Genomic DNA, 222,878 nt, shown 5'->3' with positions numbered 1-222,878 from the left:
AGCCCAGTTCTTCGATGGCGGCGAGCACCCGGGCGCGGGTTTCGGGGCGCACCGGGCCGGTCCCGTTGATGACCCGGGAGACGGTCATGTGCGACACGCCCGCCACGCCCGCGACGTCGGTGAGACTGGGCTGCCGCGTACCGGCCGCGGTCACCTTGACGGGGCCGCCGGAGCGGGGTCGTTCGGCCACCGGCGTCCCCTTCCGTCCGCGTCGACGTGGTCCCCGTCACCCGATCCGGTGACGGCGAGGAGTCAGTGTTAGCGATAACACCAGTGCGGTCAAGACCGGGGTGCGTAACGGTCTCGTCACGTGCGCCGGAGGGGTACCGGCTCGTGGCTCGGCGGCTGGACCTGCGGGAAAGGATGTTGCTTGATCACCGGATACCGGCGACCACGGTGTTCAAGGGTCATGTTCGCCGACGTCAGAGGGCCAGCGAGGCCGCCACCGGGAGGTGGTCGCTGCCGGTCGCGGGCAACGTCCACGCCGCCACCGGCCGCACCCCCGTCACGAAGACCTGGTCGATCCGCGCCATCGGCAGCCCGGCGGGCCAGCTGAACCCGAACCCGTCCCCCGCGTCGTCCTGCGCGGACCGCATCCGCGCCGTGATGGGCGCCAGGGCCCGGTCGTCGGCCGTGCCGTTGAAGTCGCCGACCACGACCGTGCGCGGCGAGGACTCCGCGGCCACCGCGTCGGCGAGGAGGCCGATCGCTTCGTCGCGGCCGTTGGCGGTGAAGCCCGAGTCGATCCGGACCCGCACCGACGGCAGGTGCGCGACGAAGACCGCCACCGGGCCCTTCGGAGTGTCCACTGTGGTCCGCAGCGCACGGGTCCACGGCATGATCGCGACCGGCCGGGTGTCGCGCAGCGGCAAGGTGCTCCAGATCCCGACCGTGCCCTGCACCGAGTGGTGCGGGTACGCGGCCGCGAGCGCGTCTTCGTACTTCGGGATCTCGGACTTCTTCAGCTCCTCCAACGCGATCACCTGCGCGCCCGAGGCCGCCAGGGCGCGCGCGGTACCGGCCGGGTCCGGGTTCTCGTCGTTGACGTTGTGCGAGACGATCGTCAGGTCGCCGCCGGCTTCCGTTTTGTCGAACAGCCTGCCGCCGAAGAACCCGCCCCAGACCAGCGCCGGCAGCAGGAGCGACACGAGCGCGAGCGCGGAACGCCGGACGAGCGCCGCCACGAGCAGCGGCAGCACGAGCAGGCCCGTCCACGGCAGGAACGTCTCCAGCAGGCTGCCGGCGTTGCCCACCCAGTTGGGCACGAGCGAGTGCGCGAGCAGCAGCAGTGCTGTCAGCGCGGAGAAGACGGCGATCACCCGGCCGCGGCGCCGGGTTCGCCGCTCGGGCGCGGCCTCGAGCACCGCGGTCATCGAGTGGCCGCCGGCAGTGCGCGCTGGATCGCCGCGATGAGCGTCCGGCTGTTCTCGAGCGCGGCCTGAAGCCCCTGCGCCGGGCTCCCACCCGGATTCTGGTGCAGGACGACGCCGAGGACGAGCACCCCGCCGGGGCCCTTCGCCGCCCACATCAGCGCCCCGCCGGCGGCGGTCGACGAACCGGTCTTCAGCCCGATCACGCCGTCCCGGCCGAGGAGGGTGTTGGTGTTGACCACGCCGGGCACGCCGTCGACGCGGAGGTTCGTCGTCGCGACGATTTCGCGGATCACCGCGTTGCGCATCACTTCGCGGGCCAGGCGCAGCTGGTCGGTGGCGGTGCTCGTGGTCGAGTCCTCGACCCCGCTGGCGCCGGTGTAGGTGGTGCCGGTCATCCCGAGCGCGGCGGCCTCGCGGTTCATCTTCGCGACGAAGGCGTCCTGGCTGCCGGCGTCCCAGCGGGCGAGCAGCCGGGCGGCGTTGTTGCCGGACGGCACGAGCATCAACGCCAGCAGGTCCCGCTCACTGACCTGCCGCCCGGCCCGCAAGGCGACGGTCGACTCGTCCCGGGACGTCGATTCGGCGTCGGCCTGGTCGTCGACGGTGATCATCGGGCCCGCTTCGCCGGGGGCGAGCGGGTGGTGCTTGAGCACGACGTAGGCGGTCATCACCTTGGTGACGCTGGCGATCGGCACCGGCTCCTGCTCCCCATGGCTGCCCAGCGAGCCCAGGCCCTGCACCTCGGCGCTGGCCTGTCCCCCGGCCGGCCACGGCAGCGGCAGTTCGACGGCGGGCCGGGCGGGGCTCGCGGCACCGTCGACGGTGGGCGGGAAGAGCACCCAGCAGGCCGTGGCAAGAGCCACCGCAACGGCAGCGGCGAGCCCGCCGGCGACGGGTGGGATGCGGGTACGGGCCATGGGTCTCCTCCGGGTGCGGGGGCGCTCCTCGAGCGCACACCGTCACTTTGTCCGGGGAAGATCGCCGGGCCGTCGGGGTTGTTCGACAGGTCTGAACCAGAAATGTCCCGATTCTGTACCAGAGCGGCGGACAGGCCGGGAATCGGCGCGGGCCGCGGAGGCTCCACGGTGCGCGGCCCGCCACGCCACCCGGGTGAGCCGGACATGGCGCGGGACCGGCCCCCCTCCGCCGCGCGCGGTGGGAAGCCGGTCCCGCTGGTCTGGACCCCTCAGCTCACGTGGACGTAGTCGACCACGAGCTGCTGCGGGAACTGGGTGCTGCCGTCCGGGTCGCCCGGCCAGTAGCCGCCCACCGCGAGGTTCAAGATCACGAAGAAGTCGTGGTTGAACACCCACTGGTTGCCGCCGACGTCGGCCGGCGTGCGGGTCTGGTAGGCGTTGCCGTCCACGGACCAGACGATGCGATCGGCGGACCAGTCGATCGCGTACGTGTGGAAGTCGTCGGAGAAGTTCGGGCCGTTGTACGCCGCGCCGATGCCGCCCGAACCCGAATACCCCGGGCCGTGGATGGTGCCGTGCACGGTGTTCGGCTCGAAGCCGACGTTCTCCATGATGTCGATCTCGCCGCACTGCGGCCAGCCGACGTTGCCGATGTCCGAACCCAGCATCCAGAACGCGGGCCACATGCCCTGCCCGCGCGGCAGCTTCATCCGGGCTTCGATGTGCCCGGAGGACGCGGTGAACTTGCCGGACGTGTTGAGCCGCGCCGACGTGTACTCGCAGGCGCCGTACCAGCAGTTGTTCCCGCTGTTCTCCTTCTTGGCCGTGATCACGAGGTGGCCCTGGCCGTCGAGCGCCGCGTTGGCGGTGCCGTCGGTGTACCACTGCCGCTCGTGGTTGTTCACGTTGTCGCCGGTCTCGTGGACCCACTTCCCGCCGTCGACCCCGCTGCCCGCCGGGCCGTCGAAGTCGTCGGTGAAGGAGGCCAGGACCGACGCGGGCGCGGCCTGGACCTGCGGTGCGGCCACCAAGGCGCCGGCCACGAGCAGGGCCGCGGGTGCCACCAGCAGGCGGCTCGTCCGCCGCCATCGGGCGGAGTTCCTGGTCGACATCGTCGTCGCCCCTTCCGTTCCGCGGGCGACGGCTGGCGGCTCACCGGCGCCCTATTTGTTGTCGGACGCAACAAAGTATGAACGGGTCACTGGCGAAGAACAAGGTTAACCGGTCGGACATTTTCCGACGAGTACCCGATGGTCCGGACCACCGGGTACTTTCGGGCAACTTCAGCGCTGGATGCAGTCGAGCCCGAGCCCGACACCGGTGGCGACGTACTGGCAGACGTGCGACGCGTGCGCCTCGTCGGTCTCCGTGCAGCCCAGCGGCACCCCGAGCAGGTCGACCGCGCAATAGGCGTAGAACTGGTTCGGGTTGCCCGGGACCGGGTCGGCCGACGCCGGGGTCGCCGTGGCGACGGCGGCGATGACGGTGAGCGCGGCCGCGAGTGCGGCGATACGGGTCTTCATGGTGCTCTCCTCCCGGAAGCCCCTGTGCGCCAGGGGTTTGTGCTGGAAGAGGTTCCCCGCGCCGCCCGGGTTCACCTCCGGGTCACCGGAAAGTGTCACGCGGCCGGGCCGCGAACCGAACAGCTCGTGAACTTCGTTCTGCGTGATTCCGTCCGAACGTCGGTGTTTACGAACAGCTTCGATCACCTACGCTGGCCCAGCCCTGCCGAGGTCCCCCTGGAGGTTCCCCGTGATGGCCGACCCGCACGAGTTCACCCGCCGCAGCTTCCTCGGCGGGGTCGCCGCCGCCGGCGCCCTCGGCGCCCTGCCGCCCGGCATGGCCGAAGCCATCGCCGAGCCCCGGGTCTCCGGCAGCCTGTCCGACGTCGAGCACGTCGTGATCCTGATGCAGGAGAACCGCTCGTTCGACCACTACTACGGCACGATGAAGGGCGTCCGCGGCTTCGGCGACCGCTCGGCGATCGTGCGGCCGAACGGCCAGGACGTCTTCCACCAGCCCGATTCCGGGCGCAGCGACGGCAAGTACCTCCTGCCGTTCCGCGTGGACACGTCCAAAGTAGATGGTCAGGACCTCGGCGACCTCGGGCACGGCTGGGCCGACCAGCACCAGGCGATCGCCGGCGGCGCGAACGACGCGTGGGTCGCCGCCAAGGGTGAAATGACCATGGGCTACTTCGGCCAGGGCGACATCCCGTTCCACCGCGCGCTGGCCGACGCGTTCACCCTGTGCGACCACTACTTCTGCTCGGTGCAGGGCCCGACCACCCCCAACCGGCTCTACCTCTTCACGGGCACCATCGACGCGGACGGCAAGGCCGGCGGCCCGGCCAACTACAACCCGTCCGACTACAAGCCCGTCTTCAGCTGGACGACCTACCCGGAACGCCTGCAGCAGCACGGCGTTTCGTGGAAGGTCTACGCGAACAAGGAAGTCGGTGACGCGGGCGGCTCGTTCGTCGGCGACTACGGCGACAACCCGCTGTGGCTGTTCAAGGCCTACCACCAGGACTACGCGAGCGATCTGTCCAAACGGGCCAGTGTCTTCAAGACCTGGGGCCCGGATTCCGGGAAGGGCAAGGACGTCAACCACGTCCTGGCCGAGTTCACCGCCGACTGCGCGAGCGGGTCCCTGCCGAAGGTGTCGTGGATCGTCGCACCCTACGGCTACTGCGAGCACCCCGAAGCCCGCCCGGTCGACGGTGCCGCGTACACCCAGACCGTGCTGAACGCGCTGTGGGCGAACCCGAAGCTCTGGGAGTCCACGGTGGTCCTCATCGACTACGACGAGAACGACGGCTTCTTCGACCACGTCGCCCCGCCGATCGCGCCGCCGGGGACGGCCGGCGAGTACATCGGCGGCAAGCCGATCGGGCTCGGCGCGCGGGTGCCGATGACGGTGATCTCGCCGTGGAGCCGCGGCGGCTGGATCAGCTCCGAGGTCACCGACCACACGTCGGTCATCCGGTTCCTCGAACGCTGGACCGGCGTGGCCGAGCCGAACATCAGCGCGTGGCGCCGCGCGCTCTGCGGCGACCTGATGACGTGCTTCGACTTCGGCACCCCGAACGTGCAGATCCCGCTGCTGCCGGACACGGCCGCGCTGCGAAAGCAGGCCGACGACACCCAGAAGAAGCTGCCGAAACCCACGCCGCCCGCGACCGGCAAGCAGCAGGTCCCGGTGCAGGAAGCCGGCACCCGCCCGGCCCGCGCGCTCCCCTACCGCCCGCTGGTGACGACGTCGCTGAGCGCGGACCACCAGATCCTCACCACGACGTTCGCCAACCAGGGCACCGCGGCCGTCCAGCTGATGGCCCACCGCAACGACGGCCAGGCCGACGGCCCGTGGCCCTACGACGTCGCGCCCGGCGCGCAGGTGAGCGACACCTGGCGGATCCAGCTCTACGGCGGCGGGAAGTACGGCGTCGCGGTGCACGGGCCCAACCGGTTCCGCTGGGTGTTCGCCGGGGACGCGAACAGCGCCGGCGCGGGCGTCGACGTCCTCGGGAGCTACACCGCCGAGAACAAGCTGCGGCTGACCATGCGCAACAGCGGCACGACGGCCGTGAAGGTCACCATCACCGCCAACCACTACCGCACCGACGGCCCGTGGACGTACCCGCTGGCCGCCGGGCAGACCGTGACCGATGACTGGAACCCCGTCGCCTACGGGTCCGGCTGGTACGACCTGTCCGCGACGCTCGACGCCGACCCGAAGTTCCTCCGCCGGTTCAGCGGGCACGTCGAGACGGGCGCACCGAGCGTCACCGGCTGATCGTTCACATCCGTGACCATCGTTCAGCTCATTGACGCACGTCACATCCGTGACCTATAAAGGGAAAGTCCGGGTGTACGCCGCAACACCTCCGCTGTCCCCCTTTCCCGGAGGTCCTTGGTGTCCCCACGAAGCCGGCGTGCCGTTCTCCTCGGCGCCGCCACGATCTCGGCCGCGCTCGCGCTGACGGGCGCCGTCACCGCGCAGGCCGCGGCGGCGAACCTGTCCGCCACGTTCGCGAAGACCTCGGTCTGGACCGGGGGCTACGGCGGCGGGTACACGATCGCCAACCGCGGCGACGCGCCCGCCTCCGGCTGGACCGTCGAGTTCGACCTGCCCGCCGGCACGTCGGTGAGCAGTTCGTGGAGCTCGGTGAAGACGCAGGCCGGTCAGCACTACAAGTTCACGAACGCGAGCTTCAACGGCACGGTCAAGCCCGGCGCCACCGCGAACTTCGGCTTCAACGTCGCGGGGTCCGGACTGCCGTCGGGCTGCACGGTGAACGGCCTTCCGTGCGAGGGCAGCGGCCCGGTCACGACTACGCCGACCACGCCGACGACCACCACCACGACTCCGACTCCGACGACGACCACGACTCCCCCGCCCGCCGGGGACACGGTGAACGTCTCGACGGCCGCCCAATTGCAGGCCGCCCTGGCGAACGCCGCGCCGGGACAGGCGATCAAGCTCGCCGCCGGGACCTACCGCGGCTCGTTCGTCACGACGAAGGCCGGCACCGCGACGAAGCCCATCACCCTGTCGGGCCCGGCGAACGCGGTCCTGATCAACGACGGCCCGTCGGGTGACGCGCCGGACTGCCCCACGCCGACCGCGGGCTGGGACTCGGGCTACGGCCTGTGGCTCTCGGGTGCGCCGTACTGGAACCTCGCCGGCTTCACGGTGCAGGAGTCCAAGAAGGGCATCGTCGTCGACAACTCCCCGCACACGACGATCGACGGCGTCGACGTCAACCACGTCGACGAGGAGGCGGTCCACTTCCGCCGCTCGTCGGCCGACAGCGTGCTGAAGAACTCGACGATCACCTACACCGGGCTGGTGCAGCCGGGGTACGGCGAAGGCGTCTACCTCGGCTCGGCCAACTCGAACTGGGCCTGCCACGGCAACTCCGGCGGCGTCGACCGCGGCGACCGGATCCAGGTCCTGGACAACCACATCGGCCCGTTCATCGCGGCCGAGCCGATCGACGTCAAGGAAGGCACCTTCAACGGTGTGATCCGCGGCAACACCTTCGACGGCCGCGGCATCTCCGGCGAGAACTCGGCGGACTCCTGGATCGACGTCAAGGGCATCGGCTACACGATCGAGAACAACACCGGCACGTTCTCCTCGCCGGGCACGTTCGCCAACGGCTACGAGAACCACAACACGAGCACGTCGCCGTCGTTCGACAACGGCTGCGGCAACGTGTGGCGCAACAACAAGTCCGACCTCGGCGGGGTCGGCGCCTACGCGATCAAGATCAGCTCGGTGTCGAAGTGCGCGGCCGACCCGAACGTGGTGTACGCGTCCAACACGGTCACGAACGCGACGGCGGGCCTGACGAACATCCCCGTCACGCCGTAGTCAGAGGTGCATGGCCAGCCACAGGGCCACCCACGCGGTGGCGGCGAGCACTGCGCCCGCCGCCGCCGCGAGGAGGACCCGCCGCAGGCCTCGGGCGGGTTTCACCGGTGTCTCGATGTGGTCCATGAAGTCGATCATGAACCACGCGGGCCGATCCGGACAGTCCGCGCGCTCGTCCGGGCGACCCCTGCGCGGGGTACCCCGAACGGTGGCGACGCACGTCACCCCCGGCCGCGGAACACCGGACGGCCTCGGACGTTGTATCGGGTGTCGGTACGGCGGTGCCCCCGGGCCTCACCCCTTGCCTTCACGGAATACCGGTAACGCAGGAGCCGTGTCGTGCCTTCCGCCGCGAGGCGGCCCCCGTACCGACCCCAAGCCCCCGTTCCCTCCCGGGCCTCCCCCGTGCGCCCGGGCGGGAGCGGGCCTACGGCACGATCGAGTCGACGTACCCGCCGTCGACGCGCACGGCCGCGCCCGTCGTCGCCGAGGCGAACGGGGAACTCAGGTACACCACCAGGTTCGCGATCTCTTCGGGCTCGATCAGGCGCTGCAGCAGGGACTGCGGCCGGTGCTCCTTCATGAACTCCCGCTGCGCCTCGTCCCACGGCAGGTCCTTGTCCACCAGCTCGTAGACGAAGTCCTCGACGCCGCCGGTGTGCGTCGGGCCCGCGATCACCGCGTTCACCGTGACCCCGGTACCGGCCGCGTGCTTGGCGAACCCGCGCGAGACGCCCAGCAGCGCCGTCTTCGACACTCCATAGTGGATCATCTCGGCGGGGATCACGATCGCCGAATCGCTGGCGATGTACTGGATCCGGCCCCAGCCGCGGCCGGTCATGCCGGGCAGGTAGGCACGGGTGAGCCGCACCGCGGCCAGGACGTTGACCTCGAAGTACCGCCGCCAGTCGGCGTCGGTGATGTCGAGCGGCTCCTGGGCGCCGAAGATGCCGAGGTTGTTGACGAGGATGTCGGCGTCGGGCACCTCCTCGACGACCTGCGCCGCGCCGGCTTCCTCCGAGACGTCACCCGGCGCCGGCACCAGGTCGGCGTCCGGCAGGTCTTCCTTCAGGCGCGCGATCGCCTTCAAGACCCCGGTTTCGCTCCGGCCGTTGACCGCGACCCGCGCGCCCGCGGCCGCGAGCCCCGCCGCGATCGCCGAGCCGATGCCCTGGGTGGACCCGGTGACCAGTGCCGTCTTCCCGCTGAGGTCGACCCGCATGGTGAAATCCCCTTCTCGCGTCGGCCCCTCCCTCCGGGGCGATTCAAGCACAGGTGCCCGGTGCGCACCGGCTGGGAAATCCGGTTGCCGCACCGGACCCGGCGGCGACACCATCTGCGCATGACCTCCTCTCGCACCCCGCTCCTGCCGACCGTCGCCGCGACCACCGCGCCGGTCCAGCAGCAGCCGGGCCGTCCGCGGGGGTCGATCACCCCGGCGCCGTGACGGGCGCGCTGGTCGCCGGCCTGCTGGCCGGCTACGGCATCGCGATCCCGGTCGGCGCCGTCGCGACCTACCTCGTCGCGCTCACCGCCCGCACGTCACTGCGCACCGGCCTGGCCGCGGCCCTCGGCGTCGCCACGGCCGACGGCGCGTACGCGCTGGTGGCGGTGCTCGGCGGCGCCGCGGTCGCGGGACTCGTGACGCCCATCGCCGGGCCGTTGCGGCTGGTCTCGGCCGGGATCCTGGTCGCGCTGGCGATCCGCGGGGCCGTTTCGGCGCTGCGATCCCACCGCGACGCCACCACCCGGCCGGTGACGCCGCTCGCGCCCGGCCGCGCCTACGTCAGCCTGCTCGGCATCACGCTGGTGAACCCGACGACGGTCGTCTACTTCACCGCCCTGGTCGTCGGCGACCGCGCCGGCAGCGCGGTGTCCGTGCCCGAGCAGGTCGGGTTCGTGCTGGCCGCGTTCGCCGCCTCGGCGAGCTGGCAAGCGCTCCTGGCCGGCGGCGGGGCCCTGCTCGGCCGGGTCCTCACCGGACCGCGGGGCCGGTTGGCGACGGCGCTGGTGTCGAGTGCGGTGATCACCGCACTCGCCGTCCGACTTGTCCTCGCCTGACCGGGAAACCGTTGTGGTGTAACGGTTTGTCCAGTTCCCGGGCGCACAGCGGAAGACGTTGCCTGCGGTCGGTTCCCGTTAGGCTCGGGCGTCGACGACGGGAGACGCCATGACCATGCCGATGGGGACGATGTCCGGCTGGGACGTCGCGGGGGCGACGCTGCTGGTGCTCTGGGCGCTGGCCATGTGGGCGGCGGTCGGGGTGCTGGCGTACGCGAACCGCGGGCCGGTGCGGCCGTGGGTGTACCGCGGCTCGGTCGCGGTGATCGGCGTCGGCGTGCTCGGGCAGCTCGGCCACGTCCAGGAGCACATCGCGCAGGTCGGTTACTGGCTCGGGCACCCGAACTCCCCGGCGTGGATGACGCCGTGGGGCACCGGGCTCGCGAACGGCCTGCAGATGCTGCTGCCGGACCGCAAGACGTTCGGGATGGAGCTGCTGCACCTCACCGGCAACTTCATCTTCCTGGCCGGGCTGGCCGGGGTCATGGTGATCACGCGGCGGGCGCTCGGCACCCGCGCCCGCCGCTGGGCGAAGATGGGCGTCTGGATGCAGGGCCTGCACGGGCTCGAGCACCTGGTCCTCACGCTGTCGATCGGCTTCGGCGCACCCCGGGCGATCGGGCTGTCGACGTTCTTCGGCCTCGTGGACCCGGGCATCGGGCTGACGACCTACCGCGTGTGGTGGCACTTCATCGCCAACGTGATCGGCTCGATCATCTTCGGCCTGGCGCTGTACCACCTGTGGCGCGAACGTCGCGAAGTCCGCGCCACCTTCTTCCTCCGGCCGGTTCCGGAGATCACCCGGCAGGCGGCGTAGCGCAGGTGAGCGTCGGGAGCGCCCAGTCCGCGTGGTCGTTGCCGTTGCCGTCGCCGCCGTCGCTCACCAGCAGGTCCAGGACCTGGGCACCGGTGACGTCGACGTCGATCGGGACCGCCGCCTGGCCGCCGCGCACCACCGGCGTCGTCACCCGGGTCACGCCGTCCACCGAGACGCTGAAGCTCACGCTGCCGCCGGTGCCCGTTTCGCCGTCCACGCCGACCGACGCCGTGAGCCGCGTGCAGGTGCCGGCCAGGTAGAGCTGGACGTCGCTCGCCGCGTGCGCGCCGAGGCCCTTCGCGTACGCCACCCCGCCGATGGTCATCGGCTTGCCGTCGCCCGCGTCCGCTTCGCCGTTGCTCGTGTCGCGCTCGACCGGGCCCCAGCCGTTCGTCGCCGTCAGGAACGGCAGCGAGCTCACGGCCACCTCGCCCGCGGGTGGCGCCGGGGGCACCGCGCCGACGATCCGCTCGCCGGACACCGAACCCGGCCGCCCGGCCTGCCGGTAGGCCACCGCCACCTTCAGCGCGGCCGTGTCCACTGTGGAGGGAGCGGTGACGGGCCAGGTGAAGGTCGCCGCCTTGCCGCCGTCGATCTTCGCCACCGAAGGTGGAGATGCCGCGCCGACCGTCCACCCGGCCGGCGCGGTCAGCACCGGCTTGACGTCGAACGCCAGCGGCGCCCCCGCGGGCACCCGCACCGTTGCCGAAGCGGTGAACCGCTGCCCACCCGACACCGTGTCCGGCGCGGTCAGCGACACCGCCGCGGTCGGCGCCGCGGGCATCGCGTACCGCCCGGGGTCGAAGCCGGGCGACGCGTTCTGCTTGACGGCCAGCGGCGAGCGGTAGCTGCCGTAGTTCGTCCACGCGATCGTGCCCAGGCCGCCGGTGCTGCCGTCGAGGTTCCACACGGCGACCGCGATCGTGTTGTGGCCGTTGGGGTTCAGGACGCCGTTCGGGATCGGGAAGCTGTGCTGCGGCCCGAGGTAGTTGACGTACTGCCCGAGCTGCCAGCCGTTGACGAAGAGCAGCGCCCGGTACTGGCGGGCGGGATCGTCGGTGATCGTCAGGCCGAGCGAGGTGTCCTGGCCGCGTGGCAGGTCGAGGTCCGCGGTCGTCCGGTACCACGACACGCCCGGCGTGGTGTCCTTCGCCGGCAGGGACGCCGACGTCCAGCGAGCGTCGGGGAAGCCGGGCAGCGACCAGCCCGCGCGCTCGCCGTACAGGCCGCCGGTGTTGAGCGGGCCGCGGACCGGGTCGAGTCCCGTTTCGCCGCCGCGGACGCCCTGCAGGCGCCAGGTCACCGACGTCAGCGGCGCCCCGGTCAGCCGGGCGGAGGTGAGGCCGCGCGCGGCCTTGTTGCCGTTGTTCGCGCCGTAGTCCTCCTCGTGGCCCATGTTCACGGTCAGCACGGAGATCTCGTTCTCGCCCGCGCGCAAGGTCCCGGCCGGGAAGGGGAACGTGTGCTGCGGATCCTTGGAGCTGCCGAGGAAGACACCGTTGAGCCACGCCGAGAACGCGCCCGCCGGCCCGCCGCTCTGGCTCGCCAGCGTGATCCCGGTCTGCTTGCCGTCGCCGGTGAAGCGGCCGCGGTACCAGGTGTTGCCGGTGTGGAAGCCGTAGTCGTCGGCGAAGAGGACCGGTTTCGTGCCGAGCGCCGTCGAACTGTTGGAGGTGTCCTTGTCGGCCACCGGCCAGGCCGAGTCGTCGAAGCCGGGCTGGCTCTCCGGGGACTCCTGCTGGTGCTTCCAGCCGGTCAACGCGGGCAGCGTCACGGCCTTCGCCGTCGGCGCGGCGGCGGTGAGGCTGCCGCTGGACGTCGGCTGGGTCGCGACCCGGGATCCGTTCCACGACAACGACTTCTCGGAGGCGAAGACCTCGAACGTGCCGTCGGTGCCGGTGTCGCCGGTCAGGTTCAGGGTGCCGTGGTCGTCGGCCGCGGTCCGCACCAGGTGCGTGCCGCGGACCAGCACCGGGCCCGCCGCGGTGTCCTGGCGCCAGAAGGTCGCCGCCGTCGCCTTGTCGGCGAGCAGCAGGAGCAGCGGGCGCTGCCCGGGTGCGGTGACGAGCACGCGCGCCAGGCCGTCGTGGGTGTAGTTCAGTCGCAGATCGCCGCGGGCGGGGTCCCAAGTGGACGTCGCGTTGCCGCCGAGGACCTGCACTGACGGCTGCTGCGCGAACCGCAGGACGGTTTCGCCGGGCCCGCCCTTGTCGCCGTAGAGCACGGCGACGTCCCGGCCGCCGATGGCCGCGCTCGTCATGATCTCCGACGTCGAGTACTGCATCCGCGTCCGCCCGAGGTCGTACCCGGCGACGACGATCTTCGACTGGCGGCCGTTCAGCGTGACGCCGGTGCCGGGCTGCTGCGGGACGACCGGGTAGTAGTCGGCGCTGCCCGACAGCAGGTCGACGGCGTCCACCACGACGAACGCCCCGGCGGCGTTCGCGTTCTGCTGCCCGGTGACGACGATCTTGAGCGTGTGCGCGCCGGCGGGCAGGCCGCGCACCTCGTAGCCGGTGACCTGGTTCTGCTTGCTCGCCGCGTAGAGGTCGACGGTGCTGACCTTCGCGTCGTCGAGGTAGACGTCGGCGATGCCGTGGTTGCCGTCCTTCGACGTCACCCAGCGGACCCCGGTGCCGGTGAAGGGGATGCTGACGCTGTCGCCGGTGACCTCCGAGAACGACTCGGTGTGCTGGTAGTCGCCGCCGGTGTAGTTCACCTCCGGCCCGACGTGGCTCCAGGTCCCGGTGTAGCCGACCTCGGCGGCGCGGTCGTCGTAGGTGTAGCCGGCGTGCGCGGCGAGGTCGAGCGCGAGGCTCGTGGTGTTCGTGGCGGTGGACGTCGAATCGGTGTGGCGCAGGGTGTGGAACTGCGTGCGGGTGTCCGGGTTGATCCGGGCGGTGTCGGTGAGGGCCGGGTCGGTGAGCGGCGCGCTCGCCAGCCCGTCGGTCTTGGTCAGCGGGGCGACCGACTGGGTGAAGTAGCCGATCAGCTTGTCTTCGTTGTACTTCGGGTCGAACTGGCGGCCTTCGGTGATCGCGGCGCCGTAGTCGTAGGAGGTGTAGTTCTGCGGGATCGCGCTCCAGCCCCACGACGTGCCGCCGTGCAGCATGTAGAAGCTCTGGCCGGTGGCGCCGACCGCGATGTTCTGCTCGTAGAAGACGTTCGCGAACTGGTCGTTGATCAGCTGCGCGCACTTCTCGTAGCCCGGGCCGCCCCACGGGTCGAAGGCGCCGCCCTGGAACTCGGCGGTGATCAGCGGCTTGCCGGGGACGTGGTCGTAGCTGATGTCGGGGACGCCGTTCCACCGCGTCGGGTTGGAGCAGTCGAAGCCCTGCGGGTAGGAGTCGGCGGCATCGACGTCGAGGGCGGCCTCACCGGCGTTGAAGGTGCCGTTGTTGTTGCCCACCAGCGGAACCGTGATGCCGTCGGCGCGGGCCTTGTCCTCGAGGTGCTGCATGTAGGCGCGGCCGTCGGCGTTGCCGTTGTAGTACTCGTTCTCGACCTGGTAGGCCAGCACGCTGCCGGTTCCGTTGGTGAGCTGGTGGCGCGCGATGATCCGGTCGATCTGCGTCTGCCACTCGTCGGAGTACTTCAGGTAGACCGGGTCGGCGCTGCGGGTGTGGCCGGGGGTGGTGGACAGCCACGTCGGGAAGCCACCGCCGTCGACCTCGGCGTTGATGTAGGGCCCGGGCCGCGCGATGACGTAGAGGCCGGCCTGCTGGGCCATGTCGAGGAGCTTGTCGAGGTCCCGGACGCCGGTGAAGTCGTAGACCCCCTGGCGCGGCGAGTGGTAGCCCCAGTCGAAGTAGAGCGACGTCGAGTTGAAGCCGGCCGCCTTCATCTTCTGGAAGATGTCGAGCCAGAGGTCGGGGCTCGGGAGGCGGTAGGAGTGGAACTCCCCCGACCACAGGTAGGTGCGGGTGCCGTCGACCAGGAAGGAGTAGCCGTCGTAGGTGACGGTGTGGGCCGCTTTCGGTGGAGCCGCGGCGGCCTGCGGAACGACCACGCCGACCAGAGCGAGCAGGGCGACGAGCAGGGCCCGGAACGAAGCACGCATGCGGCGACCTCCTGGAACGACACTGAACCGCACACGATCCTTTGGCAACCGCACAGAAGCGGTCAAGATACAACACCGAGATGGATCAGTGCCGAGGTAGTGTTAGCGTTAACTGTCCTGGTCGGCTGTCTCGAACGAGCCAAGCACGGGACATCAGCGCGGGCCGGTGGTCGCGCCGCTCAAGCGATCGAGTGGGAACTGAACACGATCTTCGGCATCAGCCCGTTCTGGTCGGATCTTTTCGGCGATCTTGGCCGATCTTGCCCCGAGGAACAGCCGCGGCAGTGGTCCGCGACGACCCGGTGTCTCGATGTGAACCTGCGCTGACCGAAAATTCGCCGGCAGCCACGGGACATCAGCGCGGGCCGGTGCTCTCCCGGACGATCAGCTCGGCCGGCACGAGGTGCCGCGCCCCGATGTCGCCGCCCGCCATCCGGTCCTCCAGGAGCCCGAACGTCTTGCGGCCGACCTCGATGAAGTCCTGGCGGACCGTCGTCAGGGGCGGGGTGAAGTACGCCGCCTCGGGGACGTCGTCGAAGCCCGCGACGTGGACGTCCTCCGGGACGCGGATGCCCGCCTCGGTGAACGCGCGCAGCACGCCCAGCGCCATCTGGTCGTTGGCCGAGAACACCGCCTTCAGCCCGCGCTTGCCGACCAGCGCCCGGCCCGCCTCGTAGCCCGACCGCGGGCTCCAGTCGCCGCGCACGACCGCCGGCACCCGCAGGCCGCGCCGCTCGAGGGTCTCGCGCCAGCCGCGCTCGCGGTCGCGGGCCTCCAGCCAGTCCTCCGGGCCGGCCACGTGCCAGACCGTGCGGTGGCCGAGGGCGAGGAGGTGCTCGGTGGCGCGGCGGGCGCCGTCGTACTGGTCGACCGAGATCACCGGCACCGGCGCCGACTCGCCGCCGCCGACCGCGACCACCGGGATGTCGCCCGGCACCGCGGCCAGCGCCCGCCCGGCCGTCACGTGCGGCGCGATGACGACGATCCCCTCGACGGCCTGGCGCCGCAGGCTCTCCACCGCGTCGCCGATCGACGTCCGGCCCGGCCGGGTGACGCTGCAGATCGCGACGCCGTACCCGGCTTCGCGAGCCGCGTTCTCGATGCCGTAAAGAGTGCTCGCGGGCCCGTACAGGTTGGACTCCAGCGCGACCACGCCGAGCGTGCCCGACCGGCCGGTGACCAGCGTCCGGGCGGCCGTGTTGGGCCGGTACCCGAGCTTGTGCACGGCGGCGAGGACCCGTTCGCGGGTCTCCGGGCGCACCGGCCCGCTCTCGTTCACCACACGCGAAACGGTCATGTGCGACACCCCGGCCATGCCGGCGACGTCGGCCAGGCTGGGCTGCCGCGGCCCCGGGGCCGACGTCCTGGTCTGCTCCCCCGCCTTTGCCCGGTCCACCACTCTGGCCCCCTCCACCTCGCGCCGTGTCACCACCCAGGAGACCGTACCGCCGAACGCGCCGTCACCGGCGGACGCCGGGCGCGTCAGGACCAGCCGAGCGGCTTCGAAAGCGCTTTCACGACCGCCGTGACGTTCTGCGACGCCTTCGCCCAGGACGTGGCGGCGGGCTGGGCGCTCAGCACGACGACGATGTAGCGGCGCCCGCTGACGAGCCCGCTGGTGTGCAGGTTGCGGCCGGGGTCGCAGCAGGACCAGCCCTGTTTCACCGCCCAGTCGGCGGCGGTGACCGCGCCCGGGATGCCGAAGTACTGGTCGAAGCCGTCCGCGCCGTGTTCGGTGGCGCCGTCGAGAGCGCGCAGGACGACCTGCCGCGTGCCGGCGGGCGCCTGGTCCATGAGGTACCGGTAGGTGCGGACGAGATCGGCGGCGGTGACGAGGGTGCTGCCCCAGTGCCCGGCGTCGGCGGGCGGGGTCGTCGACCTCAGGCCGATCCGCGCCGCCCACGACGTGACGATCTCCGGCCCGCCCAGCCGCATCCAGAGCCGGCTCGCGACGTCGTCGTCGCTGCGCGACAGCATCTCGGCCACTTCGTCGGCGGGCTCGCCCTGCCGCAGGGCCTCGAAGGCGATGAAGAGCTTGACCAGCGACGCGGACGTGTAGGTGGCGTCCGGGCGGTAGGAGACGACGTCGCGGTCGTTCTTGCGGTCGTGGACGAGCACGCTGACCTTCCCGGGCACGAGCTTCGCCAGCGAGGCGCCGTCGGGTACCGGCGGCGCCTTCGCCGAGGTCTCCGGCGGCGCCGAGGTCGCCGTCGTGGCGACGCTCGTCGTGTACGACGGCGCGGTCGCGAGCGCCGGTCCGGCCGCCGCGTGGGGTACCGGCGGCCGGACCGCCGCGGCCACGACGAGCATCGCCACCACCGCGCCGGCGCACGCCCCGGCCAGCAGCACCGCGTTTCCCCTGTGCATACCGGCTCTTGTCCGCACCACCCGGAACTGTTCGGCCGGGAGGTCCCGAATGTGGCCTGCGTCTCATCCGGGCGGGCGATCGGGGACGCGGGCGGCGGGTCGCGACAACCAGTAGCGTGACCGGAATCGTGGATCGGCTCGAGCGGCCCGACCTCGCCGCGAAGGATCCGAAAGAGGTCTTCTCACGGCTCTTCGACGAGTACGCCCATCCCCTGCGCGGGTACCTCGCGGGCCGGGTGGGCGTGCACGCCGCCGACGACCTCGTGGCGGAGACGTTCGTCGTCGCGCTCCGAAGACGCGCCAGCTACGACCCCGAGAAGGCGCCGATCCGCGGCTGGCTCTACGGGATCGCGACCAACCTGCTGCGCAACCACGTGCGCCAGGAGGTCCGCGGCTTCCAGCTGACGGCGAAGGCCGGCGCCGAAGAGCGCCCGGAAGAGAACCACGACACCGCGGTGGCCGGCCGGGTCGACGCGGCCGCGCGCCTGCGCGTCCTCGCCGGCGAGCTCGCCGCGCTGTCCGAACAGGACCGTGACGTCCTGCTGCTCACGTCCTGGGCCGGGCTCGAACCGGCCGAGGTCGCCGAAGCGCTCGGCGTGCCCGCCAGCACGGTCCGGTCCCGCTTGCACCGCGTCCGCCACCGCCTCCAGGCGTTGCTCGTCCCCACCGAGGAGAACCCCCATGCATGAGCTCGACGAAACCCTCGAGCTGCTCCACCGCGACGCCCGGACGGCGCCCGCCGACCTCGCCGCGGCCCGCGCGAAGCTGATGGCCGAGCTGGACGCCGGCTCGACCGTCGTCCCGCTGCGGGCCCGGCGGGCGCGCCGGTTCGCGCTGCCGGTCGCCGCCGCCGTCGCCGGGGTGGTCGCGGCGACGATCGTCGTCGTGCAGGCGGACCCGTCCGGGCCCGCGCCCACGGCCGCGCTGCCCGCGCCGAGCGCCAACCCGACTGCGAACCCGACCGCGAACTGGCCGGACATCAAGCTGATGTCGGCGGTGCAGGTGCTGAACCGGGCGGCCGACCTCAGTGTCGGCGCGGTCGACCAGCCCGTCGGCCCCGGGCAGTTCCGGTACGTCGCCGAGCACACGTGGGTCGGGCGCGGCGTCCAGAGCAGCGACACGACCGGGTACACGTACCTGTGGGAGCAGCAGATCGACCGCTGGATCCCGGCCGACGCCCACGACGTCTGGCAGGAGAACCGCAAGATCGTGCACACCGGGAAGTTCCTCGGCGGTTCGCAGCCGCAGTCCCAGTCGCCCGAGCCGGAGATCACGGACACCGACCAGGGCCAGTGGCAGGGCCGCTGCGGCGACTTCTTCCCGAAGGCCAAGCCGGCGAAGAAGTGCGACGACCCGGCCGACTGGGACAGCCCGGCGTTCTACGCGACGCTGCCGCACGACCCGGCGGCGCTGTACGCGAAGCTGCAGGCGATGACCAAGGGCCGCGGCTCGACGCCGACGGTGATGTTCCACTTCGGCATCGAGATCCTGCGGGCCGGGCTGATGCCGGCCGAGCTGCGCGCGCAGTGGTACCGGGCGCTGGCGCGGATCCCGGGCATCACGGTGCTGGCGGCGGAGGCGAACCTCGACGGCCGCACCGGCGTCGCCCTCGGCCTCGACGACCGCCACGAGATCCGGCAGCTGATCATCGACCCGGTGACGGGCCAGTTCATCGGCGAGCGCCAGATCGCGGGCGCGGAGCCGGACGAGGCCTGGATCAAGCCGGGCACGGAGATCGGGGCGAGCGCGATCACGACGGCGGTCGCGGACCGGCTGGGCGAGGTCCCGGCCAAGTAGCGCCGCGGGGTGGCGTCGGGTGCGCCCGGGACCCGACGCCACACCCCGCACCGGCTACGGTCGGCTCATGGAGACCAGGACGTGGTTCGGCTCGTGCTAGCCGTCCTGCTGCTGGCGGTGCCGGTCGGCGTCTTCATCGGGGCGATCGGCATCGGCGGTGTCCTCCTCCCGCCCGCGCTCACCTGGCTCGCCGACCTCGACGTCCACGCCGCCGCCGGTACCAGCAGCTGGGCCTTCCTCTTCACCGGCGTCGTCGGCACGGTCGCCTATGCACGCCACCAGGCGATGCCCTGGCGCTTCGGCGGTTGGCTCACCCTCGGCGCGGCGCCGGCCGCGGCGGCCGGCGCTCTCGTCAACGGCGTCGTCCCGGCGACCGTCCTCTGGCTGTTCCTGGCCGTGGTGACCGCCGGCTCCGGCGCCTTCAACCTCTGGGCACGGCCCCGCGAGGCACGCGAACTGTGCGCGCCCGCCGCCGTCGCGGTCGGGGCGGCCGTCGGGTTCGGCTCGGCGCTCACCGGCACGGGCGGGCCGGTGCTGCTCGTCCCGGTGCTGCTGGCGCTCGGCGTGCCCGCGTTGACGACGATCGCGGCCGGGCAGCTGATCCAGCTCCCGCTCGTCGGCTTCGCGACGCTCGGCTACGCGGCGCAGGGCTCCGTCCACTTCGGACTCGGCAGCATCCTGGGCGTGCTGGCCGGCGCCGGCACCCTGCTCGGCACGCGGCTGGCCCGGAAACTGCGCGGCCGCAGCCTCCACCGCGTCGCCTCGGGCGCCCTCGTCGGCTTCGGTGCGTTCCTCTTCGTCCTCGCGTTCCTCCCGCGCTAGGCCGGCGCGAGGCGCACGCAGCAGAAACCGGGCTGCGGGTCCAGCCGGGCGCGCAGGCGGTCCTCGCCCGTGCCGGCGAGCATGCCTTCGACCAGCCCCAGGTTCATCTCGCAGACCAGCCGCGGGTGCTTCCGGGCCAGCCGGTGAAACGGGCAGTTGGCGAGCAGCACCCCGTCGCCCTCGACGCGAGGCTCGAACCCGTGCTCCTCGAGGACGGCGACGACGTCCGGGGCCCCGGCGGCCAGTTCGGCCCCGTGACCGCGGGCGCGCCGCCCGAGGATCTCGCGCGCCGAGCCGGTCTCACCGGCCTCCTCGATCGCGGCCGCGAGGAGCTCGCCGGCCAGCTCGTAGTGCCGCTCGGGCACCGAGACGCTCACCTGCCGGTCGGACCGGCGGTAGACCTTGGCCGGGCGGCCCGCGCCCGGCCCGGTGCGGCCGCTGCGGCGCTCGTACTCGACCGCCAGGAGCTGCTCCTCCACCAGGCGGTCCAGGTGGAAGGCGACGGTCGCCCGGGGCACGCCGAGGGCCGACGCGACGTCGTCGCGGCTCACCGGCGCCGGGCGCCGGACGACGTACTCGTACAGCCGCCGGCGCGTCGGCTCGTCGAGCGTCGCGACCGCCGCCAGCGCGCCGGCCTGGGACTTGTGCATCTGAGCACTCTAAAACAAACAACCGTTGACGAAAACCCCGGCGGGCTTCTACCGTCGGCTCGTCCTGGTTCAGAAGGAGGCCTCAGTGACCGTCGATCCCGTCCGTGAACCGGTGCCGCTGCGGCACCTGGGCGTCGTCCCCGACCGCGACGCCATGGACCTGCGCGCGGCGGAACGCGCGGTCGCCGACCTGCTGCGCGCGCTGGGGAAGGACCCGGTGTCCGAGCACCTCGCCGACACGCCGAGGCGGGTGGCCAACGCCTACGCGGAGATGCTGCGCCCGCGCGACTTCAAGCTGACGACGTTCCCGAACGACGAGGGCTACGACGAGCTCGTGCTGGCGAAGAGCATCCCGGTGCAGTCGCTGTGCGAGCACCACCTGCTGCCCTTCCGCGGCGTCGCGCACGTGGGCTACCTGCCCGGCGAGCGGATCCTCGGCCTGTCGAAGCTCGCCCGCGTCGTCGAGATGTTCGCGCGCGACCTGCAGGTGCAGGAACGGCTGACCAAGCAGGTCGCGGACTGGCTGCAGGAACACCTCGCGCCCAAGGGCGTCGGCGTCGTGATCGAGGCCGAGCACCTGTGCATGTCGCTGCGCGGCGTGCGGGCGGCCGGCGCGCTCACCGTGACGTCGGCCCTGCACGGCCTGCTGCGGGAGGAACCCAAGTCGCGGCAGGAGTTCTTCGCGCTGACCGGAGTCAGCGCCTAGGAAGACCGCGGGCGGGGACCGGTGTCCCCGCCCGCGGCCGCTCCACGAAGGTCCTCAGTTGTCCCGGCGGTGCCGTCCGCCCCGCGACGCCCCGGCGATCGCGCGCAGCCGCAGCGCCAAGTCGTTCCGGCGGGCGCGCTGGGCGTACTCCAGCAACGCTTCCACCTGCTCCTGCGGCAGCCAGCCTTGATCCGCCCCGGCTTCCAGCCGCAGCAGGTGCGTCACCAGCTCCCGCGAATCCTCGTCGTGCTCACCGGCCAGCTCCGCGAACCGGCAGGCCGCCTCCGCTTCGCCGTCGCACCACGCCGTCATCGCCAGGAGCGTCGCCGTCGCCGTCAGGATGTCGCCGCGGTGGACGCCTCCTTCCGCCGCCAAGTGCTCCGCCAGCTGGAAGCTGCGCGTGCCGACACCGCCGGCACCTTCCCGGCGCACGGCTCTGGCCAGCGCCTTGATCTGCTGCGTGACATAGTCCCCGCTCGACAACCCCGACATGCCGTCCCCTCTTGCCGCGCACGACGATCCGTGCGTCACCCGACAGGTGTATCGCATCGCGGGCCAGATACGTCGGATGCGCCACGGGTTTCCGCCGAGTGGGCGTGTGATCAGGACGAACGGCCGCCCTCGGCGCGTCGCTGCGACACGTACACCGCCGCCGAGGTGCGCCGCTCGACCCCGAGCTTGTGCAGCACCGACGACACGTAGTTCTTCACCGTCTTCTCGGCCAGGAACAGCCGCTCGGCGATCTGCCGGTTGGTCAGGCCTTCGGCCACCAGGTCCAGCACCCGGCGCTCCTGCGGGCTGAGCTGCTCGTACCGCGGGTCCGGGGCGGCCACGTCCTCACCGCGCAGCTTGTTCATCACCGAGGCGGTCAGCGTGGCGTCCAGCAGCGAGCCGCCGACGGCGACCGTGCGGACGGCGTCGACCAGCGACCGGCCGGAGACCTGCTTGAGCATGTATCCGGCCGCGCCCGCCATGATCGCGCCGAAGAGCGCGTCGTCGTCCGAATAGGACGTCAGCATCAGGCAGGCCGGCGCCGGCTCGACGGTCGAGCGGATCTCGCGGCACACCTCGACGCCCTGGCCGTCGGGCAGCCGCACGTCGAGGATCGCCACGTCCGGGCGGGCCTGCGGGATCCGGACCAGCGCCTCGGCCGCCGTCCCCGCCTCGCCCACCACCTCGATGTCCTCTTCGGACTCGAAGACGGTCTTCAGGCCGGTGCGGACCAGCTCGTGGTCGTCCAGCAGGAACACCGAGATCGTCATCGTCCACTCCCCTGCTCGCCGGCCCGGGCCGGCAGCTCCACGGTCCATTCCAGCCGGGAGCCGCCGCCCTCGGCGGCCACCAGCTCGCAGTTCCCGCTCCACCGTGCCGCACGCGCGGACAGGTTGGCGAGCCCGCTGCGCCGGTCGGATTCCGGCGGCGGGCCGGTCCCGTCGTCGCGCACCACCAGGCTCAGCCAGCGGCCGCCCCGGTCCACGGTGACTTCGACCGACGACGACGTCGCCCCGGCGTGGCGCGCCACGTTCGTCAGCGCCTCGCGCAGCGACGCGATCAGGTCGGACCGGACGGCGTCCGGCACGGACGCGTCGAGCGGCCCGTCGAAGCCGACGCGCGGCTCGAAGCCCAGCGTGTCCCGCGCGTCGACGGCCACCCGCAGCAGCTCGGCGCGCAGGCTTCCCTGCGCCTGCGCGGGCGCCTGCAGCGAGAAGATGCTGTTGCGGATCTCGCGGATCGTGCCGTCGAGGTCCTGGGCGAACCCGGCGACGCGCGCGCCGACGGCCGGATCGGCGATCAGCCTGCTGACGCCCTCGAGCCCGAGCCCGGTCGCGAACAGCCGCTGGATGACCAGGTCGTGGAGGTCGCGGGCGATCCGGTCGCGGTCGGAGAACACCGCCAGCTGCTGGCGCACCTCCTGCATCCGGGAGAACTCGACGGCCAGCGCCGCGTGCCCGGCGAACGTTTCGGCCAGCTGGACGTCGGAGTCGGTGAACGGCGACTTGTCGCGGAACTTCGCGACGAGCAGGACGCCGAGGGTCTCGTCGCCGACGATCAGCGGCACCGAGATCGCCGAGTCGAGGTCCTTGATCATCGCGGGCATCGGCCCGGCGCGGTCGCGCTGCTCGTTCTGGACGTGTTCGCCGTAGTCGCGCACGACCACCGGGCGCCGGGTGGTGAAGGCGATGCCGGTGGCGGTCCCCTCGGTCGGGACGGTCAGCCCGGTGAGCCGCTCGGAGTCCTCCCCCGGCGGCTCGACGACGTCGAACACCAGCCGGTCGGGCCCGTCGGGCAGGGCGATCGCGCCCCCGGTGCCCCCCGCGACCACGCGGGCGCGCTCGGCGATCAGCCGGAGCGTGGAACGCAGGTCCTGCACGCCGAGCAGGGCCCGCGTGACGTCGTAGGAAGCCTCCAGCCAGCGTTCGCGGCGGCGCATCCCGTCGACCAGCACGGCCTTTTCGACGGCCATCCCGGTCGCCGCGGCCAGTGCGCCCAGCACCTCGTACTCGCGGCGGCCGAACGCCCCGTGGGCGGGCTCGACGGTGAGGAGACCGAACACGCGCTCGCCGGCGCCGACCGGCAGCTCGGCCGCGGTCCCGCCGCCCGGCCGGCCGTGCTCGGCGGCCACCTCGCCGTCGGGGCCCGTCACGTCGATCCGGCCGTGGCGCGCGCCGACCAGCTCGCACACGGTCTTCACGGCGCGGTCCAGCAACGCCGGCATCTCCAGCTCCCGCGCGATCCCGGCCACCGCGGCCAGGATCGCCGGCACGCCGATTTCGTCCGCCACTTCCCGCCGACCCCACATCAGCCCGATCCCGGGGGTCTCCCCGGGCCGTCAAGGGTCCCACAAGCGACTGCCCGTGTCGGCCCAATCCGGTTCGTCCATCCGGTGGGTCGATCGGCGGAGCAGGTTTGTTACTCGGCGTGGCAGGCCATGCGGTGACCGGTGATGGTCTCCACCGGGATCCGGAGAAAACGGCGGCCGGCCAGCTCCGGGCACGGGCACAGGCAGGCGATCCGGGCGTCGTCCGCCGGGGTCTCGGTGGCGCGCCCCAGCACGCTGACGTACCAGCCGGCGCCGAAGTCGGTGGCGAAGTCGTCGGCTTCGAACGCGACGACGGCGTCACGCGCGCCCGCGTACAGAGGACTGCTGGTCGGGACGGCGAACACGACGGCCTCGTCGACGACGGTGAAGCGCACCGGCCGGACGGCAGGCATCGCTCGGTGGGTGAAGATCACCCGGCCCAGGCTGGCCGTCCGGAGCAGCGCCAGGCACTGCTGCCGATCGAGCAGCAGCCCGAAGCCCACGTCGTCCACCATCGCGTCCCTGCGTTTCTCCCTGTGAAAAATCCCCGGTCGTCAGCGTGATCGGTGGGCCGAGGGGCCCGGTAGGGCCGTTCGGCCCGGCCCCGCCGGGGCGGCCGGGCAGGCAGGCAGCGGTCCCACGCCACGCACGCCGCGCCGTCCCGCGCCAGGGCCGGAAGACCCGGGCCGCGGCGGCCGCCCGGCCGGTGTGGTGGCCACGCGGTGTGACCTAGCGTCGTGACCGTCCGTCGCCGAGGAAAGGTGAGACTCGATGCCGCCGCAGTCCGCCGCGGGCGAACCCGCTCCCACGGCGACCTTCAGTCTCGATCCGGAGCTGGTCCGGTCCGCGATCGCCGGCAACCGCGCCGGGATCGCGGGTGTGCTGCGCGCGCTGCGGCCGATGGTGTTCCGCTACTGCCTCGGCCGGCTCGGCACGTGGCAGGACGGCTCGTCGGACGCCGAGGACTGCGCGCAGGACGTGCTCCTGGCGGTCGTCGGCGCGCTGCCGGGGTACCGCTACGAGGCCGACGGGTTCCTGCCGTTCGTGTTCGGCATCGCGGCGCACAAGGTGTCCGACGTCCACCGCAAGCGGGCGCGCGACCGCACGAGCCCGGTGGCCGAGCCCCCGGCCGAACGCTGGACGGGCGGCGACCCGACGGGCGAAGAAGTCGAGCGCTCGGCCGGGCTGGACTGGTCGGCGGGACTGCTCGACACGCTTCCGGCGCGCCAGCGCGAGATCCTGGTGCTGCGCATCATCCTGGGCCTGTCGGCCGAGGAGACGGCGGCGGCGGTGGGGTTGCGCAGCGCGGGCGCGGTCCGCGTGGCTCAGCACCGGGCGTTGACGGCCCTGCGGCGCGGCCTGCTGGCCCAGAAGCGGGCCGCCTCCTGAGCAGCGGGAGGGCCGTATCGAAGGACTTGGCCTCCTCCGATGCGGTGCTCCCGCCGTGCGATCATGCGCCGGTGCCTCCCCTGCTGATCGTCGTCGGTGGGCTGCCCGCCACCGGGAAGACCACCGTCGCCGCGGAACTGGCGCGCCGGACCGGTTTCTCCTTCCTGCGGGTCGACACCATCGAACAGGCCATCCTCGCTTCCACTCCCCTCGCGCAGCCGCTCGGACCGGTCGGCTACGTCGTCGCGCGGAAGGTGGCGGCCGATCTCCTGCGCACCGGGGTCAGCGTGATCGCCGAGTGCGTCAACCCCCTCGCCGTCACCCGGGATGCCTGGCGGGACACCGGTCTCGGCCACGGCGCGCGCGTGCTCGAAGCCGAGATCGTCTGCTCCGATCCCGCCGAACACCGGCGCCGCGCGGAAACCCGGGACACCGGCATCCCCGGGCACGTCCCGCCCACCTGGGCGGCGATCGCCGGCCGCGAGTACGAGCCGTGGACCCGTGACCGCCTCGTCGTCGACACCGCCCGGCTGCCGGTCGGCGAGGCGGTCGCGGTCATCGAAGCGGCTGCGCGGCCTCGTCGTTGACGTTCTCCAGCCGGCGGCCGGTCGTGCGCGGGCCGAGCACCGCGATGTCCACCGCGACCACCACCAGCGCCCCGGCCACGACCAGGAACAGCGTCGTCGGGCCGCTCGAGTTCAGCAGCGGCACCAGCACGAACGGCATCGCGCCGCTCGCCAGCCGCGACAGCGAGTAGGTGCCGCTCGACGCCGTCGAGCGCAGCGCCGTCGGGAAGATCTCCGCCTGGTAGATGTGGTACGCGTTCGAGAACACGTTGCTGGTCGCGGTGTAGAGGAAGCCGAACACGAGGATCAGCGCCATCGAACCCGAGTAGCCGAACGCGATGCCGAACACCGCCATCGCCAGCACCGAGCCGACCACGAGGTACTTCCGCTCGACGCGTTCCACGAGCGGCAGCGACAGCGCCGAGCCGACCGGGTAGCCGAGGTAGGTCAGCGCGGCGAACAGCAGCGACTGCGAAACCGCGTACCCCTTGGCGGCCAGCACCAGCGGCACCAGCGTGCCGAAGCCGTAGTAGCCGAGCGTCTGCAGGATCTGGAAGACGACCATCATCCAGGTGCGGCGGCGCAGCGCCGGCCCGAACAGCTCGCGCACCGGCGCGGCGGCGCGCTTGCGGGTGGTGCCACGGGCCGGGGCGGGGTTTTCGTTGACGGCGCCGCGTGCCTCGGCTTCGAGCCCGGCCACCAAGTGCTCGGCCTCTTCGGTGCGGCCGACCGACTCCAGCCACCGCGGCGACTCGGGCAGGCCGCGCCGCAGCAGGAACACCGCGCCCGCGCCGAGTGCGCCGAGCACGAACAGCCAGCGCCAGCCGGCGACGCCGAGGATCTCGTGCTCGGTCAGGCCGCGGGCCAGGAAGCCGACGACCGGGAAGCCGCAGAACGCGAGCGTGTACGCCCAGGCGATGAACCGGCCGCGCTTGCGCGCCGGGAGCAGGTCGGTCAGATAGGTGTCGGCGAGCGGCGGTTCCGCGCCCAGGCCGATGCCCGCGAAGAACCGCGTCACCAGCAGCATCAGCGCGCTGCCGCTGAACGCGCCGAGCAGCGAGAAGAGCGAGTAGAGCCCCAGGTTCAGCAGGAACGCGCCGCGGCGGCCGAACCGGTCCGCGAGCCGGCCGAGCAGGAGGGCGCCGAAGAACATGCCGACGAACGTCGACGCCAGCAGCGGCGGCAGCTCCGCCTTCGTGAGGGAGAACTCCTCGACGAGCACGGAGCTGAGCACGCCGGTCAGGAAGACCTCGTAGAAGTCGAAGAACAGGCCGAGCCCGACGGCGACGGTGGCCCGGCGGTGCGTGCGGGTGATGGGCAGCCGGTCGAGCCGGCCCGCGATCGTGCCGGTGTCCGGCACGGCGGCGTCGGGCATGTTCGCCATCCGTCGTCTCCTTTGACTTCTCCACCATGTGGTTGGCCGACCCATAATGTGACGGACGACGAGCGGAGTCAAGGACACGCGGGCCACGACGAGCATCGGTGAACGGGCAACAGACCGCAGCCCGGGAGGAATCGGGCGCCGGGAGTCAGAGAGCGGCGACCCGCTCGACACCCGGCCGGTACCCGAGCCGCTCCGAAGCGCGCCGCCCGGCCTCCACCACGGTCGGCGCCAGCCGCGGCACGTCGGCCGCGGTCATGCGCTGGGTCGGCGCGCCGATCCCGATCGCCGCGCTGACCTCGCCGTTCAGGCCGAACACCGGGGCACTCAGCGACGCCGCACCGAGGTCGCGTTCCTCGAAGCTCACCGCGTACCCCGCCTCGCGGATCTGCCCGAGCTGCTCGGTGAGCAGGTCGATGTCGACGGTCGTGCGCGGGGTGAAGCGCGCCAGGCCGTGGCCGATCGCGTCTTTGACCGCCAGCTTGTCCCAGGCCAGGAACACCTTCCCGGCCGAGCCGGCGTGCAGCGGCATCACCATGCCGACCACGAACAGCCGGACCACCGGGTGCCGGGACTCCGCCAGCGAAATCACCGTCCGGTACGCGCCGTCGCGGACGTACAGGCAGGCCGTCTCGCCCGTTTCGTCGCGCAGCTGCTGCAGCACCGGCCGGGTCAGCCGGACCAGGTCGAGGCCGAACGTGCCCGGCGCCGCCCAGCGGACCAGGCCGAGCCCGACGCGGTAGGTGTCGTCGTAGCGGTCGAGGAAGCCTTCGCGCACCAGGTTGTGCACCAGCCGCTGGCAGGTGCTCGCCGGCAACCCGGTCGAGCGGGTGATCTGCTGCAGCGTCAGCTCGGGGTCGTCGATGGTGAACGACTCGAGGATCTGCTTGAACTTGCGCAGCACCAGCACCGGCGTCGTGCCGCTGCGTTCTTCCTCTGCCATCGCCCCGCCCCGTGCCCGTGGTGTGCCGCACAGTCTATCCACGCTCGACGCTGTTGACTCCGCGACACTCGCCCGTATTCTGGGTTTACAACTCACATCGTGGTTTGGAGTCGGGCATGAGTCAGCAAACCGGACCCTTGGCGGGCATCCGGGTGGTCGAACTGGGGAACTTCATCGCCGCGCCGACCGCCGGCCGGCTCCTGGCCGACTTCGGCGCCGACGTCGTCAAGGTCGAACGCCCGGGCACCGGGGACGAGCTCCGGCGCTGGCGGCTGTACGACGGCGACACGTCGCTGCTGTTCCGCACCCTCGGCCGCAACAAGCGCTCGATGACCGTCGACCTGCGCCGCCCCGAAGGCCAGGAGCTCGTCCGCGCGCTCGCCGCCCGCAGCGACGTCCTGCTGGAGAACTTCCGGCCCGGCACCCTCGAACGCTGGGGGCTCGGACCCGGCGAGCTGCGCGCGCTCAACCCGCGGCTGGTCGTCGTCCGCGTCTCCGGGTACGGCCAGACCGGCCCCTACCGCGACCGCCCCGGCTTCGGCGGCGTCGCCGAGGCGATCGGCGGCCTGCGCGCGCTCACCGGCTACCCCGGCCGGCCGCCCACGCGCGTCGGGGTCAGCCTTGCCGACTCGGTCGCCGGGCTCTACGCGGTGATCGGCGCGCTGATGGGCCTGCTCAGGCGCGACCGCGAGCCGGGTGCCGCCCCGGGTGAAGTCGTCGACGTCGCGTTGTACGAAGCCGTCTATTCGCTGATGGAGTCGCTGCTGCCGGACTTCGAGGCGTTCGGCGTCGTGCGCGGCCCGGCCGGCTCCGCGCTGCCCGGAGTCGCGCCGTCCAACACCTACCGCTGCGCCGACGGCAAGTACATCGTGGTCAGCGGCAACGGCGACGCCATCTTCCGCCGGCTCATGCACGCCATCGGGCGCGACGACCTCGCCGTCGACCCCCGGCTCGCGGACAACGCGGGCCGGGTCGAGCACGCCGGGCTGCTCGACGACGCGATCGGCGCGTGGACCGCAGCGCTCACCCAGGAAGCCGCCGAAGCCGTGCTGCGCGGCGCGTCCGTCCCGTGTGGACCGATCCTGACCGCCGCGGACATCGCCAAGGACCCGCACTTCGAGGCCCGCGGCATGCACGAGCGGCACCGGGTGCGCGGCCACGACGGCGAAATCACGTTCCCCGGCATCGTGCCGACGCTGACCGAGCGGCCCGGCCGGACCCGCTCGCTCGGCCCGGAGCTGGGCGAACACACCGAAGCCGTGCTCGCCGAGCTCGGCGTCACCGGCGAGGCGGTCACCCGCCTGCGTGAGAACGGAGTGATCTGACCATGACCGAAGTACTCCTCACCGAGGTCGTGCTGCGTGACGGCCTGCAGGACGAGGCCGTCACCGTCCCGACGCACGAGAAGGTCCGGCTCGCTCGCGGTCTCGTCGACGCGGGCGTGCGATCCCTGGAGGTCGGGTCGTTCGTCTCGGCGCGCCGGGTGCCGCAGATGGCCGACACGGGCGAGGTGCTGAAGACGCTGCTCGACGCACCGGCGGCGCTGCACTCCCTCGTCTTCACCGAACGCGGGGCACAGCAGGCGATCGACGCCGGCGCGAAGTCGGTGCGGCTGGTCGTGTCGGCGAGCGACGGGCACAGCGTCGCCAACGCGGGCGTGCCGACGGCCGCGGCGCTCGACCGGCTGGCCGGGTGCGCCGCGCTGCTGACCGCGGCCGGGGTGGCCGTGGAGGCGTCGGTCGCGACGGCGTTCGTGTGCCCGTTCGACGGCGACACGGACCCGGACCGGACGGCCGACGTGGCCGCGCGGCTGGGCGCGATGGGCGCACGCGTGGTCCACCTCGCCGACACGATCGGCGCCGCCCGGCCGAGCCAGCTGCGGACGATCGTGTCGGCGGTCCGCGACGAGCTGCCGGACGTCCCGCTCGGCCTGCACCTGCACAACACCTACGGGCTGGCGCTGGCGAACGCGTGGGAAGGGTTCGGCCTGGGGATCCGCCGGTTCGACGCGGCGCTGGGCGGCCTCGGCGGCTGCCCGTTCGCCCCGGGCGCGTCGGGCAACGTCGCGACGGACGACCTGGTCGACTTCTTCCACCGCGAAGGCATCGCGACAGGCATCGACGTGGCCAAGCTGACCGAGCTGCGCGACCAGATCGGCCTCGCGGTCGGCCACCGCCTGGGCTCGGCACTGGCCGCGATCCCCGCGGTCCCGGCCACCCTCCGCTGACCCGGACGGTCGGCTCACGTACCCAGACAGTCGGCTCACGTACCCAGGCAGTCGGCTCACGTACCCAGGCAGTCGGTTCGCGTACCTGGAGGGTCGGCTCACTGTCCGACCGTCCAGGTACGCGAGCCGACCGTTCCGGTACGCGAGCCGACCCTCCGGGTACGCGGTCACTCCGGGCGGCGGTCCGGGCGGTCGGCCAGCAACGGGAGTGTCGGGTCCCAGGTCGTGCCGTCCGCGGCGTCGCGGCGGCGGCGGGCGATGCCCGACAGCGCCTCCAGGACCACGCGGTTCGCCAGGAACGACGTGATCTCCGCCTGGTCGTACGGCGGGGACACCTCGACGACGTCGATCCCCGCCACCGGCAGCTCGTACGCTATCCGCCGGACCGAGTCCAGCAGCTGGCGGGCCGTCAGCCCGCCCGGTTCCGGCGTGCCCGTGCCCGGCGCGTGGCCCGGGTCGCAGACGTCGATGTCCACCGACAGGAACACGCCGTCGCACTCGTCGAGCGCGATCCCGAACGCCTCGGTGAGGCACTCGTCGAGCCCGCGCGCGACGACTTCGGTCATCTCGTACGACCGCATCCGCTGCGACGCCATCCAGTCCAGCGTCGCCGGTTCGGGCCAGTAGCCGCGCAGGCCGATCTGGAGGAACCGGTCGCCGCGGACCGCGCCGGACTCGATCAGGCGGCGCATCGGCTGGCCGTGCCCGACCAGGGAGCCGAACGCGATGTCACCGGTGTCGGCGTGCGCGTCGAAGTGGATCATCGACACCCGCCCCTGCCCCACGTGCTGGGCGACGCCGGCGGCGTCCGGCCAGGCGATCGTGTGGTCGCCGCCGAGGACGAGCGGGATCGCGCCGTTCGCGGTGACCGCGTGCACGGCCTCCTGCAGCGAACGCACCGAGCGCTCGGCGTCGCCCGAGTACATCTCGACGTCGCCGGCGTCGTAGACCGCCAGGTCCTTGAGCCCGTCGACGCGCATCGCCAGCGACGGGCGCGAGCCGTCGTGCGGGAGGTAGCAGCTCTGGCGGATGTACTGCGGGCCGAACCGGGTCCCCGGGCGGTGGGAGGTCCCGCCGTCGAACGGGGCGCCGAGAATGACGACGTCGGCGTCGCGATAAGTGGCGGCGTCCGCCCAATCGCACCGCTCGACGCCCAGGAATGTGATGTCCGGGCCGAACTGGGTTCCGTACCGTGCCATGGGCACGGATTCTGCCGCGCCGCGCGACATTCGGCCAGCGGGCATTCGGCGGGTCTCACCCAGGTATACGGATGCGGGTTCAGGTCGGTTCAAAGTTTTTCGCCACACCCTCCGGAGCTGGACAACGCCCCGGTCAGCGGCCCAGGATGACCGCACACCCGAGTACGCCGGAGAGGGACACGCGCGGCACCCCAGCGTGATCCAGTTGCGGGCCGTCATGCCCGCTTTTTTCGCGTACGCCATTCTTGGTCGATTCCTGACGCCTTTTCGCGACCACCCGCGACTACGCAAACGGAACCCCGGACTGACGGTTGGTAATTGCCGGAAATCTCTTCTTGCCCGGTGTCAAACCCCGGTGTAGCTTCCATCACGGAACGATAACCAGCCGGTTGACGGCGCGGCCACGGGCAGGTGGCGGCGCATCCACCGATGTCGGGTCGGTGGACCAGCCGGGGATCGTTCCGTCCCGCCGACGCTGCTTCTGAATGTCTCAGTCTGGTGGGCACGAGCCTGGGCTCGGCCCGCCAGTGTCGCGCATTCCCGCCAGCCCGACACCCCCGGAGGATCCATCCATGTCCCGCACCCAAGGGCGCCATCGCATCTCCCGCAGAACGAAGATCGCGACCGGCGGCCTCGCCCTCGCGCTCGCGGTCGGCGGCATCGTCGTCGCGACGACCACCGGCAACACCGGTGAAGCGAGCGCCGACGAGGCCAACCCCGCCTTCTTCGTCGACATCCTCAAGGTCCAGCCGAACCAGTTCGACCCGCGCCCGGTGTACGGCGCGTCGACCGGCACCTTCACCGTCGACTGCGGCCGCAACGAGAACGGCCACTTCAACCCCGACAACTTCATCGCCCAGCCCGGCGTCCGCAACGGCGCCCAGCACCTGCACGACTACGTCGGCAACCTTTCGACGAACGCCGACTCGAACAACAAGAGCCTCGTCAAGGCCGGCACCACCTGCCGCAACGGCGACAAGTCCGCCTACTTCTGGCCCGTCGTGCGCATCGACACCGGCGAAGAAGAGAAGAACGAGCCCGCGAAGAAGCCGGACGGCGACCGCGTGCAGGCCGACCAGGAGGCCAAGACCGTCCAGGTCGCGTGCCCGGACGTCGCGAGCAAGCTCACCGACGTCCCGGACCAGGCCATGGCCGAGGTCGACAGCAACCTCGACCAGCTCGACACGCAGACCGACGAGGCCAACCAGCGCGTCGCGCAGACGCAGGGCCAGGGCGGCGCGAACTTCGTGCAGAACTCCATCCTCGGCCCGCTGAAGGACCGGCGCGCCGCGATCCTCGAGCGGATCGCCACCATCATCGCCCGGTTCGCGCCGAAGCCGCAGGACCTCGGCGGCCTCGCGCCGTGCGCACCGAAGCCGGGCAAGGACACCGGGACGCCCACCCCGCCGCCGAGCAGCACCGCGGGCGGCGCGCTGCCCGGGCAGGACGAGAACAACGAGCTGCCGGGCAACGACGGCAAGATCCTGCGCCCGCAGAAGGTCCAGATCACCTTCCGCGGCAGCCCGGTCGGCAAGGTCGTGGCGATGCCCAAGTTCCTGCGCGTGCTCTACGGCGACGCGAAGCAGTCGACCAACGGGCCGGCCAACGCCCGCGCGAGCTGGACGTGCTCCGGGTTCGAGAACCGCGTCACGGACAAGTACCCGATCTGCCCGCCGAACAGCAAGGTCAAGCGGATCCACACGTTCCCGAGCTGCTGGGACGGGAAGAACACCGACAGCGCCAACCACCGCACGCACATCGTGTTCCCGGACCAGTTCGGCCGGTGCGCCAAGGGGTTCAAGGCCGTCCCGCAGCTGCAGATCTCGCTGACCTACGACATCCCGCACGACATCCAGGTCAAGAAGCAGTACAAAGTGGACGCTTTCCCGCAGGAGAAGCACAACCCGTTGTCCGACCACGACGACTTCGCCAACGTGATGTCGCAGCGGATCATGAACGGGCTGGTCAACTGCGTGAACCGCGGTAAGACCTGCCGGGCCTGAGTTCCCGCGCAAGAGCCGGCGGCGCACTCGCGCCGCCGGCTTTTGCGGCAGGATGGACACCATGGTCACCGGTGACGAGGTCCGCGCGTTCGCCCTGACGCTCCCCCGCGCCTACGAGGCGTTCGTGCGTGACCGGGCCAAGTTCCGCGTCGGGCAGATCGTGTTCGCCGCGCTGTCGCGGGACGAGACCGAGCTGGGCTTCGGGTTTCCCCGTGACCAACGGGAAGCGCTGGTCGCGGGCGAACCGGAGAAGTTCCTCATGCCCGAGCCTTCGGACCTGCGCTACCAGTGGGTGCGCTGCCGCCTCGCCGCGATCGACGCCGACGAGATGCGCGAACTCGTCCTGGACGCGTGGCGGATGTGCGTGCCGAAGAAGGTCTGGACGGCCTACGCGGAGACGCACCCGCTCTGATCGCGCTCGGCCGCCACGAGCGCGTCTTCGGTGACGACGAGCAGGCCCGCGAGCACCGCGAAGGCCAGGACCGCCATGACCACGAACACCGCGTGCAGCCCCAGGCCCTGCGCGATCGCACCGCCCGCGAGGGCACCCAGGGACTTCGTCCCCCACGCGACGAGCCGGTAGCTGCTGTTGAGCCGGCCCAGGAGCCGGTCCGGGGTCAGCCGCTGGCGCAGCGACACCATCACGACGTTCGACATCATGACGCCCGCGCCGCCGACGAAGAACCCGGCACCGACGGCGTACGGGTTCGCGGTCACCGCGAGCGTGCCGACCGAGAGCCCGCCGGTGAGCCAGGAGATCCACAGGGCGCGGACGCGGCCGAGCCGGCGCTCCACCACTTCGGCGACCAGCGACCCGGTGAGCCCGCCCGCGGCGCTCGTGGCCATCAGCAGCCCGAACGCCGGTGCGGACAGGCCCATCGCCGATCTGGGACCCACCGCGTAGAGGACGATGACGGCGAAGGTCGCGCCGGTGGCGAAGTTGAACGTGCCGACCATGACCGAGAACGTCCGCAACACCTTGTGGCGCACCAGGAACCGCAGCCCTTCGGCGATGTCCGCGCGCAGGGTGGTGGGCTTTTCGCGCGGGATCCGGTACTCCCCGCGCACGAGCAGCAGGGCCGCGACCGCGACGGCCCACAGCGCCACCGGCGTGACGAGCGCGGCGAGGACGCCGGCCGCGGCCAGCACCCCGGCGAGGGGCGGGCCGGCGAACTCGTTGGCCGTCTGCTCGGCGGCGAACATCCGGCCGTTGGCGCGGGCCAGCTGCGCCCGCCCGACGACCTGCGGGACGATCGACTGAGCGGCGGTGTCGTAGATCGTCTCGGCGCACCCGACGCCCACGGCGGCGACGTACAGCGCCCAGATCGATCCCCCGCCGAACACGGTCAGCAGCGTGACGCCGGCGAGCAGCCCGCCGCGCACGAGGTTGGCGGCGAGCATCGCGCGGCGGCGGTCGAGCCGGTCGACCAGCGCGCCGGCGGGCAGCGCGAACAGCAGCCACGGCAGGCTGAAGGCGAACGCGAGGCCGGCGATGAGCGCGGGCTCGCGGGTGTAGCCGACCGCGACCAGCGGTAACGCGACCTTGAGGACGCCGTCGGCGAGGCTGGACAGGCCGGCGGCGGACCACAGCCGCCAGAACACGGGGTTCATGGGATGGAGGATCGCACATCGATGGGTTTTTCTCCATCGATGTGACCGGATTCCATCGATGGACTACGCTCCGCTCATGACGGAACCCCGCCGCCGGCGCCCGGCGACGCCGGAGGAGGCCAAGGCCCTCGGCCACCCGCTGCGCCTGCGCATCATGCGGATGTGCCTGGTGGAGGAGCTGACGAACAAGCAGCTGGCCGACCGCCTCGACCGCGACCCCGGCACGGTCCTGCACCACGTGCGCCAGCTGGTGTCGGCGGGCCTGCTGGAACCGGCGCCGGTCCGCACCGGGGCCAGTGGCGCGCTGGAGAAGCCGTACAAGTCCAACAACGAGACGTGGTGGCTCGACGGTCCCCTGGCCGACGCCGACGCCGAGACGCGGTTCGCGCCGATCGAGATCTTCCAGGAGGAGATCCGGGCGGCGGGGCCGGAGTCGGTGGCGGTGCACGAGAAGTTCCTGCTGCACCTGTCCCCCGACGAGGTCGAAGAGCTGGACCGCCGGATCCTGGCGGTGCTCGACGAATACGTCGCGACCGACCACGAAAGGCTCGACCGCCCGGCACTCGGCGGGATCTTCGTGCTGCACCACGTCACCGGCCCGAAACGTCGATGAATCTCGACTCCTTGCCGTTTTCCGATTTCGATTAACGACGCCGGAATCGTTACGGGAACACCCATTCTTCCGATGGATCGAGCAGGACAATCCGCTCGGAGGTGGCCCTGGATGGATCCGATCAGCCTGATCGTGGGCGCGCTGGTGCAAGGCCTGCTGGAAGGCGTCAAGGATTCGGCGCGCGACGCCGTGGCCGACGGCAGCCGGGCGCTGCGGGAGTCGATCACCCGGCGCTACGGGGGCCAGGTCGCGCGCAGCGTCGAACTGCTGCAGCAGCACCCGGAGTCGCCGCAGTGCCGCGCGGCCGTCGCCCGGGAGCTGCGCGACGCCGGCGCGGACCGCGACCCCCACCTCGTCGCCCTCGCCGAACAGCTGCGCGCGCTCGTCGAAGCCCCCGGCCGGGCCGGGCCCGCCGAGGACCCGGTCGAGCGGGTCCAGCGGTCGAGCGCGCTGGGCACCATCCGGCAGATGCTGGACGGGCACATCACCCAGGTGCTCGCGGTCCGCGCCCGGCACAGCGTCGAGGTGACCGACCTGCTGAGCGCCAACATCGGCCGCAACCCCGCGATCGACCAGCAGGTGCGTGCCGACGTGGCCGGGCTGCACGCCCGGATCAGGGCCGTCATCGAGCAGGTCGCCGAGCACATCGAGCACCAGCGCTACCAGGACGTCGAGGCCGCGGTCCGGGTCCTGCCGGCGGGCTACGCCGAACGCGAGTGGGCGTACCGGCTCGTGCAGACGGAGAAGCGGATGCACGTCTCCTACGAGTCCCTGCGGCTGACCGTGGAGTTCCTCAGCGCGCTCAACCAGAGCATCCTCGGCCGGATCGAGCGCGAGTCCTCGGCGCAGCGGCTGTCGGACATGATGTTCGGCAACGCGATCGTCATCTACGAGCTGACCGACTTCGTGATCGGGTACGTCGCCGGGTTCGCCATCGGCGGCGACCTCGACCAGCTGCACCGCGAGGCGAAGGACCGGGTCGAGCAGACCCGCGCGGAACAGCGGGCGCTCGAAGAACGGCTGCGCGCGGAAAACGTCCCGCCCGCCATGCGCGACCAGGTGCTGGAGGACATCCGCAACCGCGAAGCCGCTTTCCGCGAAATCGATCGGGAATGGGACAAGTACCTCGGCGAAGTGCGGGAAATGCGCGAAAAGGCCGAAGGAACGCGGGCCATCCTGCCCGCACTGGAAATCTTCCGCGACAACGCCCGCATCCAGATCATGACTCTCCAGCTGGTGGCGATGCTGCGGGTGCTGAAGCAGAACTCGGCATCGCTGCGCAGCACCGTCGACACCCTGCAGGGCTTCCGGCTGGCCCCGCTGTCGCCGACCCGCGTGCACCGGCTGCTGGGCATGGAGGCGGACCGGTGACCGAGGACCACAGGCGCACGCCGTTGGCAGAGCTGGAGGCCCAGCTGCGCGGCGGCGACCTCCCACCCGAGCGCCGGGAGGCGATCGAGGCCGAGCTCGGCCGCCGGTACGCGGAGAAGTGGCGCGGTTCCGCCGGGCCTGCGGCGCAACCAGGCCAGCCGGGGCTTGGGCCGCAGGGGCTGGGCCAGCACGGGGCGGGTTCGCCGGGGCTTGGGCCGCAGGGACCCGGCCAGGCCTGGCCGGGTTCGCCGGGCTATGGCTCGCCAAGACCAGACTTGCAGGGGCTTGGCTCGCCAGGACTGGGCTCCTCAGGGCCGGGCTCGCCAGGGCCCGGCTCGCCGGGGTATGGCCAGCCGGGGCTCGGACCAAGTGGGCGCAGTTCGCCAGAGCTGGGTTCGCCAGGTCCGCACCCAGGCGGGCCATCCTCGGCGGGGCCCTCTCAGGCCGGGTCGTTCCCGGCGAGCCCGCCGCCGGGAAGGCGTCCGCCGGTCTCCGCGCCGGCCAGGACTTCCGGCTTCGCCAAGCCGCTCGGCTGCCTCGCCGCGTTCCTCGTCGCGGCCCTAGCGGCCGTGGTGGTGGCCGTCCTCGCCGACGGTGGCAGCTCACCGCCGCCCCGGTCCGGCACCGTGTGCGTGACCCAGCTCGGTACCTGCCCGATGGTGGAGTCCCTGCCCGTCGGCGCGTCGTGCGTGTGCCGGACCCCCGACGGCGAGATCGGCGGCGTCGTCGATTGACGCCGCGCGGCCCCTGCCCGGGGGAGGTGGGCAGGGGCCGCGTGGTTCGCTCAGCGCGTCAGTGGTTCACCTTGAACCACGGCTGCGACCAGCCGAGGTAGGTCTGGCCCCACTTCTGCTTGATCTGGGCGATCGTCGTCTCGGTGTAGCTGCCGTAGCCGTTGATGTCGTTCGACAGGAACTTGCCGTCGCCGATCGAGATCATCGTGTGCCCGGCGCCGCTGCTCTTGAAGAAGGCGAGCCCGCCGGCCGGGACCTGGGTGTCGCCCGGGTGCTTGAACGAGGCCGGGATCTGGGTCCAGTGGACGTAGGCCGTCTCCGAGCCCGACGCGGTCCAGCCGTAGTTCTGCGCGTTGATCCGGTCGCACCAGCCCTCGTAGGAGTCGAGGTCGTTGGTGTGGATGCGGGTCTTGGCGTAGGCGACCGCCTGCGCGCAGGTCTTCGGGTTGCCGGTGCCCGCGGTGGTGCAGGTCAGGGTCGAGCCCGCGCAGTCCGGGGCAACCCGGCCGTCCGAGCCGGTGTAGACGTAGGCGTCGCTGATGTAGCCGTCGCCCACCTTGTCCCAGATGTCCGAGGTGCCGTACTTGCCGTCGACGGTCGATCCGTTGGTCTGGCAGGAGATGGTGACGGCGGTGCCGTCGGCGACGGTGCCGACCGGGCTCCCGCTGGTGCTCGGGGTGGCCCGCACGGTCAGCGCGATGCCCGAGTCGGTGTGCACCGTGCCCGAGGCCGCCAGGGCCGGGGTGGCGCCGGCGAGCACGATCGCCGCGGCGATGCCGGCCACGCCGGCCACCCGCTTCCCGATCCGAATTCTCATGGTCTGTCCCTCCAGGATGTGTGTGGGGACAGCATGGAGACCGCCGGTACAAGGCCCGTACAAAAGCGCGAACGCGCCCTGAAGATGCGGCAAACAGGACGAAGCCCCGCCGGGATCACCGGCGGGGCTTCGCAAAACGGGCTCAGGCCAGGTACTCGGCCACCGCGCGCAGGCTGACGTAGGAGCCGCTGAACGTGTCGATCCGCGGGCCGTCCCCGTCCGCGGGACCCGGCACGCCGGTCTCCACCCGGATGAAGTCCACAGTGGACAACGCGGCCAGCAGCTCGCGCACCCGCGGGTGCCGATGCGCCTCCCGGGTCACCACGACGACGCTGCGGAAGTCCCGGGCCGCTTCGAGGACCGCGTCCGCGTCATCGGGGGTCGCCGTGATCGCCCGCGTGCCCGGCACCAGCTCGGCCAGGTGCGCGCCGAGGCCCCACGGCATCGGGCCGGCCGCGATGGTCGGCTCGGTCTGGACGTCGACGACCAGTGGCGGGCCGTCCAGCCGCACGTCACCGCGGATGCGCAACGCCTTGCGGGCCGCCTCCAGGCCGAGCCGCCGGTCGACCGGGCCCACCTGCGCCGGCGCCGGGTCGGTGCCCAGCGCCGCCGTCCGGGCAGCCGCCTCCTCGAGCCGGTCCAGGGGCAGCTCCCCCGCCGCGACCGCGGCCACGATCGCCGCGACGCACGCGTCCAGGTGCTCGGCCTCGAACGCCGCGCCGCCGAGGCAGAGCGCGTCCGCGCCCGCGGCCAGCGCCCGCACGGCCGAGCGGCCGAGACCGTCGTGCTTTCCGTACGCGCCGGACACCGCCCCCATCTCCAGCGCGTCGGTGATGACCGCGCCGGTGAAGCCGAGCTCGCCGCGCAGGACGTCGGTGAGCGCGACGCGGTTGAGCGTCGCGGGCTCCTCACCCCAAGCCTGCACGACCAGGTGGCCCGACATCACCGAGCGCACGCCGGCCCGGATCGCCGCGGCGAACGGGACCAGCTCGATCTCGCGCAGCTCCTCGACGGTCCGCGGCAGCACCGGCAGCGCGACGTGCGAATCCTCGGTCGCCGCGCCGTGGCCCGGGAAGTGCTTCGCACACGCCGCGACGCCGTACTTCTGCAGGCCGGTCACGTACGCCGCGACGTGCGGTGACGCCTTCGCCGGGTCGGACCCGAACGCCCGGACGCCGATGATCGGATCCTCGGCCGCCAGGGTCAGGTCCGCGCACGGCGCCAGGTTGAGCGTGACGCCGCAGGCCGCCAGCCGTTCGCCGAGCGCGGCGGCGACCGCCGTGGTCAGCTCCGGGTCGTCGGCCGCGCCGAGCGCCAGCGGGCCCGGCACGAACGACCCGGTGTTGACGTCGAGGCGGGTGACGTCGCCGCCCTCCTCGTCGATCCCGACCACCACGCCGTCCCGCTCGCCGCGCAGCTGCGCGGTGAGCGTGGCGACCTGCTCGTCGTCGACGACGTTGCGGCCGAACAGCACCACCCCGCCCAGCCCGCCGGCGACGCGCCGGCGCAGCCAGTCGGGCGCGGTGGTCCCGGCGAACCCGGGCAGGAGGACGGCTTCCGCGAGCTTCTCCGGAGAAGACAACAGCTACCCCTTCACGGCGCCGGCGGTCGCGCCGGACACGAGCTTGCGTTGCACGAGCAGGAAGAACACCAGGGCCGGGATCGCGTAGATGACCGACGCGGCCATGACGCCGCCCCAGTCGGTGGCGAACGCCGTGCGGAAGGAGGCCAGCCACACCGGCAGCGTCTCCTTCGGCTTGTCCTGGATGAACACCAGCGCGAACAGGTACTCGTTCCACGCGGTGATGAAGCTGAACACCGACGTCGTGACCAGGCCCGGGCCGAGCAGCGGCAGCGTCACCCGGCGGAACGCGCCGGTCTGGCTGCAGCCGTCGATCATCGCGGCCTCTTCCAGCTCGTACGGGATCCCGTTGACGAACCCGTAGAGCATCCAGACCGTGAACGGCAGCGTGGTCGCGAAGTAGATCAGCAGCAGCGACGGCAGCGTGTTGAGCAGGCCCGCGTCCCGCATGAGCAGGAACAGCGGGATGAACAGCGCCGACACCGGGGCCAGCTGCGCGACCATGACCAGCACCAGGAAGCCCTTGCGGCCGGTGAAGCGCAGCCGCGACAGCGGGATCGCCGCCAGGGTCCCGGCGACGAGCGCGCACAGCACCGACCCGACCGTGACGATCAGGCTGTTGAGCAGGTAGGTCGGGAAGTTGTCCTTGCCGAGCGCGGTGGCGAAGTTGCCGAACGAGATCGACGTCGGGATCAGGTCGTACTTGGGCGAGAGGATCTCGCCGGGCGTGCGCAGCGACGTGACGAACATCCAGTACGTCGGGAACACGATCGCCAGCGCCACGAGCACGCCGACGACCGAGAGCACGATCCGCTGCGAGAGCGACTTCTTCACGACAGATCACCTTCCCGGGTCCGGGTGAGCAGCTGGATGTACCGGCCCGTGATGAGCGCGAGCACGATGAGCATCAGCGTCGCGATGGCGCCCGCCGCACCGAAGTGGTTGCCCGCGATGCCCTTGAGGTAGAGCACGACGGCCAGGGTGGTGCTCTCGCCGTCGGGGCCGCCCTCGCGGATCGCCCAGATCTGGGCGAACGCGTTGAAGTCCCACAGCACGGACAGGAACGTGACCATGGTGGTGATCGGCTTGATGGCGGGCCAGGTGACCGCGCGGAACGTCTGCCACGCGCTGGCGCCGTCGATGCCGGCGGCCTCGTACTGCTCGCGCGAGACGCCGATGATGCCCGCGTACAGCGAGAACGTCACGAACGGCACGGCCTGCCACACGATGAGCAGCCCGATCACCGACAGCGTGCTGGCGCCGCTGGAGAACCACGAGAACCCGATGAAGCCGTGGAAGCCCAGCCGGTCGAGGGTCTTGTTGAGGATGCCGTACTGCTCGTCGAAGATCCACTGGAACACGGTGGTCGTCGCGATGACCGGCGTCGCCCAGGCCAGCACCAGCGTGACCTGCACGATGATCCGCACGACCGGGCCGAGGTGGCGCATGAGCACCGCCAGCAGCAGGCCGCCGAGGATGGTGGCGGCCACGATGGCGGCGGTGAAGACCAGGGTCCGGAAGGTGACCGTCCAGAACTCCGGGTCGGAAAGCGTGTTCGTGTAGTTGTCGAACCCGATCCAGACGGTCTTGCCGGAGACCAGCTGGCCGATGTCGAGCTTGCGGAAGCTGATCGCGAGCACCTGGACCAGCGGCCAGGCGAGCAGGACCAGGATCGCCGCGAGCGCGGGAAGCAGCAGCAGGTACGGGAGCACCCGGTCGCCGAACCGGCCCCGCCTGCGCTTCTTGGCCCGCGTGTCGCGCGGCGATGCCGGCGGGGTCGCCCCCGCCGGCATCGTCACATTGGCGGTCGCTGTCATCCGCCGATGAGCTTGTTCAGCGCTGCGTTGGCGTCGGCGGTCGCCTGGTCGAGCGTCTTCTTGCCGGTCAGGTACGCGGTCAGCATGTCCTTGACCGGGTTCTGGCCGGACTCCACGTCACCCCACTTCGGGCTGGCCGGCACGGCCTTGCCGTTGGTGGAGGCCTTCGCCATCACGCTGCCCAGCGGGTCCTTGTCCAGGCCGGTGAGGTCGGTCGACGTGCCGGGCACGACGCCGGCGGCGGCGAGCTGGCCCTGGTACTTCGCGCTGGAGAGCAGCTTGATGTACTCCTTGGCGGCGGCCACGTTCTTGCTGTTGGCCGGGATCGCCAGGTTCGAGCCACCCAGGAAGACCGGGGCGCTCTGGCCGGCGGTCTTGCTCGGGATCGCGAACGCGCCGGTCTTGGCGGTCAGGCTCGGGTCCGTCTTGGCGGCCGTCGGCAGCTCCCACGGGAGACCGATCATCATGGCCACCTTGCCGGCACCGTAGACGGTCGCCTGCTGCGGCTTGGCTTCGTCGGCGTCCTTCGGCGCCTTGGTGCCGGAGGTGTCGACGAGCTTCTTGTAGAACTCGAGGCCCGCCTTCGCGCCGGCGCTGTCCAGCGTCGCCTTGTAGTTCTTGCCGTCGGCCTGGGCGATGTCACCACCGTTGTCCCAGATGAACGAGAGCAGCGCGTACCAGTTCTGGCCCGGCATGTACAGGGGCTGGAAGTCGGGGTCGGACCCGAACTTCGTCTTCAGCTTGGTGATCGCGTCGATCCACTCGTCGTTCGACGTCGGCGGCTTGGCGATGCCCGCCTGCTCGAACATGTCCTTGCGGTAGATGACCTCACGGTTGGCCGCGTAGAACGGGACGCCGTAGGTCTTGCCTTCGTAGGTGCCGGAGTCGGCGAGGCCCTTCAGCCACTGCGCGCCGTTGAAGCTGTCCTTGTCGGCGGTCAGGTCGGTCAGCACGCCGTCCTGCGACGCGAAGGCCGCGGTCTGCGTGTTGCCGATCTCGATCACGTCGGGCGGGGTGCCGCCGGCCAGCGCGGTGGTCAGCTTCTGCTGGATGCCGTCCCACTGCTGGATCTCGTACTTGACCTTGACGCCCGGGTGGGCGGCCTCGAACTCCTTGTTGAGCGCGTCGGTCAGGGTGCTGGGCGCGGAGCCCGTCATCAGCCAGACCGTGACGTCGCCGGTGATCTGCGCGGGAGCACCACTCGACGACGCGGCGGTGTCCGTGCCGCTGGAACCCGCGCAGCCCGCGGTCGCGAGGGTGAGTGCGGCGGCGCCCGCCGCCAGCTTGAGCCAGCGTTTCACTCGATGCCGTCCTTTCCATGCCCGGCCACCGTGGCCAGGCGCCCCAAATGGTGTAGACCAATGTTGGGGTTAGAGTGGTACGTACCACAGGCCCTGTCAAGGCGGTTGCCGGAACGTTGTAAACGCACCGGGGAGTCTGACGGGGCGTAGTCGGGCGGTCACCGGCAACGCCGCGACCTGCGGGGGAAGTCGTCCGAATAGGAGGGTGTCCGGAACGTTTTTCACCGGTGGCCACGCGGGATTCACCGCACGGCCACCCGGTCGGCGCAACGAAAACCGCCCTCGGGAGACGGCTCCCCGGGGCGGTGGGTTCCCGCGCGGATTCACCTGCCGCCGAAGCGGCGTGGCCGCGCCTTCCGCCGGCGCGCGAACGCGAGGCCGAGCACGGTCACCAGCAGGCCCGCCGCCAGCAGGGCGAGCCCGAGCTCGGGTCCGGCGCCGAAGTGCCGCAGCACCCGCACCGCCCCGAGCGCGAACCCGGTGACGACCAGGACGGGCCCGGCCACCAGCGCGACGGTGCCGGTCCGCTCGGCGGGGACCACGGCGAACACCGGCTGCTCGTCGCCGATCGCGCCGACGTCCGAGAAGACGGTGGTGATCGGCCCGAAGGACACCCGGTCGCCGTCGCGCAGCAACCGTGCCTGCCTCGGCGCCAGCGCCTCCCCGTTGACGAGCGTGCCGGCGCGCGAGCCGGCGTCGGCCACCCAGGTACCGCGCGCGTCCCGCCGGAGCCACGCGTGCCGCGGGCTCACCCGGTCCGAATACAGCTTCAGGTCCGCTTCGGGGACACGGCCGACCAGCCACGAGCCCCGCCGCACCTCCAGCCGCGCGACCGCGCCGCCGAGCGTCTCGATCGTCGCCTGCTCCCGCTGCCCCATCGCCCCTCCCACCCGGTCCTGACTCCGGACAGAGCAGCGGCGCGCTGAAAAGATGCGCGCGATCGGGTGAACAGGTCGGCGTTCGGGCGACGATCATCGTCCCTCGGCCGACTGGGTGCGTAAGCCAGTTCGGGTCCAGGGAACCGGGAGAACGATGAAGTCAGCATGGCAGGTCCGCGCGGGCCGGCAAGGCGAGCGCGACCAGGAGGCCCTCGCCGAAGGTCTCGCGATCGTCGGCTGGGGTGGCGTCCCCGCGCTCGGCGGGTTCGGCAGCAAGGACGCGCTCGAGGCCGGCCTCCGGGAGTGCTACCCGCAGCGGTCGAACTACGTGGTCGGGAACTGGGCCGGGCAGCTGTGGCGCTTCTACCGGGAGATGAGCGAAGGCGACCTCGTCGTCATGCCGCTCAAGAACGTGCGGCAGTTCGCCATCGGGGAGATCACCGGGTCCTACCACTACCGCCCCGACGCGGCGCCGGACTGCCGGCACGCCCGGCCCGTCCGGTGGCTCCGGACCGGCATCGCCCCCGGCGAGTTCGAACCCGACCTGCGCGGCAGCCTCGGTTCCCTGCTCACGGTCTGCCGGCTGAGCCGGCACGAGGCCGCCCGGCGGATCGGGGAAGTCGCGGCCGGCCGGGCGGACCCGGGCTGGCAGCACGCCGCGGCGAGCCTCGATCCCGATGCCACCCAGGCCGACCTGTGGGAAGCCGTCGAGACCGGTGCGGCACCCGTGAAGCTGACCGTCCGGGACCTGCTGGCCCTGTGGAGCTACCGGCGGCGCACCGCGACGTCGCTGGTGACCGTGCAGTCCGAGCTGGCCGAGCACGGCGTCACGACCAAGCCGCCGTTCACCACGGCCCGGATGGACGCCGTCGTCGAACTCGTCCCGATCGCCGACGAACCGGGCACGGCCGACTCCGCGGCGGACCCACCCGAGGTCGACGCGCTGGACGACCTGCCGACGAAGTGGACGGTGCGCGCGGTCCTGCCGGAGAAGCCCGCCATCGAGGCGGTCACGGCCGGGAAGCCGCTCGCCACCGCCGTGACGCTCATGCTGGCCAAGAACTACTCCCAGCTGGCGGTCGTCGACGAGGACGGGTTCTACGTCGGCGCGGTCAGCTGGGAGTCGATCGGCAAGGCCCGGCTGACGAACCCCGAGCCGACCCTGCGGGACGCCACCACCCAGGTCCGGGTCATCGACTTCGACGACGAGCTCTTCGCGCAGATCGACGAGATCTACCGCCGCGGCTACGTCTTCGTCCGGGGCGAAGACCGCCGGCGGCTCATCGGCGTCGTGACCGCCAACGACCTCGCCCGCCAGTTCGGCACGCTCGCCCGGCCGTTCTCCCTGCTGGAGGAAGCGGAACTGCGCATCCGCCGGCACACCCGGCGCTGCCTGCCCGAGGAAGTGATCGAGCGGGCGACACCGAAGTGGGCGAGCAACCCGACCTTCGGCAGCTACGTCCGCATGCTCGAGCTCCCGGAGCGGTTCGAGCTGCTGAACTGGCCGCTCGACCACGAGACCTTCCTCGACCTCCTCACGAAGGCGAAGAACATCCGCAACGAGCTGATGCACTTCTCCGGCGAGGAGGTCCCGGAGCAGGACCTCGCCGCCATCGAAGGGTTCTGCGCGACGATCAAAGCCGTCGACCAGTGAGCGTCAGGGCTTGGGTGCGACCTCCGGCGCCTTGACCCGTTCCAGCAGCAGCTGGGCCACATCGCGGACGTCGACGTTCTCGGCCTTCTGCTCGCTCTGCCGCTGCACCAGCCCGTCGGTCAGCATCACCCGGCAGAACGGGCAGCCCGTCACGATCGTCTCCGCGTCGGTCGCGATCGCTTCGTCCACGCGCTCCAGGTTGATGCGCTTGCCGATCTGCTCCTCCATCCACATGCGGGCGCCGCCCGCGCCGCAGCACAGGGCGCGGTCCGCGTGGCGGGGCATCTCCTCGAGCGTCGCGCCCGTCGCCCCGACCAGCTCGCGGGGCGGCGTGTAGACCTTGTTGTGGCGCCCGAGGTAGCACGGGTCGTGGTAGGTGACCTTGGGGCCGTCCTCGACCGCCTTGACCGGCGTCAGCTGGCCGCCGCGCACCAGGCGGTTGAGCAGCTGCGTGTGGTGCACGACCTCGTAGTGCCCGTCCAGGTCCGGGTACTCGCGGCTCAGCGTGTTGAGGCAGTGCGGGCACGTCGTGACGATCTTGCGCAGCCGCGGCTCGCGGCCCTCGAACACCGCGTTGAGCGTTTCCGCCGTCTGCTGCGCCATCATCTGGAACAGGAACTCGTTGCCCGCGCGCCGCGCCGGGTCGCCCGTGCAGGACTCCTCCTTGCCGAGCACCGTGTACTTCACGCCGGCGATGTGCAGCAGCTCGGCCGTGGCGCGGACGGTCTTGCGGGCGTTGTCGTCGAACGCGCCGGCGCAGCCGACCCAGTAGACGTACTCGACGTCGTCGGCGAGTTCGCCATCGAACACCGGGACGTCGAAGCCGAGGTCCTTCGTCCAGGCCAGCCGCTCCGAGTTGTTCTGGCCCCAAGGGTTGCCCTTGGTCTCCAGGTTCTTGAACAGCCCGCCCAGCTCGGTCGGGAACGCCGACTCGATCATCACCTGGTAGCGGCGCATGTCGACGATGTGGTCGACGTGCTCGATGTCCACCGGGCACTGCTCGACGCACGCGCCGCAGGTGGTGCACGACCAGAGGACGTCCGGATCGATGACGCCGTTGTCGGCCTCCGTCCCGACGAGCGGGCGCGCCTCCTCGTGCTCGGTGCCGGCGAGGATGTAGGGCGCCTCCTCGAAGAGGTTGTCGCGCAGGCTCATGATGAGCAGCTTGGGCGACAACGGCTTCCCGGTGTTCCACGCCGGGCACTGCGACTGGCAGCGGCCGCATTCGGTGCACGTCGAGAAGTCGAGCATGCCCTTCCACGTGAAGTCGCCGATCTTGCCGCGGCCGAACGTGTCGTCCTCGCCCGGGTCCTCGAAGTCGATCGGCTTGCCGCCGGACTCCATCGGCAGCAGCGGGCCGAGCCCGTCCGGCAGCCGCTTCGCCGAGACGTTGATCGGCGCCACGAAGATGTGCAGGTGCTTGGAGTAGAGCACGATCGACAGGAACACCAGCATGACGCCGATGTGCAGCAGCAGGCCGACCGTCTCGAGCACCTCGGTCGTCGAGTGCCCGAGCGGCTCGAGCAGGTTCCCGACACCGAGCGAGACGTACGCGCCGTTGTCGTACGGGAAGTTGCCGGACGCCGAAGACGCGCCGCGGAAGAAGAACATCGTCCAGACGACGTTGAAGATCATGAGCAGGATCAGCCACGCGCCGCCGGTGTGCGAGCCGTAGAACCGGGACGCGCGCTCCTTGCGCTCGGGCGCCTGCCGGATCCGGATCACCGCGAACACGCCCAGCGAGACGGCGACCATGACGGCGATGAAGTCCTGTAGGAAGCCGAGCACCGCCCAGTGGCCGATCCACGGGATCGCGAACTTCTCGTCGAAGAGCGCGCCGTACGCCTCGAGGTACACCGAAGCGAGGATCACGAAGCCCCAGAACGTGAAGAAGTGCGCCAGCCCGGGCACGGACCACTTCAGGAGCTTGCGCTGGCCGAACACCTCGCGCACCTGCGCGAAGACGCGGGCGCCCAGGTCGTCCGACCGCTTGGTGTCGGGCTGGCCGGCCTTGATCAGCCGGTAGAGGAACGCGACCCGCCTGCCGGCGACGGCGAGGCCGACGACCGTCATGAGCAGGCCGAGGATGAGACGAACGAGCACGGGTCCTCCGGTCGTACTTCGAGGAAGGGCTCAGTGCGAGCCGGTGTAGTAGCGGCACGCCTTGCACGCGTACCGCATCTTCGCGACCCGCCAGTGTTTCCGGTACAGATCGAGATCGGGCGACCGGCGGACGCCGAGGCGCTGGTAGCGCCCGGGACGGCGGCCGGTTTCGTACTGCTCGGTCGCGCGGCCGAGGTGGGCGCGCCGCAGCACGCACCCCCGCGTCCCGCAGCGGCCGAGCGCGCCGCGGCAGAACCGGTGCAGCAGCACCAGTTCCCCGGTGACTTCTTCGACCACGCCGTACCCGGGGTGCGCGCCCGGTCCGGTGAGCCGCACCGGCAGCCCGCAGTACCCGCACTTGAGGGTGCAGGACAGGCAGCCGGCGATGTGCCTGAGCCGCAGTTCGCGCCGGTCTTCGGAGCCGGGTCCTCGGACGCGCGACGCCATGGGGCCTCCTCCGGCGACTGTGATCGGCACCACTGACTACTGGAGGGTAATGAGGAGGTCACTTCATGCGACAGGACCAATCGGCCTAGTTGAGTTGCACCGTTCGGCGTAAAAATCCAGGCAAGGATCACCTTACTGTCCGTATAGCGGACGCCCATGCTTCGGGAATCGCACGTTCGGCCCTGATGGCGCAGCGGTGTTCCCCGCCACAATCCGGGCATGACGTATCGCCCCGTCCCGTACCGGCCGGCCCGCGTGCCCGCCGCCGAAGCCGTCGCCGAGGCCGCCGCCCTGCGGCAGCGGATGGAAGCGCGGCGCTCGGTCCGGATGTTCTCCCCCGACCCGGTCCCCGAGCGCGCGGTGCTCGACGCGATCGCGGTGGCCTCCACGGCCCCCAGCGGCGCGCACCAGCAGCCGTGGACGTTCGTCCTCGTCACCGATCCCTCGGTGCGCCGGACGATCCGCTCGGCGGCGGAGGCCGAGGAACGGATCTCTTATGACGGTCGCCTCGGCGACGAGTGGCTCGACGCGTTGCGGCCTTTGGGCACCGACGCGGTGAAGCCCCACCTGACCGACGCGCCGTACCTGATCGTCGTGTTCCAGCAACGCTTCGCCCTCGACGACGGCGGCGGCGTCCACAAGCACTACTACGTCGACGAGTCGGTGGGCATCGCGGTCGGCATGCTGCTGACGGCGTTGCAGGTGGCCGGTCTGGCGGCGTTGACGCACACGCCGTCACCGATGCGCTTCCTGGGCGAACTGCTCGGCCGACCCCGCAACGAACGCGCATTCGCGGTGATCCCGGTCGGCTACCCGGCCGACGACTGCGTGGTCCCGGACCTGCGGCGCAAGTCCCTCGACGAGGTGCTGGTGCGGATCTGACCGATCAGCAGGCGAGCAGCCCACCCGGCAGCGTCCGGTACAACGGCCCGCAAGCCACATCGGCGCCGCGCTCCGGTGGCCGGGGCCGGCGGTGCTGACACACGTCGCCACCGATGCGATTCCTCGGCCGCCCCCGCCTTCCCAATCAGCTACCCGGCCGACGACTGGTCGTGCCGGTGCGGATCTGACCGATCAGCAGGCGGGCAAGCCACCCGGCAGCGCCGTGTACAACGGCCCGCAAGCCACGTCCGCGCCGCGCTCCTGCCACCACTCCGCCTGGGCCTCGTCGTCCACGCCCGTCACCGATACCACCGCGCCGGCCTCGTGGGCCGCGTCGATCAGGGCTGCCAGGGAGCCTGCCACCAGCGGGTGGTTGCGGTGGGCCAGTACGTCGGCCGCCAAGCGGACCGTGCGCGTGGGCATGTCGACCAGGCACGTCACGTCGGCCGCCGCGCCGAACTCGTGGATCTCCGCGCCCACGCCGATCTCCGCCAGCACCTTCAGGTTGTCCGCCGCATCGCCGGAGTCCGCGAGCAGGGTCGCGGCCGGGAAGCCGGGCCGCAGGCGCTCCGGCGCCAGGCCGCTCGACTCCAGCACGCCCCGGATTTCGCCGACCAGCTCCGGGTCAGCGGCCTGGTGCGCCGTCAGCTCGACGGTCAGCGGCACGGCCACGCCGGCCGCGGCGATCTGCTCGACCGCCGTGCGCAGGAGCCACGTGCCCAGCGGCAGCGCCAGCCCCGTCTCCCCCGCCAGCCGGACGCAGGTTTCGTGCGCCAGCACGCCTTCCACCGGGTGGTTCCAGCGCAGCCGCGCCTCGACGCCCAGGACCGCGCCGCCCACCACGGCCACCAGCGGCCGGTAGCCGACCTCGATCTCGCCGGTCTCCCACGCGCCCGCCATCGCCGCGGCCAGGCCGAATTCGTGGCGGTCGCGGCGGTCCAGCTCGCGGTCGAACAGGCCCCACTGCGCCCCGGCCCGCTGCACGCGGCGCAGCGTCAGGTCCGACGCGCGCAGCAGCTCGGCCGGCGTGATGTCGCGGGGCGGCCGGTGCACGACGCCGATGCTGGCCGACACCGCGACCCCGCGGTGCCCGTCCACGTACTCCGGCTCCGCGAGCTCGTGGGTGATCCGGCGGACGAGCGTCAGGACGCCCGGCGTGTCCGCGGTGTTCTGGACCAGCACGCCGAACTCGTCGCCGCCGAGCCGCGCGATGAGCGCCTTCTCGCCGTCGAAGACCGTCTTCAGCTTCGCGGCGACCCCGCGCAGCACCCGGTCGCCGAGGTCCTGGCCGAGCCCGCCGGTGATCTGCGAGAAGCCGTCGAGGTCGAGGTGGAAGAGCGTGACACCGCGCGACGCGTCGGCTTCGCGCAGCAGGTTCTCCAGGCGGGTGCTGAAGAACTGCCGGTTCGGCAGCGCGGTGAGCACGTCGTGCAGGGCTTGGTGGGACAAGCGCCGCTGCAGCAGCGACACCTCGGTGTCGTCGTCGACGATGGTGATCAGCTGCCGGGGCGCGCCGACCGCATCGCGGATCACCGACGCGGCGAAGGTGGCCCACATCGGCTCGCCGTCCCGGCCGACCAGCCGGCGTCCGACGCGCAGCCGGTGCAGCCGGCCGGCGACCAGCTCGCCGTAGGCCTCCCGCAGCTCGCCGACCTCCTCCGGGTGCACCAGGTCGAACAGCGTCATCGCGGCGATCTCGGCCGGCGTGCGCTGGAGCGTCTTGGCCAGCGCGGCGTTGGCACGCAGCACGCGGCCGTCCAGCTCGGTGAGGGCGACGCCGCTGGCGGAGCCGGAGAACACCTCTTCGAACTGAGCGCGCGTGATGACCTGCTTCTGCCGCGTCTCCTGCTCGACCTTCAGCAGGGCCCGGCTCAGGGCTTCCTGGCGCTTCTGGATGTCTTCGCGCAGCGTCTCGCCGTAGCCCGAACTGAGCGCGCCGAGCACCAGTACGACCCGCTCGGCCAGCCCGTCGACCCGGCGCAGCTCCGGCTCGCGCAGCAGGGCCTTGCCGAGCACCTCGAGGCTGCGGCGCAGGCTGTCCGCGCCGACGCAGCGCAGCTCGACGAGCCGGGCACCCACCGCCGCCGCTTCCTCCAGCTCCGGCGGGTCGCTCACGACCGCCTCGAACAGCCGTGCGACGAGCACCGCCAGCTCGCGCTCGATCTCTTCGGGCGTGTGCGGCAGGTACGCGGTCGTGCTGATCAGGTAGCCCCACTTGCGTGCCAGGGTGCCGAGCCGTCTCGCCGCACGTTCGGCGGACGGCTTCTGCCGCGGGTCGTCACCGCGGGGATGGGGAACAGTCACCTCAGCCTGTCCTGGGGATCAGTCACACTCCGGTTCGGGTAGCCGATATATCTTGGCGCGAAATGGTGTCCGGCGCACGAAACAGCATTCATCCAATCGAGTGGTAACCCTGCGGAGCGATCGCCAGCCGGTCCCGCAGCCACGACCGGGTGGCGTCGCGGTAATCCGCCGCGTTCTCGTGCAACGCAACGGAATGACCGGCACCCCGGAGGACGAACATCGACAGTTTCGACGGATCGGCGTAGTACGGCGCTTCCTGCGCTCGGAGCACCCCGGCGTCCGAACAGTCACGCAGCGCCAGGAGCCCGCAGAAAAGAACGTCCTTTTCCCCCACCACCTGGAAAACCGGTACGGTAATTCCCCTCGTGGCCGGTAGCACGATCCCGAACAACGCGACCGTGCCCATCCCGGGTACCGAGACCTGGTCCTTGGTCGCTTCGTCGGCGGCGACCACGCCGGGGTCGGCATCGCCCGCGGCGTAGAACAGCCCGGCCCGCGCGCCCGGCCTCGTGGTGAAGTACAGCGGATCACTGCCCAGGCGCCCGAGCTGGCCGTCGAGCAGCGCCGGCTGCAGGCCGAGCGCCGCACCGAGGGCCAGCACCGGCAGCGCGGGCAGGTGCGTGATGCCGGTGAGGACCACGCCGTCGACGTCGTGGTAGGTCGACGCCTCCACGGCGACGACCCCGGACCCGACCGAGTGCCCGACGATGACCACCTTCGCGAACCGCACGCCGCCGACGTGCCCGGCGCGCAGGTGCCCGACCACCTCGTGCGTCGACTCGGCGGCCGCCCAGACCGACAGCGGCAGGCTCAGCGGGCGGCTGCTGCGCCCGGCGCCGAGCTGGTCGGCGGCGAAGGTCGCGTAGCCGTGCGCGGCCATGTCGCGCTGGTAGGAGTAGCGCTCCGGCTGGTACGGCAGGTCCCAGTACGCGCTGTTGTACGTGCCGCCGTGCACGAGCAGCTGGACGGTGTCCGGCGCCTCGCCGGCGGGCAGGCACAGCCGGCCGTGCATCGTCGCGGGCGCGCCCGGCACCAGCGGCGGCAGACCCGGGCCGCCGACCGGCAGATCCGTGTCGGTGCAGGAGATCGCGGCGGCCTCGGCGGGCATCGCGGCGGTCATGGAAGCGAGCAGGACACCGCAGGCGAACAAGGCTGACGTCACCTTGACGGGCAGCTTCACGCTGTTCTCCCTCGGGACTCGGACAGGTGAAGGAACTCCGGAACACTACACCCGGTAGCCGAACGGGTACCGTCAGGTCCGGGCCACCACGGTCATCGGCAGCCGGTTCGGCTGCATGGTGGCCTTGAGCTGGGCCTGGACCTTCTTGCCCGGCACGGGAACCAGCCGCCAGCGCGCCCCGATCGTGGCGGCGATGATGCCGATCTCCGTCGGCGCGAAGACGTGCCCCGGGCACAGCCGCGCACCGGCACCGAACGGGATGTACGCGCCCTTCGGCAGTTCCGCGGTGTGACCGGGCGTCCAGCGGTCCGGGTCGAAGCGCTCAGGACGGGGGAACCAGCGGGGATCCCGGTGCAGGGTGTGCTGGCTGACCGCGACCTCGCTGCCGGCCCGGATGGTGACCCCGCCGAGCTCGACGTCTTCGCGGGCGCGGCGCATGAGGATCAGCGGCGGCGTGCGGCGCACGATCTCGTTGACGATCTGGTGCGTGTACCCCAGGTCCGGCAGGTCCTCGAACCGCGCGGCCCGGCCGCCGAGGACGTCGTCGACCTCCGCGTGGAACCGGCGTTCGACCTCCGGGTGCTGCCCGAGCTCGTGGAAGAACCAGGCCAGCGCAACGGCGGTGGTTTCGGCCCCGGTGGTGAGGATCGTGATGACCTCGTCGTGCACCTGGCGGTCGGACATGCCCTCGCCGGTGTCCTCGTCGCGGGCCATGAGCAGCATCGACAGCAGGTCGCCGTGGTCGGCGCCCTGCTCCCGGGCGGCGACGACGGTTTCGCCGATGACGTCGCGCAGGCGCGCGGCGGCGGCGTCGAACTTCCGGTTCGGCGGAATCGGCAGTTTCTCCACGAATTTCGGAGAGAACGCCCGGATCAGCACGTATTTCAGCATGATCGGGATCGAGCGCTGGATTTCCGCCAGGGCTTCGTCGCCGAGTGCCGTGGAGAAGAGCGTCTGCCCGGCGACGGTCAGCACGAGGTCCTGCATCCGCCGGTCGAACTCCACGACTTCGCCGGGCTGCCACGAACTCGTGAGCTCGTCCGCCAGCTTCGTCATCGTGGTCTCGGCGTAGCCCGCGATCCGGGTCCGGCCGAAGGCGGGCATCACCAGGCGGCGCTGGCGGCGGTTGAGCTCGCCGTTCGACGTGGCCAGGCCGTCGCCGAAGAGCGGGCGCATCTTGTCGAAGACCAGGCCCTTGTCGAACTTGTCGGCGTCGGTGGCCAGCACCTGCCAGGACAGTTCCGGGGTGGTGACCACGTGCACCGGCAGCGGCCCGAGGCGGAGTTCGACGACATCTCCGTGTGCCGGAAGGGAAGTGAAGAGCTTCAGCGGGTCGCGCAGCAGGGGCACCGTGTGCCCGAGCACGGGCCACCGGCCGGGCACGGGGCGCGCGTCGGTCATGTCGCGTCACCCTAACGGGGCGGCCGGCGCGTCGAGCGCGGGTCCACACGAACGGGTGAGGGCGCTAGACTGCGACACTTCACAAGCGGCTTCCTAGGGCGCTCGAGGGTGGGAGGTCCCGTGACCGGGGAACTGAGCTGGGTACCGCCGGAGATCGACACCACGGTGCCGAACCCGGCGCGGGTGTACGACTTCTGGCTCGACGGAGACCACAACTTCGCCGCCGACCGCGCGCTCGGGGAGCAGATCCTCAAGATCATGCCGGGCGTGCGCGACGCGGCCCGCCTCAACCGCGCGTTCCTGCGGCGTGCGGCGAAGTTCATGGTCGACTCCGGCGTCCGGCAGTTCCTCGACATCGGCTCCGGCATCCCGACCGTGGGGAACCTGCACGAGATCGTCCAGCAGGCCGACCCGTCGTGCCGCGTGGTCTACGTCGACCGGGAGTCCGTCGCGGTGGCGCACAGCGAGCTGCTGCTGCAGGACAACGACGACTGCCTCGTGCTGCAGGCCGACCTGCGCGACGTCAACGACATCTTCGCCGGTGCGGGCAAGCTGCTGGACCTCGACCAGCCGGTCGGGGTGTTCATGTTGCTGCTGCTGCACTTCGTGCCGGACTCGTGGGAGCCGGCCGACATCCTGGCCCGCTACCGCGACCGGCTGGCCCCGGGCAGCTTCCTGGCCGTCACCCACGTCGCGGCGGACTCCGAGGCGGGCCGGCTCGACGAGGCCGTCGAGGTCTACAAGAGCAACCAGAACCAGCAGAACCAGCCGGTCCCCCGCACGCACGACGAGGTCCTCGCCTTCTTCGACGGCTTCGAGATGGTCGAGCCGGGCGTGGTCGGCTGCGCGATGTGGAAGCCGGAGGGCGCCGGCGACATGTCCGACGACCCGTCGATCAACGCCCTCCCGTACGCCGGGGTCGGCCGGAAACCCTAGTCACCGCAAGGAGAACGTCGCCAGGTTCACCGGCCCGTCGAAGGTGAGGTACACGTCGTGACGGCCGGTCGCCCTGGCCAGTGCTGCCGTCACCGTCGTGTAGGCGTACCGGTCCCCCGTGGACGGCACCGGAGCCGTGCCCAGGATCCGGCCGGTCGGCGAGTCCAGCCGGACCGTGACGTGCGACGGCTCCACTGTGGACACCGATGCGGACAGCCGCGCGGGGCCGTTCAGTGCGACGTGGTGGTAAGCCAGCCAGCTCCCGGCCACGGTGGACACCGAGGTGCCCGCCGTTTTCGCCGTGTCGGTCAACGTCGTCCCGGCGTAGTCGTCGAAGTTCTGCGCCTGCGTGGGACGGCTCAGGTCACGCGGCGGGACCCGCTCCCCCGGCACGAAGACCGGCTGCGCCGCGGAGAGGTCGGAAGCGTTGCGGCCCACCGAGAAGTCGTAGGACCCCTGCTCGACGACGGACCGGTCGAGCGAGACGCTCCACGAGGCCAGGTCGGCGACCGGCACCGAGAACCGCACCGCGCGCGTTTCGTGCGGCTTCAGCGTCACGCGGGTGAAGTCCCGCAACCGCTGCACGCCGGACTTCGCCGAGTAGAGCTGGACGACGTCGGTCCCCGGGCGGGCACCCGTGTTGGTCACGTCGACGCTCACCTGCACCGCGTCACCGGCCCGGAAAGCCCGCACGCCGCTGTACCGGAAGCTCGTGTAGCTCAGCCCGTACCCGAAGGGGTACAACGGCTTCCCGCGGTAGTACTGGTACGTCATCCCGGTCTTCGCGATGTCGTAGTCCAGGATGCCCGGCAGCCCGGCGTCGGAGGCGTACCAGGTCTGCGTGAGCCGCCCGCCCGGGTCGTGGTCGCCGAAGAGGACGTCGGCGACCGCGTGCCCGGTCTCCTGCCCCGCGTGGCTCGTCCACACGATCCCCGGCACCGGCAGCGTGTCCCAGCCGGTCGTCGGATAGCTGTTCTCCACCACCACGACGGTGTGCGGGTTCGCCTTCCGCACGGCTTCGATCAGCGCGCGCTGGGCCGGGGCGAGCTCCGTGCTCGTCCGGTCGTTCGCCTCCCGGCCGTTGATGAACGGCATGCTGCCGACCACCACGACCGCGGTGTCGGCCCCTCGCGCCGCGGCGACCGCGTCGGCGACGCCGCTGCGCAGCACTTCGCGGCCGAACTTCGTCGCGTGCGCCGCGTCGGGCGCCGAGATCGTGAGGACCCCGTCGGCGCCGACGACGGCGAAGCGGTTCGGGCCGAACCAGGGCTCGGTCACCTCGTTGCCCGCGTACTCGAGCACGTAGGTGCCGTCGGGCTGCGGGTCGAGCTTGAGCTGCTGCTGCACGAACCACCCGGCGGGCTGGTCGGCGTCGTTGACCAGCCCGCCGCCGGAGAAGCTCAGGTACTTGCCGTTCGCCGCCGCGCGCAGGGTGTTCTTGCCCGCACCCCAGTCGAAGACGTCGAAGGACTCCGCGGTGCCCGCGACGGACCCGCCCGCCGTCACCTTGCCGGGCGAAGACGGCGCCGTCAGGTACCGGCCGGTCGAAAGGTCCTTGAGCGCGATCCGGTCGACGCCTTCGGAAGACGCCACCGAGGTGCCGAGGCGTTCGGCGATGCCCTGCTTCGGCGTGACGCGGTAGGGCATCGACCCGCTGTACCAGTCCTCGTAGAGGGTGTCCGACAGCGGACCGACAACCGCGATTTTCCGATTCTTCGCCGCGTCCAAGGGAAGCGCGTTCGCGGTGTTGCGCAGCAGGACGGCCTGCTCGTCGGCGACCTTGCGCGCGAGCGCCCGGTGTCCGGGCGAGTCGATCACGGCCGGGGTGATCTTCGCGTACGGGTTGCGGCCCGGCGGGTCGAACTCGCCGAGCCGGAAGCGCAGCGACAGCAGGTGCCGGTCGGCTTTCTCGACGTCGGCCATCGTCAGCAGCCCGCGTGCCAGCGCTTCCTTGACGGCTTCGACGGTGATCGAGCCGTTCGTGTCGTTGTCGGTGAAGCTGTCGAGCCCGGCCTTGATGGCCGCCGCGTCCGCCTCCGCCTTGGTGGCGTAGTACTTCTCGGAGTTGACCAGGTTGGACGGCGCGCCGGCGTCGCTGACGACGGCGATGTCCTGGGGCGCCCACTTCCGCAGCAGGCCGCCGAGGTCGGGGCTCACGGTGTTCGGCCGCCCGTTGACCAGGTTGTACGACGGCATGACGCCGTTGGCCGCGCCGGCCTGCAGCGGGATCTTGAACGCCTGTTCGTCGTAGTCGTGCAGGATCTTCGGCGGCACGGAGGAGTTGCTGGTGTCGCGAATGACCTCGTTGTTGTAGGCGAGGTAGTGCTTCAACGTCGGTGCGGCCTGCAGGTACCGCGGGTCGTCGCCCTGGATGCCGCGGCCGTACGCCGTCGCGAGCTCACCGGTGAGGTACGGGTCCTCGGAATAGCCCTCCTCGTTGCGGCCCCAGCGCGGGTCGCGCAACAGGTTCACCACCGGCGCCCACAGGTTCAGGCCCCACAGCGTCGGGTTGCGCGCGTTGAAACCGCGCGCTTCCTGCCCGACGGCCGCGCCGACCTGCTTCACCAGCGCCGGATCCCACGTCGACGCGAGACCGATGGCCTGCGGGAAGACCGTGCCGTCGGCTTTCACGACCGCACCGTTGTTGTCGTAGTCCGTCGACCAGGCGACGCCGTGGAGTGCCTCGGTGCCGGTCTTGAACACGCCGATGCCCAGGCGCGGGATGGCGGGCTCGTACTGGTGCAGCAGCGAGATCTTCTCGTCGGCCGTCAGCCGCGACAGCAGGTCGTCGATCCGGGTCGCGAGCGGCAACGCCGGGTCGCGGAAGGGCATCGGGGGTGCCGCGAGCGCCGGCGCGGGCGCCAGCAGCAGGGTGGCGGCCACCACCGGGACGAGGGCACGGCGGAGCGGGGACTGGCGCACGGACGGCCTCCCGGATTCGTCGAATCGTTTCGACAGTGCGGCGCGGAACATTCGTGCCGAAGGTGAGGATAGTGACGACTATTACAGTCGTGTGAGCACGAGGTCAAGACTTCCTGGGAGCGCACCCAGGAACTCCGGCCGGCTCCGAAAACTTGGCCTTGAGCTGGGCGAAGATCTCCTATCAGCGATGTTCGACAGATTCGACGCGAGCGGTGATCGTCGAATGCGAATCGAATTTCTTCCGACGGCGAATCCTGCTTGTGTTTCGGCCGGGTGTCCCTTACCTTCGTGCCATTGTCGATGCGCTTCGACTCTCACTGCGCTCCACCACGTCTCCAGGAGGCCGCCCGTGGTCACGATCAACGACGTCGCCAGCGCCGCGGGGGTGGCCCCCAGCACGGTGTCGTACGTGATCAGCGGAAAGCGTTCGATCTCCCCGAAGACCCGCCGCTTGGTCGAGGAGAGTATCCGCAAGCTCGGTTACCACCCGCACGCCGGGGCCCGTGCGCTCGCCAGCAGCAAGACCAACGTGCTCGCCCTCGTCGTGCCGCTGCGCACGGACCTCAACGTCGCCGTGGTGATGGAGTTCGTCGCCTCGGCCGTCACCGCGGCCCGCGCGCACGACCACGACCTGCTGCTGCTCACCAAGGACGAAGGCCCCGCCGCGCTGCAGCGGGTGGCGTCGTCGGCGATCGCCGACGCGCTGATGGTGATGGACGTCGAAGCCGCCGACCCGCGGGTGCCGATGCTCATCGCGCTCGACCTGCCGGTGGTGCTCATCGGCGTGCCCGACCACCCGGCCGGGCTGAGCTGCGTGGACCTGGACTTCACCGCCGCCGGCTCGGCGTGCCTCGCGCACCTGGCCGACCTCGGCCACCGCTCGGTCGCGCTGATCGGCCCCTCCCCCGCGGTCTACCGCCGCGGCACGAGCTACGCGACGCGGTTCCTGCGCGGGTTCGACGACGCCGCGAAGGCCCGCGACGTGCGGGCGACGAACCGGCCGTGCGCGCACTCCTACGAAGCGGTGAGCGCCTGCCTCGACGACCTGCTCGCCGCCGACCCGGACCTGACCGGCCTGGTCGTGCACAACGAGGCCGTGCTCCCCGGGCTGCTTTCGGACCTGCGCCACCGTGGCCTGCGGGTGCCCGAGGACATCTCCGTCGTCGCCGTCTGCCCGGACAGCATGGCCGAGCAGCACGCGGTCGCGCTGACCACGGTCGCCATCCCGGCCGAAGAGGTCGGGACCCAGGCCGTCGAGATGACCATGCGCCGGCTCGCCGGCCACACCACCCCCGAGGTCCGGCTGCTCGGGCCCCGCCTCACCCCGCGCGACAGCACCGCCGCGCCGCGCGCGTAATCCGGTTCTGCTCCAGCGTCGAAGGAGGATCACCATGTCCCTACCCCGTCGCGCCCTGATCCTAGCCGCGAGCGCCACCTTGCTGGCCGCCTGCAGCCCCAGCCCCACTCCCCCGGCCTCGAGCGACGCGAACACCCCGGCCGCCTCGTCCATCACCGAACTCGACTACTACGCCGACGAGCAGGGTTCCGCGGCGTGGCAGAAGATCCTCGACGCGTGCGCGTCCCAGACCGGGATCAAGATCGAACGCCAGACCGTGCCGACCGCGCAGATGCTGCCGAAGGTCCTGCAGGGTGCGAGCTCGAAGACGCTGCCGGACCTGCTCTTCACCGACAACCCGACGCTGCAGCAGGTCGCCGCGACCGGCGCGCTGACCCCGCTGGACGGCTACGGCATCACCACCGGCGGCTACTACGACAGCATCGTCAAGGCCGGGACCTACCAGGGCAAGGTGTACGGCGTCGCCCCGGGCGTCAACGGCCTCGCCCTCATCTACAACAAGGACCTGCTCACCGCGGCCGGGGTCGAGCCGCCGAAGACCTGGGACGAGCTGACGGCCGCCGCGGCGAAGCTCACCAAGGACGGCAAGTACGGCCTAGCCTTCTCCGCGATCCCGTCCGAGGAAGGCACCTGGCAGTTCCTCCCGTTCTTCTGGAGCAACGGCGCCGAACTGTCCCAGCTGGACTCCGCGCAGTCCGTGAAAGCGCTTCAATTCGTCACCGGCCTGGTGACCTCCGGCTCGGCGTCGAAGTCCGTGGTGACGTGGAACCAGAACGACGTCGCCGACCAGTTCGTCGCGGGCAACGCGGCGATGATGGTCAACGGCTCGTGGAACCTGGCCCGCCTCGACGAGCAGAAGTCCCTGCACTACGGCGTCGTGCCGATCCCGGTGCCGCAGGCGGGCGCGAAGCCGGTGGTCGCGCTAGGCGGCGAGGTCGGCGCCGTGCCGGTCACCGGCGGGCCCACCCAGCAGGCCGCCGGCAAGGTGCTTTCCTGCATCCTCTCCGAGCCGACGATGCTCGAGTGGAGCAAGGCACACGCCTACATCCCGTCGAAGACGGCCACCGCGGCCAAGTTCGGCGCTGAGCAGCCGGCGATGCAGGCGTTCGTCGACGAGGTCGGCACCGCCCGCTCCCGCACCGCCGAACTCGGCGAGAAGTACCCGAAGGTCTCCCAGGCGCTGGCCGACGCGATCCAGGCGGCGCTGACCGGGAAGCAGCCGGCCGACCAGGCGTTGAAGGCCGCCCAGCAAGCGAGCGGGTCGTGACCTTGGTCGCCCCGGCCGTCGTGGTACCTCCCCGCGCCGGCCGGAAACCCCGGCGGGACAACCGGTTCGCCGCGTGGCTGTTCCTGCTGCCGGCCTTGGTCTACGTCGGGGTGTTCTTCGGCTACCCGCTCGCCGCGAACGTCGTGATGAGCACCCAGGACTACACGGTGAAGTCGTTCTACACCGGCGAAGCGCCCTTCGTCGGTTTCGCCAACTACGCCGCCGTGTTCGGCAATCAGCTGTTCTCGACAGCGGTCCTCAACACCGTGCTGTTCACCGCCGGGTCGCTCGTCTTCCAGTTCGGCATCGGCCTGGCGCTGGCGGTCTTCTTCAGCGGGCGCTTCCTCGGCAGCGCGCTGCTGCGGTCGCTGCTCCTGCTGCCCTGGCTGCTGCCGCTGGTGGTCAGCGGCGCGGTCTGGCGGTGGATGTTCGACCAGGACCACGGCGTGCTGAACGCGGCACTGCGATTCGTGGGCCTCGACGCGGTGCCGTGGCTGAGCAGCACCGGCTGGGCGCTGCCCGCGGTGATCCTCACCAACATCTGGATCGGCATCCCGTTCAACCTGGTGATCCTGCACGGCGGGCTGCGCGCGATCCCGGCGTCGCTGTACGAAGCCGCAGCACTCGACGGCGCGGGCGCGTGGCAGCGGTTCCGGCACGTCACCTGGCCGCTGCTGCGGCCGGTCACCGGGATCGTGCTCATGCTCGGGCTGGTCTACACGATCAAGGTGTTCGACGTGATCATGGTCGTCACCGGCGGCGGGCCCGCCAACGCGACGCAGACGCTCACGACGTGGTCCTACCGGCTGTCCTTCCAGGACTTCGCGTTCGGGCAGGGCGCCGCGGTCGGGAACGTCCTCATCCTGGTGGCGACCGTGTTCGGGCTGCTGTACCTGCGCTCGGCGAGGGCGACCCTGGCCGAGGCCGCGGCATGAAAGCCCGGACGGTCCTCGGCGTCCTGATCGTCGCGGTCCTGCTTTTCCCGTTGTACTGGATGGTCAACGCCTCCCTGCAGCCGAGCGGCGCGCTGCTACGCCCGGACCCGGCGTTCTTCCCGGTCGGCGGCACCCTGGACGGCTATCGCAAGGCGCTGTCCTCCCAGGGACCGCACCTGCTCTCCAGCGTCGTCGTCGCGCTCGGCACCGTGCTCGTGTCGCTGGCGATCGCCGCACCCGCGTCGTACGCGCTGGCCCAGCTGAAGGTCCGCGGCGGGCCGGCGCTGGTGTTCGTGCTGCTCATCGTGCAGATGATCCCGGGCATCGTGATGGCCAACGCCCTCTACACGGTGTTCAGCAACCTCGGCCTGATCGACAACTACCTCGGGCTGGTGCTGGCGGACTCGACCGCGACCATCCCGTTCGCCGTGCTCCTGCTGCGGGCGTTCATGATCTCCGTGCCGAAGGAGCTGACCGAAGCGTCCCGGGTGGACGGTGCCGGGTACTGGCGGACGTTCCGCTCGATCATCCTCCCGGTCAGCCGCAACGCGCTCGTCACCGCCGGGCTGTTCTCGTTCCTGTTCGCCTGGGCCGACTTCCTCTTCGCCGTCACCCTGACCACCGGACAGTCGTTCGAGCCCATCACGGTCGGCATCTACCGGTTCGTCGGCAACCAGTCCGCCGACTGGAACGGGATCATGGCCACCGCCGTCCTCGCCGCGGTCCCCGCGGCCGTCCTGCTCGTCGTGGCCCAGCGGTACGTCGTCGCCGGGCTGACCAGCGGCGCCGTCAAAGACTAAGGAGACCGCGTGATCACTTCCGAAGACGGCCGCTCGCTGGAAGTCACCGTGCGGCACGAGGTTCTGCGCGTCGAACCCTGGGGCGACGGCAGCCTGCGCGTGCGTGCCGGCCGGCACCGCATCCTCGACGACGTGCCGGGGGCGCTGCTGCCCGCGAAGCCGTCGGCCGCCACCGCCTCGGTCGAGGAGCGCTGCGGCAAGGTCGTCAACGGCCCGCTCACCGCGATCGTCGAGATCGCCGACACCGACACCGGGATCGACGCGCAGCTCAAGTTCGTCCGGACGGGCACCGGCGAGGAACTGCTTTCCGAGCAGCGCGCGCACTTCTGGTGGCCCGGCGCGCGGCTGTTCATGCCCTCGCGCAACGGGTACGGCCGCCTCGAACAGCGGTTCACCGCCTACGACGACGAGCGGATCTACGGCCTCGGCCAGCACACGCACGGCCGGCTCGACCAGAAGGGCCTCGTGCTCGACCTGGTGCAGCGCAACGCCGAGGTGTCGGTGCCGTTCCTGCTGTCCAGCCGCGGCTACGGGTTCCTCTGGAACAACCCCGCGGTCGGGCGGGTGGAGCTGGCCGCCAACGGCACCCGCTGGGTCGCCGACGACGCCCGCCAGCTCGACTACTGGGTCACCACCGGCGACGGCCCGCGGGAGATCCTCGGCAACTACGCCGACGCGACCGGGTACGCGCCGATGCTGCCCGAATGGGCGGCCGGGTTCTGGCAGTCGAAACTGCGCTACCGCACCCAGGACGAGCTCCTGTCCGTGGCGCGCGAGTACCACGCGCGCGGGTTGCCGCTGTCGGTGATCGTGGCGGACTTCTTCCACTGGACGCACCTCGGCGACTGGACGTTCGACCCGGCCGAGTGGCCCGACCCGGCCGGCTTGGTGCGGGAGCTGGAGTCGCTCGGGGTGAAGCTGATGGTGTCGGTGTGGCCGTCGGTCAGCCCGCTGTCGGAGAACTACCGGGAGCTGCACGAGCGGGGACTGCTGGTGGCCGCCGAGAGCGGGGTCCCGGCGCACGCGCCGTGGAAGGACAAGGGGTTCGGCACCGAGATGCCGGTGGCGTTCTACGACGCGACCAACCCGGCGGCGCGGCGGTTCGTCTGGGGCAAGGTCAAGGAGAACTACTACGACCTGGGCGTCCGCGCGTGGTGGCTCGACGGCGACGAGCCGGAGATCCAGCCCGGCCACCCGCACAACCTCGGCTTCCACGCGGGCCCCGGCGCGGAGGTGTTCAACCTCTACCCGCAGGCGAACGCGCAGACGTTCCACGACGGCATCCGCGCCGAGGGCGACGACGAGGTGGTGCTGCTGTCCCGCTCGGCGTGGGCGGGCAGCCAGCGGTTCGGGGCGGCGCTGTGGTCGGGCGACGTCCCGGCGACCTGGGCGTCGCTGCGGACACAGGTCCGGGCCGGGCTGAACGTGGCGCTGGCCGGGATCCCCTGGTGGACCACGGACATCGGCGGCTTCCACGGCGGTGACCCGGCGTCGCCCGAGTACCGCGAGCTGCTGGTCCGCTGGTTCCAGTACGGGGTGTTCTGCCCGCTGTTCCGCCTGCACGGCTTCCGCGACCCGCGCCCGCCGTTCGGCCCGGAGATGACCGGCGGGCCGAACGAAGCCTGGTCCTTCGGCGATCCCGCGTACACGGCGATTTCGGCGTCACTGCGGCTGCGGGAGCGGCTGCGGCCGTACCTGATGGCCCAGATGCGGGTGGCCCACGAGCAGGGCGTGCCGCCGATGCGGCCCTTGTTCGTCGACTTCCCCGGCGACGCGCCGTCCTGGGACGTTTCCGATCAGTTCCTGCTCGGCCCCGACGTCCTGGTCGCCCCGGTGCTCTCGCCGGGGGCCACCTCCCGGCCGGTGTACTTGCCCGCGGGTGCCGAGTGGACGGACGCGGTGACCGGCGCGCGCCACGAAGGCGGGGTCACGGTCGAGGCGCCGGCCCCGGCGGACCGCATCCCGGTGTTCCTCCGCGACGACACCGTGCTGCCGATCACCGCGTTCTAACCGGGTTTCCCACTCACGACCTCGGCCCACTGTCCCGGCTTGAGCGGCCGCGGCGGCCCGAGGACCCAGCCCGCCGGCCAGGTGCGGCGCACGTGCACGTCCGTGCGGGCCCGCGCCCCGGGGAAGCGGAACCGCTCGGCCGACGTCCCGGTGAAGTCGGCGTGGCCGCCGAACCGCGCGCCGCCGAAGAAAGCGTCGGCGAAGCGGGCGTCGCGGAACGAGGTCCGGCCCGCGAAGCCCGTGTTCGCGAACGACGTGTCGGCGAACCGGGCGCCGGTGAACTCGGTGCGGGCCGAGAACCGGGCCTCGTCGAACCACGTCTCCGCCGCCGAGGTCGCCCCGGCGAACTCCGCCGTTCCGCTGAAGGTGGTGTTCCCGAAGTCGGCGCCCGTCTCGAACCGCGCGTCGCCGAAGTGCGCGTGCCGGGCGAAGCTCGAATCCTCGAAGCTCACCAGGCCGGTGAAGACCGTGCCGTCGAAGCGGGCGTCGCCGTGGAAGCGCACTTCGTGGAAGATCGCGTTGCGGACTTCGCAGCCCCGCAGGTCGACGCCGGGCAGCACCGCCGAGTCCCCGCGGAGGTCGATCCCGGGCCAGAACCGCGGTGACCCGGGACGCAGGTGCCGCAGCAGCACCGGCCAGACCTCGTCCCCGGTGTCGCGCCACCCGCAGCCCAGCCGGGCGAGGAACCGGTCGACGAAGTCCTGGCGGCGCGCCGGATCGACGTCGGCCAGCTCGGCGAGGTGCGCCAGCTCCGCGACCCGGGCCGAGTGGTCGGCCGTCGGCCGCACGATGACCTCGGGCACCGGCGGCGTGAGCACCTGCACCGGTGGGCTCCGGCGGAGGATCAGCCACGCCGTGACTCCGCCGGACACGGCGCCGATCAGCGCCAGGACCGCGAACGGGGTGACGGTGGACATGCCGGAATCGTCCCGTCCGGGCCGGGACCGCGAAAGCGATTTAAAGTGGACCCGTGAGTCCACGGCTGACCCCGAAGGGCGCCGCGACGCGGCAGCGGATCATCGAAGGCGCCGCGGCGGAGATCCGCGAGCGCGGCGTCGCCGTCACGACGCTCGACGACGTCCGGGCGCGGACGGGCACCAGCAAGAGCCAGCTCTTCCACTACTTCCCCGACGGGAAGGAAGGGCTCCTGCTGGCGGTGGCGCAGTTCGAAGCGGACCAGGTCCTGGCGGTCCAGCAGCCACAGCTCGGCGAGCTGACGTCGTGGGCGGGCTGGCGGCGCTGGCGCGACACGGTCGTCTCACACTACGACAGCCGGGGCCGGCACTGCCCGCTCAACGTGCTGATCTCCCAGCTGGGCCGGGCGACGCCGGGGGCACAGGCGGTGGTGAGCAAACTGCTGCGGCGCTGGCAGGACGAGATCGAGGCGGGCATCCGCCACCTGCAGAAAGCCGGCGAGGTGGGCGCGGAAGTGGACGCCGGACGCACGGCGGCCGCCCTGCTGGCCGGCATCCAGGGCGGCGTGGTGGTGATGCTCTCGACCGGGGACATCGGCCACCTCGAGGCGGCGCTCGACGTCGGGATCGAGAACCTGCAGGCGAGCGGGAACCGGCGCTGAGGCCGGTTCCCGCTCGGCGAAGTCAGGCGTTCTTGATCGCGGAGATCTCGAACTCGAGGGTGACCTTGTCGCTCACCAGGACGCCGCCGGTCTCCAGCGCCGCGTTCCAGGTGATGCCGTAGTCCTTGCGGCTGATCGTGGTGGAGCCCTCGAAGCCGATCCGGTCGTTGCCGAACGGGTCCTTGGCGGAGCCCTCGAACTCGAACGGGATGGTCACCGAACGGGTGACGTCCTTGATCGTCAGGTCACCGGTCACCTCGAAGGAGGTCTCGCCGGCCTGCTTGATCTCGGTGGTGGTGAAGGTGATCGTGGGGTACTCGTCCATCGACAGGAAGTCGTTGCTCTTCAGGTGCCCGTCGCGGTCCGCGTTGCGGGTGTCGATGCTGTGCGCCTGGATGGTCACCTGGGCGGACGACTTCTCCGGCGCGTCGCCGTCGATCGTCGCGGTGCCGGTGAAGTCGTTGAAGCTGCCGCGCACCTTGGTCACCATCGCGTGGCGGGCGACGAACCCGATCCGCGAGTGGGCGGCGTCCAGGGTGTACTCGCCGGTCAGCTGGGGGTAGGTGGTCGCGCTGGTCATCTCTTCTTCTCTCCTCGTGGTGGCGCCCCCCAGTGATTGAGGGCTCAACAACACTGTACTCAGTTTGACTGGTTGCGCAAGCAAGCTTTCGATAGACTGCCGATATGGGTGACTTGGCCGTGCTCGACGAGGGGGAATCCGCCTTCTGGCGGTCGCTGATCCGCATCACCACCGTGCTGCCGCGCGCGCTCGAAGACCAGTTCCTCCCCGAGACCGGGCTCACGACCAGCGACTACGGCGTGCTCGTCGCGCTGTCCGAGGCGCCGGACCACCTGCTGCGCATCTCGGCGCTGGCCGCGACGACCGCGTTGTCGCTCAGCCGGATCAGCCGGGTGGTCGACGACCTCACGCGGCGCGGGCTCGTGGAGAAGCGGCGGTGCGCCGAGGACGGCCGCGCGTCCAATGCCGTGCTGACCGCGGCGGGACTGGCCAAACTGGAGGCGGCCTACCCGAGTCACCTCGCGCGCGTGCGGGCTTCGGTGTTCGATCACCTGGACGCCGAGGACCTCCGCACGGCGGGGCCCGTGCTGGCCCGGCTGGCCGCGGCGCTGGACACCACTCCCCCGACCGACGACTGCTGAGGAGCCCGATGACCGACGGCGAGTTCAAGCGCGACCTGAACTACATCCCGGACCGCATCACCGCCGACGGGCGCGACGGCTGGCCGGTCGAACCCGGCCGCTACCGGCTGGTCGTCGCGCGGGCCTGCCCGTGGGCCAACCGCGCGGTGATCGTGCGGCGCCTGCTCGGCCTCGAGCCGGTGCTGTCGATGGGCATGGCCGGGCCGGTGCACGACGAGCGGAGCTGGAGCTTCGACCTCGACCCCGGCGGCAAGGACCCGGTGCTCGGCATCGAGCGGCTGCAGGAGGCGTTCTTCAAGCGCGACCCGGAGTACCCGCGCGGCATCACGGTGCCGGCGTTCGTCGACGTCCCGAGCGGCCAGGTCGTCACGAACGACTTCGCGCAGATGACGCTGGACATGTCCACCGAGTGGACCGCCTACCACCGTTCGGGCGCGCCGGAGCTGTACCCGGAGAAGCTGCGCGACGAGATCGACGACGTCGCGCAGAAGGTGTTCACCGACGTCAACAACGCGGTCTACCAGTGCGGCTTCGCCCGGTCCCAGGAGGCGTACGAGCACTCGTACACCAAGCTGTTCACGCGGCTGGACTGGCTTTCGGAGCGGCTGGCGGACCAGCGCTACCTCGTCGGCGACACGATCACCGAGGCCGACGTCCGGCTGTTCACCACGCTCGTCCGGTTCGACGCGGTCTACCACGGCCACTTCAAGTGCAACCGGCAGAAGCTCACCGAGCTGCCGGTGCTGTGGGCCTACACGCGCGACCTGTTCCAGACGCCCGGCTTCGGCGACACGATCGACTTCGCGCAGACCAAGGAGCACTACTACGTGGTGCACAAGAACGTGAACCCGAGCGGGATCGTGCCGCTCGGGCCGGACGTCTCCGGCTGGCTCACACCGCACGGCCGCGAGCAGCTGGGCGGCCGCCCGTTCGGTGACGGCACCCCGCCGGGCCCGCCGCTCGCCGACGAGCAGGTGCCCGCGCTCTGACTTCTTGGCTACGGTGATCGCCATGGAACGCCTGCGCGATCGCCGAGTCCTCGTCACCGGTGCCGGCTCCGGCATCGGCCGCGCCACCACCTTCCGCCTGATGGCGGAGGGGGCGCAGGTCATCGGCACCGACGTCTCCGAAGAAGGGCTGATCGAAACCCAGAAGGCCGCCCCCATGGGTGGCCTGACGACGTACGTCATGGACGTCGCCGACGAAGATTCGGTGGCTTTCGGGGTGCAGGCGGCGGTCAACGCGCTGGGCGGGCTCGACGTGCTGGTCAACGCGGCGGGCATCCTGCTGGCGTCGCACACGCACGAGACGTCGCTGGAGCTGTGGAACCGGGTGCTGGCGGTGAACCTGACGGGCACGTTCCTGGTGACGCGGGCGGCCCTGCCGACCCTGCTCGAGTCCGAGCACGGCGTGGTGGTCAACTTCAGTTCGACGTCGGCCTCGTTCGCCCACCCGTACATGGCGGCGTACTGCGCGAGCAAGGGCGGCATCCAGGCGTTCACGCATTCGCTGGCGCTGGAGTACAGCAAGCGGGGCCTGCGCGCGGTGAGCATCGCCCCGGGCAGCGTGAAGAGCGGCATCACGGACTCGGCTTTGAGCTGGCTCCCGCAGGACATCGACGTGTCCCTGTTCGGCCGGCTGCTGCCGATCCTCCCGACGGACCACACGACGGAGGTGGGCAACCCGGTGGCGGGCCCGGAGACGGTGGCGGGAGTGGTGGCAATGCTGGCCTCGGACGACGGCAAGTTCATCACGGGCACCGAAATCCGCATCGACGGCGGCACGCACACCTAGGCGCATCGAGGACCCAACCTGTCCTCTACCCACGGCAGGCTGGCCCCATGGATCCCTTCCGCATCGACGTCCCGCAGGCCGACCTCGACGAGCTGCGCCACAGGCTCGCCCGCACCCGCTGGCCCGGCGAACTGCCCGGCGCCGGCTGGGACTACGGCGTCAGCGAGCCCTACCTCGCCGAGCTCGTCGAGTACTGGCAAACCGGCTTCGACTGGCGGGCCCAGGAAGTCCGGCTCAACGCGTTCCCGCAGTTCACCACCACCATCGATGGCCAACTCGTGCACTTCCTGCACGTCCGCTCCCCCGAACCGGACGCCACGCCGCTCATCCTGACCCACGGCTGGCCGAGCACGGTCGCGGACTTCCTCGGCGTCCTCGGCCCGCTCACCGACCCGCGCGCCCACGGGGGCGACCCGGCAGACGCCTTCCACGTCGTCGCCCCTTCGGTGCCCGGCTTCGCCTTCTCCGGACCGACGAACGATCGCGGCTGGAACACCCGCCGGACGGCCCGGGCGTGGGCCGAGCTCATGCGGCGGCTGGGTTACGAGCGCTACGGCGCCCAGGGCGGTGACTTCGGCAGCATCGTCTCGCCCGAACTGGGCCGGACCGCGCCCGGGTCGGTGCTCGGCGTGCACGTCAACGCCGTTGCCAACGCCGGGGTCCCGACCGCGCCCGGCGATCTCGAGCGACTGTCCGAAGAGGATGCGAAGCAGGCAACGGAAAACCAAGCCTGGTGGTACGGCCATTCCGGCTACGCCACGCAGATGTCCACGCGGCCGCAGACGCTCGCCTACGCGCTCAACGACTCCCCCGCCGGCCAGCTCGCGTGGAACCTCGAATGGTTCGTGGACTGGGATCCCACCGCGACGAACCAGACCACAGTGGACCGTGACGCGATCCTGACGAACGTGACGATCTTCTGGCTCACCGGCACCGCGGGCTCGGCTGCGCGCCTCTACCTGGAGGCGGGCCAGGACGGCTGGGGCGAGCGGCCGGAACCGTCCGGCGTGCCGACGGCGGTCGCGAACTTCCGCGGCGACCACGCGATCCGCGGCCTGGCCGCCCTGTCCAACACGATCACGCGCTGGACGACGTACGACACGGGCGGCCACTTCGCGTCCCTGCAGGCGCCCGAAGTCCTGGTCGACGACATCCGCGAGTTCTTCCGCGGCCTCTAAGCGACTACGGCACCGTCGAGCAACGGACGCAGTTCCGCGACCACGGTGTCCAGCGGCGCGACGTCCTGGTGCGCCCGCGCCAGGATGATCGCGCCCTCCAGGGCGCTGAGCATCAGCACCGCCAACGACGTACTCCGGGCCGCGGGCACGCCCAGCTCCGCCAGGGTCTCCGCCACCGGGCGCTGCCAGCCGTCGAACGCCTTGCCGACCGCTGCCCGCAGGTCGTCGCTGGTGGCTGCCGTGTCGGCGACCGTCGCGACCAGCGGGCAGCCCGCGTCGAAACCCTGCGCCGTGAACTCGTCGCGCCACTGGGCGGCCATCGCCTCGAAGAGCTTGCCGGGCGTCGGGTTCCCGATCTTGGCCGCGATCCGCGCGACGCGCCGGGCCGCGTACCCGCCCGCCCACGCGACCGCTTCGGCGATCAGCTGGTCCTTACCGCCCGGGAAGTAGTGCTGCAGGGACCCCCGCGGCGCTTCGGCGTGGGCGACCACGTCCCGCATGCCGGTCGCCCCGACACCGTGGATCCGCACCAGCTGCGCGGCGCTGAGCACCATCCGCTCGCGCGGTGTCCTCGTCATCGGCTGCCTCCTTCATGACGTCTGTCATGGTAGCCCAGTCCGGCACGACCAGGGCGAAGTCCCGTTCGCCGCGTTCGTAGCCGGGCACCGGCCGGAAACCCTGGCGCAGCAACAGCGCTTCGGCACCTTTGTTGCCCGCCCACACGGTCCCGCGCACCGTCCAGCCCGGGAACTTCCCCGACGCCCAGAGCCACCGGGCCAGCGCGCTCCCGATCCCCTTCCGCTGCCAGCGATCGGCGACGAGGATCCCGAGCTCGGCCTCGCCCGGGGTCACCGCGACGAAGTTGAGCAGCCCCACCGGAACGCCGCCGCGGGTGGCCAGCAGGGCGGGCGAGCCGGCGAGCAGGAACCGGCCGTAGCGCCGGAAGACATCGGCCGGTTCGGCCGGGCCGCCCATCATGAAGCGCCGCCGGAGGCTGTCCGGCGAGCAGGCCGCGACCAGTGCGGCCACGCACTCCCGGTCCGCCCGGCGGTCGCCCAGCTCCCGGACTTCTATGACAGCTGTCATGACCCCATGAGACCACACTGCGACGCGAACCACACTATGACAGCCGTCATAGATCGACGGCGGCACACAAGTCTGCGACGATGCGGGATGAGCTGGAGCTGGGAAGACGTCCCGAAACCGGCGGGAGGAATGACCACTCCCCTCCGTAACTAATGTATAGCGCACCCCTGGGCTTGCGGCAAGACCCCCGTAGTGCCGCACAATTCTCGGCCGAAGCCACAACCTGCGGAAACGCGGGGATTTTCAAGGGGGTCTCTTGACTGACGTGATCATCGCCGGCGGCGGGCCGACCGGCGTGATGCTGGCCGCCGAGCTGCGGCTGCACGACGTCGACGTGCTGGTGCTCGAACGGGACGCGGAGCCGACGAAGGTCGTCCGCTCGCTCGGCCTGCACGCGCGCAGCATCGAAGTGATGGACCAGCGGGGGCTGCTGGAGCGGTTCCTGGAACTGGGCACGAAGTACCCGGTCGGGGGTTTCTTCGCGGGAATTCCGAAGCCGTCGCCGGAGCGGCTGGACACCGCGCACGGCTACACGCTCGGCATCCACCAGCCCGTCATCGACCGGCTCCTGACCGAGCACGCGCTCGAAGCCGGCGCCGAAATCCGGCGCGGGTGCGAGGTGACCGGGCTCGAGCAGGACGAAGAGGGCGTCACGGTCGAACTCGCCGACGGCGAACGGCTGCGGGCGCGCTACCTCGTCGGCTGCGACGGCGGCCGCAGCACCGTGCGCAAGCTGCTCGGCGTCGCCTTCCCCGGCGAGCCCAGCCGGATCGAGACGCTGCTGGCCGAGGTGGAGGTGACCGCTTCGCGGGAGGAGATCGACACCGCGAACATCGAGGTCCGCAAGACCCAGAAGCGGTTCGGCTTCATGCCGGTGGAAGGCGGCACCTACCGCGTCGGGGTTCCCGCCGAAGGCGTCGCCGAGGACCGGCGCACCCCGCCGACGCTGGACGAGCTCAAGGAGCAGCTGCGCAAGACCGCCGGGACCGACTACGGCGTGCACTCGCCGCGGTGGCTCTCCCGGTTCGGCGACGCCACCCGGCAGGCCGAGCACTACCGGGTGGGCCGGGTGCTGCTCGCCGGCGACGCGGCACACGTCCACCCGCCGGTCGGCGGGCAGGGACTCAACCTCGGCGTCCAGGACGCGTTCAACCTGGGCTGGAAGCTGGCCGCCGAGGTGAACGGCTGGGCGCCGGACGGGCTGCTGGACAGCTACGAGGCCGAGCGGCACCCGGTGGCCGAAGAGGTGCTGAACAACACCCGCGCGCAGATGGAGCTGATGCAGCTCGAGCCGGGCCCGCAGGCGGCGCGGCGGCTGCTCGCGGACCTGATGGACTTCGACGAGGTGAACCGGTACCTCACCGAGAAGATCATCGCGATCGGGATCCGCTACGACTTCGGCGAGGGCCACCCCTTGCTGGGCCGGCGCCTGCGGGACGTCGCGCTCAAGCAGGGGCACCTCTACGGGCTGCTGCACGAGGGCCGCGGCCTGCTGCTCGACCGGACCGGCTCGCTTTCGGCCGCGGGCTGGGCGGACCGGGTCGACCACGTCGTCGACGTCAGCGAGGAACTGGACGCGCCCGCGGTGCTGCTGCGCCCGGACGGGCACGTCGTCTGGGCCGGGGAAGACGGCGCGGACCTGCCCGGTGCGCTGCGGAAGTGGTTCGGCGCGCCCACCGCCTGAAACGCCGTCGTCGGAAAACGAAGAGGGAATCTTGTCTCAGGGGTACGAAGAAGAACTGCGGTCCGAACGCGACCACGTCGCCGGGCTGTACGCGCGGCTCGACGCCGAGCGCGCGCGGGTGAAGGGCGAGTACGAGGCGGCGCTCGGCGGCAAGGGCGTGGGCGCCATGGAACGGGACGTCGGCGTGCGCCAGCTCGGCCGGCAGGTGAAGCGGCTGGACGTCGTCGACAACGGGCTGTGCTTCGGACGGCTGGACGCCGTCTCCGGGGAGCAGTCCTACATCGGGCGCATCGGCCTGTTCGAGGAGGACGACGACTACCGGCCGGTGCTGCTCGACTGGCGGGCGCCCGCCGCGCGCCCGTTCTACACGGCCACCGGCGCGAACCCGGAGGACATGCACCGGCGCCGCCAGTTCCACACGCGCGGGCGGCAGGTGCTCGGGTTCACCGACGAGGACCTCGGCCGTCCCGGCGGGGATGCGCAGGGGGACGCGGCGCTGCTCGCCGCCGTCAACGCGCCGCGCGGTGAAGGTATGCGCGACATCGTCGCGACGATCCAGGCCGAGCAGGACGAGATCATCCGGCTCGACCACCCGGGCGTGCTCGTCATCGAGGGCGGGCCGGGCACCGGGAAGACGGTCGTGGCGCTGCACCGCGTCGCCTACCTGCTCTACACCCAGCGCGAGCGGATGGAACGCCACGGCGCGCTCGTGGTCGGGCCGAACCCGGCGTTCCTGAACCACATCGGGCGCGTCCTGCCGTCGCTGGGCGAGACCGACGTCGTGTTCACGACCACCGGCGACCTCGTGCCCGGCCTGCACGTGACCGCCGAGGACACGCCGGAAGCCGCGCGGCTCAAGGGATCGCTGAAGATCCTCGACGTGCTGGCGGCGGCGGTCGCCGACCGGCAGCGGCTGCCGGCCGAGCCGGTGGCGATCGCGCTGAAGGACGTCACCGTGCGGATCGACGCCGCGACCGCGGAGTGGGCCCGGCAGGAGGCGCGCGACAGCGGGCTGCCGCACAACGAGGCACGGGCAGTGTTCACCGAAATCGTCACGTACGTGCTCACCGAACGCGCGATCGGCCGGATCGGCAAGGGCTGGCTGAGCCGGGACGACCGCGACGAGTGGGAGAGCATGCGGAAGGGCCTGATCGAGGACCTCGCCGGTGACGAGAAGTTCACCACCGCACTGGACGAGCTGTGGCCGATCCTGACGCCGGAGGGGCTGCTGTCGTCGCTGTACACGTCGGCCCCGCCGGAGTCGGAGCTGTTCCGGGCGGAGGGTGCCGCGTGGACGGTGTCGGACGTGCCGCTGCTCGACGAGCTGGTCGACCTGCTGGGCCGCGACAAGACGGCCGAGAAGGCGGCGGAAGCCGCGGCCGCGCGGGCGCGGAAGGCCGAGGCCGACTACGCCGAAGGCGTCTTCCAGGCGATGAAGCTGGACCGGGAGGAGATGGACGAGGACGTCATGCTGTCCGCCGAAAACCTCCTCTACGCCGAAGACCTGGCGGACCGCTTCGTCGAGGTCGACACGCGCACGCTCGTCGAACGCGCGTCGGCCGACCGGGACTGGACCTACCGGCACGTCGTCGTCGACGAGGCCCAGGAACTGTCCGAAATGGACTGGCGGGTGCTGATGCGGCGGTGCCCGGGCCGGTCGTTCACGGTGGTGGGCGACCTCGCCCAGCGCCGGTCGGCGGCCGGGGCGCGGGCGTGGGGCGCGATGCTGGCGCCGTACGTCGCCGACCGCTGGGTCTACCGGTCGTTGACGGTCAACTACCGCACACCGGCGGAGATCATGGCCGTCGCGGCGGCGGTCCTGGCCGGGTTCGCACCGGAGGTCAAGCCGCCCGAGTCGGTGCGCGCGTGCGGTGTCCTGCCGTGGTCCCGGCAGGTCACCGGGGACGAGCGGGCGGCGGCGATCGAGGAGTTCGTCCGCGACGAGGCCGGGCGGGAAGGCACCAGCGTGGTGATCGGGCCGCCGGGGGTGCCGGGCGCGGTGCCGGCCTCGGAGACGAAGGGGCTGGAGTTCGACGCGGTCCTGGTGGTGGAGCCGGCGGCGATCCTCGCCGACAGCGCGGCCGACCTCTACGTGGCGCTCACCCGCGCGACGCAGCGGCTCGGCGTCCTGCACGAGGGACCGTTGCCGGCCGAGCTGAGCGGGCTCGCGGAGGTCGTCCGGAGCTAGCCGGGGTTCGCCGGTGGGAAGCGCGGGTACGTAGCTCAACGCCCGCGCTCCCCACCGCGAAAGGCGTCCCGATGCAGCTCTACGCCGAACGGCCGATCCGCCGCACCGCCCAGCTCGTCAGCGACCTGCTCGCGCTGCTGCTCGTCATCATCGCGGTGTGGCTGGGGACGTCGGTGTACGACCAGGTGATGAAGCTGCGCGCACCCGGCGACGGGCTCGTCGACGCGGGAACGGGGTTGCGCGGGACGTTCGACTCGGCGGCGGACTCGGCCGGCGGCATCCCGCTGATCGGCGACGGGCTGGCGAAGGCGCTGCACGGCGGGTCGGACGTCGGCACCAAGCTCGTGGACTCCGGCCGGTGGCAGATCGAGGCGGTGGAGAACCTGGCGTGGTGGATGGCGGCGATCATCATCGCGCTGCCGGTGCTGGCGCTGGTGGTGACGTGGTTGCCGCTGCGCTGGAAGTTCACCCGCCGGGCGTCCGCGGCCGCGCGGTTGCGGGCGATGGGCGACGAGGGTCTGGACGTGCTGGCCCTGCGCGCACTCGCGACCCAGCCCCTGCGGCGGCTGGCTTCCGACGGCAAGGTCGCGACCGGCTGGCGGGAGCGGGACCGCGACGTCATCGAGAAACTGGCCGGCCGTGAACTGGCGAGCCACGGCCTGGTCCCCTGAGCGCGAGCCTCAGCGCGGGCCCTGACGCCGGCCCACCGAACGGCCGATGAAGAACCCCAGCAGCAGCCCGACGATCAGGCCGATCGCGATGAAGAAGATCACCGTCGCCGCGGCGATCTTGCCCACCGTGCCCAGGAAGCCCTTCGCCTCGAACTCGGTCACCGTCGCCAGCGTCTGGGCCATCACGTAGTGCGTCATGATCACCAGCCTGGCACCGACGCCGGACCTCCGCAGCACGGGAAGGTCCCTTCACCGGCGCTCAGGACGCCGGCGAAGGGACCTCCGATCTCCGTGGGCTGGCGGACGAAGGCTCAGCCGACGGAGGGGCCCATCCCGAGGGACTGCGGCGTGCTCGCGTCGGGCGAGGGCTGGTGGAGCCCCTCGTCCAGCGGACCGAACTCGGTCATCAGGGCCGCGCTGCCGCCCCACGGGGTCTGCTCCTCGGCGATCAGCGAGTTCGTCGTCAGCAGCAGCCCCGCCACCGACGCCCCGTTCTGGATCGCCGACCGGCACACCCGCAGCGGGTCGACCACGCCCATCGCCACCATGTCGCCGTAGCGGTCGTGCAGGGCGTCGAAGCCCTCGTCGTCGCCCAGTTCGCGGGTGCGCGCGACGATCTCGTGCGCCGGGTGCCCCGCGTTGTGCGCGATGAGGAACGCCGGCTCGGCCAGCGCCCGCCGCACGATCTCGACGCCGATCGCCTGGTCTCCTTCCAGACCCAGGCCTTCCAGCGCCTTCTCGGAGTGCAGCAGCGCCGCTCCCCCGCCGGCCACGATGCCCTCGGCCATCGCCGCCCGGGTCGCCGACAGGGCGTCCTCGACCCGGTGCTGCAGTTCCTTGAGCTCGGCCGGCGTGGCCGCGCCGACGCGCACGACCGCGACCTTGCCGGTCAGGGCGCCGATCCGTTCGGTCAGCACGTCCTCGTCGACGCCGAACTGCGCGCGCTCCAGCTCCGCCCGCAGCTGCCCGACCCGGAACTCGACGGCGTCGGACGTGCCGGCGCCGCCGACGATGGTCGTGTTGTTCTCGGTGACCCGGACCTGCTTGGCCCGGCCGAGGTGCTCCAGGCCCATCGTCTCCATGCTGAACCCGGACGTCTTCGACAGCACCGCGCCGCCGACGATCGCGGCGAGGTCCTCCAGCTTGTGCAGCCGCCGGTCGCCGAACCCCGGCGCGCGGACGGCCACCGACTGGAACGTGCCGTTGACGTGGTTGTGCACCAGCATCGACAGCGCCGTGCCCTCGATCGACTCCGCGATCACCACCAACGGCCGGGGAGCCCGCATCACCTTGTCCAGCAACGGCATCAGCTGCTGCACCTTGGTGATCTTTTCCGAGCACATCAGGATGTACGGGTCGTCGAGCACCGCCTCCAGCCGGCCCGGGTCGGTGACCAGGTACGGCGAGAGGTAACCGTTGTCGAACTCGAAGCCTTCGACGAAGTCGACGCTCATGCCGATCGTCGGCGACTCCTCGACCGTCACGACACCGCCGTCGCCGACGGTGTGCAGGGCCTTCGCGATGACGGCGCCGACCGTGTCGTCGTCGTTGGCGGAGATCGCCGCGACCCGCGCGTAGTCCTGTTCGGACACCACCGGGTGCGCCTGCTTTTCCAGGTGCGCCACCAGCAGCCCGACGGCGTGGTCGATGCCGCGCTTGACGAGCACCGGGTTGCCGCCGCCCGCGATCGCCCGCATGCCTTCGTGCACGATGGCCTGGGCCAGGACGGTGGCCGTGGTGGTGCCGTCGCCGACGACGTCGTTGGTCTTGATCGCCGCTTCCTTGACCAGCTGCGCGCCCATGTTCTCGAACTGGTTCTTCAGGTGGATCTCGCGCGCGATGGTGACGCCGTCGTTCGTGACCACCGGCGAACCGGTGATCTTCTCGATGATCACGTTGCGGCCCTTGGGGCCGAGGGTGGACTTGACCGCTTCGGCCAGCTTGTCGACGCCCGCCAGCAGCAGGTCGCGGGCGTCCGAGCCGAACCGCAGTTCCTTCGCCATGTTTCCTGCTCCTAGGGTGTGAGGATGGCCCGACCGCGCACGCGTCCGGCATCGAGGTCGGCGAGTGCGTCGAGAGCCGCGTCCAGCGGGTACTTCTTCGTGTGGAGCGTGACCTTCCCGGCCTGGGCGAGCACCATCAGCTCGGCCAGGTCGTTGTACGTGCCGACCAGGTTGCCGATGACGTTGCGCTCGGTGGAGATGATGTCGATGGTCGGGATGTCGATGTTGCTGCCGTAGCCGATCACGAAGTGCGACCCGGCCCGCCGGGTCATCGCGAACGCGTCCTGCTGGGCGCCCTGCTCGGCGACGAAGTCGAGCACGACCTCGGCGCCGTTGCCGCCGGTCAGGTCGAGCACCGCGTCGACCTGCTTGCCGTCGCCCAGCACCGTCTCGTCGGCACCCAGTTCGGCCGCCAGCTTCAGCGCGTCGGCGTTGCGGTCGACCACGATCACGCGGGCCGCGGTCAGCGCCTTGAGCGACTGGATACCGATGTGCCCCAGGCCGCCGGCGCCGTTGACGACGCACGTGGTGCCCGGGTACAGCTGCGGGACGGCCTTGCGCACCGCGTGGTAGGCGGTGATGCCCGCGTCCGCCAGCGCGGCGACGTCCTCCGGCTGGGTCGACGGATCGAGCTTGATGCACGCCCGCGCCGACGTCAGCAGGTACTCGGCCATGCCGCCGTCGCTGTCGATACCCGGGAAGCTCCCGTTCGGGCAGTGCATGTCGTCGCCCGCACGGCAAGCGTGGCAGAGCCCGCACGTCGGCGTCGGGTGCAGGATGACCGTGTCCCCGACCTCCACATTGGACACCGCGGGACCGACTTCGTGCACCCAGCCGGCGTTCTCGTGGCCGATCGTGTACGGCAGCGCGACGCCCGACTTCTCGGCCCACTGCTCCTCGATGATGTGCAGGTCGGTGCGGCACACGCCAGCACCGCCGATCTTGACCACGACGTCGAAGGGCCCGGTGGCGCGCGGCTCCGGCACTTCTTCGATCACCGGGTGCTGGTGGTACTTCTGCAGCCGCACGGCCTTCATCCCGTGCCCTCCTCTTCGCTGGTCAGGGCGTACCGCGCACGCAACATGCCGCGGCACACCCCGGAGTTGGCCTCCATGCTCGTGCGGGTCAGCCGCGCGAAGGCGAGGTGCCGTTTCGCGTCGGCGGGAGCCACCGCCTGCCCGGTGGCCGGGTCGAGCAGCAGCGGGTCGCCGTCCTCGGCGGGCAGGCCCAGCTCACGGCGCCGGGCGCGCAGCCGCTCGACGTCCGGCCCCGGCGGGACCTCACCGAGCGTCAGGGACGCCGGGTCGAGCCCGGTGCCGGCCAGCGACCGGCAGACGCGGTCGGTGCCGGCCAGCACGGCCTTGCGGACGAAGTCGTAGCGCAGGCTGTCGAGCTCGTCGACGGCCTCGCCCTCGAACGACGCGACGAACCCCCGCCGCGCCGCCACGCCCCGGTTGATGACGTCGGAGGCGAAGTGGTCGTCGAGCCGGATGTCGAGCCCGGTCAGGCCCGGCACGCCGGCGACGGCGTCGTAGGCGTCCGCGACCATCAGGAACGCGAAGTTGGGCGCGCAGAAGTAGGTCGGCAGCCGCAGGCGGATGACGGCGTGGCCCGCCGCGCTCACCTCGCAGCGGGCCACGAAACCCAGGTCGGTGAGGGGTTCGTCCAGTTCGGGATCCCGGACGGTGCCCAGCGCCGACCACACGGCGGTGTGGTCGGCGCGGACGATCCGGTCGTCGAGTGCCGTCATGAGTTCGGCACGCCGACGGGTTCGACCGACTCCGGTGCCGCGAGCTGCAGCTCCTTCGGGACGTCGATGTCGTAGAGCCGGGCGGCGTTCAGCCCGAGGATCTTCTTCTTCTGGTCGACGGTCAGCGGCGCGAAGTCCGACAGCTCGTCGTCACCCGGCATGTTCCAGTCGACGAAGCCTTCGACCTGCCACTTGGGTTCCCAGATCGCGTAGTCCGCGCCGAAGATCAGCTTGTCCTCGCCGATCCAGAACATCAGCTCGCCCATGACCTTCGCGAAGAACTTCGGCCGGGCGTGCATCAGGCCGCCGACGACCACGGCGAGCCCCGCGTAGACGTTGCGCTCCTGGGTGGCCATGAAGCAGAAGTCCTCGATGCGCGGCAGGCCGACGTGCTCGACGATGAAGTTGAGGCCCTGGAAGTTCGTCGCCACGTGGTCCACATCGGACACGTCGAAGGCGTCCTTGTCCAGCGGCCAGATCGTCGGGCCCTTGTGGATGTGGACGTTCTTGACGCCCAGTTCCTCGCACTTCTCGAGGTAGCGGGCCGCTTCCGGGTCCTTGAGGCTCCAGCCGCGGGAGTCGCCGCGCCACTCGGCCGTGTAGAGCTTGACGCCCTTGCAGCCGTACTTCTTGACGCGTTCCTCGAACGCCTTCATGCCCTCGTCGCCTTCACGCGGGTCGAAGGTGGTGTTGACGAGGAACTTGCCCGGGTGCCGTTCGGCCATCGCGCCGTCGGCCTCGGTCGTGTTGAACCCGTTCGTGTACCACTGCCGCAGGTTCGTCGGCTGGAAGATGGCCGTGTCGACGTGCCCGACCTCGAACAGGTCGTGCATCATCAGTTCTTCGGAGTACTTCTGGAACCGGTCGATCGGCCAGTGCGTCTCCTTCGGGCCGAGGCCCTGGTAGGCGTGGAAGCACTCGATCCAGCCCTTGGCGTATTCCTCCTGCCCCTTGACCCAGTTGTCCGGGCTCGCGTCCCAGAAGTGGGTGTGGGCGTCCACCACGAAATACTTTTCGCCGTCTTTTTCGTACATCGGTGATCCTTCCTGAGCGGATCGAGTGCTTCCTGCTGGTTACTTGGAGATGACCTTGAGGTCGAAGTCGAGGTACTCGGCCGCGTCCTCGGGGTTGGCGAACATGATCGTGCGGTCGTCCTCGTGGATCATCCGCCCGTAGTGGGTGGACATGCTCTCCTCGAACTCGGCCGCGTTGAACCAGCCCTCTTCCTCGCCGGCGGCCTCGTCGACCTCGGCGTAGACCAGGTCGGTCCGGCCCTGCGCGTCGACGCGGATCATCGACGGCAGCGGCGTCACGGTCACGTTGTCCTTGCCGGCCATGACTTCCGCGATGATCGCGCCGACCTGGTTGTTCATCAGGGTGAAGCCGCACATGTTCGAGGCGGTGTTGTTGACCTTGTACGGGCTTTCCGAGGTCTTGAAGACGGTCACTGGCCCAGCTCCTCCGGTGCTTTGAGACCCAATTCGGACAGGATTCCGGCGAACCGGCTCTTCGCCCGGTCGAGACCGTCCTCGAACCGGATCGGCTTGGCGTCGGGCTGCGACCACAGCGGCTGCAGGGCCCGGGCGGCGGCGATGCTCTTCGGCACCCAGTCTTCGAGCCACTTCTGCAGCAGCGCCTGGTTGTGCCCGGCGAACTCCTTGTCGTTGATCAGGAGGTGGAACATCGCCTTCGTGTAGCGGAGGTCGCATTCGGAGAAGTCGAACTCCTCGGCGCCGATCAGCGTCGGGGTGACGAAGTCGCCGTTCGCGGGCGCGGCCTGCTGCACCAGGTTGCTGCGGAACAGCTCGCCGACGAGGGGCTCGAAGACGATGTTCGCGGCGAAGATCGCCTCGCACCAGTCCCAGATCCCGGTCAGCTGCTCGGCGGTCTCCCGCACGCCCTGCCAGGCCGGGTCCTCGGCCCACGTCGTCAGGTGCGCGCTGCCGTCGAAGCCGTCGACCTCTTCGGTCAGCGTCAGGTTGTACAGCGCCAGGTCCTGCGCCGCGCGGATCCGGTGCATGCTGTTCACCGAGATCGCGTTGTTGTGCATGTTCGTCGGCGCGCGCCGGTTGGCGTTGGCGTACAGGTACAAGCCGAGCCCGTGGTCGACATGCATCCACGCGCCGACGTGCTTGGCGACGAACTCGACCCAGTTGCGATTCCACTGCTCGAACGCCTTGGCCTGGCGCGCGGCGTCGATGTTCTGGTTGAGCTGGCGCACGACGTTCGCGTTGTAGCGGTAGAGGGTGAGCTCCCACTCCTCGTTGGGGTCGCGGAACTCGTGCCAGCCGAGCGCCGGCCAGTCGTAGCCCTTGCCACCGGACCCCGGGCTGCGCTCGGGAACCGGCCGGTCCGAGCCCCAGGCCTTGAGCGCGGTCCACTCGAGCGGGTAACCGCCCTTGCCGTCGGCGAAGGCGTAGAGCCAGCCCTGGGCGAGGTAGTGCCGCGGGTCGGGCTGGACTTCGACGGTGACGTCTTCGTAGTGGCTCTGCTTGCGCTTGGCCGGGGTGAAGTAGTTGTACTGGCGGGCGGTGGAGTCCGGGAAGACCTTGGCGCCCGCTTCGGCGTCGGTGAACGTCGGCTTGGGCACGCTGCGTTCGGAGGTGGCTGTCATGGGTTTTACCCTTCGCCCGTGGTGGTGAACTTGTCGTAGAAGACGCGCTTGTCGGCGACGCCGAGCGCGGGCAGCAGTTCCAGCGCGGCTTCCACCATCGGCGGCGGCCCGCAGACGTAGGCGTCGGCACCGGTCAGGTCGAGGCCGGCCCGGCGCAGGACGTCGGTGATCAGGCCGGTCTCGCCGTGCCAGGAGTCGTCACCCGGTTCGGAAAGCGCTGGGACGTAACGGAAGTTCGGCAGTTTCTCCTCGAGCTCCCGCAGTTCGGCGTGGAAGCACAGGTCCGCCTCGCGGCGGGCGCCGTAGTAGTAGGTCGCCTTCCGGTCGATGCCACGCTCGGCCATCGAGCGCAGCAGCGACAGGATCGGCGCCATCCCGGCCCCGCCGCCGACGAAGACCAGGTCCTTGCCCGGGTTGTCCCGGAGGGTGAACACCCCGAACGGGCCGGTCACCCGGAGCCGGTCGCCGACCGCGACATCGGTGTCCAGGAACCGGGAGAACAGCCCGTCGGGGTAGATCTTGATGACGAACTCCAGGAGCCCGTCACGCGCCGAGGTGTTGGCCATCGAGAACGACCGGGTCTCCTCGGAGTCCGGGATCGCGAAGTCCAGGTACTGCCCGGGAAAGAACTTCAGCGACTGGTCCGGGTCGGTGAGCTTGACGACGAGGTGACGCAGGTCGTGGGTGACGTGGTCGTTCGACACGACCTCCACTTCGGCCTCCTGGATCGGCAGGCCGGACTGGATCATTTCCTCGTCGTAGTTCAGCAGCTCGATCGTCAGGTCTTCGTAGGCGTGAGCCCGGCAGAGCAGTGTGAAACCCTCCTCCTTTTCGTAGTCGGGAAGCGCGAAGGTCGAGTAGCGGTCGTGTTCGACGTCTTCGCCGTCGAGGATGAACGACTTGCAGGCCGCGCACTGTCCTTCCTTGCAGCCGTGCATGAGCATGACGCCCTGCTCGGCGGCGGCGCGCAGGATCGTGGTGTCCTCGGCGACGTCGATCTCGATCCCGACCGGTTCGAACCGGACGCGGTGCTTCTCTGCCATGCCGGGCCTCTCCTCGCGGTCAGGCCTGCTGCGGCGCCGGCCGTCCGGCCGGGCCCTGGCGGTTGTAGTCGGCCACGAACGCGGCGCGTTCGGCGTCGGTCATCTGGTTCAGCAGCACGTTCGGCGACTGCACCTCGGGCATCCGGCGCAGGTGGTCGAGCGTCCACATCTTCTTCGGGTCGAGGTCCAGGTGCGGCTGCGCGACCATGGTCTTGCCGTCGTCGCGCACGAAGCCCATGTCGGAGACGACGTCGGCCCAGTTCCAGCCGTGGTAGAGCGTCTCCCACTCGCGGGCGCCGACCAGCTTGCCCATGTTCGGGGTGTTGCGGCCCTGGTAGGTGGGCCGGAACGCCTCGGCGTCGGTCCAGCGGCACGTCTCCGAGCAGTACGTCCGGTGCTGGCCGTCGACCTCGTCGACCACCATGTCCTCACGGATGAGGCACGGCACCATGCACGTCCAGCAGCGGTGCGGGTACACGTAGTTCACGTCTTCGGCGACGATCGGGTGGTGCCCGTTCGGCGTCGCCAGGCGGCTGTAGTTCTCCCACCAGGCGCCGTACTTGTCGTACCAGCCCGGGTACTTGTACTCGAACCACTCGAAGTCCTCGTCCGTCATCGGGTCGATGCGCCAGTAGTTGGCGAGCCACCCGGTGGCGAAGAACTGCGCGACCTCGTGCACGTAGCCCTTGTTCCAGATCCGGTTCCACGCCTCTTCGATGAGGTCGTGCGGGATCACGAGCCCGTACTTCTCGAGCGGGACCAGGTACGAGCGGTAGTAGTCGTCGTAGATCCAGCGGCGCCACATCTCCGCGTAGCTTTCGCGGTCCTTGCGGCGGTCCTTGGTGCCGTACTCGATGAACGTGCCGATCGCGGCGTCGACCACGGCGTGGTTGTTCCACCACGCGTACCGCAGGTCGCGTTCGAGCAGCTGGTGGTTGCTCTCGTCCGACAACGCCATCAGCAGGGTCGCGTAGCCGTTGCTGATGTGGCGGGACTCGTCGGACTGCACCGAGTGGAACACCGTGGGCAGCAGGTAGTCGCCGTTGGCGGCGGCTTCCGCCGGCATGGCGACGAACAGCGTGTTCGTGAACGCCGTCTCCGCCACGATGGTGAGGTAGATGCTCGCCGCGGTGATGGCGTCACCGGTGATGAAGCCTTCGGCGAACTGGCGGCCGATGGTGCCGCAGTAGTCGTTCTGGAAGTTGCGCAGGCTCGAGTTGAAGCCCGCCGGGTCGATGTAGTTCTGCATGTACAGGCGCTTGAGGTTCTGCTGGATCGTCGAGTGCCGGACCTCGTCGATCATCTGGATCGCCTGGCCGTTGTGCAGTTCCGGGTTGGGCACCGTGCGGAACAGCAGCGGCATCGCCCGCGCGGCCGAGATCTCCGGCAGCGGGATGATCGACAGGAACAGCTTCTGCCATTCCAGCCACCGTTCCTGCACCTGGCGGAACATGTTGCCGCGGATCGCGCCGTCTTCGGCGCCGTAGACCCGGTGGTCCTTTTCCTCCTGCATCGGGAAGTACGAGCGGAGGACCTGCTTCAACGGGTCCTTCTTCTTGGCCTTCTGGAACGTGTAGTCGGTCCCGTAGTGCGAAACCGGGGTGTGGTACGCCGGCTCCCACGACAGTTCCTGGATCTTTTGGTGGGCTTTCGCCACACTCTGGCGACTCATGGAGACTCCTTGTCCGTCGCTCGCCGTCGGGGCGGACGTCCTGCGTTCACCATTCAAGGGGCGGCCACGAGTGACGCGAGTCTCAATCTGAGACAGAACCGCTGCTCAGGGCGTTTCGTCCGCGCCGAGCATCCGCGCCCGCAACTCGGCGAGCTCGTTCTGCACACCGTTGCGCACGCGCGCGTCGCCTTCGACGGTCGGGGTGATGCCGAGCGCGCGCAGCAGCGCCGCGGCCGGTTCGCCCGGATGCCCCTCCCCGCCGAACACCGGGTGCAGGCCCTGTTCCGCCAGATGCGTGAAAACCAGGTTGACGATCGTCCACGGGTTGTAGGTCTCCGCGGCATCGGTGGCCATGGGCACTCCTCCTGGTCAGCGGTCTCTTCCCGATCCATCGGACCGCCGCCCGCGGGTCCCGGCCGTCTCAATTTGAGACACCACGCGGCGCGCGCCGGATCTAGGCTGAACGGGCGGCACAACGGGTGTGCCCGCACCCACGTGGGCCGCGGGAAGCTGGAGGTCACGTGGACGAGAACGCGCCCGGAACCCTGCTCGCCGACGACGAGCTCGCCCGCACCCGGGTGCGATTCCTGACGGCCGAACCCGTGCCACCCGGCACGGTCCGCCAGACGATCCTGGCCTCCTGGCGGCGCTCGCAGGAGTTCCAGGTCGAGGCCGACCGCATCGACCCGCTCTTCCACGGCGACCAGAACCTCGACATCCCGCTCATGCGCGGCGCCGAGCCGGTGCTGCACAAGCTGGGCGAGCAGTTCGACGGCCAGCCGATCAGCCTGATCCTCACCGACGCCAGCGGCGTCGTGCTCACCCAGCGGACCGGCGACGCGGACCTGAAGCGGCACCTCGAACGCGTCGAGCTCGTGCCCGGGTTCAGCTACGGCGAGCAGTCCGTCGGGACCAACGGCATCGGCACCGCGCTCGAGGACGGCCGCGCGACCACGGTGTTCGGCCACGAGCACTACGCCGAGCACCTGGAAAACCTGGCCTGTGCGGGCGTGCCGATCCACCACCCGATCTCCGGCAAGAAGATCGGCGCCGTCGACCTCACCTGCTGGTACAAGGACGCCGGCGGCCTGCTCATCGCGCTCGCCCGCTCGACGGCCGAGCAGATCCGGCAGGCGCTGCTGCGGCACAGCGACCTGCGGGAGATGATCCTCTTCCAGGCCTACCTGCAGACCTGCCGCCGGTGGACCGGCATCGTGCTGGCGTTCAACGACGACATCGTGATGATGAACGACCGGGCGCGGCAGCTGCTCGACCCGGTCGACCAGTCGGTGCTGCTGAGCCACGCCACCGAGGCGCTGGCCGACGGGCGCCGGACGTCGGCGACGCTCGCGCTGTCCAGCGGCCTGCGCGTCCGCGTGTTCTGCCGCCGCGTCCCAGGCCAGCGGGAAACCGACACGGCGGGTGGCGTGCTGTCGGTGAAGCTGATCGAGGCCGAGGAAACCCTCGCGGTCCCCTCGACGCCGATGCTGCCGATGTACCTGCCGGGCGTGGTCGGCTCGGCACCGCTGTGGCTGCGCTGCGGGCACGAGCTCGACACCGGCCACCAGCGCGGGGAATGGGTCGCGCTGGAAGGCGAGGCGGGCACCGGCAAGCTGACCCTGGCGAAGGGCCTGCACCAGCGCCACCACCCGGCGGCCCGGCTGCTGAGCGTCGACGCGGGCGTCGCGTCCGGCACCGAGTGGGCGGCCGAGCTGCTGCGCGAACACGCCGACGCCCCGATCCGCACCCTGGTGATCCGCCACGCCGACCGGCTGACGGCACCGGCGGCCAACGCGCTGGCGACGGCGTTGCGGGAGCTGCGCGAGCGGGCCGACGCGCCGTGGGTCGTGGTCACGCTCGTGCCGGAGGCCGAGACGAAGCCGGTGCTGGCCGAGCTGCTGAAGTCGTTCCCGCGGACGGTGCGGGTGCCGCCGCTGCGCCACCACGTCGAGGACCTGGCGGAGCTGGTTCCGCTGGTGCTGAGCAAGCTCGGTTACGGCGGCCGGCTCACCTGCTCGGCGGCGGCGCTGCACCTGCTGATGCGGGCGGAGTGGCCGGGCAACACCGGCCAGCTCTACCAGGTGCTGCGGAAGGTGGCCCAGCGCCGGCGGGCGGGGGCCATCCGCCCGGGCGACCTCCCGGCGGAGTTCCACACCGTCGCGCGGCGGCCGCTGAACCGGTTCGAGTCGATCGAGCGGGACGCCATCGTGCGCTGCCTCGAGGACGCCGACGGCAACAAGGTCCGGGCGGCGAAGCTGCTGGGCATCTCGCGGGCGACGATCTACCGCAAGATCCACGAATACGGCATCGTCCCGCCCACCCGCTGACCGGTCAGCGGGCGTTCAGCTCGGCCAGCTGGTACGCCAGCTTCTCGCGCGCCTGCGGGAGGGAGAACACGGTCTTCAGCACGGTGTTGCGCAGCAGCCGCGCCGGGCGGGGGCGCAGCGTCGCCATCCGCGTCATCCGGTCGGTGAACGCCACCACCTCCGTCGCGATCGGGCGCCGGGTCGTCTCGTAGGTGTCCAGCAGCGCGTCCGGTTCGCCGGCGGCCACCCGGGCCAGCAGGCGGCCGAGCGCGACGGCGTCCTGGATCCCGGTGTTCATGCCCTGGCCGCCGGCCGGGCTGTGCACGTGGGCCGCGTCGCCCGCGATGAGGATCCGGCCCGCGCGGTAGTGGTCGGCCACCCGGTGGTGCACGCGGAACCGGGAGCTCCAGACGACCTCGGTGACCCGCGACCGCGCGCCTTCCGGGCCGCGCGCGTCCACAATGGACTGGATGTCGGCGATGCCCGGGTGTTCGGGGGCTTCGGCGACCGTCGCGACCACCCGGTAGTGGTCGTCGCCGCCGGGCAGCGGCGCGACCACCGTCACCCCTTCCGGCGACAGGTGCAGGCTGACCTCCTCGCGGTCCAGCGGCCAGCTCATCCGGACGTCGGCCAGCACGAACGACTCGCCGTAGGTGGCGCCGGTGAACCCGATGCCGGCCTGCTCGCGCACGGTGCTGTGCATGCCGTCGGCGCCGACCAGGTACTTCGCGCGCACGGTGCCGCCGGTCGCCGTGACCGTGACGCCCGTGTCGTCGCCGGCGACGGCGGTGACCTCGTACGGGCGGTGCACGTCGCCGCCCACCTCGCGAAGCCGCGCCAGCAGCACGGCTTCGGTCTGGTCCTGCGGCACCATGAGCGTGTACGGGTAGGCGGTGGGCAGCCCGCCGAAGGGCACCCGGGCCAGCACCGTGGCGCCGTCGCGGACGGTGAACGTCGGGACGACGACGCCCAGCTCCCGCAGCCGCTCGGTGACGCCGAGCTCGGCCAGCACCTCCAGGGTCCGGGCGTGCACCACGCAGGCCCGGGAGGTGTTCGCGCCCTCGGCCTGGCGATCGAGCAGCACGAAGTCGACGCCGGCTTCGGCGAGGACGATCGCCGTGGCCAGGCCGGCGGGGCCGGCTCCGGCGATCAGGACGTCGGTGCGGGTGGGCAGGTTCATGACGGGCCTCCGAGTTTGCCAACAACTGTTGGCATCCACGTTAGGCACGGTCGCGCTGGCTTGTCAACAAGTGTTGGCCTACACTTGTTGACATGACTGAGCCACCCCGCCGATCCGACGCCACCCGGGCGACCATCCTGGACGCGGCCCGCCGCCGGTTCGCCGCGGACGGCTTCCGGCGCGCGACGATCCGCTCGATCGCCGCCGACGCGGACATCGACCCGTCGATGGTGATGCGCTACTACGGCAGCAAGGACGGCCTGTTCGCCGCGGCCGTGGACGTCGAGCTGGACCTGCCGGACCTGGCCGCGGCCGACCCCGGCACGGTCGGCGAGCTGCTGACCCGGCAGTTCCTGGTGCTGTGGGAGCAGCCGCCGACCGACGAGATCCTGCTGACGCTGCTGCGCTCGGCGGTCGCCGACGACGCCGTGGTCGAGAAGATGCGGCAGGTGTTCGCCGGCCAGGTCACCCCCGCGGTCCTGCGGTTCGGCGACCCGGCCGACGCCCCGCGCCGCGCGGGGCTGGTGGTGAGCCAGCTGCTCGGCCTGGCGCTGACCCGCTACGTCCTGCGCCTGCCCCCGGTGGTCGCGCTGACCTCGGCGGAGGTCGTCGCCGAGGTCGGCCCGACGGTGCAGCGCTACCTGGCGGGCAGCACGCTCACTTAGGGTTCACGGTGTTCGCGACGTCCTGCAGGGTCGCCGCGTCGACCAGGCCGGTGTCCTCCAGGACGTTCATGTGGTCGAGGACGGTCTGGTTCGCCTGCGTCGCGTGCCGCCGGATGACGTCGTTCTGCGTGCCGGCGCGGACTTCGGCGATGGTCGCGAAGATCTTGCCGTGCGACGCGCGCAGCAGGTTCACGAACAGCTTGTCGAACTCGAGCCCCTGCGCGGCGGTCAACTGGCGAACCCAGCCCTGCTGCTCGGCGCCGGCCTGGTCGGGCAGCGTGACGCCGAGCATCTTCGCGTCCTCGCGGACGAGCTGGTCGAGGTGCGAGTGCCCGTCCAGCAGGTGCAGCCCGGCACGCTTCACGGCGTCACTGCTGGCGTGCGTCTGCGCGAGGTCGCCGGCGGGCATCTCCCAGAGCCCGGCCTGGCGGACCTTGACCAGGAACGTCTTGTCGAGCGCGGTGACCGGCCCGGCGCCGGCCACGTTCGCCTCCCCGGCCGAGCTCACCTGCATGCCCGCCATGTCGTGCCCGTACGCCGGGACCTGCGCCTGCGTCGACCCGGGCGCGGTCTGGGCACCGGCTTTCAGCACCAGGACCGAGCCCACGGCGAGCACGGCGAGCGTGGCCACGACGACCAGCGCGGTCCGGGCTTTGGCCTTGGCCGTCATGCCACGGTGATCCGGCATCGTTTGCTCCTTCTGTCGACGGGGGCCTGCACGGGGTACTACGGCGCCCGTCACGGAACGGTTCAAGCGATCCGGAATATTTTTCTTGTGTGCCAACGGTTTCCCACAGTCCATTGTGGAGACGCCAGGGCAGCACGGCCGGCCCGGCGAGTGCCGGGGTCACCCATCTTGACCGATGCTCTTGCGGTTGGCAAGTATTGCTTCATGCAAACCCTCGAAGACGCAGCTCCGGGTGCCGACCCGGACGTGGTGGCCCTGGACAACCTCACCCTGGTCCTGGTCGGGATCGCGTGGGAGTGCGCGCACGCCGCGCCGCCCGAGGTCACCTTCCCCCAGACGCGCCTGCTGCTGATCCTCGACCGCCTCGGCCGGGTGCCCAGCTCGCGGCTGGCGGCGGCGATGGACGTCAACGCGTCGTCGGTGACCCGGCTGGCCGACCGGCTGGAGGCACTGGGGTACGTGGCGCGCGGCCGCGACCCGCGCAACCGCAGCGTGGTGACCCTGGAGGTCACCGCGACCGGCCACGACCTGGTGGCGCGCGTCCTCGACCGGCGGCACGCGGCGCTGGGCGCGCTGCTGGACCGGTTGCCGCCCGCCCAGCGCAAGACCGCGGCCGCGGCGGCCCGGCGGCTGGTGACCGCGGCCGCCACCATCCCCGCGCTCGGCCCGGCCCCGCTGTGAGTGCCATCCTGGACGGCATGGCGACCCGCTGGACGTGCCCGCGCTGCGACCGCGAGTTCGCGCGCACCGGCCAGGGCCACACGTGCGTCCCGGGCTGCACGGTGGACGACACGTTCACCGGCCGCGACCCGCGGTTGCGCGCGATCTACGACGCGGTGCTCGGCCACGTCCGGACCCTGGGCGACGTCCACGAAGACGCCGTCAAGGTCGGGGTGTTCCTCAAGCGGGACCGGAAGCTGGCCGAGCTGCGGCCGCGGTCCCGGGACGTCCTGGTGTACCTGTTCCTGCCCCACCCGATCGAGACGGCCCGGATCGCCCCGGCGCGGTGGGCGAGCGGACCCCGCGTCGGGCACCAGCTCAAGTTGCGCGAAGTGTCCGATGTGGACGACGAAGTCCGCGGCTGGTTCACGATCGCCTACGACTTCTCCTGACCCGGTCAGCTCGCGGGGCCGGTCCAGCCCTCGGGCACGTGGCCGAGGCGCACCCGCTGCGGATGGTCGCCGACCGGCACCGAGACGAGCTTCCGGCCCGTCGCGAAGTCGATCGCGGTGACCTGGTCCGCACCGGCCTCGGAGATCACGCACGCGCTGCCGTCGCCGCTCACCGTCGCCCAGTACGGCTTCACGGCGGGCACGAGGGTGCCCTGCTGGAGGGTCGCGCGGTCGACGACCGTGGCGTAGTCGTCCATCGTGCCGGCGATGCAGAGCTTGGTGCCCGCCGGGTTCATCGACATGCCGTGGTGGCGCGAGTCGTTGACGAACGTGGTGCGGTCGTCGCTCGTCGCCGGGTTCTTCGGCAGCTCCTTGAGCCGGGTGATCCGGTCGCTCGCGACGTCGTACTCCAGGAAGCCGTTGAAGAACGACACCTGGAAGTACAGGGTGGACTCGTCCGGGGTGAACGCGACGGGCCGCACGGCGTCCGAGAGGTCCCGGCGCCCGAAGGCGTCGAGCCGCTGCCGCATGTCGATCACCTTGACCTGGCGGAAGGTCGACGCGTCGACGACCGTGATGTGCCGGTCCCCCTTGGTGAAGTCCCAGCCGGGATCGTCGAGGTCCGTGTTGACCTCGCCGATCGACATGTTCCACAGAGTCCGGCCGCCGTCGGTGAACACGTTCTCGTGCGGCTTGTCCCCCGTGGCGAACGAGCCGACCTGCTGCCCGGTACCGATGTCCAGCACGTGCACGGTGTTCGACGTCGAGGCGGACACGGCCACTCGACGGCCGTCCGGCGAGACCGCCATGTGGTCGGCGCGGAACCCCGAAACCGGGAAGCGCCAAGTGATCCGGCCGGTGGCGAGGCTGATCGACACGACGTCGGCGAAGCTCGGCCGCGACGCTACGACCGACGTCCCGTCCGGCGTGGTGTACATGTCGTCGACGAACTGGTCGTGCCCTTCGCCGGGGCCGTTGCGGATGCCGAGGAAGAACGCCAGCTTGATCGGGTTCAGGTAGATCTCCCGCAGCCGCTCGTCCTTGTCCGGGATGATGTTCACGCGCCCGATCTTCGCGAAGGAGCCGCGGGACTGGATGACGTCGGCCGTCCCTTCCCAGTTGTTGCCGACGAACATCACCTCCCGCAGGGCCACGGGCGCGGCGGCCGCCGGCACCGCCGCACCGGTCGTCACCAGGACTACGGCGGAAGCCAGGCACGAAAGGTACGACCGCCGTCGGCGGGTGCTCGGGGAAGTGCGCACGGAAGACACCTTTCGACGCTGAAGAGGTGCGGCGGTGGCCTTTGCGCGGACCAGGGGTTACTGTGCCGTTTGTTGCTGATCCGACCACAGTCACGGCCGGATGGCTTTCGTGGCAATGTCACGTACCGCTCGAGGGCCGGCCTACTTTTGGTCGGATCAGCAACTGTCCGGTATGCCACGATAACCGGCCCCGGGAGCCCCTCCGGTAGGGCCGGTCACCCAACGTCGCGGGTGGCGGGTTGTAGCTGTGCCACAACGGGTCCGGGAGGTGCCGGTGACGCCGCTGCTCCGGCGGATCCTCGACGAGCTGGCCGCGGACGAGACCGTGCTGGACGAGCTGGTCGAGGTGGCGCGCCGCCAGTCGCCCGAGGTCGCGCGGCTCCCGGCGGCCGAGAACCGGCGGCACATCCAGGTCCTGCTCTCGGCCGCGCTGCGGGCCACGGCGAGCCCCGACGGACCCGGCCGCGAGGACTACACCACCGCGGAGGCGCTGGGTGCCGACCGCGCCGCCCAGGGTGTCCCGCTCACCGACCTCCTGCGCGGGGTCCAGGCGGGCCGCACGCACGCGGCGCGCGTCGCCGTCGAACGGGCCCGGGCCGCCGGGGTGCCCGACGCCGTCATCCTCGAGACCGTCCTCGACGCCGACCGCTACACCGGCGCGCTGGAGCACCACATCGTCAAGGGATACCACGCCGCCGAGCTCCAGCTTTCCCGCACGGTGCGCGACGCGCGGACCCAGCTGCTGCGGACGCTGCTGCTCGCCGGGCACCCGCCTGCGCCCGAGGAGCTCCGGCGGGCGGGACTGCATCCCGACGTCCGGTACTTCTGCGTGGTGTCCGACGTCAGCGACCCGGCGCGGGCCCGCGCGCTGGAGCAGGCGCTGCTCGAGTTCGGCGGGGTCTACGGCCTGGTCGAGGGCAGGCTCACCGGCTTGGCGGCGCGGTCCCCCGCGGGGGTCTCGCCGGCCGGCGATGTGCTGCTGGTCGTGGCGCCCGCGACGGCTTTGCCCGCGCTGCCGGAGGTGTACCGCCTCTGCACGGCGGCGGCGCGCCTCGCCGGAAGCGGCTACCACGACCTGACTGCGCTGGCGGGCGAGATCGCCCTGACGGCGCAGCCGGTGCTCGGCGACCTGCTCACCACGGCCCTGCTCGGCTCGCTCGACCCGGCGAACCCGTTCCACCGCGAGCTGGCGGGGACGGCGCTGGCGTACCTCGACCACGGCCAGCGGCTGCGCTCGACGGCCGAAGCACTGCACCTGCACCCGAACACGGTCCGCTACCGGCTCGACCGGCTGGCCGAGCTGACCCCGTTGGCCCTGGCGGAAAACAGCGGCGGCCGAGTCCTCGACACCGTGCGCTCGTGGTGGGCGCTGCACCACTGGCTCGCCACGCCGTGCTGATCCCCGGCGACGGCGGCTTCCCGGTTCACCGCGCCGGACTGATCCCCCGCACCGCCAACGCCAGCAACCGCTGCGCCTCCCCCGCCGGGTCGCGGTGGCGCTCGATCGCCCACGACCCCGCATCCCGCCCCACTTTCACGCCGACACCGGACTGATCCCCCGCACCGCCAACGCCAGCAGCCGCTGCGCCTCCCCCGCCGGGTCGCGGTGGTGCTCGGTTGCGAGCACGATCCCCGTCACCACCGCGATCAGGTCTTCGGCCGTGATGTCCGGGCCGACCGCGCCCGCCTCCGCCGCCCGCCGCACCAGCGGGACGCCCGCCTCCGTCATCGTCGCCGAGCACGCGTGGGCCGGGGACTGCTCGTCGCGGACCAGCGCCGTGGCCAGGCCGCGGGCCGTCGCCGCGTAGGTCGTCAGCGCGCTCAGCCAGTCGAGCAGGGCCGCGCGCGCGTCCGGGGCCTCCGCCAGCTCGCGGGCGCGCCCGGCCAGCGCGTCGACCTGCTGCCGGAACACCGCTTCCAGCAGCTCGCGCCGGGTCGGGAAGTGGCGGCGCACCGTCGCCGAGCCGACGCCGGCGGTGCGGGCGATCTGCTCCAGGGACGCGTCGGCGCCGTGCGCCGCGACCTCCTCCTCGGCGACGGCGAGGATGCGCGCGTAGTTGCGGCGGGCGTCGGACCGCGGCACGGACCACCTCCGGAACAGGAAGTGGCGGGGGCCGCCACTTAGTCGCTAGTGTAGCGACCACGAAGTGGCGGACCCCGCCACTTATCGGCCCGAGGAGTCCCCATGTCCCCCGTCCTGGTCACCGGCGCCACCGGCAAGCAAGGCGGCGCCACCGCCCGAGCCCTCCTGAAGGCCGGCGTGCCCGTCCGCGCGCTGGTCCGAAATCCCGGGCGAGCCGAAGCCCTCCGCGAGCTGGGCGCCGAAGTCGTCGTCGGCGACCTCTACGACCCCGCCTCGCTCGCCCCCGCGATGAAGGACGTGCGCGGCGTGTTTTCCGTCCAGATGCCCGACATGGCGAACCTGGAAGGCGACTCCGAGTGGGTCCAGGGCCGCAACCTGGTCGACGCGGCCGCGGCGGCCGGCGTGCCGCAGTTCGTGCACACGTCGGTCTCCGGCGCCGGCCGACACCGGTCCGTGCCCGGCTGGGCGGAGGGCCGCTGGGCGTCGATGGAGCACTACCTGGAGACCAAGACGGCGATCCAGGACCGCGTCCGCGGAGCCGGGTTCACGCACTGGACGCTGCTCAAGCCGGGCTTCTTCATGGAGAACTTCCTGCCACCGTCGTTCCTGCTCCCCCACGGCCGCCTCGTGACGACGATCAAGCCCGCCACCGAACTGGCCCTGATCGCGGTGGCCGACATCGGCGCGGCGGCCGCGGCGGCTTTCGCGGACCCGGAGCGTTTCCACGGGGTCGAGCTGGAGCTGGCGAGCGAGCGGATGACGATGACCCGGGTCGCCGAGACGTTGTCGCACGCGCTCGGCACCGAGCTGACGGCACCGGACATGACGGCCGAGGAAGCGATGGCCGCCGGAGCACCCGCGTTCGCCGTCCGGCACGAGTGGCAGAACGAAGTGGGCCACCCCGCACGCCCGGAGTTCGCCCGGGCGCTCGGCATTCCGCTGACGTCGTTCGCCGAGTGGACGGCAAAGCACCTGACACCGGCGTGATCGTCCCGCTACGGTCGGTGCCATGCGCCCGCACCTCCCCGCGACCACCCCCGGCGGCGAATGCGTCTTCTGCGCCATCCCGCCGGCCACGCCCCGGCGGCGTTCGTCCACGAGGACGACGACATGGTCGCAATCGTCGACCTGCGCCCGGTGACGACCGGCCACCTGCTGGTGCTCCCCCGCCACCCCGCCGACGGCTTCGTCCTGGACGCGGACTGGCGGGTGCGCGAGCGCGAAGAGCTGGCCGAGGTGGCGGCAAAGGTCCGCGCGGCGATCGTTCACGCGACCAGCGCGTAGTCCTTCAGCACCAAAGCGTTCGCCGCTTCGCGGATCGGGCGGGCCATCTGCTCCAGGACGCGGTTGCGGCCCGGGAGGTACGGCATCAGCTTGATCATCCGGGTGTTGAACCACGCGAACGCCCGCGACGACGGGATGATCCCGCGCAGCGCCGTCTTCGCCAGTGCCTGGTTCTTCTCGATGTACGGGCGCATTTCGCTCTCGTAGCGGGAAAGCGCCACCGCCTGATCGTCCGAAGTGGCCAGTTCCCCCGCCAGGACGTACGCGCCCACCAAGGCCAGGCTCGTGCCCTGGCCCGATGCCGGCGACGCGCAGTAACCCGCGTCCCCGAGCAGCGTCACCCGGCCCGTCGACAGGTGGTCCATGACGATCTGGCACACCGGGTCGAAGTAGAAGTCGTCGGCCGCCCGCATCGCCGAAAGGAGCTCCGGGATCTCCCAGCCCAGTCCGGCGAACTGGTCCGCGACCAGGTCCTTCTGGCCGTCGACGTCCCGGCGGTCGTACGTCAGCGGCGGCGCGCTGAACCAGAACGCCGCCTTCGCGTCGTCCGCGCGGGCCGTGCTGTAGACGTTCACCATCTTGCCCGCGGCCGCCGAGTGCAGCAGCTCCCAGCGGTCGAGTTCGAACGTGTTCGGCACCGTCGAGATCGAGATGTACGCGTCGAACCGGCGCAGGAAGTCCTCCTCCGGGCCGAACGCCAGCGCGCGGACGCCGGAGTGCAGGCCGTCGGCGCCGACCACCAGGTCGAACCGGCGCGGCGCTCCGCAGGCGAACGTCACGTACACGCCGTCCGGGCGCTCGTCCAGGCCGGTGATCCAGTCGCCGAAGACGTACTCGGTGTCGTCGCGGGTCGCGTCGTAGAGGATCTTCGCGAGGTCGCCGCGCAGGATCTCGGTGTCGTCGCCGTGGCGGAAGCCGAACGTGTCGGCGTCGAGCGTCGCGAGCTCCTTGCCGCGCTTGCTCACGAACGCCGCGCCGCGCATGTCGGTGCTCGCCGCATGCACCTCCTCCAGCAGGCCCATCCGGCGGACGACGGCGACGGCGACCCCGCGGATGTCGACCTTGTAGCCGCCTTCGCGCAGGCTCGGGGCGCGCTCGACGACAGTGGTCTCGAAGCCGTGGCGGTGCAGCCAGAAGGCGAGGGCGGGGCCGGCGATGCCGGCGCCGGAGATCAGGATGCTCTTCGTCATGCCCCGAACTCTGGGCGCGGCCGCTGACCGCTCACGAACCGAGCGCGAACCGCCGCTGACCGAACTCGCTCAACGCCTGCTCAGGGGGCATTTCGCGACCGCGCTCGAACGCTTGCGCGTAAGCCTCGGCGCCGATCCGGGCCCGCACGCGGCCGGTCACCGAAGCGACGTCCGCGTCCCCGGTGACCGGCGCCCCGCGCAGCCCGACGGCGACGCCGAGCAGGAACGCGGCCCGCTCGTCTTCGGCCCGGGCGGCGAGGACGCCCGCCAGGCCTTCGACCGCCTGGGCCGCGCCCGGCAGGTTCGCGTGTTCGAGGGCCGTGGCCAGCGCCTCCTGGTGCAGGCCGGTCGCCTCGTCGAGGTGCCCTTCGGCGGCGGCCGTCCAGCCGAAGCCGGTGTGCAGCCGGATCCGCGTCTCGCCGCCGGTGACCGGGTCGACGGCGAGGCCCACGGCCGCGGTGTACCAGCGCCGGGCCGCCGCCAGGTCGCCCGCGCGCCGCGCGATCTCGCCCAGCCCGCCGCGGGCCCGCGCGAGCGTCAGGGGCGTGCCGGTTGCGCGGGCCTTCTCGGCCGCGGTTTCGTAGTCGGCGCGGGCGGTCTCGGCGTCCCCGGCCCGCAGCACGCCGTCGGCGCGGCGGCAGAGCAGCTCCGCGGCGTCCTCGACGGCGCCGAGCTCGCCGGCCAGCCGCACGGACTCGTCCATCAGCTCCCGGAACCGCGCGTGGTCGCCGCGCCAGTCCGCGAACTCCGCGAGCTTCTCCAGCGCGCTGGCTTCGCCCCAGCGGTCGCCGAGCGCGCGGAATCCGTCCAGCGACGCCGAAAAGTGCGTCTCGGCTTCCGCGATCCGGCCGCGGTACTGCGCGCCGAGGCCGTCGCCGATCCCCGTGAACGCCCGCGACCACGCGTCGTCGCCGACCAGTGCGGCCAGCCGCTCGCCGTCGCGCACCTTGGTGTGCGGGGAGAACGCCCACAGCAGGAAGAGGTACGGGTGGCGCAGCGGCCCCTCCAGCCCCTGCACGATCGGCTCGATCTCGACGCCGGTGCCCGACGCGTGGATCAGGCAGAGGACGTACTCCTCGGCCAGTCCCGGCGGCGGCTCGGCCCCGAAAGCGGCGACAACGGCGTCCGCGAACGGTGTCGCCTCACTGCGCAGGCCGCGTAGCCACCAGTACCAGGTCAGGGCCGCGATGAGCCGCACCGCGGTTTCCGGTTCTTCGGAAGCGCTCCAGCGCAGTGCCGCGTGCAGCTCGGCGTGTTCGGCGGTCAGCTCCGCCAGCGCGGCCAGCTGGTCCGCGCCCCGCAGCTTCGGCTCGGCCGCGCGGGCGAGGCCGAGGAAGTACTTCGCGTGCTCGGACCGGCGGTCGTCGCCGTGCTCGGCGCAGAACGCGCGGATCGTCTCCAGCATCCGGTACCGGCCGCCGTCGAACTCGACGAAGGACTTCTCGACCAGGCCGGTGAGCACGCCGTCGGCGTCGGGTTCGGCGCAGACCTTTTCGGCCGCGCCGAGCCGCGCGCCGCCGGCGAACACCGCGAACCGGCCCGCGAGCCGCTGTTCGTCCGGTGCGAGGAGGTCCCAGCTCCACTCGACGACGCCGCGCAGCGTCCGGTGCCGCGGCTCGGCGGTCCGGTCGCCGCGCGACAGCAGCCGGAAGCGGTCGCCGAGCCGGGCCGCGACGTCGTCGGCCGACAGCGACCGCAAGCGGGCGGCGGCGAGCTCGATCGCCAGCGGGAGGCCGTCGAGGGCCGCGCAGATCCGGGCCACCGCGCCCGGGTCGGGCACGCTGCCCGGCGCCACCGCCGCGGCCCGCTCGGTGAACAGCTCCGCCGCGGCACCCGCGGGCAGGGCGCCTACCGGCACCAGTTTCTCGCCGGTCAGGCCCAGGGGCTCGCGGCTGGTGGCGAGCACGCACAGGCCCGGGCACTCGGCGAGCAGCCGCCGGACCAGCCGCGCGGTGCCGGCGACGACGTGTTCGCAGTTGTCGAGCACCAGCAGCAGCGGCCGGTCGGCGAGCGCGGCGGCCAGGCGCCCGGCCGGCTCCTCCGCCGCACCCGGCGCGAGCACACCTTGCTCGCGCAGCCCCAGCGCGGCGAGGACCGCGCGTGCCACATCGGTCGTCGTCGCCAGTTCGACGAAGCACGCTTCGCCGGCCGCGGCTTCGATGGCGAGCCGCGTCTTGCCGGCGCCGCCCGGCCCGGTGAGCGTGACGAGCCGGGCGTCCTCCAGGGCTTTCCCGAGGTCGCCGAGCTCGGTCCGGCCGACGAACCCGGTCAGCGGCACCGGAACCCGCCGGGCGGGCGCGGGGGCGGCGGCCCGCAGGACGGCGGCGTGCGCGTCCGCCAGCTCCGGCGACGGGTCCGCGCCCAGCTCGTCGGCGAGCCGTTCGCGGATCTCGGCGAAGGCGGTCAGGGCCTCGGCGGACCGGCCGCCGCCGTGCAGCGCACGCACGAGCTGGGCGGCGAGCCGTTCGCGCAGCGGGTGTTCGCCGGTGAGTTCGCGGAGCTCGGCGACGAGCTGTTCGTGGTGACCGAGCACGAGATCGGCTTCGACGCGGTCCTCGATCGCGGCCAGGCGCAGCTCGGCCAGCCGGGCCGCGCGCGGCGGATCGGCGAGGCCGTCAAGCGCGGGTCCTCGCCACAGCGCCAGCGCTTCGGCGAACAGCGCCCGTTTCGCGGCCGGGTCGGGGTTCGCCCGTGCCTCGGCGGTGAGCCGTTCGAAACGGTGGACGTCGACGTCTTGGGGATCGACGGCCAGCCGGTACCCGGCGGGCGTGAACTCGACGAGACCGTCCGGCGCACCACCGTCGCGCAGGCGCCGCCGCAGCCGCGAGACCTGCGACTGGAGGGCTTCGGCGGCGCCGTCGGGCGGGCGGTCGCCGTGCAGGCCGTCGATCAGCCGGTCCGCGCCGATCACGCGGCCGGCGTCGAGGGCGAGCAGGGCCAGCAGCCCCCGGAGCTGGGGACCGCCGAGCGGCACCGGGGTCCCGTCGGGACGGCGGGCTTCGACCGGCCCGAGGATCGCGAACTGCACGCCGCCGATTCTGGCCCACGGTGGCGGTCCGGCGACGCGATTTCCGCGAGCCGGCCGCCGCGGGCTCCGCATCCGCCGGGCCGCCGGGCATGGGCAGCGCGAGCCAACGGCACACGTTCACCGATCAGAGCGAGCCGAAGCCGAGCCCGCTCCCCTGCCCGACGGCCGTCACGCCCGCAGCTTCCGGAAGAACGCGCGGATGTCGGCCACGAGCAGCTTCGGCTCCTCCATCGCCGCGAAGTGGCCGCCCTCGGCGAACTCCGACCAGTGCTCGATCTTCTCCTCCGGGTCCATGATCCGCCGCACCACCGGTGAGGAGTTGAACACCGCCCAGCCCGCCGGCACCGACGACGGCGCCAGCCAGCCGTGGCCGGAGTGCGCCGCCTCGTAGAGGAACCGGGCCGCCGTCGCGCCGCTGCGCGTGAACCAGTACAGGCTGACCGTCGTCAGGAGCCGGTCGCGGGCGATGCCGCCACCCGGGTTGGTCCACGCCTCGAACTTCTCGGCGAGCCAGGCCAGCTGCCCGACCGGCGAGTCGGTGAGCGCGGCCGCGATCGTCTCCGGCTTGTGCGACTGCAGGTCGAGGTACCCGCGGCCGGCCTGCCAGGCCTCGCGGGCCGCGTCCAGTTCGGACTGTTCGGCGTCGGTCAGGTTCTCCGGCAACGGAAGCTGCTCGCCCGCCAGTGCGATCGTGCCGCGGTCGCTGTTGACGTGCGTACCCAGCACGCGGTCCGGGTACAGCGCGGCGAGCCGTCCGGTGACGCCCGCGCCGATGTCGCCGCCTTGCGCGGCGAAGCGGTCGTAGCCGAGGCGCGTCATCAGCTCGGCGAACGCGCCCGTCGTCCGGGCCAGCTCCCAGCCGGGGCCGCTCAGCGGCGTCGAGAACCCGAAGCCGGGCAGCGACGGCACGACGACGTGGAACGCGTCCGGGCCGGGCTCGGTCAGCGGCCCGATGACGTCGAGGAATTCGGCGAAGGTGCTCGGGTAGCCGTGGATGAGCAGCAGCGGGACCGCGTCCGGGTCGGCCGAGCGGACGTGCAGGTAGTGGATCCGCTGGCCGTCGATCTCGCTCGTGAACTGCGGGAACGCGTTGAGCGCCGCCTCCTGGGCCCGCCAGTCGAAGCCGTCGCGCCAGTACTCCGCCAGCTCGCGCACGACGGCGGTGGGGATGCCGCGGGACCAGTCCGGCTCGTCGCCGGGCACGGGGTCGGCGAACCGGGCCTCGGTCAGGCGGCGGTGCAGGTCGTCGAGGTCGGTCTGCGGGATTTCGATCCGGAAGGAGTTCGTCATGAGCAGCACGCTAGGAACGATTGCGGAAGACTTCCTTCCGCAATCCGTGCGATCCTCGGAAAATGTTGCAGACCTCCGCCCGTCTCCTAAGGCTGCTGTCGCTGCTCGAGACGCGCCGCGACTGGACCGGCGCCGACCTGGCCGACCGGCTGGGCGTCACCGCGCGCACCGTCCGCAGCGACGTCGGGAAGCTGCGCGACCTCGGCTACCCGGTCGAGGCCTCCCCCGGCGTCCAGGGCGGCTACCGGCTCGGCGCGGGCGCGCAGCTGCCCCCGTTGCTGCTCGACGACGACGAAGCGGTGGCCGTCGCGGTGGGGCTGCGGACGGCCACCGGCGTCGCCGGGATCGGCGAGACCTCCGTGCGCGCACTCGCGAAGCTGGAGCAGGTACTGCCTTCACGGCTGCGCCACCGGGTGCAGGCCCTGCAGGCCGCCACGGTCTCGGTGCCGGGCCCCGGCCCCGTCGTGGACGCCGACGTGCTGACCGCGATCGCGTCGGCGATCCGGGCCGGCGAGCGGCTGCGGTTCGACTACACCAGCCACGACCGCGCGGCGAGCCGCCGTGACGTCGAGCCGCACCGGCTGGTCGGCCTGAACCGGCGCTGGTACCTCGTCGCGTGGGACACCGGGCGGGCCGACTGGCGCACCTTCCGCGTCGACCGGATGACGCCGAAGGTGCCGAACGGGCCGCGCTTCACCCCGCGCGAGCCGCCGAAAGGCGACGTCGCGCAGTTCGTCCAGCGCAACATCGGCGCGGCGACCTGGCGCTACCACGCGAAAGTGCGCCTCCACGCGCCGGCCGGGTACGTGCGCGCCCGGCTGCCGGTCGCGGTCGAGGTGACGCCCGAAGGGCCGGACCGCTGCGTCGCCGAGGTCGGCTCGGACAACGCGGCCATGCTCGCGCTGTACCTCGGGCTCCTCGAAGTGGACTTCGAAGTGCTCGACGCCCCGGAGCTGGCCGCCGAGCTGGCCAAGACGGGCGACCGCTTCCTGCGCGCTAGCGCAGGGAGTTCGCGAGCTCCTCGATGAGGTTCATCTGCTCCTGCATCCCGACTTCCATGCCGGACTCGAGGATCATGTCCCGCACCGCCTTGCTCGTCGTCTGCGTCAGCAGGTGCACGACCGCCCGGTCGCCTTCGAGGGCGGTGAACGTGACGGTGTCGACCGGCACGTCGGCGTCCGGCAGCGGGTCCGCACCTTCGAACACCTCGGTGAAGACGAGCTTCTCGTCCGGCACGATTTCACGGTACTCGCCGTGGAACGCGACCTCGAAGCCCGCGTTCGCTTTGATCACGTATCGCCAGCGACCTCCGGGCCGCAGGTCCATCTCGACTTCGGTGGTCGTCCCACGGTGCCCGGCCCACCATCGCTTCACCAGCTCGGGCGTGGTCCACGCACGGTAGACCAGGTGCTTCGGCGCGTTGAACTCGCGCGTGATCAGGATCTGTTCGTCCGTGGGCAGGGTGATCTTCGCGCTGCTCGCCGTCTCCACCATGTCACTGCTCCTGTTCCTTGAGTTCCTCGAGCACATCGTCCAGCAGCTCGAAGCGTTCCGACCACGTCTGTTCGTAGCGCTTGACCCAGTCGTGGATGGGCTTGAGCGCGGCGCCGTTGAGCCGGTAGACGCGCTGGCGGCCTTCGTCGCGCACGTCCACCGCGCCCACCTCCCGCAGGACGCGCAGGTGCTTCGACACCTGCGGCTGGGCGAGGCCGAGCACGTCGACGAGGTCGCCGACGGACCGTTCGCCGGCCATCAGGGCGTCGAGGATCTGCCGCCGCCGGGGTTCGGCGACGGCGTTGAAGGTGTCGGCCGTTGTCGCTGCTCGTGCCACGGGACCATCATATGCCCATATGGGTATGCGTCAAGAGCCCGCATCCTGGGCACGCTGGGCTCCCGCTCCCGCGTCTGCCACCATCAGGCCATGACGGCGGCGGCCGATGGTCCACAGAGGACGGACGCGCGCGGCGCCCGGCGGAGTGCCAGCGCGAGCGCCGTCCTGCGGGCGATCCTCGACGACGGCCCGATCGCGCGCAGCACCGTCGCGCGGCGGACCGGGCTCTCCGCCGCCGCCGTGACCGGGCACACCGCCGAGCTCGTGCAGCGGGGGCTGCTGCGCGAACTCCCCGAAGCCGAGCCACGCCGGAGCGTCGGCCGGCCGCACGTGCCCGTCGACCTCGACACCGGGCGCCACGTCGCCGGCGCGCTGCACCTGGCCGTGCACCACGCCACCGTCGCGCTGCTCGACCTGCGCGGGAACGTCCTGGTGCAGCACGAAGAACCGCACGACGGCCTGGCCGCCGAAGACCTGCTCGCGCGCGCCGCGGAGATCCTCGACGACCTGCTGCTCGGGCACGCCCCGGACCGGGAGCCGCTCGGGCTCGGCGTCGCCACCGGGGGCTGGGTCGACCGCGAATCCGGCACCGTCGTCGAACACCCGCTGCTGGGCTGGAAGAACGTGCCGATGCGCGACCTGCTCGCCGAGAGCACCGGGCTGGCCGTCGAGGTCGACGGCCACGCGCGCGCCCTCGTGCACGCCGAACGCCTCTTCGGTCACCCCAAAGCACGCGAGAGCGTCGTGCAGCTGTTCGCCGGCAACGTCGTCGACGCCGCGTTCGCCACCGGCGCCACCGTGCACCACGGGCCGCGCTCGGCCGCGGGCGCCGTCGCGCACCTGCCGGTGGACGACAGCGCCGAGCCGTGCCGCTGCGGGCGCACCGGCTGCCTCGAAGCCACCGTTTCGGAAGCGACGCTCGCGCGCAAGGCGGGCCTACCTTTTCCGGACCTGCTCGCGCTCGCGGCGGCCGGGGAAACCGCGGCGGTGCGGATGTTCCACGACCGCGCCCGGCTGATCGGGCAGGCCGCGGCCTTGCTGCTCGACGTCCTGAACCCGGCCGTGCTCGTCGTGGTGGACCGGAGTGTAGCCCAGGTGCCCGGCTGCCTTCCCGCCATCCGGGACGAGGTCCGCGAACGCTCGCGCGGATGCGCCGATCCGGTGGAAACCGTTGTGCCGACGAGCTTTCCGGGTACCGAGCTGGCGACCGCCGGCGGCGCGGTGCTGCTCGAGGTCCTCTACGACGACCCGCTCGGACCATTGTTGGCCGGCTTGTCGCACGCCTCGTGAATCAGCGGAGTTATTTCACGAACTCGCAAAATTGACCGCCCGTCCGGCCGCCCCGAACAATCGAGGCATCCCCGCCGACTCCCGGAACGGACGAAACCACCGTGAAGAAAACCTTGCCCCTCTTGGCCGCCGCCGCGGTGCTGCTCGCCGGGTGCGCGTCGGCCACGGCGACCGGAACCCCCGGGCAGCCGGAAAAACTGGAACTGCGCTACCAGGGCAGCGCGAACTCCGTGACCCTGCCCGAGCTCGCCGAAGACCTGGGCTACTTCGGCCCGGTCAAGCTGAAGTGGGTCGGCAACACGATCAGCGGCCCGCAGGACATCCAGTCCGCCGCCACCGACCAGACCGACTTCGGCGGCGCCTTCACCGGCGCGGTCGTCAAGCTCGCCGAAGCCGGCGCGCCGATCAAGGCCGTCGTCAACTACTACGGTTCCGACGACAAGGCGTTCATCGGCTACTACGCCAAAGAGGACAGTCCGATCCGGACCGCCCGCGACCTGATCGGCAAGAAGGTCGGCGTCAACACGGCCGGCGCCAACCTGGAGGCCGCGCTCGACACCTGGCTGAAGAAGCAGGGGCTCTCCGACGACGAGATCAAGCAGGTCCAGCTCGTCGTCATCCCGCCGGTGAACGCCGAGCAGGCCCTGCGCAACGGCCAGCTCGACGTCGTCGCGCTGCAGGGCATCCTGCAGGACCACGCCGTCGCGGCCGGCGGCATCCGGTCGCTGTTCAGCGACGTGCAGGCCTTCGGCCCCTACAACGGCGGCCCGTACGTGCTGCGCACCGACTTCATCAAGAAGTACCCGGAGACCACGAAGATCTTCGTTTCCGCCGTGGCCAGGGCGATCGAGTGGGAACGCACCACTCCGCGCGAGGAGGTGATCGCCCGCTTCACCAAGATCATCCAGGCCCGCGGCCGCAACGAGAACACCGGCACGCTCAAGTACTGGAAGAGCGTCGGCATCACCCGCGGCGGGCTCATCGCCGACCAGGACTACACGCTCTGGGAACCGTGGCTCAAGCAGCAGGGCTACATCAAGGGCGACCGGATCGACACCTCGAAGCTCTACACCAACGAGTTCAACCCCTACCGCGCCGGCGCGCCGGCGGTGACCAAGTGACCGCCAAGATCGGCATCCGGTCCGTCACCAAGACGTTCGGCGCGCTCACCGCCCTCGACGACGTCTCCCTCGACGTCGCCGACGGCACGTTCCTCTCGCTGGTCGGGCCGAGCGGCTCCGGCAAGTCGACGCTGCTCGACCTGCTCGGCGGGCTCACCACCCCGACGTCCGGTGAGGTGCTCATCGACGGTGAGCCGGTGCGCGGCCCCGGGCTCGACCGCGGGGTCGTCTTCCAGCAGTACGCGCTGTTCCCGTGGCGCACCGCCCGCGCCAACGTCGAGTTCGGCCTCGAAGGCGGCGCGCTCGGCAAGCGGCAGCGGGCCGAGCGGGCGCGCGAATACCTCGACCTGGTCGGGCTTTCCGGGTTCGAGGACCGGTATCCGCACGAGCTGTCCGGCGGGATGAAGCAGCGGGTCGCGATCGCCCGCAGCCTCGCCTACGACCCAGCTGTGCTGCTGATGGACGAGCCCTTCGCCGCCCTCGACGCGCAGACCCGCGAGCAGCTGCAGGACGAGCTGCTGCGGATCTGGCGCCGCACCGGCAAGACGATCGTGTTCATCACCCACGGCATCGACGAGGCCGTCTACCTCGGGCAGCGCGTGGCCGTGCTGACGTCGCGGCCCGGGCGGCTCAAGGCCGTCGTGGACATCGACCTCGGCGACCGCACCGGGGACGTCCGCTCCGACCCGGCGTTCGGGCGGCAGCGCCACCGGCTCTGGGAGCTGCTGCACGACGAGGTCCGCAAGGCGGCCGAACACGAACGGAGCGTCCTCGGATGACCACGACCCTGGACGCGCCCACCGTCCACATCGGACCCACGAGCCCGCCGGTGAAGCCCCGGCGGTGGCGGACGAGGCTCACCCGGGCGGTCCACGCGTCCGCCGCGGTCGTGCTGTTCGTGCTGCTCTGGGAGTTCATCCCCCGGTTCGTCCTCGACGAGAGCACGCGGACGTTCCTGCCGCCGCTGTCCGAAGACCTGCAGGCCCTCTGGGAGCTCGTGCTCGACGGCCAGCTCGCCGACCACCTGCTGGCCAGCGTCGGGCGCTCGGCCGCCGGGTTCGCCGTCGCCGTGGCCGTCGCGGTGCCGCTCGGGCTGCTGATCGGCTGGTACCGGCCGGTCGCGCGGTTCCTGCAGCCGCTGCTGGAGCTGGCCCGCAACACCGCCGCGCTGGCCCTGCTGCCGGTGTTCACGCTGCTGCTGGGCATCGGCGAGCTGTCGAAGGTCACCCTGGTCGTCTACGCGTGCGTCTGGCCGGTGCTGCTCAACACGATCGCCGGGGTCAACACGGTGGACCCGCTGCTGGTCAAGGCGGCCCGGTCGCTGGGCCTGTCCAGCCCGCGGCTGTTCCGGAAGGTGATCCTGCCCTCGGCGGTGCCGACGGTGTTCACCGGCATCCGGATGGCGGCGTCCTACTCGATCCTGGTGCTGGTGGCCGCCGAGATGGTCGGTGCGAAGGCCGGGCTCGGCTACCTGATCAACACCAGCCAGGTGAACTTCCAGATCCAGCAGATGTACGCCGGGATCATCGCGGTCTCGGTGCTCGGAGTGCTCGTCAACCAGGGTTTCGTCGTCCTCGAGCGGCGGTTTTCCACCTGGCGTCCCAAGGAGAAGCCATGATGCACCTCAACGCGTTCGTGATGCCGAACGGCCACCACGAAGCCGCGTGGCGGCACCCGTCGACCGACCCGCACCGGGCGCGGACGCTGCAGCACTACGCCGACATCGCCCGGACCGCCGAGCGCGGCAAGCTCGACTCGCTGTTCCTCGCCGACGGCGTCGCCCTGTGGGGCAACGTGAAGCACAACTCCCACAGCCACTTCGAGCCGTTGACGCTGCTCTCGGCGCTCGCCGCCTCGACGGTCCACATCGGACTCATCGCCACGGCGTCGACGACCTACAACGAGCCCTACCACCTGGCCCGCAAGTTCGCCTCGCTCGACCACCTCTCCGGCGGCCGCGCGGGCTGGAACATCGTCACCTCGGCGGGCATCGACGAGGCCCGCAACTTCAACCTGGCCAAGCGGCCGTCGCACGCCTCCCGCTACGAGCGCGCGGACGAGTTCGTCGAGGTCGTCAAGAAGCTGTGGGACAGCTGGGACGACGACGCCGCGCTCGTCGACCGCGAGACCGGCGTCTACGCCGACACCGAGCGCATCCGGCCGATCGCGCACGACGGCGAGCACTTCCAGGTCCGCGGGCCGCTCAACATCGAACGCCCGCCCCAGGGCCACCCGCTGCTCGTGCAGGCGGGCTCGTCCGAAACCGGCAAGGAGTACGCGGCCCGGCACGCCGAAGCCGTCTTCACCGCCCAGCAGACCTTCGCCGAAGGCAAAGCGTTCTACGACGACGTCAAGGGGCGCCTCGCCAAGTACGGCCGGACACCCGACGAGATCAAGATCCTCCCCGGCATCTCGCCGATCCTGGGCCGTACCGAAGCCGAGGCCCGCGAGCGCGAGGCCGAGCTGAACGCGCTCATCACGCCGGACTACGGGCTGCGGCAGCTGTCGAAGATGCTCGACCACGACGTCACCGGCTACCCGCTGGACGGCCCGCTGCCCGACGTCGGCAGCTTCACCGAAGGCGGTCAGAGCCGGTTCGAGCTGGTCGTCGGCCTGGCCCGGCGCGAGGACCTGACCATCCGGCAGCTGCTCGAACGCCTGGCGGGCGGCCGCGGGCACCGCGTCTTCGCCGGGACGCCCGTCCAGGTCGCCGACGAGCTGGAGGCCTGGTTCACCGGCGGCGCCGCGGACGGCTTCAACGTCATGCCGCCCACCCTGCCCGGCGGGCTCGACGACTTCGTCGACCTCGTCGTCCCGGAACTGCAGCGGCGCGGCCTGTTCCGCACCGAGTACTCCGGCACCACCCTGCGCGAGCACTACGGCCTCGCGCGTCCCGTCGACCGCACCCGAGTGAAGGAGCCCGCATGACCGCGATCAGCACCGACGTCCGCAAGATCACCGGCAGGATCGGCGCCGAGATCATCGGCCTCGACCCGGCCGGCGACCTCGACGCGTCCCAGGTGGCCTTCCTGGCCGACGCCCTGCACGAGCACAAGGCCCTCGTCTTCCGGAACACCGAGCTCGACGACGAGGGCCAGCAGCGGTTCGCCGCGCGCTTCGGCGAGCTGACCAAGGCGCACCCGACGGTGCCCGCCGTCGACGGCGCGCCGGCGATCCTGCCGGTCGACAGCGAGCTGGGCCGGGCCAACCACTGGCACACCGACGTCACGTTCGTGCTCAACCCGCCGAAGGCCAGCACGCTGCGCAGCCTCGTGGTGCCGCCCTACGGCGGGGAGACGCTGATCGCGAACGCCGCCGCGGCCTACCGGGACCTGCCCGAACCGCTGCGGGCGTTCGCCGACACGCTGCGGGCGGTGCACACCAACGACTACGACTACGTCCGGCCGCCGGAGACGGTGGACGACCAGGAGCAGGCACGGCGGGCCCAGTTCGTCTCGCGCAAGTACCGGACCCTGCACCCGGTGGTGCGCGTGCACCCGGTGACCGGCGAGCGCGGCCTGTTCCTCGGCGGGTTCGCGCAGCGGATCGAAGGCCTGTCGGTGAGCGAGTCGCGGGACCTGCTGCGGCTGCTGCAGTCGTACGTGACGCGGCCGGAGAACATCGTGCGCGTGGCGTGGGAGCCGAACCAGCTCGTGCTGTTCGACAACCGGATCACCCAGCACTACGCGATCGACAACTACGACGGCCTCCCGCGGCGCCTGAACCGGGTGACGGTGGCCGGCGACGTCCCGGCCGGCATCGACGGACGGCCGAGCGAGTCGCTGGAGGGCGACGCGTCGCACTACACCCCGGTGGCGTGAGCCGGGAGCGGAACGGACGCCGGGTTCAGTGCCCGTTCCGCTCCTGCGAGCGGAAGTAGTCCCAGGCCCGGCTGACCAGCGCGGGGTGCGTCCGCAGGTCGATCGCCGTGCGGGCCAGGGCCGCCGCCGAGGCCAGCATCACCGACCGGCCGCGCGGGCTCGCCGACGCGGCCGCGAACTCTTCGGTGTGCACCGCGTACTCCGCCGCCGTGATCGCCACGAACGGGTGGATCGCCGGGACGCGGGCGCTGACGTCGCCGATGTCGGACGAACCGGGGTAGACGCCCGGCTCCGGCGGCGTCGCGTGGATCCCGCACGCCGCGAGGTGTTCGGTGAACCGTTCGGAAAGCACCGGGTTGTCGCGGAAATGCGCGAACCCGCGCCCGAGCCGTTCGACGTCGACCTTCGCGCCGGTCGCGAGCGCCGCACCCTGCGCGCACGCCCCGACGTCCTCGGCGAGGCGGTCGAGGGCCTCGGTCGTCAGCGCGCGGAGCCCGAAGCGGCCTTCGGCGCGGTCGGGGACGATGTTCGTCGCCTCGCCGCCGTGGGTGATGATCCCTTGGACGTGGGAGCTCGCGGGCAGCCGCTGCCGCAGCACCGAGACCGCGCCGAACGCCTGGAGCAGCGCGGACAGGGCGTCGACACCCTGTTCGGGATCACCGGTGGGGTGGGCGGCGCGGCCGTGGAAGGTCACCTTCAGCTCGACCTGCGCGGTCAGCGGGGCCCAGGACCACGAGTGGACGCCCGGGTGGATCGTGAGCGCCGCGTCGACGTCGTCGAAGACGCCCGCCTCGGCCAGTGCCACCTTGCCGCCGCCGCGTTCCTCGGCCGGGCACCCGACGGCGAGCAGCGATCCCGGGCTGCCGGCCAGCACCTCGCGCGCCGCCAGCGCGGCACCGAGGCCGGCCGCGGCGATCAGGTTGTGGCCGCACGCGTGGCCCAGCCCGGGCAGCGCGTCGTACTCCAGCAGGAGCGCGACGCACGGCCGTCCGGTGCCCGCCCGCGCGACGAACGCCGTGGACAGTCCGGCAACCCCGGTTTCCACTTCGAAGCCGTCCGCGGCCAGTTCGCCGGTCAGCCGCTCGGCGGCCGCGTGTTCCTCATAGGACAGTTCCGGCCGTTCGTGCAGCGCGGTCGCGACCGCCCACAGCCGGTCGTCGAGCTGCCCGATCCGCTCGTCGGCCCGCTCGTGCAGCTCTTCGTGCCATTCCATGCTCACTGGAATACCCCCACCACGCACGGTCACACCACCGTGAGTCTTTCACACGAGTCCGGGCCGCGACCCGCTCGCCGCCGGGAGACGCCGTTTGCGCACCCCTGTCCTCCGGGTATCCGGGAGCTCCCCCACCCCAGGAGCGCACCGGTGAACCCAGACGTGCTGACGTTCGGCATCGAAGAAGAGTTCTTCGTCGTCGACCGACGTGGCCAGCTCTCGCAGGCCGGCGACGACGTCGTGGATGCCGCGGAAGCGGCCGGGGAGGGCCAGGGCGAGCTGCAGCACGAGCTGAACCGCTCGCAGGCCGAGACCGCCACCGGCGTCTGCCGCACGCACGAAGAAGCCCTGCGCCAGCTGAGCGGGCTGCGCCGGGACCTGAGCGAAGCCGCCCGTGCCCGCGGCTACCGGCTGCTGGCGGCCGGCGCGCCGCCGGTGTCCCAAGTGGACCCGCCGCGCATCACGCCGAACCCGCGCTACCAGCGGATGGCCGAACACTTCGGGGCCACCGCCTGGACTTCGCTCACCTGCGGCTGTCACGTCCACGTCGCGATCCCCGACAAGGAGAGCGGGATCCGGGTCCTCGGCAGCGTCCGGCCGTGGCTGCCCGCGCTGCTCACCGTCACCGCGAACTCGGCCATTTCGGACGGCTACGACACCGGCTACGCCAGCTGGCGCTACCACCAGTGGAGCCGCTGGCCCTCGGCCGGGCCGCCGCCGCGGTTCGCGTCGCTCGACGAGTACGAGAGCATCGTCGACGGCTGGCTGCGCTCGGGCGCGATCCTGGACCGCGGGATGATCTACTGGGACGTCCGGCTGTCGGAGAAGCAGCCGACGCTCGAGTTCCGCATCTCCGACGTCGCCGCCACCCCCGTGGAGGCCGTGCTGCTGGGGGTGCTGGCCCGGGGTCTCGTCGTGACGGCGCTGGCCGAGGGTGCTCCCCCGCCGAAGCTGTCGAACGAGGTTCTGCGCGGCCGGCTCTGGCGCGCTTCGAGGGAAGGCGTGACCGGCTGCTGCCCGAACCCCCGGACGGGCGACCTGGAGCCGGCGAAGACGGTGCTCGACGCCCTGGTCGAGCTCACCGCGCCCGCTCTCGAAGCGGCGGGAGACCTGGAGTTCGCGCGCGACGGCATCGCCCGGCTGGTGGCCGAGGGCGGCGGCGCCGACCGGCAGCGCCGGGCCTTCGCGGAGGGAAACCGGGCGGAGTCCGTCGTCGACCTCCTGACCGGCGGCTAGCACCCGCCGGGACTGCTCACGGTCTCCTCGGCCGCCGGCCCGATCTCCTCCATCATCAGCAACGCGCCCACGCTCTGGCCGTCCCGGCCTTGCAGGGCGCTGCACAGCAACCGCACTTCGACGGCGCGCCCCCGGCGGTTGACGGCGTCCAGGGTCTGCTCCGCCCGGGACCCGGCGTCGGCCAGCGCGTCGCGGACCACCGGGCGCAGCTCGGCGATCGGCAGGCCGATGTCCAGGTTGAGCAGGTGGGTTCCGGTCGCCTCTTCGCGGCGGACGCCCCAGAGGTTCTCCGCGCCGCGGTTCCAGGCCTTGATCCGCATCTCGGTGTCGATCACCACGATCCCGGCCTGGACCGCGGTCAGCACCGACTCCAGGAAGTCGTTCAGCTCGTCGAGCTCGAGGCCGCGGTCCCGGAGCGCGTCGTTGATCGTCTGCAGCTCGTCGTTGGTGGAGTGCAGCTCTTCGTTCATCGTTTCGAGCTCTTCGTTGGTGGACTGGAGCTCCTCGTTGGTCGTCTCCAGCTCCTCCACCGTGGACTGGAGCTCCTCGTTCGTCGTCTCCAGTTCCTCGTTGGTCGACTGCAGCTCTTCGTAAGCCGACTTGAGCCGCCCGTTCGTGTACTCGAGCTCGCCGAGCAGCGAGCGCGCCCAGCTCACGTCGTGGAACACCACCGACACGCCGAGCAGGCTCTTTTCCTTGCCCAGCAGCGGATTCACGTGCACCTCGTACCAGACGACGTCGCCGCCCCGGCGCCACTCGACGTCCTTGACCCGCAGCGCCCGGCGTTCGAGGCGGGCCTGCTCGACGTAGGGCCGCAGCGTGATCGGGCGGTAGGAGACGTCGAGGTCCCACAGCTTCCGCCCGACGTCCCGTTCGGACAGCCCGAACGAGGTCTCGGCCTGCCGGTTCACCAGCGCGACGACCTCCTCGCCGGTCACCACGATCTGGGCGACGGGACTCGTGGCGAACGCGTGTTCGCGCAGCTGGTCCAGGCCGGTGGCGTCGGCCGGGCGCCGCCCCGCGTAGCCGGCGGCACCGAAGTGCTGGTGGCCGGCCGCGGCCCCGGCGCTCTTGCGGAAGATCCGCTGCTTGAGGTCGAGCGGTTCGAAGAGGCGGGTGTGGCTGAGCAGCATCTCCGCCTTGCCCAGGAACATCATCCCCCGGGGCGCCAGCGCGAAGTGGAACCGCTCGAGGATCTTCGTCTGGGTGTCGGCGTTGAAGTACATCAGGGTGTTGCGGCACACCAGCAGGTCGATCCGGGAGATCGGGGCGTCCTGCACGAGGTCGTTGCGCCCGAAGATGACCGAGCGGCGGAGGTCCTTGCGGAAGACGTACCGGCTGCCCTGCTGCTCGAAGTACTCCGCGAGCTTGGCTTCGGGCAGGCCTTCGAGCTCGTCCGGGGTGTAGGCCGCGTGCCGGGCCTGGGCGAGGGCTTCTTCGTCGACGTCGGTGGCGTAGATCTTGACGCGCTGGCGGAAGGCGTCCGTGCCGAGCGCGTCGGCGAGCGCGATGGCGATGCTGTAGGCCTCCTGGCCGGCCGCGCACCCCGCGCTCCACACGCGGATCGCCTCCTCGGGGCTGCGTTCGGCCAGCACGGCGGGGATCACCTCCTCGCGCAGGTACGCCCAGGCTTCCGGGTCGCGGAAGAACCCGGTGACGTTGATCAGGATGGTGTTGAACAACGCGACGAACTCGTCGGCGTTCACCTGCAGCTGGTCCACGTAGTCCGCGTAGCTCTCGGCGCCGACCTGGCTCATGCGCCGCTGCACCCGCCGCATCAGGCTGGTCCGCTTGTACCCGGTGAAGTCGAAGCCGCGGGACTCCTTGAGGTAGCCGAGCACGGCTTCGAATTCGTCGTCGGCTTCCGGCCGGGGCTCCGTCACCGGGGACACGCTACCTGCCTCCCGCGCGCGGCCTCCCGCGCCGGACCAGCACCGCCCAGACGACCTTGCCGCCCGCCCAGGACCTGCTGCACCCCCACACCCGGGCGATCTGCGCGACCATCTGCAGCCCGAGGCCCCAGTCGGCGCTGTCGACCCGCTCGTGCAGCACGGCCGGGCGCGGATCGTCGTCGCCGACGGCGACGGTGAATACACCCCGCCGCAGCTCGAGCCGCAGGCGCGGGGCCGAGGCGGTGTGCCGGATCGTGTTCTCGACCAGCTCCGTCGCGACGAGCAGCGCGTCCTCGGTGTGTTCCGGCACCCCCCACTCGGCGCAGACGCGGGCGACGAACTGCCGCGCCAGTGCCGACGCTCCGGCCGACGGCACCAGCAGCTGCACCGCCCGGCGCCGGGGCGGGCGGTCGCGTTCCCGCTCGGCCTCGGCGATCCCGGCGTGGACCGGCACGAAGCGGTCGATCGTCTGCGACTTCAGCACCGCGGCGTGCTCCGGCCGGGACGAGACGAGCGCGAACGGGACACCCGGCCAGTCGCTGATCCGCATGGCGACCGTCGCGAAGACGCCGGCCAGCTTGTCCTCCTCGATGGTGAGCCCGCCGATGTCGGCGATCAGGCTGTCCGGGGCGTCCGTGGCGATCTTGAGCAGGCCGTCGCGCAGGTCGGAATAGGTCGTGAGGCTGAGGTTCCCGCTCACGTCCACCACCGTGACCCCGTCCCGGACGTCCGGGACCAGGCGCACGTCCGCACCCTCACCCCGCATGTCCACGACCGTTCTCGGTGTCCTGCGCGAGCAGGAACCGCCGGAGCGTCCCGGCAGCCGCCACGCACTCGCGCACGGTGGTTTCGTACCGCCCACCGGCCAGCCCGGACCGGCCGGCGCCGTTCTCCTGCATCCGCCGGGCCAGCGCGGCCTTCTCGTCGAGGGAGCGCAGCGCCGTCCACAGTGCCCGCTCGAACTCGAGGTCGTGGGCCCCCAGCAGGGCCTCGGCCGACCAGGCGTGCCCGATGCGGCACCGGTAGTACCCGTTCCGGGCGCCGATCTCGACGAGCACGCCGCCGCAGTCCGGGCAGCTGTGGCCCGACGGCGGGCTCAGGGTGTCCGGGTCGACCGCGTCGAGCCGGATCCCGTCCCGCGCGATCCGGTCCTCCAGGAGAAGAGCGGGCGAGGGCGGCGCCGGCCCGGCCGCCGGCACCGGCGTGCGGACCAGCTCGTCCAGCACCCCGCCCAGCACCCCGACCGGGTAGACGTGCTCGGTCGGCGTGCGCGCGAGCGCGCTCTCGGGCATGCCGGGGTAGAGCGCGTCCGCCGGGTCCTGCACCATCGCGAGGCCGCCTCGTTCGACGATCGAGCAGAGCCCGAGCGCGCCGTCGTCGAGGGCGCCGGAGAGCACGACCCCGATCGCCGCCGGTCCCGCCGCGACGGCGGCGGACCGGAAGGTGGCGTTGACCGCCGGGCGGTGCCCGCTCTCGGTCGGGCCGTGGCTGAGGAACTGCACCCCGTCTTCGATGAGCAGGTGCCGATCGGGCGGAGCGACGTGGATCGTGCCCGCGGCCAGCGGGCGGCCGTGCGCCGCCGCGACCGCCGGGAGCTTGCCGGCCCGGTCGAGGATCTGCGGCAGCGCGCTCGTCGCCCCGGGTGCCAGGTGCATGACCACGAGGATCGCCGCCGGGAAGTCGGCGGGCAGGACCCCGACCAGCTGGCGGAGGGCTTCCACCCCGCCCGCGGAGGCACCGAGCACCACCACGTCACGCCGGACGGGCACGGCGACCACCTCCTCACCTGGTCACGGTAGTCGCCTCACCCTCCCGGGTAACCTCCGGGCGCGCACCGAAATGCGGTCGTCACCCTTCGTGGAACCCGAGAGCGGACGCCTGATGCGCCCGGATCACGTCGTGCCCGGCGCGCCGCGACGAACCACCGACCGTGCCGGAACCGGTCTCGGGGGCTCGGCACCACCTCACCGGCGTGCCGATCGTCCTTTGTGGACGCGGAGTGGGCCGAATCCGACCGCGCGTGATTGAACATCACCCGGGCGGGGAACCCGGCCAGCACTTCGTGGCCGGGACAGAACAGGAGACACGGTGAGTGAGCGTCGATCCACCCGTCCGTGTACTGGCCCGCCGACCCGCCAGTCCGGGAACCTGGGACCGATGAATCCCGATGCTTCCCCCGTGCGCTGGCGCGCGTCGATCGGCCTCACGGTCGGCGGCGACGGGCCGGTGTCGAGCATCGTCGAGTCCGACCACGGGAGTGAAGGCTCGGCCCGGGAGTGGATCGAACGGAAGCTGCCGGGCACGAGGTTCCCGGCGTGGATCCCGGCGGCCCGGCGCGCGGACGGGGTGGAACTGTTCGGCCGGGTGGCCCGCGGGCGCGTGGTGACCGGACGGCTGCTGCCGACCTGGGAGTCCGAGGGGACACCGGTGTGGCACGCGGACCGGGCCGGGGATCGGGTGCAGTGGCGCCGCTGTGCGGACGAGAACCGTGTGGTCGAGAACGAAGAGCACTGACGGCTGACCGGTCGGGTGCGTGACAGGCAAGGGTCGTTCACGCACGCCGGCAGCCAACCCGAGCCTCGGGATCACCGTGTCCGGCACGCTGAAAGCGCCGGTCACCGCCTCGCGTCAGGCACCGACGTCCTTGCGCAGCAAGCAGAACTCGTTCCCTTCCGGGTCCTGCAGCACCTCCCAGGACTCACTGCCGTCCTGACCGACGTCGGCCGGACGCGCGCCCAGCGCCAGCAACCGCGCCAGCTCCGTCTCCTGGTCGCTGCCCGCCGGGCTCACGTCCAGGTGCAGCGGCAGCTTGCCGCGACGGGGGTTTTCCGTCCTGGCCAGCACCAGCGTCGGCGGCCCCTCGCCGAACCGGCCGCCGGGCGGGCCCAGCTCGAGACCGTCCGGCTCGTGGCCGATCACCTCGTAGCCGAGGGCCGCGCACCAGAACTCCGCGAGCCGGTCGGGGTCCCGGCAGTCCAGCACGAGCTCGGTGATCCGGCAGGCCATCCGCTCAGCTCCGTTCGATTTCCGGCAGCGCCACGACGTTCGGGATCCACCACCCTACAAGCGGCATACCCCGGCCGCGACGGGGTACTCCCGGCCCGTCCCGACGAGCAGGAGGAAGCCGTGACCGAGGTCAGCCGCGTGATCGAAGCGCCACCCGAAGCCGTGTTCGAGGTCCTCGCCGACGGCTGGCTCTACGCCGGCTGGGTGGTCGGGAGCTCACACATCCGCGACGTCGATCCCGGCTGGCCGGACGTGGGTTCGCGGATCCACCACAGCGTGGGCCCGTGGCCGGTGCACGTCCAGGACGAGACGGTGGTCACGGCGGTCGAACCGGGACTGTCGCTGGCGTTGGAAGCCCGAGCCTGGCCCGTCGGTTCGGCGGCGGTCGGGCTCACGCTCGTGCCGCACAGGCAAGGGACCCTGGTCCGGATGACCGAGCACGTCGTCCGCGGGCCCGGCAAGGTGCTGCCGGGCGCGCTGCAGGCGCTGCTGCTGAAGCCGCGCAACACGGAGTCCCTGGCCCGGTTGGCGGACCTGGCCACGGGGAAGCACGCTCGCACGAAGAGCTCGCGCCCGTAGCCGTCCGCGTGCCTCAGCCGTAGATCGCGCGGTGGGCGGCCCGGATCACCGCCGCGTACCCGCCGCCGAGCCGGCCGGCCCGTGCCAGTGCCGCCCGGGCCGCGTTCGCCCCCGGGCCGCCGTGCACCGCACCACCGGGGTGCGCCGACGCGCCGGCCAGGAACAGCCGGTCCACCGGGGTGTCCGCGCGGCCCGTCCCCGGGACCGGGCGGAAGAACAGCTGCTGGTGGATCGCCGTCGTCCCGGCGTTGATCGCGCCGCCCACCAGCCCCGGGTTGTGGTTCGCCAGCTCGGCCGGCCCTTGCACGTAGCGGGCCTTGATGAGGCCGGTGAACCCCGGCGCGTTCGCCTCGACCGTCTCCTCGATGCGTTTCGCGCGCCGCTCCAAGGCCGCGCGGCTCTCCATCGTGCCGCGCGGCACGTGCGTGTACGCCCACGCCGCCTCCGTGCCCGCGGGCGAGCGCGCCGGGTCGGTCGTGGTCATCTGCCCGAGCAGCAGGAACGGGCGGCGTGGGGTCCGGCCGCGGGAGAGCTCGCCGCCGAACGCCGACAGCCCGTCGAGGTCCGTGCCGAGGTGGACCGTGCCGGCGCCGCGCGCGCCGTCCGCCGTCCACGGGATCGGGCCGGACAGCGCCCAGTCCACTTTCACCGTCGCACTGTCCCATTCGAACTTGCCGAGGTCCTCGACCAGCCGCGGCGGGAGCCACTCCTCCCCCACCAGCTCGCGGTACAGCAACGGCGCGGGGACGTCGGCGAGCACGGCCTTGCGCGCCCGGACCGGGTCGCCGTGGCTGTCGCGCACGCCCAGCGCCCGGCCGCCGCCGACGAGGACCTCCCGCACCGGACGTCCACAGTGGACCTTCCCGCCGCGGGACTCCAGCCGGCGCACCAACGCCGAGATCAGTTCGCCGGCCCCGCCTTCGGGCACCGGGAAGCCTTCGTCCTGCCCGACCATCGCGAGCAGCCAGCCGAACACCGCGCTGCCCGCGTTGTCCACGGACAGGTCGCTGTGCGCGGCGTTCCCGGCCACCAGCAGCCGGGCACCTTCGCCGGCGAACAGCTCGTCGCCGAACCGGCGGGCCGGCAGGGTCAGCATGCGCGCGAGCCGCAGCGCGTCGGCCGTCCCGGTGCGGCGCAGCAGCTTCAGCGCCGGGCGGACCGGCGGGAACGGCGTGAACAACGTGTTCAGCAGCGGCTCGCGGACTTCCCGCCACTGCTCGAACAGCCGCCGCCACGCGTCGCCGTCGCCGGGCGCGAACTCGTCGACCGAGGCCGCCGTGCGGTCGAGGTCCCGGGACAGCACTGCGCACCGGTCGTCGGGCAGCACGTGGGCGAGGACGTCGGGCGCGTGCCGCCAGCGCAGGCCGTGCTCCGCCAGCCCCAGGCTCCGGATCACCGGCGACACCGCCGTCAGCGGGTAGAAGGCGCTGAACAAGTCGTTGCGGAAGCCCGGTTCGGTGACCTCGGCGGTCCGCACCGCGCCGCCCGGGTGTTCGGTGGCCTCCAGCACGAGGACCGACCAGCCCGCGTCCGCCAGGATGTTCGCCGCCACCAGGCCGTTGTGGCCGGCGCCGATGACGACGGCGTCGGCGGCTTCGGTGCTCACTGGCGACCTCCCGGAGATCAGGTCGTACCGAGATTGCCAGCCCGGCGCGATCTCCGCCAGGGCCCGGCTCAGGTGAGCGCGTCGGCCACCAGGTACACCGCCGCCGCGACGGCCGCCGCGGCCGGGAACGTCAGGACCCAGCCCAGGACGATGTCCCGCGCGATCCCCCAGCGCACCGCCGAAAGCCGCCGCGTCGCGCCGACCCCCATGATCGCCGCCGTGATCACGTGGGTCGTCGAGATCGGGGCCTTGACCGCGAACGCCGTCACGTACAGCACCGACGACGCGACCGACTCCGCGACGAACCCGTGCGGCGGGTCCAGGGGGAACACCCGCCGCCCCAGGGTCCGCATGATCCGGAGACCGCCGGAGTAGGTGCCCAGCGACAAGGCGGCCGCGCACAGCAGGGTCACCCACAGCGGCACCGAAAACGTCGTCTGCTCCCCCGCCGCCACCAGCGCCAGGACGATCACGCCCATGCCCTTCTGCGCGTCCTGGAGACCGTGGCCGAGGGCGAGCGCCGAGGCCGAGAGGATCTGGAACCGGCGGAACACCCGGCCGCTGCGGTGCGGGTTGGCGCGGCGCAGCAGCCACAGCGCCGCGACCATGGCGAAGTACCCGAGCCCCAGCCCGAGCAGCGGCGACGCGACCATCGGGATCAGCACCTTCTCGCCGATCCCGGCCCAGTGCACGGTGCTCGCGGCGGCCAGCGCGGCGCCGACCATCCCGCCGATCAGCGAGTGCGAGGACGACGACGGGAGCCCGAAGTACCAGGTGGTCAGGTTCCAGGTGATCGCCCCGGCGAGCGCGGCGAACACCACCGTGAGCGCGTCCGGCCCGGCCGGGACGTCGATGATGCCCTTGGCGACCGTCGCGGCGATGCCGGTGGACAGCAGCGCACCCGCCAGGTTCATCACCGCCGCCAGCAGCAGCGCCGCGCGCAGGGTCAGCGCCCGCGTCGACACGGCGCTCGCGATCGCGTTCGCCGCGTCGTGGAACCCGTTGGTGTAGTCGAAGAAGAGCGTCAGGACGATCACGACGACCAGGGCGGCGGTGCCCGTCACTCAGGACTCCTTGACGGCGATGGTCTGCACCACGTCGGCGACGTGCTCGAACGCGTCGGCCGCGAGCTCGAACTGCTCGACGACCTCCTTGGTCTTCAGCACCTCGAGGGCGTCCCCGCCGGGCTCGAACAGGTGGGCCAGGATCCGCCGGTAGATCCGGTCGGCCTCGTTCTCCAGCTCGTTGATCTCGATCCAGTACGGCTCGAGGTCCCCCACCTTGGCCAGGCCGGGCATCGACGCCGCGGTGAGTTCGGCGCAGCGGCCGAGCACCCGGACCAGCACGTCGGTACCCGGCGGGAACGCCTCGATCCGGTACAGCACGGCGAGGTCCGCCGCGGTGTCCATGAAGTCGAGCGCGTCGTCGATCTTCCCGGCGAGCGCCTGGATGTCCTCGCGGTCGAACGGGGTCACGAACGAGCTGTTCAGCTCCACCATGATCGTGTGCATCAGCTCGTCGCCCTGGTGCTCGACCTCGTGCAGCCGCTTGGCGAGGGGCTCGCGGTCGGCGGGTTCGGCGGCGATCAGGTCGCGCAGCACCGCGGTGGCGGTCACCAGGTTTCTCGCCGCGTCCGTGAGCAGGTCGAAGAACCGGGTACCCCGTGGGGTGAACCGCATCGATGTCCGTCCCTTCGTCGACGCAACCGCCGTGGGCCAGGTACCCCGGATGGCGGAAGGTTTAACGGACGGTATCCGGGAACCCAACGGGCCGCGACGGAGGCACGCCGAAGCGGTCCGTGCGGAGGTCAGGGGCGTGGGCGGGGCCGGTCGTGCCCGTGCCCGCCCGAAGCTTCGAGGCCACCAGGTTTAGCCCCTCGAAGCGGTGGTAGCCACCGGAAGAGCCGCCCCGGAGACCAGGGGCCCGCGTCCGGCTGCAGGGACCGGCGCGCGCCCCGGCCGTGGGCCGGACGGCGGACCCCCCAGCCTCGCCGTCCGGCCCCTTCCCTCCGCCCGTTTCCCGCACGCGACGCCGGGTATCCGGACTTGACGGCCGAAGGAGACTCCCCCGGCGCCGAAGGGCGGCAGCGCATGACAGACAGCGAAGCGGCGGTCGTCGTGCGCCACCGGCTGCACGCGGACTTCGCCGTCCGGTTCCCGTGGCTGCGCCGCGCGCTGGGCGCCCGCAGCGGGCTCGACCTGGACGCCGGTGGCCTGCGCGTCCGGCTCGGGCCGTGGTTCCTCGCGACTCCGCTGAGCAACCTCGCCGGCGCCGAAGTCAGCGGCCCGTACCACGCACTTCGCGGTCTCGGCGTGCGGTTGTCGCTCGCCGACCGCGGTCTGACCTTCGGGACGACGACCGAAGGCGGGGTCTGCCTGCGGTTCCGCGAACCGGTGCCGGGCATCGACCCGTGGGGGCTGATCCGCCACCCGGGCCTGACGGTCACGGTCGCCGAGCCGGATCTCGTCGCCGAAGCGATCAACCGGGTGGCGACGCGGGTGTGAGCAGGCTCGCGCCGCCGCACTGATTCAGGCTTGGCCCTCGGGCAGGCAGACGTCGTCGCCCGCGTACGCGGCGAGGCGGGCGTCGAAGCCGTCCGGGGCCCCGGGTCTCCGGAAGTCCGGCGGGGCCGGCTGGCCGGGATAGCCGTCGCCGTAGAGACCGCGGACGAACGCCACGACCGCGTCCGGCGCCGGCAACACGTCTTCGCCCAGGTACGCGAGCACCACCACGTCCTCGCCCGTCGCCGACTCCACCGCCGCCGCCCAGCCATCGCGCTCGTCCCACAGCAGTGCCGTCTCGTGGTCCGGGAACCGCGCGAGCCGCTGCTCCAGCGCGATGTACGCCGTGGCGGGCGCGTCCACCTCGCAGAACCACGCGGGCGCGTCCAGCTCGGCCGCGACGGCCAGCAAGTACTGTCTCAGCCCGCGCGCCGCCGCGCCGAGCCCGTCCCGTTCGATCGTCACGCGCCTGCCTTCCGGTCGATACCCCCGCCGGGTGGTACCCCGGCGCCCACCCGGTCAATCCCGGCACTCCCCCAGGTGGAGCAGCAGGTCAAGGACATCTTCGTCACTCGTCTGGCGGAAATCCGCGTACCACTGGCCGACCGCGCGAAAGTCCGGCGGTTCGGTCACGCAGACGACGTCGTCGGCTTCGCCTCGCAACCCCGCCGCCGCGCCCGGGGCGCCGACCGGCGCCGCGAACACGACGGACCGCGGGTTCCCGGCCCGGACGTCACGCAGTGCCGCGGTCGCGGTGACGCCGGTGGCGAGCCCGTCGTCGACGAGGATGACGTCGCGGCCGGCGAGACCGGCGGCGGGCCGGCCGCGACGGTAGCGCTCGAGCCGGCGGCGGGCCTCCGCGCGTTCCCGTCGCTCCGCCCGCGCCATCCGGGCCGCGGTCAGCTTCAGCCCGCGCAGGATCGCTTCGTCGTAGATCGCCGGGCCGTCCGGGGTCACCGCGCCGACGCCGAACTCGCGCCGGCCGGGCGCGCCGATCTTGCGCGCCACCGCGACGTCCAGCTCGGCGCCGAGCCGCCGCGCGACGACGGCGGCCACCGGCACCCCGCCGCGGGCGAGGCCGAGCACGAGCGGGCCGGACCACGGGCGCCGGCTCAGCTCTTCGGCCAGCCGCCGGCCGCCGTCCTCGCGATCGGCGAAGATCCGCTGGCCGTCCATGCCGGCTCCCTCCGCATCGGTCGTCAGGGTAAACCCGCGCGCCGGGCGGCGTGCGTGAATTCCTGTCCGAAACCTGTCTCGGTGAGGACTGGACCAATATTATTAGCTCCCGAAAATAGGAAGCATCTCCCTTCGGCGCGGAAGGTGACAGATGAGCTTCCTGGTCCCCCTGCTGACCGTGGTCCTGGCGGCCACCCCCACCCCGGCTCCTTCCCCCTCGCCCGCCGCACCCCTCGCGGCGATCTGCGACAAGTACTGCGACGCCAGGGATCCCGCCCTTTCCCCCGGCGACCGCGAAGGCGCGACGGCGTCCATCAGCGGCCGCCGGCTCTCCCTGCACCTCGACGACGGCGACGACATGGGCTGGGCGGCGATCACCGGCGGTGCGGCCGGCGACCACGTCTGGCTGGACCGCTCGTTCGACGCCGGGCGCAGCTGGGCGTCGGGCAGCAAGCTCGGCGACACCGCGACGCCGTCGGGGTCGACCGGCTGGCGGACCCTGATGTACAACGCCGACGACTGGAACAACCGCGGTGTCGGCCTGCTGCGGGCGTGCGGGCAACCGGCGGGTTCGGGGAGCATCGCCTGCACCGGCTGGGCGCGCCCGACGTGGAACGCCTGGGACCGGCGCACCGCGGCCGCCACGGCGCTGATGGAGCGCTACAACCAGAGCACGGGTCTCTTCGACACGACCGGCTGGTGGAACTCGGCCAACGCGCTGACCGCGATCATCGACAACGCCCGCATCAGCGGCATGGGCAGCTACCGCTACGCGATCGACACGACGTACACGAAGAACCTCTCGGCGCAGGGCGGCCAGTTCCGGAACGACTACATCGACGACACCGGGTGGTGGGGCCTGGCGTGGGTGGACGCGTACGACCTGACCGGCGACAGCCGCTACCTGAACACCGCCCGCGCCGACGCGGACCACATGTTCGCCTATTGGGACGGCGTCTGCGGCGGCGGGGTCTGGTGGAGCACGAGCCGCACCTACAAGAACGCGATCCCGAACTCGTTGTACGTCCAGCTGAACGCGGCCCTGCACAACCGGATCTCCGGGGACACGACGTACTTGGCACGCGCCCGCGCGGGCTGGACGTGGTTCGCCGGCAGCGGAATGATCAACGGCTCGAACCTGATCAACGACGGCCTGACCACGTCGTGCGCCAACAACGGCCAGGCGGTCTGGAGCTACAACCAGGGCGTGCCGCTGGCGGCGCTGACCGAGCTGAACCGCGCGACGGGGGACGCGAGCCTGCTGACGAAGGCCCGCACGCTGGCGAACGCGTCGACGTCCAACGCGTCCTTGAACCCGGGCGGCATCCTCCGCGACCCGGGCGAGTCAGCCGGAGGCGGTGGCGGCGACGGGCCGACGTTCAAGGGCGTGTACGCCCGCGATCTGGCGGCGCTGAACGCGGCGTTGTCGGACCGCCCGTACACCGGTTACCTGCAACGCCAGGCGAACTCGGCGTACGCGAACGACCGGAACAGCGCGGACGCCTACGGGCTGCTGTGGGCGGGCCCGTTCGACCAGGCCGACGCGGCGCGCCAGCAAACTGCCCTGGACTTGATGAACGCGGCACCCTGACGGTCCGGGCGGGTGCGACCCGCCCGGACCCGCCGCTCAGAGGGTTTTCTCCAGGCGGCTGGCCAGGAGCTTGATGAAGCGGGCCGGGTCGCCCAGCTCGCCGCCTTCGGCCAGCAGGGCCATGCCGTACAGCAGCTCGGCCGTCTCGGTCAGGCCCTCGTCCTCCGGGCGGGCCGCGTGTGCCTCGCGCAGGCCCGTCACCAGGCCGTGCTCGGGGTTCAGCTCGAGGATGCGCTTGATCGGCGGCAGCTCCTGGCCCATCGCGCGGTACATCTTCTCCAGCGTCGGCGACAGGTCGTGCGTGTCCCCGACGATGCACGCCGGCGACGTCGTCAGCCGCGACGAGAGCCGGACCTCCTTGACGTCCTCGCCCAGCGCCGTGCCCATCCACGACAGCAGGCCCTCGAAGTCCTTGTTCTGCTGTTCGCGCGCGACCTCGGTGGCCTTCTTGTCCTCGTCCGACTCGAGGTCGACCTGGCCCTTGGCGATCGACTGGAACTGCTTTCCGTCGAAGCCCGGCACCGCGTCGACCCACATCTCGTCGATCGGGTCGGTCAGCACCAGCACTTCGTAGCCCTTGGCGCGGAACGCCTCCATGTGCGGCGAGTTCTCGATCGCGGACCGCGACTCGCCGGTCATGAAGTAGATGTGCTCCTGGCCCTCCTTCATCCGCTCGGCGTACTCGCGCAGCGAAGTCGGCTTCTCCGCGTCGTGCGTCGAAGCGAACGACGAGATCTCGAGGATGGCCTCGCGGTTCTCGAAGTCGTCGAGCAGGCCTTCCTTGACCGCGCGGCCGAACTCGCGCCAGAACGTCGCGTACTTCTCGGCGTCGGCGGTCATCATCGACTTGACCGTCGAGAGGACCTTCTTGACCAGGCGACGGCGGATCAGCTGGATCTGCCGGTCCTGCTGCAGGATCTCCCGCGAGACGTTCAGCGAGAGGTCCTGCGCGTCGACGACGCCCTTGACGAACCGCAGGTACTCGGGGACGAGCGACTCGCAGTCGTCCATGATGAAGACGCGCTTCACGTACAGCTGGACGCCGCGCTTGCGCTCCCGCAGGAACAGGTCCATCGGCGCCTGCGACGGCAGGAACAGCAGCGCCTGGTACTCGAACGTCCCCTCGGCCTGCAGCCGGATCGTCTCCAGGGGGTCCTGCCAGTCGTGGCTGACGTGCTTGTAGAACTCGTGGTACTCGGCCTCGGTGACCTCGCTCGACGAGCGCGCCCACAGCGCCTTCATCGAGTTGACCGTCTCGGTCTTCGGCTCTTCGCCCTCGGCGGCCTCACCGGCCATCCGGATCGGCCAGGTGATGAAGTCGGAGTACTTCTTCACGATCTCCCGGATCTTCGCCGGGGACGTGTAGTCGTAGAGGTGGTCCTCGGCGTCCTCGGGCTTGAGGTGCAGCGTGACCGCGGTGCCCTGGGGCGCGTCTTCGACCGGCTCGATCGTGTAGGTGCCTTCGCCGGAGGACTCCCAGCGGACGCCCTCGGTGGTGCCCGCCTTGCGCGTCACCAGCGTGACCTTGTCCGCGACCATGAAGCTCGCGTAGAACCCGACGCCGAACTGGCCGATGAGGTCCTGCGACGCCGCGGCGTCCTTGGCCTCCTTCAGCTTGCTCAGGAAGTCCGCCGTGCCGGACTTGGCGATCGTGCCGATGAGGGCGACGACCTCGTCGCGCGTCATGCCGATGCCGTTGTCCCGCACCGTCAGGGTCCGCTCCGCGGCGTCCGTCTCGAGCGCGATGTGCAGGTCGGAGGTGTCCGCGCCGAGGTCCTTGTCGCGGTACGACTCCAGCCGCAGCTTGTCGAGGGCGTCGGAGGCGTTGGACACGAGCTCCCGCAGGAACGTGTCCTTGTTCGAATAGATCGAATGGATCATCAGCTGGAGCAGCTGACGCGCTTCCGACTGGAACTCGAGCGTCTCGATCGGGGTGGTCACTTCCGGTCCTTTCCGGGGCGGGGTGCCGAGCGGGCCGATCCTACCCAGCCGGTCCGACATTCCCGGTGCTCACCCGGTCGTGCACTTTATGAACGCAATGTAGGTGGGTCCCGCCTCGCGGGGTGATGCTGGCCACGCCCCGCTGCCGATCAAGGAGGATCGAGTGCCCGGACCCCTGCCCCGGTGGGCGGCCGCGTTCGCCGCGGCCTGCGCCCTGACCACCGCCTTCGCCGCTCCCGCCGCCGCTTCGGGCGGCATCGTCGACCACCCCGTGCGCACCACCGGCTGCGGCCGCGCCGCCCCCGTGCCGTCCGGCGTGACGACCACCCGGCACGTCGTCTCCGGCGGGCTCGAGCGCGAGTACACCGTGCACCTGCCGGCGCACTACAACCCGCGCCGGGCGTACCCGCTGGTCCTGTCGTTCCACGGGCACAAGCGCACGTCGCAGTACCAGGAGGAGCTGTCCGGCTTCTCGGCGCTCGACGCGATCTCGGTCTACCCGCAGGGCCTGATCGGCACCGACGGCGAGTCGGCCTGGACCGGCGCGCCCTACTCGGCGGCCGCCGACGACGTCCTGTTCACCAGCGACCTGCTGAACTCGCTGCAGCGCGACCTGTGCGTCGACAACGACCGGATCTTCGCGGCCGGCAAGTCCAACGGCGGCGGGTTCGTCGGCGTGCTGGCGTGCCGGCTGCCCGGCCGGATCGCCGCGTTCGCCCCGGTGTCGGGCGCGTTCTACCCGCAGGGCGGCGCCTGCCGGCCCAGCAGGCCGGCCCCGATCCTCGACTTCCACGGCACCGCCGACACGACCATCCCCTACACCGGCAACCCGGACAAGGGCCTGCCGTCGATCCCCGACTGGCTGGCCGGATGGTCCACAAGGGACGGTTGCTTCCCGAAGCCCGTGTCGTGGCAGCCGGTCAAGGGTGTGGTCGCGCAGAAGTGGCTCGGCTGCGACCGGCGGAGCACGCTGGAGCACTACCGCGTCGAAGGCGCCGGGCACGTCTGGCCGAGCACGAAGCCGAACAACGACTCGGCCACGCCGACGGTGATCGACGCGACGCCGGTCATCTGGCGGTTCTTCCGCACGCATCCGCTGCGGTGAAACACGATTGACGCACCTCTTTCCCCTCGGCGACGATTTTCGCCGAGAGGAAAGAGGTGCATCATGAAGGTGCTCGTCCTGAACGCCGGCTACGAGCCGCTGCAGACGGTGTCGGTGCCGCACGCGATCCGCATGCTGGTGCGGCACGTCGCCGAGATCCACGAGGCCGAAGACGGTCTCGCCTACGGGCTGTTCCCGCGCCCGAAGATCGTGCGGTTGCTGCGGTACGTCGTCATGAAGTGGCGATATACGCAGCCGCCCCGCTGGTCCCGACGCGGCGTGCTCACGCGCGACGGCCACCGCTGCGCGTACTGCGGCGCCCGTGCCACGACGATCGACCACGTGCTCCCGCTGAGCCGGGGCGGCGAGCGGACGTCGTGGCTGAACACGGTCGCGGCGTGCGGCGGCGCGTCCCGCAGCTGCAACGCGCGGAAGGCGGACAAGCTGCCGGCCGAGGCGGGGATGACGCTGCGGTTCACGCCGTACGTCCCGACGTGGGACCAGCTGCACGCGCCCGGCGCGTGAGGACGCACCCGCCCGGCGCTCGTCGGCGGCCGGGCGGGCGGGTCGTTAAGCTCGAACCGATCGTCCCCCGCATCCGTGTGTTCCGGGGAAGGCCGGGAGGTCGTCGTGACCGACGCAGGACAGCTGATCGCCGGGCGCTACCGGCTGGTCGACCGGATCGGCCAGGGCGCCATGGGCGTCGTCTGGCGTGCCCGCGACGAGCGGCTCGACCGCGTCGTCGCGGTGAAGCAGCTGGGCTACGACCCCTCCGGCGGCGGCCAGGGCGGACCGCGGGCGCTGCGGGAGGCGCGGCTCACCGCGCGGCTGCGGCACCCGCACGCGATCACGGTGCACGACGTCGTCGAGCACGACGGCGCTCCGTACCTGGTCATGGAGTACCTGCCGTCGCAGAGCCTGGCCGACGTCCTGCTGGAGCGGGAAAGCCTGCCTGCCGACCAGGTCGCCCGCATCGGCGAACAGGTCGCTTCGGCGCTCGCCGCCGCGCACGCCGAAGGGATCGTCCACCGCGACGTCACCCCCGGCAACGTCCTCATCACGCCTGATGGCGTCACGAAGATCGCCGATTTCGGCATCTCCCGCGCCACCGGCGAAGGGACCGTGACGGGCGGCGGGTTCATCGCGGGCACCCCCGCCTACCTGGCACCCGAAGTCGCCGGAGGAGCCGAAGCCGGGTTCCCCGCGGACGTCTTCTCCCTCGGCGCGACGCTCTACCGCGCGCTGGAGGGCATCCCGCCGTTCGGCACCGACGACAACACGATCGTCCTGCTGAAGCGGATCGCCCGGGACGAGGTCACCCCGCCGAAGCACACGGGCCCGCTGGCCGAGGTGCTCGGCCGGCTCCTGCAGCGCGACCCGGCCCAGCGCCCGGCGATGGCGGAGGTCCAGGAGCTGTTCGAGGCGGTCACCGGCGGCCGTCCATTGCCCCCGCCGCGTCCCCGGCCCCGCACCGAGACCCGCATGCTGCGCGTCCCCCGCCGCCCACGCCGCCGCGCGGTGCTGGCGTCCGCGGGCGGAGCCGTGCTGCTGGCCCTGGGGGTGGTGATCGGGACGGCGCTCGTACCGGACGCCACCACACCGATCGCGGCGCCGGTGTCGTCCACACCCCCGGCCACGCCGCCCCCGACGACCACCACCCCCGCCGCCGACCTGGGCTGCTCGGCCAGCTACGCGCTGACGACCTCCTGGCCGGGCGGCTACCAGGTCCAGGTGACGATCCGCAACGACCACGGCACCGGCCTGCGCGGCTGGAGCGTCCGCTGGTCCCTCCCCGCCGGGCACCACATCGCGGGCCTGTGGAACGGGACGTTCACGGTCGACGGCACAACGGTGACGGTGGACAACGCGGACTGGAACGCAAAGCTGGACGCAGGCGGCTCGACGACGTTCGGCTTCAACGCGGTCACCGGCAACGGCAGTTCCGCCGCCCGACCGCAGCTCACCTGCCGGACGGTCTAAAGCGTCCGGACGGCCTCTTTTCGCGGCCGTCAGCCTCTGCGATAGTCGCGCTGAGGACGGGAGGTCCTGTGAAACCCATCAGATCCCGGCGACGATCCCTGCGCTTCGACGGCAACGCGGTCACCCTGAGCATCGCGACCAAGACCTGGGCAGTGGTCCCGGACGACCAGAGGAACCAGTTCCCGCTCTCGAAGATCACCTCCATCCGCCACACACCCGCGACCGCGTGGAAGCCGGGGAAGATCGAGTTCGTGGTCCCGGGCGGGCCGAGCGCGATCGTCGACAACGTGCCGATGTTCGCCGACAAGCTGGCCGGTAACACGTTCCAGTACGACTACGGCAAGCGCGACGAGGTCGCGGTCTTCCTGGCCGCTGTCGAAAAGGCGCGCGGGACGACGTAGAGCTACCGGCTCGGCGAGGTTCCCACCTGGGTGGACGCCGCCGGCGGTGCGCTCAGCATCGCCGGCGTCGTCCTCATCTCCCTCAGCCGTGGATCCGGTCGAACGGCAGCCGCAGCACCTGGCCCGCCGGAACCGGTGCGTTCCGGAGCCGGATCGCGTCGAGCTCCGGTGCCGTGAGGGCCCGGCGGTAGAAGCGGACCTCGTCGAACGAGCCGTTCCAGCGGTACTGGTTGTCCAGCCGCTGCCCCAGCTGCAGCTGGAACGACACCGTCCGGCTCACCGAACCCGCGGCCGCGGCACCCGAGGCGACCTGGACGCCGTCCACCCACAGCAGCAGCCGACCGCCGGTGCGTTCGAGCGCCACGTGGTGCCAGGCCTGGTCGTCGTACGCCTGGGACGATGTGATCGACGCGCTCCCGGCCGCCGTGGTCATCATCGCGATCAGCCGGTGGTTCGCCGGCTCTCCGCGCAACCACAGCTGGGGCGCGGTGGTGCCCATCCCGCCCAGCCAGAACAGCACCTGGTTGCCCTTCGTGGCGCCGTAGCGGAACCAGCCCGTCCACGTGAGGTCACCTTCACCCGGGGGCTGCGCCGGGTCGTACGGCACCCGGACGTAGTCGTCGACGCCGTCCAGCGTCACCGCTCCGCCGAAGCGCCCGGCCGCGAGGGAAGCACCGCCGAGCACCCGGGCGTCGGCGTGGCCCGAAACGTCCGGTGTGGACGGTCCCGCCGAGTTGTGCCACCCCAGGTAGTCCTCGGTGAAGCGCGCGAAGCGGATCTCGTCGCGCGCGTCGACGGCGCCACCTTCGTACATCAGCCCGATCTCCGGGCCGCCGATCTGCACCAGGTCCGAGTAGCCGGACCAGTCGGTGGTGATCCGCGTGCCCTGCTCGGCGTTCTCCCACGTCCGGCCGTTGTCGTACGACGACCGGATCATCATCCAGCGGCGCCGGTCGGTGTCCGACGGCGACGAGAACAGGAGACGGTTCCCGACGCGCAGGATCGCTCCCTGCACCATCGGCGTCACCAGGTCGGGGATGGTGGTGAAGGACCTGGTGAACGTCTCACCGCCGTCACGGCTGATCGCGTAGTCACGGTTGCCGATGTCGGTGCCGCCCTGCTCGCGCCCGCCGGCGTAGATCGACCCGTCGGGCAACTCGACCACGGTCACCTCGGACGGCTTCTGCGGGTACGTCCCGCCGACCGGGTGCGGGTACGAGTCCACCGCGCCGACGTGCCAGCTGCGCCCGCCGTCGTCGCTGTAGACGAGCCCCGCGTGGTTCTCGACCGAGTTCGTGCCGTCGCTGGTTTCCGCGTTGAACCCGAACACCAGCCGCCCGGCGTGGCGGCCGTGAGCCAGCTGGATCCCGTGCACGGGGCCGGACGCGTACCACGAGTCCCAGTTCGGCAGCTTCGCCTGCGCGCTGATGTCGACCGGCGCCGACCAGGTCAGGCCGTCGTCGTCGCTGTACTGCGAGTGCGGGGTGCGCGGGCACGGGACGTCGCACGCCTTGTCGTCGTCGCGGCCCTTGTTGTACGTCGTGATCAGGACGATCCGGCCGGTGCGGCTGTCCACGATGGGCACCGGGTTGCCGTGGGTGTCCCCGCCGCCGCGGTTGACGACCTGCAGCGGCGACCACGTCTTCCCGCCGTCCGTGGACCGCTTGAGGACGAGGTCGATGTCGCCGGTGTCGCCGCAGTTGTCGATGCGGCCTTCGGCGAACGCGAGCAGCGTGCCGTGGGTGGACTTCACGATCGCCGGGATCCGGAAGCAGCTGTACCCGGGGTCCTGCGACGCCTTGAACAGCACCTGCTGGTCGAACTGCGGCGCGGCCTGCGCCGAGCTCACGGCGAGCAGCGAACTCGCCACCAGGGCCACCAAGGCGGCCCATCTCCCCAGTGTTCTCATTCTCATCCCTTCAGGACGGCGACACCTCGCGGGGCGAGCCGGACCTCGCGGACCGGCCGCGACGGGCCGGTCAGCAGGTCCGGCGCGGCGTGCGGCAGGTCGACGGTGACCGGCTCGGTGCCGTGGTTGAGCAGGATCAGGTAAGCGCTTTCCCCGCCGTGCCGGACGACCGCTTGGACCCCGGGCGGCGTGGCGAGCACCGGCGTCACCCCGGCTTCGGCCGTGACGCGGCCGAGCAGCGGAGCCAGGTCGGGCCGCGTCCCGGCGTACCAGGCGACGCCGTCGCCGAACGCGTGCCGGGTGATCGCGGGCCGCCCGGCCAGCTCACCCGAGGCGAACGACGCGACGACGTCGGCGCCTTCGAGCTCGATCCATTCGGACCAGATCGCCCCGGAATCCGTTGTCCCGTCGGCGAAGCGCAGGTCCACGGGCGAGTCGAGGGGCCAGAACTCGTCGACGCGCAGCCCGAGGACGTCCCGTAGCGGCGCGGGATGCCCGCCCAGGTAGGCGCGGTCGCAACCGTCCACGATGCCCGAGAAGTACGACACCACGAGGTGCCCGCCACCCGCGACGTACGCGCGCAGGTTGTCCGCGGAAGCCTGCTCCAGCAGGTACAGGTTCGGGACGACGACGAGCCTGTAGCCCGTGAGATCCCGCAGGGGGTGGACGACGTCGCAGGTGATGTTGGCGTCGAACAACGGCGCGTAGTGCGCGAGGTGCGTCTCGAGCTGGTCCAGCCGAGCCGGGTGCGAGTCGAGTTCGAGGCCCCACCAGCTCGGCCAGTCGTGCAGCAGGGCGACGTCGGCCCGCACGCGCGTCCCGGCCAGCTCCGGCACCCGGGCCAGCTCTTGCCCCAGTGCGGCCGTTTCGCGGAACGTCCGGGTGTCGCGGCCGCCGTGCGGGACCATCGCCGAGTGGAACTTCTCCGCGCCACCGCTGGTCTGCCGCCACTGGAAGAACAGCACCGCGTCGGCGCCCTGGGCGATGGCCTGCCAGCTGCCGAGCCGCATCGCGCCCGGCGGCTTGGGGCTGTTGCGGGGCCGCCAGTTCACCGCGCTCGGCGCCTGTTCGAGCAGCATCCACGGCTGGTCCTTCACGGACCGGACCAGGTCGTAGGCGAACCCGGCTTCGACGTGCGCGCGCGGGTCGTAGGGGTCCGGGTAGGAATCGAGGCTGACGACGTCTTCGTGCGGCGTCCACGTGTGCCAGTCGAGGGCCTTCTGCACCCGGCCGACGAAGTTGGTCGTGATCGGCGTGTCCGGGGTGATCCGGCGCAGCACGCGCTGCTCGGTGAGGAAGCAGCCGAGCGAGGCGTCGGAGGAGAACCGCTGGAAGTCCAGCTGCTGCGCGGGATTCGGGAACGTCGGCGCGACACGCGGCGGCAGGATTTCGTCCCACGCGGAGTAGCGCTGGGACCAGAACGTCGTCGTCCAGGCCGCGTTCAGCTCGTCGAGGGAGCCGTAGCGCTCCCGCAGCCAGCGCCGGAAGTCCGACGCCGACTCGGCGCAGTAGCAGGCCCGGATGTGGCAGCCGTACTCGTTGCCGATGTGCCACATCGCCAGCGCGGGGTGTCCCGCATAACGCGTCGCCAGTTCCGCGACCAGGCGTTCGGCGTGTGCCCGGTAGATCGGACTGGACGGGCAGAACTGCTGCCGCGCACCGGGCGACAGCCGGACGCCATCGGCGCGAACCGGCAGGATCTCCGGGTGCGCGTGGGACAGCCACGCCGGCGGCGACGCGGTCATCGTCGCCAGGCACACCCCGACGCCCGCGCCCGCGAGGCCGGCCAGGACGTCGTCGAACCAGCCGAAGTCGTACTCCCCCGGCCGCGGTTCGACGGCCGCCCACGAGTAGATCCCGGCGGTCACCATCGTGACGCCCGCTTCGGCCATCAGCTTCAGGTCTTCGCGGCGGACCTCTTCGGGCCAGTGCTCCGGGTTGTAGTCGGCGCCGTAGTGGAGCATCAGAGCAGACCGGCTTCGGCGAGCTTCTCCTTGATCCGCAGCAGTTCCTCGTCGTCCAGCGGAAGCTGCGGCGGCGCCATGACAGCGTTGTCGATGAACCCGCGCATCTTCATCGCGGCCTTGAAGGCGCCGAGCCCGGCCGAGCCGCGGCCCATCCGGCTCGGCGGCGCCACGGACGTGATCGAGAACAGCTTCAGCAGCCGTTCCTGCTCGCGGCGGGCGGCGGCGAGGTTGCCGGACTTGAAGTGGTCGTGGATGAGCACGTACCCGACCGGGTCGACGTTGCCGAGGCCCGGGACGGCGCCGTCGGCCCCCATCGCCAGCGCCGCGTCCACGACCAGCTCGGACCCGGTGAACACGGCGAAGGTGTCGAGACCGCGGTCGCGCTTGCCCAGCAGCACGGCCCGGAACGCGGCTTCGTCGCCGCTGGAGTCCTTGAGCCCGGCGAGGACGCCGTCGGCGGCCAGGTCGAGGACCATCCCGCCGTCGAGCTTCGTGTGCACCGCGACCGGGATGTCGTAGGCGACGATCGGCAGCGCCGTGCGTTCGTGCAGCAGGCGGAAGTGCCGGTCGACCTCGGCGACGTGCGTGCGGGTGTAGTACGGCGCGGTGACGACGACGGCGTCGGCCCCGGCGGCTTCGGCCGTCTTGACGTGCTCGGCGACCCGCAATGTCGTCATGTCGATACAACCGGCGAGCACCGGCACGCGCCCGGCGACCTGGTCGACCGTCGTTTCGACGACGACGCGGCGCTGGGCGTCGGGCAGGAAGGCGACCTCGCTGGAGGAACCGAGGACGAAGACGCCGTGCACACCGGCGTCGAGCTGGACCTCGACGTGGCGGCGCAGCGAGTCGGTGTCCACGCTGAAGTCGTCGTTGAACGGCGTGCACAGCGGCGGGACGATTCCGGCGAACTTCGGCATCAGGCGCTCACTCCGGTCGGGATCTCGGGATGGATGCAGCGGTAGGTGTGGCCCCCGCCGGCCGCGGCCGGTGGCGGCAGTTCGGCCGCGCACTCGCCGGTCGCCTTGGGGCAACGGGTGCGGAACGAGCAGCCGCTCGGCGGGTGCGTCGCCGACGGCACGGGCCCGGTGAGCACGATCGGCTCGACCGGGTTCAGCAGGCTGGGCGTCGCCGAGAAGAGGGCCCGCGTGTACGGGTGCCGGGCGTCGTCCGGCAAGGCCGTGGCCGGAGCCTCTTCGACGATCCGGCCTAGGTACATCGTGACGATCCGGTCGCTCATCTTCTTGACGGTCTGGATGTCGTGGGAGACGAAGACCATCGCCAGGTCCAGCTGTTCGCGCAGGTCGAGCAGCAGGTTGAGGATCTGGGCGCGGACCGAGACGTCGAGGGCGGACGTCGGCTCGTCGGCGACCAGCAGCGCCGGCCGCAGGGCCAGGGCCCGCGCGATGGCGACGCGCTGGCGCTGGCCGCCGGAGAGCTGGCCCGGCACTGCGTCGGCGGCGCTGGCGGGCAGGCCGACCAGCGACATCAGCTCGCGGACGCGGTCGTCACGCTCGGCCGGCGTCCCCACCCGGTGCACGTCGAGCGGGTCGCGGATGATCTTGGCGACGGCGAGCCGGCGGTTCAGCGCGGTCGTGGGGTCCTGGAAGACCATCCCGACCTCGCGCCCGGACCCCTCGTCCAGTGACTTCCCGCGGAACCGGACCGTGCCCGCGGTCGGGCGCTGCAGGCCGACGATCACCTTGGCCAGGGTCGACTTCCCGCAGCCGGACTCCCCGACGACGCCGATCGTCTCGCCCGGGTTGACGACCAGGTGGGCGTCGGTGAGGGCGTAGACGCTGTCGTGGCCGAAGAGGCCGCGGCCACGGATCTTGTGCACGACGTGGACGCCGTCGAGCTCCAGGAGGTTCACGCCGTCACCTCCTTCTCGCGGGCGATGTCGACCGCCGGGAAGTGGCAGGCGACGAGGTGGTCGACCGGCTCGCCGAAGCGGACCGGCGTCTCGTCGTGGCACTTGGCGCGGGCGGCCGGGCAGCGGTCGGCGAAGCGGCAGCCCGCCGGGAACTCGGCCGGGGCCGGGACGACACCCTTGATCTGCGTGAGCCGGGCCTCGTTCTCCTCCAGCGACAGCACCGCGCTGAGCAGGCCGCGCGTGTAGTGGTGCCGCGGCGAGCCGACGACTTCGGCGGTGCTGCCCAGCTCGGCGACCTGCCCGCCGTACATGACGACGACGCGGTCGGCGATCTCGGACACCAGCGCGAGGTCGTGCGAGACGAGGATGAGCGCGAAGCCCAGCTCCTCCTGCAACCGCAGCAGCAGAGCCATGATCTGGGCCTGCACCGTGACGTCGAGTGCCGTCGTCGGCTCGTCGGCGACGATCAGCTTCGGGTCCCGCGAGAGCGCCATCGCGATCAGCACGCGCTGGCGCTGGCCGCCGGACAGCTCGTGCGGGTAGGCGCGCAGCGTCCGGTCCGGGTCGAGGTTGACCAGCTCCAGCAGCTCGGCCGGGGTGCGGGTGCCGCCGCGGCGGGTGAACTGCTTGAGCTGGGCGCGGATCGTCATCGCCGGGTTGAGCGAGCTGAGCGCGTCCTGGTAGATCATCGCGATGTCGTGGCCGAGGTGGCGGCGGCGTTCGCCGGGGCGCAGGGCGAGCAGGTCGCGCTGGGCGAACCGGATCTGGCCGGACACCTGCGCCGTGGCCGGCTGGAGGCCGAGGATCGACAACGCCGTGAGCGTCTTGCCGCAGCCGGATTCGCCGATCAGGCCGAGGACTTCCCCGGCGCGGACGCTGAAGGACACGCCGTCCACGACGTCGACGCCCTCGTGGCGGCCGGGAAAGGCGATCGCCAGCCGGTCGACTTCCAGGACCGTGTCCCGGTGGTCGAGCGACCGGGCCGTGCGGGCCAGCCGCTCCCCCGCTTCCCGCAGGCCGGCGATCGGCAGGACGGGCGCGGTGTCGGCGTCTTCGCGCTTGGCCACGGCCTTCGCGACTTCGGCCGCCTTGACCGCGCGGGCCGACGGCGCGGCCCAGGCGTCCGAGATCCGCTCGGACAGGATGTTCAGCGCGAGCACCGTCACGAGGATCAGCAGGCCGGGGAACAGCGTCGCCCACCAGCCGCCGGTCAGCACGAGGTCCTTGCCGTCGGCGAGCACCGAGCCCCAGGACGGGTCCGGCGGCTGGATGCCGGCGCCGATGAACGACAGCGACGCCTCGAACACGATCGCGTCGGCCACCGTGACCGTGCAGTACACCAGCACCGGGGCGGCGCAGTTGATCGCGACGTGCCGGGTCAGCACGAAGAACCGCCTCGCGCCGATGACGCGTTCGGCCGCGACGTAGTCCTCGCCGTACTGGGCCAGGACGTTCGCCCGGATCACCCGCGCCACCGGGGGCATGTTGAGGAACCCGATGGCCAGGATCAGCACGACGATGCCGTGCCCGAACACGGCCACGAGCACCGCGGCCAGCGCGATGCCGGGGAACGCCATGATGACGTCCAGCACGCGCATGACCACGGCGTCCACCCGGCGGTGCGACGTGGCGGCGAACGCCCCGATCACCGCCCCCGACACGAGCGCGAGCGCCACCGCCCCCAGGCCGATGGCGAGCGACCAGCGCGTGCCGGCGACGAGCCGGGAGAAGATGTCCCGGCCCGACGTGTCCGTCCCGAACCAGTGGGCACCGCTGGGCCCGCCGGTGTCGGTGCTCAGCGCGTCCGGGTTGTGCGTCGCGACGAGCGTGCCGAGCACGGCGACCAGGAGCAGGACGCCGAGGATCGCGAGCGCGGGCCAGGCCGCGCGCAGGCGCTTCACGCGTGGCTCCGCAGGCGCGGGTTCGCGATCAGGTACAGGACGTCGACGACCAGGTTGACCAGCACGAACCCGATCGCGATGGTGATGACGAAGCCCTGCACCTTGGCGGTGTCGCCGTCGGTGACGGCCTGGATCATGTTCTGCCCCATCCCCGGCAGCGCGAACATCGTCTCGATGACGACGGCGCCGCCCAGCAGGTAGCCGACCCGCAGGCCGAGCACGGTCAGCGGCGTGACCAGCGCGTTGCGCAGCACGTTGCGCCCGACCACGACCACCGGTGGCAGGCCGCCGCCGCGCGCGGTCCGGACGTAGTCCTTGTCCAGCTCTTCGACCATCGACGTCCGGATCACCCGGGTCAGCTGCGCGGCCACCGGCAGCGCCAGGGAGACCGCGGGCAGCGTCAGCGAGTTCAGCCAGCCGCCGAAGGAGTCGGCCGGGCTGACGTAGCCGCTGGTCGGGAACAGGCCCTGGCCGACCGCCAGCCACTGGACCAGCAGCAGCGCCACCCAGAACGCCGGCGCGGCGACCCCAGCCAGGGTGACCACGCGGATCACCTTGTCCGGCCAGCGGTCGCGGTAGAGCGCCGACGTCACGCCCAGCACCAGCGCCGTCACGAGCGCGATGACCAGGCCGAGCAGGGTCAGCTGGACGGTCAGCGGCAGCGCCGTCGCGATCGTGTCGCCGACCGGCTGCTTGGTGATCACGCTGGTGCCGAAGTCCCCCTGGACCAGGTGCCAGACGAAGTGGACGTACTGCAACGGCAGCGGGTCCAGCAGCCCGTTCTCGAGCCGGAACTGCTGCAGCTGCTCGGCGGTGGCGTTCGCGCCGTCGAACGCGGCCAGCGCCGGGTCGACCGGCGCGAACCGCATCACGATGAACACGAACAGGATCACGCCGAGCAGCAGCGGGATCAGGGCGAGGATGCGGCTGAGCAGCATCCGCACGACGACGGCCACGGGTGTTCTCCTCTTAGACCGGCTTCGCCTGGTTCAGGTAGATGCCCGGGTAGCCCTGGGCGCGCACGCCGGAGATCGCCTTCGGGTCCCACGCCGTGCCGAGCTGGGTGAACACGACCGGGTAGATGACGGCCTGCTCGGAGATCAGGTCCAGCAGCTGCTTGTTCAGCGTCGTCCGCTTGGCCTCGTCCGTTTCGGCCGCGGCCTGGTCCTGCAGGGCGAGCAGGGACTGGGCGTCGGGGCCGGTGAACCGGGCGTACTTGCTGGTGAGGATGGACTTGGCGTCGTAGTAGTAGCGGATCATCAGGTCGGGGTCGTTGCCGAACTGCAGCGGGTTGTTGGTCGTGGCGACGACCTGGAAGTCGGTGCCGGCGTCCAGCTTGGAGAACAGCGCCTTGGTGTCCTGGGAGTCCAAAGTGGTCTGGACGCCGATCGCGTCCCAGCCCTCCTTGATCACCTTGACGCAGTCGGCGACCAGCGAGGTGTTCGTCGTGGACAGGGTGACCTTGAGGCCGCTGACGCCGGCCTGCTGCAGCAGCTGCTTGGCCTTGTCGGGGTTGTAGGCGAAGTCCTGCGACGCGGGCTGCGAGGACGGGAGCTTCGGGTTGATGAACGACGTCCCGGGTGAGCCGGCGCCCTTCAGCCCGATGTCGATCATCTTCTTCTTGTCGATGGCGTAGTGCAGCGCCTGGCGCACGAGGTTCTTGTCGAACGGCGCGTGCGCGGTGTTGAAGAGCAGGAAGAGGTTGTTGCCGCCGTCGGCGAACTCGACCGTGCGGCCGGCCTTGCGCAGCTGGTCGGCGTTGGCGGCCGGGATGTTCTCGGCGATCTGCGCGTCCGGCTTGGCGCCGGAGATCGCGGCGACGCGCGGGGCGGAGTCCACGATGGACTTCCACAGCATCTTGTCGTAGGCCGCCGGGCGCGGGCCGTTGTAGTCGGCGAACTTCTCGAAGCTCGTGTGGCTCAGCGCCGCCTGCTCGACGACCTTGTACGGACCGGAGCCGACGACCTTGCCGCCCTTGGCGTCGTCCCACTTGCCGTCGTAGACGTGCTTCGGGACGATCTTGCAGCACTGGATCCGCTGCAGCGCGTACGGGAACGGGAACTTGAGGACGAACTCGACCGCGCGGTCGCCGGTCTTGCGGACCTCTTGGAGCCAGTGCGAGAAGAAGCTGTGGATCAGCACGTTCTCCTTCTCGTCGAGCGCGCGGGCGTAGGTGAAGACGACATCGTCGGCGGTGACCGGCTGGCCGTCGTGCCACTTCGCGCCGTCGCGCAGCTCGAACTTCAGGCTGGTGCCGCTGACGTCGGCGGGCAGCGCCTTCGCCAGGCCCGGGAAGGGGGCGCGGGTGATCGGGTCACCCTCCACGAGGGACTCGTAGCAGTGCAGGATCGCGGCCATCGAGAACGCGGACGCGGTCTGCAGCGGGTCCCACGTCTGGTTGTTGCCGTAGCCGATGACGGCGGTCAGCGAGCCCGCCGAGCTGCCGGTCTTGTTGGTGGACGCCGGCCCGCCGCACGCGGCGAGCACGGTCGGGAACGCCATGGCCGCCCCGGCGAAGGTGGTGTAGCGCAGCAACTGGCGGCGGCTGAGCGACGGGCTCTGGGACATCGGTGTCTCCGGCTGGCCTCGAACGGTAGGACATGGGACGTCCTATGACCGGCGTGAGCCTAGGATGGGTTCGCGTGCCGGTCAACCCTTCTGGACGTATGACGTAGGATGTCCTCTCACGACGCATCCGGGGAGGACAGCAGTGGCCCGTCCGCAGCGCAGCGAAGAGATCACCAAGCGCATCATCGACCTGATCGTCGAGCGGGAGCTCCCGCCGGGCGCACCCATGCCCACCGAGCTGAGCCTGATGGAGGACATCGGCGTCAGCCGCAACTCCATCCGCGAGGCGATCAAGGCCCTGCAGGCCCTCGGCATCGTCGAGATCCGCCACGGCTACGGCACGTTCGTCGGCTCCGCCGGGTCGGAGTCGCTGCAGACCTGGCTGCTCTTCCGGACCCGCGCCCGCGGCGCCACCGACGTCGGGCGGCTGCGCGACCTCCTGGAGGTGCGGGAGATGCTCGAGACCGAGCTGACCCGCCGGGTCGCCACCGACCACCGGCCCGGGCTGGTCGAGGAGCTGCAGGCCTGCGTCGCGCGGATGAAGCGCAAGGGCCCGGACGCCGCGGAAGCCGACCGCGAGTTCCACGACCTCATCTGCGCCGAGGCCGGGTTCGACCTCGCGCGCGAGCTCACCGGGCTGTTCTGGGACGTCTACCGGATCGCCGAAAGCGAACTGGGCGGGCCGGCGTCGTCGCCGACGGCCACCGCGAAACGGCACCAGGCCATCGTCGACGCGCTCCTGCTGCGCGACGCCGATGCCGCCGCCGAAGCCGTGCACCGGCACTTCGACGAGGTCCGCAAGCGCGCGAAAGCCGGTCCGTACGGCGGTTTCGGCGTCGCGCGGCCGGTGCCCGCTGACTCTCAGTCGTTGACCCGATCGAGGTAACTTCGGGAAGATCGAGAACCGGCCTCAACGGTCCGGGCGTCTGGCTCGTCGGTAGTGGTGATCAACCACCACACGGAGGTGCCAGTGCGAAGAAGACTTTCGGTGTTCGCGGTTCTGCTCGCCGGTTCGGCGGGGTTGGCCGGGCTCGCCCCGCCGTCCGCGGTGGCGGCGGTATCGGCGGCGGCGCCGGCGACAGCCACGCTGCCCACCGGTGACCGGGTCACCGTCCGGACCACCGCGGACGGCCGTTCCCTGTTCGACATCCGGCCGGTCGCCGAGAAGGGCATGGCGCGGGCGCTGGTGCACCTGCGGCTCGGCGACCGCGACTACGAGGTCCCCGGCACCGCGCTCCCCTACCTGGGGCGCGGGCTGGACCTGAGCCTGTTCGACGTCAAGGCGCTGCTCGCCGGCGCTTCGGCCCCGGTCGACCCGGCGGCGTTCGGCGCCGCCTTGGCGAAGCAGTACAAGGAAGACAACGCGAGGGGCCACTTCGGGGGTCGGGGTCTCTTCGCCGGCGGAAAGACGTTCGCGCTCTCGGGGGCGCCGGTGCGGCGGGCTGTCCAGCCCCGCTCGGTGCTGCGCACGGTTTCGGTCGACGCCAACGACATCGCGGGCAAGCCGGCCGACACCGGCGTCGCGTTCCTCTACAACACCGACGACGGGAACCTCCTCGACCCGAACGAGAACCTCAACTACTTCTCGGGTGGCACCGCGAAGTTCAGCGCGCCGGACGGGAACTACAGCGCACTCGGCCTGTTCTGGACGGCCGACGCCGACGGCAACCCGACCGAGGTGCGGTTCAGCGCGCAGCCGGAGTTCGCGGTGAAGGCGGACAAGACCGTCCGCGTGGACGCTTCGCGCGCGTCCAGCAAGGTGACCTGGGTGACGCCGCGGCCCGCCTTGCTCGACGACACCGGGTTCTTCTTCCGGCGGGCCGCCAAGACCGGGCCCGCATTGCTCGTCGACTTCGACGCCGGGCCCGGCGTGCCGATCTCGGTGTCGCCGGTGGCGGTCCCGGTCCGGACCGGCGCGGTGCAGACGTACCCATACAGCAGGCTCGTGTCGCCGCCGGGGCCGGGCGTGCCGTACGAATACGTGCTGCAGAAAGCGAGCGTCGGCACGATTCCGCAGCAGCGGTACGTGATCACGGCGCAGGACGTCGCCGCGGTGGACGCGACCTACTTCAGCGAGTACTCGTCGCTCGGCCTGCGGCAGCGCAGCGGGATGTTCTCCTTCGAGGACAGCAGCGGCCGCGTGTCGCACCCGATCCAGCTGCCGCGCAAGCAGACCGAGTACGTCTCGGCGGCACCGGATCTGGCGTGGTTCGGCGGGTTCTCGAAGTACGTGCTGCCCGGGCCGTTCCCCGGCTGGGCCGGCGGGCAGTACGAGGCGTTCCACCGCTACCAGGGCGGTTCCTCGGTGACCGAGGATTGGAACAAGTTCCCGCTGCACCCGGCGGGTGCGGTGGCGCTGCTGCCGCTGGGCGACGCCGCGGCGTTCACGCAGCCGGGCGCGACCCGCGCCGGTGACCTGGTGCGGTTCGCGATCACGCCGTTCAGCGACAACCAGCCCGGCCACACCGGCTTCGGCTACTACGGCGAGTCGCGGGACACCATCACCGGGTCCTACCGCTTCACCCAGGACGGCACGACCCTGGCGGAGGGCAGTCCGTCGGGTGGCTTCGCGGTCGGCTTCGACCAGGAGGTCGCCGCCGGGCCGGCCACCCTCGGGCTGACGATCGACGCGGGCCGCACCGGGCCGATGTACCACCAGAGCACCGCGAGCCACACCGAGTGGACCTGGAAGTCGCAGCACGTCGAGGGCGCGACGCTGCCGACGGCGTTGTACTGCGCGCGCGGGGACAACGGGCCCGACCGGTCGTGCGCGGTCGAACCGCTGCTGTCGCTCGGCTACGCCGTCGGCGGGCTCCGGCCGGACGGGTCCACCGCGAGCGGTCCGCAGGGCCTCGACCTCACGGTCGGGCACCTGCAGCAGAGCGCCTCGTCGCCGGTGACGGCCGCGACGGTGCAGTACTCGACCGACGGCACGACCTGGCAGGACGCGACGGTGACGGCCCGCGGCGACGGCGTCTTCCACGCGGGTTTCGCCGCGACCACGGACACGTTCCGCGGCATCGACGTCTCCTTGCGCGTCACGGCTTCCGACGCGGCCGGGGCGACCATCGCCGAGACGATCACCGCCGCCTACCACGTCTACGCGTCCTGAGGGGAAGGTCCACTGTGCACAGGAGAATCATCGGCGTGCTGAGCGCCGTGGTGGTCGCCTTCGGGGTCTTCGCCCCGGTTGCGTCCGCCGCACCGGTACCGCGGGCGGCGTGCCCGGACCCGGGTCCGGGTCTGCTGCGGTGCCTGACCACGTACACCCCGGTCCACGCGTTGGCCGACGGCCCGGTCGGCTGGGGTGCGGACGACCTGGCGTCGGCCTACGGGCTGCCGTCGGGCGGCGGGCCGGACACCGTCGTCGGCATCTCGATCGCCTACGACGCCCCGAACCTGGAGGCCGACCTCGCGGCGTACCGGGCGCAGTACGGCCTGCCGCCGTGCACGACGGCGAACGGCTGCTTCCGCAAGGTGAACCAGCAAGGGCTTTCCGCGCCCCTGCCCGAAGCCGACTTCGGCTGGGCAATGGAGTCCACTTTGGACGTCTCGATGGTGTCGGCGGCGTGCCCGTCGTGCCGGTTCCTGGTCGTCGAGGGGAACACGCCCGGGTTCGCCGACCTGGCGGAGACGGAGGACACCGCGGTCCGGCTGGGCGCGAAGGTGGTGTCGAACAGCTACGGTGCCAGGGAAAGCGGCGCGCCACTGGCGTTCGCGAGCCACTACCGGCATCCGGGCGTGACGGTGGTGGCGTCTTCGGGCGACGCGGGCTTCACGGCGGCGAGCTACCCGGCGGTCCTGCCCACGACGATCGCGGTCGGCGGGACATCCCTGGCCCGCGACCCGGCGTCGGCCCGCGGCTGGGCGGAATCGGCGTGGCAGTACGGCGGCAGCGGCTGTTCGGCGTACCTCGCGAAGCCGTCGTGGCAGCAGGACCCGAACTGCGGAAAGCGAACGGTGGCGGACATCGCGGCGGCGGCCGAGGACATCGCGATCCACTACACGGACGCGGGCGGCTGGCTCCCGGCGAACGGAACCAGCGCATCGGCGCCGTACGTCGCGGGCTTGATCGGCCGGTCGGGGCAGGCGGGAGTGACCCAGCCATCGACGCTGTACGCGAAGGCAGGCATGTTCACGGACATCACGACGGGCACCAACGACCCGGTGGGCGGCGGCAAGAAGTGCGCTGACGACTACCTGTGCGTAGCGGCAGCGGGCTACGACGCCCCGACGGGCGTGGGGGTCCCCCACGGCCTGACCGGCTTCTGACGATCGGACGGCGGGCTGCTTCGCCGGGTTCTCCACCCAGCGGAGCAGCCCGCGGGCCGGGCACGGGCCCGATCACCGGCGGCGCGGGTCACGGCCACCCCTATCCGGCCGAACCACCGCCGCGAGCCACCCACGCCCGCGAGATCCCCGCCCATCCCTCAGCCCGGCCGGCACAACCCCCGCTCATAAGCCAGCAACCCCGCCTCGGTCCGGTGCGCGCACCCCAGCTTCCGCACCACCTGAGCCACCAGATCCCGCACCTCCGGCTCCGCCACACCCAGCCGGCCGGCGATCTCGGCGTTCGTCAGCGCGGACCCGATCCCGATCAGCACCTCGCGCTCCCGGGCGGACAACCGGTCCACCCCCGCCAGCCGCTCGTCCCGCGGCCCTGACAACCGCGTAGCCGCCGACACCAACCGGCGGGATGCGTCCGGGGACAGCACCACGTGGCCGTCCGCTGCCAGGCGGACCACCTTGATCAGCTCGTTGCGCCGAGCCGACCTCAGCAAATACCCCGATGCCCCGTCGCGCAGGGCGCGCAGGATTCCCGCGTCGGAGTCGAACGTCACCAGGGCCAGCACCGCCGGGCGGCGGAACACCGGCCCCAACGGGCCCAGCCGCAGGTCCAGCAGCACCACGTCCGGCAGGTGACGGCGGAGAGCCGCCCGGGCCGCCGAAGCGTCGGATGCCGAGCCGATCACCTCGATGCCGTCGGTCTCGGCCAGCACCTCGCCCAAGCGGGTCCGTACCGCCGGGTCGCGTTCGGCCACCAGGACCCGGACCGGCGGCGGTGGCAGCACCGGTCAGTCCTTGGGCCGCAGGCGGATCAGCGGCAGGTCGGTCCGCGACGCGCCCACCAGGTCACGCCCGCCCGGGCCGCGCAGCCGCAGCTCACGGAACCGCACCGAAGACAGCTGCGCCGCTTCGATCGGGTACACGTCGCCGTAGCGCTTGATCTTCTCGACCAGTTCCTTGCCCAGCAGTTCCACCAGGCCCGTGTGCCGGTTCGCGCCGCCGCCGAGGGGGACGTCCAGCTGCCTGCGGACCTCGGGAAACCGCTGGTCCAGCTCGACGGCCAGCTGGTGGATCGTGACGTAGGCCGGACCGAACTCGGACGCGTCCGGCCCCGGCGGGATCTCGCCCAGCACCTTGATGAGCTTGTCGTCCATCCCGAGTTTGTCCCACAGGGTCACGTTTTCCTCCTGTCGTGGCCGCCGCAGGTCTACCAGAGGACCGGCACGCGGTCCACTCCCCCGGTGACCCGGTTCGTCCGGACCTCCAGCTCCCCGACCGGGACCGCGAGCCGCAGTCCCGGGAACCGGCGGAACAGCGAGCCGAACACGACGCGCAGTTCCGTGCGGGCGAGACTCGCGCCGATGCAGAACCAGCCGCCATAAGCGAACGCCACGTGCGAGTTGGGCTTGCGCGCGGGGTCGAATTCCGCGGCGGCCGGGAACACCGACGAGTCCCGGTTCGCCGCCGCCAGCGACAGGACGACCGCGTCGCCCCGGGCCACGGTCACCCCGCCCAGCGAGACGTCGTCGTGCGCGTACCGCAGCACCCCGAGCCCGCCCGGGGCCGACAGCCGCAGGATCTCCTCGACGACGCCGTGCGTCCGGCCCTCGGGGTCGGCGGCCAGCGCGTCGCGCCGCGCGAGGTCGGTGAGCAGGTACAACACGCCGAGGTCGATCCGGTTGGACGTCGTCTCGTGGCCGGCGAACAGCAGGCCGGCGGCCAGCCGGGCGAGGTCGCCGTCGGTGAACGCGGGGTCCTCGGCCTGCGCGCGCACCATGTCCGAGACGACGTCCTGACCGGGCGAGCGCCGCTTGGCCTCCGCCAGCCGGCCCATGTACGTCGCGAACTCGTCGAGGGCCGCATCGGCGCCGGAGCCGATGTCCATCCGGCCCATCCGCTCGGACAGCACGCGGAACGTGTCGCGGTCTTCGTACGGGACGCCGAGCAGCTCGCAGATCACCAGCACCGGGAGCGGGAACGACAGGTGCTCGTGCAGGTCGACCGGATCGTCCGCTTTCCGGGCGCGCTCCATGGCGGCGAAGCAGCCGTCGGCCAGCTCCTGGACGTGGCCGGCGAGCCGCCGGATCCGGTTGGCGGAGAACGCCGGCACGAGCATTTTCCGCATCCGCGCGTGCTCCACGTGCTCGGTTTCGTGGTCACCCTGCGGCCGGCTGAGGATGGCCGCCTCCGACAGCGCCGACGCGGTTTCCGGCGCCGGGTGCGAGCGGCCGAAGCGCGGGTCGGTGAACACCGCGCGGACCTCCTCGAACCCGGTGACCAGCCACGCCGGGTCGCCGGTCGGGGTGGTCACCGGCACGACCGGGCCCTGCCGGCGCAGCACCTCGAAGAGCGGGGCGATCTCCAGGACGTTCGGCCGCTCGAACGGCAGGCGCGGGGTGCCCGTGGTCGCGGTCATCGGGGTCTCCTCCCGGGTGCGCGGCCGGTCGGCGCGGACGCGGGCGGGCCGGTCACCGGCCGCTCCCCCGGTCCCCCGCGTCCCACGGTACCCAGAAACCCGCACGAGAGCGCGGTTTCCGCCCCATCGGGCCAACGCGTCGATTTTTCGCGGTGGGGATGGCTAGGGTCGGGAGCATGGCTGACGCAGTCGTGATTCCCGGTGGCGGGTTCGGGCCGGCGGCCGGGCTGCTGATGTACGCCGGGGTGGTGGCGGAGCGACGCGGCGTGACGGTGCACCGGCATTGGTGGTCACACCCGCCGTCGCACCTGTTCGAGCCGCAGAGCGAAAGCTGGGTGTGCGACGAGATCAGGCCCCTGCTCGACCGCCTCGGCGGGAACACCCTGCTGATCGGGAAGTCACTCGGGACGAACGCTGCCACGCTGGCCGCCGAGCGGAGCCTGCCGGCGGTGTGGCTGACGCCGATTCTCACCGTGCCGTGGGTGGTCGCCGCTTTGGAGCGGGCAACCGCACCCGTCCTGCTGGTGGGCGGCACGGGCGATGCGATGTGGGACGGCGCCGAGGCTCGTCGGCTGTCGCCGTACGTGCTGGAGGTCGGCGACGCCGACCACGGCATGCAGGTCCCCGGCCCGGTCGGCGAGTCGGTTGCCGTGCTCGGCCGCGTGCTCACCGCGATCGAGGAGTTCCTCGACGCGATCGCCTGGCCACCCTGAGGTCCGCCGGCAGCCGGCGGACCTCGGCACGTCCCCTACAGCAGTTTCCAAGCCTGGGTCAGGGTCTCCCGCAGGATCTGCTCCATCTCGTCGAACTGCGCCTGGTCGCAGATCAGCGGCGGGGACAGCTGCACCACCGGCTCGGCCCGGTCGTCGGCCCGGCAGTACAACCCGGCGTCGAACAACGCGTCCGACAGGAACCCGCGCAGCACCCGCTCGGATTCCGCGGCGCTGAACGTCTCCTTCGTCACCTTGTCCTTCACCAGCTCGATCCCGTAGAAGAACCCGGCACCCCGGACGTCGCCGACGATCGGCAGGTCGGTCAGCTTGTCCAAAGTGGACCGGAACGCGTCCTCGCGGGAGAGCACGTGGTCGTAGAGCCCTTCCCGCGCGATCAGGTCGAGGTTCGCCAGCGCCACCGCGCACGAAACCGGGTGCCCGCCGTAGGTCGAGCCGTGCATGAACGTCGTCTCGCCGCGGGTGAACGGTTCCATCAGGCGTTCCGAAGCCAGCACCGCGCCCAGCGGCGCGTACCCGGACGTCAGGCCCTTCGCCGTGGTGATGATGTCGGGCTGGTAGCCGTAGCGCTTGGCGGCGAAGTCGTACCCGACGCGGCCGAACGCGCAGATCACCTCGTCCGACACCAAAAGCACATCGTGCTTGTCGCAGATTTCCCGCACCCGCGCGAAGTAGCCGGGCGGCGGCACGAAACAGCCCCCGGTGTTCTGCACGGGTTCGAGGAACACCGCGGCGACGGTGTCCGCGCCTTCGAATTCGATGGCCTGCTCGATCTGGTCGGCGGCCCAGCGCCCGTAGGCCTCGTAGTCGTCGGCGTGCTCGGGCGCGCGGTAGAAGTTCGTGTTCGGCACGCGCAGGGTGCTCGGCACCAGCGGCTCGAAGTCGGCCTTCGCGCCGGGGATGCCGGTGATCGACAACGCGCCCTGCGACGTCCCGTGGTAGGCCAGCGCGCGGCTGATCACCTTGTGCTTGGTCGGTTTCCCGACGAGCTTGAAGTACTGCTTGGCGAGCTTCCACGCCGTTTCGACCGACTCGCCGCCGCTCACGGTGAAGAACACGCGGTTCAGGTCGCCGGGCGACGCCTCGGCCAGCCGCGAGGCCAGCTCGATGGCCGTCGGGTGCGCGTGGCCCCACAGCGGGAAGTACGCGAGCTGCTTCGTCTGCCGCGCGGCGGCTTCGGCCAGCTCCTCGCGCCCGTGGCCGACCTGGACCGCGAACAGGCCGGCGAGCCCGTCGAGGTAGCGCTTCCCGCGGGCGTCCCAGATGTAGGCGCCTTCGCCGCGCACGATCACCGGGACGTCGGTCTCGTCGTAGGCGGAGTGGCGGGTGAAGTGCATCCAGAGGTTGCTGCGGGCGGCCTGGGCGAGGCTCGAAGCGTCGGTCATGGCTCGGTTATCGCATGCCCGGACCCGCTGACGCAAGCGATTCAGTCGTCCAGCCGAATCGCCTCGACTAATTCATGGTCATTTAGGGTGGCTGTACTTCGGATTTAGTCGTCACCGTCAGCGAGAGCCCCACTGGTAGGTCTGTTTCCGCAGCTTGAGGTAGACCATCGCTTCCGCGTGCCGGACGCCCGGCAGCGCGCGGATCCGCGTCGAGATGAGCTGGAGCAGTGCCTCATCGTCCTTGCAGACGGCCTCGCAGAGCAGGTCGTAGCGCCCGGCGCAGAGGATCACGTACGCGATTTCGTCCATTTCGGCCAGTGCGTCCCCGACCGGCTCCAGTGGCCCCTCGACGGTGATCGCGATCATCGCCTGCCGGAACAGCCCGACCTGCAAGGGATCCGAGACGGCGACGATCTGGATGACGCCGGAGTCGGACAGCCGCTGCACCCGCTGCCGGACGGCGGCCTCCGACAGGCCGACCGCCTTGCCGATCGTCGCGTACGCGCGCCGGCCGTCTTCCTGGAGCTGCGCGATGATCTGCCGCGAGATGTCGTCGAGCACCGGCGGCGCGGGCCGGTTGGGGGTGTCCTGGCTGCTCACGCCCCGGATCATCCCCGACCCGGGCAACGCAGGGCAAACGCTACGCCCTGGTGACGATGAGTGACTAAATCCGAAGAGCGTCAGCCGACCAGACAACGAAATCGGTCGTCTTCGTGGCGTTGACAAGCCCGAATCGGTGCTGTTCCATCCGTCGCACCTTGCCCCGGCCGGAGGGAACGCCCATGCCCCGCACTCCCGCCCCGCCCGACACCGACACCGCCACCCCGGCCACCGGACCCCGCGCGCTGACGCGGTCCATCGGCGTCGGCGGCGGCACCCTGCTCACGCTCAGCTGCGTGACGCCGGCGTCCTCGCTGTTCGTCCTCGTGCCCCCGCTCTTCGCCGACCTCGGCACCGGCACCGCGCTCGCCATCGCGCTCGCGGTGCTGCTCTGCGTCGGGATCGCCTTCTGCTACTCCGAACTCGGCACGCTGGTGCCGAGCGCCGGCGGGGAGTACGCGATGGTGACGACGGTGGCCAACCGGTTCGCCGGCTGGCTGACCTTCATGCTGTCGTTCATCGTCATCCTCGTCGTGCCGCCGATCATCGCGATCGGCGTCGCCGACTACGTCGCCGCGGTCGCGGACATCAACCCGTCGGTCGCCGGGGCGCTGGTGATGCTCGCGTCCACCGTGATGGGCCTGCTGAACCTGCGCTCCAACGCCTGGATCACCGGGATCTTCCTGGTCATCGAGATCGTCGCGATCTTCGTGGTGTCCCTGCTCGGGTTCACCCACACCACGCAGAGCGCGGCCGTGCTCGTCAAGCCGTCGCTCGGCACGAGCGGGATCGGCCTGATCGCCGTCGTCGCCGGGCTCGCGGTCGCGTTGTTCGTCGTGCAGGGCTTCAGCACCGCCGTCTACCTCGCCGAGGAGATGCGCGAGCCGCGCAAGACGGTCGCCCGGACGGTGTTCTGGACGCTCGGGATCAGCGCGCTGGTCATCCTCGTGCCGGTCGTCGCGATCACCCTCGCGGTGCCGGACGCCGCCGCGCTCGCCGGCGTCGACCTCACCGCGCTCGTCACCGGCTGGAGCAACTCGGCGGTCGGCGCCGCGATCAGCCTGTGCATCGCGGCGGCGATCGTGAACGCGGTGATCGTCATGGTCATCCAGAACTCGCGCGTGCTCTACGCCTCGGCGCGCGACCAGGCGTGGCCGGCGCCGGTGAACCGCGCGATGGGCGTGGTGAGCGAGCGGTTCGGCGCGCCGTGGGTCGCGACGCTCGTGGTCGGGCTGTCCGAAGCCGTCCTCTGCTTCGTCCCGGTGGACACGCTGAGCGGCGTCACCGGGGTCGCCGTCGTCGCGCTGTACCTCAGCGTCGCGGCCGCCGCGCTGTTCGCCCGCCGGGCGGCGCACCGGAAGCCGCACGTGTGGCGCATGCCGGCCTGGCCGGTGGTGCCGGTGCTCGCCGTCGCGGTGCTGGCCTACGTCCTGGTGGAGCAGAGCGCGCTGGACCTCGGCATCACCGCCGGGGTGCTGGTGGTGTCGGCGCTGTACTGGTGGGGCTACCTGCGCCGGCGGCCCGAGCGGTGGGTCGTGGCGGTTCCGCGGGACGAGTAGCTCAGTCCTTCCCGCGGCCCTTCAGCTGGCGCAGGCCGACGACGATCACCGCGAGCAGCCCGACGACCCCGACCACGACCCAGATCCAGCCGGGGACACCGCTGGTGTCCACGGCGGTCGGGGCGCTGGGTGCCTGGGCCTGCGCGGACGACGTCGGCGCCGGGGCGGCGGAGGTCGGCGCCGGGCTCGAGGCCGCGGCCGCGAGGCTGAAGTGCACGGTGCCGGTCAGGTTGTCGCCGTCGTCCGCGATGACCTTCCAGGTCAGGGTGTAGGCCTGGGCCGGGCCGGCCGGGGTCACCGGCGCGGTCACGACGGCGCCGGACACGGCCGGCGTGCCGACCGTCCAGGCGGTGCCGTCGCGGCCGGTGACCTTGACGGCCTCCGGCGGCAGCGTCACGGGCTCGCCGAAGGTCAGCCGGACCTCCGTCGGCGCGGCCGCGAGCGTGGCGCCTTCGGCGGGTGAGCTGGACTCCAGCTCGGTGTGGGCCGAGGCCGGCCCGGCGAGCACGACGAGCCCGATGAGGGCGGTGAGAACGGCTCCGAACGCACGACGCGGGATCATCCGGACATCCTGCCCTATCCGGCCGTGCAGTCTTCGTGTCCACCCGTGCACCCGGGTGGGGGTCTCTTCTCATCACAGCGCGCATTGGTCAGGATGGACGCCTGGGTGGCAAGGGAAGGACCTCCATGGCGACTGTGCGCGACGAGGCCGACGCGCGGCGGCAGCTGCGTGCCGAGCAGCAGCGGGTGACCGACGGACCGAGGGAACGAGCCTCGGGCGTCGCGGAACCGCAGGGCAGCGGCGCGGCCGCGCTGGTCGCCGACGGCACCGACGTCCTCGAGCTGGACTACGCCGAGATCGACGCCGCGAAGAACGCCCTCGACGCACGGCACCAGGAGCTGTCCTGCTACCTCGAAAGCGCCCGCGAGCTGGGCACGCCACTGGCCGACGGCAAGGGGCCGGTCTCGCACTGGATGCGCCGCTCGTTCGGGCTGCGCGGCGGCGCCGAGGCCGGCGGCGTGCAGGCCGCGCTCGAGTCGTACCTCGGTGAGCTGGCTTCGCTGCGGCAGGCGCTCGAGACCGTCGCGGCGGCACACCGGAGCAACGACGAGGAGGCGGCCGCGGCGCTGCGGGCGGGTGAGCGCGATGCCTGAGTTCCACTCCACGCACCACGGGCCGACCGCGCGCGAGAAGGCGAAGGCGCGCCGGGTGCGTCGCGAGAAGGCCGTGAACAACCGCGAGGACAGCTTCGGCAAGATCAACTGGGACAGCTACGACCACCGCGAGCTGTGGGACATGGTGCAGTCGGCCGACCCGCCGCGGCTCGGCGAGCAGGCCCACCGGTGGGCCGAGCTCGCCCGGGGCGTCGACACGGCCACCGGCGACGTCCACACGCTGGTGCAGAAGCTGCTGCTGTCGTGGCGCGGGCCGTCGGCGGCGCAGGCGGCGGACTCGATCCAGCGCCTGACCGGCTGGGCGAGCACGGCGGGCGAGAACGCCCGGCACATCGGCGACGGCCTCGACAGCTACACGTCGGCGATCGGCGAAGCCCGGCGGAAGATGCCGGAGCCGGTGCACTACTGGGCCGAGCGGTGGTTCAAGGAGGGGTACGCGGTCAAGCGGCTCGACGGGCCCGAGGGCGCGTACATGCTGGACGAGCTGCTCGACGACAAGCTGCCGACGAAGAAGCAGGCGGACGACGCCAAGGCCGAGGCGGTCCGCGTGATGGAGCAGTACGAGAGCGCGAGCCACGACGTCCGGCACCGCCTGCCGCCGGCGTTCGACACGGCGCCGCAGGTGAGCGCGGCGGGTTCGGACGCGGTGGTGCCGCGGGTGCCGCACGCGCCGATCGTCGAGGCTCCGCCTTTGGACCGGGAGCCGGACCGGACGCCGGATCGGGTGCCGGACCGGGTGCCGGACGACTCGACGTCGACCGCGTCCGCGTTGCCGCCGGCGTTCACCGGCGCGGGGGTGCTGCCCGCCGCGGGCCTGGACGGGGTGATCGGCGCCGGTGGGCCGGGGACCGCTGCCGGGCCGGGTTACGCCGGCTTCGTCGGCTCGGGTCCGGCCGGCCCGGGCGCGCTCGGCGAAGGCGGACGGGCCGGTGCCGGGCGCTTCGGGACGGCGGCCTCGGGCTTCGGACCGGGATCGGCGGGCGGCCGCGGCGCGGGAACGGGGTACGGCATGTACCCGCCGGGCCAGGGCGCGCGCCGCGAGGAGGACACCGAGCACCGCGACCGGTACGCGGACGGCTACGACCTCCTCGACGACCTGCCCCCGGCGTACCCCCCGGTGTTCGGCGAATGACCGGCGGCTTCCACGCGGACCCGGCGGCGCTGGACGCCTTGGCGCTCCGGCTCGAGGACACGGCAGAGGAGTACGGAGCGGCGGCGAGCCAGGTCGAGACGGCGGCTTCGGGCGACCTCGGCCCGACATCGGTATCGGCCGCGCTCGCCGTGCTGGTCGGCGAGTGGTCGGGCAGGATACGAGCGGTGGAAACGGACTTCACGACGGCGGCGGACAGCGTCCGGGCGGCGGCGAAGGCCTACCGGACAGCGGATGCGGCGGCGGCCGAGGAGCTGGGCCGAGCCGATGGGTGACCACATCGCGGCCGCCGCCTCTGAACCGGGCCGAGCCGATGGCTGACCACATCGCGGCCGCCGCCTCTGAACCGGGCCGAGCCGATGGGTGACCACATCGCCGTCGCCCCCGAACCGGGCCGAGCCGATGGCTGCTGAGTTCCGCGGCCTCGGCTTCGACCCGGTCCCCGGCCGTCCCGATGCCGTCTCCGAAGCGGCGCGCCACTACGCCGCCGCGGCCGCACAGCTCGGCGAAACACCTTCCCCCGGCGAAATCCCCGAGTGGGCAGGCCGATCCGCGCAAGCCCTCGCGGACCGCGCCGCCCGGGCCGCGACCGGCCTCGCCGCCGTCCCCGAAGCCCTGCGCTCGGCCGCCGCGATCCTCGATGACTGGGCCGGCACCCTCGTCGCGCATCACCGGCGCGCCGAAGACCTCGACCGCCGGGCCACCGCCACGCGCCGCGCCCTCACCGCCGCCCAGGACGACGTCGGCCAAGCCGAAACCGAAGTGCAGTTCTCCCCCGCCGCCCAGCCGAACCTCACCGCGGCGCGCACCCGCCTCGCGGCGAGACAGGACGACCTCGACCGCGTCCTCGCCGAAGCCCGCGAGCTGGAACGCGCCCACGCCGCCGAAGCCGCCCGCGTCGCCGACCGGCTCCGAGCCCTCGGCGACGGTGCTCCCCTGCCGAGCACCCCGGATTTCGCCGGCGTCACCACGCATCTGGAGACGTTCTCGGCCGCCGGGCGCGAGCTGGGCGTGAACGTCGCGAAGACCCCCGTCGTGCCGGTGACGCCGCCGCCCGGCGCGGTCGGTGCGTTCGCCGCGGCCCTGGGTGGCCGGTGAAACTGCCCGCCGTTCCGGGGATCACCCCGGTGAACCTGGACTCGGTCGAGCGCACCACCGCCGAGCTGCACGCGCTGATGGCCCGCCTGCGCGGGCCCGACGCCGCCCGCGATCTCGGCTTGGAGGCCGCCGCCGTCCAGTGCGCGGAGATCGCGCACGACCAGCGCGCCGGCCTGCTCGCCCTCGTCGAACACCGCGACGCCGACCCGGCGGTGCTCATCGCCGGGGTCGTCCCGATCGACGGCACCCTCGACGACGCCGCCGACCTCGGCCACTTCGTCGCCGACACCACCCCCGGCATCCGCGAGGTCAGCCACGCGCGGACCGGCCGCGGCTACCCGGTGGTGATCGTCGAGCGGATCGGCCTGTCCGGCGCGCAGCTGCAGGCCGTCGTCCTCGACCCGGATCGCCCGCGCGCGGCCGTGTTCACCCTGCACTCCCCCGGCGGCCGCGGCTGGCTGGAGGTCGCCGGCCTGGCCGGGACGCTCGTCGCCGGCGTCGACCTCACCCCCGCAGCGCCCGCTCCCGGAACTCGCGCGGGGTCCGGCCGGTCGCTTGGCGGAACGTCCGCGAGAAGTGCGGGGCGCTGGTGAACCCGCAGTCACGCGCGATCTCCGCGATCCCCCGCGCCGCCTTGGCCGGGTCCGCCAGCAACGCCTTCGCGCGCTCGACCCGCAGGCCCTTCAGCCGTTCGGACACGCCCTGTCCGTCGTCGAAGAGCTGGTACAGCCGCCGGCGCGAGATGTACAGCGCTTCGGCGATCTTGTCCGCGCTGAGCGACTGCTCACCGAGGTGCGCGCGCATGTACTCCAGGGCTTCACGCCTTCGCGCCGCCAACGCGTCCACCCGGTCGAGCTCGACGCGCAGCGCGCTGCGCAGCACCAGCTCGGCCAAGCCGAGGAGGTGGTGGGCCAGCCCGTGCGGGTCGAGCCGCGGGCCGGCTGCCAGGACGTGGGCCACCGCGCCGGCGAACAGCGACCGCAGCGGCGCGTCCACCTCGACCGGCCGGAACATCAGCGGCCGCAGCTCGGCGAACGAGATCGACAGCTTCGCCGCGGCGACGGTCAGCAGCACGACGCCGGACGGCAGCAGGTGCAGCGTCGCGTCGGCGTACGTGAGCTTCGCGCCGGACTCGGCCACCGCGCGCGGGACCGGGCAGCGCAGCAGCAGCTGGATGCCCTCGGGATCGCTGCTGCCGCCGAGGATCGCGGCGCGCGCGGCCGCGGCACCGGAAGCGCGGACGACGAGGTACCCGCTCGCGGGGACGTCCATCGGGGGCGGTTCGGCCATCGGCACCATCGTGCCTGATGGCGGCCGCCCGGCACGGGAAGGGGGACCATGGCGCGGCGCACCGCGACGGCGGCCGGAGTGATCCTGTCGCATCTGGAATTCGATCTCCTCTGGGCGGACCTGGGGCCGGGCGGGCCGCCGCCGTACCCGTTCGACGTGCCGGCGCACGGTGCGACCCACGCCGAGCGCGACGACCTGGGGGTGCGCGTCTTCGCCGGGCTGGCGGAAGCCGGTCTCACCGACGGCGACGACGTCGACCCGGCGCTGGCGGACCTGGTCGTGCTGCTGGGTGCGCCGTCGCTGAGCGTCGACGCGCTGGTGCTGGGCGAAGCGCCGTGGCGGCTGCTCGCGGCGGTGCGGGACGCGGCGGGGGTGCTCGCGGTGCTGGACGAGCGCGACCTGGTGCTGGAGCCGCTGCGCCCGGCCGACCTGGTCCCCGCGGTGGCCCGGATGCTCGGCGACGTCGCCGCGGGCCCGGGCGACCAGCTCCGGCTCCCCCGCGCGACGTACTCGGCGGCGATGGACGCGTACGCGCGCAGCGGGTACGACGCGTTCGAGCGAGCACTCGGCGCGGCCGGGATCACCGGCCGCGCGGTCCGCCCGCTGGCGACGCTGGTGACGGCGGAGAGGTACGCGGCAGGCCAGCTGGCGGCAACCGGCCCGGCGGGCCGGTCACCGGTCCTGGCCTGGTTCGACACGGCGGCGGGACGGTACGCGCTGACACCGGAGGACGTGGCCGGCGAGCCGTGGGTGATGGTGACGCCTGCCGACGGAGCTTGGCTGGCCGACCGCCTGACCCGGATGGTCGACGACGCCTGCTGAGGCAGTCTGCCGCGCGAGGCAGCCGCTCAAGTCGCCCAGGTCGCCGGGAGGAACTCGCCCGCTCCGGGAACCCGCCGCCGCCGAACCGCCGGACCGCGCGAAGCAGCCGCTCAAGTCGCCGGGAGGAACTCGCCCGCTCCAGGATCCCGCCGCACGATCGCCGGCCCGCGCAAGGCAGCCGCTCAAGTCGCGGGAAGAACTCGTCGGCACCGCGGTCCCGCCGCGACCGGACCGCGCGAGGTAGCCGCTCAAGTCGCCCAAGTCGCAGGCAGGAACTCGTCCGCTCCGGGATCCCGCCGCGGCCGGATCGCCGGTCCGCCCGTCGCGCCGGAATTCTCGGGCCGCGCTCCGATCCGCGGGCCTTCCGCGCCGCCCGCGACCTCGTCCGGCAGCAGCTCCCCCAGCAACTCACGTCCCTGCCGCAGGGCATCCTCGCCCGCCTCCGAAGCCAGCCGCCGGATCATCCCCGCCAACTCGCCCGGCGGCCGGTTCAGCGCCCAGCGGTCGAACCGCAGGTCCACGAGCGCCCCGTGCAGGTCGACCACCACCGACACCCCATCGGCCGCCGCCGACGCGCGGATCGCCGCCAGCCGTCCCCCGTAGCCCGGATCCGGCGTCGCGAAAGCGTCGTCGGCCAGCTCCAGGGCCGCCCGCTCGGCGCTCACTGGGCCCGCCAGCTGTCCGGCGTGGTCTTTTCCGCGGCCTCATCCGCCGTGGGCAGGCCGAGCGCGTCCACCCCATCTCGGTTGTGCCACAGCGAAGCCGTGGCCCGCGCCGACGCGGCCGCCGCCAGCACCAGGATCCGGCGCGCCAGCTCGTCCGGCTCCAGCCTCAGCGCCGACGCCTCCAGCGTCAGCTCCTGCAACGCCCCTCCCGGCGCGACCTCGACGGCGACCGTCCGGTCGGCGGCTTTTCCGGTGATCACGGGTGGACCCCTCCGTAGAACGTCGACGCCGAGAGCGTGTGCGTGTTCCGGCGGACGGCGTCCCCGGAGTTGCCCTCGATCATCGTGACCTTGTTCCCCTCGACCTTCTCGACGATGCCGATGTGCGTGCTCGTCGAGGTGTTCTGCGGGCCGGTGCCGAAGATCAGCACGTCACCCGGCTTCGCTTCGTGCAGCGAATGCTTGCCGTACGCGTGCCCGTTCTCCTGGCCCCAGTGGTAGACGTCGCCGCTGAAGGGCAGCACCGGGATCTTCACCCCGGCCTTGCGCCACATCGCCGTCGCGAACGACGAACACCACGCTGCGGTCGGCCCGTACGGGTTCCGGTTGCTCCCCGGCGGGTTCTCGCGGACGCCCAGCTGCGTGCGCGCCGCGTGGACGATGTCCTTGCCCCGTCCCGAAGCCTTGCTCGGATGCGTCGCCTTCGCCTGGTGCACGGTCTTGTCCGCGACCCCGTCGTGGGTCAGGTCCTTCCGCAGCTCGTGCAGTTTCTTCGCCGCCGCCTTGAGTTCCGCGTCGACGTGCCGCAGCGTCGACGCCGACTGCCGCGTGTACTGCGGCGCCAGGTCGGCGGCGTGCCCGACCGCGCGCATCAGCGCGGCCTGCGTCCCGGCCGCGACCCCCGCGTCGAGAACCTGCTTCGCCTTCGCGGTGTACTCGTCGACGAGCCGTTGCACGGCCGTGTGCCCGGAGTCCACTGTGGACGCCACGTGCGCGACGACCTTCTCGGCCGCCGCCCCGGCCGCGCCGGTGACGCGAAGCTCCTTCGTCAGCTTCGCGCTGTTGTGGCGGAAGCCGTCGGCGCCGTGGCCGTGCCAGTGGTCGAGGACTGTGGCGCTTTCCTTGTGGTAGGCGTCGTGCTGGGCGTCCAGGGCGCCGGCCACCTGGTGCAGGGCGTATTCGGCGCGGACGGCGTCTTCGGCCTTACCGGCGAGCTTGGCGCGGTGCGCGATCAGGTCCTTCGCGAAGGAGTGCGCGAGCGCGGTGGTGTCCATGTCAGCTCCGTCGGGCGTGGTCGTTCAGGGCGGCGGCAGTGGCCGTCTCGTGGTCGCGGTAGGTCTTGGCGGCCTTCTGCGCGGCCGTGGCCAGTCCGTCGGCGTGCGTGCCGACGCCCTTGACCTGCCGTTGCAGGGCCAGCCCGAAGCCGGTCAGCGCGTCAGCGAAGCCCGACTCCTTCCCGATCTTGCCGAAGCTCTCGTGGCCGATCTCCCGGACGTCGCGCAGCTGCCCGGTCGCGGTGCCGAGCGCGTCGGCGACGTGCCGGGTCCGGCTGACGTAGGAGTGCAGCACGGTGTCGTCCACCCGGAGCGGGCTGCCGCTCGCGCGCTGGGTCTCGGCGGGCTTCCCGTGGTGCTTCGTGACGTCCTGGGCGGCCTTCCGAGCGGCGGTGAGGTGGTGCTTGTAGGCCCCGTTCGTGTACGTCGACCAGGGCGTGAAGTCGTGCCCGTCGCCCGAGATGCTGTTCGCGACCTTGGCGTTCGTGTCCGGGTCGAACAGCTGGTCGTTCGACTTCAGGTGGTACTGGTGGCGCCGCTCGGGGCCGAGTGCGCCCAGCATGTTGATCTGCCACAGGCCGTAGGAGTTGTCCGGCGGGGTGGCGTTGTGCGCGGTCGTCCGGCCGCCGGACTCGGCCAGCGCGACGGCGACCGCGGTGGTCAGGCCCTGGCCGCGGAACCCGGCCGCGTAGGCGTGCCGGGCGATCTGCTCGGCGCTCAGCTTCGTCATGGTTCGACCTTGACCGCCCGGGTACTCCCGGCGGTAGCCGCGGTGCACGCAGGGACAACCCGGGTGCACGCCCGGCTCAACCTCCGGGGCCGCTCACCCGTACTGGTCTGCGGAGAGGTCCTGCGAGAAGGGGAACGGATGCGCAGAACCGGGGTGCTGACCCTGCTGGGGTTGACGCTGGTCACGGCGTCGTGCGCGGCACCGCGCACGACCACGCCGAGCCCGATCGCCGAGCCCGCGCCGCTGGTCCGGACGACCACGCCGGCTCCGCCCACCACCACGGCACCGCCGCCCGCGCCGCCGTGCACGGTGACCACCGGCGCGTGCGTGAGCCTGGCGCAGCGCCTGGCCTGGCTGCTGCGGGACGGCCAGGTCGTGCGCGGGCCGGTCCCGGCCGGCTTCGGGCCGCCGGACCAGGCGACGCCGGCCGGGTCGTTCCACGTCGTCTGGAAGGACCGCGAGCACACCAGCAGCGTCTACGGCACGGACATGCCCAACTCGGTGTTCTTCGCCGCCGGTGGCATCGCCTTCCACGCCGGGCCCCTCGACGCGCCGTCACACGGCTGCGTCCACCTCACCGACGCCGACTCGGCGGCGTTCTTCGACGGCCTGAACGTCGGGGACCTGGTGCAGGTCCGGTAGCGTTCGTTCCTTGTTGGACACTTCGACTGTCGTTGCGCGGCTGCGCGCCGCGGGCTGCGTGTTCGCCGAGGACGAGGCGGACCTGCTGATCGCCGCCGCCACGACGCCCGCCGAGCTCGACTCCCTGGTCGAGCGCCGCGTCGCCGGGCTGCCGCTGGAGCACCTGCTCGGCTGGGCGGAGTTCCACGGCCTGCGGATCTCCTTGCGGCCCGGGGTGTTCGTGCCGCGCCACCGCACCGAGTTCCTGGTCGACGTCGCCGTCTCGCTCGCGCCGCCGCAGCCGGTGGTGCTCGATCTGTGCTGCGGGTCCGGTGCGCTGGGTGCCGCGTTCAGTGCTGTGGTGGCCCCCCGTGAGCTGCACGCGGCCGACGTCGAGCCCGCAGCCGTCTCCTGCGCCCGGGTGAACCTTCCGGGTGCTGGTGTTCACCAGGGTGACCTCTACGACGCGCTGCCGTCGTCGCTTGGCGGCCGGGTCGACGTACTCATGGCGAACGTGCCGTACGTGCCTTCGGACGCCGTCGCGACCATGCCGCCGGAAGCGCGGCTGCACGAACCCCGCGTCGCGCTCGACGGCGGTGCGGACGGCCTCGACCTCGCCCGCCGGGTCGCCGCGGGCGCGTACCGGTGGCTCGCGCCGGGCGGGTCGCTGCTGGTCGAATCGAGCGAGCGGCAGGCGCCGGTCTTGAGCGGGATCTTCACCGCGGCCGGGCTGACCCCGCGCGTCCACGAGTCCGAAGAGCTGGGTGCGACGGTCGTCACCGGCACCGCGATCCCGTGACAAACTCGATCTCACGTTCCGGCGTCCGCGGACGTCTACAGGGTGTGATCGTGAAACCGTTCGAGCAGATCGTGGCCGAGCACGGGCCGATGGTCCTCCGCGTCTGCCGGGCCGTGCTCGGCCCAGCCGACGCCGAAGACGCCTGGTCGGAGACCTTCCTGGCCGCCCTCAAGGCGTACCCCGAGCTGCCCGCCGACGCGAACGTCCAGGCGTGGCTCGTCACGATCGCGCACCGCAAGGCCATCGACGTCACCCGCGCCCAGGCACGCCGGCCGCTGCCGGTCGGCGACATCCCGGACCGGCCGGGCCGCACGGACACGTGGTCCGGCGACCTGTGGGACGCGCTCGCGCGGCTGCCGGACAAGCAGCGCACGGCCGTCGCCTATCACTACCTGGCCGGGCTGCCCTACCGCGAAATCGCGGAGATCACCGGAGGCACCGCGGACGCCGCCCGCCGCGCGGCCGCCGACGGCGTCAAGACCTTGCGGGCCACCTACCCCTTGGAAGGAGCGCACTCATGATCGACGTCATCCCGTCGCTTCCGGTGGCCTACGAACTCCTGCCGGACCGCCTGCACGAGCGGCTGACGGCCGCCGCGGAGCAGGAGGGCCTGCTGGACGTCGCCTACCGCACGCTCGACACCCCGGTCGGCTCCCTGCTGCTGGCGGCGACCGCCCAGGGCCTGGTCAAGGTGGCGTTCGACCGCCAGGACCACGACGCGGTCCTGGCGGCCCTCGCCTCGGCGATCAGCCCCCGGATCCTCTACGCCCCGGCCCGCCTCGACCCGGTGGTCCGCCAGCTGGACGAGTACTTCACGGGCGGCCGCCGCTCGTTCGACGTCCCGCTGGACTTCCGCCTGGCCCGCGGGTTCCGCTTGTCGGTGCTGGAGCACCTCCCGGAGATCGAGTACGGCCACACGGAGAGCTATTCCCAGGTAGCGACGGCGGCGGGCAGCCCGAAGGCGGTCCGCGCGGTCGGCACGGCTTGTGCGCTCAACCCGCTGCCGGTGGTGGTGCCGTGTCATCGGGTGGTGCGGTCGGATGGGTCGTATGGGCAGTATGCGGGCGGGGAGGAGGCTAAGCGGGTGCTGTTGACGATGGAAGCGGCTTAGGTTCTGGTTCGGTCCTCCCGGGCGGGCCGGGGCAGCTGGGGGCGGGGGCAGCTGGGGGCAGGCCGGTTGGGCTGGGCCGAGCTGGCCACCCGAGGGGCGGCGGGTCGGGCCGGAGAGCCGAGCCAGCTGGGCCGGGCCCGACCGGGGCGGGCCACGCCGGCCGGGCGGGCCTGCCCTGGTCCGGACCGGTGGCCCGCGAAGCCGGCTCTGCCGCACGCCGCGCTCAGTGAGCCGAAGGGTGCCGGCCGCGCTCGCGCCCCGCCGGCCGCACTGCCCTCGCCGTTGGCTGCGCCCAAGCACGCCAGCGCCCCTCGCCAGCCGTGCCACCGCCCCGCCGACCGGCCGCGGAATTTCTCGCTCGGCCCATCTCACGTTTCACCCCGCCGGAACGTCTACTGGGTATGAGCACATTCGAAAAGCGCGTCGCCGCAGCCGATTGGGAAGCGGTGGCTGCGGAGGTCGATGACTACGGCTGTGCGCTCCTGCCGCAGCTGCTCACCCCGGCCGAGTGCCAGACGCTCGTCGCTCTCTGGGACGAGCAGGAACACTTTCGGGCGACCGTCAACCTGCGCCGTCACCGCTTCGGCGACCACGGTGACTACCACTACTTCGCCGAACCCTTCCCCGAACCCGTGCAGCGGCTGCGGCAAGCGCTCTACCCGCGGCTGCTGCCGATCGCCCAGGACTGGTACGCCCGGCTCGGCCGGGAGCCGGACTGGCCGTCCACATTGGACGAATGGCTGGCCGTCTGCCACGAAGCCGGTCAGAAGCGGCCGACCCCTATCCTGCTGCGGTACGACACCGGCGGCTGGAACGCCCTGCACCGCGACCTCTACGGCGACAAAGTGTTCCCGCTGCAGGTCGTGATCAACCTCAACGACCCCGGCACCGACCACACCGGCGGCGAGTTCCTGCTCGTCGAGCAACGGCCGCGCGCGCAGTCGCGTGGCACCGCGACCCTCATCCCCCAAGGCCACGGCCTCGTGTTCACCACCCGCGACCGGCCGGTCCGCTCGGCCCGCGGCTGGTCGGCGGCGCCGGTCCGCCACGGCGTCTCGGCCGTCCGTTCCGGCCGGCGGCACACCCTGGGCCTCGTCTTCCACGACGCGACATGACCGACGCGGAGCTGGAGGCCCTCCTGCAGCTGATCGGCGAGGCCCGCCACGTCGTGATCGGCACCGCGGCCGACGCCGCCTCGCGAGCCGACGGCGCTCGGATCGCCGAAACCTGGGGCGGCCCGGTCCTGGCGACGGTGACCTGGCCGGAGACGGCGGCGTCGTGGTTGCGCCAGGCCCGGCGGTTCGCGGCGCCGGAGCCGGACGTCTGGGTCGTGGCCGCCACCCCGGCCGGCTGGGCGGGCCTGACGCGCCGGCTGCAATCGACGGCTTGGAGTCCTCACAGGACAGTCGTCACGGCCGCATTGACCGATTTCCGCCTGCCCGGCCTTCGCGGCGCCCGGGCGGACGGCACTACTTGGGAGAACTGATGAAACACACGATCATCGACTCGCCGATCGGCGAGCTCACCCTGGTCGGCGACGGCGACGTCGTGACCGGCCTCTACTTCCCGCACCACTGGACCCGCCCGGACCGGACCACGTTCGGCCCGCGCGACGACGCGGCTTTCCCCACGGCAGTCGAGCAACTGAAGGAATACTTCGCCGGACAGCGCCAGGAGTTCGACGTACCCACCCGGGCTGACGGCACCGACTTCCAGCGCGCCGTGTGGGCCGAGATCGCGAAGATCCCCTACGGCTCGACGGCGACGTACGGCGACCTGGCGAAGGCGGCCGGCAGGCTGCCGCACGAGGTCGGGGCGGCGGTCGGGCAGAACCCGCTGAGCATCCTGGTGGCGTGCCACCGCGTCGTCGGCAAGAACGGGAAGCTCACCGGCTACGCGGGCGGGCTCAAGCGCAAGCAGTTCCTGCTGGAGCTCGAACGCCCACCGGCAGCGGAACTCGGCCAGCTCTGGTGAATCACACATGGCTCAGCAGCATCGTCGCGCCGAGCCCGGTCATGGTCACGGCGATGACGACGTCCAGAACGCGCCAAGCGGCCGGCCGGGCGAACACGCCGGCCAGCTTCTTCGCGCCGAAGCCGAGCGCGCTGAACCACACCGCGCTGGCGATCCCGGCACCCAGCCCGAAGAGCCAGCGACCATCGCCGTGCGCGACGGCCACCGAGCCGAGCAGGAGGACCGTGTCCAGGTAGACGTGCGGGTTGAGCCACGTGAAGGCAACGCAGGCGAGCACGGCCTTCCGCAACGGCGTCCGGTCTTCGCCGACGGTCATCACCGAGCGCCGGAACGCCCGCCGCGCGGCGAGCGCGCCGTAGCCGAGCAGGAAGAGCCCGCCGCCGACGGCGATCACCCCGATCGCGGTCGGCCACCGCTCGATGACGGCCCCGATTCCGCTGACCCCGAGCCCGATCAGCACGAGATCCGACACCGCGCAGATGACGACGAGCGGCGTGACGACACCGCCCCGCAGCCCTTGCTGCAGGAGGAAGGCGTTCTGTGAGCCGATGGCGACGATGAGGGACAAGCCGGTCCCGAACCCGGCGAGGAGCAGTGGAAGCACCCGCCCACGGTACGACCGTCCCGCTGAGTTACTCCAGCTAAAGATTCTTACGTAACATTAGCGCTCGTGATGTCCGATCTCCCGCTCGACCAGGTCAGAACCCTCTTGGCCGTAGTCGACGAGCAAAGCTTCGACGCCGCGGCGGCGGTCCTGCACGTGACGCCGTCAGCGGTCAGCCAGCGCATCAAAGCCCTGGAGCAACGCACGGGCCGGGTCCTGCTCCTGCGCACGAAACCCATTTCCCTGACCGAATCCGGCCAGGTCCTGGTCCGGTTCGCCCGCTCGCTGGCCCAGCTGGAGCAGGACGCGCTGGCCGAGCTGGGCCTGGACTCCTCGACGCGCACCATCACCATCGCGGTCAACGCGGACTCGCTGGCCACGTGGTTCCTCCCCGCGCTGGCCCGCCTCCCCGAGTCCCCCGCGATCGCCTTCGACCTCCAACGCGAGGACCAGGACCACACGGCGGCCCTCCTGCGCGAGGGCCTGGTCATGGCGGCGGTGACGGCGGCACCCCAGCCGGTCCAGGGCTGCACATCCGTCCGCCTGGGCCGCATGCGCTACCGGGCGATGGCCTCCCCCGCGTTCCTCGAGAAGTGGCTGCCGGGCCCGCTGACGTCGGCACTCCCCGCGGCCCCGGTGATCATGTTCGACCGCAAGGACGACCTCCAGGACCGCTTCCTGCGCGGCCTGACCCGCCGCCGGAACTTCACCCTGGTGCGCCACCACATCCCGGCCTCGGAGTCCTTTGTGGACGCCGTGGCGGCCGGCCTCGGCTGGGGCATGGTCCCGGAGATCCAGGCGGCCTCCCGCGGCGACGCGCTCATCGACCTGGCCCCGGACCGGCCCCTGGACGTCCCGCTGCACTGGCAGCAGTGGAAGCTGGACTCACCCGCCCTGGCCGCCGTGGCGAAAGCGGTGGCCGAGGGCGCGAAGGAAGCACTGCGCTGAACGACGGGCGGTCACAGCGGTTTGTCGAGGACCGCCTTCAGGTTGCTGAACGTGTCGATCGAGTACTTCCCGTGGTAGCGCCCCATCCCGCTCTCGCCGACCCCGCCGAACGGGAGGTCCGGTGCCGTCAGGTGGGCCACCGGGAGGCCGAACCCCACCGCGCCCGACGACGTCTCCGCGAGGATCCGCCGTTTCGTCTCCGCCGAACCCGTGAACGCGTACAACGCCAGCGGCTTGTCCCGGCCGGTGATGAACGTCAGCGCCTCGTCCAGGGAGGCGACCCGCAGGACCGGCAGGATCGGCCCGAAGATCTCCTCGGCCATCACCGGCGAGTCCGGCGGGACGTCCGCGAGCACGGTCGGCGCGATGTACTTCGCGTCCCGGTCGGTCTGGCCGCCCGTGACCAGCCGCCCGCTGCCGAGCAGGCCCGCCAGGCGGTCGAAGTGCCGGGCGTTGACGATCCGCCCGTACACCGGGCTCTCCGCCGGGTCGTCGCCGAAACGCTCGCGCAGCACGTCCGCCAGGTGCTTCTCCAGCCGCTCCCCCGTGTCGCCGACGGCCAGCACGTAGTCCGGCGCCACGCACGTCTGGCCCGCGTTCATGAACTTGCCGTAGACGATCCGCTCGGCCACGACCCGCAGGTCGACGTCGGTGTCGACGACGACCGGGCTCTTGCCGCCCAGCTCGAGGGCCACCGGGGTGAGGTGCTTCGCCGCCGCGGTCATCACGATGCGCCCGACCGCGCCGTTGCCCGTGTAGAAGATGTGGTCGAACCGCTGTTCCAGCAGCTCGGTGGTCTCCGGGATCGCGCCCTCCACGACCGCGACGGCCGAGGTGTCCAAATAGGACGGGACGTGCCGCGCGATCGAGGCCGACACCGTGGGCGACAGCTCGCTCGGCTTGACGACGGCGGCGTTGCCCGCGGCCAGCACCCCGACCAGCGGCGCCAGCACGAGGTGCAGCGGGTAGTTCCACGGCCCGATCACGAGCGCGACGCCGAGCGGCTCCCGCACTACGCTGCCCGCGCCGGGCAGCAGGTACTGCGGCAGCGGCGCCGTCTCGGGCGCGACCCACGCGTCGAGGTGCGCCAGGGTGTGGTCGATTTCGTTGGTGACGAACGTGATCTCCGCGCTGCGTGCTTCGGCCGCGTTCTTGCCGAGGTCGGCGTGCAGGGCCGCGAGGAAGTCGTCGGCCTGCTCCTCCAGCATCGCCTTCAGCGCGGTCAGCTGAGCGCGCCGCCACTCCAGGGGCTTGGTGACGCCGGACGAAAACGTCGTGCGCAGGCGGGAAACGACGTCGGCAATGGGGCTCATCGGTGGCCTCCGGGCAGCCATTCGGGGCGGCCGGAGCCGCGGGGAACGAGGATCGTCGCGTACGAACCGGGCGTCTCGGACATCCGCACCTGGTCGGTGACGCCCTGGTAGAGACCCAGCGGGGTCGGAGCGGTGAACGTCTCGGGGTCGAGGTACGCGTGCCGCTCGCCGGTGCCGGCGACCGAGCGCGCGTACTCCTTGTCGAACACGCCGAGGCTGATGATCCAGAGCGCGATGCGCGTCAGCGAGATGTGGACGCGGTAGCTGCCGCCTTCGGTGGCGCGGCGCATCAGCGCGCCGCAGATCCCCGCCGTGGCCAGCCACGGGACGAGGTAGTCGTTCACCACGCCGATGTGCGGCAGCACGGGCTGGTCGGGCGAGCCTTCCAGGGTCATCATCCCGGCGACGCAGCCGGCGGTCTGGTCGAACCCGACCCGCGTCGCCCACGGGCCGTGCTCGCCGTGCAGCGAGACGGTCGTGTGGATGATGCCCGGCCGGATCTCCGCCGCCCGCTGCGGCGAAAGTCCCAGCCCGGCCACGAACCCGGGGCGCCGGTTCGCGTAGAAGACGTCGGCGCCGCGCAGCAGCTCCCGGGCGACGCCCGAACGCTGGTAGTCCACGGTGGCCGAGCGGACGCCGACGTTCGCCGTCGAGTAGACGACGGGGTTCTCCCATTCGGACGGCCGCCACAGGTTCAGTGCGTCGGCGCCGTGCAGGGCCAGCGACCGCCCGATCGCCGCGCCCGCGATGACGTGGCCCATGCCGAGCGCGCGGATCCCGTCGAGCGGCTGGGCGGCGCCCGCCGGCAACGGCTCCGGGGCCGAGTCGCCGATCTTCTCGATCTCGATCAGCGGCAGCCCGGCCAGCACGTCGCGGTACTGCCGGGTCTGCAGGAACTCCTCGGTGCTGCGGACCATCGGCATGACGATGCCCGCGTCGGCACCGGCCTCCTCCAGCTCGGCCGCATCCCAGCGGGCGATGGCGGCGGCGAGCGCGGTGGCGTCGTCGTAGGTGCGCAGCAGCTTGAGGGTCTTGGACTTCAGCTTCGGGTAGATGTTCAGCGGCATGACCCAGCGGCCGTCGCCGGCGCGGTAGAACTTCAGCGACAGCGGGCTGGCCGGGTCGGCGGTGTTGGTCGGCGGGAGGCCGTTGAGCAGCTCCCACTTCTTGTCGTAGAACGGGCACAGCCGGTGCGGCGCGGTCCGCAGGTCCATGCTGATGTCCTGGCCGGGTCCGCCGCGGTGGCGCCACAACGCGGCCAGCGCCACGGACTTCGCGACCAGTCCGATCGCCGGTGCCGCGCCCAGCCGGACCGCGCTCGGCACGATCGGGTCGGCGCCGGTGAACTCCACCCGGCCGCCGGAGTCCTGTTCGGACAGGCCGACGTCGGAAAGGACCTCGTTCAGCGCCGCGTGGATGTCGAAGTCGTCCTGCTCGTCCGCGGAGATCGGGTTCGCCAGCGCGGCGCGGATCCGGTCGGTGACGGTCATCGGCCCAGTGCCTTCATCAGGGCGATCTGCGCGGTGTCCCGGGCTTTCGCGAGTTCCGCGACGTTGCCGCCGAAGTCGCCCGCCTGTTCGCTGAGCAGCCGCACGGTCTCCTCGTCGAGGTCCGGGGTGCCGAGCTGGCCCCAGCGCTTGCGCAGGCCCGGCCCGAGGTGCTCGAGGAAGTGCGGCAGCCCGCCCGGTCCACCGCCGAGGTGGAAGCTGAGGAACGGCCCGCTCACGGCCCACCGCTGGCCCAGCGAGGACGTCACGACCTCGTCGAGCTGCTGCTCGGTGACCACGCCCTCGGCGACCAGGTGCACGCATTCGCGGAAGATCGCGGCCTGCAGGCGGTTCGCGACGAACCCGGGTACCTCCTTGGCCAGCACGATCGGCTTCTTGCCCAGGCCGCGGTAGAACTCGACGGCCCGCTCGACCGCCTCGGGCGACGTCTTCTCGCCGGGCACGACCTCGACCAGCGGGATGAGGTGCGGCGGGTTGAACGGATGTCCCACGACGAGCCGTTCCGGCCGCTCGAGTGCCGTGGCGATCTCGGTGGCCGGAATGCCGGAGGTGGACGTGAGGAACAGCGCGTCCGCCGGTGCGTTCTCCTCGATGGTCGTCCAGATCCGGTGCTTGAGGTCCAGCCGTTCGGGACCGTTCTCCTGCACGACGCCGGCGTCGGCGACCGCCTCGGCGAGATCCGCCTGGAACGTGACGCGGCCGTCGGCAGGCAGCCCCAGTTCGCGCAGGGCGGGGGTCAGCTCGGCGAGCCCGGCCCGCACCGCGTCTTCGATGCCGGGCGCGGGGTCGCTGACGACGACGTCCAGTCCGTGCGCGGCCATCAGGCCCGCCCAGGAGACGCCGATGACGCCGCCGCCGACGATGGTCGCTTTCATGCCTGCTCCCCCGCGAGGTAGTCGTGCACGGCCGCGGCCCGGCCGAGCGTGAGGTCGGTCAGGAGGTGGCTCGCGGACACGATCTCCAGCACCGGCAGGTCGGCGAGCGGGGCCAGGGCGTGCGGCACGAGGTGCAGCCGCGCCGGCCCGGTCCACGCGCCCTTGATCGTCAGGTCGCTGATGCGGCTGCGCGCGAGCTCGCAGATCCGCGGCCGGCCGTCGTAGCCGGGGACGATCTTGAGCATGTACGTCGGGGCGGTCAGTTCGGCGCGGGCGGCGGATTCGTCCAGTTCGCGGTGCTTGTAGCCCATCGTCGCGAGCGCGACGCGGATCGAGCCGTAGTCCAACGTGCCGACCAGCGTGTCGGAGTCGACGGACAGCCGGGGTTTCCCGAGCTTCTTGGGGTAGGCGGCCACCTCGCGCCCGCTGGCGATGGCGGGGTGGCTGTCGACGTACATCCCGAGGGTGAACTCCCCGGGTTCCCCGCCGTGGGTGACCATCGCGACCTGCCCGGACTCGGTGTAGTCGCCGAGCCCGGTGACGTCCGGCATCCGCATCACCTCGAACCGCACGAGCGGTTCGGGGACTTCGAGCGGCTCGGGCACGAGCGCCCGCAGCGCCGCCGGATCGGTCCGGTAGGTGATGTTCAGGTACTCGCGATCGGTGAACCGGTAAGGCCCGCGGGGGAAGGCCGGCGCGGACAGCGGCGTGGTGACGTGGCGGAGCACCTCGTCCTCACGCATGGGCGGCGTCCAAGATCACGATCGCAACCTACCTCCGGACCCCGGCGGCCGCATCAGCTCAGCCCGGGAACTCACCCACCCCGTGTTCCGCCAGGTCGAAGGCCTGGTCGATCACGGCGACCTGCTCCCGCCGGACCACCTCGACATCGTCGCCGGCCAGGATCCGCCTCATGGCGTGCGAAAACACCGACGTGATCGCCGTGGTCAGCAGCCCCGCCGCCATCCGGGAGCGGAACGCGTCCCCGGTCTCCTCGGCGAACACCTCGGCGAACGCGTCCGCGATCTCCCGCTCCTGCTCGTACCACCGGGCCATCAGCGCCGGGCTCGACGTCAGCACCCACCAGAACCCGGGCCCCCCGGCGATGGCACCCGAAAGGGGGTGCCCGGAAGCCAGCAGCGAGTGCTGGTGCGCCCGCAGGGCAGCGGCGGCCGACACGCCGGCGGGACGAGACCGCAGCAGCTCCACCAGCTCGGCCAGCCGATCGGCGTGCCGGTCGAGGAAGAGATCTTCCTTGCGCGGGAAGTAGTTGAACACCGTCATCTTCGACACGCCCGCGGCTTCGGCGATCTCGGCCACCGTCACCTCCTCGAAGCCGCGCTGGATGAACAGGCCCGAGGCCACGTTCGAAATCAGCTGGCGCGTCGCCCGCTTCTTCCGCTCGCGCAGTCCTTGATCCGCCATGGTCGGAGTATAGACCGAGCCAAAAGTTTGACTCGGTAAAAGTTTCGCGGCATCATCGGTGCCATGAACTGGGATGTGGTGATCTCCGGGGGCGGACCGGTCGGGTTGATGCTGGCCTGCGAACTCCGGCTCAAGGACGTGAACGTGCTCGTCGTCGAACGGCTCGCCGAGCCGGACCCGACGATCAAGGCCGGGTCGGTCAACCTGACGACCGCCGAGGCCTTCTACCGCCGTGGCCTGCTGCCCGCGGTGGAAGCCGTCGTGCAGCAGAACTTCGCGAAGATCCAGGAGTTCCTGAAATCCAGGGGCGGGGGCGGCGACGGGCCCAAGCCGGCGATCCCCGTCGGGCACTTCGCCGGGATCATGGTCGCCTCGAACGGCGTCCACTTCGACGATCCGGACTTCCGCGACGTCGGGCCCGCGTCGAACGTCGTCGTCATCCAGCAGCAGGCCGTCGAGGCCGTCCTCGCCGAACGCGCCGCCGAACTGGGCGTCGAGATCCGGCGGGGTGCCGAGGTGACCGGGTTCGATGCCGACGACGACGGCGTCACCGTGCGGCTCGGCGAAGAGACCGTCCGCGCCGGCTGGCTCGTCGGGGCCGACGGCGGCCGCAGCTTCGTCCGCAAGCACGCCGGGTTCGAGTTCCCCGGCACCGACCCCGCGGTCACCGGGTGGCAGGCCCTCACCGAGATCACCGGGACCGAAGCCCTGCCCGGTGGCTGGCAGCACGGCACCGGCGGGCTCTACGTCCACGGCCCGATGCCCGGCCGGATCCTCACCGTCGAGTTCGACGGGCCGCCCGCGGACCGCGACGCCCCGGTCACCGCGCAGGAGCTCGAAGACAGCTTCCGGCGGGTGTCCGGCGCCGACGTCCGGATCACGAAGGTGCACAGCGCGACGCGCTTCACCGACAACGCCCGCCAGGCGACCACCTACCGCCAGGGCCGGGTGCTCCTCGCCGGCGACGCCGCGCACGTCCACTCGCCCTTCGGCGGGCAGGGGCTCAACCTCGGCATCGGCGACGCCGTCAACCTCGGCTGGAAGCTCGCGGCGACCATCCACGGCTGGGCGCCGGACGGCCTCCTCGACACCTACACGACCGAACGCCACCCGATCGGCGAGTGGGTCCTCGAGTGGACCCGGGCCCAGGTCGCGCTGATGCGCAGCGATGTCCGGACCCGGGCGCTGCGCCAGGTCGTCACCGACCTGCTGCTCACCGACGACGGCGCGACGTACCTGGCGAAGAAGCTTTCCGGCGTCCTGCACCGGTACCCGATCGAGGGCGAGCACGACCTCACCGGCCGCGGTGCGCCCGACTTCGCGTTCGCCGACGGCACCCGGCTCGGCGAGCACCTCCAGGACGGCCGGGCGCTCCTGCTCGACCTCGCCGACAGCGCCGGGCTGCGCGAAACCGCGAGCGGCTGGGCGGGCCGCGTCACCACGCTGACGGCCAAGTGCGACAGCGAGCCGTCGCTCACCGGCGTGCTGGTCCGGCCGGACGGGCACATCGCCTGGGCCCGCGAGGACGGGGCGACGACCGGCCTGGAAGCCGCGCTGCACCGGTGGTTCGGCGAACCCGCCTGACCCGCGAGAGGGGCGCGCCGGGAAGCCTGCGCGCCCCTCGACCTCAGTACGCGACCGCGAAGGCGTGGCTCATCGCGTCGTAGTGCTTCACCGTCGAACCGGTCGCGTCGGGCAGGCCGCCCGACGCCATCTGGACGGCGCCCGTCGAGCCGCTCACCCAGTCGGTCTTGACGTAGAAGTTGAACTTCGGCACGCAGCCGTTGCCCGTCGCCGCCGTGAAGCGGGTGTTCAGCGGGACCACGTAGTGGTGGACGTCGCGGCGCACCAGCGCCGTCACGCTCGACGAGGCGTCCGACTTGCACAGCGTGCCGTCGGCCTTCCACTGGTTGACGAACAGCGTCACCCGGGCGGTCATGCTGTTCACCGGGCAGCCGTCCTTCGGCTCGGGGTAGCACGCCATCAGTTCCATGTCGCCGAACACGCTGAGCCCGGTCACCGGCGCCGCCATCTCGAAGGTGTCCGAGGCCGGCTCGCGGACCGTCGGGGCGGCCGAGCTGAGGCCGATGACGCGGCCGGGAGGCGTGTCACCGTCGTCGGCCTGCGGCGGCGTGCCGGCGGTCGTGTTCGCGACGCTGGTGTCCGCGAACTTCAGCTCGCCACTGACCAGGCTCACGGTCGAGTTGCCCAGCCCGAGGTTCGCGCTCCGCAGATACGTCGTGCACGTGACGGTGCCCGCCGCGCCCGGGTGGACCAGGAACCGCGTCGTCACGCTGATGTCCCGCAGCGACGCCGGGGCGCCGGTGGCGCTCGCGATGAGGACGTTCTGCCCGAGCACCTCGTTCTTCGTCCAGCCGCTCGTGCTCGAACAGCGGACCTCGTTGTCGATCAGCGTCGTGTTCGACGCGTTGTTCGCGCGCAGCGTCGAGTAGACGTACGCGGTCTGGCCGGCCGTCATCGACAGCTGCACCGAACCGAGCGCGCCGACGTACTGGGTCTCGTGCGGCGAGGTCACCGTGCGCGGGGTGAACGTCACCGCCGTCGCCGCCTGGGCCGCCGGAGCGGCGCCGAGCAGCCCCGCGAACGTGGCCGCACAGGCGACCGCCGCGGCGAAGATCCTGCGTTTCATCGAAATCCCCTCGGAAGAAGTGGCTCCGGTCCGGCATGATCACCGGCCGGAACCGAGTCTGGCGGGCTTCCGGCGCGGCCGGACCGGTCTGTTCCGGACATTGACCGAAGGTGGACACGCGCGATGCCCGAGATGTACCCGATGACCGAGCCCCACGACCAAGGCCTGCTCGACGTCGGCGACGGGCACCACGTCCACTGGGAGACCTCCGGCAACCCCGAGGGCAAGCCCGCGGTCGTGCTGCACGGCGGCCCCGGCCAGGGCAGCGCGCCGGGCATGCGGCGGATGTTCGACCCCGCCCGCTACCGGATCGTGCTCCTCGACCAGCGCGGCTGCGGCCGGAGCGTGCCGCACGGGACGACGTCCTTGCGCGACAACACGACCGAGCACCTCGTCGCCGACCTCGAACGGCTGCGCGAGCACCTCCGCATCGAGCGCTGGCTGGTGACCGGCGGTTCGTGGGGCACGACCCTGGCGCTGGTGTACGCCGAACGCTTCCCCGAACGGGTGACAGAACTGGTGCTCAGCGCGATCAGCACCACGCGCCGGTCGGAGATCGACTGGCTCTACCGCGGGGTGGGCCGGTTCTTCCCCGAGGAATGGGCGCGGTTCAGCTTGGGCGCCGACGACGACGTCGCCGCGTACGCGCGGCTGATGGCCGATCCGGACCCGGCCGTGCGCGACCGGGCGGTCGCCGCGTGGTGCCGGTGGGAGGACGTCGTGCTGTCGCTCGAACCCGGCGCGTCCCCGGTCCGGGACATGCCGGTCGACGACGCCGCGCGCGCCTTCGCCGTACTCACCGCGCACTACTACGCGCACGCCGGCTGGCTGGAGGAAGGCGCGGTGATCCGCGACGCCGGGCGGCTCGCCGGCATCCCGGGCGTGCTGATCCACGGGCGGCTCGACCTCAGCTGCCCGGTGACGACCGCGTGGGAGCTGGCCGCAGCCTGGCCCGGTGCGGAGCTGCTGGTCGACGACCACTCCGGGCACCGGGCCAGTGACGTCAAGCGGGCGTGGAAGCTCGCGGCGCTCGACCGGTTCGCACGCTAGCCCTTCTGCTCCGCGGCCAGCGTCACCGCGACGTCGATGATCATGTCTTCCTGGCCGCCCACGAGCGCGAGCTCCCCGCAGCGGCGGAGGATCGCCTGCGCCGGAACGCCGTAGCGCTCCGCCGCGCGCTCGGCGTGCAGCAGGAAGCTCGAATACACCCCGGCCCAGCCCTGCACGATCGCGTTGCGGTCCATCTTCGGCCAGCGGTTCAGGTACGGGCGGACGACCTCCTCGGCCCCGTCGAGCAGGGCGCCGACGTCGAGTCCCGTGTCGATGCCCAGACGGTCGAACACCGCCGCGAGCACCTCCGTCGGCGAGTTGCCCGCGCCCGCGCCGAGCGCGCAGAGCGACCCGTCGATGTAGCGGACCCCGGCTTCGTACGCCAGCACGGAGTTCGCGACGCCGAGCGAGAGGTTCTGGTGGCCGTGGTAGCCGACCCACGCCGTGTCGCCGACTTCGGCGACCAGTGCTTCGAACCGGTCACGGGCCTCGTGCATCAGGAGCGCACCGGCCGAGTCCGTCACGTAGGCCGCCTGGCAGCCCGCGTCGACCATGATCCGCGCCTGCTTCGCGAGGTCCTCCGGCGGCGTCCGGTGCGCCATCATGAGGAACCCGGCGGTCTCCATCCCGAGCTCGCGCGCCAGCCCGAAGTGCTGCGGCGAGACGTCGGCCTCGGTGCAGTGCGTCGCCACCCGGACCATCTCCGCGCCCGCGTCGAACGCGCGCTGGAGGTCTTCCGCGGTGCCGATGCCCGGCACGAGCAGCACGGCGATCTTCGCCTGCTTCGCCTCTTCGCGCGCCGCGGCGATCAGCTTGAGCTCGTCGACGGCGGAGAAGCCGTAGGTGAACGACGAGCCGCCGAGGCCGTCGCCGTGGGTCACCTCGATCACCTCGACGCCGGCGCGGTCCAGCGCGCGCACGGTGTCGCGCACCTGCTGTTCGGTGAAGCGGTGGGCCATCGCGTGGCTGCCGTCGCGCAGCGTCGTGTCGACGATCCGGACGTCGTGCTTCAGCTCCGGACGAGTCATGCGGGCACCTCCTGCTTCGCGCGGGCCATGAGTTCCCCGACGCGGGCGGCCGCGGCCGTCATGATGTCGAGGTTGCCGGCGTACTCCGGCAGGTAGTCGCCGTTGCCGCGGACCTCGAGGAAGATCCCGACCCGCGCGTTGCCGTCCCACTCCTCGCGCGCGTCGTCGAACTGCGGGTCGGCGCGCAGCGTGTAGCCGGGGACGTACTTGCGGACTTCGTCGACCATCTCGTGGATCGACTCGGTGATCGCGTCGCGGTCGGCGTCGAGCCCGATCGCGCAGAAGACGGTGTCCCGCATGATCATCGGCGGCTCGACCGGGTTGAGGATGATGATCGCCTTGCCGCGCCCGGCGCCCCCGATCTCGGCGACCGCCTGCGACGTGGTGCGCGTGAACTCGTCGATGTTGGCGCGCGTCCCGGGGCCCGCACCGCGCGAGGCCACCGAGGCGACGATCTCCGCGTACGGCACCGGCGTCACGCGGGAAACGGCGTGCACCATCGGGATCGTGGCCTGGCCGCCACAGGTGATCATGGAGACGTTCGGCGCGTCGAGGTGCGCGCCGAGGTTCACCGGCGGGCACACCATCGGGCCGAGGTGCGCCGGGGTGAGGTCGATCGCCTGGATGCCGGCCGCTTCGTAGCGGGGGGCGTTGGCGGCGTGCGCCTTGGCCGACGTCGCCTCGAACACGATCTCCGGCAGGGGGTCCTGCCGCAGCAGCCAGTCGACGCCCTCGGCGGACGCCGCGATCCCCTGCGCGCGGGCGCGCTCGAGCCCGTCGGACTCGACCACGCCGACCACGTAACCGATTTCGAGAACTTCACTGCGTCGCAGCTTCGCCAGCAAATCGGTACCGATGTTGCCGGGGCCGACGATCGCCGCCATCACGGGAGCCATGGTTCAGACGGTCGCACCACGCGGCCCCGGGCGGACAGTCCCGTGTTCCGGCGAGCGGAACGTGGGGCGGGTTTGATCGACACCCGTTCGGGGCAGATCCGGGGAGAGATCCCGACCGAGGAGGTCCGATGGCCGAGCGGCGTTGGCACGTCATCCCGAGCACGGCTCCGCTGTGCTGGCTGAACCTGGGCGTGGGGGCGGTGTTGCTGTTGTCGAGCGTGCTCACGTTGGCGCGGACGGACGCGCAGGCCCCGGTGCTGTCGGTGATCGCGGGAGTGGCGGCGGTGGCGTTGATCGTCCTCGCGACCGTCGGCTTGGCCCGGCCTGGACTGCGCGGCCGCTGAGGTCAGGGACGCTTGCAGCGGTCGGTTGCCGTGTCCCAGGTTCCGCCGCTGTCCAGGCACTCGGTGAACTCGCGCTGCCCGTCGACCCAGGCTTTGTGGCCGGCGCAGACCTCGTACTTCGTTTCGTCGCCGTCCCGGCACTGGTAGCCGAACTGCGGCGGCTTCCGGGTCGGCGTCCTGCGGACCGGCGCCTTGCTCGCGGCGGAGGGCGCGGAAACGGTGGAGGTCGGCGGCACGGTGACCGTCACGGTCGGCGTCGGCTCGATGGTCAGCACCGTTTCGGTGGTGGTGGGCCCGGCCGGGGCGCGTGCCGGCGTCGGTGACGCGCCGCACGCCGCGGTCGCCAAGCCCACGGCGAGCAGCGTTCCCCACAACCACGTTTTCATCGACATGCCTTCGACGACGGCAACCGGACGATGGTTCAGTCGCCTTGCCCGCGGCGGTGGTTACCGCGGCCGGGCCGTTGTCGCCGGATCGCAATGCGCGGTCCCGGGTGACCGCCCGGGCTCAGCGCGGGCGGCGCCGGGTCGTGGTGCGGTGCGGGGTCGTCGGCTTCTTCGTCGTGGCCGTCGGCGGGTGAGTTCGCGTCGGCGTAGTCGTAGTCGCCGCCGGGGTTTCGGTCGTCGTCGGGGGCTCCGTTGTTGCCGGGAAGTCCGTTGTGGACGGCGGGATCACCCGGACGCCCCGCGCGAAACGGGCGAAACGTGAAACACCGGCCGGGCCCCGCGGCGGCGCCGGGGCCCGGCCGGACGACTCCCCTACAGCTCCTGGTGGTCCGCGTGCTCCACCCGGGCCTCCTCCACCGGGCGGCCGTCGCTCACCCGGAAGTCGTCCACGTCGTCCAGGACGAACGTCGGTTTCCCCGCCTCCGCGCGGCAATGGTGGACGTCGAGATCCGCCACGTCCCGCACCACGAACGCCGGGCGGGTGTCCGGCGCTCCGCATCGGACGTCCACATTGTCCAGACTGATCCCCCGCGCGTGGCGGATGAAAAACCCGTACGCCGGCAGCGTGCCGAACATCGACGGCTCCGGGTACGCCGTCTCCAGCTCCGGTGGGTTCTGGACCGCGTCGCCCGGGGTGAGGCCGCCTGCCAGGTGGTGGCGGATGTTGCTCAGCTTCACGTCCTCGATCGGATGGCCCGGGATTCCCGCCAGGCACGACGGATACCGCGGGTCGGCGTCGAACGTCGTCACGTCGCTGATGCTCACCCGGCGCAGGAACCCGACCGGGATGCCCGCCGGACCGCGCATGCGCGCACCCAGACGGAGGAACAGCGGCATCTGGACCTTGCGCATCGTCAGGTTGCTGATCGTCACGTCCTCCAGCCACCCGCCGTCGACCGTCTCCAGCGCCAGGCCGCGGCAGTACTCGAAGACCACGTTCGAAATCGCGATGTTGCGGAACCCGCCGTTGGCCTCGGTACCGAACTTGACGCGGCCGGTGCGGCCGTACGACGACGTCTTGTACGTGCCGTCGACCAGCGTGCCCAGGTCGTAGCCGCTGACGAAACAGTTGTCGATCGTCACGTTTTCCGTGTCCCGCACCCGGTTCAGCGCGTACGAGCTCTTCAGCACGATCGCGTCGTCGTTCGGTGAGTTCACCGTGGTGTTGGCGATGCGGACGTTCTTGCAGCAGTCGATGTTGATGCCGTCGCGGTTGGTGTCGATCACCAGCCCGTCGATGCGGAAGTTGTCGACGCCGGTCGGCAGGATGCCGAAGTGCCCGCCGTTGACGATCGTGATGTCGCGGATCGCGACGTTCCTGCACAGCTTCAGCGCGATCGCCTTGTTGCCGTTGAGCGGTGCGGACTCCGCGCTGCCGCCGGCGACGAGGCCCTTGCCGTCGATCTTGCCCGGCCCCTCGATGGTGACGTTCTCCAGGTTCTCGCCCCAGATCAGGCTGTTGTGCCAGTGGCTGTGCCCGAAGTCCTGGTACGGGTTGCCCGCGCCCGGCTCGGCCGGGTCGTAGCCCTTGCCACCCGCCGGGGCGGCCGCGAGGATCGTCGCGTTCGCCCCCAGGTACAGCGCCACGTTGCTCTTGAGGTGGATCGAATAGCTCGCGTACGTCCCGGCCGGGAAGTACACCGTCCCGCCCCGGGCCGCGGCCGTGTCGATCGCGCGGTTGATCGCGGCGGTGTCGATCGTGCGGCCGTCGCCCTTCGCGCCGAACTTCGTGACGTCGAAGAACGAGCCTGCCGCGCCGTCTTCAGCCGCGACGGCCGGAGATCCGATGAATGGCAACGCGGCACCGGCCGCCGCTCCCCAGGTGACCGCTCGACGGCGGCTGAACGCTTCGCCCACGAAAGCTCCCTTTCCTGGCAACGACGAAAACACCACGCGGTGTTTCCGACGGCGGATCGGGATTGCGCGAGCTCAGGCTAGGAGCAAATGATCGGATGAGTCAAGCGTGGCCCCCGCCGAAGCAGGGGCCACGCCCTTCAGTCCAGCACCTCGCGGACGGTGCCCGCGGCCACCGTCAGGCGGCCTTCGCGCATGGCGAACCCGAGGCCCGGGCTCATCGCGACCGGCTGGCCGAGCTCCACCGTCAGCGAAGCCGCCTCACCCGGCCGGACCACCGTCACGCCGTCGGCGAGGGCGACCACCCCGACGACGTCGCTGGTGCGGAAGTGGAACTGCGGCCGGTAGTTCGCCGCGAACGGCGTCCGCCGGCCCCCCTCGGCGGCCGACAGCACGTGGACGTCCGCACGGAACCGCGTGTGCGGCCGGACGCTGCCCGGCAGGCAGACGACCTGCCCGCGCCGGACCTCGCCGCGCTTCACCCCGCGCAGCAGCACCGCGGCGTTGTCCCCCGCCTCGGCGCGCTCCATCGGCTTGCCGAACGTCTCGAGCCCGGTCGCCACGCTCGCGACGGCCGGCCCGAGCCCGATCACCTCGACCGCGTCGCCGACCGCGAGGGTGCCCTGCTCCACCGCGCCGGTCACGACGGTGCCGCGGCCGGTGATGGTCAGGACGTTCTCGATCGGCATGAGGAACGGCAGGTCGAGCCGCCGCGGCGGGATCGGCACGTGCTCGTCGACGGCCTCGAGCAGGTCGAGGATCCGCTGCGTCCACAGCGGGTCGCCGTCGAGCGCGCGCAGCCCGGACACGCGGACGACCGGCACGGCGTCGCCGTCGAACCCGTAGCGGGTCAGCAGCTCGCGGACCTCGAGCTCGACCAGGTCGAGCAGGTCCTCGTCGTCGGCGAGGTCGGCCTTGTTGAGCGCGACCACGAGGTGCTCGACGCCGATCCGGCGCGCCAGCACGACGTGCTCGCGCGTCTGCGGCATCGCGCCGTCCTGGGCCGAGACCACGAGCACGGCGCCGTCGAGCTGGGCCGCGCCGGTGATCATGTTCTTGACGTAGTCGGCGTGACCCGGCATGTCGACGTGCGCGTAGTGCCGCGTCGGCGTCTCGTACTCGACGTGCGCGATGTTGATGGTGATGCCGCGCTCGACCTCCTCCGGCGCGCGGTCGATGCGGTCGAAGGCGACGTAGCGATTGCTGCCGCCGCGCTCGGCCAGCACTTTGGTGATGGCCGCGGTGAGGGTGGTCTTGCCGTGGTCGACGTGCCCCATCGTGCCGATGTTGAGGTGCGGCTTGGTGCGCACGTACTGCTGCTTGCTCATGGGATTTCCCTGTACTGAGAACGGAAGGCGCGCGGAACCGGGTGAGCGCGTCGACCCTCCCCCGGCGGTTCCGCGGCAGAACAGGGGAAATCGGGGAAGGGTCAGCTTCGAGCGCCGCTGTTCAGGGCCGGGACCGGCCGTGCCGAAAGGGCGCTCGGCAGGGACAAGCCTGCGAGCGTCGCGCTATCGGACACGGGGAACATGATCCGCAGGGTGCCACGGGAAAGGCGGCGGTGTCACCCGGTTTTAGCGGCCGCCGTAACAACCCCGTCGTCATCGCCGACCTCAGGACGGGATCATCGGCCTGGCCTGGAGGGGGACGCCATGGACCACCGGAACCTCGCGGACGCGGCCGTCCGCGCCATCGCCGACCACTTCGGCGCCGTCCGCTCGGGCGCTCCCGTTTCGGAGGCGGCGGCGCAGACCGTGGCCGGGATCGTCTCGGTGGTCCGGTCGGTGTGCGGCGTCGGCTCACCCGTCCTCGAGGACCTGCGGCGGAACCCGGCGAGCTGCGGTGTCCGCACCCACGCGGCGGCGCTGCTGTGGCGGGCGCTCGACGAGGACGGGAGCGCCGGGCCGGCACTCGGCGAAGCACTCGGCCGCAGCGACGTCGCCTACTGAACCCGGCCCGCGCGCGAGCGCATCACGAGCGCCGCGACGTGGTACTCGCACGGCTCGTCACCGCGGTTCGCGTACGAATGCGTTGCGTCCGCGGGAAAGTAGACCGAGTCCCCGGCCGTCAGCACGTACTCCGCCGAGCCGACGCCCAGCCACAACGTGCCCGCCTCCACCGCGACGAACTCGTGCGAACCCGGCGCGTACGCGGGGAACTCGCCGGCGTCACACCGGGGCGGCAGCGTCGTGCGGATCCACTCGAAGTTGACGCCCGGCACGACCGGCGTCAGGACCGTGCGGTGCCAGCCGCCCGGCTCGGCGACGTGGTCCTGCTCGGCCGCGCGGCGGACGACCACCCGGTCGGTCTCCAGGCCGGCCAGCAGCCGCGACAGCGACAACCCCAAGCCGTCGGCGATGCGGGACAGGACCACCACCGTCGGGGTCTTCTCGCCGCGCTCGACGGCCGACAGCATGCTCACGCTCACCCCGGCGTCCCGGGCCAGCGCGCTCAGCGCCAGGCCGCGGTCGGTCCGCAGGGCGTGCAGGCGGCGGCCCAGGCTCGCCGGATCGATCATTCCTCTATGATAGCTACTGTGTCCACTATAGCGGAATCAGGCCGGCCACCGAGGCCGACGCCGAAGGCATCGCGGCCGTCTTCGCGCCGTACGTCACCGGCTCGGTCGTCACCTTCGAGACCACCCCGCCGACCGCGGACCAGTGGCGTGCGAAGATCCGCGAGAGCGCCCTGCCGTTCCTCGTCCTGGCCGGACCGGAAGTCCTGGGCTACGCGCTCGCCGCGCCGTGGCGGCCGAAGCCCGCCTACCGGCACACCGTCGAGACGACCATCTACCTCGCGCCCGAAGCCGCCGGCCGCGGCCACGGGCGGCGGCTGCTGGACGAGCTGCTCGAGCGGTGCGCCACGGCGGGCGCCGCGCAGGCGATCGCCGTCGTCGTCGACTCCGGCAGCCCCGCGTCGCGGAAGCTGCACAGCGCCGCCGGGTTCGCCGACGCGGGCGTGCTGCGGCGCGTCGGGTTCAAGCACGGCCGGTGGCTCGACACGCTCCTGATGCAGCGCGAGCTCGGCTGAGCGTCGGGCAGGATGCGGGCATGGACACCGAAGCCGAGCTCCTCGAAGCGGCCCGGCGCGAGGACCGCGGCGCGTTCGACCGGCTGGTGCGGCCCTACCAGAGCGAGCTGCGGACCCACTGCTACCGGATGCTCGGCGCCCTGCACGACGCCGAAGACGCGCTGCAGGAGGCGCTGCTCGGCGCGTGGCGCGGGCTGGCCGGGTTCGAGGGCCGCAGTTCGGTGCGCGCGTGGCTCTACCGGATCGCCACGAACGCCTGCCTGCGGCTGATCAAGCAGCGCCCGCAACGCCTGATGCCGCGCGACCACCACCCCGCGGCGAACCCCGGCGACGCGCTCGCCGACCCGGTCGACGGCGAGGCGTACGTCGAGCCCTACCCCGAGGACGACTGGGACCCGCAACGCCGCTTCGAACTCCGCGAGAGCGTCGAGCTGGCCTTCATCGCCGCGTTGCAGCACCTGCCCGGCACCCAGCGCGCCGTGCTGATCCTGCGGGAGGTGCTCGCGTTCTCCGCCGCGGAAGTCGCCGACGCGCTCGGCACGTCGGTCGCTTCGGTGAACAGCGCGCTGCAACGGGCCCGCAAGACCCTCGACGAGCGGACGCCGGCGCAGAGCCAGCAGGCGACGCTGCGCAGCCTCGGCGAAGACGCCGAACGCGCGCTGGTGGCGGACTTCGTCGCGGCGTGGGAACGCGCGGACGTCCCGGCGCTGCTCGCCCTGCTCGCCGAGGACGCCCGCTTCACGATGCCGCCGCTGCCCGCGTGGTTCGACGGCCGCGACGACGTCGCCCGCTTCCTGTCCGGCAGCGTGTTCGCCACGCCGTGGCGGCTGGTGCCGGTCCGGGCCGCCGGCCAGCTCGCGTTCGCGTGCTACCAGCGTCACCCGGACGGCGTGTTCCGCATCGGCTGCGTGAACGTGCTGACGCTGCGCGGCGACCGGATCGCGGAGATCATCGGCTTCCTCGACCCGGCGATGTACGCGGGCTTCGGGCTGCCGGTGGAACTCCCCTAGTCCGTCCAGCGCCGGAGTTTCTCGGGGTTGCGGACGACCCAGATGTGCTTGATCCGGTCGCCGGTGACGTCGAACGCGAACACCGTCACGACCACCCCGTCCTGCCGGGCGACCAGCCCGGGGCGGCCGTTGACCGTGCGTTCCGCGAACGTCATGCCGGCCGGCTTCCGGCTCGCCAGCTCGATCCAGGCGTGCGCGATCCGCTCGCCGCCCTCGATGGGGTGCGTGAACGCGAGGGCGAGTCCGCCGCCGTCGGCGGTCGCGGTGGCGCCCGGGTCGAGCAGGCCGATCAGGGCGTCGATGTCCTTCGCTTCCCACGCCCGCTTGAAGTCCCGGACGACTCCGGCCTGCCGGGCCACCGGAGGCGCGGGCTCGTGCGACGCGCGGATGCGGCGCCGGGCCGAGGAGGCCAGCTGGCGGCACGCGGCCGGCGTGCGCCCGACGATCTCGGCCACTTCGGCGAAGGAGTGGCAGAAGACGTCGTGCAGGATGAACGCGACGCGCTCGGCCGGGGTCATCGCCTCGAGCACGACCAGGAAGGCCATGCTGACCGACTCGTCCAGGGTGACCCGGTCGGCCGGATCGCCGCCCGGGGTCTCGGGCACCGGCTCGGGGATCCAGTCCCCCACGTAGGTTTCGCGGCGGGCCCGCGCCGACCCGAGCAGGGTGAGGCAGATGCGGCCGGTGACCGTCGTCAGCCAGGCGCCCGGGGATTCGATGGCGTCCTGCTGCGGCTTCGGCAGCGCGCACCAGCGGGCGTAGGCCTCCTGGACCGCGTCCTCGGCCTCGGCCAGGGAGCCCAGGAGCCGGTAGGCGAGGTTGAGCAGCCGGCGCCGCTCGCTCATGAGCACGTCCATCGCACTCCCTTCGTCGTCACCCCTTACGACGAGACAGCGGCCGCGGATGTGAGGCCTGACGTTTCGGGTGGCTGCGTGGTCGTACCGGGGAAACCGATCCGACCACGCGAGGAGCCACCATGACCACCCAGTTGCCGGTCACCCCGTTCGCCGACGCCGCGCCCGCCGAGCGCTTGGAGCGAGCGGCCGCGGCACTGACCGCCCACGGTTTCGCCGTGGAGATCCTCGACGACGCCGCGGCGGCGCGGACGCGCGTCTTTGACTTGATCCCCGAGGGAGCCAGCGTGTTCACCGGGGCGAGTGAGACGTTACGCCTGTCGGGCATCGACGCGGACATCAACGCGGGCTCGCGCTATCAGGCGATGAAGCCCCTGGTCCTGGCGATCGACCGGGCAACGGGCGCCGACGAGATCCGGCGGCTGCTCGCGAGCCCCGACGTCGTGGTGGGCAGCGTCGCGGCGGTGACCGAAACCGGGTCCCTGGTGGCGGCGTCGGGCAGCGGGAGTCAGCTGCCTGCGTACGCGGGCGGCGCCGGCCGCGCGATCTGGGTGGTGGGGGCGCAGAAGGTGGTGCCCGACGTGGAGACGGCGCTGCGGCGCATCGAGGAGCACTGCCTGCCGTTGGAAAGCGTGCGGACGCAGGAGGTGCACGGGTGGCCGAGTGCGGTCAACCGGGTCCTGGTGCTCAACGGAGAGCCCAGGCCGGGGCGGGCGACGGTGTTGCTGCTGCGGGAAGCGATCGGTTTCTAGCTGGTGTGGAGGTTCGTCCCGGACGAAGGTGAGCCGGTGACCGACCCCACCACGATCCTGCTCGCGGAGTACGCGGCGCTCCGCAGCGAAACGGAGCGCCGTTCGACCCTCCAGTGGAACGTCGTCGCACTTCAGCTCGCCTCGGCCGGCGCGATCATCAGCCTGGCGATCGCGCCGGCGGCGAACGTCGCCTTGCTCTCAAGCTGATCCACGAGTACCTACGGACTCCTTGCCCCGGTTGTCCGGGTCACTTGCGATGCGAAGGTTGGCGGGACCGCGAGCTGGACCGGGAAACGGCCCCCGGGCAGTGGTTCATCGCCGCGCTGGCTCTCGCCGGGGCCTTGGTCGCCGGCGTCTTCCTGTGGGTCACCCGGTCACCCGGCTGGTCCGCGATCACGGCGTTCGGCCTGGGCTGGGTGGTGGGCGCGCTGGCCATCGTGCGCCTGCAGCGGATCTTTGCCGGTGCCCGCGTTCGGCGGGCGGCTAGCGGGACTTCGCCCTCAGGTGGAGCCGCTCCCCCTGTTTCCCGAACAGGCTGAGGATCTCCGCCGGCCTCCCCACCGCGCCGAACCAATGCGGCAGCCGCGTGTCGAACTCCGCCGCCTCGCCCGGGCCCAGTGTCATGTCGCGGTCCGCCAGCACCAGCCGCAACCGGCCCGACAGGACGTACAACCACTCGTACCCCTCGTGGACCTGGGGGTCCGGCTCGCCCGTCTCCGGCTCGAGGATCATCTTGAACGCCTGGGGCGCGCCCGGCTGGCGGGTCAGGGGCAGGACCGTCATCGTCGCTCCGTTGGACCGCGGGAGGCGGCGGGCCGTCAGCCGGACCCGGGGGTCGCCCACCTCGGGCGCGCCGACCAGCTCGTCCAGGGGCACCTGGTGGGCCTGGGCGATCGGCAGCAGCAGCTCGAGGCTCGGCTTGCGCTGACCGGACTCCAGCCGCGAGAGCGTGCTCTTCGAGATGCCCGTCGCCGTCGAGAGGTCGGCCAGCGTGACGCGCCGCTGGGTGCGGACCCGCTTGAGGCGGGGGCCGACCTCGGCCAGTGCGTGGGTGATCGCGTCCGTCATCGCTCCAGGAAACGCGCTTGTCCCGAAAATGGCAACATTTGTTGTCGGATCCGCGACACCGGGCGCAGGGTGGCGGCATGACCGAAAACAGCTATGACGTCCTGGTGGTGGGAGGCGGCGCCGCGGGCCTGAACGCCGCACTGATGCTGGGCCGCGCGCGGCGGCGCGTCGTGGTCGTCGACGGCGGCTCGCCCCGCAACGCCCCCGCCGAGCACATGCACGGCTTCCTCTCCCGCGACGGCCTGCCCCCGTCCGAACTGCTCAAGATCGGCCGCGAAGAGCTCGCCGGCTACGGCGTCGAGGTCCTCGAAGACCAGGTGAGCGCGCTCGAACCCGGCTTCACCGCGCGGCTCGCGAGCGGCCGGGAGCTGACCGCCCGGCGCGTCCTGCTCGCGACCGGCGTCCACGACGACCTGCCGGACATCCCGGGCCTGCGCGAAAGCTGGGGCACCGACGCGGTGACCTGCCCGTATTGCCACGGCTACGAGGTCCGCGACCGGCCGCTCGGCGTGCTCGGCACCGAACCCGCGAGCGTCGAGCACGCGCTGCTGGTGCGCCAGTGGTCGCCGGACGTCGTCTACTTCGCCCACACCGCGCCACCGTCCGAAGAGGACCGCGAACGGCTCGGCGCGCGGGGCATCGAGGTCGTCGACGGGACCGTCACGGCCCTGCGGCGCGAAGCCGGCCATCTCACCGGGCTCGAGGTCGGCGCGCGGTTCGTGCCGCGGGTGGCGCTGTTCCTCCGGACGCAGACCGTCCCGCACGACGAGCTCGTCCGCGGGCTCGGCTACGAAGAGACCGACGCGATGGGCAAGACGAACGTGCCGGGCGTGTGGGCGGCCGGGAACGTCGTCGACGCGCGGGCGACCGTCATCGTCGCCGCGGCCCAGGGTGCGGCCGCCGGCGGTGCGCTGAACCACGACCTGGTGACCGAGGACGTCCGGCGGGCGGTCGACGCGTTCGGCGGCTTCACCCCGCAAGCCGAGCGCGCGGCCGCGGCGGCGCGCTGACGTCCTGGCGTTCGGCGCCCGGCCGTGCCAGGCTCGGCGGATGCGCCCGACGCTGTACGAATTCGCCGGCGGCGACCCCGCGTTCCGCGCGCTGGCCGCCGCCCACCACGAGCGCTGCCTGGCCGACCCCGAGCTGAACCACCCGTTCTCGCACCCGGGGCAGCACCCGCAGCACGTCGACCGGCTGGCCCGGTACTGGGCCGAGGTGCTGGGCGGGCCGCCGCGGTTCTCCGAGGAGTGCAGCGACCACTCGGCGATGCTGCGCATGCACGCGGGCAACGGTGACATGAGCGACCTCGGCCGCCGGTTCGTCGAGTGCTTCGTGCGCGCCGCCGACGACGCCGGCCTGCCCGCCGATCCGGAGTTCCGCGCGGCGCTGCGGTCCTACATGGAATGGGCGGTGGCCGAGGTGCTCACCTACCCGGGTCCGGCCACCGACGTGCCCGGCGGGCTGGCGATGCCGCGCTGGTCGTGGACGGGTTTGCAGTCGGTGTAACGACGGGCGCGGCCGCCGCGTCTTGTGAACAACGACCGGCTGTGGAGGTCCGTCGCAGAGCCGGTCCGGGCTCGTTTCCCCCAACCTGCCCGGGCCGGCTCGTCCACGGTGTCCGAAACCCGCCTGCGCCGCACCGCGGGCCGGGCCACAGTGGACGCCATGCCCCTCGACCGCTTCCTGCTCGCGAGCAACGGCTTCGAGCACCACCTGCGCGCGGTACCGCCCGACGGCTGGCACGCCCCGACCCCGTGCACCGAATGGGACATCCGGGCGCTGGTGAACCACATGACCCGCGGCAACCTCAACTACGTCGGGCTCCTGCGCGGCGCCACCCGCGAGGAGTTCCTGGCCGCCCGCGACGACGACGCCCTCGGCGACGACCCGGTGGCGGCGTTCACCGCGTCGGTCCGGGCCTGCGCGGCGGCCTTCGCCGAGACAGGCGCGCTGGACCGCGTCGTCGACTACCCGCTGGGCAAGCTGACCGGACGGCGCGCGCTGGCCGTCCGCACCGCCGACAGCACCGTGCACACCTGGGACCTCGCCCGAGCTCTCGGCGCCGACGACGCCCTCGATCCCGGGCTCGTCGCGTGGATCGACGAGAGCTACGACGACATCTTCGCGGGACTGGCCCTGAACCCGCGTGTGTTCGCCGACGCGCCGCCGACCGCTCCGGGCGCGTCGCGGCAGGACCGGCTGCTCACGCGCTTCGGCCGCGATCCTCGCTGACGGCGCAGCCCAGGCGCTCGGCCAGTTCGGTCAGCGCTCGCCCGAGGGGCAGGTCGACGCGCACGGCGGCGTACCGGTCGCCGCGGGTCTCGCCGTGGTTGACGATCACCACCGGCTTGCCCGCGGCCGCCGCGTGGCGGACGAAGCGCAGGCCCGACATCACCGTCAGGGACGACCCCAGCACCAGCAGCGCGGCGGCCTCGTCGACCAGGCGGTAGCACTGCTCGACGCGGGGCCGCGGCACGTTCTCGCCGAAGAACACGACGTCCGGCTTGAGCACGCCGGCGCAGTCCGCGCACGGCACCGGGGTGAACCGGCGCACGACGTCCTCGGGCAGCTCGACGTCGCCGTCCGGGTTGATCCGGGTGGCCGCGCCCTCGAAGTCCGGGTTGGCCGCGCGCAGCCGCCGGTCCAGCTCGGCGCGCGGGCCGGTGCGGCGGCAGTCCAGGCAGATCACGCGGTCGAGGCTGCCGTGCAGCTCGACGGCGTCCGCGGTACCGGCCGCCTGGTGCAGGCCGTCGACGTTCTGCGTGATGACGCCGGCGAGGTACCCGCCGTCGCGCAGGGCGGTGACCGCGCGGTGGCCGTCGTTGGGGTCGGCGCGGGCGATGGTGCGCCACCCGAGGTGACTGCGCGCCCAGTACCGCTGCCGGCCCTCGGCGCTGGTGACGAACTCGTCGTAGGTCATCGGCGTGTGCCGGCGCAGGCTGCCGGTTTCGCCGCGGTAGTCGGGGATCCCGGACTCGGTCGAGAGCCCGGCCCCGCTGAGCACGGCGACGCGCCCACGCGCGACGACGCTCGCGAGCTCGTCGAGGCTCGCCGTCCGGGGCAGCGGCGCGTCCGGGGACGTCCAGGTCAGGGTGGGGCGGGTCCGCACCAGATCAGGGTACGCACATGAGCCTGCACGTGCCGCGACAGCGCGTTCGCGGCCATTCCCGGAAATCTCCACTTCCGGTGCCGAAAACGCGATTCCCGGTGAATCGACGTCCTCGGGCACACCCTCCGTACCAGCTGTTTCGCTCACTCAGGCAAGTTTCACCACCCGGCACCCGTGCCATTTTCGAATGTCGGAGAAAACGCTCCTCGAGGAGGTCGTGATGTTGCTCGAAATCGCCGCCGTGCTGACGCTGCTCGCGCCGGTCCCCGCCGCCGGCGGGGCCGCGGGGTCCTACCCCGCGCAGGTCCTGCAGCTCACCAACGTGCAGCGCGTCCAGAACGGCTGCGGGCCGCTCGCCGCCAGCACGCAGCTCGCCGACGCGGCCGACGCGCACACCAGCGAAATGGCGCGCTACCGGTACTTCAGCCATACCGGGCGGGCCGGCGAGGACCCCTCGGCCCGGATTTCCGCGGCCGGGTACCGGTGGCAGCGCTGGGCGGAGAACATCGCCGCCGGGCAGCGCACGCCCGAGGCCGTCGTCGACGCGTGGATGCACAGCCCGGTGCACAAGGCGAACATCCTCGACTGCCGGCTGACCGAGCTGGGCGTCGGCTACACCGTCGACTCGGCGCGGAAGGCCTACTGGACCCAGGACTTCGGCACCCCGCGGTAGCGGCCGTTCACCGGGTGGGGAGCCGCTTCTCGAACCAGTGCTCGTCGTTGAAGGGCGTGATCTCGCGGGACCCCGCCGCGCGGTACAGGCCGATCGCTTCGCCGAGCGCGCGGTTCGTCTCCAGCTTCAGCGCGGGGACGCCCAGGCCGGCCGCGTGCGCCTCCAGCTCGGCCAGCAGCCGGCGGCCCAGCCCGAGACCGCGCGCCGAGGGCGCCACCCACATCCGCTTGACCTCGGCGGGCGCGGTGCCGTGGAACTTCAGCGCGCCGCAGCCGACCGGCTCGCCGTGCAGCGTCGCCACCAGCAGGACCCCGGCGGGCGAGGTCATTTCGGCGTCTCCCGCGGAGGTGCTGAGCCCGGGGCCGAACCCGCCGTCAACCGCCGGGCCGGCTCGGTGAAGTAGGCGCGCAGGCAGAACCGGGCGGGCACGGCGCGACGTCGACCGCCGACGCCGTCAGGAGCCGCTCGACCTCGGCCGTCGCGGTGACGAGCCGGGGCGCTGCCCACCCGACAGCGGGGCGAGGAGCTCGGCGGCCGCGGCGTCGGAGAGCTGGCCGAGCTCGGCGCGTTCGGCCTGCCCGGCCGCCGTCAGCCGGGCGGTGCGGACGCGGCCGTCCGCGGCGCTCGGCTCGACGCGCACCAGGCCGTCGCGTTCCGGCCCGCGCAGCAGCCGGCTCAGGTAGCCGGAGTCGAGGTCGAGCCGTTCCCGCAGCTCACGGACGTCGCGCCCGGTCGCACTGATCCGCTGCGTAACGCCACGCTGGATGAGGCAGACTTCCCGGTGTCGGCGGAGGGATGAGCGTGAGCTGGCAGTTCGGGCCGTACCGGATCGAGTCACTGATCGCGCGTGGCGGCATGGGCGAGGTCCACCGCGCCTACGACACGCGCCACGACCGCGTGGTGGCGCTGAAGCTGCTGTCGCCGGACTTCGCGGCCGACCACGAGTTCCAGGAACGGTTCCGCCGGGAGGCCCACGCGGTGGCGCGGCTGCGCGAGCCGCACGTGATCCCGATCCACGCCTACGGCGAGATCGACGGGCGGCTCTACCTCGACATGCGCCTGGTCGACGGCGACGACCTCGGCTCCCGACTGTCCGCCGGTGGGGCGCTGGCCGCGACCCAGGCGGTCGACGTCGTCGGCCAGGTCGCCCAGGCCCTGGCCGCCGCGCACGCCGAGGGGCTGGTGCACCGGGACGTCAAGCCGTCGAACGTGCTGGTCGGCGCCACCGGGTTCGCCTACCTGGTGGACTTCGGCATCGCCCGCGCGGCCGGGCCCAGCACCGGGCTCACGGCCACCGGCGGCGCCGTCGGGACGCTCGACTACATGGCACCCGAGCGCTTCACCGACGCGCCGGTGGACCACCGCGTCGACGTCTATTCGCTGGCCTGCGTGCTGCACCAGTGCCTGACCGGCAGCAAGCCGTTCCCGGCGACGACGGCCGCGTCGCTGATCGGCGCGCACCTGCACCAGCCGCCGCCGCGCCCGAGCACGCTGCGGCCCGGGCTGCCCGCCGCGTTCGACGCCGTGATCGCGCGGGGCATGGCCAAGAACCCCGACGAGCGCTTCGGCAGCGTCACCGAGCTGACGGACGCCGCCCGGGCGGCGCTCGGCGGCACCAGCCCGGTCCACCCCGCCGCTCCCCCGACCCGGCAGGCCACCCGCGTGGCCCCGGCCGTCACCGAGGTGCCCCGCCGGCCGTCGAAGGCGCCGTGGCTGGTCGCCGGCGTGGCGCTGCTCGCGCTGCTCGGTGTCATCGGGTGGTTCACGATCTTGAAGCCCTCGACGCGGGCCCAGCCGACACCGACGGCTTCGACCTCTTCGTCCGCCGCCGCGCCACCGGTGACGGCCCCGCCGGTGACCGCGCCGCCGGTCACGACGACGCAGGTGAGCGTCCGGACGACCGTGGCGAGCAGCGCCGACCTCGGCTTGACGACCCCGATGAGCACGCCGGCGTGCGACGGCTCGTACGTCGTCGTGCTCGGCTCGTCCATCACGCCGGCCCGGTACCGCACGGAGGTCCAGGGGTTCCTGACCGCCCACCCGGGCGCGCGGTACCTGCACACGCCGACCACCGGCTGCGGCTCGCTGCGGCAGCAGGTGAACGGCGCCGACGTGTACGCGGTCTACGACGGGCCGTTCGCCGCCAAGGAGTCCGCGTGTGCGCGGCGCAGCGGGAGCGCGTACGTCAAGCGGCTGGACAACACGACGTCACCGGCGCAGGTCGTCAGCTGCTGAGCCCGTTCCAGACGGAGTCCTTGTCCACAAAGGACTCCAGCAGGGCGGTGAGCCGGGGGTCGCCGCGTCCGTTCAGCGCGTCCGAGGCGATCCGGCGGGCGACGCCGGCGAGGAAGTCGGCGACCTGCACGCGGGCGTCGGAGCGCGAGTCGACGAACCGGACGCCGGCCAGCCGGTGCCCGAGGGTGACCTTGAGCTGGAGCACGCGCTCGCCGGTGAGCGCGAGCTGTTCGTCGTGGACCAGGGCGACCGGGGTGCCGTCCGCGCTGAAGTGCCGGACGGTGTGGATCACCGCGGGCACCAGCGGGTCGAGCACCGGGACGAGACCGGGGTCGCTCGCCAGCCGCGCGCGGTAGGCGGCCACGCGGTCGGCGCCTTCGCTCAGCTGCCGCACGATCCTGCCGGCCTCGCTGTCGCTCGCGAGTTGTCCGGCCAGGGCGAAGAACTCCTCCGGCGACGTCGTCACGCCGCGCCGGGGCTTCAGGCGCAGGACGCTGGTGAACGCGGCGAGGAAGTAGGCCCAGCGGTCCGGCCCGAAGGCGGCGGGGCCGGTGCGGTGGAGGGTGCGCGCCATGGCGTCGGTGCCGTGCTCGGCCAGCAGCGTGACCGCGGCGCGCACGGCGAAGAAGGTCTTGTCGGTCAGGTGCACGTGCCCGCGGCCGGCGAGCGGCCCGGCGGGGTCGAGCAGCCACTCGAGGACGGCGCGGTGCTTGCCGCGCAGCAGGTGGTTGGCCTTGTACTCCTCGGCGGGCGAGCCGATCCGGGCGCGGATCTCCTGGACGCAGCCGCGCGCCTCCCCGGGCGTCAGCCGGACCCCGGCGTGGGCGAAGACATCGGTTTCGCCGCCGACGAGGTTTTCGCCCTCGGAGCCCGACTCGTCGCAGGCGATCTCGACCGGGCGCACGGCACCGATGGTGCCAGACGGGCGCACGGGCGGCGACCGATTACCGAGCGCGGCGTCCGTCCACGGTGAACCGGCGGAGCAGCGGCGGCGTGACCGCCGGTACTCAGCCGCCAGACGAAGCCCGGGGCGGCTTCGGCGAGCCGCGCGACGGCGTCGAAGGCGTTCTCGAAGCCGGCCATGGCGGGATCGGCCGGCGGCGCTCGCGGCACCGCGACGGTCACCTGAGCCAGCTCGGCCACCTCGCCAGCCTAAGCTCGGCCGTCACGGTTGGGCCACGATGGCTAACGACCACGACTTGCCCGGTGACTAGCGAGAGTAAGTGTTCTGGGAGGCTTCGATGGCCACGAACGACCGGCCCGCCCGGCTCGCGCTCGCGGCGGCCGTGCTCGTCCTGCTGCTGGGCGGCGCCGGAGTCCTGGTGCAGCAGCGGTTCGCGGGCGGTCCGGGTGGGACGGTCACCGTTGCCGGGATCGAGGTCGATGCTCCCGCCGGCACTCGGGTCTCCGTCGGGCCCGCGCCGGAACCCGGGGTCGCCGCCGCCTTCACCCGGCGGGTCGGCGGTGGGGCCGAGCTGAGCTTCGACGGCGGCTCGACGCTGCGGGTGCGGATCCCCGTCCCCGCCGCGCCGCCGGCCGGGTTCGCGCCCGTCGTCGTCACCGCCACCCGGCTCGTCCCGGCCGCCTACGACGCCGGGGCCCGGAGCATCGTCGCGGACCTGACCCGGCCGGGCGCCTTCTGGGGCGGGCTCTTCGACTTCGCCGCGCTCGGCCGCGACGTCGTGCCGGACCCGGCCCCGCGACCCGCCTGCGCCGGGCGGGCGGCCAGCTCCGGCGGCACCACCGTCGGGCTCGCCGTGCCCGATCCGGCGACGCCCCTCTCCCCCTGCGTCACCGCCGGCAACGGTCGCGCGGGCCTCACCCTGACGTCCAGCGCGCGCGTCCCCTACCGGCTCGCCCCGCCGCCCGGCTGGCCCGAACCCACCGCCCGGACCGCCGCGGCGAGCACGTCCGCCGTGCAGCTGTTCGGCCGCCCGCGCCAGCGCGACCTGGTCTGGCCCGGCTCCGGCGTGACCTACGACGTCCCGTTCGGCCAGCTGCCGTCGACGGTCAAGGGCCAGGCCGAGCCCGGCCCCGGGCTCGGCACGACACTGGCACTGGCCGCGCACCGCGTCGCCGCGCTGTTCGGGATGCCCGGCGCCCCCGAGCCGGCGCCCGGCGTGCTGACCTGCGCCGCGGACGCCGGCGCCGCGCACTACACCGCGGACCGGCCGGTCGCCGAAGTGGCGACCGCCGTGTGGGCGGCGCTCACCCCCTGCCACCCGGACGGCGGCGACGTCGTGCGCCGGTTCCTCGGCTCCGGGGTCGGAGCGGTGACCAGCGGGCTCGCCCCGGCGAACCCCGCCTTCGAGGTCGCGATCACCACGAGCCGCTCGCAGCGGTTCACCCAGACCGTCGCGTACCGCGCGCGGACCGGCGCCACGACGAGCCGGGCGACCGGCACCTGCGGCTCGGTCTCGGCGGTGTCCGGCCGCCACGACGCCTACCGCTGCACGAGCGGCGCCACCACGTACGACCCGTGCTTCGCCGTCACCGGAAACCGGGTCGTCTGCCCGGCCACCGCGACGAAGGCCGTGCTGCTGACCTACGCCGGCGCCCTGCCGTCCCCGCCGCAGCCCGGCGGGACGGCCGACCCGTTCCTGCTCACGCTGGAGGGTGGCCTGCAGTGCGCCGCCATCGCGGACGACGCGGTCCCGGACCCGCGGTTCGCCTGCACGGACGGCACCGTCCTGCCCGGGCCGCCCGACGCGTCCAGTCCTCTGTGGACGGTCAACGGGCGGACCGTGGCGAAGGCCTACACCTAGGGCGCGTCCGACAAACTTCCCGGTTGGTTGCCGGGATGCTGCCGTTCGTGGGCGTTGATCGAGGACCTGCTTCCGGCCCGCACCGGTAAGCGGGTCGTCCGTTTTCCGATGCCCGGGCGATGGTCGAGGGGATCGTCTACCTGGGACACCGTCCTGCACCGCCTGCTCGCCGAAGCGGACACGGCCGGTCAGGTGGATTGGTCGGTGTCGGTGGGTTCCACGATCGCGCGGGCGCAGCAGCACGCCACCGACATCACCCGCTCCACCGGGGGCTGGGTCGAACCACACGGATCCGCTGATCGAGCCGCCTGATCACGCGATCGGCCGCTCCCGCGGCGGCTGGAGCACCAAAGTGCACCACCTCGTCGACGGGAACGGCCGGCCGCCGGTGACGTTGGTCGGTCCCGGACAGGCCGGGGACGCCCCGATGTTCCCGCACCTCATGCGGCACCTGGCGATCCGTCGGGCCGGGCGCGGTCGAGCCCGGACCCCACCCGACCGGGTCCGTGGCGACAAGGCTTACTCCTCGAGGGCGATCCGCGGACATCTGCATGCCGTGATCACATGGACCAAGGCATTGTCAGACACTCCCTAGGCCAGCGTGATCTTCCCGTTCGCGACCGTGACGTTCTTCTTCTCCAGCGCCCGCGACGCGGGGCCGTTCGCGACCGAGCCGTCGGCGATCTTGAACTTGCTGCCGTGGCACGGGCAGTTGATGGTGCCGTCGGCGACGGCGTCGACCGCGCAGCCCTGGTGCGTGCAGATCGCCGAGAACGCCGCGAACGTCCCCGCCGCCGGCTGGGTCACCACCACCTGCTTGTCCGCGAACACCTTGCCGCCGCCGACCGGGATGTCGCCGCTCGCGCCCAGCTCGGTCCCGGCCGCCGGTGGCGGCGCCGCGGCCGGAGTCGCGGTGCCGGAACCGCCGCCGTAGGTGCTGCAGCCCGCCACCAGCCCGGCGCTCGCCGCGGCGAGCGCCGTCCGCCGGGTGACCGTCGGATCCGTGTCGTCCTCGCGCACGATCGTCCCCCGCCTAGAAGGTCAAGCCCGATTGGGTGAAGAACCACAGCGACGCGCTCAGCCAGAGCCCGACGAGCCCGGTGAACACGAGGCCGCCGAAGACCGGGAGCGCCCAGCCGGGCGCGCCGTCCTTGCGCAGCAACAGCATCTTCGCGACGAACGCGCCGTAGAAGAAGCAGCCCAGCAGCGAGTGCAGGAGCACGCGGGTGTCGAACGACTGGAACCCGAGCGCGTAGAGGCAGTGCAGCGCCACCGGGATCGACACGAGGAACGCCAGCCGGCCCGACCAGCGGTGCACCGGCGACACCCACGCCGGGACGGTCCGGCCGAGCTTGCCGTACATCGCCAGCGCCGACAGCAGCTGGACGATCGCCAGCACGACGACGACCGTCGCGAGCCACGCCTTCACCGACATCGGGCTGGAGAAGCCGGCGACGTTCACCGCGACGCCGGTCGGCGTGTGCAGGCTGCCGTAGACGCCGAGCACCACCGAGACGACGGCGCCGGCGACGAGCGGCACGAGGAGCGCGACCCCGGCGCGGTTGCCCGCCGTGGTCATCAGAAGTCACCTTGCCCGGCCAGGCCGCTGATCGGCTCGGCGGTCACGCGCGCGCCGTCGACGACCGCGCCGGCCCCGTCCCCGAAGCCGAGCGCCGGGGCGGACGCCGAGTCCTCGTCCGTGGTGAGGATGCCGACCTGGCTGCCGTCGGACTGCACGATCCAGCCGACCTTCGCCGTCTTGCCCTTCACCTTCGGCGCCGCGCGGTAGAGCCCCGCGGGCTTCTTCGCGGTCGGCGCGGCGAACTGCCACGTCTTGCCGGCCGCCGTCACCGTCCCGGTGACCGACGCGGCGTCGAAGCTGCCGGTCAGGCTGGTGTTCTTGGCACCCCGGAGGTCCAGCTTCCCGCCGACCGTCACGCCCTGCAACCAGGCTTCGACCTTCTTGCCGTCGCAGAGGTAGGCGATCGCGTGGCCGTCACGCACCGATACCGCCACGGACGCGCCGCCGCCGGTGACGCGCCCGGCGTAGTCCGCCCGGGCTGGCGCATCCGCCTTCGGCGCCTCGGGTTTCGGCGCCGCCGACGAAGACGTCGTCGGTGGCGAAGAGCTCGCGACGCTCGCCGCGTTGGCGGCGCCGGCGACCGGTGCGACACCGGTCCCGGTCGCCAGGTTGACGATCCCGATCCCGCCGGCGAGCGCGACACCGGCGAGCAATGTGAACAACGGCCCCGGATGTTTCATCGTTCTTCCCCGCATTCCCCTGACCCACCACCGTGCCCATAACACGGAGGTCGGGGCGGAACGGCTCAACGCTACCCGCGGAAAAGAGGTATCGCTTAGCCCGTGCAACCGGTTGAGCCGTGGTTGACTGGCGGCATGCTGCCCTGGGACGGCGACCTCGCCGGCCGGCTCGACCGGCACACCGTGGAATCCGCGCTGCTGCGGGACAACCCGCTCGGCGACCCGCACGAGCGACCGCTGTGGGTGTACGTCCCCCCGGGCTACGACGACGGCGCCGAACGGTACCCGGTCGTGTACGTCATCCAGGGCTACACCGGGCACCTGTCGATGTGGGCCAACCGGACGCCGTTCCGGCAGCCGTTCGTCGAGACGGCGGACGCGGTGTTCGCCGGCGGCGCGCCGGGCTGCGTCGTGGTGTACGTCGACGCGTGGACCGCGTACGGCGGCTCGCAGTTCGTCGACTCGCCGGGCACGGGCCGCTACCACTCGTACCTGTGCGACGAGATCGTGCCGTGGGTCGACGCGCACTACCGGACGATCCCCGACCGCGAGTCCCGCGCGATCGCGGGCAAGTCGTCGGGCGGGTTCGGCGCGATGATCACGCCGATGCTGCGGCCCGACCTGTTCGGCGCCCTGGCCACGCACGCGGGCGATTCGCTGTACGAGCTGTGCTACGTCCCGGACTTCGGCAAGGCGGTCCGGGCCCTGCGCGGCTACGACCGCGACATCCAGGCGTGGTGGGCGGACTTCCGCGCGCGGCCGGCGTTCACCCGGCCGGAGGACGCGACGCTGCTGCAGCTGATCGGGGTGTCGGCGTGCTTCTCGGCAGGTCCGGACGGGACGCCGGAGCTGCCGTTCGACCCGGCGACCGGCGTCCTGCGGCCGGAGGTGTGGCAGCGCTGGCTGGACTGGGACCCGGTCCGCATGGTCCCCGATCACGTCCCGGCGGTGAGTTCGTGGCGAGCGGTGTGGATCGACGCGGGCACGAGCGACGAGTACTTCCTCGACGTCGGCGCGGAGGCGTTCCGGGCGGAGGTCCTCAAGGCGGGGCTGGCGGAGGACCGGATCCACTTCGAGCTGTTCGAGGCCGGCCACGCCGCGATCGACTACCGGTACCCGCTGTCGCTGGCCTGGCTGGCGGAACGCCTGGCCCGCTGAGCCTCACGAGCCGGCGGCGAGCGCCTCGATGACCTGCGGGCGCTCCGCGAGCTTCCGCGAGTGGATCGGGACCTCGTCCGGCGCGGCCTTGCCCTGCTGGCGGAGGTACCGGGCGAACCGGTTGAAGTTGGCCGGGTCGTAGTCCGCCGAACGCGGGTTGGCGGTGAACTCGCGGAAGAACCCCGGCTTCTGCCCGTTCCCGTCGGTCAGCCGGGGGTCGCTGCAGGTCAAGTGGATCGACTGGGACTTCTCGTCGTACCAGACGGTGAAGGGGTACCGGTCTTCCCCCAAGGTCGCGTGGTTCCCGGTCGTCATGGCGGCTCTCCTCGTGGTCGTGTCGTGGTTCTCCGACGATCGGAACCGGCCTTTTGTTACAGCGGCTAGGCTCGCCGCATGGTGATCGAGACCGACCTCGTCCTGCCGGACGGGCGCACCCTGCACGTCTACGACACCGGCGGCCCCGCGCGGCTCACCGTCTTCTGGCACCACGGCACGCCCAACCTCGGTGCGCCGCCCGGACCGCTGCTGCCGCTCGCCGAAAGCCTCGGCGTCCGCTGGGTTTCCCACGACCGGCCCGGTTACGGCGGCTCCACCCCCCTGCCGGACCGGACCGTCGGGAACGCCGCCGAGTGCGTGGCCGCCGTCGCCGACGCCCTCGGGATCGAGCACTTCGCCGTCATGGGGCACTCGGGCGGCAGTTCGCACGCCCTCGCGACCGCGGCCCTGCTGCCCGGCCGGGTCAAAGCCGTCGCCGGTCTCGCCGCCGTCGCGCCCTTCGGGGCCGAGGGGTAGTTCGACGGCATGGCCGCCGCCAGTGCCGCTTCCCTGCGCGCCGCCGCCGAAGGCCGGGCCGCCAAGGAAAAGCACGAGGCCGCCGCCGAGTTCGATCCCGGCGTCTTCACCAAGGCCGACTTCGCCGCCCTCGCCGGATCGCAGTCCTGGCTCGACGACGTGGTCCGGCCCGCCCTCGGCGCCGTCGGCCTGGTCGACGACGACCTCGCCTACGTCACGCCCTGGGGCGGCGACCCCGCGGCCATCACCGCGCCGACGCTGCTGGTGCACGGCGCCGACGACCGGATGATCCCCGCCACGCACAGCGAGTGGCTCGCCGCGCGGATCCCGGGCGCCGACCTGCGGATCACCCCCGGCGACGGCCACATCTCCGTGCTGGAGCACGCGGCCGACGCGCTCACCTGGCTCGCCGGTCAGGACAGCAGCGCCAGCGAAGCGACCACCGGGGCCATGTAGAGCACCGGAAACGCCAAGTGCCCATACGAGTGGGCGCGGGCCACGGTGACGACGGCGCCGAGGAAGTACAGCACCAGCCCGATCGCCGCGGCGACGCCGATGGGCGGCACGAACAACCCCACGACCAGGCCGATCGCCCCGGCGGCCTTGGCCGCGCCCAGCCACGGCCACCACGCCTCCGGCACGCCGTAGGAGGTGATCGGCTCGACGACCCACTTCGCGCGGGCGAAGACCGAGACGGCCGAGAAGCCGACGAAGGCGGCGGCGAAGAGGGTGACGATGAGGTACGCGGTGGACATCGGAGCTCCTCCGGGAGAGCGCGGGCCCCGGGGTTCCGGGTCCGTCACCCCCACGACTCCGCCTGCCGGACCGATGTGACCGGCCGTGACGGCGATCACAACCCCGCCGTGGCGGCCGATGTCCCCTCCCGCCCGCACCCGCGCGCGTGATCGGCTGGCCCGATGATCGTGCTGCGGATCATCGGGACCGTGCTGTGGTTCGCGATCCCCGCGGGCATGCTCACGTTCGCCGTCCACGACCTGGGCGTGCGCGACGCCCCGACGTACGACATCGAAGGCACGGTCGTCGCGCACCGGCAGGTGTACCACCCGGCGGAATCGGACTCGCCCGCGTGGACGACGTACTTCATCACCGTCCGCAGCGCCGGCGAACCGGACTGGGAGTTCGGCGACCCCCAGCAGGCGCTGGACACCGAGCCGGGCACGCCGGTGGTCGTCCAGGTCTCGAAGGTGACCGACTGGGCGCTCTTCGTGCGCAAGGGCGGCACGGTCGTCGACCTGCGCACGGCGCTCGGCACGGACGTCTGGCTGCTCGTGCTGGGCGGCCTGGGCGCGCTCATCGCGCTCGCGCGCGAATCCCTGCTCGAGGACCGGCACGTGGCCGGGTTCGTCCTCGGCGCACTCGCCGCGGGTGGCGGCGTGTACCTCGGCCTGCAGCTGGGCAGCTAGCTCACAGCGCCAGCCGCAGCACGGTCTCGCCGTCGTCGATCTCCCCGGTCGGGACGAACCCGAACCTGCGGTAGAAGGCGCCCGGGCCGTCGTCGCCGGGCTGGTGACTCGTGAGCAGTGCGGTCGCGCCGTCGGCCCGGATCAGCGCGACGACCTCCGCCAGCACCGCGCGGCCGATCCCACGGCCCTGGTGGCGCCCGTCGACGAGCAGCCGCCACAGGAAGTACGGCCCGAGGATGCCCGGGCGGCCCGGCGGGACGTCCCAGCTGAGCATCACGAAGCCGACCGGCTCGCCGCCCGCGTAGACGGCGCGGTACCAGGGCTCGGCTTCGGGCGTCGTCGCGGCGTCCTCCAGGGACTTCGCCACCGACGCGACGAACCGCTCCTGGCCGGGCTGCACGCGTAACGCGCACACCGCGTCCCGGTTTTCGCCGGTGATCTCGACCAGGCACACGGCGGGGGTCACGACGCTCCCGTCGGTTTCGGCACCCGCACCTCGCCGGGTGTCCGGTCCGGACGCAGGCCGCGCCAGGAAGTGTGGCGCAGCCGCAGATCCGGCGTGACGCGGCGGTGGACGACCTCGCCGACCAGGTCGGGCTCGACCCAATGCGCGCCGCGGGCGCGTTCGCGCGGCACCTCGGTGGCGAACGGGGACTCCGGGCGCGCCAGCGGGGCGAGGACGTCGCGGAGGCGGTCGAGCGCGTCGTCGGTGAACCCGGTGCCGACGTCGCCGATGTACACCAGCGAGCCGTCGTCGTCGTAACCGCCGAGCAGCAGCGCGCCGAGTGTGCCCGCGCGGCGGCCGGCGCCGGTCCGCCAGCCGCCGACGACCACTTCGCGCGTCTGGGTCAGCGCGCGCTTCGTCCACAGCGGCGACCGGGCGCCGGGCAGGTACGGCGCGTCCAGCCGCTTCGCCACGACGCCCTCGATGCCGTGCTGGGCCGCCGTCGCCAGCAGCTGGTCCGGCGTGATGTCGGCGCGGGTGTACCAGGGCGGCACGACGAGCCGGCCGTCGGCAGGCCGGACCAGCTCCGCGAGCAGCTCCCGGCGCTGCTCGTACGGCCGGTCCAGCAGCGACTCCGACCCGATCCGCAGCAGGTCGAAGGCGAAGTAGACGACCGGGACCTCGGCCCGCAGCTTCGCCGTCGGCTCGTGCATCGCGCGGCGCTGCATCAGCTCGAACTCCGGGCGGCCGGCCGCGTTCAGCGCGACGACCTCGCCGTCGAGCACCGCCGCGTGCCCGCCGAGCGCGGGCGCGAAGATCTCCTGCAGCTCGGGGTAGCGGTGGGTGTGGTCGCTGCCGCTGCGGCTGGTGATCCGGGCCTCGCCGGTATCGGCGATCCGGGCGCAGCCCCGGAAGCCGTCCCACTTCCACTCGTAGCCGTGCTGGTCGTCGTCCGGGAGGGACCCGTCGACGGCCAGCATCGGCACCACCGCGTCCGGCACCGTCCCCATCGCTCCAGTGTGGAGGATCGGCCGGGGCCGCGTCACCCCGCCGGCAGCAACGGCAGGAGATCCTGGTGGCTCCCGGCGCGGCGCAGCACGGGCGAACCCGGCCCGTCCGGCTCCAGGTCCCCGGCCCGCAACGCGGCCAGGAACCGCACGATCGCGCGCGACGGCGGCAGGATGTCGGCGCCGCCGAGGTAGGCCAGCACGATCATCTCCTCCCCGCACGCCGCCTCGACCGCGACGGCCCAGCCGTGCACCTCGTCCCACAGCAGCGCCACGTCGCGGTCGGGGAACCGGCGCAGCCGCCAGTCCACCGCGAGGTAGGCCGACACCGGGACGTCCACGTCCACGGTGCAGGACTCGAGGCCGAAGCCGAGCGCCCCGGCCACCTCCCCGAGGTACGCGCGCAAGCCGCGCTGGAACCAGAACTCGAGATCGGTGTCGATCAGGCCGGACACCCGTTTCCTTTCGTCGCCGAGCCCGGCCGCGCACCCTGCGCGGCCGGTCGAGCGGATCAGCCGACCGCCGCCAGCGCGTCGGCCCGATCCCGGTAGCAGGAGAAGCCGGCGACGCCGGTCCCCCGCAGCTGCCGCCACAGCGACGGCGTGCGCACCACCCAGGCCAGCGGGACGGCCCGTTCGTCGGCACACCCCTGCACGTGCCGCAGCGCGCGGAGGCCGACGCCGGAGCAGAACGTCACCCCGCCGAGGTCGACGACGAGCGGGCCGCCGGCGTTCAGCGCGGTTTCCGCGCATTCGACAAGAATGGCGACAGTCGCGAGATCAATGTCGCCCACCACCGTGAGAAGTGTGCTCCGAGCACCGGGGAACGACGTCGTGACCGAGAACGGCTCGCACAACGCGCCCGGCGAAGAACGGCCGAAGGCCCGCGAAAGCCGCGGCGGTTTCTGGATCTTCATGACCGGCTCCGACGGCTCAAGATGGTGGTTTACGCGTAGACCGTACCCAGTTCGTCCAGCTTGGTGCACAACGGAATCGTCCCGACCGCCGGTGCCGTGCACCGACACGGCCGTCTGCACGTGCAGCGGTCCACAAGGGACGATCGAAATCGCCTGGTCGGACCCGTCGTCGCGCAATTGCGTCCACAGTGGCATCCGGCACCTCCGGAACCGGTCCGGTTTCCCCGCGGAATTGCGAATTCCGAAATTCAGCCGAACGCAGGAATCGGGACGCGCGTCCGGTCCAGTTCGGCGAAGAGGTCACCGAGGTCCCCGACGCGGTCGAGGACCTCGTCGGCCGTGAACCGCAGGTGCGAAACATGCCGGCAGGCCCGCACCTCGTCCCACGTGACCGGAGTGGACACGGTCGGCTCGTCGCGCCCGCGCAGCGAGTACGGCGCGACCGTCGTCTTGAACGGGTTGTTCTGGCTCCAGTCGATGAAGACCTTGCCCGGCCGCAGCGTCTTCGTCATCCGCGCGACGACGAGGTCCGGCGTCTCGGCGGCGAGCCGCTCGGCGAGCGCCTTCGCGTACTGCGACGTCTCGCCGCCGTCCGTCGTCACGACGCCCGCGTAGAGCTGCATGCCCTTGGAGCCGCTGGTCTTCGCGACCGGGGTGAGCCCGTCGGCGGTGAGCACGTCGTGCAGGCGCTCGGCGACGCGGCAGCAGTCCACGACCGTCGCGCCCGGTCCGGGGTCGAGGTCGAACACGAGCCGGTCCGGCGTGCTGCGCTCGTCGCCGTCGTCGACCGTCCACTGATGGACGTGCAGCTCGAGCGCGGCGAGGTTGGCCGCCCAGACGAGCTCGGGCAGGTCGTTGATCAGCGGGTAGGCGATGATCTCGGGATCCTTGCCGCGGCCGCCGACGGTGAGCCGGGCGGTGCGGACCCAGTCGGGGGCGTGCCGCGAGACGTCCTTCTCGAAGAAGGAGCCACCGGCGACGCCGTCGGGGAAGCGCACGAACGTCATCGCCCGGTCGCGGATGTGCGGCAGCAGCAGCGGCGCGATGCGCGTGTAGTAGTCGAGCACCTCGCCCTTGGTGAAGCCGTGGCGCGGGTAGAGCACCTTTTCGAGGTTCGAGAGCGTCAGCTGCCGCTCGCCCACCTGCACCGTGATCCGGCTCCCCGCCACGCCGCAACGCTATCACCCATGGTTATGATACGGCCGTATCATCAACGAAGGGGGACATCGTGAAGTTCGACGTGCTGCAGATCCTGGGGGCGGTCCTGACGGTCCTGGGCGCCCAGGGCGCGATCCGGCTGCTGGTCGACCACGCGAACACCGGGCTGCTGGCGTGGCTGGGGGCGGGGTTCACCGGGACCCTGGTCGGCTACCTGGTGGTCACGGCACTGGGCGTCGTGCTCGCCGGCTGGGCGCACGACCGGGCGAAGGCGCTCGGACGCCGGAAGTAGCCGCGGCCGGCCGGCGGCGGATCGGCGGCGGACCGTGCCTCGCGGCGGCGGCCGGCGCCGCGAGGATCCCGGCGGCCGCGGCGTTCGGCGGCGCGCCCCCGGGTCAGCGCGGTGGTGACTCTCCCGGATTTCCGAGCACGTCCAGCCGGTGCCGCACTTGCTCGGCTTCGTCCGGTCGATCCTGGCGCCGGTAAAGCTCGTGGGCCTCGCTCCAGGCCGCGCGGGCCCGCTCGACGTCGCCGAGGGCCGCGTACGGGTGGCCGATGTTGTCGAGGGTGTTGGCGATCTCGTAGGTGTAGCCGAGCTCGCGCAGCACCCGCACGGCCTGCTCGTAGTACTCGACGGCTTCGCGGTGGTGGCCGAGGTGGTCGTGGATGTAGCCGAGGCTGTCGAGGGTCGCCGCCTCGCCGGACGGGTCGTGGTTGCCGCGGAACAGGTCCAGGCCGGCCAGGCACAGCGTCAGGGCCGTGTCGTGGTCGCCGAGGCGGGCGGTGTACCACCCCAGGGCGTTGAGCGCCTCGGCCTCCCACACCGGCCGGCCGAGGCCGCGGAACAGGTCGAGCGCGTCGGCGGCGTGCGTCGAGGCGAGCTTGTCGTCCCCCTGCCGGGCCCACGTCCAGGCGAGCACCCGGTGGGCGTAGGCGTGCGCGATGTCGTCGTGGTGTTCGGCGGCGAGGGCGAGCGCTCTCTCGAGGTGCCGGATGGCCTCCTCGAAGCGACCGAGCTCGGCGTAGGCGCCGCCGAGGAGCCGCTGCACGAGGCTGCCGGTGGCACCGCCGGGCCGGGACGCGATGGGCTCGGCGGCGAGCTGCCACACGGCGAGGTGGTCTTCGCGGCGCCCGGCCCGGTGCTGGAAGGTCGTCAGGGCCCAGGCCAATTGCCAGGCCGTCGTCTGCCTCTCCTGCGCGACGGCGGTGTGCTGGGCGGCGAGCAGCGTGGCGTACTCATCCTCGAACCACGCCATGGCGGCCGCGTCGTCGTGCGGCCGGCCGGGGTCGACGCCGGCGGCCGCGGGCTCGAGCTCGATCGGATGGCGGTGGGGCGCCAGCCGGCGGTCGGCGATGAAGGCGGTGTGGCAGTAGAAGTCGAGCACCCGGCGCAAAGCTTCCCGCCGCGCGCCTTCGGGCAGTTCGCGGGCGATGTCGGTCGCGTACCGGCGGGTGAGGTCGTGCATCCGGTAGCGGCCGCGGGCGTCCTGGGAGATCAGCGAAGACTGCTCCAGGACGCGCAGCGTCGTCCGGCACGCCTCGGGCGGGCGGCCGACGAGCGCCGCGGCGGCGGGCAAGCCGATGTCGGGCCCCGGCGCGATGCCGAGGAGGGTGAACGCGGTGGCCTGGTCCTCGGTGAGCGCGTGCAACGACCACGACAGCACGGCGGGCAGGCCGCTGGTGGGCTCGACGCCTTCGAGTGCGCGCAGGCCGGACTCCCGCAGTTCGGAGACGAGGCCGGCGAGCGACGCGTGCGGCCGGGTGGCGGCCCGGCCCGCGACGATGCCCAGCGCCAGCGGGAAGCCGCCGCAGAACCCGGCCAGCCGGTCCACCGCGGCTTGCTCGGCGCGGGTGCGCGCGTGGCCGAGCCGGTCGGCGAGCAGCGCGGTGGCCTCGTCGCCGGACAGGACATCCAGGGGCAGGTGCTGGGCACCGTGTCCGGTGATCAGGCCGGGCAGCTGCGTGCGGCTGGTGACCACCACCGTGCAGGACCCGCTGCCCGGCAGCAGGGGCACGACCTGCGCGGTGTCGACGGCGTTGTCCAGCACCAGCAGCATCCGCTTGCCCGCCACCAGGCTGCGGAACAACGCCGCCTGGGCCTGGGTGGCGGCGGGGATCCGGGCCGGTTCGACGCCGAGGGCGCCGAGGAACCCGCGCATGGCCTCCGCCGGGTCCATCGGCTGCCCCGCGGGGCTGAACCCGCGCAGGTCCACGAACAGCTGCCCGTCCGCGAACCGGTCCAGCCGGCGCCGGATCCAGTGCAGCGCCAGCCACGTCTTGCCGATCCCGCCGGCACCGGCGATGGCCAGCACGACCACCCGCCCTCGCTTCGCGTTGTCCAGGGCGGCATCGAGGAACCCGAGTTCGGCGTCACGCCCGACGAACGAAGCGGGTGCCGCGGGCAGCTGGCGGGGCCGCACGACCGGCGCGGCCGCGGAACGCGCGTCGAGCGCGGGATCGGCGGCCAGGATCCGCCGGTGCACGTCCCGCAGCGCGGCGCCGGGCTCGGTGCCGAGTTCGGCGACCAGCCGTTCCCGCAGCCGCCGGTAGTACGCCAGCGCGTCGGCCGTCCGGCCCGCGCGGTGCAGGGCGAGCAGGTAGTGCGCGGCGGCGCGCTCGTCCCACGGGTGTTCGGCGGTGCGGGCGGCGAGGCCGGTGACGAGGTCCTCCCCGTGCCCCAGCGCCAGCAGCGCCTCGGTCAGATCGTGCTCGGCGTCCAGGCGTTCCCGGTGCAGCCGTTCGCGTTCGGCGGTGACCCAGTCTCCGGTCAGGCCGGCCACCGCGTCGCCGTGCCACAGGCCCAGCGCTTCTTCCAGCAACGCCGCGGCGTGGCGCGAGCCGCCTTGGCGAGCCCGTGCGCAGAGGCGGCGGAACCGGTGCACGTCGATCTCCGCCGGGTCCAGCCGCAGGGAGTAGCCGCCCGGGTGCCGCCGGATGACCGCGTCCGCCGGGGCCAAGGCGTGCCGCAACCGGGTGAGGTAGTTCAGCAACGTCTTGCGGGCTCGCAGCGGCGGATCGTCGCCCCAGACCCGGTCGACGAGCCGGTCCACGGACACCACCCCCGGGGCGTCGACCGCCAGCGCGGCCAGCACGCACTGCTGCCGGACCGGCCCCAGTTCGACCACGGTGCCGTCCACGACGGCGACCACGGCTCCCAGCAGACGGAACTCCACCGGCCGCCCCCTCCCCCTCGCCCGGACTATACGTACCGCCCCTGAGCAGCGGATTGTGCCGATTCGCGGACCGTTCACACGAACGGCCGTCCAGGCTGGCCCCACGGCGGCCCGGAACGGACGGGCCCGGCGAACGCGAACCAGGAGGACTGCGATGCAGCGGAAGATCTTGCTCGGTGCGGCAGGCGTCATCGTGCTGGGCGGCATGGCGGCCGGCGTACCGGCGAGCGCCGGACAGCCGGCGAAGGACCCGATCGCCGCGCCGGCGGCGGCGACCGAGTGGTTGGCCAACAACGTGACCAGGACACCGACCTGGATCTGGCAGTGCCCGGCGACCAACTGCAACCGCGGCGAGAACGTCGTTCCCGGCGACGTGCTGCTCGACTTCTGCTACGTGTCGAGCGGTCCGGTCGAAGGCAACCAGTACTGGGACCTCGTCTACGTGCGCACCGAAAGCAAGCGCTACGCGGGGTTCATCCCGGAGGCGTACCTGGCGGACCGGAGCCAGGATTTGCACTGCTGACCAGAAATGCGGTCAGATCCCGCAGGAGGACGCCGACCAGAACTGGCTCGATCGGTGTGCCACGTGGGTGTGGTCGCTGTGCCCCGGGTAGCCCGGCCCGAGGATCTCGCTGAAGCCGTGGTTGCGGGCCTGCAGCGCCAGTCCGCAGAACCCCTGCGCGCCCGCGCCGAGGTCGACCGCGTCTCCGTAGAGGTGGCGGCTGGCGGCCGCCCCGCCGACCGCGTTGTTGCAGGCGACGCTGCGGAAACCGCCGTTGACCACGATCGGGCGGTCACCCATCGCGTGCCGCAGCGCCTGCAGCTTCCACATCGACACCAGCGCGTTGGCCTTCGCAGTCGCGGCGGGCACATTGCCGCCCGACCAGTCCGAGTTGCACCTGTTCAGCTCGGCGTAGGTGAAGTTGACCGGTGTGCAGTCGTCGTCCTGCAGCTGGTGGATCTTCGCGAACGTCGCGGGTCCGGCGATGCCGTCCGCGCCGAGCCCGTAGGCCTGCTGGAACCGGGTGACCGCGGCCTTGGTCCCGGCGCCGAACCGGCCGTCGATGGCCAGGACACCGCCGTACCCCGGATAGCCGGCGACCCGGATCTGCAGCTGCCGGACGTCGTCACCGGATGTCCCTTGGGACAGCGTGCGTCCCCAGGAGTAGCAGGCGTCGGCGGCGGCCTCGGCCGTCACCGGCCCCGGATCGGCGGCCACCGGAGCGGCCACCGCCGAGCCGATCCCGGCCAGCACGGCGAGCATGGGCAGGACAAGACGAATACGCATGACAGGAACACCTTTCGAGCGGGGAAGGTGCCGCGGCCGGTCGGCGATTCACTGTCCGGCACGGTAATGCGGTTCCGGGCACCGCACTGTGGGCCGTTCACACCACAGGGCCGCGAGCACCCCGCACCACCACGCCGACCACCCGCTCCCGCGGCACGAACCCGTAGTGCCGGGAGTCCCAGCTGGAGGGCCGGTTGTCGCCCAGGACGACGGCGCAGCCGGCGGGCACCACGGTGCCGCCGAGACCGTGCACGTCCGGGTCGGCCCACTCGGACGGCAGGCGGTCGCCTGCCACCGCCACGACGCGTTTGAGCAGCAGCTGCTCCCCCGCCGGCGCTCCGCTCGGCAACGGCGGGTAGCGCAGCAGGGCCACCCGACCGCGCCGTGGGCGGCGGGTCCGGCGCACCAGGACCCGGTCGCCGGACCGCAGGGCCGGTGCCATGCTCGAACCGTCCACTGTGGTCAGGATCAGCAGGCGGCGGGCGGCGAAGGCGGCCAGCAGACCGGCGAGGACCAGGACTCTCACGGCACGGCCTGGTAGCCGTCGGCCTGCAGGCGGAACAGGCGCGCGTAACCACGGCCGTCGGCGAGCAGGGTGTCGTGCGTGCCCAGCTCGCCGATCCGGCCGTCCTCGAGCACGGCGATGCGGTCGGCGTCGCGCACCGCGCTCAGCCGGTGCGAGATGAGCAGGCTCGTGCGGCCCTGCCGGTGCTCGCGGATGCGGGCGTGCACCTCGTGCTCGGCCTCCGGGTCGAGACCGGAGCTCGGCTCGTCGAGGATCATCAGGTCCCGTCCCTCCCGGACGAGCGAGCGGGCCAGCGCCAGCCGCTGCCACTGCCCGCCGGAGAGCACCACCCCGGTCGAGGTGTCCTCGCCGATCTCGAAGATCCGGGTCAACGGCGTGTCGTACCCGCGCGGCAGGGCGGCGATCCGGTCGTGCGCGCCCGCGCGGGTCGCGGCCGCCACCACCCGGGCCCGGTCGTCCATCGCGGAAAGTTCGCCGAGGCCGATGTTCTCGGCCGCGGTCATGTCGTAGTTCATGTGGTCCTGGAACACGGCGCTGATCCGCTCGCGCAGCGACGAGGGCGGGATGTCGCGCAGGTCCACACCGTCCCAGAGGATGCGCCCGCGCGTCGGGTCGTACATGCGGCACAACAACTTCACGAGCGTGCTCTTGCCCGCGCCGTTGAGGCCGACGAGGGCGACTGCCGAACCGTGCGGGATGGTGAGGTCCACCCCGCGCAGCACCCACGGGTGGTCGTCGCTGTAGCGGAACCACACGTCGCGCAGCTCGAGCCCCTGCCGCAACGCGGGTGCCGTGCCGTTGGATCCGCTCGGCAGGTCGGGTTCCGCGCGGACCACGGCGACGTAGTGCGCGAACGACAGCAGCCGGGCCTGGCCGTTGGCGATCGCCGACGCGAGCGTGCCGAGCGCGGCCTGCACCCCGGCGACGGCGGCCACGAACATCGAGACGTCGCCGGCGCTGAGCGAGCCGTCCCGCGCCGACGTGATCGCCCACCAGAGCCCGGCTCCGGCGACCGCCGCGCTCAGCGCGGTCAGCCCGCCCATGGTCCACAGCTCCCGTTCGTCCATGCGGCGCTGGGCGTCGTTGGCGCTGCGGCGCTCGTCCATCATCCGGGCGCGCAGGAACGCACCGATGCCGAACAGCCGGATCTCGGTCGCGGCGGCGACGCCGGTGAGCAGCTGGCTGTAGAAGAACTCGCGCCGGGCGAACCGTTCGATGCGCCATTCCACCGCGGCGCGGCGCCGCGCCAGCAGCAGTTCGGCCAGCAACGCGGGGACCGCGGCGGCCAGCACGACCCCGGTCATCGCCGGGCTCAGCAGGAGCAGCGAGCCGAGGAACCCGGCCAGGGACAGCGTTCCGCTCAGCGTGCCGCCGACGCCGTCGACGATCTCCGGCACCCGGCCGCAGCTCTCCTGGGCCAGCCGCAACCGGTCCTGGTAGGCGGGGTCCTCGAACGTGCGCAGCCCGACCTGACGGCCCAGCGCGTCGAACAGCCGGTCGGTGGCGACCGTGCTCGCCGCGCGGCCGATCTGCGCACGGACGTAGTGGACCACCACCGGCAGCGCGGCGACGGCCAGCCCGGCGAGCACCAGCGCCAGGGCGAGGCCGCCGACCGCGCCGGTGCGCGTGACGAGCCGGTCGAGGACGAGCTTGGTCAGCCAGGCGGTGGCGATCGGTGCGGTGGCGGCGGCCGCCGTCATGACCAGGAGCCCGGCCAGCCGCGCCCGGCCGGACCGCCACAGCAGGACGGCGGCGGCCGCGGCCGCCGCCCGCACCTGGTCCGCGCCGATCCGCCGGTCCGGTTCGCGCACCGCCTCAGCGCCCGGCGGGCACGGGCAGCTCGGGCACCCGGCCCGCGGTCGCGACCACCCGCCCGTCGGCCACCACGTACAGCGCGGGGGTCCAGGTGTTGCGGAACGCGGCGGCCACCGGCCCGCCGTCGAGGTCCGCCGGCACGACCCGCGCGACCTCGGCGAGCGCGCGCACGGTGTCGGGTTCGTCGCCGCCGAAGACCGCGAAGACGTTGTCGCGGCCCTGATCGCGGGCGTAGGCGAGGAAGTCCGGCAGGGCGTCGTGGCAGGCGGCGCAGCCGGCGGAGAAGAACGCGACCGTGCCGTTCAGCGTCGCGGTGGTCACCGGCTCGCCCTCGGTCGTGGTGGCGGCGAACTCGCCGACGGCCGAACCGGGGCGCAACGCGAAGAGCGACCCGGAGCCCGTGGTGCTCTGTGCCCGCATCCGGCGCAGGATCCCGACGGTCAGGAGCAGGTTCAGCAGGCACAGCAGGCCGAGCAGCACCAGGGCGGCGACGACGAAGGGCATCAGGAACTCCTTGCGAACACGACGGCGATGTCATCCATCGCGATGACGAGCACGGCCACCACCACGCCCGCTGCGACCGCGACGGCGGCCCCGGCGACGGGCGGCAGGTGGTCCGGCGCGAGGGCGCCGAGAACGGCGAAGCAGGCCAGCACGGTGTTGCGGGCCAGGTGGCGCGGGCCGACCGGGGTGTCGGCCGCGCCGAAGCAGCGGCACGATGTGCGCTGCCCGCGGCGTAGCGAAGCGGCGATGGCGACGGTGAAAGCCGCCAGCAACCCCGAAGCGAGGACGAACCCCGCCGTCGCGGTGGCGGGCACGACCACGAGGACCGCGCTGCTCCCCTCGGCGCCCACGACGGCCACCGACACGGGCGGGACCCAGCTCGCGGGCATCGGCACCAGCACGGGCACCGAGCGCGCGAACCCGCGGAAGTCCCGCAGCTTGGACAGCGACGAGACGGCGAACACCACGGCGATCAGCGCCGCACCGGCCGCCCGGAGGTATTCCATGTGACTCCTTCGATGCCGGGTGGTGTCCGCGGGGAAGGCGGCGGACACCACCCGGCAAGCCCGGGACCGGTGCTCAGCAGCTGCTGCGGACCTTGGTCCATTCGCAGCCGTCCTGCGGGCAGCAGAACCGGTACCAGTAGCCGGGGTGGCCGGCCGCGTTGCAGAAGTAGCCGCCACTGCAGGCGGAGGCCTCGGCCGTGGGCACGATCCGGGCGAGCACGCGGTCGATCAGGCGCCCCATGGTTTCTCCCTTCGACGGTGGGTGTCCGAGGCGTGGGAAGAGTTCCCCCATCCCGCGCCGGCTGCGAGCATCGCGGTGCCACCACGCCCCGGGCAGCAATCCCGGACGAACCCGGACGCCGCCGGCGCAGAGGGAGCGGCCGAGAGGGATCCGGCCGACCCGCGCCCGGCTCGCGGCGAACCCGGGCACCCCCACCCGCCGCCGGCTGATCGCGAACCCCCGAGGGGAACCCAGCCGACCCGGCGCCCGGCAAACCCGGACACCCCCACCCGCCACCAGCCGATCGCGAACCCCGAGGGGAACCCAGCCGACCCGGCGCCCGGCAAACCCGGACACCCCCACCCGCCACCAGCCGATCGCGAACCCCCGAACAGGACCCGGCGCCCGACAAACCCGCGCCCGTCACCAGCTCGTCGCGAACCCCATGAACAAGCCCGCGCGACCCCACGCCCCTCACCCGCCGGCTGCCACCGAACAGTCCGTGGCCGCCGTGATCTCCGCCGGTTCCGGCAGGCCCAGCTCGCGGTGGTGGTCGCGGGCCGCGAGCCAGTGGTGGCGGGCGCGCGCCGGGTTGCCCAGGATCGTCAAAGCCCGGGCCAGGCCGGTGTGTGCGCGGGCCGCCTGGTGGAGGCTGCCCAGGTCCACCGCCATCGCGAGCGCGCACTCGTGCGTCGTGCGGGCGTGGCCGGTGCGGCCGAGCTCCAGGGACGCGTCCGCCAGGCACAGCAACGCTTCCACGTGCAGGTCCCGGTCGCCCGCCTGCTCGGCGATCGCCGTCGCGCGGCGGAAGTACCCGCACGCCTCCGCGTGCCTGCCTGCCCGCAGGTGCGTGTCGCCGATGTTGAGCAGGGTGCGGCCCGTGTCGCACAGGTCGCCGATCTGCTGGTCGATGGCGAGCGCCTTCGCCTGGATCTCCAGCGCCTCGGCGTACCAGCCCAGCCGGCCGTAGACATAACCCAGGTTGGTCAGCGCGGTGCGTTCGCCCGACCGGTCGCCGACCTCGCGGGCCAGGGTCAGCGCCTCCCGCAGGAACCCCGCGGACCGCGCGAAGTCGGCGTTCCAGGAGGCGATCGCGCCCAGGGTGCCCAGCGCGCGGCACTCCCCGGAACGGTCCGCGGCACCGCGGAAGCAGTCCAGCGCCGCCTCGGCGCACCGCGTCGCCACCTCGTAGTGGCCGACCTGGCTGTGCGTGGCCGCGAGGCTCACCAGTGCGTGCCCGCGGGCGACCGGGTCCGCCGACCCGGTCGCGCTCGTGTGCAGGGCCAGCGCCTCCCCGATGTAGCCGCCGGTCTGCAGGTACCGGAACAGGATCCGCGACAGCAGTCCCGCGTGACCCGACCGCACGCCGTTGAGGCCGGCACTGACCAGGTTGGCCCGTTCGGCGTCCAGCCACGCGGCCGCCGGCCCGCGCTCGGTGAGCGGCGGGATCGGCAGGCCGGGGTCGGGAACGTGCGGCCGGTGGCCACGCACGCGCGGCGCGTAGTGGTCCATCGCGGTGGCGGCGGCGAACGTGTAGTAGTCGAGCAGCCCGGCCAGCGCGGCCCGACGGCCGGCGGAGACGTCTTCGTCCTGCGCCCGCGCCATCCCGAACGCGCGGACGAGGTCGTGCAGCTCGAACCGGTTCGCCTCGCTGCGCCGCACCAGGCTCGCGGCGGCGAGCCCGTCCGAGGTCCGGGTCGCCTCGTCCAGGCCGGTGCCGGTGAGCGCGGCGATGCCGTAGGCGTCCAGGTCCGCACCCGGGTGCAGGGCGAGCAGCCGCAGGGCCCGCCGTTCCGGCTCGCCGAGCTGGTCGTAGGACAGGCTGATCGAGGCGTCCACGGCGTTGTCGAGGCGCAGGTGCGCGCGCCGCTGCTCGAGCCGCTCCAGGTGGTCGGCCAGCAGCCACGACCGGTGGGCCGGCGCGGAGATCCACAACCCGGCGAGGCTCAGCGCGAGCGGCAGGTGCCCGAGTTCGGCGGTGATCCGGCGGGCCACGGCAGGCGCCTCGTCGACCCGCTCCGCGCCGACGGTGCGCCGCAGGTAGGCCAGCGCCTCGTCCGGGCTCAGCACGTCCAGCCGGACGTGCGCCGCACCGGGCAGCCCGGGCAGTGCCAGACGGCTGGTGACGAGCACCGGCCCGCCGGGCAGCAGGGGCCGGACCTGGTCCTCGCTGCCCGCGTTGTCGAGGACGACGAGCAGGCGCCGTCCCGCCGACCGCTCCCGGTACATCCGCGTCTTGCCCCGCAGGTCGGCGGGGACGGCGTGCCCGGGCACCCCGAGCAAGCGGAGGAAGGAGTCGAGCACCGCCGCCGGGTCCACCGGCGGCAGGCCGGGGTCGGGGTGGAAACCACGCAGGTTCACGAAGAGCGCGTTGTCGAACCGGCCCGTGCCCAGGAGCTCGCGGCCGACGTGCACGGCCAGCCCGGTCTTGCCGACCCCGGCCATGCCCGCGATCACCGGCACCTGCCCGCTCGCGGCGTCGCCGAGCACCGCGCGCAGCCGCGTGAGTTCCGCCCGGCGCCCGGTGAAGTGCGGGACCGCCTCGGGCAGGCCGAGCTGAGCCTGCACGAAGGTCGCCGCCTCGGCGCGGCTGCGGACGACCCGCAGCATGTCCTGCCACTGGGCGACGTACCCCGGGTCCGGGTGCAGCACCTCGACGACCGCCAGCACCAGATCGGTGTTGGGCCGGGCGCGGCCGGTCTTGAAGCAGTCGGCGACCGTGGTGCGGGCGGTGCCTTCGGCGGCCGGGCGCCCGGCCGCCGTCCAGAGCCGGTTCACCCGCTCGGTGATCTGCGCGTACGACGGGCCGCCCGCCCACGCCTTGAGCAGCCGCAGCTGCGCGATCAGCTCGGCCAGGGTGCGCGCGTGGCCGGGATCAGGGGGTTCGGTGTACGCCATGGCGCCATGGTGGCCGCGGTTCCGAGGCTGGCTCCGTCCAAAACGGACAAGAGCTTTGGCCGGCCCGGGGAGCGGCCTGATGTTTCGAGCCAGCACGAAACGTTTTCGGTCTGGTTGACGGTGCTCGCGCGCCGCTGGCAGCGTCGGCCGCGGCGAGAGTGGCTTCACCGGGCCGGGGAAGGCGGCGGTGACGAGCCGGCCACTTCCGTCACTGGGGCTGATCTTTTACCGGGGAAGGCCGACGCCCGCACGACGACGGGCCGGCCGCGGATCCCTCGTCCGGGAGCTGTCGCGAACCCGGGTACCTCATCGAATTCCGGCCGACGGCGGCGTGCCGCGTCGCGGCGTCGAGCGCCGGCGACGGGCGCCGCCCCACGATCTTGAAGGGTACGGATTGCTGGAAGCCACTGTCCTCGGCCCCGTCGGTGCGCGGGTCCACGGGACACCGGTGCCGGTCAAGGGGCGGCTGGGGCGCACGGTGCTCGCCGCATTGGCGCTCGCCTGCCGGCAGCCGGTGTCGGTGGAACGGCTGATCGACGCCCTGTGGGGCGAGCTGCCGCCGGCCACCGCGCGGACCCAGGTGCACATCCAGGTGTCCAAGCTCCGCGCGGCGCTCGACCGGGCCGGCGCGGCCGGAGCCGTGGTCACCGTGTCGAGCGGGTACCTGCTGGACTGCCTAGCCGACGTCGACGGGGTGCGGCAGCTGCTGGTCACGGCGCGCGCGGCCGGGGACCCGGCGGACACGGCCGGCCTGCTGCGGTCCGCGCTCGACCGCTGGACCGGGACGCCGCTGGGCGGGGTGACCGCGCACCTGGCCGGCGCGGAGCTGCCCCGGCTGGAGGAGCTGCGGATCGGCCTGGCCGAGGAGTGGATCGACGCGGAGATCGCGTGCGGGCGGGCCGCGCGGCTGCTGCCCGAGCTGACCGCGCTCGTGCAGGCCCATCCCCTGCGCGAAGGCCTGCACCACCGGCGGATGCTGGCGCTGCACCGCGCCGGGCGGCGGGCCGACGCGCTGGCGGCGTTCCGGGAAGCCCGGCGTGTGCTGCGCGACGAGCTGGGCATGGATCCCTCCCGGGAGCTGCTCGCGCTGGAGGCGGAGATCCTCTCCGTCGAGACGCCGCCGGCGGTGACTGTGGTGCCCGCCCAGCTGCCGCCGCGGACCTCCGGGTTCGCCGGGCGCGACGCGGAGTCGTCCACGATCAGGGCCGCGGTGGCGCGCCGGGCCGACGCGCCACCGCTGGTGCTGATCACCGGGATGCCCGGGATCGGCAAGACGGCGCTGGCCCTGCACGCGGGCGCGGCGTCGGCGCACGCCTACCCCGACGGGCAGCTCTACGCCGACCTGCGGGGCGCCGACACACGGCCGGCCGCCCCGCCCGAGATCCTCGCCGGTTTCCTCCGTGCGCTCGGTGTGCCGGCGCGGTCGATGCCGGCGACCGTCGAGGAGCGCACGGCCGAGTTCCGCAGCCGCACGGCGGGCAAGCGGGTGCTCGTGGTGCTGGACAACGCCGCCACCGCCGCGCAGATCGAGCCGCTCCTGGCCGCCGATCCGGGCTGCGCCACGATCGTGACCAGCAGGTCCGTGCTTCCCGAGGTCGAGCCGGCGGTCCGGGTGCCGCTCGCGCCGCTGCCCGACCGGGTGGCCGGGGCAGTGCTGGCGAACGCGGCGGGCGCGGCCCGGCTGGGCGAGGACGAGGGCACGGTCGCCACGGTGCTCGACGCGTGCGGGGGTGTGCCGCTCGCGTTGCGGATCGCCGGGGCCCAGCTGGCCGCGTACCCGAAGCTCAGCGTGGCGGAGCTGGCCGCGCGGCTGTCCGACGAGTCGAGGCGGATGCGGGAGCTGACGGTCGGGCAGCGCAGCGTGCGGGACAGCCTCGACGCCAGCTTCCGGTTGCTGGACCGGGAAGCGCGGGCCGCGATGCTGGCGCTGGCGGCGATCGGGGCGCCGACGTTCACCGGCTGGCCGCTCGCCCCCGTGCTCGACGTGCCCCTCCCCCGCACCGGCGAGGTGCTGGCCCACCTGTGCGCGATGAACCTGCTCGACCAGGCCGGGCCGGGGCGCGACGGCGTGCCTCGCTACCGGATGCACGACCTCGTCCGGGCCTACTGCCGCACGGTCGGCCCGCCGCTCGGCCCGCCCGCCCTGGACCGGCTGGCCGGGTGGGCGGTCGCGCTGACCCGGCACGCCCACGAGGGCATCCTGGGCACGCGGGTCGGGTACACGGTGCTCGCCGAGACCGCCGCGCCCCTCGGCCGGGACGTGGTGGGGCACGTGGTGCAGGAGCCGCTGCCGTGGGTGGGCGCGGACGTCGACGTCCTGCTCGCCGTGTTCGGCCTGGCCGTGCGCGGCGGCCTGCTCCGCCACGCGGCGGCGCTGCTGCTGGTGCTGCGCGCGCCGCTCGTGCGGCTCGACTTGTCCGACCACGGCGCCCGGGCGGCCGCGCGGCTGACGAACGTCGCCGGCCCGGACCCGGTGGTGCGGGTGACCGCGGCGCTGGTCGCGGCGACGGCGCGGATGCACCGCAGCCGGTACGCCGACGTGGTCGCCATCCTGAACGAGGTGCCGCTGGCCGACGTCGACCTCGCGCTGCGGGCGGAGGTGCTGACCAAGCTGGGCGACGCGTACGAGCGCTGCCGGGACTGGCACCGCGCGATCACCGCCGTGCGCGAGGCCGTCGTCTGCTTCCGGAAGTCCGGCAACCTGGCGGGCATGTCGGGCTGCCACGGCACGCTGGCCGCCCTGTACCGGGACCACCTCGGCGACCTCCGTGCGGCGACGGCACACGGCGCGAAGGCCCTGCGCCTGGCCGACGCCGCGGGCGACTGGAAGACCCGCGCCCAGGTGCGGCTCGTGGTCGTGCGCACCGCCTTGGCCTGCGGCGACGCGGCGCGCGCGGCCGAGCTCGCCGACCAGGCCCGCTGCCTGTCGGAGCAGAACGACGACCCGATCGGCCAGACCTGGTGCCTCACCGCCGAAGCCGACGCCCACCGCGCGAACGGCGACCTGGCCGCCGCCCGGAGATCCGCGGACCGCGCACTGGGCCTGGCCCGCCGCACCCGCCGCCCGGACGCCGAGTCCGCTGCACTGCTCGCCCTGGCCACGATCGAACTGGCCGCCGGCGACCGGGCCGCCGCCCGCCGCATCGCCCACGCGGCCCTGCGCCTGCAGGACCGGTTCGACAGCCCGGTCGAACGGGTCGGGGTGCAGAAAGTGCTGGCGGAGATCGATTGTCAGCTTCCCTCCGGCGCGGGGCGGTGAGGGACCGCCCCGGCGACGCCGGCCAGCGCGATGTAGCCGAGCTGGCGGGAATCCTGGCTGTGGCCGGTGTTGTCGCCGACCACCACCACCCGGCCGGCCGGGACGACCGGGTCGTCCGTCTCCAGCCAGGCGGGGACCGGGTCGCCGGCGACCGCGGCGATCCGCTTGATGCGCCACGCGACGTCAGTGACCCCGGTTCGCGGGCGGAAGACGATCACGTCGCCGACGCGGTAGTGCCGTCGCCGGGTCGCGACCACCCGCTCGCCGTCGTGGAAGGTCGGGGACATGCTGTGGCCGCGGACGCGGGCCACCACGTACCGGCGGCGCAGCAGCACGACCAGCGCGACCAGCACCACCACGACCACCGCGAGCCCGGCCATCACGCCTCCGCCATCGCGTATCCCTTGGCCTGCAACGAGAACAGCCGGGCGTACTCGCCACCCGCGGTGAGCAGCTCGTCGTGGGTGCCCTCTTCGATCACCCGGCCGCCGCCCAGCACGACGATCCGGTCCGCGCCGCGCAGGGCGGACAGGCGGTGGGAGATCAGCACGCTCGTGCGGCCGGCCCGGTGGGCGCGCAGTGCCTCGTGGGTCCTGGTCTCGGCGTCGGCGTCCATGCCGGAGCTGGGTTCGTCGAGGATGAGCAGGTCGGCTTCGGCGCGCATGAGCGACCGGGCCAGCGCCACCCGCTGCCACTGGCCGCCGGACAGCGCCGCCCCGGCCTTGTCGTCGACGTCCAGGAACGCCCGGGACAGCAGGGTTTCGTACCCTCGCGGCAACGCCGAGAGCGCCGGATCGATCTCGGCCAGGCGGGCCGCCGCGCGGACGCGGCCGAGATCGCCGAGGCGGGCGACGTCGCCGATGCCGATGTTGTCGGCCGCGGTCAGGTCGTAGCTGGTGAAGTCCTGGAACGTGGCGCCGATGCGGGCCCGCAGCCCGGCCGGGTCGCAGGAGCGGATGTCGACGCCGTCCCACAGGATCCGGCCGCGGTCCGGGTCGTAGAAGCGGCACAGCAGCTTCACGAGCGTCGACTTGCCCGCGCCGTTCACCCCGACCAGCCCGACCGCCGCGCCGCTCGGAATCTTCAGGTCGACCCCGCGCAGCACCCACGGGCCGGTCTCGTCGTAGCGGAACCACACGTCACGCAGTTCGATGCCGGTCTTCAGCTCGGGCACGGCGTCCGTCCCGGAGGTCAGGTCGGGTGCGGTCGTCACCACGTCGAGGTAGTGCTTGAACAACCCGAGCGAGCCGCCGGCCCGGCCGAGCTGGCCCAGCAGCGAGCCCACCGGCGACTGGATGCCGGCCACGGCGGCGGTGAAGAGCGTCACGTCGCCGATGGACAACGCGCCCCGGGCGGCGCCGGTCGCGGCGACCACGAGGGCGATGCCGGCCACCACGGCCGACACGATCGCGGCGGAGATCCCGGCGACCGCGATCCGGCGCTGCATCGCGCACTCGCTCGCCGTGGCCGCACGGACCGCGGCCACCATGCGGGAGCGGAACAGGTCCGCGAGGCCGAAGAGCCGGATCTCCTTGGCCGCGCGGATGTCCGAGCACAGCGAGCGGAACAGGAACCGCTCGCGGTGGGTGGCCATCATCGCCTCGACCTCCCGCGCGCGCAGGCGGGACAGCGTCAGCTGGGAGATCGCCGCGGCCGCCAGCGACGCGCCGAGCAGCCCGGCCATCGGCGGCCACACGAGCAGGACCGCGCCGCCGAACGCGAGCACGGCGACCACGGTGCGCACCGACTCGACGATCAGGGCCAGCACCGCCGGCGCCGCCTCCTGCGCGCCCTGTTCGGCCAGCCGCACCCGGTCCAGGAACGCCGGGTCCTCGAGCCGGCGCAGCCCCGGCAGCGCACCGACCGCGCCGACCAGGCGGTCTTCCGCCTCGATCGCGGACTTGGCCCGCACGATCGAGGTGCAGTACGAGGCGACCGCCGTGATCGCGGTCGCGACGGCGAGGCCGGCCGCCGAGCCGATGGCCAGCAGCACGATCAGGCCGCTGTCCCGGCCGCCGGTCAGCTCGTCGAACATCAGCTTCCCGAGCCAGGCCGACACCGCCGGCAGGGCCGAGGCGAGCACCGCCAGCGCGATCGTGCCGCCGGTGGCCACCCGCGACGCACGCCAGGCGACCCCGAACGCGGGGCCCGCCGCCCGGAACAGGCTCACCGGGCGTGCTGCGGACGCACGGCGTCGAGGTCGTGGCCGGCGGCGGCGATCCGCTTGTCCCGCACGCGGATCAGGGTCGGGGTGACGTCGCCCGCGGCGAAGGCGGCCGACACCGGGCTGCGGTCGCCGACGAAGGCGACGCGCACGGAGGGGCCCAGGCCGGCCGCGTACTCGACGGCCTTGGCGCGGTCACCGCCGTCGAGCACGAACGCGACGGTCGGCTCGGTGAGCCGGCCGGCGATGCGCTGGCAGGGCCCGCAGGTCGGCGAGAGGAACGCGACGAGCGCGTCGTCCAGCTCGCCGTCGGTGATGGTCGCGCCGGCGGCGTCGGTCACCTCGAACGAGCCGATCTCGGTGCCCACCGCCGGCAGCGCGGGCGCCGCCGGCCGCCGCTGGTCGTTCAGCAGCCTGATGATCGCCGACGACAGCAGGAGGTTGAGCACCGTCAGCACGGCCAGAACCGCGACCACGGCAACCAGGAACGACATGACGAACCTCTTTCTGTGTTTCGCTCAGCGGCCGGCGGTGCCGGTCGTGCGGACCAGGCCGGCCAGGCTGTCCCAGCTGATCGCGACGACCGCGGCACACGCGCCGACGAGTGCGGCGGCCGCCCCGGTGTCGAGGCCGAGCGCCGGTCCCGGCGGGACGGCGAGGGCCGCGGCGGCCCACGCGGCGAGCAGCGCGTTGCGGACGAGGTGGGCCCGCCCGAGCACCGCCCCGGCGCGGCCGAAGCAGCGGCAGGTGACGCGGCGGCCCAGCTGTACCGACCGGGCGATCGCGGCGCAGAACACGAGCAGCACCGCCGTCGCCAGCCCGAGCCCGAGCCGGGCGGTGGCGGGGAAGACGACGAGCCCGGCAACGGCCAGCTCGGCGACGGCGGTCGCGGCGGCGACCGGCAGCCAGCCCACCGGCGACCGGCCGAGCGGCTCGAGCGACGCGGCGAACTCCGCCAGCCGCACCCGCCCGGCGAGCTTGCCGACGGCCGCGACCGCGAACACGAGTCCGGTCAGGACCCGGGCGGCGAGCACGAACTGGGCGCCGATCATCGGTGACCTCCTTTGCCGGGCAACGCCTTTCCCGCCACGGTCGCCGTGGCGGGAAAGGCACGGGCGCCGCAGTTACTTGCAGCTGCCGTAGCAGTCGTAGTGGAACGTCTTGCAGACCTGGCCGTGCTCGGCGACGCAGGCGCCGGCCTTGACCTCGCGCAGGAACAGCCCCAGCAACCGGTCACCCAGGGTGTTGATCATGCGAGCCATGATCACTTCCTCTCACTAGCGGGAATCGACCGGGAGATCGTGGCTCAGCCTCGCTATCCGTTCGCTATCGAGGACAGCGCCGCCGCCGGCCTACGGCTGCCGGCGGAAGGACTCGATCAGCTGCCGGGTCGGTGAGCCGAGACCGGTGACCGTGTCGTAGCCGGGGGCGTAGGTCAGGCTCGCGTCCGCGTACTGCCCCGGCGTGATCAGGTCGACGAACCCGTGGCTCACGACCGCGAACGCCACCGTGTCCGGTGTCCCGGCGGGGTTGTCGGCGATCGCGTGGTACGCCGAGCGGGGCCGGGCGTACAACGCCGGGTTCGCGAGACCGAGGGGACCGTGCTCCTGCACCAGGAGCGCCTCGACTCCGGCGAACGCCGGCGAAGACAGGCTCGTGCCGCCTCCGTTGCCCACCTTGTAGCTCAGGCTGCCGTCGAGGTTGTAGTCGGTTTCGCCGACGAGCAGGCACAGATCGGGATCCGCCAAGGCGGCGACGTCCGGGACCGTCCGCATCGGCGGAGCACCCGCGAACGCCGTGGGGACCACGCCACGCTGGTAGAACGGCTGCGGGAACACGGTGCTGGTGCCGCCGCCGGAAGCCTTTCCCTGATAACCGGGCGGTGCCGGATCCCACGACGTCCCGTCCGCGGACAGCGAGGTTTCGTCGGTCGCCCAGCCGATCTCCCACCGGTGGGAGTTCCCGGGCCCGATCGCCAGCGTGGTGCCGCCCACCGCGGTCACCCACGGGCTCGACGCCGGGTACTCGACGGTGCGGACGCCGTCTCCGAGGTCGCCGCCACCGGAGTCGCCGCTGGCGAAGGTGAACGTGATGCCCTCGACCGCGCCTTCCTGGAACGCGCGTTCGTACGCGACGAGGGCGTCCGGCGCGTAGCCCGGGGTGAAACCGACGATGATCGACCCCGACACGACGTCGGCCAGGTGCCGGTCGACGATCTGCGCGACCGAGTCCAGGACGGCGTCACCGTAGGGAGCACGCGAACCCACCACGAAGGCGATGTTCGCCTGCGGCGCGATCGCGTGCGCGGCCTGGACGTCCATCGCGAACTCGCCGCTGCCTTCCTCGGGGGCGGCGTCGGCCGGAACGTAGGCGGTGAACCGGCCCGGGGCGAACACGGGCTCACCGTGCTCGGCCGCGAACCGGTTGGCGTCGGGCAGGGCGTTGACCTCGTTGCCGATGCTGATGATCCCGACGGTCACCCCCTTCCCCGTGAGGCCGGTTCCGGTGATCCCGTACGCGTCGCGCACCTGCCGTGGCGTGTAGCCACACGGCGCCCACTGCACGGGATGGCCGTAGGCGGAAGGCAGGTCGGCGGCCGGCGTGTCGCCGTAGTGGTCCGGGCAGGGGCCGGCGGGTGTGCCGGCCCGCGCGGCGGTGCGGGACGTGGTCGGGGCCGGCCCGGGCGGTTGCCAGGTGCCGGTCGCGACGGTGAGCCCGGTGACGGTCAGGATGTCGGGCCCGAACTCGGCGGGCACGGTCGGGTCCAGCGCCGCCCGGAACGGGATCTCCTGGTAGGTGTAGTTCTCGAAGCGGGTGCCGAACGCCTCCGCCGCCTGGGCGACCGTGCCGCGGGCGACGACGGCACGCGGGCCGGCGCCGACGATCGACAGGCCGGTGCCGCGCAGCCAGCCGCTGACGGCGTCGATCCGCTGCTGCGCCGGCCCGAAGCGGGCGCGGACCTGCCCGGGCGTCAGGAAGTGGCCGTAGCGGAGATCTCGCGGGTCCGACACGGCGCGGGCGTAGCCGGCCAGCCGCCGGGAGTCCCCGGCCAGGAACACCTGCGCGGTGACCTGCGCGGCCGGATCGGCAGGTCCGGTGCGGGTGCCCTCGCGGATCACGCGCGAAGAATTGGTGCCCTCCGAACCGCCGACCGGTACCCGCGCCGGCCCGTTCGCGGACGCGGTGGCGGGCATGAGCACGGTCGCGGTCAGGAGGCTTCCGAGCAAGACCAGAAGATGTCGTCGTCTCCGCACTGGCTGTCCCTTCGTCGGCGGACGGTCCCCCCTCCTTCTGATGCTCGTTCGGGTGCATCCTGCTGCACGTCCTGCCCTCGGATCGGTGAACGGCGTGGTCAGCCGCAGGCCTTCCCGTCGACCGTGAACAACGCCGGGTTGTCGTTGGCTGCCGGGTAGCTGCCGTTGAAGCCGATCGCGACGGACTGTCCCGGGGCCACCGAAGCGTTCCAGGACAGCGCCGTGGCGGTCACGTCCGCGCCGGACTGCACCCACGTCGCCGACCAGCCCTGCGTCACCTTCTGGTTGCTGGGGAACGAAAACCCGAGTTTCCACCCGGTCCACGCCGTCGTGCCGGTGTTCTTCACCGTGACGGCGGCCGTGAAGCCGCCGTTCCACGTGTTCGCCGCGTACGTCACCGCACAGCCGCCCGCCGGAGTGGCCGGCCGGGTGGTGAACTGCGCCGCGGCCGAATCCCGGCTCGTCAGGCCCGCGCCGTTGCGGGCCACCACGACCACCGAGTACGCGGTCGACGGCGAGAGTCCCGTCAGGGTGGCGGTCGTGCCGGTGACGGTGGTGAGGACCGTGCGGGCCGAGCCGGTCACGCGGAC

At 72.2% G+C, this 222,878-nt stretch carries 223 protein-coding genes and 2 pseudogenes (2 of these 225 cut by a window edge); 97 read left to right on the top strand and 128 right to left on the bottom strand.

Annotated features, from left to right (window positions below):
• From QSK39_RS33490 to QSK39_RS33470, 5 genes and pseudogenes are all read right to left on the bottom strand, one after another.
• Window positions 1-190 carry the 5' portion of a LacI family DNA-binding transcriptional regulator gene (locus tag QSK39_RS33490; protein ID WP_285481860.1) on the bottom strand. Its footprint begins 854 nt before the window's first position, so 190 of the gene's 1,044 nt are visible here — the first part of the coding sequence; it begins with the start codon at window positions 188-190; the stop codon falls past the left edge of the window.
• A 232-nt stretch (window positions 191-422) separates the two neighbouring features.
• A complete protein-coding gene (locus QSK39_RS33485) occupies window positions 423-1,373 on the bottom strand; it encodes an endonuclease/exonuclease/phosphatase family protein (protein WP_285481859.1) in 951 nt (316 codons plus the stop codon).
• Entirely contained in the window at window positions 1,370-2,290 is a 921-nt protein-coding gene (locus tag QSK39_RS33480; protein WP_285481858.1) for a D-alanyl-D-alanine carboxypeptidase family protein, read from the bottom strand. The genes QSK39_RS33485 and QSK39_RS33480 overlap by 4 nt, the downstream gene beginning before the upstream one ends.
• 272 nt (window positions 2,291-2,562) lie before the next feature.
• Window positions 2,563-3,402: pseudogene (locus tag QSK39_RS33475) on the bottom strand (glycoside hydrolase family 16 protein); the annotation flags it as partial.
• A 171-nt stretch (window positions 3,403-3,573) separates the two neighbouring features.
• Window positions 3,574-3,813, bottom strand: a complete 240-nt coding sequence (locus tag QSK39_RS33470; RefSeq protein WP_285481857.1) for a hypothetical protein — start codon at window positions 3,811-3,813, stop codon at window positions 3,574-3,576.
• A 232-nt stretch (window positions 3,814-4,045) separates the two neighbouring features.
• Between QSK39_RS33470 and QSK39_RS33465 the strand changes: the two genes are divergently transcribed.
• Window positions 4,046-6,085: a phosphocholine-specific phospholipase C gene (locus tag QSK39_RS33465; protein ID WP_285481856.1), complete on the top strand. Its 2,040-nt coding sequence runs from the start codon at window positions 4,046-4,048 to the stop codon at window positions 6,083-6,085.
• A 120-nt stretch (window positions 6,086-6,205) separates the two neighbouring features.
• Window positions 6,206-7,669: a cellulose binding domain-containing protein gene (locus tag QSK39_RS33460; RefSeq protein WP_285481855.1), complete on the top strand. Its 1,464-nt coding sequence runs from the start codon at window positions 6,206-6,208 to the stop codon at window positions 7,667-7,669.
• Here QSK39_RS33460 and QSK39_RS33455 read toward each other — a convergent pair whose 3' ends face one another.
• Both QSK39_RS33455 and QSK39_RS33450 read right to left on the bottom strand, forming a co-directional pair.
• The gene (locus QSK39_RS33455) at window positions 7,670-7,795 is read right to left on the bottom strand and encodes a hypothetical protein (RefSeq protein ID WP_285481854.1); all 126 of its coding nucleotides are present in this window, start codon (window positions 7,793-7,795) and stop codon (window positions 7,670-7,672) included.
• A gap of 301 nt (window positions 7,796-8,096) precedes the next feature.
• Window positions 8,097-8,891, bottom strand: a complete 795-nt coding sequence (locus QSK39_RS33450; RefSeq protein WP_285481853.1) for an SDR family NAD(P)-dependent oxidoreductase — start codon at window positions 8,889-8,891, stop codon at window positions 8,097-8,099.
• Between the two features lie 221 nt (window positions 8,892-9,112).
• Between QSK39_RS33450 and QSK39_RS33445 the strand changes: the two genes are divergently transcribed.
• Window positions 9,113-9,730 (top strand): LysE/ArgO family amino acid transporter, encoded by a 618-nt coding sequence (locus QSK39_RS33445; protein WP_285481852.1) that lies wholly within the window; start codon window positions 9,113-9,115, stop codon window positions 9,728-9,730.
• Window positions 9,731-9,839: 109 nt separating this feature from the next.
• A complete protein-coding gene (locus tag QSK39_RS33440) occupies window positions 9,840-10,547 on the top strand; it encodes a DUF6008 family protein (RefSeq protein WP_285481851.1) in 708 nt (235 codons plus the stop codon).
• Here QSK39_RS33440 and QSK39_RS33435 read toward each other — a convergent pair.
• The 3 genes from QSK39_RS33435 to QSK39_RS33425 all read right to left on the bottom strand — a co-directional run bounded on the left by QSK39_RS33435 (window position 10,528) and on the right by QSK39_RS33425 (window position 16,974).
• Window positions 10,528-14,607, bottom strand: coding sequence for a beta-galactosidase (locus QSK39_RS33435; protein ID WP_285481850.1), 4,080 nt, complete (start codon window positions 14,605-14,607; stop codon window positions 10,528-10,530). The genes QSK39_RS33440 and QSK39_RS33435 overlap by 20 nt on opposite strands.
• 355 nt (window positions 14,608-14,962) lie before the next feature.
• Window positions 14,963-16,006, bottom strand: a complete 1,044-nt coding sequence (locus QSK39_RS33430) for a LacI family DNA-binding transcriptional regulator (protein WP_285481849.1) — start codon at window positions 16,004-16,006, stop codon at window positions 14,963-14,965.
• An 83-nt stretch (window positions 16,007-16,089) separates the two neighbouring features.
• A complete protein-coding gene (locus QSK39_RS33425; RefSeq protein WP_285481848.1) occupies window positions 16,090-16,974 on the bottom strand; it encodes a serine hydrolase in 885 nt (294 codons plus the stop codon).
• Between the two features lie 116 nt (window positions 16,975-17,090).
• Between QSK39_RS33425 and QSK39_RS33420 the strand changes: the two genes are divergently transcribed.
• The 3 genes from QSK39_RS33420 (at window position 17,091) to QSK39_RS33410 (ending at window position 19,593) form a co-directional block, all read left to right on the top strand.
• The gene (locus QSK39_RS33420; RefSeq protein WP_285481847.1) at window positions 17,091-17,663 is read left to right on the top strand and encodes an RNA polymerase sigma factor; all 573 of its coding nucleotides are present in this window, start codon (window positions 17,091-17,093) and stop codon (window positions 17,661-17,663) included.
• Window positions 17,656-18,771 (top strand): CU044_5270 family protein, encoded by a 1,116-nt coding sequence (locus QSK39_RS33415; RefSeq protein ID WP_285481846.1) that lies wholly within the window; start codon window positions 17,656-17,658, stop codon window positions 18,769-18,771. Before QSK39_RS33420 ends, QSK39_RS33415 begins: the two co-directional genes overlap by 8 nt.
• 81 nt (window positions 18,772-18,852) lie before the next feature.
• Window positions 18,853-19,593 carry a sulfite exporter TauE/SafE family protein gene (locus QSK39_RS33410; protein WP_285481845.1) on the top strand — a complete coding sequence of 247 codons (741 nt, stop codon included), beginning with the start codon at window positions 18,853-18,855 and terminating at the stop codon, window positions 19,591-19,593.
• Here QSK39_RS33410 and QSK39_RS33405 read toward each other — a convergent pair.
• On the bottom strand, window positions 19,590-20,243 hold the full coding sequence (locus QSK39_RS33405; protein ID WP_285481844.1) for a helix-turn-helix transcriptional regulator: 654 nt from the start codon (window positions 20,241-20,243) through the stop codon (window positions 19,590-19,592). The two genes, QSK39_RS33410 and QSK39_RS33405, sit on opposite strands and share 4 nt — an antisense overlap.
• An 85-nt stretch (window positions 20,244-20,328) precedes the next feature.
• Here QSK39_RS33405 and folE point away from each other — a divergent pair, with 85 nt between their 5' ends.
• Window positions 20,329-20,949: a GTP cyclohydrolase I FolE gene (gene folE, locus QSK39_RS33400; RefSeq protein WP_285481843.1), complete on the top strand. Its 621-nt coding sequence runs from the start codon at window positions 20,329-20,331 to the stop codon at window positions 20,947-20,949.
• 54 nt (window positions 20,950-21,003) lie between these two features.
• Here the strand turns inward: folE and QSK39_RS33395 are convergent, their stop codons facing one another.
• From QSK39_RS33395 to QSK39_RS33380, 4 genes are all read right to left on the bottom strand, one after another.
• Entirely contained in the window at window positions 21,004-21,441 is a 438-nt protein-coding gene (locus QSK39_RS33395; RefSeq protein ID WP_285481842.1) for a hypothetical protein, read from the bottom strand.
• Window positions 21,442-21,551: 110 nt separating this feature from the next.
• Complete coding sequence (locus QSK39_RS33390; RefSeq protein WP_285481841.1) at window positions 21,552-22,211, bottom strand: response regulator; 660 nt, start codon at window positions 22,209-22,211, stop codon at window positions 21,552-21,554.
• On the bottom strand, window positions 22,208-23,731 hold the full coding sequence (locus QSK39_RS33385; protein ID WP_502873324.1) for a GAF domain-containing sensor histidine kinase: 1,524 nt from the start codon (window positions 23,729-23,731) through the stop codon (window positions 22,208-22,210). Before QSK39_RS33385 ends, QSK39_RS33390 begins: the two co-directional genes overlap by 4 nt.
• Window positions 23,732-23,859: 128 nt before the next feature.
• Entirely contained in the window at window positions 23,860-24,264 is a 405-nt protein-coding gene (locus QSK39_RS33380; protein WP_285481839.1) for a pyridoxamine 5'-phosphate oxidase family protein, read from the bottom strand.
• Between the two features lie 256 nt (window positions 24,265-24,520).
• Here QSK39_RS33380 and QSK39_RS33375 point away from each other — a divergent pair, with 256 nt between their 5' ends.
• Together QSK39_RS33375 and QSK39_RS33370 are read left to right on the top strand one after the other, a co-directional pair.
• On the top strand, window positions 24,521-25,138 hold the full coding sequence (locus tag QSK39_RS33375; protein WP_285481838.1) for a sigma-70 family RNA polymerase sigma factor: 618 nt from the start codon (window positions 24,521-24,523) through the stop codon (window positions 25,136-25,138).
• Between the two features lie 71 nt (window positions 25,139-25,209).
• Entirely contained in the window at window positions 25,210-25,725 is a 516-nt protein-coding gene (locus tag QSK39_RS33370; RefSeq protein WP_285481837.1) for a P-loop nucleotide/nucleoside kinase family protein, read from the top strand.
• Here the strand turns inward: QSK39_RS33370 and QSK39_RS33365 are convergent.
• Together QSK39_RS33365 and QSK39_RS33360 are read right to left on the bottom strand one after the other, a co-directional pair.
• Window positions 25,694-27,088 (bottom strand): MFS transporter, encoded by a 1,395-nt coding sequence (locus QSK39_RS33365; RefSeq protein ID WP_285481836.1) that lies wholly within the window; start codon window positions 27,086-27,088, stop codon window positions 25,694-25,696. The two genes, QSK39_RS33370 and QSK39_RS33365, sit on opposite strands and share 32 nt — an antisense overlap.
• Before the next feature lie 145 nt (window positions 27,089-27,233).
• Window positions 27,234-28,028 carry an IclR family transcriptional regulator gene (locus QSK39_RS33360; protein ID WP_284747075.1) on the bottom strand — a complete coding sequence of 265 codons (795 nt, stop codon included), beginning with the start codon at window positions 28,026-28,028 and terminating at the stop codon, window positions 27,234-27,236.
• A gap of 116 nt (window positions 28,029-28,144) precedes the next feature.
• Here QSK39_RS33360 and QSK39_RS33355 point away from each other — a divergent pair, with 116 nt between their 5' ends.
• Both QSK39_RS33355 and QSK39_RS33350 read left to right on the top strand, forming a co-directional pair.
• Window positions 28,145-29,353 carry a CaiB/BaiF CoA transferase family protein gene (locus QSK39_RS33355; RefSeq protein ID WP_285481835.1) on the top strand — a complete coding sequence of 403 codons (1,209 nt, stop codon included), beginning with the start codon at window positions 28,145-28,147 and terminating at the stop codon, window positions 29,351-29,353.
• A 2-nt stretch (window positions 29,354-29,355) separates the two neighbouring features.
• A complete protein-coding gene (locus QSK39_RS33350; RefSeq protein ID WP_285481834.1) occupies window positions 29,356-30,255 on the top strand; it encodes a hydroxymethylglutaryl-CoA lyase in 900 nt (299 codons plus the stop codon).
• A gap of 167 nt (window positions 30,256-30,422) precedes the next feature.
• On the opposite strand, the gene speB is transcribed toward QSK39_RS33350, so the two are convergent.
• Complete coding sequence (gene speB / locus QSK39_RS33345) at window positions 30,423-31,454, bottom strand: agmatinase (RefSeq protein WP_285481833.1); 1,032 nt, start codon at window positions 31,452-31,454, stop codon at window positions 30,423-30,425.
• A 572-nt stretch (window positions 31,455-32,026) separates the two neighbouring features.
• Between speB and QSK39_RS33340 the strand changes: the two genes are divergently transcribed.
• Window positions 32,027-33,457: a DUF1996 domain-containing protein gene (locus tag QSK39_RS33340; RefSeq protein WP_285481832.1), complete on the top strand. Its 1,431-nt coding sequence runs from the start codon at window positions 32,027-32,029 to the stop codon at window positions 33,455-33,457.
• Between the two features lie 61 nt (window positions 33,458-33,518).
• Window positions 33,519-33,869: an MmcQ/YjbR family DNA-binding protein gene (locus tag QSK39_RS33335; protein WP_285481831.1), complete on the top strand. Its 351-nt coding sequence runs from the start codon at window positions 33,519-33,521 to the stop codon at window positions 33,867-33,869.
• Here the strand turns inward: QSK39_RS33335 and QSK39_RS33330 are convergent.
• Entirely contained in the window at window positions 33,845-35,068 is a 1,224-nt protein-coding gene (locus QSK39_RS33330) for an MFS transporter (protein WP_285481830.1), read from the bottom strand. The two genes, QSK39_RS33335 and QSK39_RS33330, sit on opposite strands and share 25 nt — an antisense overlap.
• 76 nt (window positions 35,069-35,144) lie before the next feature.
• On the opposite strand from QSK39_RS33330, the gene QSK39_RS33325 reads away from it, so the two are divergent.
• From QSK39_RS33325 to QSK39_RS33315, 3 genes are all read left to right on the top strand, one after another.
• Window positions 35,145-35,681, top strand: a complete 537-nt coding sequence (locus QSK39_RS33325; RefSeq protein ID WP_285481829.1) for an ArsR/SmtB family transcription factor — start codon at window positions 35,145-35,147, stop codon at window positions 35,679-35,681.
• Between the two features lie 111 nt (window positions 35,682-35,792).
• Entirely contained in the window at window positions 35,793-37,052 is a 1,260-nt protein-coding gene (locus QSK39_RS33320; RefSeq protein ID WP_285481828.1) for a Het-E N-terminal domain-containing protein, read from the top strand.
• Window positions 37,053-37,621: 569 nt separating this feature from the next.
• Window positions 37,622-37,786: a hypothetical protein gene (locus QSK39_RS33315; RefSeq protein WP_285481827.1), complete on the top strand. Its 165-nt coding sequence runs from the start codon at window positions 37,622-37,624 to the stop codon at window positions 37,784-37,786.
• Window positions 37,787-37,844: 58 nt separating this feature from the next.
• Here the strand turns inward: QSK39_RS33315 and QSK39_RS33310 are convergent, their stop codons facing one another.
• The 6 genes from QSK39_RS33310 to QSK39_RS33285 all read right to left on the bottom strand — a co-directional run bounded on the left by QSK39_RS33310 (window position 37,845) and on the right by QSK39_RS33285 (window position 44,181).
• On the bottom strand, window positions 37,845-38,603 hold the full coding sequence (locus QSK39_RS33310; RefSeq protein ID WP_285481826.1) for an SH3 domain-containing protein: 759 nt from the start codon (window positions 38,601-38,603) through the stop codon (window positions 37,845-37,847).
• 142 nt (window positions 38,604-38,745) lie between these two features.
• On the bottom strand, window positions 38,746-40,185 hold the full coding sequence (locus QSK39_RS33305; protein WP_285481825.1) for a glycoside hydrolase family 3 protein: 1,440 nt from the start codon (window positions 40,183-40,185) through the stop codon (window positions 38,746-38,748).
• Between the two features lie 3 nt (window positions 40,186-40,188).
• The gene (locus tag QSK39_RS33300; RefSeq protein ID WP_285481824.1) at window positions 40,189-41,019 is read right to left on the bottom strand and encodes a carbohydrate ABC transporter permease; all 831 of its coding nucleotides are present in this window, start codon (window positions 41,017-41,019) and stop codon (window positions 40,189-40,191) included.
• Entirely contained in the window at window positions 41,016-42,002 is a 987-nt protein-coding gene (locus QSK39_RS33295) for a carbohydrate ABC transporter permease (RefSeq protein ID WP_285481823.1), read from the bottom strand. The genes QSK39_RS33300 and QSK39_RS33295 overlap by 4 nt, the downstream gene beginning before the upstream one ends.
• The gene (locus QSK39_RS33290) at window positions 41,999-43,303 is read right to left on the bottom strand and encodes a sugar ABC transporter substrate-binding protein (RefSeq protein ID WP_285481822.1); all 1,305 of its coding nucleotides are present in this window, start codon (window positions 43,301-43,303) and stop codon (window positions 41,999-42,001) included. Before QSK39_RS33290 ends, QSK39_RS33295 begins: the two co-directional genes overlap by 4 nt.
• 323 nt (window positions 43,304-43,626) lie before the next feature.
• A complete protein-coding gene (locus QSK39_RS33285; RefSeq protein ID WP_285481821.1) occupies window positions 43,627-44,181 on the bottom strand; it encodes an FHA domain-containing protein in 555 nt (184 codons plus the stop codon).
• Between the two features lie 154 nt (window positions 44,182-44,335).
• Between QSK39_RS33285 and QSK39_RS33280 the strand changes: the two genes are divergently transcribed.
• On the top strand, window positions 44,336-45,835 hold the full coding sequence (locus QSK39_RS33280) for a DUF8426 domain-containing protein (protein WP_285481820.1): 1,500 nt from the start codon (window positions 44,336-44,338) through the stop codon (window positions 45,833-45,835).
• Between the two features lie 3 nt (window positions 45,836-45,838).
• Here the strand turns inward: QSK39_RS33280 and QSK39_RS33275 are convergent, their stop codons facing one another.
• Both QSK39_RS33275 and QSK39_RS33270 read right to left on the bottom strand, forming a co-directional pair.
• On the bottom strand, window positions 45,839-47,938 hold the full coding sequence (locus QSK39_RS33275) for a (Fe-S)-binding protein (protein WP_285481819.1): 2,100 nt from the start codon (window positions 47,936-47,938) through the stop codon (window positions 45,839-45,841).
• Between the two features lie 30 nt (window positions 47,939-47,968).
• The gene (locus QSK39_RS33270; protein ID WP_285481818.1) at window positions 47,969-48,385 is read right to left on the bottom strand and encodes a hypothetical protein; all 417 of its coding nucleotides are present in this window, start codon (window positions 48,383-48,385) and stop codon (window positions 47,969-47,971) included.
• 219 nt (window positions 48,386-48,604) lie between these two features.
• On the opposite strand from QSK39_RS33270, the gene QSK39_RS33265 reads away from it, so the two are divergent.
• Entirely contained in the window at window positions 48,605-49,267 is a 663-nt protein-coding gene (locus QSK39_RS33265; RefSeq protein WP_285481817.1) for a nitroreductase family protein, read from the top strand.
• Between the two features lie 192 nt (window positions 49,268-49,459).
• Here the strand turns inward: QSK39_RS33265 and QSK39_RS33260 are convergent, their stop codons facing one another.
• The 3 genes from QSK39_RS33260 to QSK39_RS33250 form a co-directional block, all read right to left on the bottom strand.
• Complete coding sequence (locus QSK39_RS33260) at window positions 49,460-51,571, bottom strand: putative bifunctional diguanylate cyclase/phosphodiesterase (protein WP_285481816.1); 2,112 nt, start codon at window positions 51,569-51,571, stop codon at window positions 49,460-49,462.
• 88 nt (window positions 51,572-51,659) lie between these two features.
• Entirely contained in the window at window positions 51,660-52,691 is a 1,032-nt protein-coding gene (locus QSK39_RS33255; RefSeq protein WP_502873331.1) for an alpha/beta fold hydrolase, read from the bottom strand.
• Window positions 52,692-52,823: 132 nt separating this feature from the next.
• Window positions 52,824-54,152 (bottom strand): cytochrome P450, encoded by a 1,329-nt coding sequence (locus tag QSK39_RS33250; RefSeq protein WP_285481814.1) that lies wholly within the window; start codon window positions 54,150-54,152, stop codon window positions 52,824-52,826.
• Window positions 54,153-54,272: 120 nt separating this feature from the next.
• Here QSK39_RS33250 and QSK39_RS33245 point away from each other — a divergent pair, with 120 nt between their 5' ends.
• Window positions 54,273-55,088: an SAM-dependent methyltransferase gene (locus tag QSK39_RS33245; protein WP_285481813.1), complete on the top strand. Its 816-nt coding sequence runs from the start codon at window positions 54,273-54,275 to the stop codon at window positions 55,086-55,088.
• Here the strand turns inward: QSK39_RS33245 and QSK39_RS33240 are convergent, their stop codons facing one another.
• Window positions 55,089-58,010 carry a glycoside hydrolase family 3 protein gene (locus QSK39_RS33240; RefSeq protein WP_285481812.1) on the bottom strand — a complete coding sequence of 974 codons (2,922 nt, stop codon included), beginning with the start codon at window positions 58,008-58,010 and terminating at the stop codon, window positions 55,089-55,091.
• Window positions 58,011-58,359: 349 nt separating this feature from the next.
• Here QSK39_RS33240 and QSK39_RS33235 point away from each other — a divergent pair, with 349 nt between their 5' ends.
• Genes QSK39_RS33235 through QSK39_RS33215 form a run of 5 tightly spaced genes read left to right on the top strand, consistent with a single transcriptional unit; the run spans window position 58,360 to window position 64,379 of the window.
• Entirely contained in the window at window positions 58,360-59,367 is a 1,008-nt protein-coding gene (locus tag QSK39_RS33235; protein WP_285481811.1) for a LacI family DNA-binding transcriptional regulator, read from the top strand.
• Window positions 59,368-59,401: 34 nt separating this feature from the next.
• Window positions 59,402-60,634 carry a sugar ABC transporter substrate-binding protein gene (locus tag QSK39_RS33230; protein ID WP_285481810.1) on the top strand — a complete coding sequence of 411 codons (1,233 nt, stop codon included), beginning with the start codon at window positions 59,402-59,404 and terminating at the stop codon, window positions 60,632-60,634.
• Window positions 60,631-61,569, top strand: a complete 939-nt coding sequence (locus QSK39_RS33225; RefSeq protein WP_502873323.1) for a carbohydrate ABC transporter permease — start codon at window positions 60,631-60,633, stop codon at window positions 61,567-61,569. The genes QSK39_RS33230 and QSK39_RS33225 overlap by 4 nt, the downstream gene beginning before the upstream one ends.
• Window positions 61,566-62,369 (top strand): carbohydrate ABC transporter permease, encoded by an 804-nt coding sequence (locus QSK39_RS33220; protein WP_285481809.1) that lies wholly within the window; start codon window positions 61,566-61,568, stop codon window positions 62,367-62,369. Before QSK39_RS33225 ends, QSK39_RS33220 begins: the two co-directional genes overlap by 4 nt.
• A 9-nt stretch (window positions 62,370-62,378) precedes the next feature.
• Entirely contained in the window at window positions 62,379-64,379 is a 2,001-nt protein-coding gene (locus tag QSK39_RS33215) for a glycoside hydrolase family 31 protein (RefSeq protein ID WP_285481808.1), read from the top strand.
• Here the strand turns inward: QSK39_RS33215 and QSK39_RS33210 are convergent.
• Window positions 64,376-65,296, bottom strand: a complete 921-nt coding sequence (locus QSK39_RS33210; RefSeq protein ID WP_285481807.1) for a pentapeptide repeat-containing protein — start codon at window positions 65,294-65,296, stop codon at window positions 64,376-64,378. The genes QSK39_RS33215 and QSK39_RS33210 overlap by 4 nt on opposite strands.
• Before the next feature lie 53 nt (window positions 65,297-65,349).
• Here QSK39_RS33210 and QSK39_RS33205 point away from each other — a divergent pair, with 53 nt between their 5' ends.
• Complete coding sequence (locus tag QSK39_RS33205; protein WP_285481806.1) at window positions 65,350-65,955, top strand: TetR/AcrR family transcriptional regulator; 606 nt, start codon at window positions 65,350-65,352, stop codon at window positions 65,953-65,955.
• 22 nt (window positions 65,956-65,977) lie between these two features.
• Here the strand turns inward: QSK39_RS33205 and QSK39_RS33200 are convergent, their stop codons facing one another.
• Complete coding sequence (locus tag QSK39_RS33200) at window positions 65,978-66,535, bottom strand: YceI family protein (protein ID WP_285481805.1); 558 nt, start codon at window positions 66,533-66,535, stop codon at window positions 65,978-65,980.
• A 104-nt stretch (window positions 66,536-66,639) separates the two neighbouring features.
• Between QSK39_RS33200 and QSK39_RS33195 the strand changes: the two genes are divergently transcribed.
• Genes QSK39_RS33195 through QSK39_RS33180 form a run of 4 tightly spaced genes read left to right on the top strand, consistent with a single transcriptional unit; the run spans window position 66,640 to window position 70,088 of the window.
• On the top strand, window positions 66,640-67,116 hold the full coding sequence (locus tag QSK39_RS33195; protein ID WP_285481804.1) for a MarR family winged helix-turn-helix transcriptional regulator: 477 nt from the start codon (window positions 66,640-66,642) through the stop codon (window positions 67,114-67,116).
• An 8-nt stretch (window positions 67,117-67,124) separates the two neighbouring features.
• Window positions 67,125-68,105 (top strand): glutathione S-transferase family protein, encoded by a 981-nt coding sequence (locus QSK39_RS33190; RefSeq protein WP_285481803.1) that lies wholly within the window; start codon window positions 67,125-67,127, stop codon window positions 68,103-68,105.
• Between the two features lie 22 nt (window positions 68,106-68,127).
• Window positions 68,128-68,910, top strand: a complete 783-nt coding sequence (locus QSK39_RS33185; RefSeq protein ID WP_285481802.1) for an SDR family NAD(P)-dependent oxidoreductase — start codon at window positions 68,128-68,130, stop codon at window positions 68,908-68,910.
• A 47-nt stretch (window positions 68,911-68,957) separates the two neighbouring features.
• A complete protein-coding gene (locus QSK39_RS33180; RefSeq protein WP_285481801.1) occupies window positions 68,958-70,088 on the top strand; it encodes an epoxide hydrolase family protein in 1,131 nt (376 codons plus the stop codon).
• Here QSK39_RS33180 and QSK39_RS33175 read toward each other — a convergent pair.
• Both QSK39_RS33175 and QSK39_RS33170 read right to left on the bottom strand, forming a co-directional pair.
• Complete coding sequence (locus QSK39_RS33175) at window positions 70,085-70,588, bottom strand: LmrA/YxaF family transcription factor (protein WP_502873322.1); 504 nt, start codon at window positions 70,586-70,588, stop codon at window positions 70,085-70,087. The two genes, QSK39_RS33180 and QSK39_RS33175, sit on opposite strands and share 4 nt — an antisense overlap.
• Window positions 70,521-71,174, bottom strand: a complete 654-nt coding sequence (locus tag QSK39_RS33170) for a GNAT family N-acetyltransferase (protein ID WP_285481800.1) — start codon at window positions 71,172-71,174, stop codon at window positions 70,521-70,523. Before QSK39_RS33170 ends, QSK39_RS33175 begins: the two co-directional genes overlap by 68 nt.
• A gap of 256 nt (window positions 71,175-71,430) precedes the next feature.
• Here QSK39_RS33170 and rox point away from each other — a divergent pair, with 256 nt between their 5' ends.
• From rox to QSK39_RS33155, 3 genes are all read left to right on the top strand, one after another.
• Window positions 71,431-72,858, top strand: a complete 1,428-nt coding sequence (gene rox, locus QSK39_RS33165) for a rifampin monooxygenase (RefSeq protein ID WP_285481799.1) — start codon at window positions 71,431-71,433, stop codon at window positions 72,856-72,858.
• 28 nt (window positions 72,859-72,886) lie between these two features.
• Window positions 72,887-75,046: an RNA polymerase recycling motor ATPase HelR gene (helR, locus tag QSK39_RS33160; protein WP_285481941.1), complete on the top strand. Its 2,160-nt coding sequence runs from the start codon at window positions 72,887-72,889 to the stop codon at window positions 75,044-75,046.
• A 71-nt stretch (window positions 75,047-75,117) separates the two neighbouring features.
• Entirely contained in the window at window positions 75,118-75,717 is a 600-nt protein-coding gene (locus tag QSK39_RS33155; protein ID WP_285481798.1) for a hypothetical protein, read from the top strand.
• 9 nt (window positions 75,718-75,726) lie between these two features.
• Here QSK39_RS33155 and QSK39_RS33150 read toward each other — a convergent pair whose 3' ends face one another.
• The 10 genes from QSK39_RS33150 to QSK39_RS33105 all read right to left on the bottom strand — a co-directional run bounded on the left by QSK39_RS33150 (window position 75,727) and on the right by QSK39_RS33105 (window position 85,153).
• Window positions 75,727-75,915 (bottom strand): hypothetical protein, encoded by a 189-nt coding sequence (locus QSK39_RS33150; protein ID WP_285481797.1) that lies wholly within the window; start codon window positions 75,913-75,915, stop codon window positions 75,727-75,729.
• A gap of 113 nt (window positions 75,916-76,028) precedes the next feature.
• Complete coding sequence (gene groL / locus QSK39_RS33145; protein ID WP_285481796.1) at window positions 76,029-77,720, bottom strand: chaperonin GroEL; 1,692 nt, start codon at window positions 77,718-77,720, stop codon at window positions 76,029-76,031.
• A gap of 11 nt (window positions 77,721-77,731) precedes the next feature.
• On the bottom strand, window positions 77,732-78,757 hold the full coding sequence (locus QSK39_RS33140; protein ID WP_285481795.1) for an NAD(P)-dependent alcohol dehydrogenase: 1,026 nt from the start codon (window positions 78,755-78,757) through the stop codon (window positions 77,732-77,734).
• The gene (locus tag QSK39_RS33135; RefSeq protein WP_285481794.1) at window positions 78,754-79,470 is read right to left on the bottom strand and encodes an iron-sulfur cluster assembly protein; all 717 of its coding nucleotides are present in this window, start codon (window positions 79,468-79,470) and stop codon (window positions 78,754-78,756) included. Before QSK39_RS33135 ends, QSK39_RS33140 begins: the two co-directional genes overlap by 4 nt.
• Window positions 79,467-80,504, bottom strand: coding sequence for an amidohydrolase family protein (locus QSK39_RS33130; RefSeq protein WP_285481793.1), 1,038 nt, complete (start codon window positions 80,502-80,504; stop codon window positions 79,467-79,469). The genes QSK39_RS33135 and QSK39_RS33130 overlap by 4 nt, the downstream gene beginning before the upstream one ends.
• Window positions 80,505-80,543: 39 nt before the next feature.
• Entirely contained in the window at window positions 80,544-80,918 is a 375-nt protein-coding gene (gene mimD / locus QSK39_RS33125; RefSeq protein ID WP_285481792.1) for a propane 2-monooxygenase effector subunit MimD, read from the bottom strand.
• Window positions 80,915-82,084 carry a ferritin family protein gene (locus tag QSK39_RS33120; RefSeq protein ID WP_285481791.1) on the bottom strand — a complete coding sequence of 390 codons (1,170 nt, stop codon included), beginning with the start codon at window positions 82,082-82,084 and terminating at the stop codon, window positions 80,915-80,917. Before QSK39_RS33120 ends, mimD begins: the two co-directional genes overlap by 4 nt.
• Before the next feature lie 5 nt (window positions 82,085-82,089).
• Window positions 82,090-83,127 (bottom strand): NADH:ubiquinone reductase (Na(+)-transporting) subunit F, encoded by a 1,038-nt coding sequence (locus QSK39_RS33115; protein ID WP_285481790.1) that lies wholly within the window; start codon window positions 83,125-83,127, stop codon window positions 82,090-82,092.
• Window positions 83,128-83,146: 19 nt separating this feature from the next.
• Window positions 83,147-84,799: a ferritin family protein gene (locus tag QSK39_RS33110; protein WP_285481789.1), complete on the bottom strand. Its 1,653-nt coding sequence runs from the start codon at window positions 84,797-84,799 to the stop codon at window positions 83,147-83,149.
• Window positions 84,800-84,904: 105 nt separating this feature from the next.
• Entirely contained in the window at window positions 84,905-85,153 is a 249-nt protein-coding gene (locus QSK39_RS33105) for a hypothetical protein (protein ID WP_285481788.1), read from the bottom strand.
• A 167-nt stretch (window positions 85,154-85,320) separates the two neighbouring features.
• On the opposite strand from QSK39_RS33105, the gene QSK39_RS33100 reads away from it, so the two are divergent.
• Window positions 85,321-87,126: a sigma-54-dependent Fis family transcriptional regulator gene (locus tag QSK39_RS33100; RefSeq protein WP_285481787.1), complete on the top strand. Its 1,806-nt coding sequence runs from the start codon at window positions 85,321-85,323 to the stop codon at window positions 87,124-87,126.
• 4 nt (window positions 87,127-87,130) lie between these two features.
• Here the strand turns inward: QSK39_RS33100 and QSK39_RS33095 are convergent, their stop codons facing one another.
• The gene (locus tag QSK39_RS33095; protein ID WP_285481786.1) at window positions 87,131-88,285 is read right to left on the bottom strand and encodes an FAD-dependent monooxygenase; all 1,155 of its coding nucleotides are present in this window, start codon (window positions 88,283-88,285) and stop codon (window positions 87,131-87,133) included.
• A 92-nt stretch (window positions 88,286-88,377) separates the two neighbouring features.
• Between QSK39_RS33095 and QSK39_RS33090 the strand changes: the two genes are divergently transcribed.
• On the top strand, window positions 88,378-88,950 hold the full coding sequence (locus QSK39_RS33090; protein ID WP_285481785.1) for a TetR/AcrR family transcriptional regulator: 573 nt from the start codon (window positions 88,378-88,380) through the stop codon (window positions 88,948-88,950).
• Here QSK39_RS33090 and QSK39_RS33085 read toward each other — a convergent pair.
• The gene (locus QSK39_RS33085) at window positions 88,943-89,638 is read right to left on the bottom strand and encodes a DUF4142 domain-containing protein (RefSeq protein WP_285481784.1); all 696 of its coding nucleotides are present in this window, start codon (window positions 89,636-89,638) and stop codon (window positions 88,943-88,945) included. The genes QSK39_RS33090 and QSK39_RS33085 overlap by 8 nt on opposite strands.
• A 204-nt stretch (window positions 89,639-89,842) precedes the next feature.
• On the opposite strand from QSK39_RS33085, the gene QSK39_RS33080 reads away from it, so the two are divergent.
• Both QSK39_RS33080 and QSK39_RS33075 read left to right on the top strand, forming a co-directional pair.
• Window positions 89,843-90,319: a MarR family winged helix-turn-helix transcriptional regulator gene (locus QSK39_RS33080; RefSeq protein WP_285481783.1), complete on the top strand. Its 477-nt coding sequence runs from the start codon at window positions 89,843-89,845 to the stop codon at window positions 90,317-90,319.
• A gap of 17 nt (window positions 90,320-90,336) precedes the next feature.
• Window positions 90,337-90,750 carry a DUF5655 domain-containing protein gene (locus QSK39_RS33075; RefSeq protein WP_285481782.1) on the top strand — a complete coding sequence of 138 codons (414 nt, stop codon included), beginning with the start codon at window positions 90,337-90,339 and terminating at the stop codon, window positions 90,748-90,750.
• A gap of 5 nt (window positions 90,751-90,755) precedes the next feature.
• Here the strand turns inward: QSK39_RS33075 and QSK39_RS33070 are convergent, their stop codons facing one another.
• Window positions 90,756-92,012 carry a YncE family protein gene (locus tag QSK39_RS33070; RefSeq protein ID WP_285481781.1) on the bottom strand — a complete coding sequence of 419 codons (1,257 nt, stop codon included), beginning with the start codon at window positions 92,010-92,012 and terminating at the stop codon, window positions 90,756-90,758.
• Between the two features lie 274 nt (window positions 92,013-92,286).
• Here QSK39_RS33070 and QSK39_RS33065 point away from each other — a divergent pair, with 274 nt between their 5' ends.
• Entirely contained in the window at window positions 92,287-93,411 is a 1,125-nt protein-coding gene (locus tag QSK39_RS33065; protein ID WP_285481780.1) for an RsbRD N-terminal domain-containing protein, read from the top strand.
• Window positions 93,412-93,546: 135 nt separating this feature from the next.
• On the opposite strand, the gene QSK39_RS33060 is transcribed toward QSK39_RS33065, so the two are convergent.
• A complete protein-coding gene (locus tag QSK39_RS33060; protein ID WP_285481779.1) occupies window positions 93,547-94,095 on the bottom strand; it encodes a TetR/AcrR family transcriptional regulator in 549 nt (182 codons plus the stop codon).
• A 102-nt stretch (window positions 94,096-94,197) separates the two neighbouring features.
• On the opposite strand from QSK39_RS33060, the gene QSK39_RS33055 reads away from it, so the two are divergent.
• Entirely contained in the window at window positions 94,198-95,082 is an 885-nt protein-coding gene (locus tag QSK39_RS33055) for an NmrA family NAD(P)-binding protein (RefSeq protein WP_285481778.1), read from the top strand.
• 60 nt (window positions 95,083-95,142) lie between these two features.
• Entirely contained in the window at window positions 95,143-95,379 is a 237-nt protein-coding gene (locus tag QSK39_RS33050; protein WP_285481777.1) for an HIT family protein, read from the top strand.
• Here the strand turns inward: QSK39_RS33050 and QSK39_RS33045 are convergent.
• From QSK39_RS33045 to QSK39_RS33035, 3 genes are all read right to left on the bottom strand, one after another.
• A complete protein-coding gene (locus tag QSK39_RS33045) occupies window positions 95,361-96,569 on the bottom strand; it encodes an FAD-dependent monooxygenase (RefSeq protein ID WP_285481776.1) in 1,209 nt (402 codons plus the stop codon). The genes QSK39_RS33050 and QSK39_RS33045 overlap by 19 nt on opposite strands.
• 31 nt (window positions 96,570-96,600) lie before the next feature.
• On the bottom strand, window positions 96,601-99,597 hold the full coding sequence (locus tag QSK39_RS33040) for an ATP-binding protein (RefSeq protein ID WP_285481775.1): 2,997 nt from the start codon (window positions 99,595-99,597) through the stop codon (window positions 96,601-96,603).
• Window positions 99,598-99,765: 168 nt separating this feature from the next.
• Window positions 99,766-100,896: an epoxide hydrolase family protein gene (locus QSK39_RS33035; RefSeq protein WP_285481774.1), complete on the bottom strand. Its 1,131-nt coding sequence runs from the start codon at window positions 100,894-100,896 to the stop codon at window positions 99,766-99,768.
• Between the two features lie 53 nt (window positions 100,897-100,949).
• On the opposite strand from QSK39_RS33035, the gene QSK39_RS33030 reads away from it, so the two are divergent.
• A complete protein-coding gene (locus QSK39_RS33030) occupies window positions 100,950-101,915 on the top strand; it encodes a helix-turn-helix transcriptional regulator (RefSeq protein WP_285481773.1) in 966 nt (321 codons plus the stop codon).
• Here the strand turns inward: QSK39_RS33030 and QSK39_RS33025 are convergent.
• Both QSK39_RS33025 and QSK39_RS33020 read right to left on the bottom strand, forming a co-directional pair.
• Entirely contained in the window at window positions 101,884-102,381 is a 498-nt protein-coding gene (locus QSK39_RS33025) for an SRPBCC family protein (RefSeq protein WP_285481772.1), read from the bottom strand. The genes QSK39_RS33030 and QSK39_RS33025 overlap by 32 nt on opposite strands.
• A 1-nt stretch (window position 102,382) precedes the next feature.
• Window positions 102,383-102,718 carry an ArsR/SmtB family transcription factor gene (locus QSK39_RS33020; protein ID WP_285481771.1) on the bottom strand — a complete coding sequence of 112 codons (336 nt, stop codon included), beginning with the start codon at window positions 102,716-102,718 and terminating at the stop codon, window positions 102,383-102,385.
• A 90-nt stretch (window positions 102,719-102,808) separates the two neighbouring features.
• Here QSK39_RS33020 and QSK39_RS33015 point away from each other — a divergent pair, with 90 nt between their 5' ends.
• The 6 genes from QSK39_RS33015 to QSK39_RS32990 all read left to right on the top strand — a co-directional run bounded on the left by QSK39_RS33015 (window position 102,809) and on the right by QSK39_RS32990 (window position 108,950).
• On the top strand, window positions 102,809-104,008 hold the full coding sequence (locus QSK39_RS33015; RefSeq protein ID WP_285481770.1) for an ROK family transcriptional regulator: 1,200 nt from the start codon (window positions 102,809-102,811) through the stop codon (window positions 104,006-104,008).
• Window positions 104,009-104,109: 101 nt separating this feature from the next.
• The gene (locus tag QSK39_RS33010) at window positions 104,110-105,129 is read left to right on the top strand and encodes an ABC transporter substrate-binding protein (RefSeq protein ID WP_285481769.1); all 1,020 of its coding nucleotides are present in this window, start codon (window positions 104,110-104,112) and stop codon (window positions 105,127-105,129) included.
• On the top strand, window positions 105,126-105,908 hold the full coding sequence (locus tag QSK39_RS33005; RefSeq protein WP_285481768.1) for an ABC transporter ATP-binding protein: 783 nt from the start codon (window positions 105,126-105,128) through the stop codon (window positions 105,906-105,908). Before QSK39_RS33010 ends, QSK39_RS33005 begins: the two co-directional genes overlap by 4 nt.
• On the top strand, window positions 105,905-106,747 hold the full coding sequence (locus QSK39_RS33000; RefSeq protein ID WP_285481767.1) for an ABC transporter permease: 843 nt from the start codon (window positions 105,905-105,907) through the stop codon (window positions 106,745-106,747). The genes QSK39_RS33005 and QSK39_RS33000 overlap by 4 nt, the downstream gene beginning before the upstream one ends.
• Window positions 106,744-108,057: an LLM class flavin-dependent oxidoreductase gene (locus QSK39_RS32995; protein ID WP_285481766.1), complete on the top strand. Its 1,314-nt coding sequence runs from the start codon at window positions 106,744-106,746 to the stop codon at window positions 108,055-108,057. Before QSK39_RS33000 ends, QSK39_RS32995 begins: the two co-directional genes overlap by 4 nt.
• The gene (locus QSK39_RS32990; protein WP_285481765.1) at window positions 108,054-108,950 is read left to right on the top strand and encodes a TauD/TfdA dioxygenase family protein; all 897 of its coding nucleotides are present in this window, start codon (window positions 108,054-108,056) and stop codon (window positions 108,948-108,950) included. The genes QSK39_RS32995 and QSK39_RS32990 overlap by 4 nt, the downstream gene beginning before the upstream one ends.
• Window positions 108,951-108,975: 25 nt before the next feature.
• On the opposite strand, the gene QSK39_RS32985 is transcribed toward QSK39_RS32990, so the two are convergent.
• Window positions 108,976-110,163, bottom strand: coding sequence for an amidohydrolase (locus QSK39_RS32985; protein ID WP_285481764.1), 1,188 nt, complete (start codon window positions 110,161-110,163; stop codon window positions 108,976-108,978).
• A gap of 150 nt (window positions 110,164-110,313) precedes the next feature.
• Between QSK39_RS32985 and QSK39_RS32980 the strand changes: the two genes are divergently transcribed.
• The gene (locus QSK39_RS32980) at window positions 110,314-111,399 is read left to right on the top strand and encodes a carboxylate-amine ligase (protein ID WP_285481763.1); all 1,086 of its coding nucleotides are present in this window, start codon (window positions 110,314-110,316) and stop codon (window positions 111,397-111,399) included.
• On the opposite strand, the gene QSK39_RS32975 is transcribed toward QSK39_RS32980, so the two are convergent.
• The 3 genes from QSK39_RS32975 to QSK39_RS32965 are packed head-to-tail and all read right to left on the bottom strand — an operon-like array spanning window position 111,396 to window position 115,060.
• On the bottom strand, window positions 111,396-113,282 hold the full coding sequence (locus tag QSK39_RS32975) for a CheR family methyltransferase (RefSeq protein WP_285481762.1): 1,887 nt from the start codon (window positions 113,280-113,282) through the stop codon (window positions 111,396-111,398). The two genes, QSK39_RS32980 and QSK39_RS32975, sit on opposite strands and share 4 nt — an antisense overlap.
• A 10-nt stretch (window positions 113,283-113,292) precedes the next feature.
• A complete protein-coding gene (locus tag QSK39_RS32970; protein ID WP_353051097.1) occupies window positions 113,293-114,036 on the bottom strand; it encodes an ATP-binding protein in 744 nt (247 codons plus the stop codon).
• 10 nt (window positions 114,037-114,046) lie between these two features.
• Window positions 114,047-115,060 carry a chemotaxis protein CheB gene (locus QSK39_RS32965; protein ID WP_285481760.1) on the bottom strand — a complete coding sequence of 338 codons (1,014 nt, stop codon included), beginning with the start codon at window positions 115,058-115,060 and terminating at the stop codon, window positions 114,047-114,049.
• Between the two features lie 388 nt (window positions 115,061-115,448).
• On the opposite strand from QSK39_RS32965, the gene QSK39_RS32960 reads away from it, so the two are divergent.
• Complete coding sequence (locus QSK39_RS32960) at window positions 115,449-115,805, top strand: hypothetical protein (RefSeq protein WP_285481759.1); 357 nt, start codon at window positions 115,449-115,451, stop codon at window positions 115,803-115,805.
• A 114-nt stretch (window positions 115,806-115,919) separates the two neighbouring features.
• Here the strand turns inward: QSK39_RS32960 and QSK39_RS32955 are convergent, their stop codons facing one another.
• The gene (locus tag QSK39_RS32955) at window positions 115,920-116,297 is read right to left on the bottom strand and encodes a VOC family protein (protein WP_285481758.1); all 378 of its coding nucleotides are present in this window, start codon (window positions 116,295-116,297) and stop codon (window positions 115,920-115,922) included.
• Between the two features lie 120 nt (window positions 116,298-116,417).
• On the opposite strand from QSK39_RS32955, the gene QSK39_RS32950 reads away from it, so the two are divergent.
• Window positions 116,418-116,876 (top strand): SRPBCC family protein, encoded by a 459-nt coding sequence (locus tag QSK39_RS32950; RefSeq protein ID WP_285481757.1) that lies wholly within the window; start codon window positions 116,418-116,420, stop codon window positions 116,874-116,876.
• Between the two features lie 13 nt (window positions 116,877-116,889).
• On the opposite strand, the gene QSK39_RS32945 is transcribed toward QSK39_RS32950, so the two are convergent.
• The 3 genes from QSK39_RS32945 to QSK39_RS32935 form a co-directional block, all read right to left on the bottom strand.
• Window positions 116,890-118,482: a phytoene desaturase family protein gene (locus QSK39_RS32945; protein WP_285481756.1), complete on the bottom strand. Its 1,593-nt coding sequence runs from the start codon at window positions 118,480-118,482 to the stop codon at window positions 116,890-116,892.
• Window positions 118,483-118,550: 68 nt separating this feature from the next.
• Window positions 118,551-119,546, bottom strand: coding sequence for an inorganic phosphate transporter (locus QSK39_RS32940; RefSeq protein ID WP_285481755.1), 996 nt, complete (start codon window positions 119,544-119,546; stop codon window positions 118,551-118,553).
• A complete protein-coding gene (locus tag QSK39_RS32935; RefSeq protein WP_285481754.1) occupies window positions 119,547-120,161 on the bottom strand; it encodes a DUF47 domain-containing protein in 615 nt (204 codons plus the stop codon).
• A gap of 411 nt (window positions 120,162-120,572) precedes the next feature.
• Here QSK39_RS32935 and QSK39_RS32930 point away from each other — a divergent pair, with 411 nt between their 5' ends.
• Complete coding sequence (locus tag QSK39_RS32930; protein ID WP_285481753.1) at window positions 120,573-120,986, top strand: hypothetical protein; 414 nt, start codon at window positions 120,573-120,575, stop codon at window positions 120,984-120,986.
• Between the two features lie 24 nt (window positions 120,987-121,010).
• Here QSK39_RS32930 and QSK39_RS32925 read toward each other — a convergent pair whose 3' ends face one another.
• Together QSK39_RS32925 and QSK39_RS32920 are read right to left on the bottom strand one after the other, a co-directional pair.
• Window positions 121,011-121,448 carry a DUF6292 family protein gene (locus QSK39_RS32925; RefSeq protein WP_285481752.1) on the bottom strand — a complete coding sequence of 146 codons (438 nt, stop codon included), beginning with the start codon at window positions 121,446-121,448 and terminating at the stop codon, window positions 121,011-121,013.
• A gap of 54 nt (window positions 121,449-121,502) precedes the next feature.
• Complete coding sequence (locus QSK39_RS32920; RefSeq protein WP_285481751.1) at window positions 121,503-122,159, bottom strand: phosphoribosyltransferase; 657 nt, start codon at window positions 122,157-122,159, stop codon at window positions 121,503-121,505.
• Between the two features lie 151 nt (window positions 122,160-122,310).
• On the opposite strand from QSK39_RS32920, the gene QSK39_RS32915 reads away from it, so the two are divergent.
• Complete coding sequence (locus QSK39_RS32915) at window positions 122,311-123,750, top strand: glycoside hydrolase family 76 protein (RefSeq protein ID WP_285481750.1); 1,440 nt, start codon at window positions 122,311-122,313, stop codon at window positions 123,748-123,750.
• 36 nt (window positions 123,751-123,786) lie between these two features.
• Here the strand turns inward: QSK39_RS32915 and htpG are convergent, their stop codons facing one another.
• Entirely contained in the window at window positions 123,787-125,691 is a 1,905-nt protein-coding gene (gene htpG / locus QSK39_RS32910) for a molecular chaperone HtpG (RefSeq protein ID WP_285481749.1), read from the bottom strand.
• Between the two features lie 163 nt (window positions 125,692-125,854).
• Here htpG and QSK39_RS32905 point away from each other — a divergent pair, with 163 nt between their 5' ends.
• The 4 genes from QSK39_RS32905 (at window position 125,855) to QSK39_RS32890 (ending at window position 129,177) form a co-directional block, all read left to right on the top strand.
• The gene (locus tag QSK39_RS32905) at window positions 125,855-126,796 is read left to right on the top strand and encodes a CE1 family esterase (RefSeq protein ID WP_285481748.1); all 942 of its coding nucleotides are present in this window, start codon (window positions 125,855-125,857) and stop codon (window positions 126,794-126,796) included.
• 63 nt (window positions 126,797-126,859) lie between these two features.
• Window positions 126,860-127,321: an HNH endonuclease gene (locus QSK39_RS32900; protein WP_285481747.1), complete on the top strand. Its 462-nt coding sequence runs from the start codon at window positions 126,860-126,862 to the stop codon at window positions 127,319-127,321.
• Between the two features lie 105 nt (window positions 127,322-127,426).
• Window positions 127,427-128,776: a protein kinase domain-containing protein gene (locus tag QSK39_RS32895; protein ID WP_285481746.1), complete on the top strand. Its 1,350-nt coding sequence runs from the start codon at window positions 127,427-127,429 to the stop codon at window positions 128,774-128,776.
• A gap of 68 nt (window positions 128,777-128,844) precedes the next feature.
• A complete protein-coding gene (locus QSK39_RS32890; protein WP_285481745.1) occupies window positions 128,845-129,177 on the top strand; it encodes a hypothetical protein in 333 nt (110 codons plus the stop codon).
• A gap of 82 nt (window positions 129,178-129,259) precedes the next feature.
• Here the strand turns inward: QSK39_RS32890 and QSK39_RS32885 are convergent, their stop codons facing one another.
• The 7 genes from QSK39_RS32885 to QSK39_RS32855 are packed head-to-tail and all read right to left on the bottom strand — an operon-like array spanning window position 129,260 to window position 139,395.
• Window positions 129,260-131,086, bottom strand: a complete 1,827-nt coding sequence (locus tag QSK39_RS32885) for a sialidase family protein (RefSeq protein ID WP_285481744.1) — start codon at window positions 131,084-131,086, stop codon at window positions 129,260-129,262.
• Between the two features lie 2 nt (window positions 131,087-131,088).
• A complete protein-coding gene (locus tag QSK39_RS32880) occupies window positions 131,089-133,050 on the bottom strand; it encodes a beta-galactosidase (protein WP_285481743.1) in 1,962 nt (653 codons plus the stop codon).
• Window positions 133,050-133,973: a dihydrodipicolinate synthase family protein gene (locus QSK39_RS32875; RefSeq protein ID WP_285481742.1), complete on the bottom strand. Its 924-nt coding sequence runs from the start codon at window positions 133,971-133,973 to the stop codon at window positions 133,050-133,052. Before QSK39_RS32875 ends, QSK39_RS32880 begins: the two co-directional genes overlap by 1 nt.
• Entirely contained in the window at window positions 133,973-134,926 is a 954-nt protein-coding gene (locus tag QSK39_RS32870) for an oligopeptide/dipeptide ABC transporter ATP-binding protein (RefSeq protein ID WP_285481741.1), read from the bottom strand. The genes QSK39_RS32875 and QSK39_RS32870 overlap by 1 nt, the downstream gene beginning before the upstream one ends.
• Entirely contained in the window at window positions 134,923-136,827 is a 1,905-nt protein-coding gene (locus tag QSK39_RS32865) for a dipeptide/oligopeptide/nickel ABC transporter permease/ATP-binding protein (protein WP_285481740.1), read from the bottom strand. The genes QSK39_RS32870 and QSK39_RS32865 overlap by 4 nt, the downstream gene beginning before the upstream one ends.
• Entirely contained in the window at window positions 136,824-137,783 is a 960-nt protein-coding gene (locus tag QSK39_RS32860) for an ABC transporter permease (RefSeq protein WP_285481739.1), read from the bottom strand. The genes QSK39_RS32865 and QSK39_RS32860 overlap by 4 nt, the downstream gene beginning before the upstream one ends.
• A gap of 13 nt (window positions 137,784-137,796) precedes the next feature.
• The gene (locus QSK39_RS32855; RefSeq protein WP_285481738.1) at window positions 137,797-139,395 is read right to left on the bottom strand and encodes an ABC transporter substrate-binding protein; all 1,599 of its coding nucleotides are present in this window, start codon (window positions 139,393-139,395) and stop codon (window positions 137,797-137,799) included.
• Window positions 139,396-139,537: 142 nt separating this feature from the next.
• Between QSK39_RS32855 and QSK39_RS32850 the strand changes: the two genes are divergently transcribed.
• The 3 genes from QSK39_RS32850 to QSK39_RS32840 all read left to right on the top strand — a co-directional run bounded on the left by QSK39_RS32850 (window position 139,538) and on the right by QSK39_RS32840 (window position 143,667).
• Window positions 139,538-140,281, top strand: a complete 744-nt coding sequence (locus tag QSK39_RS32850; protein ID WP_285481737.1) for a FadR/GntR family transcriptional regulator — start codon at window positions 139,538-139,540, stop codon at window positions 140,279-140,281.
• Window positions 140,282-140,383: 102 nt separating this feature from the next.
• The gene (locus tag QSK39_RS32845; RefSeq protein WP_285481736.1) at window positions 140,384-142,507 is read left to right on the top strand and encodes a hypothetical protein; all 2,124 of its coding nucleotides are present in this window, start codon (window positions 140,384-140,386) and stop codon (window positions 142,505-142,507) included.
• A gap of 14 nt (window positions 142,508-142,521) precedes the next feature.
• Window positions 142,522-143,667, top strand: a complete 1,146-nt coding sequence (locus QSK39_RS32840) for a S53 family peptidase (protein ID WP_285481735.1) — start codon at window positions 142,522-142,524, stop codon at window positions 143,665-143,667.
• Window positions 143,668-143,825: 158 nt separating this feature from the next.
• Here the strand turns inward: QSK39_RS32840 and QSK39_RS32835 are convergent, their stop codons facing one another.
• The 3 genes from QSK39_RS32835 to QSK39_RS32825 are packed head-to-tail and all read right to left on the bottom strand — an operon-like array spanning window position 143,826 to window position 146,098.
• Complete coding sequence (locus QSK39_RS32835) at window positions 143,826-144,467, bottom strand: LuxR C-terminal-related transcriptional regulator (protein WP_285481734.1); 642 nt, start codon at window positions 144,465-144,467, stop codon at window positions 143,826-143,828.
• Window positions 144,468-144,470: 3 nt separating this feature from the next.
• Window positions 144,471-144,860, bottom strand: coding sequence for a hypothetical protein (locus QSK39_RS32830; RefSeq protein WP_285481733.1), 390 nt, complete (start codon window positions 144,858-144,860; stop codon window positions 144,471-144,473).
• 29 nt (window positions 144,861-144,889) lie between these two features.
• On the bottom strand, window positions 144,890-146,098 hold the full coding sequence (locus tag QSK39_RS32825; RefSeq protein WP_285481732.1) for a cytochrome P450: 1,209 nt from the start codon (window positions 146,096-146,098) through the stop codon (window positions 144,890-144,892).
• A gap of 176 nt (window positions 146,099-146,274) precedes the next feature.
• Here QSK39_RS32825 and QSK39_RS32820 point away from each other — a divergent pair, with 176 nt between their 5' ends.
• Window positions 146,275-146,811 (top strand): hypothetical protein, encoded by a 537-nt coding sequence (locus QSK39_RS32820; RefSeq protein ID WP_285481731.1) that lies wholly within the window; start codon window positions 146,275-146,277, stop codon window positions 146,809-146,811.
• Between the two features lie 35 nt (window positions 146,812-146,846).
• Here QSK39_RS32820 and QSK39_RS32815 read toward each other — a convergent pair whose 3' ends face one another.
• Window positions 146,847-148,214, bottom strand: a complete 1,368-nt coding sequence (locus tag QSK39_RS32815) for an aspartate aminotransferase family protein (protein WP_285481730.1) — start codon at window positions 148,212-148,214, stop codon at window positions 146,847-146,849.
• 117 nt (window positions 148,215-148,331) lie between these two features.
• Window positions 148,332-148,826, bottom strand: a complete 495-nt coding sequence (locus QSK39_RS32810) for an Lrp/AsnC family transcriptional regulator (protein ID WP_285481729.1) — start codon at window positions 148,824-148,826, stop codon at window positions 148,332-148,334.
• 170 nt (window positions 148,827-148,996) lie between these two features.
• Between QSK39_RS32810 and QSK39_RS32805 the strand changes: the two genes are divergently transcribed.
• The gene (locus tag QSK39_RS32805) at window positions 148,997-150,373 is read left to right on the top strand and encodes an APC family permease (protein ID WP_285481728.1); all 1,377 of its coding nucleotides are present in this window, start codon (window positions 148,997-148,999) and stop codon (window positions 150,371-150,373) included.
• 1 nt (window position 150,374) lies between these two features.
• On the opposite strand, the gene QSK39_RS32800 is transcribed toward QSK39_RS32805, so the two are convergent.
• A complete protein-coding gene (locus tag QSK39_RS32800) occupies window positions 150,375-150,935 on the bottom strand; it encodes a copper resistance CopC family protein (RefSeq protein WP_285481727.1) in 561 nt (186 codons plus the stop codon).
• 125 nt (window positions 150,936-151,060) lie between these two features.
• Here QSK39_RS32800 and QSK39_RS32795 point away from each other — a divergent pair, with 125 nt between their 5' ends.
• The 5 genes from QSK39_RS32795 (at window position 151,061) to QSK39_RS32775 (ending at window position 154,390) form a co-directional block, all read left to right on the top strand.
• Window positions 151,061-151,528 (top strand): hypothetical protein, encoded by a 468-nt coding sequence (locus QSK39_RS32795; RefSeq protein WP_285481726.1) that lies wholly within the window; start codon window positions 151,061-151,063, stop codon window positions 151,526-151,528.
• Entirely contained in the window at window positions 151,521-152,681 is a 1,161-nt protein-coding gene (locus tag QSK39_RS32790) for a PPE domain-containing protein (RefSeq protein WP_285481725.1), read from the top strand. The genes QSK39_RS32795 and QSK39_RS32790 overlap by 8 nt, the downstream gene beginning before the upstream one ends.
• Entirely contained in the window at window positions 152,678-152,974 is a 297-nt protein-coding gene (locus QSK39_RS32785; RefSeq protein WP_285481724.1) for a type VII secretion target, read from the top strand. Before QSK39_RS32790 ends, QSK39_RS32785 begins: the two co-directional genes overlap by 4 nt.
• Window positions 152,975-153,101: 127 nt before the next feature.
• Window positions 153,102-153,797, top strand: coding sequence for a hypothetical protein (locus QSK39_RS32780; RefSeq protein ID WP_285481723.1), 696 nt, complete (start codon window positions 153,102-153,104; stop codon window positions 153,795-153,797).
• Window positions 153,794-154,390 (top strand): hypothetical protein, encoded by a 597-nt coding sequence (locus tag QSK39_RS32775; protein WP_285481722.1) that lies wholly within the window; start codon window positions 153,794-153,796, stop codon window positions 154,388-154,390. Before QSK39_RS32780 ends, QSK39_RS32775 begins: the two co-directional genes overlap by 4 nt.
• Here the strand turns inward: QSK39_RS32775 and QSK39_RS32770 are convergent.
• The gene (locus QSK39_RS32770; RefSeq protein ID WP_285481721.1) at window positions 154,302-155,087 is read right to left on the bottom strand and encodes a helix-turn-helix transcriptional regulator; all 786 of its coding nucleotides are present in this window, start codon (window positions 155,085-155,087) and stop codon (window positions 154,302-154,304) included. The genes QSK39_RS32775 and QSK39_RS32770 overlap by 89 nt on opposite strands.
• Before the next feature lie 48 nt (window positions 155,088-155,135).
• Here QSK39_RS32770 and QSK39_RS32765 point away from each other — a divergent pair, with 48 nt between their 5' ends.
• On the top strand, window positions 155,136-155,909 hold the full coding sequence (locus QSK39_RS32765) for an ESX secretion-associated protein EspG (protein WP_285481720.1): 774 nt from the start codon (window positions 155,136-155,138) through the stop codon (window positions 155,907-155,909).
• Between the two features lie 248 nt (window positions 155,910-156,157).
• On the opposite strand, the gene QSK39_RS32760 is transcribed toward QSK39_RS32765, so the two are convergent.
• Genes QSK39_RS32760 through QSK39_RS32745 form a run of 4 tightly spaced genes read right to left on the bottom strand, consistent with a single transcriptional unit; the run spans window position 156,158 to window position 158,577 of the window.
• Entirely contained in the window at window positions 156,158-156,574 is a 417-nt protein-coding gene (locus QSK39_RS32760) for a hypothetical protein (protein WP_285481719.1), read from the bottom strand.
• Window positions 156,571-156,834, bottom strand: coding sequence for a YbaB/EbfC family DNA-binding protein (locus QSK39_RS32755; RefSeq protein ID WP_285481718.1), 264 nt, complete (start codon window positions 156,832-156,834; stop codon window positions 156,571-156,573). Before QSK39_RS32755 ends, QSK39_RS32760 begins: the two co-directional genes overlap by 4 nt.
• Window positions 156,831-157,847, bottom strand: a complete 1,017-nt coding sequence (locus QSK39_RS32750; RefSeq protein WP_285481717.1) for a CHAP domain-containing protein — start codon at window positions 157,845-157,847, stop codon at window positions 156,831-156,833. The genes QSK39_RS32755 and QSK39_RS32750 overlap by 4 nt, the downstream gene beginning before the upstream one ends.
• 1 nt (window position 157,848) lies before the next feature.
• Window positions 157,849-158,577, bottom strand: coding sequence for a transglycosylase SLT domain-containing protein (locus QSK39_RS32745; protein WP_285481716.1), 729 nt, complete (start codon window positions 158,575-158,577; stop codon window positions 157,849-157,851).
• Between the two features lie 138 nt (window positions 158,578-158,715).
• On the opposite strand from QSK39_RS32745, the gene QSK39_RS32740 reads away from it, so the two are divergent.
• The 7 genes from QSK39_RS32740 to QSK39_RS32710 all read left to right on the top strand — a co-directional run bounded on the left by QSK39_RS32740 (window position 158,716) and on the right by QSK39_RS32710 (window position 163,082).
• On the top strand, window positions 158,716-159,219 hold the full coding sequence (locus QSK39_RS32740) for a L,D-transpeptidase (RefSeq protein WP_285481715.1): 504 nt from the start codon (window positions 158,716-158,718) through the stop codon (window positions 159,217-159,219).
• A 13-nt stretch (window positions 159,220-159,232) separates the two neighbouring features.
• Window positions 159,233-159,997 (top strand): putative protein N(5)-glutamine methyltransferase, encoded by a 765-nt coding sequence (locus QSK39_RS32735; RefSeq protein WP_285481714.1) that lies wholly within the window; start codon window positions 159,233-159,235, stop codon window positions 159,995-159,997.
• Between the two features lie 44 nt (window positions 159,998-160,041).
• Window positions 160,042-160,518, top strand: coding sequence for an RNA polymerase sigma factor (locus tag QSK39_RS32730; protein WP_285481713.1), 477 nt, complete (start codon window positions 160,042-160,044; stop codon window positions 160,516-160,518).
• Complete coding sequence (locus tag QSK39_RS32725; protein ID WP_285481712.1) at window positions 160,515-161,108, top strand: methylated-DNA--[protein]-cysteine S-methyltransferase; 594 nt, start codon at window positions 160,515-160,517, stop codon at window positions 161,106-161,108. The genes QSK39_RS32730 and QSK39_RS32725 overlap by 4 nt, the downstream gene beginning before the upstream one ends.
• 401 nt (window positions 161,109-161,509) lie before the next feature.
• Entirely contained in the window at window positions 161,510-162,223 is a 714-nt protein-coding gene (locus QSK39_RS32720; RefSeq protein WP_285481711.1) for a 2OG-Fe(II) oxygenase, read from the top strand.
• Complete coding sequence (locus tag QSK39_RS32715; protein WP_285481710.1) at window positions 162,220-162,594, top strand: hypothetical protein; 375 nt, start codon at window positions 162,220-162,222, stop codon at window positions 162,592-162,594. The genes QSK39_RS32720 and QSK39_RS32715 overlap by 4 nt, the downstream gene beginning before the upstream one ends.
• On the top strand, window positions 162,594-163,082 hold the full coding sequence (locus QSK39_RS32710) for a methylated-DNA--[protein]-cysteine S-methyltransferase (protein WP_285481709.1): 489 nt from the start codon (window positions 162,594-162,596) through the stop codon (window positions 163,080-163,082). Before QSK39_RS32715 ends, QSK39_RS32710 begins: the two co-directional genes overlap by 1 nt.
• A 1-nt stretch (window position 163,083) precedes the next feature.
• Here QSK39_RS32710 and QSK39_RS32705 read toward each other — a convergent pair whose 3' ends face one another.
• On the bottom strand, window positions 163,084-163,686 hold the full coding sequence (locus QSK39_RS32705; RefSeq protein ID WP_285481708.1) for a LysE/ArgO family amino acid transporter: 603 nt from the start codon (window positions 163,684-163,686) through the stop codon (window positions 163,084-163,086).
• A gap of 69 nt (window positions 163,687-163,755) precedes the next feature.
• On the opposite strand from QSK39_RS32705, the gene QSK39_RS32700 reads away from it, so the two are divergent.
• Window positions 163,756-164,634 (top strand): LysR family transcriptional regulator ArgP, encoded by an 879-nt coding sequence (locus QSK39_RS32700; protein WP_502873330.1) that lies wholly within the window; start codon window positions 163,756-163,758, stop codon window positions 164,632-164,634.
• An 11-nt stretch (window positions 164,635-164,645) separates the two neighbouring features.
• On the opposite strand, the gene QSK39_RS32695 is transcribed toward QSK39_RS32700, so the two are convergent.
• Genes QSK39_RS32695 through QSK39_RS32675 form a run of 5 tightly spaced genes read right to left on the bottom strand, consistent with a single transcriptional unit; the run spans window position 164,646 to window position 169,755 of the window.
• Complete coding sequence (locus QSK39_RS32695; protein WP_285481706.1) at window positions 164,646-165,947, bottom strand: aldehyde dehydrogenase family protein; 1,302 nt, start codon at window positions 165,945-165,947, stop codon at window positions 164,646-164,648.
• On the bottom strand, window positions 165,944-167,437 hold the full coding sequence (locus QSK39_RS32690) for a CoA transferase (RefSeq protein WP_285481705.1): 1,494 nt from the start codon (window positions 167,435-167,437) through the stop codon (window positions 165,944-165,946). The genes QSK39_RS32695 and QSK39_RS32690 overlap by 4 nt, the downstream gene beginning before the upstream one ends.
• Window positions 167,434-168,330 (bottom strand): 3-hydroxyacyl-CoA dehydrogenase family protein, encoded by an 897-nt coding sequence (locus QSK39_RS32685; protein ID WP_285481704.1) that lies wholly within the window; start codon window positions 168,328-168,330, stop codon window positions 167,434-167,436. Before QSK39_RS32685 ends, QSK39_RS32690 begins: the two co-directional genes overlap by 4 nt.
• Complete coding sequence (locus QSK39_RS32680) at window positions 168,327-169,073, bottom strand: acetoacetate decarboxylase (RefSeq protein WP_285481703.1); 747 nt, start codon at window positions 169,071-169,073, stop codon at window positions 168,327-168,329. Before QSK39_RS32680 ends, QSK39_RS32685 begins: the two co-directional genes overlap by 4 nt.
• A 58-nt stretch (window positions 169,074-169,131) precedes the next feature.
• On the bottom strand, window positions 169,132-169,755 hold the full coding sequence (locus tag QSK39_RS32675) for a TetR/AcrR family transcriptional regulator (RefSeq protein WP_285481702.1): 624 nt from the start codon (window positions 169,753-169,755) through the stop codon (window positions 169,132-169,134).
• A gap of 63 nt (window positions 169,756-169,818) precedes the next feature.
• Between QSK39_RS32675 and QSK39_RS32670 the strand changes: the two genes are divergently transcribed.
• Window positions 169,819-171,339 (top strand): FAD-dependent monooxygenase, encoded by a 1,521-nt coding sequence (locus QSK39_RS32670; protein ID WP_285481701.1) that lies wholly within the window; start codon window positions 169,819-169,821, stop codon window positions 171,337-171,339.
• Window positions 171,340-171,382: 43 nt separating this feature from the next.
• Here the strand turns inward: QSK39_RS32670 and QSK39_RS32665 are convergent, their stop codons facing one another.
• Entirely contained in the window at window positions 171,383-172,405 is a 1,023-nt protein-coding gene (locus QSK39_RS32665) for a hypothetical protein (RefSeq protein WP_285481700.1), read from the bottom strand.
• 123 nt (window positions 172,406-172,528) lie between these two features.
• On the opposite strand from QSK39_RS32665, the gene pip reads away from it, so the two are divergent.
• Window positions 172,529-173,455 (top strand): prolyl aminopeptidase, encoded by a 927-nt coding sequence (gene pip, locus QSK39_RS32660; protein WP_285481699.1) that lies wholly within the window; start codon window positions 172,529-172,531, stop codon window positions 173,453-173,455.
• On the opposite strand, the gene dmpG is transcribed toward pip, so the two are convergent.
• Together dmpG and QSK39_RS32650 are read right to left on the bottom strand one after the other, a co-directional pair.
• On the bottom strand, window positions 173,452-174,483 hold the full coding sequence (gene dmpG, locus QSK39_RS32655; protein ID WP_285481698.1) for a 4-hydroxy-2-oxovalerate aldolase: 1,032 nt from the start codon (window positions 174,481-174,483) through the stop codon (window positions 173,452-173,454). The two genes, pip and dmpG, sit on opposite strands and share 4 nt — an antisense overlap.
• Window positions 174,480-175,379, bottom strand: a complete 900-nt coding sequence (locus QSK39_RS32650; RefSeq protein WP_285481697.1) for an acetaldehyde dehydrogenase (acetylating) — start codon at window positions 175,377-175,379, stop codon at window positions 174,480-174,482. The genes dmpG and QSK39_RS32650 overlap by 4 nt, the downstream gene beginning before the upstream one ends.
• Before the next feature lie 128 nt (window positions 175,380-175,507).
• On the opposite strand from QSK39_RS32650, the gene QSK39_RS32645 reads away from it, so the two are divergent.
• The gene (locus tag QSK39_RS32645) at window positions 175,508-175,723 is read left to right on the top strand and encodes a hypothetical protein (protein ID WP_285481696.1); all 216 of its coding nucleotides are present in this window, start codon (window positions 175,508-175,510) and stop codon (window positions 175,721-175,723) included.
• A gap of 2 nt (window positions 175,724-175,725) precedes the next feature.
• On the opposite strand, the gene QSK39_RS32640 is transcribed toward QSK39_RS32645, so the two are convergent.
• The 3 genes from QSK39_RS32640 to tuf all read right to left on the bottom strand — a co-directional run bounded on the left by QSK39_RS32640 (window position 175,726) and on the right by tuf (window position 179,351).
• Window positions 175,726-176,109, bottom strand: a complete 384-nt coding sequence (locus QSK39_RS32640; RefSeq protein ID WP_285481695.1) for a hypothetical protein — start codon at window positions 176,107-176,109, stop codon at window positions 175,726-175,728.
• A 372-nt stretch (window positions 176,110-176,481) separates the two neighbouring features.
• Window positions 176,482-177,966 (bottom strand): rhamnogalacturonidase, encoded by a 1,485-nt coding sequence (locus QSK39_RS32635; RefSeq protein ID WP_353051101.1) that lies wholly within the window; start codon window positions 177,964-177,966, stop codon window positions 176,482-176,484.
• Between the two features lie 197 nt (window positions 177,967-178,163).
• Window positions 178,164-179,351 carry an elongation factor Tu gene (gene tuf / locus QSK39_RS32630; RefSeq protein ID WP_285481693.1) on the bottom strand — a complete coding sequence of 396 codons (1,188 nt, stop codon included), beginning with the start codon at window positions 179,349-179,351 and terminating at the stop codon, window positions 178,164-178,166.
• Between the two features lie 324 nt (window positions 179,352-179,675).
• Between tuf and QSK39_RS32625 the strand changes: the two genes are divergently transcribed.
• The gene (locus QSK39_RS32625) at window positions 179,676-179,972 is read left to right on the top strand and encodes a hypothetical protein (RefSeq protein WP_285481692.1); all 297 of its coding nucleotides are present in this window, start codon (window positions 179,676-179,678) and stop codon (window positions 179,970-179,972) included.
• Here the strand turns inward: QSK39_RS32625 and QSK39_RS32620 are convergent.
• The gene (locus QSK39_RS32620; RefSeq protein WP_285481691.1) at window positions 179,966-180,541 is read right to left on the bottom strand and encodes a helix-turn-helix domain-containing protein; all 576 of its coding nucleotides are present in this window, start codon (window positions 180,539-180,541) and stop codon (window positions 179,966-179,968) included. The genes QSK39_RS32625 and QSK39_RS32620 overlap by 7 nt on opposite strands.
• A gap of 35 nt (window positions 180,542-180,576) precedes the next feature.
• On the opposite strand from QSK39_RS32620, the gene QSK39_RS32615 reads away from it, so the two are divergent.
• Both QSK39_RS32615 and QSK39_RS32610 read left to right on the top strand, forming a co-directional pair.
• Window positions 180,577-181,053, top strand: a complete 477-nt coding sequence (locus tag QSK39_RS32615; protein WP_285481940.1) for a GNAT family N-acetyltransferase — start codon at window positions 180,577-180,579, stop codon at window positions 181,051-181,053.
• A 20-nt stretch (window positions 181,054-181,073) separates the two neighbouring features.
• Complete coding sequence (locus QSK39_RS32610; RefSeq protein ID WP_285481690.1) at window positions 181,074-182,063, top strand: RNA polymerase subunit sigma-70; 990 nt, start codon at window positions 181,074-181,076, stop codon at window positions 182,061-182,063.
• On the opposite strand, the gene sigJ is transcribed toward QSK39_RS32610, so the two are convergent.
• Complete coding sequence (gene sigJ / locus QSK39_RS32605; RefSeq protein WP_285481689.1) at window positions 182,060-182,920, bottom strand: RNA polymerase sigma factor SigJ; 861 nt, start codon at window positions 182,918-182,920, stop codon at window positions 182,060-182,062. The two genes, QSK39_RS32610 and sigJ, sit on opposite strands and share 4 nt — an antisense overlap.
• A 119-nt stretch (window positions 182,921-183,039) precedes the next feature.
• On the opposite strand from sigJ, the gene QSK39_RS32600 reads away from it, so the two are divergent.
• On the top strand, window positions 183,040-183,669 hold the full coding sequence (locus QSK39_RS32600; RefSeq protein ID WP_285481688.1) for an LUD domain-containing protein: 630 nt from the start codon (window positions 183,040-183,042) through the stop codon (window positions 183,667-183,669).
• Between the two features lie 36 nt (window positions 183,670-183,705).
• The gene (locus QSK39_RS32595; protein WP_285481687.1) at window positions 183,706-183,876 is read left to right on the top strand and encodes a hypothetical protein; all 171 of its coding nucleotides are present in this window, start codon (window positions 183,706-183,708) and stop codon (window positions 183,874-183,876) included.
• A gap of 276 nt (window positions 183,877-184,152) precedes the next feature.
• Here QSK39_RS32595 and QSK39_RS32590 read toward each other — a convergent pair whose 3' ends face one another.
• On the bottom strand, window positions 184,153-184,737 hold the full coding sequence (locus QSK39_RS32590) for a helix-turn-helix domain-containing protein (protein WP_285481686.1): 585 nt from the start codon (window positions 184,735-184,737) through the stop codon (window positions 184,153-184,155).
• A gap of 77 nt (window positions 184,738-184,814) precedes the next feature.
• Between QSK39_RS32590 and QSK39_RS32585 the strand changes: the two genes are divergently transcribed.
• From QSK39_RS32585 to QSK39_RS32575, 3 genes are all read left to right on the top strand, one after another.
• Window positions 184,815-185,747, top strand: coding sequence for an NAD(P)/FAD-dependent oxidoreductase (locus QSK39_RS32585; RefSeq protein WP_285481685.1), 933 nt, complete (start codon window positions 184,815-184,817; stop codon window positions 185,745-185,747).
• Window positions 185,748-185,787: 40 nt separating this feature from the next.
• Window positions 185,788-186,243, top strand: a complete 456-nt coding sequence (locus QSK39_RS32580; RefSeq protein ID WP_285481684.1) for a group II truncated hemoglobin — start codon at window positions 185,788-185,790, stop codon at window positions 186,241-186,243.
• Between the two features lie 108 nt (window positions 186,244-186,351).
• The gene (locus QSK39_RS32575) at window positions 186,352-186,969 is read left to right on the top strand and encodes a TIGR03086 family metal-binding protein (RefSeq protein WP_285481683.1); all 618 of its coding nucleotides are present in this window, start codon (window positions 186,352-186,354) and stop codon (window positions 186,967-186,969) included.
• Here QSK39_RS32575 and QSK39_RS32570 read toward each other — a convergent pair.
• A complete protein-coding gene (locus tag QSK39_RS32570; RefSeq protein WP_285481682.1) occupies window positions 186,941-187,846 on the bottom strand; it encodes an NAD-dependent protein deacetylase in 906 nt (301 codons plus the stop codon). The genes QSK39_RS32575 and QSK39_RS32570 overlap by 29 nt on opposite strands.
• A 187-nt stretch (window positions 187,847-188,033) precedes the next feature.
• On the opposite strand from QSK39_RS32570, the gene QSK39_RS32565 reads away from it, so the two are divergent.
• On the top strand, window positions 188,034-188,519 hold the full coding sequence (locus tag QSK39_RS32565; RefSeq protein ID WP_285481681.1) for a CAP domain-containing protein: 486 nt from the start codon (window positions 188,034-188,036) through the stop codon (window positions 188,517-188,519).
• Window positions 188,520-188,526: 7 nt separating this feature from the next.
• On the opposite strand, the gene QSK39_RS32560 is transcribed toward QSK39_RS32565, so the two are convergent.
• Window positions 188,527-188,847: a GNAT family N-acetyltransferase gene (locus QSK39_RS32560; protein ID WP_285481680.1), complete on the bottom strand. Its 321-nt coding sequence runs from the start codon at window positions 188,845-188,847 to the stop codon at window positions 188,527-188,529.
• 126 nt (window positions 188,848-188,973) lie between these two features.
• Window positions 188,974-189,357, bottom strand: coding sequence for a MarR family transcriptional regulator (locus tag QSK39_RS32555; protein WP_285481679.1), 384 nt, complete (start codon window positions 189,355-189,357; stop codon window positions 188,974-188,976).
• Here QSK39_RS32555 and QSK39_RS32550 point away from each other — a divergent pair.
• Complete coding sequence (locus QSK39_RS32550) at window positions 189,315-190,754, top strand: serine/threonine-protein kinase (RefSeq protein WP_285481678.1); 1,440 nt, start codon at window positions 189,315-189,317, stop codon at window positions 190,752-190,754. The two genes, QSK39_RS32555 and QSK39_RS32550, sit on opposite strands and share 43 nt — an antisense overlap.
• Here the strand turns inward: QSK39_RS32550 and QSK39_RS32545 are convergent.
• Together QSK39_RS32545 and QSK39_RS53130 are read right to left on the bottom strand one after the other, a co-directional pair.
• Window positions 190,744-191,658 carry a DUF3800 domain-containing protein gene (locus tag QSK39_RS32545; RefSeq protein WP_285481677.1) on the bottom strand — a complete coding sequence of 305 codons (915 nt, stop codon included), beginning with the start codon at window positions 191,656-191,658 and terminating at the stop codon, window positions 190,744-190,746. The genes QSK39_RS32550 and QSK39_RS32545 overlap by 11 nt on opposite strands.
• Complete coding sequence (locus tag QSK39_RS53130; protein WP_353051100.1) at window positions 191,559-191,879, bottom strand: DUF3291 domain-containing protein; 321 nt, start codon at window positions 191,877-191,879, stop codon at window positions 191,559-191,561. The genes QSK39_RS32545 and QSK39_RS53130 overlap by 100 nt, the downstream gene beginning before the upstream one ends.
• A gap of 116 nt (window positions 191,880-191,995) precedes the next feature.
• On the opposite strand from QSK39_RS53130, the gene QSK39_RS32540 reads away from it, so the two are divergent.
• The 3 genes from QSK39_RS32540 to QSK39_RS53125 are packed head-to-tail and all read left to right on the top strand — an operon-like array spanning window position 191,996 to window position 194,114.
• Window positions 191,996-193,519, top strand: coding sequence for a hypothetical protein (locus tag QSK39_RS32540; RefSeq protein WP_285481676.1), 1,524 nt, complete (start codon window positions 191,996-191,998; stop codon window positions 193,517-193,519).
• 54 nt (window positions 193,520-193,573) lie between these two features.
• Window positions 193,574-193,831: a hypothetical protein gene (locus QSK39_RS32535; protein WP_285481675.1), complete on the top strand. Its 258-nt coding sequence runs from the start codon at window positions 193,574-193,576 to the stop codon at window positions 193,829-193,831.
• Window positions 193,832-193,871: 40 nt separating this feature from the next.
• Window positions 193,872-194,114: a transposase gene (locus QSK39_RS53125; protein ID WP_353051096.1), complete on the top strand. Its 243-nt coding sequence runs from the start codon at window positions 193,872-193,874 to the stop codon at window positions 194,112-194,114.
• Here the strand turns inward: QSK39_RS53125 and QSK39_RS32530 are convergent.
• From QSK39_RS32530 to QSK39_RS32520, 3 genes are read right to left on the bottom strand one after another with little or no spacing between them, the layout of a single operon-like run.
• Window positions 194,111-194,539 (bottom strand): Rieske (2Fe-2S) protein, encoded by a 429-nt coding sequence (locus tag QSK39_RS32530; RefSeq protein ID WP_285481674.1) that lies wholly within the window; start codon window positions 194,537-194,539, stop codon window positions 194,111-194,113. The genes QSK39_RS53125 and QSK39_RS32530 overlap by 4 nt on opposite strands.
• 13 nt (window positions 194,540-194,552) lie before the next feature.
• The gene (locus QSK39_RS32525) at window positions 194,553-195,098 is read right to left on the bottom strand and encodes a DUF6529 family protein (protein ID WP_285481673.1); all 546 of its coding nucleotides are present in this window, start codon (window positions 195,096-195,098) and stop codon (window positions 194,553-194,555) included.
• On the bottom strand, window positions 195,098-195,781 hold the full coding sequence (locus QSK39_RS32520; RefSeq protein ID WP_285481672.1) for a hypothetical protein: 684 nt from the start codon (window positions 195,779-195,781) through the stop codon (window positions 195,098-195,100). The genes QSK39_RS32525 and QSK39_RS32520 overlap by 1 nt, the downstream gene beginning before the upstream one ends.
• 135 nt (window positions 195,782-195,916) lie before the next feature.
• Between QSK39_RS32520 and QSK39_RS32515 the strand changes: the two genes are divergently transcribed.
• Window positions 195,917-196,939, top strand: a complete 1,023-nt coding sequence (locus QSK39_RS32515; protein WP_285481671.1) for an alpha/beta hydrolase — start codon at window positions 195,917-195,919, stop codon at window positions 196,937-196,939.
• 3 nt (window positions 196,940-196,942) lie between these two features.
• Here the strand turns inward: QSK39_RS32515 and QSK39_RS32510 are convergent, their stop codons facing one another.
• Complete coding sequence (locus QSK39_RS32510; protein ID WP_285481670.1) at window positions 196,943-197,254, bottom strand: hypothetical protein; 312 nt, start codon at window positions 197,252-197,254, stop codon at window positions 196,943-196,945.
• A 78-nt stretch (window positions 197,255-197,332) separates the two neighbouring features.
• Between QSK39_RS32510 and QSK39_RS32505 the strand changes: the two are divergent.
• Window positions 197,333-198,187 (top strand): annotated as a pseudogene (locus QSK39_RS32505) (alpha/beta fold hydrolase).
• Here the strand turns inward: QSK39_RS32505 and QSK39_RS32500 are convergent.
• Entirely contained in the window at window positions 198,145-198,486 is a 342-nt protein-coding gene (locus QSK39_RS32500; RefSeq protein WP_285481669.1) for a DoxX family protein, read from the bottom strand. The pseudogene QSK39_RS32505 and the gene QSK39_RS32500 sit on opposite strands and share 43 nt — an antisense overlap.
• 162 nt (window positions 198,487-198,648) lie before the next feature.
• On the opposite strand from QSK39_RS32500, the gene QSK39_RS32495 reads away from it, so the two are divergent.
• Complete coding sequence (locus QSK39_RS32495) at window positions 198,649-199,155, top strand: hypothetical protein (RefSeq protein ID WP_285481668.1); 507 nt, start codon at window positions 198,649-198,651, stop codon at window positions 199,153-199,155.
• A gap of 1 nt (window position 199,156) precedes the next feature.
• Here the strand turns inward: QSK39_RS32495 and QSK39_RS32490 are convergent, their stop codons facing one another.
• From QSK39_RS32490 to ligD (QSK39_RS32470), 5 genes are all read right to left on the bottom strand, one after another.
• Window positions 199,157-199,621, bottom strand: a complete 465-nt coding sequence (locus tag QSK39_RS32490) for a GNAT family N-acetyltransferase (RefSeq protein WP_285481667.1) — start codon at window positions 199,619-199,621, stop codon at window positions 199,157-199,159.
• A complete protein-coding gene (ligD, locus tag QSK39_RS32485; RefSeq protein WP_285481666.1) occupies window positions 199,618-200,610 on the bottom strand; it encodes a non-homologous end-joining DNA ligase in 993 nt (330 codons plus the stop codon). The genes QSK39_RS32490 and ligD (QSK39_RS32485) overlap by 4 nt, the downstream gene beginning before the upstream one ends.
• Window positions 200,611-200,642: 32 nt before the next feature.
• Window positions 200,643-201,062, bottom strand: a complete 420-nt coding sequence (locus QSK39_RS32480; protein WP_285481665.1) for a DUF6292 family protein — start codon at window positions 201,060-201,062, stop codon at window positions 200,643-200,645.
• Window positions 201,063-201,118: 56 nt separating this feature from the next.
• Window positions 201,119-201,523 carry an STAS domain-containing protein gene (locus QSK39_RS32475; protein WP_285481664.1) on the bottom strand — a complete coding sequence of 135 codons (405 nt, stop codon included), beginning with the start codon at window positions 201,521-201,523 and terminating at the stop codon, window positions 201,119-201,121.
• 248 nt (window positions 201,524-201,771) lie between these two features.
• Window positions 201,772-202,692 (bottom strand): non-homologous end-joining DNA ligase, encoded by a 921-nt coding sequence (gene ligD / locus QSK39_RS32470; protein ID WP_285481663.1) that lies wholly within the window; start codon window positions 202,690-202,692, stop codon window positions 201,772-201,774.
• A 59-nt stretch (window positions 202,693-202,751) separates the two neighbouring features.
• Here ligD (QSK39_RS32470) and QSK39_RS32465 point away from each other — a divergent pair, with 59 nt between their 5' ends.
• Window positions 202,752-202,973, top strand: a complete 222-nt coding sequence (locus QSK39_RS32465; protein ID WP_285481662.1) for a hypothetical protein — start codon at window positions 202,752-202,754, stop codon at window positions 202,971-202,973.
• 103 nt (window positions 202,974-203,076) lie between these two features.
• Here QSK39_RS32465 and QSK39_RS32460 read toward each other — a convergent pair whose 3' ends face one another.
• The gene (locus QSK39_RS32460; RefSeq protein ID WP_285481661.1) at window positions 203,077-205,854 is read right to left on the bottom strand and encodes an AfsR/SARP family transcriptional regulator; all 2,778 of its coding nucleotides are present in this window, start codon (window positions 205,852-205,854) and stop codon (window positions 203,077-203,079) included.
• A gap of 154 nt (window positions 205,855-206,008) precedes the next feature.
• Between QSK39_RS32460 and QSK39_RS32455 the strand changes: the two genes are divergently transcribed.
• A complete protein-coding gene (locus tag QSK39_RS32455; RefSeq protein WP_285481660.1) occupies window positions 206,009-206,377 on the top strand; it encodes a hypothetical protein in 369 nt (122 codons plus the stop codon).
• A 12-nt stretch (window positions 206,378-206,389) separates the two neighbouring features.
• On the opposite strand, the gene QSK39_RS32450 is transcribed toward QSK39_RS32455, so the two are convergent.
• The 7 genes from QSK39_RS32450 to QSK39_RS32420 all read right to left on the bottom strand — a co-directional run bounded on the left by QSK39_RS32450 (window position 206,390) and on the right by QSK39_RS32420 (window position 213,611).
• Complete coding sequence (locus tag QSK39_RS32450; RefSeq protein ID WP_285481659.1) at window positions 206,390-207,142, bottom strand: D-Ala-D-Ala carboxypeptidase family metallohydrolase; 753 nt, start codon at window positions 207,140-207,142, stop codon at window positions 206,390-206,392.
• 97 nt (window positions 207,143-207,239) lie between these two features.
• A complete protein-coding gene (locus QSK39_RS32445) occupies window positions 207,240-207,668 on the bottom strand; it encodes a S26 family signal peptidase (protein WP_285481658.1) in 429 nt (142 codons plus the stop codon).
• Window positions 207,665-209,479, bottom strand: coding sequence for an ABC transporter ATP-binding protein (locus QSK39_RS32440; protein WP_285481657.1), 1,815 nt, complete (start codon window positions 209,477-209,479; stop codon window positions 207,665-207,667). The genes QSK39_RS32445 and QSK39_RS32440 overlap by 4 nt, the downstream gene beginning before the upstream one ends.
• Window positions 209,480-209,483: 4 nt before the next feature.
• Window positions 209,484-209,987 carry a thioredoxin domain-containing protein gene (locus tag QSK39_RS32435; protein ID WP_285481656.1) on the bottom strand — a complete coding sequence of 168 codons (504 nt, stop codon included), beginning with the start codon at window positions 209,985-209,987 and terminating at the stop codon, window positions 209,484-209,486.
• Complete coding sequence (locus QSK39_RS32430; RefSeq protein ID WP_285481655.1) at window positions 209,987-210,493, bottom strand: MauE/DoxX family redox-associated membrane protein; 507 nt, start codon at window positions 210,491-210,493, stop codon at window positions 209,987-209,989. The genes QSK39_RS32435 and QSK39_RS32430 overlap by 1 nt, the downstream gene beginning before the upstream one ends.
• A 73-nt stretch (window positions 210,494-210,566) precedes the next feature.
• The gene (locus tag QSK39_RS32425) at window positions 210,567-210,734 is read right to left on the bottom strand and encodes a hypothetical protein (protein WP_285481654.1); all 168 of its coding nucleotides are present in this window, start codon (window positions 210,732-210,734) and stop codon (window positions 210,567-210,569) included.
• Window positions 210,735-211,187: 453 nt separating this feature from the next.
• On the bottom strand, window positions 211,188-213,611 hold the full coding sequence (locus tag QSK39_RS32420; protein WP_285481653.1) for a tetratricopeptide repeat protein: 2,424 nt from the start codon (window positions 213,609-213,611) through the stop codon (window positions 211,188-211,190).
• A 394-nt stretch (window positions 213,612-214,005) separates the two neighbouring features.
• Here QSK39_RS32420 and QSK39_RS32415 point away from each other — a divergent pair, with 394 nt between their 5' ends.
• Window positions 214,006-216,870, top strand: coding sequence for an AfsR/SARP family transcriptional regulator (locus tag QSK39_RS32415; protein ID WP_285481652.1), 2,865 nt, complete (start codon window positions 214,006-214,008; stop codon window positions 216,868-216,870).
• Here QSK39_RS32415 and QSK39_RS32410 read toward each other — a convergent pair.
• The 7 genes from QSK39_RS32410 to QSK39_RS32380 all read right to left on the bottom strand — a co-directional run.
• Window positions 216,843-217,250: a S26 family signal peptidase gene (locus QSK39_RS32410; RefSeq protein WP_285481651.1), complete on the bottom strand. Its 408-nt coding sequence runs from the start codon at window positions 217,248-217,250 to the stop codon at window positions 216,843-216,845. The genes QSK39_RS32415 and QSK39_RS32410 overlap by 28 nt on opposite strands.
• Entirely contained in the window at window positions 217,250-219,040 is a 1,791-nt protein-coding gene (locus tag QSK39_RS32405) for an ABC transporter ATP-binding protein (RefSeq protein WP_285481650.1), read from the bottom strand. Before QSK39_RS32405 ends, QSK39_RS32410 begins: the two co-directional genes overlap by 1 nt.
• Window positions 219,037-219,528, bottom strand: a complete 492-nt coding sequence (locus QSK39_RS32400; protein ID WP_285481649.1) for a hypothetical protein — start codon at window positions 219,526-219,528, stop codon at window positions 219,037-219,039. Before QSK39_RS32400 ends, QSK39_RS32405 begins: the two co-directional genes overlap by 4 nt.
• A 24-nt stretch (window positions 219,529-219,552) precedes the next feature.
• Window positions 219,553-220,086, bottom strand: coding sequence for a MauE/DoxX family redox-associated membrane protein (locus QSK39_RS32395; protein ID WP_285481648.1), 534 nt, complete (start codon window positions 220,084-220,086; stop codon window positions 219,553-219,555).
• A 72-nt stretch (window positions 220,087-220,158) separates the two neighbouring features.
• The gene (locus tag QSK39_RS32390; protein WP_285481647.1) at window positions 220,159-220,287 is read right to left on the bottom strand and encodes a hypothetical protein; all 129 of its coding nucleotides are present in this window, start codon (window positions 220,285-220,287) and stop codon (window positions 220,159-220,161) included.
• Window positions 220,288-220,386: 99 nt separating this feature from the next.
• Entirely contained in the window at window positions 220,387-222,261 is a 1,875-nt protein-coding gene (locus QSK39_RS32385) for a S53 family peptidase (protein WP_285481646.1), read from the bottom strand.
• A 125-nt stretch (window positions 222,262-222,386) separates the two neighbouring features.
• Window positions 222,387-222,878 carry the end of a glycoside hydrolase family 9 protein gene (locus QSK39_RS32380; protein ID WP_285481645.1) on the bottom strand. The gene runs 2,385 nt beyond the window's last position, so 492 of the gene's 2,877 nt are visible here — the last part of the coding sequence; the start codon falls outside the window, past its right edge — the gene reads right to left on this strand; its stop codon occupies window positions 222,387-222,389.

The organism is Amycolatopsis sp. NBRC 101858, assembly GCF_030269325.1.
Lineage (GTDB): Bacteria > Actinomycetota > Actinomycetes > Mycobacteriales > Pseudonocardiaceae > Amycolatopsis > Amycolatopsis ponsaeliensis.
The sequence above is the reverse complement of the archived record's forward strand: the minus strand, read 5'-3'. Positions and strand labels throughout refer to the sequence as shown.

Bases quoted from the DNA above. Each gene is read 5' to 3' on its own strand.
- QSK39_RS33180 (WP_285481801.1), top strand. From the start codon at position 68,958: ATGGATCCCTTCCGCATCGACGTCCCGCAGGCCGACCTCGACGAGCTG.
- QSK39_RS33050 (WP_285481777.1), top strand. From the start codon at position 95,143: ATGCGTCTTCTGCGCCATCCCGCCGGCCACGCCCCGGCGGCGTTCGTC.
- QSK39_RS32810 (WP_285481729.1), bottom strand. From the start codon at position 148,826: ATGATCCGGGGCGTGAGCAGCCAGGACACCCCCAACCGGCCCGCGCCG.
- QSK39_RS32770 (WP_285481721.1), bottom strand. From the start codon at position 155,087: ATGGCCGAACCGCCCCCGATGGACGTCCCCGCGAGCGGGTACCTCGTC.
- QSK39_RS32690 (WP_285481705.1), bottom strand. From the start codon at position 167,437: ATGACCGTCACCGACCGGATCCGCGCCGCGCTGGCGAACCCGATCTCC.
- QSK39_RS32500 (WP_285481669.1), bottom strand. From the start codon at position 198,486: ATGTCCACCGCGTACCTCATCGTCACCCTCTTCGCCGCCGCCTTCGTC.
- QSK39_RS33220 (WP_285481809.1), top strand. From the start codon at position 61,566: ATGAAAGCCCGGACGGTCCTCGGCGTCCTGATCGTCGCGGTCCTGCTT.
- QSK39_RS33270 (WP_285481818.1), bottom strand. From the start codon at position 48,385: ATGGCGTCGCGCGTCCGAGGACCCGGCTCCGAAGACCGGCGCGAACTG.
- QSK39_RS32550 (WP_285481678.1), top strand. From the start codon at position 189,315: ATGAGCGTGAGCTGGCAGTTCGGGCCGTACCGGATCGAGTCACTGATC.
- QSK39_RS32930 (WP_285481753.1), top strand. From the start codon at position 120,573: ATGACAGACAGCGAAGCGGCGGTCGTCGTGCGCCACCGGCTGCACGCG.
- QSK39_RS32815 (WP_285481730.1), bottom strand. From the start codon at position 148,214: ATGACCGACGCTTCGAGCCTCGCCCAGGCCGCCCGCAGCAACCTCTGG.
- QSK39_RS33485 (WP_285481859.1), bottom strand. From the start codon at position 1,373: ATGACCGCGGTGCTCGAGGCCGCGCCCGAGCGGCGAACCCGGCGCCGC.
- QSK39_RS32425 (WP_285481654.1), bottom strand. From the start codon at position 210,734: ATGGGGCGCCTGATCGACCGCGTGCTCGCCCGGATCGTGCCCACGGCC.
- QSK39_RS33195 (WP_285481804.1), top strand. From the start codon at position 66,640: ATGGGTGACTTGGCCGTGCTCGACGAGGGGGAATCCGCCTTCTGGCGG.
- QSK39_RS33310 (WP_285481826.1), bottom strand. From the start codon at position 38,603: ATGAGAATTCGGATCGGGAAGCGGGTGGCCGGCGTGGCCGGCATCGCC.
- QSK39_RS32540 (WP_285481676.1), top strand. From the start codon at position 191,996: ATGGCCACGAACGACCGGCCCGCCCGGCTCGCGCTCGCGGCGGCCGTG.
- QSK39_RS32960 (WP_285481759.1), top strand. From the start codon at position 115,449: ATGAATCCCGATGCTTCCCCCGTGCGCTGGCGCGCGTCGATCGGCCTC.
- QSK39_RS33030 (WP_285481773.1), top strand. From the start codon at position 100,950: ATGTTGCAGACCTCCGCCCGTCTCCTAAGGCTGCTGTCGCTGCTCGAG.
- pip (WP_285481699.1), top strand. From the start codon at position 172,529: ATGCCCGAGATGTACCCGATGACCGAGCCCCACGACCAAGGCCTGCTC.
- QSK39_RS33325 (WP_285481829.1), top strand. From the start codon at position 35,145: ATGACGGAACCCCGCCGCCGGCGCCCGGCGACGCCGGAGGAGGCCAAG.
- QSK39_RS32675 (WP_285481702.1), bottom strand. From the start codon at position 169,755: ATGGCGGATCAAGGACTGCGCGAGCGGAAGAAGCGGGCGACGCGCCAG.
- QSK39_RS33265 (WP_285481817.1), top strand. From the start codon at position 48,605: ATGACGTATCGCCCCGTCCCGTACCGGCCGGCCCGCGTGCCCGCCGCC.
- QSK39_RS32475 (WP_285481664.1), bottom strand. From the start codon at position 201,523: ATGAAGATCCAGAAACCGCCGCGGCTTTCGCGGGCCTTCGGCCGTTCT.
- QSK39_RS33380 (WP_285481839.1), bottom strand. From the start codon at position 24,264: ATGGTGGACGACGTGGGCTTCGGGCTGCTGCTCGATCGGCAGCAGTGC.
- QSK39_RS33480 (WP_285481858.1), bottom strand. From the start codon at position 2,290: ATGGCCCGTACCCGCATCCCACCCGTCGCCGGCGGGCTCGCCGCTGCC.
- QSK39_RS32935 (WP_285481754.1), bottom strand. From the start codon at position 120,161: ATGCGGTTCACCCCACGGGGTACCCGGTTCTTCGACCTGCTCACGGAC.
- QSK39_RS32710 (WP_285481709.1), top strand. From the start codon at position 162,594: ATGAAACACACGATCATCGACTCGCCGATCGGCGAGCTCACCCTGGTC.
- QSK39_RS32800 (WP_285481727.1), bottom strand. From the start codon at position 150,935: ATGATCCCGCGTCGTGCGTTCGGAGCCGTTCTCACCGCCCTCATCGGG.
- QSK39_RS33080 (WP_285481783.1), top strand. From the start codon at position 89,843: ATGCAAACCCTCGAAGACGCAGCTCCGGGTGCCGACCCGGACGTGGTG.
- QSK39_RS33285 (WP_285481821.1), bottom strand. From the start codon at position 44,181: ATGGGGCAGCGGGAGCAGGCGACGATCGAGACGCTCGGCGGCGCGGTC.
- QSK39_RS32715 (WP_285481710.1), top strand. From the start codon at position 162,220: ATGACCGACGCGGAGCTGGAGGCCCTCCTGCAGCTGATCGGCGAGGCC.
- QSK39_RS33135 (WP_285481794.1), bottom strand. From the start codon at position 79,470: ATGACGGCACTCGACGACCGGATCGTCCGCGCCGACCACACCGCCGTG.
- QSK39_RS32725 (WP_285481712.1), top strand. From the start codon at position 160,515: ATGATCGACGTCATCCCGTCGCTTCCGGTGGCCTACGAACTCCTGCCG.
- tuf (WP_285481693.1), bottom strand. From the start codon at position 179,351: ATGAGCAAGCAGCAGTACGTGCGCACCAAGCCGCACCTCAACATCGGC.
- QSK39_RS32625 (WP_285481692.1), top strand. From the start codon at position 179,676: ATGGACCACCGGAACCTCGCGGACGCGGCCGTCCGCGCCATCGCCGAC.
- QSK39_RS33350 (WP_285481834.1), top strand. From the start codon at position 29,356: ATGACCGAAGTACTCCTCACCGAGGTCGTGCTGCGTGACGGCCTGCAG.
- groL (WP_285481796.1), bottom strand. From the start codon at position 77,720: ATGGCGAAGGAACTGCGGTTCGGCTCGGACGCCCGCGACCTGCTGCTG.
- QSK39_RS32645 (WP_285481696.1), top strand. From the start codon at position 175,508: ATGGCCGAGCGGCGTTGGCACGTCATCCCGAGCACGGCTCCGCTGTGC.
- QSK39_RS32995 (WP_285481766.1), top strand. From the start codon at position 106,744: ATGATGCACCTCAACGCGTTCGTGATGCCGAACGGCCACCACGAAGCC.
- QSK39_RS32700 (WP_502873330.1), top strand. From the start codon at position 163,756: ATGTCCGATCTCCCGCTCGACCAGGTCAGAACCCTCTTGGCCGTAGTC.
- QSK39_RS33450 (WP_285481853.1), bottom strand. From the start codon at position 8,891: ATGCGGGTCGACCTCAGCGGGAAGACGGCACTGGTCACCGGGTCCACC.
- QSK39_RS33390 (WP_285481841.1), bottom strand. From the start codon at position 22,211: ATGACGATCTCGGTGTTCCTGCTGGACGACCACGAGCTGGTCCGCACC.
- QSK39_RS33130 (WP_285481793.1), bottom strand. From the start codon at position 80,504: ATGTACGAAAAAGACGGCGAAAAGTATTTCGTGGTGGACGCCCACACC.
- QSK39_RS33025 (WP_285481772.1), bottom strand. From the start codon at position 102,381: ATGGTGGAGACGGCGAGCAGCGCGAAGATCACCCTGCCCACGGACGAA.
- QSK39_RS33110 (WP_285481789.1), bottom strand. From the start codon at position 84,799: ATGAGTCGCCAGAGTGTGGCGAAAGCCCACCAAAAGATCCAGGAACTG.
- QSK39_RS32585 (WP_285481685.1), top strand. From the start codon at position 184,815: ATGACCGAAAACAGCTATGACGTCCTGGTGGTGGGAGGCGGCGCCGCG.
- QSK39_RS33335 (WP_285481831.1), top strand. From the start codon at position 33,519: ATGGTCACCGGTGACGAGGTCCGCGCGTTCGCCCTGACGCTCCCCCGC.
- sigJ (WP_285481689.1), bottom strand. From the start codon at position 182,920: ATGGACGTGCTCATGAGCGAGCGGCGCCGGCTGCTCAACCTCGCCTAC.
- QSK39_RS32430 (WP_285481655.1), bottom strand. From the start codon at position 210,493: ATGGAATACCTCCGGGCGGCCGGTGCGGCGCTGATCGCCGTGGTGTTC.
- QSK39_RS32450 (WP_285481659.1), bottom strand. From the start codon at position 207,142: ATGCGTATTCGTCTTGTCCTGCCCATGCTCGCCGTGCTGGCCGGGATC.
- QSK39_RS32880 (WP_285481743.1), bottom strand. From the start codon at position 133,050: ATGCTCCACTACGGCGCCGACTACAACCCGGAGCACTGGCCCGAAGAG.
- QSK39_RS32985 (WP_285481764.1), bottom strand. From the start codon at position 110,163: ATGGAATGGCACGAAGAGCTGCACGAGCGGGCCGACGAGCGGATCGGG.
- QSK39_RS33320 (WP_285481828.1), top strand. From the start codon at position 35,793: ATGGATCCGATCAGCCTGATCGTGGGCGCGCTGGTGCAAGGCCTGCTG.
- ligD (WP_285481666.1), bottom strand. From the start codon at position 200,610: ATGGGGACGGTGCCGGACGCGGTGGTGCCGATGCTGGCCGTCGACGGG.
- QSK39_RS33085 (WP_285481784.1), bottom strand. From the start codon at position 89,638: ATGCCGGATCACCGTGGCATGACGGCCAAGGCCAAAGCCCGGACCGCG.
- QSK39_RS32580 (WP_285481684.1), top strand. From the start codon at position 185,788: ATGCGCCCGACGCTGTACGAATTCGCCGGCGGCGACCCCGCGTTCCGC.
- QSK39_RS32765 (WP_285481720.1), top strand. From the start codon at position 155,136: ATGGCGCGGCGCACCGCGACGGCGGCCGGAGTGATCCTGTCGCATCTG.
- QSK39_RS33280 (WP_285481820.1), top strand. From the start codon at position 44,336: ATGAAGTCAGCATGGCAGGTCCGCGCGGGCCGGCAAGGCGAGCGCGAC.
- QSK39_RS33150 (WP_285481797.1), bottom strand. From the start codon at position 75,915: ATGACGCACTACGTGATGGCCCAGACGCTGGCGACGGTGACCGAGTTC.
- QSK39_RS32420 (WP_285481653.1), bottom strand. From the start codon at position 213,611: ATGGCGTACACCGAACCCCCTGATCCCGGCCACGCGCGCACCCTGGCC.
- speB (WP_285481833.1), bottom strand. From the start codon at position 31,454: ATGGCACGGTACGGAACCCAGTTCGGCCCGGACATCACATTCCTGGGC.
- QSK39_RS32455 (WP_285481660.1), top strand. From the start codon at position 206,009: ATGCAGCGGAAGATCTTGCTCGGTGCGGCAGGCGTCATCGTGCTGGGC.
- QSK39_RS33115 (WP_285481790.1), bottom strand. From the start codon at position 83,127: ATGGCAGAGAAGCACCGCGTCCGGTTCGAACCGGTCGGGATCGAGATC.
- QSK39_RS32990 (WP_285481765.1), top strand. From the start codon at position 108,054: ATGACCGCGATCAGCACCGACGTCCGCAAGATCACCGGCAGGATCGGC.
- QSK39_RS32920 (WP_285481751.1), bottom strand. From the start codon at position 122,159: ATGGACGGCCAGCGGATCTTCGCCGATCGCGAGGACGGCGGCCGGCGG.
- QSK39_RS33095 (WP_285481786.1), bottom strand. From the start codon at position 88,285: ATGAACCTGCCCACCCGCACCGACGTCCTGATCGCCGGAGCCGGCCCC.
- QSK39_RS32435 (WP_285481656.1), bottom strand. From the start codon at position 209,987: ATGCCCTTCGTCGTCGCCGCCCTGGTGCTGCTCGGCCTGCTGTGCCTG.
- QSK39_RS32590 (WP_285481686.1), bottom strand. From the start codon at position 184,737: ATGACGGACGCGATCACCCACGCACTGGCCGAGGTCGGCCCCCGCCTC.
- QSK39_RS32955 (WP_285481758.1), bottom strand. From the start codon at position 116,297: ATGGCCTGCCGGATCACCGAGCTCGTGCTGGACTGCCGGGACCCCGAC.
- QSK39_RS32740 (WP_285481715.1), top strand. From the start codon at position 158,716: ATGCGCAGAACCGGGGTGCTGACCCTGCTGGGGTTGACGCTGGTCACG.
- QSK39_RS33015 (WP_285481770.1), top strand. From the start codon at position 102,809: ATGACGGCGGCGGCCGATGGTCCACAGAGGACGGACGCGCGCGGCGCC.
- QSK39_RS33190 (WP_285481803.1), top strand. From the start codon at position 67,125: ATGACCGACGGCGAGTTCAAGCGCGACCTGAACTACATCCCGGACCGC.
- QSK39_RS32680 (WP_285481703.1), bottom strand. From the start codon at position 169,073: ATGCGTGAGGACGAGGTGCTCCGCCACGTCACCACGCCGCTGTCCGCG.
- QSK39_RS32520 (WP_285481672.1), bottom strand. From the start codon at position 195,781: ATGAAACATCCGGGGCCGTTGTTCACATTGCTCGCCGGTGTCGCGCTC.
- QSK39_RS33255 (WP_502873331.1), bottom strand. From the start codon at position 52,691: ATGACCGCCGCGATGCCCGCCGAGGCCGCCGCGATCTCCTGCACCGAC.
- QSK39_RS32720 (WP_285481711.1), top strand. From the start codon at position 161,510: ATGAGCACATTCGAAAAGCGCGTCGCCGCAGCCGATTGGGAAGCGGTG.
- QSK39_RS32915 (WP_285481750.1), top strand. From the start codon at position 122,311: ATGAGCTTCCTGGTCCCCCTGCTGACCGTGGTCCTGGCGGCCACCCCC.
- QSK39_RS32855 (WP_285481738.1), bottom strand. From the start codon at position 139,395: ATGTCCCAGAGCCCGTCGCTCAGCCGCCGCCAGTTGCTGCGCTACACC.
- QSK39_RS33140 (WP_285481795.1), bottom strand. From the start codon at position 78,757: ATGAAGGCCGTGCGGCTGCAGAAGTACCACCAGCACCCGGTGATCGAA.
- QSK39_RS33470 (WP_285481857.1), bottom strand. From the start codon at position 3,813: ATGAAGACCCGTATCGCCGCACTCGCGGCCGCGCTCACCGTCATCGCC.
- QSK39_RS33000 (WP_285481767.1), top strand. From the start codon at position 105,905: ATGACCACGACCCTGGACGCGCCCACCGTCCACATCGGACCCACGAGC.
- QSK39_RS33175 (WP_502873322.1), bottom strand. From the start codon at position 70,588: ATGCGGGACGTGGTCGCCCACGCCGAAGCGCCGCGGGGGTCCCTGCAG.
- QSK39_RS33405 (WP_285481844.1), bottom strand. From the start codon at position 20,243: ATGCACAAGTCCCAGGCCGGCGCGCTGGCGGCGGTCGCGACGCTCGAC.
- QSK39_RS32565 (WP_285481681.1), top strand. From the start codon at position 188,034: ATGTCGGAGAAAACGCTCCTCGAGGAGGTCGTGATGTTGCTCGAAATC.
- QSK39_RS32805 (WP_285481728.1), top strand. From the start codon at position 148,997: ATGCCCCGCACTCCCGCCCCGCCCGACACCGACACCGCCACCCCGGCC.
- QSK39_RS32560 (WP_285481680.1), bottom strand. From the start codon at position 188,847: ATGACCTCGCCCGCCGGGGTCCTGCTGGTGGCGACGCTGCACGGCGAG.
- QSK39_RS33185 (WP_285481802.1), top strand. From the start codon at position 68,128: ATGGAACGCCTGCGCGATCGCCGAGTCCTCGTCACCGGTGCCGGCTCC.
- QSK39_RS32885 (WP_285481744.1), bottom strand. From the start codon at position 131,086: ATGAGAACACTGGGGAGATGGGCCGCCTTGGTGGCCCTGGTGGCGAGT.
- QSK39_RS33210 (WP_285481807.1), bottom strand. From the start codon at position 65,296: ATGTCCACCGTCACCCCGTTCGCGGTCCTGGCGCTGATCGGCGCCGTG.
- QSK39_RS33230 (WP_285481810.1), top strand. From the start codon at position 59,402: ATGTCCCTACCCCGTCGCGCCCTGATCCTAGCCGCGAGCGCCACCTTG.
- QSK39_RS32620 (WP_285481691.1), bottom strand. From the start codon at position 180,541: ATGATCGATCCGGCGAGCCTGGGCCGCCGCCTGCACGCCCTGCGGACC.
- QSK39_RS33075 (WP_285481782.1), top strand. From the start codon at position 90,337: ATGGCGACCCGCTGGACGTGCCCGCGCTGCGACCGCGAGTTCGCGCGC.
- QSK39_RS32875 (WP_285481742.1), bottom strand. From the start codon at position 133,973: ATGCCGAAGTTCGCCGGAATCGTCCCGCCGCTGTGCACGCCGTTCAAC.
- QSK39_RS32410 (WP_285481651.1), bottom strand. From the start codon at position 217,250: ATGGCCGGGCTCGCGGTGGTCGTGGTGGTGCTGGTCGCGCTGGTCGTG.
- QSK39_RS32790 (WP_285481725.1), top strand. From the start codon at position 151,521: ATGCCTGAGTTCCACTCCACGCACCACGGGCCGACCGCGCGCGAGAAG.
- QSK39_RS32685 (WP_285481704.1), bottom strand. From the start codon at position 168,330: ATGAAAGCGACCATCGTCGGCGGCGGCGTCATCGGCGTCTCCTGGGCG.
- QSK39_RS32510 (WP_285481670.1), bottom strand. From the start codon at position 197,254: ATGACGACCGGGAACCACGCGACCTTGGGGGAAGACCGGTACCCCTTC.
- QSK39_RS33415 (WP_285481846.1), top strand. From the start codon at position 17,656: ATGCATGAGCTCGACGAAACCCTCGAGCTGCTCCACCGCGACGCCCGG.
- QSK39_RS32525 (WP_285481673.1), bottom strand. From the start codon at position 195,098: ATGACCACGGCGGGCAACCGCGCCGGGGTCGCGCTCCTCGTGCCGCTC.
- QSK39_RS33465 (WP_285481856.1), top strand. From the start codon at position 4,046: ATGGCCGACCCGCACGAGTTCACCCGCCGCAGCTTCCTCGGCGGGGTC.
- QSK39_RS32390 (WP_285481647.1), bottom strand. From the start codon at position 220,287: ATGATCAACACCCTGGGTGACCGGTTGCTGGGGCTGTTCCTGCGCGAG.
- QSK39_RS32400 (WP_285481649.1), bottom strand. From the start codon at position 219,528: ATGTCGTTCCTGGTTGCCGTGGTCGCGGTTCTGGCCGTGCTGACGGTG.
- QSK39_RS32825 (WP_285481732.1), bottom strand. From the start codon at position 146,098: ATGACCGCGACCACGGGCACCCCGCGCCTGCCGTTCGAGCGGCCGAAC.
- QSK39_RS33330 (WP_285481830.1), bottom strand. From the start codon at position 35,068: ATGAACCCCGTGTTCTGGCGGCTGTGGTCCGCCGCCGGCCTGTCCAGC.
- QSK39_RS32670 (WP_285481701.1), top strand. From the start codon at position 169,819: ATGAACTGGGATGTGGTGATCTCCGGGGGCGGACCGGTCGGGTTGATG.
- QSK39_RS32900 (WP_285481747.1), top strand. From the start codon at position 126,860: ATGAAGGTGCTCGTCCTGAACGCCGGCTACGAGCCGCTGCAGACGGTG.
- QSK39_RS32665 (WP_285481700.1), bottom strand. From the start codon at position 172,405: ATGAAACGCAGGATCTTCGCCGCGGCGGTCGCCTGTGCGGCCACGTTC.
- QSK39_RS33340 (WP_285481832.1), top strand. From the start codon at position 32,027: ATGTCCCGCACCCAAGGGCGCCATCGCATCTCCCGCAGAACGAAGATC.
- QSK39_RS32395 (WP_285481648.1), bottom strand. From the start codon at position 220,086: ATGATCGGCGCCCAGTTCGTGCTCGCCGCCCGGGTCCTGACCGGACTC.
- QSK39_RS33045 (WP_285481776.1), bottom strand. From the start codon at position 96,569: ATGACGAAGAGCATCCTGATCTCCGGCGCCGGCATCGCCGGCCCCGCC.
- QSK39_RS33170 (WP_285481800.1), bottom strand. From the start codon at position 71,174: ATGACAGCTGTCATAGAAGTCCGGGAGCTGGGCGACCGCCGGGCGGAC.
- dmpG (WP_285481698.1), bottom strand. From the start codon at position 174,483: ATGACTCGTCCGGAGCTGAAGCACGACGTCCGGATCGTCGACACGACG.
- QSK39_RS32785 (WP_285481724.1), top strand. From the start codon at position 152,678: ATGACCGGCGGCTTCCACGCGGACCCGGCGGCGCTGGACGCCTTGGCG.
- QSK39_RS32640 (WP_285481695.1), bottom strand. From the start codon at position 176,109: ATGAAAACGTGGTTGTGGGGAACGCTGCTCGCCGTGGGCTTGGCGACC.
- QSK39_RS33425 (WP_285481848.1), bottom strand. From the start codon at position 16,974: ATGCACAGGGGAAACGCGGTGCTGCTGGCCGGGGCGTGCGCCGGCGCG.
- QSK39_RS33155 (WP_285481798.1), top strand. From the start codon at position 75,118: ATGCAGCTCTACGCCGAACGGCCGATCCGCCGCACCGCCCAGCTCGTC.
- QSK39_RS32650 (WP_285481697.1), bottom strand. From the start codon at position 175,379: ATGGCTCCCGTGATGGCGGCGATCGTCGGCCCCGGCAACATCGGTACC.
- QSK39_RS33360 (WP_284747075.1), bottom strand. From the start codon at position 28,028: ATGGCAGAGGAAGAACGCAGCGGCACGACGCCGGTGCTGGTGCTGCGC.
- QSK39_RS33355 (WP_285481835.1), top strand. From the start codon at position 28,145: ATGAGTCAGCAAACCGGACCCTTGGCGGGCATCCGGGTGGTCGAACTG.
- QSK39_RS32495 (WP_285481668.1), top strand. From the start codon at position 198,649: ATGATCGTGCTGCGGATCATCGGGACCGTGCTGTGGTTCGCGATCCCC.
- QSK39_RS33395 (WP_285481842.1), bottom strand. From the start codon at position 21,441: ATGTCGGGGTTGTCGAGCGGGGACTATGTCACGCAGCAGATCAAGGCG.
- QSK39_RS33090 (WP_285481785.1), top strand. From the start codon at position 88,378: ATGACTGAGCCACCCCGCCGATCCGACGCCACCCGGGCGACCATCCTG.
- QSK39_RS33375 (WP_285481838.1), top strand. From the start codon at position 24,521: ATGCCGCCGCAGTCCGCCGCGGGCGAACCCGCTCCCACGGCGACCTTC.
- QSK39_RS33295 (WP_285481823.1), bottom strand. From the start codon at position 42,002: ATGACAGCGACCGCCAATGTGACGATGCCGGCGGGGGCGACCCCGCCG.
- QSK39_RS33250 (WP_285481814.1), bottom strand. From the start codon at position 54,152: ATGACCGACGCGCGCCCCGTGCCCGGCCGGTGGCCCGTGCTCGGGCAC.
- QSK39_RS33055 (WP_285481778.1), top strand. From the start codon at position 94,198: ATGTCCCCCGTCCTGGTCACCGGCGCCACCGGCAAGCAAGGCGGCGCC.
- QSK39_RS33105 (WP_285481788.1), bottom strand. From the start codon at position 85,153: ATGGCCACCGATGCCGCGGAGACCTACAACCCGTGGACGATCGTCAAC.
- QSK39_RS32600 (WP_285481688.1), top strand. From the start codon at position 183,040: ATGACCACCCAGTTGCCGGTCACCCCGTTCGCCGACGCCGCGCCCGCC.
- QSK39_RS32745 (WP_285481716.1), bottom strand. From the start codon at position 158,577: ATGACGAAGCTGAGCGCCGAGCAGATCGCCCGGCACGCCTACGCGGCC.
- QSK39_RS33120 (WP_285481791.1), bottom strand. From the start codon at position 82,084: ATGACAGCCACCTCCGAACGCAGCGTGCCCAAGCCGACGTTCACCGAC.
- QSK39_RS32820 (WP_285481731.1), top strand. From the start codon at position 146,275: ATGGCTGACGCAGTCGTGATTCCCGGTGGCGGGTTCGGGCCGGCGGCC.
- QSK39_RS33455 (WP_285481854.1), bottom strand. From the start codon at position 7,795: ATGGACCACATCGAGACACCGGTGAAACCCGCCCGAGGCCTGCGGCGG.
- QSK39_RS33200 (WP_285481805.1), bottom strand. From the start codon at position 66,535: ATGACCAGCGCGACCACCTACCCCCAGCTGACCGGCGAGTACACCCTG.
- QSK39_RS32750 (WP_285481717.1), bottom strand. From the start codon at position 157,847: ATGGACACCACCGCGCTCGCGCACTCCTTCGCGAAGGACCTGATCGCG.
- QSK39_RS32610 (WP_285481690.1), top strand. From the start codon at position 181,074: ATGGACACCGAAGCCGAGCTCCTCGAAGCGGCCCGGCGCGAGGACCGC.
- QSK39_RS33435 (WP_285481850.1), bottom strand. From the start codon at position 14,607: ATGCGTGCTTCGTTCCGGGCCCTGCTCGTCGCCCTGCTCGCTCTGGTC.
- QSK39_RS33365 (WP_285481836.1), bottom strand. From the start codon at position 27,088: ATGGCGAACATGCCCGACGCCGCCGTGCCGGACACCGGCACGATCGCG.
- QSK39_RS32795 (WP_285481726.1), top strand. From the start codon at position 151,061: ATGGCGACTGTGCGCGACGAGGCCGACGCGCGGCGGCAGCTGCGTGCC.
- QSK39_RS32780 (WP_285481723.1), top strand. From the start codon at position 153,102: ATGGCTGCTGAGTTCCGCGGCCTCGGCTTCGACCCGGTCCCCGGCCGT.
- QSK39_RS32515 (WP_285481671.1), top strand. From the start codon at position 195,917: ATGCTGCCCTGGGACGGCGACCTCGCCGGCCGGCTCGACCGGCACACC.
- QSK39_RS32695 (WP_285481706.1), bottom strand. From the start codon at position 165,947: ATGAGCCCCATTGCCGACGTCGTTTCCCGCCTGCGCACGACGTTTTCG.
- QSK39_RS33440 (WP_285481851.1), top strand. From the start codon at position 9,840: ATGACCATGCCGATGGGGACGATGTCCGGCTGGGACGTCGCGGGGGCG.